The organism is Bradyrhizobium betae, assembly GCF_008932115.1.
Lineage (GTDB): Bacteria > Pseudomonadota > Alphaproteobacteria > Rhizobiales > Xanthobacteraceae > Bradyrhizobium > Bradyrhizobium betae.
The window spans coordinates 1,706,569-1,937,254 of record NZ_CP044543.1; the positions used below are offsets into that span (position 1 = coordinate 1,706,569).

At 65.1% G+C, this 230,686-nt stretch carries 194 protein-coding genes, 2 tRNA genes and 4 pseudogenes (2 of these 200 running past the window's edge); 89 read left to right on the forward strand and 111 right to left on the reverse strand.

The genetic code is table 11. The annotated features are described in order from the left end of the window. The 5 genes in view from F8237_RS08200 to F8237_RS08220 are tightly spaced (at most 37 nt apart) and all read right to left on the reverse strand, a layout consistent with a single transcriptional unit that may run on beyond the window. A protein-coding gene (locus tag F8237_RS08200; RefSeq protein ID WP_151643573.1) for a methyl-accepting chemotaxis protein crosses the window boundary here: on the reverse strand, nt 1-739 show its 5' end (the start). 959 nt of this gene lie to the left of the window's left edge; the window shows 739 of its 1,698 coding nt (coding positions 1-739); it begins with the start codon at nt 737-739; its stop codon lies beyond the left edge, outside the window. Between the two features lie 37 nt (nt 740-776). Beyond that, a complete protein-coding gene (locus F8237_RS08205) occupies nt 777-1,238 on the reverse strand; it encodes a chemotaxis protein CheW (RefSeq protein WP_162005935.1) in 462 nt (153 codons plus the stop codon). Next, nucleotides 1,238-3,310: a chemotaxis protein CheA gene (locus F8237_RS08210; RefSeq protein ID WP_151643577.1), complete on the reverse strand. Its 2,073-nt coding sequence runs from the start codon at nt 3,308-3,310 to the stop codon at nt 1,238-1,240. Before F8237_RS08210 ends, F8237_RS08205 begins: the two co-directional genes overlap by 1 nt. After that, a complete protein-coding gene (locus tag F8237_RS08215; protein ID WP_143843644.1) occupies nt 3,307-3,672 on the reverse strand; it encodes a response regulator in 366 nt (121 codons plus the stop codon). The genes F8237_RS08210 and F8237_RS08215 overlap by 4 nt, the downstream gene beginning before the upstream one ends. Next, nucleotides 3,672-3,995: an STAS domain-containing protein gene (locus tag F8237_RS08220; RefSeq protein ID WP_151643579.1), complete on the reverse strand. Its 324-nt coding sequence runs from the start codon at nt 3,993-3,995 to the stop codon at nt 3,672-3,674. The genes F8237_RS08215 and F8237_RS08220 overlap by 1 nt, the downstream gene beginning before the upstream one ends. A 287-nt stretch (nt 3,996-4,282) precedes the next feature. Here F8237_RS08220 and F8237_RS08225 point away from each other — a divergent pair, with 287 nt between their 5' ends. From F8237_RS08225 to F8237_RS08235, 3 genes are all read left to right on the forward strand, one after another. Further along, nucleotides 4,283-5,422, forward strand: coding sequence for an HD domain-containing phosphohydrolase (locus tag F8237_RS08225; protein WP_151643581.1), 1,140 nt, complete (start codon nt 4,283-4,285; stop codon nt 5,420-5,422). A gap of 187 nt (nt 5,423-5,609) precedes the next feature. Next, the gene (locus F8237_RS08230) at nt 5,610-6,278 is read left to right on the forward strand and encodes a hypothetical protein (protein ID WP_162005936.1); all 669 of its coding nucleotides are present in this window, start codon (nt 5,610-5,612) and stop codon (nt 6,276-6,278) included. An 18-nt stretch (nt 6,279-6,296) separates the two neighbouring features. Then, nucleotides 6,297-8,447 carry an adenylate/guanylate cyclase domain-containing protein gene (locus tag F8237_RS08235; protein WP_151643584.1) on the forward strand — a complete coding sequence of 717 codons (2,151 nt, stop codon included), beginning with the start codon at nt 6,297-6,299 and terminating at the stop codon, nt 8,445-8,447. Nucleotides 8,448-8,465: 18 nt separating this feature from the next. On the opposite strand, the gene pobA is transcribed toward F8237_RS08235, so the two are convergent. Next, nucleotides 8,466-9,638, reverse strand: a complete 1,173-nt coding sequence (gene pobA / locus F8237_RS08240; protein ID WP_151643587.1) for a 4-hydroxybenzoate 3-monooxygenase — start codon at nt 9,636-9,638, stop codon at nt 8,466-8,468. Between the two features lie 52 nt (nt 9,639-9,690). Here pobA and F8237_RS08245 point away from each other — a divergent pair, with 52 nt between their 5' ends. Then, nucleotides 9,691-10,596 (forward strand): helix-turn-helix domain-containing protein, encoded by a 906-nt coding sequence (locus F8237_RS08245; RefSeq protein WP_151643589.1) that lies wholly within the window; start codon nt 9,691-9,693, stop codon nt 10,594-10,596. 4 nt (nt 10,597-10,600) lie between these two features. Here F8237_RS08245 and pcaG read toward each other — a convergent pair whose 3' ends face one another. Next, a complete protein-coding gene (pcaG, locus tag F8237_RS08250) occupies nt 10,601-11,227 on the reverse strand; it encodes a protocatechuate 3,4-dioxygenase subunit alpha (RefSeq protein WP_151643591.1) in 627 nt (208 codons plus the stop codon). 5 nt (nt 11,228-11,232) lie between these two features. Next, nucleotides 11,233-12,021 carry a protocatechuate 3,4-dioxygenase subunit beta gene (pcaH, locus tag F8237_RS08255; RefSeq protein WP_151643593.1) on the reverse strand — a complete coding sequence of 263 codons (789 nt, stop codon included), beginning with the start codon at nt 12,019-12,021 and terminating at the stop codon, nt 11,233-11,235. A gap of 102 nt (nt 12,022-12,123) precedes the next feature. Between pcaH and F8237_RS08260 the strand changes: the two genes are divergently transcribed. The 3 genes from F8237_RS08260 (at nt 12,124) to pncB (ending at nt 15,451) form a co-directional block, all read left to right on the forward strand. After that, nucleotides 12,124-13,044, forward strand: coding sequence for a LysR family transcriptional regulator (locus F8237_RS08260; protein ID WP_162005937.1), 921 nt, complete (start codon nt 12,124-12,126; stop codon nt 13,042-13,044). Between the two features lie 121 nt (nt 13,045-13,165). Then, nucleotides 13,166-14,071, forward strand: coding sequence for a putative nucleotide-diphospho-sugar transferase (locus F8237_RS08265; protein WP_162005938.1), 906 nt, complete (start codon nt 13,166-13,168; stop codon nt 14,069-14,071). A gap of 75 nt (nt 14,072-14,146) precedes the next feature. Next, nucleotides 14,147-15,451: a nicotinate phosphoribosyltransferase gene (gene pncB / locus F8237_RS08270; RefSeq protein ID WP_151643599.1), complete on the forward strand. Its 1,305-nt coding sequence runs from the start codon at nt 14,147-14,149 to the stop codon at nt 15,449-15,451. 28 nt (nt 15,452-15,479) lie between these two features. Here pncB and F8237_RS08275 read toward each other — a convergent pair whose 3' ends face one another. Next, nucleotides 15,480-16,100 carry a TetR/AcrR family transcriptional regulator gene (locus F8237_RS08275; protein WP_162005939.1) on the reverse strand — a complete coding sequence of 207 codons (621 nt, stop codon included), beginning with the start codon at nt 16,098-16,100 and terminating at the stop codon, nt 15,480-15,482. Between the two features lie 679 nt (nt 16,101-16,779). On the opposite strand from F8237_RS08275, the gene F8237_RS08280 reads away from it, so the two are divergent. Continuing rightward, complete coding sequence (locus tag F8237_RS08280) at nt 16,780-20,184, forward strand: acyl-[ACP]--phospholipid O-acyltransferase (RefSeq protein ID WP_151643603.1); 3,405 nt, start codon at nt 16,780-16,782, stop codon at nt 20,182-20,184. 64 nt (nt 20,185-20,248) lie between these two features. On the opposite strand, the gene tcuB is transcribed toward F8237_RS08280, so the two are convergent. Beyond that, nucleotides 20,249-21,355, reverse strand: a complete 1,107-nt coding sequence (gene tcuB / locus F8237_RS08285; protein ID WP_151643605.1) for a tricarballylate utilization 4Fe-4S protein TcuB — start codon at nt 21,353-21,355, stop codon at nt 20,249-20,251. Then, nucleotides 21,342-22,733, reverse strand: a complete 1,392-nt coding sequence (gene tcuA, locus F8237_RS08290) for an FAD-dependent tricarballylate dehydrogenase TcuA (RefSeq protein WP_151643607.1) — start codon at nt 22,731-22,733, stop codon at nt 21,342-21,344. The genes tcuB and tcuA overlap by 14 nt, the downstream gene beginning before the upstream one ends. A gap of 161 nt (nt 22,734-22,894) precedes the next feature. Here tcuA and F8237_RS08295 point away from each other — a divergent pair, with 161 nt between their 5' ends. After that, nucleotides 22,895-23,578: a GntR family transcriptional regulator gene (locus F8237_RS08295; RefSeq protein WP_151650498.1), complete on the forward strand. Its 684-nt coding sequence runs from the start codon at nt 22,895-22,897 to the stop codon at nt 23,576-23,578. Between the two features lie 5 nt (nt 23,579-23,583). On the opposite strand, the gene F8237_RS08300 is transcribed toward F8237_RS08295, so the two are convergent. The 13 genes and pseudogenes from F8237_RS08300 to mobB form a co-directional block, all read right to left on the reverse strand. Continuing rightward, entirely contained in the window at nt 23,584-24,339 is a 756-nt protein-coding gene (locus tag F8237_RS08300) for an IclR family transcriptional regulator (protein WP_151643609.1), read from the reverse strand. 8 nt (nt 24,340-24,347) lie between these two features. Continuing rightward, nucleotides 24,348-25,229, reverse strand: coding sequence for an NAD(P)-dependent oxidoreductase (locus F8237_RS08305; protein ID WP_151643611.1), 882 nt, complete (start codon nt 25,227-25,229; stop codon nt 24,348-24,350). A 63-nt stretch (nt 25,230-25,292) separates the two neighbouring features. Then, nucleotides 25,293-26,489, reverse strand: coding sequence for an ABC transporter substrate-binding protein (locus tag F8237_RS08310; protein ID WP_151643613.1), 1,197 nt, complete (start codon nt 26,487-26,489; stop codon nt 25,293-25,295). Between the two features lie 15 nt (nt 26,490-26,504). Beyond that, nucleotides 26,505-27,362 (reverse strand): alpha/beta fold hydrolase, encoded by an 858-nt coding sequence (locus tag F8237_RS08315; protein ID WP_151643615.1) that lies wholly within the window; start codon nt 27,360-27,362, stop codon nt 26,505-26,507. Then, nucleotides 27,359-27,712 (reverse strand): hypothetical protein, encoded by a 354-nt coding sequence (locus tag F8237_RS08320; RefSeq protein ID WP_244626099.1) that lies wholly within the window; start codon nt 27,710-27,712, stop codon nt 27,359-27,361. The genes F8237_RS08315 and F8237_RS08320 overlap by 4 nt, the downstream gene beginning before the upstream one ends. A 361-nt stretch (nt 27,713-28,073) precedes the next feature. Further along, nucleotides 28,074-28,546, reverse strand: a pseudogene (gene ybaK / locus F8237_RS08325) (Cys-tRNA(Pro) deacylase). A gap of 110 nt (nt 28,547-28,656) precedes the next feature. Then, nucleotides 28,657-31,425 carry a formate dehydrogenase subunit alpha gene (fdhF, locus tag F8237_RS08330; protein ID WP_151643619.1) on the reverse strand — a complete coding sequence of 923 codons (2,769 nt, stop codon included), beginning with the start codon at nt 31,423-31,425 and terminating at the stop codon, nt 28,657-28,659. Then, complete coding sequence (locus F8237_RS08335; RefSeq protein WP_151643621.1) at nt 31,422-33,131, reverse strand: NADH-ubiquinone oxidoreductase-F iron-sulfur binding region domain-containing protein; 1,710 nt, start codon at nt 33,129-33,131, stop codon at nt 31,422-31,424. Before F8237_RS08335 ends, fdhF begins: the two co-directional genes overlap by 4 nt. Nucleotides 33,132-33,375: 244 nt before the next feature. Beyond that, a complete protein-coding gene (locus F8237_RS08340) occupies nt 33,376-33,651 on the reverse strand; it encodes a hypothetical protein (RefSeq protein WP_151643623.1) in 276 nt (91 codons plus the stop codon). 91 nt (nt 33,652-33,742) lie between these two features. Further along, nucleotides 33,743-35,397: pseudogene (locus F8237_RS08345) on the reverse strand (OFA family MFS transporter). Nucleotides 35,398-35,714: 317 nt separating this feature from the next. Further along, nucleotides 35,715-35,978 carry a sulfurtransferase TusA family protein gene (locus tag F8237_RS08350; protein ID WP_151643625.1) on the reverse strand — a complete coding sequence of 88 codons (264 nt, stop codon included), beginning with the start codon at nt 35,976-35,978 and terminating at the stop codon, nt 35,715-35,717. 46 nt (nt 35,979-36,024) lie between these two features. After that, on the reverse strand, nt 36,025-37,281 hold the full coding sequence (locus tag F8237_RS08355) for a molybdopterin molybdotransferase MoeA (RefSeq protein WP_151643627.1): 1,257 nt from the start codon (nt 37,279-37,281) through the stop codon (nt 36,025-36,027). A gap of 9 nt (nt 37,282-37,290) precedes the next feature. Further along, entirely contained in the window at nt 37,291-37,818 is a 528-nt protein-coding gene (gene mobB, locus F8237_RS08360; protein ID WP_151643629.1) for a molybdopterin-guanine dinucleotide biosynthesis protein B, read from the reverse strand. Between the two features lie 209 nt (nt 37,819-38,027). On the opposite strand from mobB, the gene fdhD reads away from it, so the two are divergent. Both fdhD and mobA read left to right on the forward strand, forming a co-directional pair. Then, nucleotides 38,028-38,918 carry a formate dehydrogenase accessory sulfurtransferase FdhD gene (fdhD, locus tag F8237_RS08365; RefSeq protein ID WP_151643631.1) on the forward strand — a complete coding sequence of 297 codons (891 nt, stop codon included), beginning with the start codon at nt 38,028-38,030 and terminating at the stop codon, nt 38,916-38,918. Beyond that, entirely contained in the window at nt 38,899-39,555 is a 657-nt protein-coding gene (mobA, locus tag F8237_RS08370; protein ID WP_151643633.1) for a molybdenum cofactor guanylyltransferase MobA, read from the forward strand. The genes fdhD and mobA overlap by 20 nt, the downstream gene beginning before the upstream one ends. A gap of 6 nt (nt 39,556-39,561) precedes the next feature. Here the strand turns inward: mobA and F8237_RS08375 are convergent, their stop codons facing one another. From F8237_RS08375 to F8237_RS08390, 4 genes are read right to left on the reverse strand one after another with little or no spacing between them, the layout of a single operon-like run. Then, the gene (locus F8237_RS08375) at nt 39,562-40,692 is read right to left on the reverse strand and encodes an FAD-dependent monooxygenase (RefSeq protein WP_151643636.1); all 1,131 of its coding nucleotides are present in this window, start codon (nt 40,690-40,692) and stop codon (nt 39,562-39,564) included. Nucleotides 40,693-40,744: 52 nt separating this feature from the next. Beyond that, nucleotides 40,745-42,706, reverse strand: a complete 1,962-nt coding sequence (locus tag F8237_RS08380; RefSeq protein ID WP_151643638.1) for a molybdopterin biosynthesis protein — start codon at nt 42,704-42,706, stop codon at nt 40,745-40,747. 1 nt (nt 42,707) lies between these two features. Then, nucleotides 42,708-43,814: a molybdopterin-binding protein gene (locus tag F8237_RS08385; RefSeq protein ID WP_151643640.1), complete on the reverse strand. Its 1,107-nt coding sequence runs from the start codon at nt 43,812-43,814 to the stop codon at nt 42,708-42,710. 52 nt (nt 43,815-43,866) lie between these two features. Further along, nucleotides 43,867-44,700 (reverse strand): ABC transporter substrate-binding protein, encoded by an 834-nt coding sequence (locus tag F8237_RS08390; RefSeq protein ID WP_151643642.1) that lies wholly within the window; start codon nt 44,698-44,700, stop codon nt 43,867-43,869. A 392-nt stretch (nt 44,701-45,092) separates the two neighbouring features. On the opposite strand from F8237_RS08390, the gene F8237_RS08395 reads away from it, so the two are divergent. Together F8237_RS08395 and F8237_RS08400 are read left to right on the forward strand one after the other, a co-directional pair. Next, entirely contained in the window at nt 45,093-45,986 is an 894-nt protein-coding gene (locus F8237_RS08395; RefSeq protein WP_151643644.1) for a helix-turn-helix transcriptional regulator, read from the forward strand. A 104-nt stretch (nt 45,987-46,090) separates the two neighbouring features. Next, complete coding sequence (locus F8237_RS08400; protein ID WP_151643646.1) at nt 46,091-47,320, forward strand: ABC transporter substrate-binding protein; 1,230 nt, start codon at nt 46,091-46,093, stop codon at nt 47,318-47,320. A gap of 108 nt (nt 47,321-47,428) precedes the next feature. Here the strand turns inward: F8237_RS08400 and F8237_RS08405 are convergent, their stop codons facing one another. Further along, nucleotides 47,429-48,418 (reverse strand): TAXI family TRAP transporter solute-binding subunit, encoded by a 990-nt coding sequence (locus F8237_RS08405; protein WP_151643648.1) that lies wholly within the window; start codon nt 48,416-48,418, stop codon nt 47,429-47,431. Between the two features lie 107 nt (nt 48,419-48,525). On the opposite strand from F8237_RS08405, the gene F8237_RS08410 reads away from it, so the two are divergent. The 6 genes from F8237_RS08410 (at nt 48,526) to F8237_RS37205 (ending at nt 55,336) form a co-directional block, all read left to right on the forward strand. Next, nucleotides 48,526-49,500: a Bug family tripartite tricarboxylate transporter substrate binding protein gene (locus tag F8237_RS08410; protein WP_162005942.1), complete on the forward strand. Its 975-nt coding sequence runs from the start codon at nt 48,526-48,528 to the stop codon at nt 49,498-49,500. A 344-nt stretch (nt 49,501-49,844) separates the two neighbouring features. Continuing rightward, nucleotides 49,845-49,920, forward strand: a tRNA-Ile gene (locus F8237_RS08415). Between the two features lie 435 nt (nt 49,921-50,355). Then, nucleotides 50,356-52,329 carry an ATP-binding protein gene (locus F8237_RS08420; protein ID WP_151643652.1) on the forward strand — a complete coding sequence of 658 codons (1,974 nt, stop codon included), beginning with the start codon at nt 50,356-50,358 and terminating at the stop codon, nt 52,327-52,329. A 249-nt stretch (nt 52,330-52,578) separates the two neighbouring features. Next, nucleotides 52,579-54,123: an SIR2 family NAD-dependent protein deacylase gene (locus F8237_RS08425; protein WP_244626100.1), complete on the forward strand. Its 1,545-nt coding sequence runs from the start codon at nt 52,579-52,581 to the stop codon at nt 54,121-54,123. 380 nt (nt 54,124-54,503) lie between these two features. Continuing rightward, nucleotides 54,504-54,857 (forward strand): hypothetical protein, encoded by a 354-nt coding sequence (locus F8237_RS08430; RefSeq protein ID WP_151643656.1) that lies wholly within the window; start codon nt 54,504-54,506, stop codon nt 54,855-54,857. A gap of 350 nt (nt 54,858-55,207) precedes the next feature. Beyond that, the gene (locus F8237_RS37205) at nt 55,208-55,336 is read left to right on the forward strand and encodes a hypothetical protein (RefSeq protein ID WP_007600646.1); all 129 of its coding nucleotides are present in this window, start codon (nt 55,208-55,210) and stop codon (nt 55,334-55,336) included. A 20-nt stretch (nt 55,337-55,356) separates the two neighbouring features. On the opposite strand, the gene F8237_RS08435 is transcribed toward F8237_RS37205, so the two are convergent. The 9 genes from F8237_RS08435 to F8237_RS08475 form a co-directional block, all read right to left on the reverse strand. Further along, nucleotides 55,357-56,154 (reverse strand): adenylate/guanylate cyclase domain-containing protein, encoded by a 798-nt coding sequence (locus tag F8237_RS08435; RefSeq protein ID WP_151643658.1) that lies wholly within the window; start codon nt 56,152-56,154, stop codon nt 55,357-55,359. 95 nt (nt 56,155-56,249) lie between these two features. Next, entirely contained in the window at nt 56,250-56,522 is a 273-nt protein-coding gene (locus tag F8237_RS08440; RefSeq protein ID WP_151643660.1) for a hypothetical protein, read from the reverse strand. A gap of 158 nt (nt 56,523-56,680) precedes the next feature. After that, nucleotides 56,681-56,950 (reverse strand): hypothetical protein, encoded by a 270-nt coding sequence (locus F8237_RS08445; RefSeq protein WP_151643661.1) that lies wholly within the window; start codon nt 56,948-56,950, stop codon nt 56,681-56,683. A gap of 629 nt (nt 56,951-57,579) precedes the next feature. Next, the gene (locus F8237_RS08450) at nt 57,580-58,008 is read right to left on the reverse strand and encodes an outer membrane protein (protein WP_151643663.1); all 429 of its coding nucleotides are present in this window, start codon (nt 58,006-58,008) and stop codon (nt 57,580-57,582) included. A gap of 61 nt (nt 58,009-58,069) precedes the next feature. After that, the gene (locus F8237_RS08455; protein WP_151643665.1) at nt 58,070-59,260 is read right to left on the reverse strand and encodes an adenylate/guanylate cyclase domain-containing protein; all 1,191 of its coding nucleotides are present in this window, start codon (nt 59,258-59,260) and stop codon (nt 58,070-58,072) included. 76 nt (nt 59,261-59,336) lie between these two features. Next, the gene (locus F8237_RS08460) at nt 59,337-59,921 is read right to left on the reverse strand and encodes a HutD/Ves family protein (protein WP_151643668.1); all 585 of its coding nucleotides are present in this window, start codon (nt 59,919-59,921) and stop codon (nt 59,337-59,339) included. Nucleotides 59,922-59,972: 51 nt separating this feature from the next. After that, nucleotides 59,973-60,818: an SDR family NAD(P)-dependent oxidoreductase gene (locus tag F8237_RS08465; protein ID WP_162005943.1), complete on the reverse strand. Its 846-nt coding sequence runs from the start codon at nt 60,816-60,818 to the stop codon at nt 59,973-59,975. A gap of 1 nt (nt 60,819) precedes the next feature. Beyond that, nucleotides 60,820-61,380: a carboxymuconolactone decarboxylase family protein gene (locus F8237_RS08470; RefSeq protein WP_151643672.1), complete on the reverse strand. Its 561-nt coding sequence runs from the start codon at nt 61,378-61,380 to the stop codon at nt 60,820-60,822. Beyond that, nucleotides 61,358-62,056: a TetR/AcrR family transcriptional regulator gene (locus F8237_RS08475; protein WP_151643674.1), complete on the reverse strand. Its 699-nt coding sequence runs from the start codon at nt 62,054-62,056 to the stop codon at nt 61,358-61,360. The genes F8237_RS08470 and F8237_RS08475 overlap by 23 nt, the downstream gene beginning before the upstream one ends. A gap of 157 nt (nt 62,057-62,213) precedes the next feature. Between F8237_RS08475 and F8237_RS08480 the strand changes: the two genes are divergently transcribed. The 5 genes from F8237_RS08480 to F8237_RS08500 all read left to right on the forward strand — a co-directional run bounded on the left by F8237_RS08480 (nt 62,214) and on the right by F8237_RS08500 (nt 68,405). After that, the gene (locus tag F8237_RS08480; RefSeq protein ID WP_151643676.1) at nt 62,214-63,422 is read left to right on the forward strand and encodes an ABC transporter substrate-binding protein; all 1,209 of its coding nucleotides are present in this window, start codon (nt 62,214-62,216) and stop codon (nt 63,420-63,422) included. A 4-nt stretch (nt 63,423-63,426) separates the two neighbouring features. Beyond that, a complete protein-coding gene (locus tag F8237_RS08485) occupies nt 63,427-64,320 on the forward strand; it encodes an MBL fold metallo-hydrolase (protein ID WP_151643678.1) in 894 nt (297 codons plus the stop codon). A gap of 11 nt (nt 64,321-64,331) precedes the next feature. Continuing rightward, a complete protein-coding gene (locus tag F8237_RS08490) occupies nt 64,332-65,300 on the forward strand; it encodes a Bug family tripartite tricarboxylate transporter substrate binding protein (protein ID WP_162005944.1) in 969 nt (322 codons plus the stop codon). A gap of 137 nt (nt 65,301-65,437) precedes the next feature. Then, a complete protein-coding gene (locus F8237_RS08495; RefSeq protein ID WP_151643680.1) occupies nt 65,438-65,974 on the forward strand; it encodes a VOC family protein in 537 nt (178 codons plus the stop codon). Between the two features lie 106 nt (nt 65,975-66,080). Beyond that, nucleotides 66,081-68,405: a caspase family protein gene (locus tag F8237_RS08500; RefSeq protein WP_151643682.1), complete on the forward strand. Its 2,325-nt coding sequence runs from the start codon at nt 66,081-66,083 to the stop codon at nt 68,403-68,405. An 18-nt stretch (nt 68,406-68,423) separates the two neighbouring features. Here the strand turns inward: F8237_RS08500 and F8237_RS08505 are convergent, their stop codons facing one another. The 9 genes from F8237_RS08505 to F8237_RS08545 form a co-directional block, all read right to left on the reverse strand. Continuing rightward, nucleotides 68,424-69,995 (reverse strand): L,D-transpeptidase, encoded by a 1,572-nt coding sequence (locus F8237_RS08505; protein ID WP_151643684.1) that lies wholly within the window; start codon nt 69,993-69,995, stop codon nt 68,424-68,426. A gap of 302 nt (nt 69,996-70,297) precedes the next feature. After that, entirely contained in the window at nt 70,298-71,494 is a 1,197-nt protein-coding gene (locus F8237_RS08510; RefSeq protein ID WP_151643686.1) for a CaiB/BaiF CoA transferase family protein, read from the reverse strand. 99 nt (nt 71,495-71,593) lie between these two features. Further along, nucleotides 71,594-72,799 (reverse strand): ABC transporter substrate-binding protein, encoded by a 1,206-nt coding sequence (locus F8237_RS08515; protein WP_151643688.1) that lies wholly within the window; start codon nt 72,797-72,799, stop codon nt 71,594-71,596. Between the two features lie 221 nt (nt 72,800-73,020). Further along, entirely contained in the window at nt 73,021-73,716 is a 696-nt protein-coding gene (locus F8237_RS08520; protein ID WP_151643690.1) for an ABC transporter ATP-binding protein, read from the reverse strand. Beyond that, complete coding sequence (locus F8237_RS08525) at nt 73,716-74,486, reverse strand: ABC transporter ATP-binding protein (protein WP_151643692.1); 771 nt, start codon at nt 74,484-74,486, stop codon at nt 73,716-73,718. Before F8237_RS08525 ends, F8237_RS08520 begins: the two co-directional genes overlap by 1 nt. Further along, the gene (locus F8237_RS08530; RefSeq protein WP_151643694.1) at nt 74,483-75,775 is read right to left on the reverse strand and encodes a branched-chain amino acid ABC transporter permease; all 1,293 of its coding nucleotides are present in this window, start codon (nt 75,773-75,775) and stop codon (nt 74,483-74,485) included. Before F8237_RS08530 ends, F8237_RS08525 begins: the two co-directional genes overlap by 4 nt. Continuing rightward, complete coding sequence (locus F8237_RS08535; RefSeq protein ID WP_015688231.1) at nt 75,772-76,719, reverse strand: branched-chain amino acid ABC transporter permease; 948 nt, start codon at nt 76,717-76,719, stop codon at nt 75,772-75,774. The genes F8237_RS08530 and F8237_RS08535 overlap by 4 nt, the downstream gene beginning before the upstream one ends. A gap of 114 nt (nt 76,720-76,833) precedes the next feature. Next, nucleotides 76,834-78,066, reverse strand: coding sequence for a branched-chain amino acid ABC transporter substrate-binding protein (locus tag F8237_RS08540; RefSeq protein WP_151643696.1), 1,233 nt, complete (start codon nt 78,064-78,066; stop codon nt 76,834-76,836). Nucleotides 78,067-78,307: 241 nt separating this feature from the next. Further along, nucleotides 78,308-79,336 carry a fatty acid desaturase gene (locus F8237_RS08545; protein WP_151643698.1) on the reverse strand — a complete coding sequence of 343 codons (1,029 nt, stop codon included), beginning with the start codon at nt 79,334-79,336 and terminating at the stop codon, nt 78,308-78,310. A gap of 400 nt (nt 79,337-79,736) precedes the next feature. Between F8237_RS08545 and F8237_RS08550 the strand changes: the two genes are divergently transcribed. After that, nucleotides 79,737-79,964, forward strand: a complete 228-nt coding sequence (locus F8237_RS08550) for a hypothetical protein (RefSeq protein ID WP_151643700.1) — start codon at nt 79,737-79,739, stop codon at nt 79,962-79,964. 16 nt (nt 79,965-79,980) lie between these two features. On the opposite strand, the gene F8237_RS08555 is transcribed toward F8237_RS08550, so the two are convergent. After that, nucleotides 79,981-81,417, reverse strand: coding sequence for a lipopolysaccharide biosynthesis protein (locus F8237_RS08555; RefSeq protein ID WP_151643702.1), 1,437 nt, complete (start codon nt 81,415-81,417; stop codon nt 79,981-79,983). A gap of 271 nt (nt 81,418-81,688) precedes the next feature. Between F8237_RS08555 and F8237_RS08560 the strand changes: the two genes are divergently transcribed. Both F8237_RS08560 and F8237_RS08565 read left to right on the forward strand, forming a co-directional pair. Beyond that, nucleotides 81,689-82,774 (forward strand): glycosyltransferase, encoded by a 1,086-nt coding sequence (locus tag F8237_RS08560; RefSeq protein WP_151643704.1) that lies wholly within the window; start codon nt 81,689-81,691, stop codon nt 82,772-82,774. Between the two features lie 104 nt (nt 82,775-82,878). Further along, nucleotides 82,879-83,946 (forward strand): endo-1,4-beta-xylanase, encoded by a 1,068-nt coding sequence (locus tag F8237_RS08565; protein ID WP_151643706.1) that lies wholly within the window; start codon nt 82,879-82,881, stop codon nt 83,944-83,946. A gap of 9 nt (nt 83,947-83,955) precedes the next feature. On the opposite strand, the gene F8237_RS08570 is transcribed toward F8237_RS08565, so the two are convergent. The 3 genes from F8237_RS08570 to F8237_RS08580 form a co-directional block, all read right to left on the reverse strand. Further along, nucleotides 83,956-84,912 carry a DUF6492 family protein gene (locus F8237_RS08570; RefSeq protein ID WP_151643708.1) on the reverse strand — a complete coding sequence of 319 codons (957 nt, stop codon included), beginning with the start codon at nt 84,910-84,912 and terminating at the stop codon, nt 83,956-83,958. A 95-nt stretch (nt 84,913-85,007) separates the two neighbouring features. Then, on the reverse strand, nt 85,008-85,802 hold the full coding sequence (locus tag F8237_RS08575; RefSeq protein WP_151643710.1) for a protein-L-isoaspartate O-methyltransferase family protein: 795 nt from the start codon (nt 85,800-85,802) through the stop codon (nt 85,008-85,010). Between the two features lies 1 nt (nt 85,803). Next, nucleotides 85,804-89,268 carry an ATP-binding protein gene (locus tag F8237_RS08580; protein WP_151643712.1) on the reverse strand — a complete coding sequence of 1,155 codons (3,465 nt, stop codon included), beginning with the start codon at nt 89,266-89,268 and terminating at the stop codon, nt 85,804-85,806. 135 nt (nt 89,269-89,403) lie between these two features. Between F8237_RS08580 and F8237_RS08585 the strand changes: the two genes are divergently transcribed. The 4 genes from F8237_RS08585 to F8237_RS08595 all read left to right on the forward strand — a co-directional run bounded on the left by F8237_RS08585 (nt 89,404) and on the right by F8237_RS08595 (nt 98,081). Then, complete coding sequence (locus F8237_RS08585) at nt 89,404-95,847, forward strand: non-ribosomal peptide synthetase (RefSeq protein WP_151643714.1); 6,444 nt, start codon at nt 89,404-89,406, stop codon at nt 95,845-95,847. A 140-nt stretch (nt 95,848-95,987) separates the two neighbouring features. Continuing rightward, a complete protein-coding gene (locus F8237_RS36260) occupies nt 95,988-96,155 on the forward strand; it encodes a hypothetical protein (protein ID WP_015688246.1) in 168 nt (55 codons plus the stop codon). 217 nt (nt 96,156-96,372) lie between these two features. Next, nucleotides 96,373-97,104, forward strand: coding sequence for a 4'-phosphopantetheinyl transferase family protein (locus tag F8237_RS08590; protein ID WP_151643716.1), 732 nt, complete (start codon nt 96,373-96,375; stop codon nt 97,102-97,104). Continuing rightward, nucleotides 97,101-98,081: an LLM class flavin-dependent oxidoreductase gene (locus tag F8237_RS08595; protein WP_151643717.1), complete on the forward strand. Its 981-nt coding sequence runs from the start codon at nt 97,101-97,103 to the stop codon at nt 98,079-98,081. Before F8237_RS08590 ends, F8237_RS08595 begins: the two co-directional genes overlap by 4 nt. A gap of 41 nt (nt 98,082-98,122) precedes the next feature. Here F8237_RS08595 and F8237_RS08600 read toward each other — a convergent pair whose 3' ends face one another. From F8237_RS08600 to F8237_RS08610, 3 genes are all read right to left on the reverse strand, one after another. Next, a complete protein-coding gene (locus F8237_RS08600) occupies nt 98,123-99,148 on the reverse strand; it encodes a histone deacetylase family protein (protein WP_151643719.1) in 1,026 nt (341 codons plus the stop codon). Nucleotides 99,149-99,282: 134 nt separating this feature from the next. Next, nucleotides 99,283-100,224 carry an SMP-30/gluconolactonase/LRE family protein gene (locus tag F8237_RS08605; RefSeq protein ID WP_162005945.1) on the reverse strand — a complete coding sequence of 314 codons (942 nt, stop codon included), beginning with the start codon at nt 100,222-100,224 and terminating at the stop codon, nt 99,283-99,285. Continuing rightward, nucleotides 100,181-102,256, reverse strand: a complete 2,076-nt coding sequence (locus F8237_RS08610; protein WP_151643723.1) for a PQQ-dependent sugar dehydrogenase — start codon at nt 102,254-102,256, stop codon at nt 100,181-100,183. The genes F8237_RS08605 and F8237_RS08610 overlap by 44 nt, the downstream gene beginning before the upstream one ends. Before the next feature lie 206 nt (nt 102,257-102,462). Between F8237_RS08610 and F8237_RS08615 the strand changes: the two genes are divergently transcribed. Next, entirely contained in the window at nt 102,463-102,696 is a 234-nt protein-coding gene (locus tag F8237_RS08615) for a DUF6894 family protein (RefSeq protein WP_151643725.1), read from the forward strand. Between the two features lie 9 nt (nt 102,697-102,705). Beyond that, the gene (locus tag F8237_RS36265; RefSeq protein ID WP_167527465.1) at nt 102,706-102,882 is read left to right on the forward strand and encodes a hypothetical protein; all 177 of its coding nucleotides are present in this window, start codon (nt 102,706-102,708) and stop codon (nt 102,880-102,882) included. A 186-nt stretch (nt 102,883-103,068) separates the two neighbouring features. On the opposite strand, the gene F8237_RS08620 is transcribed toward F8237_RS36265, so the two are convergent. Further along, the gene (locus tag F8237_RS08620) at nt 103,069-103,842 is read right to left on the reverse strand and encodes an enoyl-CoA hydratase-related protein (RefSeq protein WP_151643727.1); all 774 of its coding nucleotides are present in this window, start codon (nt 103,840-103,842) and stop codon (nt 103,069-103,071) included. A 99-nt stretch (nt 103,843-103,941) separates the two neighbouring features. Here F8237_RS08620 and F8237_RS08625 point away from each other — a divergent pair, with 99 nt between their 5' ends. Then, nucleotides 103,942-105,531, forward strand: a complete 1,590-nt coding sequence (locus tag F8237_RS08625) for a gamma-glutamyltransferase (RefSeq protein WP_162005946.1) — start codon at nt 103,942-103,944, stop codon at nt 105,529-105,531. A 23-nt stretch (nt 105,532-105,554) separates the two neighbouring features. After that, nucleotides 105,555-106,415, forward strand: coding sequence for an enoyl-CoA hydratase-related protein (locus F8237_RS08630; protein WP_151643731.1), 861 nt, complete (start codon nt 105,555-105,557; stop codon nt 106,413-106,415). Here F8237_RS08630 and F8237_RS08635 read toward each other — a convergent pair. From F8237_RS08635 to F8237_RS08650, 4 genes are read right to left on the reverse strand one after another with little or no spacing between them, the layout of a single operon-like run. Next, the gene (locus F8237_RS08635; protein WP_151643733.1) at nt 106,412-107,698 is read right to left on the reverse strand and encodes an NAD(P)/FAD-dependent oxidoreductase; all 1,287 of its coding nucleotides are present in this window, start codon (nt 107,696-107,698) and stop codon (nt 106,412-106,414) included. The two genes, F8237_RS08630 and F8237_RS08635, sit on opposite strands and share 4 nt — an antisense overlap. Before the next feature lie 13 nt (nt 107,699-107,711). Beyond that, the gene (locus F8237_RS08640; RefSeq protein ID WP_151643735.1) at nt 107,712-108,443 is read right to left on the reverse strand and encodes an amino acid ABC transporter ATP-binding protein; all 732 of its coding nucleotides are present in this window, start codon (nt 108,441-108,443) and stop codon (nt 107,712-107,714) included. After that, on the reverse strand, nt 108,440-109,093 hold the full coding sequence (locus F8237_RS08645) for an amino acid ABC transporter permease (RefSeq protein ID WP_151643737.1): 654 nt from the start codon (nt 109,091-109,093) through the stop codon (nt 108,440-108,442). Before F8237_RS08645 ends, F8237_RS08640 begins: the two co-directional genes overlap by 4 nt. Nucleotides 109,094-109,124: 31 nt before the next feature. Beyond that, on the reverse strand, nt 109,125-109,883 hold the full coding sequence (locus F8237_RS08650) for an ABC transporter substrate-binding protein (protein ID WP_151643739.1): 759 nt from the start codon (nt 109,881-109,883) through the stop codon (nt 109,125-109,127). 180 nt (nt 109,884-110,063) lie between these two features. Here F8237_RS08650 and F8237_RS08655 point away from each other — a divergent pair, with 180 nt between their 5' ends. Continuing rightward, entirely contained in the window at nt 110,064-110,702 is a 639-nt protein-coding gene (locus tag F8237_RS08655; RefSeq protein WP_162005947.1) for a helix-turn-helix domain-containing protein, read from the forward strand. Nucleotides 110,703-110,866: 164 nt separating this feature from the next. Here F8237_RS08655 and F8237_RS08660 read toward each other — a convergent pair whose 3' ends face one another. Together F8237_RS08660 and aptA are read right to left on the reverse strand one after the other, a co-directional pair. Continuing rightward, nucleotides 110,867-112,132: a D-amino acid dehydrogenase gene (locus F8237_RS08660; RefSeq protein ID WP_151643743.1), complete on the reverse strand. Its 1,266-nt coding sequence runs from the start codon at nt 112,130-112,132 to the stop codon at nt 110,867-110,869. A gap of 69 nt (nt 112,133-112,201) precedes the next feature. Further along, nucleotides 112,202-113,530: an omega-aminotransferase AptA gene (gene aptA, locus F8237_RS08665; RefSeq protein WP_015688263.1), complete on the reverse strand. Its 1,329-nt coding sequence runs from the start codon at nt 113,528-113,530 to the stop codon at nt 112,202-112,204. Nucleotides 113,531-113,678: 148 nt separating this feature from the next. Here aptA and F8237_RS08670 point away from each other — a divergent pair, with 148 nt between their 5' ends. Both F8237_RS08670 and F8237_RS36270 read left to right on the forward strand, forming a co-directional pair. After that, on the forward strand, nt 113,679-114,227 hold the full coding sequence (locus F8237_RS08670; RefSeq protein WP_015688264.1) for a cupin domain-containing protein: 549 nt from the start codon (nt 113,679-113,681) through the stop codon (nt 114,225-114,227). Between the two features lie 198 nt (nt 114,228-114,425). Continuing rightward, the gene (locus tag F8237_RS36270) at nt 114,426-114,578 is read left to right on the forward strand and encodes a hypothetical protein (protein WP_167527466.1); all 153 of its coding nucleotides are present in this window, start codon (nt 114,426-114,428) and stop codon (nt 114,576-114,578) included. A 44-nt stretch (nt 114,579-114,622) separates the two neighbouring features. On the opposite strand, the gene F8237_RS08675 is transcribed toward F8237_RS36270, so the two are convergent. The 3 genes from F8237_RS08675 to F8237_RS08685 are packed head-to-tail and all read right to left on the reverse strand — an operon-like array spanning nt 114,623 to nt 118,426. Continuing rightward, on the reverse strand, nt 114,623-116,884 hold the full coding sequence (locus F8237_RS08675; protein ID WP_151643745.1) for a xanthine dehydrogenase family protein molybdopterin-binding subunit: 2,262 nt from the start codon (nt 116,882-116,884) through the stop codon (nt 114,623-114,625). Further along, a complete protein-coding gene (locus F8237_RS08680; RefSeq protein ID WP_151643747.1) occupies nt 116,877-117,932 on the reverse strand; it encodes an FAD binding domain-containing protein in 1,056 nt (351 codons plus the stop codon). Before F8237_RS08680 ends, F8237_RS08675 begins: the two co-directional genes overlap by 8 nt. Beyond that, entirely contained in the window at nt 117,929-118,426 is a 498-nt protein-coding gene (locus F8237_RS08685; protein ID WP_015688268.1) for a (2Fe-2S)-binding protein, read from the reverse strand. The genes F8237_RS08680 and F8237_RS08685 overlap by 4 nt, the downstream gene beginning before the upstream one ends. Nucleotides 118,427-118,665: 239 nt before the next feature. Here F8237_RS08685 and F8237_RS08690 point away from each other — a divergent pair, with 239 nt between their 5' ends. Then, a complete protein-coding gene (locus F8237_RS08690) occupies nt 118,666-119,304 on the forward strand; it encodes a TetR/AcrR family transcriptional regulator (protein WP_201280206.1) in 639 nt (212 codons plus the stop codon). A gap of 65 nt (nt 119,305-119,369) precedes the next feature. Continuing rightward, complete coding sequence (locus F8237_RS08695) at nt 119,370-119,777, forward strand: DUF4864 domain-containing protein (protein WP_151643751.1); 408 nt, start codon at nt 119,370-119,372, stop codon at nt 119,775-119,777. Here the strand turns inward: F8237_RS08695 and F8237_RS08700 are convergent. After that, the gene (locus tag F8237_RS08700) at nt 119,774-121,039 is read right to left on the reverse strand and encodes an MFS transporter (protein WP_151643753.1); all 1,266 of its coding nucleotides are present in this window, start codon (nt 121,037-121,039) and stop codon (nt 119,774-119,776) included. The genes F8237_RS08695 and F8237_RS08700 overlap by 4 nt on opposite strands. A 149-nt stretch (nt 121,040-121,188) precedes the next feature. Between F8237_RS08700 and F8237_RS08705 the strand changes: the two genes are divergently transcribed. From F8237_RS08705 to F8237_RS08740, 8 genes are all read left to right on the forward strand, one after another. Next, nucleotides 121,189-121,632, forward strand: a complete 444-nt coding sequence (locus F8237_RS08705; protein ID WP_151643755.1) for a hypothetical protein — start codon at nt 121,189-121,191, stop codon at nt 121,630-121,632. Between the two features lie 74 nt (nt 121,633-121,706). After that, complete coding sequence (locus F8237_RS08710) at nt 121,707-121,988, forward strand: hypothetical protein (protein ID WP_151643757.1); 282 nt, start codon at nt 121,707-121,709, stop codon at nt 121,986-121,988. A 9-nt stretch (nt 121,989-121,997) separates the two neighbouring features. After that, nucleotides 121,998-123,422: a TolC family protein gene (locus F8237_RS08715; RefSeq protein ID WP_151643759.1), complete on the forward strand. Its 1,425-nt coding sequence runs from the start codon at nt 121,998-122,000 to the stop codon at nt 123,420-123,422. A gap of 13 nt (nt 123,423-123,435) precedes the next feature. Then, nucleotides 123,436-124,767: a copper oxidase gene (locus tag F8237_RS08720; protein ID WP_151643761.1), complete on the forward strand. Its 1,332-nt coding sequence runs from the start codon at nt 123,436-123,438 to the stop codon at nt 124,765-124,767. A 32-nt stretch (nt 124,768-124,799) separates the two neighbouring features. Continuing rightward, complete coding sequence (locus F8237_RS08725; protein ID WP_162005948.1) at nt 124,800-125,252, forward strand: cupredoxin domain-containing protein; 453 nt, start codon at nt 124,800-124,802, stop codon at nt 125,250-125,252. Between the two features lie 15 nt (nt 125,253-125,267). After that, complete coding sequence (locus F8237_RS08730) at nt 125,268-125,570, forward strand: copper-binding protein (RefSeq protein ID WP_151643765.1); 303 nt, start codon at nt 125,268-125,270, stop codon at nt 125,568-125,570. A gap of 346 nt (nt 125,571-125,916) precedes the next feature. Continuing rightward, nucleotides 125,917-128,058 (forward strand): flagellar biosynthesis protein FlhA, encoded by a 2,142-nt coding sequence (flhA, locus tag F8237_RS08735; RefSeq protein WP_162005949.1) that lies wholly within the window; start codon nt 125,917-125,919, stop codon nt 128,056-128,058. Between the two features lie 294 nt (nt 128,059-128,352). Then, nucleotides 128,353-128,553 (forward strand): hypothetical protein, encoded by a 201-nt coding sequence (locus F8237_RS08740; protein ID WP_151643769.1) that lies wholly within the window; start codon nt 128,353-128,355, stop codon nt 128,551-128,553. Nucleotides 128,554-129,840: 1,287 nt separating this feature from the next. On the opposite strand, the gene F8237_RS08750 is transcribed toward F8237_RS08740, so the two are convergent. From F8237_RS08750 to fliI, 6 genes are all read right to left on the reverse strand, one after another. Continuing rightward, nucleotides 129,841-130,800 (reverse strand): helix-turn-helix transcriptional regulator, encoded by a 960-nt coding sequence (locus tag F8237_RS08750; RefSeq protein WP_151643771.1) that lies wholly within the window; start codon nt 130,798-130,800, stop codon nt 129,841-129,843. A 344-nt stretch (nt 130,801-131,144) separates the two neighbouring features. Continuing rightward, nucleotides 131,145-135,839, reverse strand: a complete 4,695-nt coding sequence (locus F8237_RS08755) for a putative Ig domain-containing protein (protein WP_244626101.1) — start codon at nt 135,837-135,839, stop codon at nt 131,145-131,147. A gap of 412 nt (nt 135,840-136,251) precedes the next feature. After that, nucleotides 136,252-137,316 carry an anti-sigma factor gene (locus F8237_RS08760; protein ID WP_151643773.1) on the reverse strand — a complete coding sequence of 355 codons (1,065 nt, stop codon included), beginning with the start codon at nt 137,314-137,316 and terminating at the stop codon, nt 136,252-136,254. A 36-nt stretch (nt 137,317-137,352) separates the two neighbouring features. Next, entirely contained in the window at nt 137,353-137,898 is a 546-nt protein-coding gene (locus F8237_RS08765; protein WP_151643775.1) for a sigma-70 family RNA polymerase sigma factor, read from the reverse strand. A gap of 193 nt (nt 137,899-138,091) precedes the next feature. Beyond that, a complete protein-coding gene (gene fliJ, locus F8237_RS08770; protein WP_008138882.1) occupies nt 138,092-138,511 on the reverse strand; it encodes a flagellar export protein FliJ in 420 nt (139 codons plus the stop codon). A 127-nt stretch (nt 138,512-138,638) separates the two neighbouring features. After that, nucleotides 138,639-139,964, reverse strand: a complete 1,326-nt coding sequence (fliI, locus tag F8237_RS08775) for a flagellar protein export ATPase FliI (protein WP_151643777.1) — start codon at nt 139,962-139,964, stop codon at nt 138,639-138,641. Nucleotides 139,965-140,393: 429 nt separating this feature from the next. Between fliI and ctrA the strand changes: the two genes are divergently transcribed. The 4 genes from ctrA (at nt 140,394) to F8237_RS08795 (ending at nt 142,435) form a co-directional block, all read left to right on the forward strand. Continuing rightward, nucleotides 140,394-141,095, forward strand: coding sequence for a response regulator transcription factor CtrA (gene ctrA / locus F8237_RS08780; protein ID WP_015688285.1), 702 nt, complete (start codon nt 140,394-140,396; stop codon nt 141,093-141,095). Between the two features lie 168 nt (nt 141,096-141,263). Further along, the gene (locus tag F8237_RS08785; RefSeq protein ID WP_039146000.1) at nt 141,264-141,668 is read left to right on the forward strand and encodes a DUF350 domain-containing protein; all 405 of its coding nucleotides are present in this window, start codon (nt 141,264-141,266) and stop codon (nt 141,666-141,668) included. A gap of 14 nt (nt 141,669-141,682) precedes the next feature. Then, nucleotides 141,683-142,075: a hypothetical protein gene (locus F8237_RS36840; protein WP_151643779.1), complete on the forward strand. Its 393-nt coding sequence runs from the start codon at nt 141,683-141,685 to the stop codon at nt 142,073-142,075. Nucleotides 142,076-142,186: 111 nt separating this feature from the next. Continuing rightward, nucleotides 142,187-142,435, forward strand: coding sequence for a hypothetical protein (locus F8237_RS08795; protein WP_162005950.1), 249 nt, complete (start codon nt 142,187-142,189; stop codon nt 142,433-142,435). A 162-nt stretch (nt 142,436-142,597) separates the two neighbouring features. On the opposite strand, the gene F8237_RS08800 is transcribed toward F8237_RS08795, so the two are convergent. Next, nucleotides 142,598-142,924, reverse strand: coding sequence for a hypothetical protein (locus F8237_RS08800; RefSeq protein WP_151643783.1), 327 nt, complete (start codon nt 142,922-142,924; stop codon nt 142,598-142,600). A gap of 12 nt (nt 142,925-142,936) precedes the next feature. Then, nucleotides 142,937-145,975, reverse strand: a complete 3,039-nt coding sequence (locus F8237_RS08805; protein WP_151643785.1) for a hypothetical protein — start codon at nt 145,973-145,975, stop codon at nt 142,937-142,939. Nucleotides 145,976-146,386: 411 nt separating this feature from the next. Here F8237_RS08805 and F8237_RS08810 point away from each other — a divergent pair, with 411 nt between their 5' ends. Next, nucleotides 146,387-147,547 carry a glutathionylspermidine synthase family protein gene (locus tag F8237_RS08810; protein WP_151643787.1) on the forward strand — a complete coding sequence of 387 codons (1,161 nt, stop codon included), beginning with the start codon at nt 146,387-146,389 and terminating at the stop codon, nt 147,545-147,547. Between the two features lie 58 nt (nt 147,548-147,605). On the opposite strand, the gene F8237_RS08815 is transcribed toward F8237_RS08810, so the two are convergent. The 6 genes from F8237_RS08815 to chpT form a co-directional block, all read right to left on the reverse strand. Further along, entirely contained in the window at nt 147,606-148,478 is an 873-nt protein-coding gene (locus F8237_RS08815) for a CheR family methyltransferase (protein WP_151643789.1), read from the reverse strand. Then, complete coding sequence (locus F8237_RS08820; RefSeq protein ID WP_151643791.1) at nt 148,475-149,677, reverse strand: protein-glutamate methylesterase/protein-glutamine glutaminase; 1,203 nt, start codon at nt 149,675-149,677, stop codon at nt 148,475-148,477. The genes F8237_RS08815 and F8237_RS08820 overlap by 4 nt, the downstream gene beginning before the upstream one ends. A 75-nt stretch (nt 149,678-149,752) precedes the next feature. Beyond that, nucleotides 149,753-150,118: a response regulator gene (locus F8237_RS08825; protein ID WP_007600538.1), complete on the reverse strand. Its 366-nt coding sequence runs from the start codon at nt 150,116-150,118 to the stop codon at nt 149,753-149,755. 77 nt (nt 150,119-150,195) lie between these two features. Next, nucleotides 150,196-150,666 carry a chemotaxis protein CheW gene (locus tag F8237_RS08830; RefSeq protein WP_151643793.1) on the reverse strand — a complete coding sequence of 157 codons (471 nt, stop codon included), beginning with the start codon at nt 150,664-150,666 and terminating at the stop codon, nt 150,196-150,198. Nucleotides 150,667-150,695: 29 nt separating this feature from the next. Then, complete coding sequence (locus F8237_RS08835; protein WP_151643795.1) at nt 150,696-153,515, reverse strand: hybrid sensor histidine kinase/response regulator; 2,820 nt, start codon at nt 153,513-153,515, stop codon at nt 150,696-150,698. Between the two features lie 197 nt (nt 153,516-153,712). Next, nucleotides 153,713-154,366 (reverse strand): histidine phosphotransferase ChpT, encoded by a 654-nt coding sequence (gene chpT / locus F8237_RS08840; protein WP_151643797.1) that lies wholly within the window; start codon nt 154,364-154,366, stop codon nt 153,713-153,715. A gap of 172 nt (nt 154,367-154,538) precedes the next feature. Between chpT and F8237_RS08845 the strand changes: the two genes are divergently transcribed. After that, a complete protein-coding gene (locus F8237_RS08845; RefSeq protein ID WP_151643799.1) occupies nt 154,539-155,369 on the forward strand; it encodes a 3'(2'),5'-bisphosphate nucleotidase CysQ family protein in 831 nt (276 codons plus the stop codon). Between the two features lie 7 nt (nt 155,370-155,376). Here the strand turns inward: F8237_RS08845 and F8237_RS08850 are convergent, their stop codons facing one another. Beyond that, nucleotides 155,377-155,862 (reverse strand): YHS domain-containing (seleno)protein, encoded by a 486-nt coding sequence (locus F8237_RS08850; RefSeq protein ID WP_151643801.1) that lies wholly within the window; start codon nt 155,860-155,862, stop codon nt 155,377-155,379. Nucleotides 155,863-156,001: 139 nt separating this feature from the next. Here F8237_RS08850 and F8237_RS08855 point away from each other — a divergent pair, with 139 nt between their 5' ends. The 3 genes from F8237_RS08855 to F8237_RS08865 all read left to right on the forward strand — a co-directional run bounded on the left by F8237_RS08855 (nt 156,002) and on the right by F8237_RS08865 (nt 158,256). Further along, nucleotides 156,002-156,607, forward strand: coding sequence for a DUF1134 domain-containing protein (locus tag F8237_RS08855; RefSeq protein ID WP_151643803.1), 606 nt, complete (start codon nt 156,002-156,004; stop codon nt 156,605-156,607). Between the two features lie 118 nt (nt 156,608-156,725). Continuing rightward, nucleotides 156,726-158,024 (forward strand): coiled-coil domain-containing protein, encoded by a 1,299-nt coding sequence (locus F8237_RS08860; RefSeq protein ID WP_151643805.1) that lies wholly within the window; start codon nt 156,726-156,728, stop codon nt 158,022-158,024. A gap of 157 nt (nt 158,025-158,181) precedes the next feature. Next, a tRNA-Val gene (locus F8237_RS08865) sits at nt 158,182-158,256 on the forward strand. Nucleotides 158,257-158,523: 267 nt separating this feature from the next. Here the strand turns inward: F8237_RS08865 and F8237_RS08870 are convergent. From F8237_RS08870 to F8237_RS08885, 4 genes are all read right to left on the reverse strand, one after another. After that, nucleotides 158,524-159,201, reverse strand: coding sequence for a hypothetical protein (locus F8237_RS08870; protein ID WP_151643807.1), 678 nt, complete (start codon nt 159,199-159,201; stop codon nt 158,524-158,526). Further along, nucleotides 159,198-159,710 (reverse strand): transcription elongation factor GreA, encoded by a 513-nt coding sequence (greA, locus tag F8237_RS08875; protein WP_151643809.1) that lies wholly within the window; start codon nt 159,708-159,710, stop codon nt 159,198-159,200. Before greA ends, F8237_RS08870 begins: the two co-directional genes overlap by 4 nt. Before the next feature lie 37 nt (nt 159,711-159,747). Further along, nucleotides 159,748-160,257: a hypothetical protein gene (locus tag F8237_RS08880; RefSeq protein WP_151643811.1), complete on the reverse strand. Its 510-nt coding sequence runs from the start codon at nt 160,255-160,257 to the stop codon at nt 159,748-159,750. 152 nt (nt 160,258-160,409) lie between these two features. Continuing rightward, nucleotides 160,410-160,760: a hypothetical protein gene (locus F8237_RS08885; protein ID WP_151643813.1), complete on the reverse strand. Its 351-nt coding sequence runs from the start codon at nt 160,758-160,760 to the stop codon at nt 160,410-160,412. Nucleotides 160,761-161,076: 316 nt separating this feature from the next. Here F8237_RS08885 and F8237_RS08890 point away from each other — a divergent pair, with 316 nt between their 5' ends. The 3 genes from F8237_RS08890 to F8237_RS08900 all read left to right on the forward strand — a co-directional run bounded on the left by F8237_RS08890 (nt 161,077) and on the right by F8237_RS08900 (nt 164,516). Next, entirely contained in the window at nt 161,077-161,310 is a 234-nt protein-coding gene (locus F8237_RS08890) for a DUF3551 domain-containing protein (protein WP_151643815.1), read from the forward strand. 311 nt (nt 161,311-161,621) lie between these two features. Beyond that, nucleotides 161,622-162,566 carry a hypothetical protein gene (locus tag F8237_RS08895; RefSeq protein ID WP_151643817.1) on the forward strand — a complete coding sequence of 315 codons (945 nt, stop codon included), beginning with the start codon at nt 161,622-161,624 and terminating at the stop codon, nt 162,564-162,566. A 414-nt stretch (nt 162,567-162,980) separates the two neighbouring features. Continuing rightward, nucleotides 162,981-164,516 (forward strand): peroxidase family protein, encoded by a 1,536-nt coding sequence (locus F8237_RS08900; RefSeq protein ID WP_151643819.1) that lies wholly within the window; start codon nt 162,981-162,983, stop codon nt 164,514-164,516. A gap of 106 nt (nt 164,517-164,622) precedes the next feature. Here F8237_RS08900 and F8237_RS08905 read toward each other — a convergent pair whose 3' ends face one another. Next, nucleotides 164,623-165,372: an outer membrane protein gene (locus tag F8237_RS08905; protein WP_244626102.1), complete on the reverse strand. Its 750-nt coding sequence runs from the start codon at nt 165,370-165,372 to the stop codon at nt 164,623-164,625. Nucleotides 165,373-165,475: 103 nt separating this feature from the next. Beyond that, the gene (locus F8237_RS37210) at nt 165,476-169,069 is read right to left on the reverse strand and encodes a cadherin-like domain-containing protein (protein ID WP_201280187.1); all 3,594 of its coding nucleotides are present in this window, start codon (nt 169,067-169,069) and stop codon (nt 165,476-165,478) included. A gap of 174 nt (nt 169,070-169,243) precedes the next feature. Between F8237_RS37210 and F8237_RS08920 the strand changes: the two genes are divergently transcribed. Continuing rightward, on the forward strand, nt 169,244-170,041 hold the full coding sequence (locus F8237_RS08920) for a helix-turn-helix transcriptional regulator (protein WP_151650500.1): 798 nt from the start codon (nt 169,244-169,246) through the stop codon (nt 170,039-170,041). Nucleotides 170,042-170,149: 108 nt separating this feature from the next. Here the strand turns inward: F8237_RS08920 and F8237_RS08925 are convergent. The 4 genes and pseudogenes from F8237_RS08925 to F8237_RS08940 all read right to left on the reverse strand — a co-directional run. Further along, nucleotides 170,150-170,465: pseudogene (locus F8237_RS08925) on the reverse strand (AraC family transcriptional regulator); the annotation flags it as partial. 48 nt (nt 170,466-170,513) lie between these two features. After that, nucleotides 170,514-171,377 carry a L,D-transpeptidase gene (locus F8237_RS08930; RefSeq protein ID WP_151643825.1) on the reverse strand — a complete coding sequence of 288 codons (864 nt, stop codon included), beginning with the start codon at nt 171,375-171,377 and terminating at the stop codon, nt 170,514-170,516. 140 nt (nt 171,378-171,517) lie between these two features. Further along, nucleotides 171,518-172,036 carry a hypothetical protein gene (locus F8237_RS08935; protein ID WP_151643827.1) on the reverse strand — a complete coding sequence of 173 codons (519 nt, stop codon included), beginning with the start codon at nt 172,034-172,036 and terminating at the stop codon, nt 171,518-171,520. Between the two features lie 41 nt (nt 172,037-172,077). After that, nucleotides 172,078-173,625, reverse strand: a complete 1,548-nt coding sequence (locus F8237_RS08940; RefSeq protein WP_151643829.1) for an acetolactate synthase large subunit — start codon at nt 173,623-173,625, stop codon at nt 172,078-172,080. Between the two features lie 281 nt (nt 173,626-173,906). On the opposite strand from F8237_RS08940, the gene F8237_RS08945 reads away from it, so the two are divergent. Beyond that, complete coding sequence (locus F8237_RS08945) at nt 173,907-174,485, forward strand: L,D-transpeptidase (protein ID WP_151643831.1); 579 nt, start codon at nt 173,907-173,909, stop codon at nt 174,483-174,485. Between the two features lie 194 nt (nt 174,486-174,679). Next, nucleotides 174,680-175,495 (forward strand): DUF2927 domain-containing protein, encoded by an 816-nt coding sequence (locus F8237_RS08950; RefSeq protein WP_162006361.1) that lies wholly within the window; start codon nt 174,680-174,682, stop codon nt 175,493-175,495. A gap of 21 nt (nt 175,496-175,516) precedes the next feature. On the opposite strand, the gene F8237_RS08955 is transcribed toward F8237_RS08950, so the two are convergent. Both F8237_RS08955 and F8237_RS08960 read right to left on the reverse strand, forming a co-directional pair. Next, nucleotides 175,517-176,323, reverse strand: coding sequence for a class I SAM-dependent methyltransferase (locus tag F8237_RS08955; RefSeq protein ID WP_151643836.1), 807 nt, complete (start codon nt 176,321-176,323; stop codon nt 175,517-175,519). 145 nt (nt 176,324-176,468) lie between these two features. Next, nucleotides 176,469-177,596, reverse strand: coding sequence for a threonine synthase (locus F8237_RS08960; RefSeq protein WP_151643838.1), 1,128 nt, complete (start codon nt 177,594-177,596; stop codon nt 176,469-176,471). 111 nt (nt 177,597-177,707) lie between these two features. On the opposite strand from F8237_RS08960, the gene F8237_RS08965 reads away from it, so the two are divergent. The 4 genes from F8237_RS08965 (at nt 177,708) to upp (ending at nt 181,915) form a co-directional block, all read left to right on the forward strand. Further along, entirely contained in the window at nt 177,708-178,343 is a 636-nt protein-coding gene (locus F8237_RS08965; RefSeq protein WP_151643840.1) for a VOC family protein, read from the forward strand. Between the two features lie 279 nt (nt 178,344-178,622). After that, entirely contained in the window at nt 178,623-179,879 is a 1,257-nt protein-coding gene (locus F8237_RS08970) for a GTP cyclohydrolase II (protein WP_151643842.1), read from the forward strand. 7 nt (nt 179,880-179,886) lie between these two features. Next, nucleotides 179,887-181,125 (forward strand): URC4/urg3 family protein, encoded by a 1,239-nt coding sequence (locus F8237_RS08975; protein WP_151643844.1) that lies wholly within the window; start codon nt 179,887-179,889, stop codon nt 181,123-181,125. Between the two features lie 160 nt (nt 181,126-181,285). Continuing rightward, nucleotides 181,286-181,915, forward strand: coding sequence for a uracil phosphoribosyltransferase (gene upp / locus F8237_RS08980; RefSeq protein ID WP_151643846.1), 630 nt, complete (start codon nt 181,286-181,288; stop codon nt 181,913-181,915). Between the two features lie 3 nt (nt 181,916-181,918). Here upp and F8237_RS08985 read toward each other — a convergent pair whose 3' ends face one another. Next, nucleotides 181,919-183,028: a M48 family metallopeptidase gene (locus F8237_RS08985; RefSeq protein WP_151643848.1), complete on the reverse strand. Its 1,110-nt coding sequence runs from the start codon at nt 183,026-183,028 to the stop codon at nt 181,919-181,921. 3 nt (nt 183,029-183,031) lie between these two features. After that, nucleotides 183,032-184,177 carry a DUF898 family protein gene (locus tag F8237_RS08990; protein ID WP_201280207.1) on the reverse strand — a complete coding sequence of 382 codons (1,146 nt, stop codon included), beginning with the start codon at nt 184,175-184,177 and terminating at the stop codon, nt 183,032-183,034. Between the two features lie 402 nt (nt 184,178-184,579). On the opposite strand from F8237_RS08990, the gene F8237_RS08995 reads away from it, so the two are divergent. After that, nucleotides 184,580-185,845 carry a cytochrome P450 gene (locus F8237_RS08995; protein WP_151643852.1) on the forward strand — a complete coding sequence of 422 codons (1,266 nt, stop codon included), beginning with the start codon at nt 184,580-184,582 and terminating at the stop codon, nt 185,843-185,845. A 25-nt stretch (nt 185,846-185,870) separates the two neighbouring features. Beyond that, nucleotides 185,871-187,145, forward strand: coding sequence for a cytochrome P450 (locus F8237_RS09000; RefSeq protein WP_162005951.1), 1,275 nt, complete (start codon nt 185,871-185,873; stop codon nt 187,143-187,145). A 271-nt stretch (nt 187,146-187,416) separates the two neighbouring features. On the opposite strand, the gene F8237_RS09005 is transcribed toward F8237_RS09000, so the two are convergent. Then, on the reverse strand, nt 187,417-188,337 hold the full coding sequence (locus F8237_RS09005) for a LysR substrate-binding domain-containing protein (RefSeq protein WP_151643856.1): 921 nt from the start codon (nt 188,335-188,337) through the stop codon (nt 187,417-187,419). Nucleotides 188,338-188,462: 125 nt separating this feature from the next. Between F8237_RS09005 and F8237_RS09010 the strand changes: the two genes are divergently transcribed. The 4 genes from F8237_RS09010 to mdlC all read left to right on the forward strand — a co-directional run bounded on the left by F8237_RS09010 (nt 188,463) and on the right by mdlC (nt 193,373). Further along, complete coding sequence (locus F8237_RS09010; RefSeq protein WP_151643858.1) at nt 188,463-189,632, forward strand: acyl-CoA dehydrogenase family protein; 1,170 nt, start codon at nt 188,463-188,465, stop codon at nt 189,630-189,632. 9 nt (nt 189,633-189,641) lie between these two features. Then, a complete protein-coding gene (locus F8237_RS09015) occupies nt 189,642-190,745 on the forward strand; it encodes a CaiB/BaiF CoA transferase family protein (protein WP_151643860.1) in 1,104 nt (367 codons plus the stop codon). Between the two features lie 15 nt (nt 190,746-190,760). After that, the gene (locus F8237_RS09020; protein ID WP_151643862.1) at nt 190,761-191,612 is read left to right on the forward strand and encodes an HTD2 family dehydratase; all 852 of its coding nucleotides are present in this window, start codon (nt 190,761-190,763) and stop codon (nt 191,610-191,612) included. 138 nt (nt 191,613-191,750) lie between these two features. After that, nucleotides 191,751-193,373, forward strand: a complete 1,623-nt coding sequence (gene mdlC, locus F8237_RS09025) for a benzoylformate decarboxylase (RefSeq protein ID WP_151643864.1) — start codon at nt 191,751-191,753, stop codon at nt 193,371-193,373. Between the two features lie 76 nt (nt 193,374-193,449). Here the strand turns inward: mdlC and F8237_RS09030 are convergent. Continuing rightward, a pseudogene (locus tag F8237_RS09030) lies at nt 193,450-194,226 on the reverse strand (SDR family NAD(P)-dependent oxidoreductase). A gap of 75 nt (nt 194,227-194,301) precedes the next feature. On the opposite strand from F8237_RS09030, the gene F8237_RS09035 reads away from it, so the two are divergent. After that, the gene (locus F8237_RS09035) at nt 194,302-194,763 is read left to right on the forward strand and encodes a MarR family winged helix-turn-helix transcriptional regulator (protein WP_162005952.1); all 462 of its coding nucleotides are present in this window, start codon (nt 194,302-194,304) and stop codon (nt 194,761-194,763) included. A 140-nt stretch (nt 194,764-194,903) separates the two neighbouring features. On the opposite strand, the gene F8237_RS09045 is transcribed toward F8237_RS09035, so the two are convergent. Together F8237_RS09045 and trhA are read right to left on the reverse strand one after the other, a co-directional pair. Next, complete coding sequence (locus F8237_RS09045) at nt 194,904-195,698, reverse strand: SDR family oxidoreductase (protein ID WP_151643868.1); 795 nt, start codon at nt 195,696-195,698, stop codon at nt 194,904-194,906. Between the two features lie 47 nt (nt 195,699-195,745). Beyond that, the gene (trhA, locus tag F8237_RS09050; protein WP_151643870.1) at nt 195,746-196,441 is read right to left on the reverse strand and encodes a PAQR family membrane homeostasis protein TrhA; all 696 of its coding nucleotides are present in this window, start codon (nt 196,439-196,441) and stop codon (nt 195,746-195,748) included. Nucleotides 196,442-196,619: 178 nt separating this feature from the next. On the opposite strand from trhA, the gene F8237_RS09055 reads away from it, so the two are divergent. Together F8237_RS09055 and F8237_RS09060 are read left to right on the forward strand one after the other, a co-directional pair. Beyond that, the gene (locus F8237_RS09055) at nt 196,620-198,089 is read left to right on the forward strand and encodes a YcjX family GTP-binding protein (protein ID WP_151643872.1); all 1,470 of its coding nucleotides are present in this window, start codon (nt 196,620-196,622) and stop codon (nt 198,087-198,089) included. Then, entirely contained in the window at nt 198,086-199,114 is a 1,029-nt protein-coding gene (locus tag F8237_RS09060; RefSeq protein WP_151643874.1) for a YcjF family protein, read from the forward strand. Before F8237_RS09055 ends, F8237_RS09060 begins: the two co-directional genes overlap by 4 nt. A gap of 178 nt (nt 199,115-199,292) precedes the next feature. On the opposite strand, the gene F8237_RS09065 is transcribed toward F8237_RS09060, so the two are convergent. Next, a complete protein-coding gene (locus F8237_RS09065; protein WP_374761636.1) occupies nt 199,293-200,798 on the reverse strand; it encodes a glycosyltransferase family 39 protein in 1,506 nt (501 codons plus the stop codon). Nucleotides 200,799-201,203: 405 nt separating this feature from the next. On the opposite strand from F8237_RS09065, the gene F8237_RS09070 reads away from it, so the two are divergent. The 4 genes from F8237_RS09070 (at nt 201,204) to F8237_RS09085 (ending at nt 205,006) form a co-directional block, all read left to right on the forward strand. Further along, the gene (locus F8237_RS09070) at nt 201,204-202,940 is read left to right on the forward strand and encodes an adenylate/guanylate cyclase domain-containing protein (RefSeq protein WP_151643878.1); all 1,737 of its coding nucleotides are present in this window, start codon (nt 201,204-201,206) and stop codon (nt 202,938-202,940) included. 136 nt (nt 202,941-203,076) lie between these two features. After that, nucleotides 203,077-204,276, forward strand: coding sequence for a SorA family sulfite dehydrogenase catalytic subunit (sorA, locus tag F8237_RS09075; protein WP_151643880.1), 1,200 nt, complete (start codon nt 203,077-203,079; stop codon nt 204,274-204,276). Between the two features lie 12 nt (nt 204,277-204,288). Continuing rightward, complete coding sequence (gene sorB / locus F8237_RS09080) at nt 204,289-204,597, forward strand: SorB family sulfite dehydrogenase c-type cytochrome subunit (RefSeq protein WP_162005953.1); 309 nt, start codon at nt 204,289-204,291, stop codon at nt 204,595-204,597. Between the two features lie 208 nt (nt 204,598-204,805). After that, the gene (locus F8237_RS09085; protein WP_008134691.1) at nt 204,806-205,006 is read left to right on the forward strand and encodes a cold-shock protein; all 201 of its coding nucleotides are present in this window, start codon (nt 204,806-204,808) and stop codon (nt 205,004-205,006) included. Nucleotides 205,007-205,176: 170 nt separating this feature from the next. On the opposite strand, the gene F8237_RS09090 is transcribed toward F8237_RS09085, so the two are convergent. Then, the gene (locus F8237_RS09090) at nt 205,177-205,638 is read right to left on the reverse strand and encodes an Lrp/AsnC ligand binding domain-containing protein (RefSeq protein WP_151643884.1); all 462 of its coding nucleotides are present in this window, start codon (nt 205,636-205,638) and stop codon (nt 205,177-205,179) included. A gap of 116 nt (nt 205,639-205,754) precedes the next feature. On the opposite strand from F8237_RS09090, the gene putA reads away from it, so the two are divergent. Then, complete coding sequence (gene putA / locus F8237_RS09095; protein ID WP_151643886.1) at nt 205,755-208,766, forward strand: bifunctional proline dehydrogenase/L-glutamate gamma-semialdehyde dehydrogenase PutA; 3,012 nt, start codon at nt 205,755-205,757, stop codon at nt 208,764-208,766. A 138-nt stretch (nt 208,767-208,904) separates the two neighbouring features. On the opposite strand, the gene F8237_RS09100 is transcribed toward putA, so the two are convergent. Then, on the reverse strand, nt 208,905-209,837 hold the full coding sequence (locus F8237_RS09100) for an IS110 family RNA-guided transposase (RefSeq protein ID WP_151642564.1): 933 nt from the start codon (nt 209,835-209,837) through the stop codon (nt 208,905-208,907). Nucleotides 209,838-210,165: 328 nt separating this feature from the next. Between F8237_RS09100 and F8237_RS09105 the strand changes: the two genes are divergently transcribed. After that, the gene (locus tag F8237_RS09105; protein ID WP_151643888.1) at nt 210,166-211,371 is read left to right on the forward strand and encodes a CaiB/BaiF CoA transferase family protein; all 1,206 of its coding nucleotides are present in this window, start codon (nt 210,166-210,168) and stop codon (nt 211,369-211,371) included. A 265-nt stretch (nt 211,372-211,636) separates the two neighbouring features. Further along, nucleotides 211,637-212,284 (forward strand): glutathione S-transferase family protein, encoded by a 648-nt coding sequence (locus tag F8237_RS09110; protein ID WP_151643890.1) that lies wholly within the window; start codon nt 211,637-211,639, stop codon nt 212,282-212,284. Nucleotides 212,285-212,409: 125 nt separating this feature from the next. Here F8237_RS09110 and F8237_RS36275 read toward each other — a convergent pair whose 3' ends face one another. The 6 genes from F8237_RS36275 to F8237_RS09135 form a co-directional block, all read right to left on the reverse strand. Continuing rightward, nucleotides 212,410-212,574, reverse strand: coding sequence for a hypothetical protein (locus tag F8237_RS36275; protein WP_167527467.1), 165 nt, complete (start codon nt 212,572-212,574; stop codon nt 212,410-212,412). A 24-nt stretch (nt 212,575-212,598) separates the two neighbouring features. Further along, nucleotides 212,599-214,134, reverse strand: a complete 1,536-nt coding sequence (locus F8237_RS09115; protein WP_151643892.1) for a hypothetical protein — start codon at nt 214,132-214,134, stop codon at nt 212,599-212,601. Nucleotides 214,135-214,226: 92 nt separating this feature from the next. Beyond that, the gene (locus tag F8237_RS09120; protein WP_162005956.1) at nt 214,227-215,168 is read right to left on the reverse strand and encodes a hypothetical protein; all 942 of its coding nucleotides are present in this window, start codon (nt 215,166-215,168) and stop codon (nt 214,227-214,229) included. Nucleotides 215,169-215,592: 424 nt separating this feature from the next. Further along, nucleotides 215,593-216,090 carry a TPM domain-containing protein gene (locus F8237_RS09125; RefSeq protein ID WP_151643896.1) on the reverse strand — a complete coding sequence of 166 codons (498 nt, stop codon included), beginning with the start codon at nt 216,088-216,090 and terminating at the stop codon, nt 215,593-215,595. Nucleotides 216,091-216,095: 5 nt separating this feature from the next. Further along, nucleotides 216,096-217,013, reverse strand: a complete 918-nt coding sequence (locus F8237_RS09130; RefSeq protein WP_374761608.1) for a TPM domain-containing protein — start codon at nt 217,011-217,013, stop codon at nt 216,096-216,098. 174 nt (nt 217,014-217,187) lie between these two features. Further along, nucleotides 217,188-217,796: a LemA family protein gene (locus tag F8237_RS09135; RefSeq protein WP_151643898.1), complete on the reverse strand. Its 609-nt coding sequence runs from the start codon at nt 217,794-217,796 to the stop codon at nt 217,188-217,190. Between the two features lie 189 nt (nt 217,797-217,985). Here F8237_RS09135 and F8237_RS09140 point away from each other — a divergent pair, with 189 nt between their 5' ends. The 3 genes from F8237_RS09140 to F8237_RS09150 are packed head-to-tail and all read left to right on the forward strand — an operon-like array spanning nt 217,986 to nt 221,205. After that, on the forward strand, nt 217,986-218,840 hold the full coding sequence (locus F8237_RS09140; RefSeq protein WP_151643900.1) for an enoyl-CoA hydratase: 855 nt from the start codon (nt 217,986-217,988) through the stop codon (nt 218,838-218,840). A 4-nt stretch (nt 218,841-218,844) separates the two neighbouring features. Further along, on the forward strand, nt 218,845-219,993 hold the full coding sequence (locus F8237_RS09145; protein WP_151643902.1) for an acyl-CoA dehydrogenase family protein: 1,149 nt from the start codon (nt 218,845-218,847) through the stop codon (nt 219,991-219,993). Nucleotides 219,994-220,008: 15 nt separating this feature from the next. Continuing rightward, the gene (locus F8237_RS09150; protein ID WP_151643904.1) at nt 220,009-221,205 is read left to right on the forward strand and encodes an acyl-CoA dehydrogenase family protein; all 1,197 of its coding nucleotides are present in this window, start codon (nt 220,009-220,011) and stop codon (nt 221,203-221,205) included. Between the two features lie 215 nt (nt 221,206-221,420). Here F8237_RS09150 and F8237_RS09155 read toward each other — a convergent pair whose 3' ends face one another. Next, on the reverse strand, nt 221,421-223,745 hold the full coding sequence (locus F8237_RS09155; RefSeq protein ID WP_151643906.1) for a xanthine dehydrogenase family protein molybdopterin-binding subunit: 2,325 nt from the start codon (nt 223,743-223,745) through the stop codon (nt 221,421-221,423). A gap of 196 nt (nt 223,746-223,941) precedes the next feature. Then, on the reverse strand, nt 223,942-224,817 hold the full coding sequence (locus F8237_RS09165; protein WP_151643910.1) for a dihydrodipicolinate synthase family protein: 876 nt from the start codon (nt 224,815-224,817) through the stop codon (nt 223,942-223,944). A 190-nt stretch (nt 224,818-225,007) separates the two neighbouring features. On the opposite strand from F8237_RS09165, the gene F8237_RS09170 reads away from it, so the two are divergent. After that, nucleotides 225,008-226,144: a GGDEF domain-containing protein gene (locus F8237_RS09170; protein WP_167527468.1), complete on the forward strand. Its 1,137-nt coding sequence runs from the start codon at nt 225,008-225,010 to the stop codon at nt 226,142-226,144. Nucleotides 226,145-226,159: 15 nt separating this feature from the next. Here the strand turns inward: F8237_RS09170 and F8237_RS09175 are convergent, their stop codons facing one another. Beyond that, a complete protein-coding gene (locus tag F8237_RS09175; protein ID WP_151643914.1) occupies nt 226,160-227,125 on the reverse strand; it encodes a VOC family protein in 966 nt (321 codons plus the stop codon). A 193-nt stretch (nt 227,126-227,318) separates the two neighbouring features. Between F8237_RS09175 and F8237_RS09180 the strand changes: the two genes are divergently transcribed. Together F8237_RS09180 and F8237_RS09185 are read left to right on the forward strand one after the other, a co-directional pair. Further along, nucleotides 227,319-228,185 carry a S1C family serine protease gene (locus tag F8237_RS09180; RefSeq protein WP_151643916.1) on the forward strand — a complete coding sequence of 289 codons (867 nt, stop codon included), beginning with the start codon at nt 227,319-227,321 and terminating at the stop codon, nt 228,183-228,185. Beyond that, complete coding sequence (locus F8237_RS09185; RefSeq protein WP_151643918.1) at nt 228,182-228,553, forward strand: response regulator transcription factor; 372 nt, start codon at nt 228,182-228,184, stop codon at nt 228,551-228,553. Before F8237_RS09180 ends, F8237_RS09185 begins: the two co-directional genes overlap by 4 nt. A 10-nt stretch (nt 228,554-228,563) precedes the next feature. On the opposite strand, the gene F8237_RS09190 is transcribed toward F8237_RS09185, so the two are convergent. Then, nucleotides 228,564-230,686, reverse strand: partial view of a Tex family protein gene (locus F8237_RS09190; protein WP_151643920.1) — the 3' portion only. Its footprint extends 214 nt past the window's final position; only the last 2,123 of its 2,337 coding nucleotides appear in the window; its start codon lies off the right edge, out of view; its stop codon occupies nt 228,564-228,566.

Below are 230,686 nucleotides of genomic sequence, written 5' to 3' on the forward strand. Positions count from 1 at the left end.
TGTTCAGCGATCTGACGAGATCGCCAATCTCGTCGTTGCTGGAGATGCTGATCGTCTGGGTGAGATCGCCGCCCGCCACCGCACCGGCCAGGCCGACCGCTCGGCTGAGACCACGGGCAATGCTGATGGAAATCCAGATCGCGGCGATCAGGCCGATCGCGAGCGACGCCATCACGGCCGAGATCAGCATCAGGTGGGCCCGATTGCCGTCCTCGTGAGCCATAGCGGCATGGTCAGCCATGTTCTTCTTGACGTTGGTGACGTAGGTATTGGCGGATTCCATCGCCTCGCCGACGGCCTTGCGGACCTCGGTCATGGAGCGTTCGGCACCTTTTGCCTTGTCGGTCCGCGCGACCTTGAGGGCGTCGTCCTGAACGGCATTCATCCGCGCATAGGCGGCGCCAAAATTATCGAGAAGCTTCTTGCCTTCGGAGGAAGCCGCCGCGTGAATCTCTTCCTTCAGCTTCAGAAGCATTTCGCGCTGCTTGGCGATCTCGGCGATGAAGCGATCCGCTTCGCTCTCGGGCGCGAGAAGGAGGTTTTTCTCGGCGCGAACCTGGAGCAGGATGCCCTTCTCGATTTCCGCCGCCCGGTCCATCCGGCCGGCGCGCGACACCAGGCCGTCCGCGGTGTCGATCATCTCGCTCAGCTTGACGTAAGCGAGACCACCCGCCGCCATCGAGAGCAACAGGACCACACCGAACGCGATGGCAAGCTTTGCCTTGACCGTAAATCTCATTTCCAGCCCCTAACCCAGTCTCGCCCGAGACACCATTTCAATTCAGGATGCGTTCCATGTTGGGAACGATGACGAACTCTTCGCGCCATTTGGCGATGAAGCGAATGAACTCCGGTTTCCAGTGCATGCCGACGCGCGGCGTCTGCTGCACGTCGGTCTGCGAGATCTCCGTGACCTCGTAGACCTTGTCGGCGGTGACACCGACAAGGACCGGTTCGCCGTCGAGCTCCAGCTCGATGACGACGATGCGCGTGTCTGCCGAGTTGTCGGGCTGCGGCATCCCGAAGCGAATGCGAAGGTCCGCGAGCGGAATGACATTGCCGCGCACGTTGATCACGCTGGGAACGAAGGCCCGCGCGCCCGCGACCTTGGTCACAGGCACGGGATCGATGATCTCGCGAACGAGGCCAGCGTCGAGCGCGAATTTTTCCTCGCCGAGACCGATCATCACGACCTGCATCGCGCCGGCCTGCTGTTCGCCTGTCTGCGTACCGTCCATCACGCCGCCTCGCTGATATGCTTCTCGACCTGCGACTGCGCCAGAGCGACCAGTTGCGCGACGTCGAGGATCAGCGCTGCCGTGCCGTCACCCAAAATCGTCGCGCCGGAGAAGATCGTGACGTCGGAGTGCAGCTTGGAAAGCGACTTGATCACGGTCTGATGGTTGCCGATGATCTGGTCGGCGACGAGGCCGACGTGGGTCTCGCCGGTCGAAATGATGATCGTCTTCTGATGCCGGTCGGGCGTGCCGGACGCGTTCATGATCTCGCGCAGTCTGAGGAAGGGCACGAGATTGCCGCGCACGTTGAGGAAGTTGCGGCCACGCGAACGCTCGTCCTCGGCCGTCAGCTCGATGCATTCCTCCACCGCCGACAGCGGGATGATGTAGCGGCCTTCGCCGACGCGGATCAGGAGGCCCTCGATGATCGCGAGCGTCAGCGGCAGGCGCAGCGTCACCGTGGTACCCTGGCCTGGTTTGGTCGACAGGTCGATCGTGCCGCGCATGTTCTCGATGGTGCGCTTGACCACGTCCATGCCGACGCCACGGCCAGACAATGCCGAGATGGTCTGTGCGGTCGAGAAGCCCGGGTGGAACAGGAACTGATGGATCTCGTGGTCGGTCAGCACGGCGCCGGCCGCGATCAGCCCCTGCTCTTCCGCCTTCGCGCGAATACGCGCGGTATTGAGTCCGCCGCCATTGTCCTTCACGGTGACGAGCACTTGCGCGCCGGAATGGACAGCGGCGAGTTCGATCCGGCCCTGCTCGGTCTTGCCGGCGGCGGCGCGCGAGGCGGTGTCCTCGATGCCGTGGTCGATCGCGTTGCGGATCAGGTGCACCAGCGGATCGGCCAGGCACTCGATCATGGTCTTGTCGAGTTCGGTGTCCTCGCCCGTGGTGACGAATTCGACGGGCTTCGACAAGTCCCGCGACAGGTCATGGATCAGGCGGCGGAAGCGGCCGAACAGCGAGCCGATCGGCACCATGCGGGCGCCCATCGTGGTGTCGCGCAAGGAGGAGGCGAGACGCTCGATCTCCTCGGCGATCATCTTGATCGAGAGATCGGAGCCGGACGATGCGAGCTGGGTCAGTCGCGCCTGCGCGATGACGAGTTCGCCGACACGGTCCATCAGTTCGTCGAGGCGCTCGGCCTGGACGCGGACGGTGGCGATGCCGCGGTCATCGCGCTTGGCTTCGGGTTTCGGCTCCGGCTTCGCGTCGGATTTGGGTTCCACCTTCGCGGCGGGCTGCGCTGCGACCGGCGCGGCAGCAACCTCGACAACCGGCGCGGCCAATTCGGCCACGGCGGCCGGCTCCTCGTCGAGGAGCTGGAACAGCGGCATCGGCGCGGGCGCCTCGACTTGCTCCAGCGGCGAGAGCGTCAGCTTCATCTCGTCCTGGACGAACATGAAGACGTCGTCGATCGCGTCCTTGTCGCAGGCCGCATGCAGCTTGACGTCCCACTTCAGATAGCAGTCTTCCGGCTCCATCTCGTCGAGGAACGGGATGCCGTCGGTCACAGGCACGACGAAGCACGGGCCGAGCTTGCAGAGATCTTCCAGCAGGTCGAGCGGGTTCGAGCCGTTGCGCAGGACGTGCGATTCGAATTCCAGATAGAGGTGCCAGCCGGCCTGCTTGCTCTCGCCAGGGGCCAGCGGCGGCGCCTCGGTGATGGCTACGACAGGAGCGGCAGGCTGGTCTGGAAACACGAAGCGCTTGAGGTCGTCCAGGATGGCGGCGCCGATGACGTCGTCGGTCGATTGCGGATCCTCGATCAGCGCGCGGATATAGTCCTTGGCCGCAAGCGCGACCGAGATCAGCTCCTGGGTCGGCTTGATCTCGCCCTTGCGGACGCGGTCGAACGCGGTCTCGAATTCATGGGTGAAGGAGGCGACCTTGTCGAAGCCGAACATGGCGCCGGAGCCCTTGATCGTATGCAGGGCGCGGAAAGCGGAATCGACCAGCTCGCGGTCGTCGGGACGCTGGCCGAGATCGAGCAGGGCCCCTTCCAGGACCTCGAACAGTTCGCTGGCTTCCTGACGAAAGACCTCGGTCGGGTCCACCGCACTCATGCACGCACCAGCTTGCCGACGACAGCGAGCAGCTGCTCGGGCTTGAAGGGCTTGGTGATCCAGCCGGTCGCGCCGGCGCTCTTGGCTTCCTGCTTCACCGTATCGCTGGACTCGGTGGTGAGGAACACGATCGGCATGCCGACCGCGCTCGGCAGCTTGCGCAGCGCCCGGATCAGCTCCAGCCCGTTCATGACGGGCATATTGAGGTCGGTGATGACGAGATCGAGCTTGCCGGCCTGCGCCTTGGCCAGCCCTTGCGCGCCGTCGCCCGCCTCGATCACGTTGTGACCGGCCGGCTCGAGCACGACCTTGATCATCTGCCGGATGCTTGGGGAATCGTCGACCGTGAGAATCGTGGCCATTAGATGCCATCTTTCTTTTGCGGGAAATGCTGATCGATCATCGCATCGCTGGCGAAGCCGGCGCGGCGAAGGGTGTTGCGCAGAGACTGGGAGAATGAGGTGAGCACCACCGGGCGCCCCTGGGCCTCGCCCGTCCTGGCGGTCGACAGCAGAAGCTGGATCGACGTCACGTCGGCCTTGTCGACGCTCGAACAGTCGATCTCGAGCCGGTCCTGCCGGCCGAAAGCTTCCCGGATCAGGTCATAGACGCTGCGGATCGCAGCGATGCTGCAATCCGCCGGCAGCCGCAGGGACCACTTCGGCTCAGTCACATCAGACGACATTCGTCCCCCAAGATTCCCTCGGGATTCGCTGCACGCATGGCGCGAATCCCGCACGACGACTATTCGCAACGGAGAGTATGCAAACCCCTAATGGGCATCCCCGTACAACTACGGGTCACATATCGAATAACTTCGCGTATGCATACAGGCGCGCATGGCCCGCCCAAATCTCATGCGCTGCGCGCAGTCTTCGGGCAGTTCGAGGCGGCTGGACGTTTGCTCCGCGTTAAACCGCAAAGGCTATTCGTTGAGGTCATGCCTCGCCATCCGAACGAGCCCAGCCGCCAATGCTGACCCAAGCGCTTCTGGTTGACGACAGCCGTTCTGTCCTCAAATTCCTGCAACGGCATATCGAGGCCGAGGGAACGGTCGAGGCTACGACGTTCCTCGATCCCGTCGAGGCGCTGGCCTGCGCGCGCGAGCGTGTCTTCGACCTCGTGCTGGTCGACTATGAAATGCCGAATATGGACGGCATCAGCTTCATCCGTGCCTTCCGCTCCCTGCCCGGCTGCGCCGGCATCCCGATCGCGATGATCACTTCGCGACAGAACGATGACGTCAAGATGGAAGCGCTGCAGGCTGGCGCAACCGATTTCTTACCGAAACAGGGGCAAAGCCTCGAGATGAATGTCCGCCTGCGCAACCTGGTGCTGCTGGGTGCAGCCTTGCGCAAGCAGAACGACCGGGCCGCGGACCTGGCAAGCGCCGTTGCGGCCGCGACCCAGAAGCTCGGCGAGCGCGAGGAGGAGATCATCCTGCGGCTCGCGCTCGCGGTCGAGTACCGCGACAATGACACCGGCGAGCACACGCTGCGGGTCGCCCGCTACAGCCGCATCATTGCCGAGCAGCTCGGCCTGCCCGCTCGGCTCTGCCGTGACATCTATCTTGCCGCCCCTCTGCACGACGTCGGCAAAGTCGCCATCCCCGACAACATCCTGCTCAAGCCCGGCAAGCTGACCGGCGAGGAGATGGCGGTGATCCGCACCCATGCCACGATCGGCGAGAAAATCCTGGCGGACTCCGGTTGCGAGCTGATCCAGCTCGGTGCGCAGATTGCAGCCGGCCATCACGAGCGCTGGGACGGCGCGGGCTATCCGAACGGCCTCAAGGCCGACGAGATCCCGGTCGCAGCGCGCGTGGTCGCCGTCGCCGACGTCTTCGACGCCCTGACGACGCGACGGCCATATAAAGAGCCGATGCCGCTGGACGTGGCGCGCAACTATCTGGTCGAGAACCAGGGCCGGCAATTCGACCCGGCCTGCGTCGAGGCCTTCCTGTCACGCTGGGACGAGGTCGTGGAGATCGCCGCCGGACAGCAGGCGACGCCATATCACAAGACCGAGGCCACTCTGGCGCCTACTATAGAGAGTGCGGCTGAGAGCCGTCCGGCTGCGGACCGCTCGCCTGAGCCGGCCCCAGCCACCTGACATTGTCCATCCGCGCAACAGGTTGCCGTGGCTCTGCTTTCTCCGGTCGCCGGTTTGAACCTGTTCCTGATAGAGTGCACCAATATCTAAGAGTGATTCCGGTCACACTTGCCTGGGCGATCCGCTGCTAAGCATCGGACCAGGACGGGGACCGGCAGAGCATCGGTCGAATTGGATGAGAACTCCCATGAAAAGCCTGATCGGCGCCGTTGTCGGCGCGTTCTGTGTTGCGGCCCCCGCCCTGGCGGAGACTCCGGCCGCGATCGTCGAGGACGTCCAGGGCAAGGTCGACGGCATCGCGTTCATGGATTACGTGGCGCCGGGCAAGATCATCAAGCTCGGGCCCAAGGCCAGCATCACGCTCAGCTATCTCAAATCCTGCCAGCGCGAGACCATCAGCGAAGGCGTCGTCCTGGTCGGCGCGGAGCAGAGCACGGTGCAGCTCGGCGAAGTCAAACGGGAAAAGGTGCCCTGCGATACCAACGCGGCAAAATTGTCAGAGCGCGAGGCGAACCAGAGCGCCGCGACGACCTTCCGCACGATGCGATCGGACGCCAAGGGCGCGCCGGCCAAGCTGCCGACGCTCTACGGCGTCGCGCCGCTGGTGCAAGCCAAGAGCGGCAGCACACTGGTGATCGAACGGACCGACGGCAAGGAGCCGACGATCAGCATCCCGCTCAGGAACGACGTCATGATCGGCGGCAAGTTCTACGACTTTGCCAAGGCCGGGAAGTCGCTGACGCCCGGCGGCAGCTATCTCGCCATCCTCGGCGCAAAGCGCTACGCCTTCCAGGTCGACGCCAGCGCCACGTCATCGCCGACGCCGATCGTCGGCCGGCTGCTGCGACTCGAATAGGCGGCTAGCGACGGGGCGATGCGGCGGATCGGCAGGCGGGACATCGTTGCGGCGATCCTGATTGCGCTCCTGGCGGGTGCGGCCTTCACGTCTCCGCCGCTGCAGGTGCTGCAAGGCCTCTCGCTCGACATCCTCACGGCGCTGCGCGGCAAGCTTGTCGGCGACCGCCGCGATCCCGCGACGTCGCCGGTCGTCGTAGTGGCGATCGACGGGGAGACCTACGACACACCGCCCTTCAAGGGATCGCCGACGCTGACCTGGACGCGCGAGATCGGCCGGGTGCTCGGAAGCATCACCGACGGCGGCGCCAAGGCGATCGGCTTCGACGTCATCTTTCCGAGCTCGATCGAGCAGTCGGAGATTCCCTTTGGCGACGCGCCGCTCGGCAGCCGCATGAGAGGATTCGACCGGGACTATCTGATCGCGCTGCGTCAGATTTCGGACAGCGGCAAGCTGGTGCTCGGCGAAATCCTCAGCAACGACCATCCCGACAGGCCCTACCGCGCGCAGCAACTGGCGGTGCGAACCAACATCCGTGCGCTCAATGTCCACACCGATGCGGACGACGTCATCCGGCGGATGCCGCTCGCTTTCTCCATCGACGGCAAGCCGGTGCCCGCCATGGCCGTCGAGCTCGCCGCGCGCGCGCGCGACGGAACGCCCGAGATCGCGCCGTCCGGTGCGGCCAAGCTGTCCGGATATGCGATCCCGAGCGCGGTGCCGAACACACTAACGCTCAATTTTCGAGGACTTGGCCGTGACGTTCCGACCTTTTCCTTCGCCGACCTGCGGGCCTGCGTCGAGAAAGGCGACCGCGACTTCTTCCGCCGCGCCTTCGACGGCAAGGTGGTGCTGCTCGGCAGCGTGCTGAATTTCGAGGATCGCAAGCTCACGTCGATGCGCCTCGCCGGCGGTTACGACGGAACACCAGCCCCACGATGCGTCTTGCCCGCCCCGGCGAGCGCCGCGCCGAAGGCCCGCAGCGACATCGCGGGCGTCTTCGTGCACGCCACCGCCGTGCGAAACCTGATCGAGCGCGACGTCGTGACCGAGCTCGGCTTTCCCATCCGGGCCATTCTCACGATCGTGTTTGCGGCGATCATCGCCGTTGCGGCCTGCATGCTCGCCCCTGGCGGCGCACTGATCGCCTGGCTCGCCCTCACCGCCGTGTACACGGCCATAGCCGTCGGCGCATTCGTTCAAGCCCTTGCACTGCCGCTGACGGAGCCTGCACTCGCGAGCCTGGCCGCGCTCGCGATGATGATCGGCTACCGTTTCGTGCTGGCCGATCGCGACGAACGTTTCTTGCGCAGGAGCTTTGCCTTCTATCTCGCCCCGGAAGTGATCGACACCATGGTGGCCTCGGGCAAGATGCCGGCGCTCGGCGGCGAAATGCGTAACATCACCATGTTCTTTTCCGACCTCAGCGGTTTCTCCTCCATCGCGGAGACGATGACACCGGGCGAGCTGGTGACCCTGATGAACGAATATCTCTCGGCCATGACCGATATCATCGAAGGCCATGGCGGCTATGTCGACAAATATATCGGCGATTCCATCGTCGCCATGTTCGGCGCACCGGCTGACGATCCCGCGCACGCGCGTAGCGCGGTCCGTGCGGCGCTGAAGTGCCACGAGAAGCTCGCGGAGCTCAATGCCAACAATCCCGCCTTCGCCGGCCACGGGCTGTCGCACCGCATCGGGCTCAACAGCGGCGAGGCCGTGGTCGGCAATATCGGCTCCCGCCGCCGCTTCAATTACACGGTCATGAGCGACACCGTGAACGTCGCCTCGCGGCTGGAAGGCGCCAACAAATATTACGGCACAGCGATCATGGCCTCGGAGGCGACGGTAGCGCAGACTGGCGACAGCTTCGCATGGCGCGAGCTCGACGCGATCAGGGTCTTGGGGCGCGGCGAAGCGATCAAGGTGTTCGAGCCGCTCGCCGAGAAGGGCGCGGAGAGCGCGGAGCAGAAGACGGCGGCTGCGGCATATGCGGAAGGACTGGCATGCTGGCGCGCGCGGGATTTTTCGAAGGCGGTCGATGCGTTCGAACGCGCGGCAATGAGCGATCCAGCGTCAAGTCTGTTCGCCAGGCGCGCCAAGGCGTATTCCATCAATCCGCCACCGCCGGATTGGACACCGGTCAACGCGCTCGAGGGCAAGTAGCGTCCCTTTCCTCTCGCGCTAGAACGGCAGCCCCACGTAGTTCTCCGCGAGCAGCCGCTGCGCTGTCTCGGACGAGAGCAGATAGTCCAGCTCCGTCTGCTGAAGTCTGTCTTCATACTCGGAGCGATCGGGGAAGCGATGCAGCAGCATCGTCATCCACCAGGAGAAACGCTGTGCCTTCCAGATGCGGGCGAGCGCCTTGGCGGAATAGCCCTGAAGGCCGGAATCGTCGCCGCTCTGATAGTGTGCAAGCATGGCGTGATAGAGATAATAGATGTCGGACGCAGCGCTGTTCAGCCCGCGCGCGCCGGTCGGCGGCACGATGTGGGCGGCATCGCCGGCGAGGAACAGGCGACCATAGCTCATCGGCTCGGCGACGAAGCTGCGCAGGGGCGCGATGCTCTTCTCGATCGACGGTCCCGTGACCAGGCGGCCGGCGACCTCCTCCGGCAGGCGGAGCTTCAGCTCGGCCCAGAACGCATCGTCGCTCCAGTCCTCCACCTTGTCGGTCAGCGGCACCTGGACGTAGTAGCGGCTCAACACCTGCGAACGCAGTGAACACAGCGCAAAGCCCCGCTCGTGCTTCGCGTAGATCAGTTCCGGCGAAACCGGCTTCGTGCGCGACAGCACGCCGAGCCAGCCGAACGGATAGACCTTCTCGTATTCACGCAACACGTCCTTCGGGATCGATCTGCGGCTGACGCCGTGAAAGCCGTCGGCGCCGACGATGTAGTCGCAATCAACGCGGATGTTTTGCCCGTTGGCGCGATAGGTTACATACGGCCGGTCCGACGTCAGATCATGCGGCGCCACGTCTTCCGCGTTGTGCACGACCTTGCCGCCGAACCGGTCCCGCGCCTCATAAAGGTCGCGCGTCAGCTCGGTCTGGCCGTAGACCAAGACCGAATTGCCGCCGGAATGCCTGTGCAGATCGATGTGGGACAGCACGCCGTCATGGGCGATCTCGAATCCGTTGTGGATCTCGCCTTCGCGGTCCATCCGCTCGCCGCACTGTGCCTCTCGCATCAGTTTTGCAAAACCGTGCTCGAGCACGCCGGCACGGATGCGGGCCAGCACGTGGTCGCGGCTGTATTTCTCCAGCACGACCGTGTCGATGCCCTTCAGGTGCAGGAGCTGCGACAACAACAGCCCGGACGGTCCACCACCGATGATGCAGACCTGAACTTTCATTTTTGCGTCCTCCCGTCGGGTCAGTTTTTTGCAGATGTGGTGCCGCAAACCGATGGAGGCTTTCGTCATTGTCTTGTACAATTCGAACATGAGAACCGCAGCTCCCGCCCCGGCGATCCGGGTCTACAATTTGTTCGGCGAGTCCGGCGACCTGCCCGACGTCGTGCATTGCGAGACGATCGCGGCGCGCTCGGTGCTGCACGACTGGACGCTGGCGGTGCACCGCCATGCGCGGCTGCACCAGGTGCTGCTGATCGAGCGCGGCGGCGGCGAGGCAACGCTCGATGGACGCGTGGTGCCGCTAAGGCCGATGCACATCGTCAACGTGCCGGTCAGCCATGTCCACGGCTTCCGTTTCGTGCCCGATACCCAGGGCTGGGTCCTGACCATCGCCGCGGAAATTCTGGACGAGGCACTGCTGGCCTCGGAAGGGCTGCGCGGGGCCTTGTCGCGATCGGCCGTGGTGCGCGGCACGCCGCAGATCCGAGCCACCATGAAGCAGATCTTTGCCGAGCACGCCGCGCGCGATTTCGGCCGCGCGCATGTGCTGCGCGCCTTGTCGGCGGCCATGATCGGGCTGGTGGCGCGTGCGTTGACCAGCGAGAGCGGCCGCAACGGCAAGGGGGAAAGCGGACTTTTTCGCCGCTTCGAGGCGCTGCTCGAGCAGCACCATTTGCAACGCTGGAGCGTTGCCGACTACGCAAGCGCGCTGTCGATCACACCGACCCATCTCAACCGGATCACACGCGCGGCGACCGGCGACACCGCCTCGCACCTGATCCTCAACCGGTTGATCCGCGAGGCGCGCCGCAACCTCGTCTATACCAATCTGCCTGTGTCGACCATCGCCTACACACTCGGCTTCGAGGACCCCGCCTATTTCAGCCGGGTCTATGCCGCGGCCACCGGATTATCGCCGCGCGCCTTCCGCGCGCAGCTGCATGGCGATGAGGCCTAGGGCATCAGACGTCGAAGAACACCGTCTCGTCCGCGCCCTGCAAATTGATCGTGAAGGAATACACGACCTTGCCAGCGCGCTCGCCGCGGCTCGCGATCAGTGTCTTGCGGCGCACCGCCGGTTCGACGAGGTTGAGCACGGGATCCGCGGCGTTTGCGGCCTCCTCATCCGAGAAATAGAGCCGCGTGTTGAGACCGATGTTGATGCCGCGCGCGACGATCCAGACGTTGACATGCGGCGCGCATTTGCGGCCTGCCTTGTCGATGATCGCGCCGGGCTTGATGGTGTCGAAGGTGACGAGACCGCTGTCGAAATCCGATCCCGCGCGGCCCCAGCCGCGGAAATCCTGGTCCAGCGTGCCGGCCGAACGATCGGCCGGATGGTTGTAGCGGCCGCTCGCATTGGCCTGCCAGATTTCGAGCAACACGTCGCGCAGCGGCGAGCCGGTTCCGTCGAGCACTTTGCCCTCCAGCGTGATGCGCTCGCCTTGCGTGTTCGGCGTCACCAGCACGTTGGAAAAATTCTTCTCGAAGATGTCGAATCCGGCCATGGCCGGGATCAGGCCGATGTGGACATAGGGTCCGGCGGTCTGCGAAGCGGTTTCCTTGAGGTAGTTGAGCGGCTGCGGCATGGACTTTAGTTCCCCGCGGTGCGATTTTCAAAATAGGTGGAGCGCTGGCCGCGCAGCACGATGTCGAAGCGATAGGCGAGCGAGTCGAACGGCGTCGATGCGTTGAGGTCGAGCGGCGCGACGAGACGGTCGAGCGCGTCCTTGTCCGGGATCGTCGTCAGGATCGGGCAGACCGGAATCAGAGGATCGCCCTCGAAATACATCTGCGTGATCAGACGCTGCGCAAAACTCGAGCCGAACACCGAGAAGTGGATATGGGCGGGACGCCAGCTATTGACGAAGTTGCGCCAGGGATAGGGTCCCGGCTTCACCGTGCGAAAATAATAGTAGCCGGTGTCGTCGGTCAGCGCACGGCCACAACCGCCAAAATTCGGATCGATCGGCGCCAGATACGTATCCTTCTTGTGCCGGTAACGACCGCCGGCATTGGCCTGCCAGAACTCGACCAGCGTGTTCGGCACGCCGCGGCCGGTCTCATCCAGCACACGGCCATGGACGATGATGCGCTCGCCAACGGGATCGCCGTCCTTGGCGTAGTTGCGGATCAGGTCGTTGTCGAGCGGGCCGAGATCGTTGTGGCCGAACACCGGACCGGTGATTTCCGAGACCGAGCTCTCCAGCGACAACAGCGACTGGCGCGGCGACCGCAGGACCGAGGATTTGTAACTCGGCGCATGCGCCGGCGGATGGATGGAGCGGTCGCGCTGAAAGAAACCGCCATCACCGAGCGGCGGCGTCAGGGGCTCGGGGCGGTTGAGGCGGGGATCCTGCAGGGCTGGCGCCTGAGCGTTCATCGGCGTTGTCTCTCCCTTGGCGCCCTGTCCGGGCGCGCGGCTTATCGGGAGATCATGGGCCGGCCTATTCCACAGATAAATAGATTGATTATAATACATTTCATGAAAAAAATCGATCATTTGGCTCTCGACGGTCACGCGCTGGAGCTGTTCCTGGCCGTGCTGGAGGAAGGCTCGGTCACGGCGGCCGCTACGCGGCTCGGCCTGACGCAATCGGCAGTCAGCCACGGGCTGAACAAGCTGCGGCGGATCTCCGGCGACCCGCTGTTCGCCAAATCCGGCCGCGGCATCGTCGCAACCGCCCATGCCCAGGCACTGGCCGCGAAAGCGCGCGCGCTGATCGACGAGATGCGGAGCTTTGCCGGCGGCGTCACGTTCGAGCCGGCCGGAGCGCAGCTCTCGCTCACGATCGCCGCCAATGACTTCCAACGCGATCTCTTGCTGCCACGGTTCTTCGCCCATGTCGCCACGCAGGTAAAGAGCCTGAACCTGCGGGTGATCCCCTCGCAGTCGCCCTCGCCGGCGATGCTGCGCGAAGACCGCTGCGATCTCCTGATCACGCCGCTGCCGCCGTCCGGCGCCGACATCGTGCAGAAGCGCCTGCTCAGCGATCATTACGTCTGCTACTTCGATCCCAAGGCGCGTGCGGCACCATCCGGCCGCGGCGCCTATCTCGCGGCGCGCCACGTCACCGTGGTCTACACGGACAACGAGCGGCTCGACTTCGATCTGCGGCTGGCGGCAAACGGCTTTCACCGCGACATCGCAATCTCGGTGCCGAGCTTCTCCGGCGTCCCGTCGTTCCTGCGCGGCTCGCAAATGCTCGCAAGCATGCCGAGCCTGCTCGCATCAGGCGTCATGCGCGGCTTCGCGCAAACCCGCATTCCGCTGGCCTCGCGCACCCGCACGCTGGCCGAGCTGCCGATGTTCATGGTCTGGCACCAGCGCTACCAGAAAGATCCGGCGCATCGCTGGATCAGGAACCAGCTCGAGATCATGGCGGCGACAGCCGCGGACGTCTGAGCTCTGATGCAGGATTGCGAATGCCCGTTCATGTCGGGCCTATTTGCCGCGCTGTCAGTCCTGCGCTACACATCCGATGCTGTGCAAGGGAACGCCAGCCAAAGGCGTTCGGAGAAGTCTTGTGCGGCAAAGCGTATGTCTTCTGACGGCCTATGACTCCATTCAACAACCGCTCGCAGCCTTCACCGTCCCGCGCATGCAGGATCTCGCCGACGCGCATGGTTATCAACGGCGCTCCATTCACGGCGACAATTGGAAACGCCCGCGCGGATGGATGAAGATCGAAGTGATCCGAGCCGCTATCGAAGAAAATTTCGACTTCGTGCTGTGGATGGACGTCGATGCCGTCGTGCTTCGCAACGACGTCGATGTCAGGACAGCGGCGGTGGATGATGCCGATCTGCACATCGCCTGGCACGGGCCGGAGACGTCCGAGATCATGGCCGCCGATTTCGTCCCGCACTTCAACTCGGGCGTCATGCTGATCCGCGTTAACGACTGGTCGCGTGCGTTTTTCAAGCAAGTCTGGGACACCGGCCAATTGCGGCATCCCTGGTTCGACCAGGCGACCATACTCCACGCCCTTGGATATGACGACTGTCTGGGGCTTGGGCCGGATCGCCCCAATGAACCGAACCGGTCGCGTCTCGCGCGTCTCGACACTGCCTGGAATTCGATCCCTGGCCTTGCCACCGCACCGGATCCGATCGTGCACCACTATGCCGGGATCAGTAATCCGTCGACGCGCCTCAGGATGGTCGAGGCGGATGCGCTGACGGCGTCCATGCGCGAACGACTCGACACCGATGTGCGTGAGGCCATCGCTCGTCAGTTCGGCCTGTGGCGCGAGGACGCGGCCATGCGCGACTGGATCACGGAAGAGCGGGACTCCGCGCTGGCCGGACGGTCCGAAATCCTCTCGGAGAGGGATCAGGCGCGAGCGCAACTGGCGGCGGTCCTTGGCTCCACCTCCTGGCGGGTGACCGCGCCGCTGCGCTGGGCCAGGGAATTGTTTCAGCGCCGCTGACGGCAATGCTCGCCGGTGGCCAGCTCCACGCCAAACCCACTGGTTGCGCAGGGGCGGTCACGCTAGAATTGCCTCATGACAGTGACCGACATTGCGAGCCGAACCTACAATCACAGCTGGCGGCTGGATCCCATCGTCCGCAGCCTGCTTGATACCGACTTCTATAAGCTATTGATGTTACAGATGATTCGGGAGTCTTACCCGAGTCAGCAGGTGACCTTCTCGGTCATCAACCGCTCGCGCCATGTGCGGCTCGCCGAGATCATCGACGAGGACGAGCTGCGCGCCCAGCTCGACCACGCCCGCACCATCCGCTTCGCCAAGAAGGAGCTGATCTGGCTTGCCGGCAACACCTTCTACGGCAAGACCCACATGTTCTCGGCGGACTTCATCCGCTGGCTCGCCGAATTCCGTCTGCCCGAATACGAGCTGCGCAAGGTCGAGGGGCAGTATGAATTGCATTTCCACGGGCCGTGGAGCCACACCACGATGTGGGAGATTCCGGCGCTTGCCATCCTCAACGAATTGCGCTCGCGCGCTGCGATGAAGGGTCGCGGACGCTTCGAGCTCGACGTGCTCTATGCCCGCGCCAAGGCCAAGCTGTGGACCAAGGTCGAGCGTCTGCGCAAACTCGAGAATCTGAAGCTCTCCGACTTCGGCACGCGCCGCCGCCACGGCTTCCTGTGGCAGCGCTGGTGCGTCGAGGCGGTGAAGGAAGGCCTGGGCCCGTCCTTCATCGGTACCTCGAACGTGCTGCTCGCGATGGACAATGACCTCGAAGCCATCGGCACCAACGCGCATGAGCTGCCGATGGTGGCGGCCGCGCTCGCCAGGGACGACGAGGAATTGCGCTGGGCGCCCTATCGGATTCTCGACCAGTGGCGGCAGACCTATGGCGGCAACCTCCTGATCGCGCTGCCCGACGCATTCGGCACGAAAGCCTTTCTGCGCGATGCGCCGGAATGGGTGGCCGACTGGACCGGCTTCCGTCCCGACAGCGCGCCGCCGATCCAGGCCGGCGAGGAGATCATCGCCTGGTGGGAGAAGAAAGGCCGCAACCCCAGGGACAAGCTGCTCGTGTTCTCCGACGCGATGGACGTCGGCTCGATCGAGGAGACCTATCACCACTTCGCGGGCCGCTCGCGGCTCTCGTTCGGCTGGGGCACCAATCTCACCAATGATTTCGTCGGCTGTCCGCCGGATGGCTCGATCAATCTCGATCCGATCTCGATTGTCTGCAAGGTGACGTCGGTTGACGGCCACCCGGCCGTCAAGCTCTCGGACAATCCGGAGAAAGCGACCGGCCTTCCCTCCGAGATCGAACGTTATCTGCGCGTGTTCGGCGACGCCGGTCGCGTGCGCAAGCCGGTGCTAGTGTAGCGCTGGTCGACGACGCGCCCCGACAGCGTTACCGCGCGGGCACAATCCCGAGACCGGCCAGGTGCGCGTCGAGAAACTGGTCGAGCTGCTGGCGCAGCATCTGCGGCGGCACAGCGATCATGCGCTCCTCAAGACCGAGCGAGATGATGCCATGCACCGCGGAAAACAGGGTGCGCGACAGGAGCGCGATCTTCACGTCATCCGCATCCGGCAACAGCCGCACCAGGGGCGGATGCATCAGCGCGAAGGCATGCATCACCATCTGAAGGATGTCATCGGGGTAAGGGCGATCGTCCTCCATCCGATGCTCGAACAGCGAGCGCAGCAAATTGGCGTGCTCGGAGAAGAATTCGAGATAGGTCTCAGCAAGCCCATACAGTTGGCGAACAGGGTCCTCTGCCGGAACCCCGCTTAGCCGCACCGTCAGAGCCTGCACCGTCTCCCGATTGACCGTCAGGATCACCCCGTCGAAGTCGCCGAACTCGTTATAGACGCTGCCGACCGAGCAGCCGGCGGCCTCCGCGACGTCCCGAACCTTCAACGATCTCAATCCTTTAGCGGCGATAATGCCACGGGCGATCTCCAGGATCTGGAGCCGCCTCCGGAATTTTTTATGGTCGCGCGGCGATTCTTTTTGAACATTGTTCATTTTAAAGCTACTCAATTGAACATTGTTCAAATTAACCTGGAGGACTGCAAAATGCAAACGCTCGCTGTTGATATCGCCACCACCTTCGTCGATGACGCGGCGGCTCTCGTGACCGGATTGGGCCGAACCCTCTGGCGGTTCGCCATGGCCCCGGTCGATCGCATCGCCAATGCCTGCGACATTGCCGGCGTGCTCACCGAGCGCCGCGCGACCTTCCGGATGTGGCGGGCCAACCGCGCCCGTGCCCGTCGCGAGGGCCGCCGGTTCAGCCTGCTCGGCCGCCTCTCGCCCTTTCGGCATCTCGCCCATCTCACGTAAGGCGGGCTCACCCGGCGCGTTCCGATCAGATCAAACACAATATCTGGTTGCAACGAAGGGCTTACCATGTCCCGGCATCGGCAGCCGGTTTTGCGGCTCTTCGCAATGCGGCTCAACTTTTCTTCATCGCCCGGCGCGGTATCCCGGCAGGTACGGCGCTTCCGTCCTGACCACAGCTGCGACCAGATATTTGCGAACCTAACGAGATCACTTGGAGACCAACAGGATCGGAAGGATCGAAGGGACAGAGCAGACCGGCGGGCGTCCCCACCCCGCCATCGTTCGCCCTACGCAAATCCGGTCGTGACGTCTCACCGACAGCACAAGAACTTCAGGCCGTTTTTCCAAAACAGGACTCGTCATGATCAGGGAATTGATGTCGTCACGCCGCTTCGCGCCGCTGTTCTGGGCGCAATTCTTCTCGGCGCTCAATGACAACGTGCTCAAGAACGCACTCGTCATTATCCTGCTTTACAGTGCCGCGACCGGCCACGGCGATGCCCTGGTAACGGTGGCAGGCGCCGTCTTCATCTTTCCCTATTTCATCCTGTCCGGGCTCGGCGGTCAGCTCGCCGACAAATACGTCAAATCCGTCGTCGCGCGGCGGCTCAAATTCGCCGAGATTTTCGCCGCGGGTTTTGCCGCCTCCGGCTTCTTCCTGCACTCGGTGCCGCTGCTGTTCACAGCGCTGGCGCTGTTCGGCGTCATCGCCGCCCTGTTCGGCCCCGTGAAATACGCCATGCTGCCGGACCAGCTCGAGCTCGGTGAACTCGCAACCGGCAACGCGCTGGTCGAAGGCGCGACCTTCATGGCCATCCTGCTCGGAACCGTTGCCGGCGGCCAGTTCGTGGCCGGATCCGCGCATATGGGCTGGGTCGCATCAGCCGTGGTCGTCCTGGCCCTGCTGTCCTGGGCCTTCGCGTCTCGTATTCCGCAGACGACGCCGTCCGCGCCAGATCTGCCCGTCAACGTCAATCCATGGACCTCGACGCTCAGCCTGCTGAAAACGTTGCATGCCGATCACCGGCTGTGGGACGGCACCGTGATCGTCTCCTGGTTCTGGCTGGTCGGCGCCGTCGTGCTGTCGCTGCTGCCGGCGCTGGTCAAGGACGTCGTCGGTGGCACCGAGGGCGTGGTGACGCTGTGCCTGGCGATCTTCGCGATCGGCATCGCCATCGGCTCGCTGTTCGCGGCCAGCCTTAGTCATGTTCGCCCGAACCTCGCGCTGGTGCCGATCGGCGCCATCATCATGGGGTTTGCCGGCCTCGATCTCGCCTGGGCCATCGGCGTGACCGCCAGGGGCCAGGATATCACCGCGGCCGACTTCGCAACCTCGTTCGCGGGCCTGCGCATGCTCGTCGACTTCGTCGCCTTCGCATTCGGCGGCGGCCTGTTCGTCGTTCCCTCTTTCGCCGCCGTCCAGGCCTGGTCGGCACCGTCCGAGCGCGCCCGCATCATCGCCGCCGGCAATGTGCTGCAGGCCGCCTTCATGGTGGTCGGCTCGCTATTCGTCGCACTGTTGCAGGCGGCGGGCCTTCACATCGGCTGGATCTTCTTCGGCCTCGGCGTCGCCAGCTTCGGCGCGGTGTGGTTCGTGCTGACGAAGTGGGGCAAGGAAGGCGTCCGCGACTTCGGCGGCTTGCTGTTCCGCGCGCTGTTCCGCACCGAGATTCGCGGCCTCGAGAACCTGCCGCCTCCGGGCACGCGCATGTTGATCGCGCCCAACCATGTCAGCCTGATCGACGGCCCGCTGCTCCACGCCGTGCTGCCGATCGATGCCAGCTTCGCGGTGGATACCGGCATCGCCAAGGCCTGGTGGGCCAAGCCGTTCCTGCGCGTGGTCAAGCACTACACCATGGACCCGACCAAGCCGCTGGCTGCACGCGACCTGATCAAGCTCGTCGCCGCGGGCGAGCCGGTGGTGATCTTCCCGGAAGGACGCATCACCGTCTCCGGATCGCTGATGAAGGTCTATGACGGCACCGCGATGATCGCGGACAAGGCCGATGCGGTGGTCGTGCCCGTTCGCATCGAAGGCGCCCAGCGCTCGCATCTCAGCTACCTCAACTCCAGCCAGATCAAGCGCTCGTGGTTTCCGCGGGTGACGGTCACCATCCTGCCGCCGATCAAGCTGCCGGTCGATCCGTCGCTGAAGGGCAAGGCACGCCGCAATGCCGCTGGCGCCGCACTCCAGGACGTCATGATCGATGCGATGGTCAAGAACGCCATGCTCGATCACACCCTGTTCGAAGCACTGGGCCACGCCTATCGCGACCGTGATACCGGCAAGGTCATCATCGAGGACGCGCTCGGCACCAAGCTGACCTATCGCAAGCTTATTCTCGGCGCGCAGGTTCTGAGCCGCAAGATCGAGACCGGCACCGCGATCGGCGAGAATGTCGGCGTGCTGTTGCCGAATTCCGCGGGCGTCGCCGTCGTCTTCATGGCGCTGCAGAACATCGGCCGCGTCCCGGCAATGCTCAATTTCTCGGCCGGCCCGGTCAACGTCCTCGCCGCCATGAAGGCGGCGCAGGTCAAGACCGTGCTGACGTCGCAGGCCTTCATCGAGAAGGGCAAGCTCGACAAGTTGATGGCCGCGATCTCCGCCGAAGCGCACGTCGTCTATCTGGAGGACGTCCGCGCCTCGATCGGCACGGCCGACAAGATCAAGGGGCTGCTTGCCGGCACCACGCCGCGCGTCGTCCGCCAGCCCAACGATCCGGCCGTCGTGCTGTTCACGTCAGGCTCGGAAGGCACGCCCAAGGGCGTCGTGCTGTCCCACCGCAACATCCTCGCCAACGCGGCCCAGGCACTGGCGCGGGTCGATGCCAACGCCAACGACAAGGTGTTCAACGTGCTGCCGGTGTTCCACTCGTTCGGCCTGACAGGCGGAATGATGATGCCGATGCTCGCGGGCATTCCGATCTACATGTATCCCTCGCCGCTGCACTACCGGATCGTGCCCGAGCTGATCTACCAGACCGGCGCAACCATCCTGTTCGGCACCGACACGTTCCTCTCCGGCTATGCCCGCTCGGCGCATGCCTACGACTTCCGCACCCTGCGCCTGGTGATCGCCGGCGCGGAGGCGGTGAAGGATCGGACACGCCAGGTGTTCATGGAGCGCTACGGCATCCGCATCCTCGAAGGCTATGGCGTCACCGAGACCGCGCCGGTGCTGGCGATGAACACGCCGATGGCCAACCGTCCCGGCACCGTCGGCCGCCTCTCGCCGCTGATGGAAAGCAAGCTCGATCCGGTCCCCGGCATCGAGGAGGGCGGACGCCTGTCGGTGCGCGGGCCGAACGTGATGCTTGGCTACCTCAGGGTCGAGAATCCCGGCGTACTCGAGGTACTCCCCGAGGGCTGGCACGACACCGGTGACATCGTCGCGATCGACCCGGCCGGCTTCATCATCATCAAGGGGCGCGCCAAGCGCTTCGCCAAGATCGCGGGCGAAATGGTCTCGCTGTCGGTGGTCGAGGCTATCGCAACCACGCTGTGGCCGCAGGCCGCATCGGTCGCCGTGTCGATCCCCGACCAGCGCAAGGGCGAGCGCATCGTGTTGCTGACCACGGAGAAGAACGCCGAGCGCAGCGCGATGCAGGGACAGGCCAAGACGATCGGAGCGTCCGAGCTCACCGTGCCCGCGGCGATCATGGTGGTCGACAAGGTGCCGCTGCTCGGCACCGGCAAGACCGACTACGTCACCGCCACGACAATGGCCCGTGAGCAGGCGTCGGCACCGGAGCGCGAGGTGGCGTAAGATCAGGCCACCGCTGTCGCCCCGCGAATACCCGGTGCGACAGCGTGGTGCTACCGCACGCCCCTCAAGAGCCGGCTTCGCCCCGTCGTTCCTGTGCATAGCGCACCAGGGCCGTAAAGCGATAGATGCCGTGGACGAACTTGCCGTAGGGCATGGTGATGAACAGCGCGAACACCGCGCCGAGATGCAGCGCCAGCAGCGGCCCCATTACCGCGGTCTCCCGCAGGAGCAGAAGCAGCATGCCGGTGAGACCAGTCAGGAACAGCATGGCGATGAAGCCGACATCCATGCCGTAGCGCTGCGCGTCGAGCAGTTCGGCCGCGCGGCGTGACTTTGCGATGAACAGGCCGATCGGGCCGACGACAAGGCCGATGCCGCCGAGCGTACCCAACACCACGGGCAGGTCCCACCAGGGATACGGCGCTTCGCGGGCGAACAGATAGTGATACAGCGTGGCGACGGAGGTCGCGGCAAAGCACAGCAGGAAGCCGTAGAACGTCAGGTGGTGGTATAGCTTGCGCCGGTCGGTCGGCTTCTCGTCCTCGTTGTAGCAGCCAACGCCCCCGCCATGGAGATAGCGCAGCTCGCCCGCATCGCGGATCGCCTGAAAGATCGAGCCGCCGTCGGCGCGGCCGCCGATCGGCGTGCCGATATCGCGCCAGAACGCGCGCACGCTCATGACCAGCGCGAGGATCGCGTAAAGGAAGGCGGCGCTGAACAATGCGGCCATCACATTGTGCGGCATCAGCTTGTAGAAGGCGCCGGGGCCGGTGTGCACGCCGAACAGCACGGCGCGGTCGTTCAAGGCGACAAAGCCGAGGATGAAGGCCGCCATGCTGAGCGCGGCGACGATGCTGATGACGAGACCGTTGCGGGCGAAGGCGCCGGACAACGATTGCGGCCAGGCGTAGGCGGCATAGGACTCGGCGCGTGCGACAGCCAAAGTCTGCGGGACGTTGACGTTGAACTCGTGTGGCGGCGAGAACTGGCAGTCGACGTAGCAGGCGCCGCAGGAATGGCAGAGATTGGCGAGATAATTGAGGTCGCCATCGGAGAAGGCGCGGCGCATCTCCATGGCCGGGAACACCGCGCAGAGTCCCTCGCAGTAGCGGCAGGAATTGCAGACCGTCATCAGACGGTCGGCCTCGTCCAGGATCCTAGTTCCGTGCATGTTTCGCCGCTTCCCGTCCTGCGATCCGCCCGAACACGCTGCCGATGGTCATGCCCATGCCGGCGGCATAGCCCTTGCCGAGCACGTTGCCCGCCATGATCTCGCCGGCCGCGAACATGTTGGCCGACGGCCTGCCGTCAGCCATCAGCATACGCGACTCCTTGTTCACGCGCGTGCCGAGATAGGTGAAGGTGATGCCGGGCCGGACCGGATAGGCGAGATAAGGCGGCGTCTCGATCCGCCGTGCCCAATGCGTCTTCTGCGGCGTGACGCCCTCGGTGCGGCAGTCGTCCAGAATGGTATGGTCGAACGTGCCGGGCCGCACGGCGGCGTTGAATTCGGTGATGGTTTTCTCCAGCGCAGCCGGATCGAGTTCCAGCTTGCCAGCGAGTTCGGCGACCGTCTGCCCCGCAATCGGCGGAAACAGCGTCGGCATGAAGCTCGTAACAACGGTCGAATCGAAGATGATGTAGGCGATCTGATCGGGCTGCGCCGCGACCAGCCGGCCCCAGATCGCATAGCGCTTCGGCCAAAGGTCCTCGCCCTCGTCGTAGAAGCGCTGCGAGTGCTTATTGACGACGATGCCGAACACGACCGAGTCGTGGCGGGTGATGATGCCGCCGTCGAATTTCGGCGCGCGGGCGTCGATCGCGACCGCGTGGCATTGGGTGGGATCGCCAACCTCCTGCACGCCCTTGTCGAGCAGCATCTTCAGGATCGAGCCGCGGTTATAGGGCGTGCCTCGGATCAGGAAATTGTCGGCGGCCTCGCCCCAATACTGCTTCAGCCATTCGATGTTGGCCTCGAACCCGCCGGCCGCGGCGACCAGCGACGTCGCGCGAATCTCGGTCTCGCCCCTGATCGGCCGCTTGAGACGCGCGGCAAGGAACATGCCGTCCTCGATTACGAGATCGGTGACCTCGGCGTCGTATTCGACGTCGACGCCGAGCCGTTCCGCGGTCAAGTATAACGCGTTCAACATCGCGCGGCCGCCGCCGAGGAAAAAGGAGTTGGTGCGGCCAAGGCTCAGCGTGCCGCCGAGCGAGGGTTGCCAGCGTACGCCCTGCTCCACGATCCAGTTCAGGATGTCCTTGGACTCCCGGATCATGTGACGGGCGAGCACCTCGTCGGTCTTCCCGCCGGTCACGCGCAGCAGATCCTCCCAGAATTCCTCCTCGGTATAGGGGCCGGTCAGGATCTCGGTCGCGGCGTCGTGAGCGCAGCGCATGTTGCGGGTATGCCGGGTGTTGCCGCCGCGATAGAACTTTGGCGCGCCTTCGAGCACGAGGACCGAGGCGCCGCCGCGGCGCGCCGAGATCGCCGCGCAAAGCGCCGCATTGCCGCCGCCGATCACCAGCACGTCGTATTTGCTGCTCATGCCGTCTGCCCGATGCGACGAAGAGTTAGAGACATTCTGCCCGCCGGCGGCACCGGTCAACCGGTGCCGCCATTGCGCACGTTTGTATACAAAGATATACAGATATGGCGCAAGCGGCATCTGTGCATAGGCAGGATGCGCTTGGCAGCCCAAGAGGACGCATGGCCAGACGCCCGGCAAAGGCAGGCGGATCGATCGCACGCGGCGGTGGCGTCGCGCTGGGCGAAGCGGTGTTCCGCTCGCTCTGCGAGGCGCTTCAAGCCGGCAGTTACCGCGCCGGCGACCGACTGCGCGAAGAAGAAGTCGCGCAACGGCTGAAGGTCAGCCGCACGCCGGTTCGAGAAGCGCTGGGCCGGCTCGCGGCCCGCGGCTTCGTAGAGCCCGCCGGTGGCCGCGGGGTGATCGTGCGCAACCTCGATATTTCCGAGGTGCTCGAACTCTACGCCATGCGCGAGATCATGGAGGGCGCCGCCGCGCGCCTCGCCGCCGAACACGCCTCGGCGACGGAGATCGATGCACTCAGGGATATCGAGCAGGCTTTTATCGAGACTTCCGAGACCGATGCGGCCGAGATGGCGAGACTCAACCGCGTCTTCCACGAGGCCATCTGCCGCGCGGCGCGCAACCGCTATCTGGACAACGCCTCTCGCGAATTGCAGGACTGGATCGCCCTGCTCGGCCCCACCACCTTCACCGTGACGGGACGCCCGTCGACCAGCCACGGCGAACATGAGGCCATCATCGCGGCCATTGCCGCGCACGACGGCAACAAGGCCGAACAGCTCGCGCGCGCGCATATTCGCGAAGCGCTGCGCTGCCGGCTGAAGCTGCTGCAGAAGCAGTAGACCGCTTATCGCCGCACCCGCCGCGCAGGACGCGCATCATCGACCGAGGCTGCGAGGGCAGCGTCGAGCAGGTCGGTCGGGCCGCCCAGCGCACGCGTCAGGCGGATCGCGGCCTTCAGCAGCAGCGATGTCATCGTCTTGATCGTGTCCCGCGTGAAGCGCGGCTTCGGCCCCGAGAGCGACAGCGCACCAACACACTTTCCGCCGGGACCGAACACCGGACAGGCGAGCCCGGCGCAATCGGGATCGCGCTCGCCGAACGACACGGCGATGCCCCCCTCGCGGATCTCGTCATAGGCCTCGCCCTTCTCGCCGTCGAAGGCCAGGATAACCCGCCCGGCCGCTCCCCGATCGAGCGGCAGCAGAGCGCCCGCCTCGACCCGGTCGAGCGTCGAATGTTGGGAATCGACGCGAAAGACACAGAGCCTGCGCCTGGAATCATGCCGCACATGGTACGATGGGCTTTCGGTGCCGTCGGCCACGAGCTGGCGCAGCAGCGGCATGACGCGATCATGCAGGCTGTTGCTGCGCTGGTAGATCGCGCCGAGCCGGAACGGCGTCGGGCCGAGATGGTAACGGCCGTCGGCGAGCTGAACGAGATAGCCGAACTCCTGCAGCGAGGTCATCAGCCGCAGCAGCGTGCTCTTGTACATCTTGGTGCGACGCGCGAGCTCCGCCAGCGTCATCGGCTCCAGCGTATCCTCGAAGGCCGCGAGGATGGTCAGAGCACGATCGACGGCGGCGACACCGGGCGAAGGCATACAGTCTCCTACTCTGGGAATCCGGAGGGATCGATCAGCTTGGCGATGACCGGAAAGTACGCATCGCCCATGCCCTTGTCGATCGTCTCCTCGAAGATCTCGTGTATCAGCGCCGCGCCGCGCAAGTTCAGCCCGGCCTGGGCACCCAGCTCCAGTGCGTAGGACAGGTCCTTCATCGCATATTCAGTCGAGAAGGCGCGCAGCGGAAACTCCCTGGCGACAATCGCCTTCATGCCGTGGTTGCGAAGTGCAAAACTGTCCGCCGAGCCCTTTGACAGCGTCTCCAGCAACAGCTTCGGCTCGACGCCGCTGTGCTTGGCGATCGCGACGGCCTCGGCCAGCGCGTTCACCGTCTCGAACAGCACCATGTTGTTGAGGATTTTCGTCACCTGCCCCGCCCCGGTGCCGCCGCAAAGAGTGACGTCGGTGGCGAAATGCCGGATCAGCGGCTCGACCTTCGAAAATTGCTCGGGCGTAGCGCCGACCATGACGCTCAGCGTGCCGTCCTGCGCCGCCTGGCGGGTGCGCGCGATCGGTGCATCGATCCAGAGCGCGCCCTTGTCCGCGAGTTGCTTGGCGAAGGCCCGCGTCAGGCCGACGTCGGAGGTACCGAGATCGATCACGGTCTGGCCGCTCCTGATCGCCGGCAGGATGCCCGAGAAGACCGACATCACGTGTTTGGCGCTGGGCAGGCAAAGAAAGATTGTTTCGCTGCCGCCGACCAGATCTTCGACCGACTTCGCCGCTGTCGCACCATCGGCCACGATCCGCGCCAGGGGCTCCGCGGCGAGATCAAACGCAAGCATGGCCCGTCCGCTCTTGCGCAAGAGATTGCGACAGATCGGCTCGCCCATGACGCCGAGACCGATGAACCCGATCACACCAGACATTCCGTATTCTCCTCGAAAATCTTGCGGCCGGACGAGCGCGAGTGCCCGTCCGGTCGGCGTAGTTTACTTCACAAGCGGACAGCCGCCTTCGCTCATCGGCCGGAACACCTCTTCGCCCGGCTTGGAGCTGACGACCTTGTAATAGTCGTACTTGTATTTGGACTCCTCCGGCTTCTTCACCTGCACCAGATACATCGTGTGCAGTACGCGCCCGTCGGGACGGATCGTAACGTTCTTGTTGTAGGCGTCGTTGACCTTCATCTCGTGCATCTTTGCGGCGACGGCCGTCGCATCCGTGGTGCCCGCGGCCTTCACGGCGGCGAGATAATGATGAACGCCGCTATAGACGCCGGCTTGCACCATGCTCGCGACCTTGCCGTTCATCAGCGCCGCATAGCGCTTCGACCAGGCGCGGGTCTCCTCGTTGAGATCCCAATAGAACGAGGTCGTTACCTGCAGGCCCTGGGTAACCTTCAGTCCCAACGAATCCACGTCGGTGATGAAGACGAGGAGACCGGCAAGCTTCTGGCCGCCTTCGACGACGCCGAACTCGCCGGCCTGCTTGATTGCGGTCTGCACGTCCGCACCCGAGGTCGCGAGCCCGACCACGTCGGCCTTCGAGCCCTGTGCTTGCAACAGGAACGAAGCGAAATCGGCGGTGCCGAGCGGGTGCGCGGCCGAGCCGATCACCTTGCCGCCCGCCGCTTCGATGAATTTCGTGGCGTCACGCTGGAGCGCGTGGCCGAACGCGTAGTCGGCCGTCACGAAATACCAGGTCTTGCCGCCGGCCCGCGTGATCGCGTCGCTGGTGAGCTTCGACAGCGCATAGGTGTCGTAGTTGAAGTGAAAGCTGACCGGGGAACAGGATTTTCCGGTGAAATCGGACGAGCCCGGCCCCGAGATCACGAAGATCCTGTTCTTCTGCTTGGCGACTTCCAGGATGGCGAAACCGGCGGAAGACGCCGCGCCATCCGCAATCATGTCGACGCCTTCATTGTCGAACCATTTTCGCGCGGTGGCCGAGGCAATGTCCGGCTTGTTCTGGTGATCGGCCGAGACGATCTCGATCTTCTTGCCGAGCAGCTCGTTGCCGAAGTCCTCCGCTGCGAGCTTTGCCGCGGCGACCGAGCCGCGCCCGCCATTGTCGGCGAACACGCCGGACTGGTCGTTGAGCACGCCGATCCTGATGACGTTGTCCGCCGCAAGTGCGGCGCCCGTCTGGGCGGCCAGAATGGCCGCCATCATCCAACGCAACTTCATAACATACGCTCCCTTTTACGAATTTTGCTTGTCGATTATGTCTTGCAGCACCGGCGCGATGTAGCGCCGGAACTGGATTGGGTTCTCGCTCATCGGAAAATGGCCGAGCCGCTCCATGATGGTGGCCTTGGCACCGGGAATGCCGGCGGCGGTCCGCAACGTGTCCTCCGGCGTGCAGGAAAAGTCGTATTCGCCGGTGAGGAGATAGAGCGGGCACTGATCGACATTGATGGCGCCGGTGCGCCCGCGCAAATCGCCGTCGACCCGATAGAAATAGAGATCACCCTTGAAGATGCCGGGGCCGCCCTGCTTGTAGCCCCACAGCGTCTCGTTGCGTGCGGCCTCCGGGCCGTTGGGCGCGATCAGCCCGGACACCAACGCGGCGCAGACCTCGCCGCCGTGAACGTCAGGGCGATTGAGCCAGGTCGTGTCGTACCAGGGCTGCTGGAAGTCCGCGGCCTCGAGCCCGATCAGCGCGCGAAACTCACGGGCGTGTTCGATGGCGAGATTGAGCACGATGCGGCCACCGATCGAGCAGCCCATCACCACCGGCCGCTCCAGCTTCAGCGCCTTGCAGAAGGCGCGGATGGCCGAAGTGTAGCTCGCGGTGGTCAGGCGATATTCGTTGCCATACTGGCTGTCAGGCGGATTGGACTTGCCGTGCCAGGGCATGTCGAAGGCGATGACGCGGAAGTTTTTGGTCAACTCCTCGTCGGCGAGCAGATGACGCCACTGCCGGGCGTCGGATCCTGCCGTGTGCAGACAGACCAGCGGAATGCCGCTGCCGTTCTCCTCGAAATAGATCCGGTTGATCTCGCCGTCGATCTCGACGTGCACGTAGCGGCCGACGATCGGTTCGATGAAGCCGCTCATGACGCGCCCCCAAAGCCGTTTTGGCGAGGCAAGGCGAGCAAATCCTTGAAGTATTGCAGATGCGCCATGAAGGGATGCAGATCGCCTTCAAGGCTTGCCTCTCCGCGCTTGGTCAACGCCAGCAGGTCATGCCAGCCGGCCGGAGGCATGGCCTGCCAATAGGCGGCGAATGCGGCCGGCGTCGCGCGATAGGCGAAACGCCAGGAACGCATCAGGACCGGCGCAGGCGTCATGTCGACAATCTGTCCGGCGCGGATCGCGACATGAAACGGCTGCGTGGTTGGCCCAAGCAGGCAATCGACGTCGAGCCAGCGGCCGCGCGCTGTCAGCGCCGCGTCGCGCGCCAGCAATTCCGGGATGGCCTTGAAGCCTTCGAAGATCGCCTCTGGTGTGTGCGTCACCGGCGGATCAGCGTTTGGGCTGGCACATTGGAATGCCATGGTTTCGTCCCTCGGATTTAATCGTTCTGTTAGACAGAACGATATTCTATTTCTATTGCCGTTCTATACAGACCTCGCGCGTGAACTCAAGTCCCGGCCGATGTTGTGGGATGGCGCTACAGCGATCAGGCAAGGGCCGATGTTCGAGGGAATCAAGCGACGGACGCACAACGCTTGCCGATGTGAGCGACCTGGCTAAAGGATCAGCCGATCATCAGACCGGGCGCCGAGAGCGCGATTGAGACAATCGCGACCTCGCCATCAAGCTTCCTCAGGCGAGCACATCCGCCGCGACCGCTTTCAGGACATCCCGCACGTCGGTGGGCTTGAGCCGCACCTGCAAGCCGCGCTGGCCACCATTGAGAAAGACCTGGTCATGCGCGAGCGCGCTCTGCTCGATCACAGTGCGCACAAGCTTGCGCGCCCGAACGGGCTGATGCCGCCAACCTTGTAACCGGTGACGCGCTCGGCTTCGGGCGGCTTCATCATCTGTGCGGACTTCCCGCCGGCGGCAGCGGCGAGCTTCTTCATCGAGACTTCCTGATCCGACGGAACGACGACGCAGACAGGCTTGCCGTCCACCTGCGCCATCAGCGTCTTCAGCACGCGCGCCGGTTCCTCGCCGAGCGCGGCGGCCGCCTGGAGCCCGATGCTCTCGGCATCAGGGTCGTAGTCGTAAGTGTGAACGGAGAAGGCGACGCCGGCGGCCGTGAGCGCTCGGGTGGCTGGGGTGACTTTGGACATGGACGGTATTTACCACCGTCATTGCGAGGAGCGAAGCGACGAAGCAATCCAGAATCCCACCGCGGAAACAGTCTGGATTGCTTCGCTTTGCTCGCAATGACGGCGGAGTACTACTCCGCCGCGTCCCGCATCTCGGCCCGCTCGGCTCTCGCCGCGCAGAACTTGAACTCCGGGATTTTGCCGAAGGGATCAAGCGCCGGGTTCGTGAGCAGGTTCGCCGCCGCCTCCGCGTAGCAGAACGGCATGAACACCATGTTCTCCGGCACGTCGCGATCGGAGCGGACCTTGACCTCGACCGCGCCGCGGCGGGTCTCGAGCCGGATGAAATCGCCCGGCGCGAGCTTCTTCTTGCGCATGTCCTTCGGCGACATGAAGGCGACCGCCTCCGGCTCGATCTGGTCGAGCACTTGGGCGCGGCGCGTCATCGAGCCGGTGTGCCAATGCTCGAGCACGCGGCCTGTCGAGAGCACCATCGGATATTCGGCGTCCGGCACTTCGTCGGGCGGGATGACCTTGGCTGGCACGATCTTGCCGCGACCGCTGGCGGTCGGGAAGCCCGTCGTGAAGATGATCTCGTTGCCGGGCACGTCGGGACCGTCGACGGGGTAGGTAACGGCGCCTTCGCGCACCAACCGTTCCCAAGTGATGTTCTTCAGCGACGGCATCAATTGCGCCATCTCGGTGAAGACGTCGCCCGGGCCGGCATAATTCCAGGGCAGGCCCATGCGCTTGCCGATCTCCTGGATGATCCAGAGATCCTGGCGGGCATCGCCCGGCGGCTTGACGACCTGGCGCGCGAGCTGCACGCGGCGATCAGTGTTGGTGAAGGACCCGTCCTTCTCGGCAAAGGCCGAGGCCGGCAGGATGACATCGGCGTGGAAGGCGGTCTCGGTGACGAAGAGATCCTGCACCACGAGATGGTCGAGCATGGCGAGCGCCTGCCGCGCATGCTGAAGATCGGGATCCGACATCGCGGGGTTCTCACCCTCGATATACATGCCTTTGATTTCGCCGGCATGGATCGCGTTCATGATCTCGACCACGGTCAGGCCGCGGACGGGATCGAGATCCTGGTCCCACATCTTTTCAAAAGCCCCGCGCAAATCGTCGCGGCTGACCGGCTGATAATCCGGCAGGAACATCGGGATCAGGCCAGCGTCGGAGGCACCCTGCACGTTGTTCTGGCCGCGCAGCGGATGCAGGCCGGTGCCTGGACGGCCGACCTGGCCGGTGATCAGCGCGAGCGCGATCAGGCAACGCGCATTGTCGGTGCCGTGAACGTGCTGGCTGATGCCCATGCCCCAGAAGATGATCGACGACTTTGCACGCGCATAGATCCGCGCGACCTCGCGCAGGGTCTGCGCCGGGATGCCGCAGATCGCTTCCATCTTCTCCGGCGTGAACTCCTTGATCTTCTCCTTGAGGTCCTCGAACCCTTCGGTGTAGCCGGCGATGTACTGATCGTCGGTCAGGCCTTCGGTGATGATCGTGTTGATCATCGCATTCAGCATGGCGACGTCGGAGCCGGGCTTGAACTGCAGATGCTTGGTCGCGTGCCGCGACAGCGTCTGCCGGCGCGGATCCATCACGAACAGTTTTGCACCGTTCTGCTTGACGGCGTTCTTGATGAAGGTCGCGGCGACCGGATGGTTCACGGTCGGGTTGGCGCCGATCACGATGATGACCTCGGCATCCATCGCGGCTGCGAATGGCGCCGACACCGCGCCCGAGCTCAGGCCTTCGAACAGCGCCGCCACCGACGAGGCGTGACACAGCCGGGTGCAGTGATCGACATTGTTGGAGCCGAAGCCGGTGCGCACCAGCTTCTGGAACAGATAGGCCTCTTCATTGGAGCCCTTGGCCGAGCCGAAGCCGGCCAGCGCCTTCACGCCGTTCTCGTCGCGGATCTTGACGAGACCCCTGGCGGCGATGTCGAGCGCTTCCTCCCAGCTCGCTTCGCGGAAATGCGTGAAGGGATTGGCCGGATCGACCTGGTCGTTGGAATCCTTCTTCGCATTCGGCAGCCGCACCAGCGGCTTGGTCAGCCGATGCGGATGGTGGATGTAGTCGAAGCCGAAGCGGCCCTTGACGCAAAGACGATTGTGATTGGCCGGACCGTCGCGGCCCTCCGCATAGATCACCTTCTCGTCCTTGACCTCGTAGTTGACCTGGCAGCCGACGCCGCAGAACGGGCAGAGCGAGTCGACCTTCCGGTCGGCATAGGTGACACGCGTTTGCTTCTCGTCAAGCATCACGGCCGGCATCAACGCGCCGGTCGGGCAGGCCTGCACGCATTCGCCGCAGGCAACGCAGGTGGATTCGCCCATGGGATCGTCGAAGTCGAACACGATCTTCGAGCCGTGGTTGCGATAAGCCATGCCGATGACGTCGTTGACCTGAACCTCGCGGCAGGCGCGCACGCAGAGGCCGCACTGGATGCAGGCGTCGAGATTGACGCGCATCGCCGGATGGCTGGCGTCGGTCGCCCAGCGCTCGGCAGCTGGAAAGCGGCTCCCGGTGACGCCTGTCGTCTCGGCCCAGTGCCAGAATTTCGAGTCCGGATCGTGCGAGGTTTCCCGCGCCGGCTGGTCGGCGACGAGCAGCTCCATTACCATCTTCTGCGCCGAGACGGCGCGCGCGCTCTCGGTTTTCACCTTCATGCCGACCGACGGTGTGCGCTTGCAGGACGCAGCCAGCACGCGCTCGCCCTCGATCTCGACCATGCAGGCGCGGCAATTGCCGTCGGGGCGATAATCGGGCGCCGGCGAATAGCACAGATGCGGGATCTCGCGGCCCTGGCGCTTTGCGACCTGCCAGATCGTCTCGCCGGGATTGGCCTCGACCTGCTTACCGTCGAGTTCGAACGTAACCTTGGTCATTCGGCCGCTTCCTTGAACTCGTCAGGGAAATATTTGATCACGGTGGCCAGCGGATTTGATGCCGCCTGTCCAAGCCCGCAGATCGAGGCGTCGCGCATCGCCTGGCTCAATTCTTCCAGAAGTGCGCGGTTCCAGACCGGCTTCTGCATCAGCAGCGCCGCCTTCTGGGTTCCGACGCGGCACGGCGTACACTGACCGCAGCTCTCGTCCTCGAAGAACTTCATCAGGTTGAGCGCCGCCGCGCGCACGCTGTCCTTCTGCGACAGGATCACGACCGCCGCGGAACCGATGAAGCAGCCGTATTTCTCCAGCGTACCGAAATCGAGCGGGATGTCGTCCATCGACGCCGGCAGAATGCCGCCTGACGCGCCGCCCGGCAGGTAGGCGTAGAATTGGTGACCGTCGGCCATGCCATCGCAATATTCGTCGATCAGCTCGCGCACCGTGATGCCGGCGGGTGCCAGCTTCACCCCGGGAGTCTTCACGCGCCCCGACACCGAGAAGCTGCGCAGGCCGCGGCGTTCGTGACGACCGTGGCTGTTCCACCAGTCGGCGCCCTTCTCGACGATGTCGCGCACCCACCACAGCGTTTCGATGTTGTTGATCAGCGTCGGCAGACCGAACAGGCCGGACTGGAAAGGATAAGGCGGCTTGTGCCTCGGCAGACCGCGCTTGCCCTCGATGCTTTCGAGCAGCGAGGATTCCTCGCCGCAGATATAGGCTCCGGCGCCGCGGCGCATATGCAGCGTCGGTCCGCCCGCGGGCAGTTTTGCGATCTCTCGCTCGAGGATCGCGCGCGCCGCCGGATATTCGTCGCGGATGTAGATGTAGACGTCGGACGCCTCCACGATATGCGCGCCGATCAGGGTGCCTTCGAGGAAACGGTGCGGGTCGCGATTGAGGTAGAGGCGGTCCTTGAAGGTGCCCGGTTCGCCCTCGTCGCCGTTGACCGCCATGAGTCGCGGACCGGGCTCGCCGAGCACCGCGCGCCATTTGCGCCCCGTCGGAAAGCCTGCGCCGCCGAGACCGCGCAGGCTGGAATCCTCGAGAGGCTTGAGAATCTCGTCCCGGGTGATCTGCCCCGAGCGCAGCCGCGCCAGCAGCTTGTATCCGCCGTCCTTCACATAGGCGTCGTAGCCGACATAGGCGGGGAGATGGGCATGGACGTCGCCGCGCTCTGCCGTGGCCAGCACTTCGGCGGCCGTCGCCTGATGCACGAAATGGTGGCCGACCTCCGCGACCGGGGCGGCGTCGCATAGTCCGACACAGGGCGCGCGCACCACGCGAATGCCGGGACCGGCACTGCTCTGCAAATCCTGCAGCAGTTGCTCGCCGCCCAGCATCGCACAAGTGAGGGAATCGCACACACGGACGGTCAAGGGCGGGATGCTTGGCTCGCCTTCCTTCACCACATCGAAATGCGCGTAGAACGTCGCGGTCTCGAACACCTCGGCAAACGCAAGCTTCATCTCGTCGGCGAGCGCGGCGAGATGCGCGGCCGAGATCTGGTGATACTTGTCCTGGATCAGGTGCAGATATTCGATCAGCAGGTCGCGCCGCCGCGGTCTGTCGCCGAGCAACTGCTCGATCTCGTGCGCGGCGGTCGGATCGACCTGCCGCCCCTTGGGCGTGGCCTTGGCGCGCCGACGCCCTTCGCCCGGATGTTCGAATTCCCTGACCTTGTGAACGTCGTCGTTGCTGCTCATGGAAACGTCGCGTTCTCCTCAAAACCGATGCAGTCCAGCTGAACCACCATCATCTTACGGGGCGTACTTCCAAGCCCGATCATCGGGAACAGCATTGCCTTCGTCCCTCAGATCAACTCTCGATCGACGCGACTCTAGTCTCTGGTATGCCAGATGCAAGAAAATTTAGAACGTCTCTATCGTGATTTAGGGGCAGGCAGCCGCACCACCATGCCCCTTCACGCAAAACAAACGGAACCCGATCTCAGGTCTTGCCCATGCACTCTTCGATGTAGAACCAGCGGTCGTCGCCGGCGAGGCCTTTGGACTTCACGTCGGCGCGGCAGGCTTTCAGCTTCGGCTTGTTGGCCGACCACTTCGCCTTCATGTCCTTCAGCTTCTGCATCGTCAGCTTCATCTTGCCCGGCTTGGCGTCGGTCGTCGCCGCGGGTGCCGTCGGTGTTGCCGCGGTTTGCGCGGAGGCGGCATGAAGGCCAGCCACGAGCAGCACGGCAGCAAGGCAAATTCGGGTGCGAACCATGAGATCCCCCTCAATCCAATCTTGATCAATTTTGAAAGACGAACGCCGCGGGACGCTGGTCATCACCATCCCGCGGCAATGTGGACTGCAGTCAGAATATCTTGACCGCGCTCTCCAGAGTCTTCCAGACACCCCACAACAGCGGAATGCCGACGAAGGCCCAGAACAACGCCGCCCTCGCGTCGAGCCCGCCAAACCCGATGCCGTAGGAGCCGTGCGGCCCCGCGGCGGCGGCGCTAGCGCTGGCCGCCTGCAGTTTGGCGACATCGGCCTCCGTCATGTGCCACTTCGGATCGACCGGCTTGATCAGATAGTTGCAGATCAGGCCCGCGATCAGCATCGCGCACAGGATGTACATGGTGGTGTTGTAGAGCTGGTCACGCGGCACGCCGGCCGCGAGCTGGAACTCGCGGATGTAGTTCACCACGACGGGGCCGATGATGCCCGCGGTGGACCATGCCGTCAGCAGCCTCCCGTGGATGGCGCCGACGAACTGGGTGCCGAACATGTCGGCAAGATAGGCCGGCACCGTGGAGAAGCCGCCGCCATACATCGACAGGATGATGCCGAAGCCTAGCACGAACAGGAGCTTCGATCCCATCGCCGCAAAGGTCGGCGCCAGCGCATAGAGCACGATGCCGAGGATGAAGAAGGTGTAGTAGGTGTTCTTGCGCCCGATCTTGTCCGACAGCGAGGCCCAGAAGAAGCGGCCGCCGATATTGAACAGCGACAGCAATCCGGCGAAGCCCGCGGCGATCGCGGCGATCTGCGCCTTCTGCCCGGCGTCGAGCGCGTTGAAGCCAACGTCCGGAAGTCCGATCAGCTTGCCGGCGAAAATCTCCTGCAGCATCGGCGAGGCCATGCCGATCACGCCGATACCCGCCGACACATTCAGGCAGAGCACCCACCAGATCAGCCAGAACTGCGGCGTCTTGTGCGCGTCGTTGAGATGGACGTTGTTCTTCGAGATCATCGCGTTGGCTCTGGACGGCGGGGTCCAGCCCTCGGGCTGCCAGCCGGGCGGCGGCAAGCGATAACGGAACGCGCCGATCATCATGAACACGAAGTAGATGACGCCCATCGTGACGAAGGTCTCCCAGACGCCGACGGAGGTCGGGGTCTTGAAGTAGTTCATCAGCAGGTTCGCCAGCGGCGCGCCGATCATGGCGCCACCGCCGAAGCCCATGATGGCCATGCCGGTCGCCATGCCGCGGCGGTCCGGGAACCATTTCACCAGCGTCGACACCGGCGAGATGTAGCCGAGGCCGAGACCGATGCCGCCGATCACGCCCGAGCCCAGCCACAACAGCCAGAGCTGATGAGTGTAGACCCCGATCGCCCCGAGGAAGAGGCCACCGCACCAGCACAGCGCCGAGACGAAGCCGGCCTTGCGCGGGCCGACGCGCTCCAGCCAGCCCCCCAGACCGCAGCCGCGATACCGAGCAGCACGAAGAACAGCGTGTACATCCATCCCATGCTGGCGACCTTCCAGTCGCAGCTGGTCGTGAACAGTTCCTGGAATAGCGAAATCTCCCCGCAGGCCTTCGGCGCGGTCAGACCGATCGCGCGCGACAGCGGCAGCCAGAACACCGAGAAGCCGTAGGCCATGCCGATGCAGAGATGGATGCACAACGCCGCCGGCGGCACCAGCCAGCGATTGAAGCCGGCGGTCGCGATCGTCCGCTCGCGATCAAGGAAACCCGCGCCGGCGCCTGAAAGTGTTCCAGCGCTCTCAAGTGTAGCCATGCATTCCTCCCCTGCAGCCGCCCTTCTGGGCAGCTTGCCGCTACTATCCTGATCCTCAGCCCGTTGCCGTGCAGCCGTTGTCCCTGCTGCTCCGCACAATCACCCGACGCACGCCAGGATCGACACGCGCGTTCGAAACGTTAACCCCTCGAGCGGGGCTCTATGCCCGATACGACGTGCAGGCTTCATGCGTGGCCCGTTGTTCCGCGTATCGCAGACAACACACAACCTCCGCGCCGGCACGGAGAAAGTCAATCTGGGCAGAAGCTGTAATCGATGTCGATAGACAAATGGTTGGTATCAGCGAGGTAACGCGCTCACGGATGCAGCGCACCATCGGCGCGCTCTATCGAGTCATTCGCTTTTTCTATCAGGAACACGATGCGCGCGTCGTTGCGCTCGGTGATCTCCACCGTGTCACCCGTCTCCCTGATCAGGTTCGGGATGTCGATCACCGACAAGGGATCAGTGCAGTGCACTTCCAGTTGGTCGCCGGGGTGCAATGGTTTCAGCGCCTTGCGCGTCTTCAAGGCCGGAAGCGGGCACTTGAGCCCGGTGAGATCGAGTGTTGTCCTGGTCATGGGCGCAACATGGCGGGCTGGGTCGATGGCGTCAACGCAACGGGTTTCAGAGCAGGTCCGCATAGGACAAGAAACCTACACTCTGTCCGGGCTCGACGCGCGTGATGTTTTCGCCGAGTTCGACAAGGCCATCGGTCTCGACCAGTGACGACAGAAGCCCGGCGCCTTCACGCGGGAACTTGACTGCCTCCAGGGCGCCGTCCTCTCCACGTCGCAAAGTGGCGCGAACATATTCGCGACGGCCGATCTTTTTGCCGTAGGCGAAAGCCGCGCGGATCGGGATCGGCAACAGCGGCTCGGGCAGACCACCCGCAAGCGCCAGCACGGTCGGTCGCACCACGTGAACGAAGGTGACAAAGCTCGCGACGGGATTGCCTGGCAGGCCGATCAGCGGCGTGCCACCGATGATGCCCATCGCCACGGGGCGGCCGGGCTTGATCGCCATCCGCCACAGCACCAGCGATCCGATGCTCTCCACCGCCGCCTTGACGTGGTCCTCCTCACCGGTCGAGACGCCGCCGGTGGTGAGGATCAGGTCATGATGACCGGAAACCTGCTTCAAGCCGTTCGCAAGCGAAGCCCTCTCGTCGCGCAAAATGCCGAGATCGCTGACCTCGCAGCCGAGCCGGCGCAGCATCGCCAGCAGCATGAAGCGGTTGGAATCGAACAGTTGCGAGGCGGCGCGCGGCTCGCCGGGCGACGCCAGTTCGTCGCCGGTCGAAAACACCGCAACGCGGATGCGCCTGACGACGTCGAGCCTGGTCAGGCCGAACGCCGCCGCGAGCGCAACATGCTGCGGCCGCAGCCGCTGGCCGGCGCGCAGCGCTATGTGTCCTTCCGGAATGTCCTCTCCGGCAGGACGGACATTGGCGCCCCGCTTCAGCCCAGCCGGCAGCACGATCCTGCCGGCATCATCGATACGGACATCCTCCTGCATGAAGACAGTTTCGGCCTCCGGAGGCATCGGAGCGCCCGTGAAGATGCGCGCGGTATAACCGGCCTTGATCGGCGCTTGCGCAGAGCCGCCGGCCTGGATGCGACCGTCGAGCGGAAGTGCCCGCTCCTCTGCTTGCGGAAGGTCAGCGTTACGCACGGCATAGCCGTCGACAGCGGAGTTGGTGAAGGGCGGCAGCGGCAGCGGCGCCGCAATATCGCGCGCCAGCACGCGCCCGTCGGCATCGAGAAGCGCCACGGTCTCGATATCGGCGATCGCATTGACGCGCGCCGCGATCAGGCCAACGGCCTCGTCGACCGACATCATCGGTCCGCCGAAGGCAAAGCAATCGTCCGACAGTTGCGCCATGGTGCCTCGTCAGCGCAGTGCGTCGCTTTTCGCGACCGCTTCCTCGACCGGCATGGCCGCGCGCAGCAGCAGCGCCGCGGCAGCCTCGATGTCATCGAGATGGACCGTCGGCAGCCGCGTTGCAATGGCGGTGTCGGTCGCGATCCCGACAATCCCGGGATCGTCGGGAAACAGCAGCGGCTTGTCATTGTCGGCGCGATGCACCTCGATCTTGCGATGCGGCTCGCGCTTGAAACCTTCGACCACGACGAGGTCAACGGCGGACAGCTTGCTCAGGAGTTCCGGCAGCCGCGGCTCCGCCGCTCCGCGCAATTCGTGCATCAGCGCCCAGCGGTTTGACGAAGCGACCAGCACCTCAGCCGCGCCGGCCTCGCGATGGCGCCAGGAATCCTTGCCGGGCACGTCGACGTCGAACTGGTGATGCGCATGCTTTATGACGGAGACGCGCAAGCCTTGCGCCTTGAAATGCGGGATCAGCCGCGTCAACAGCGTGGTCTTGCCCGCACCGCTCCAGCCCGCAAGGCCGATGACTTTCATGACCGTTCGATCTCCGCCAACGGCTCGCGCGCCGATGGAACCTCCGGCCTCTCCCCGTCATTGCGAGCGCAGCGAAGCAATCCAGACTGCCAGCGCGGATATAATTCTGGATTGCTTCGCTGCGCTCGCAATGACGAACCGAGGCATTTCACCCATTCCCCGCCATGCTTATATCGGCTTGACCCGAATGTCATGCTAACGTCGCGGCCATGATGAAGATCGACAAAGCCCCGGTGCCCCTGATCCTCCCGAATCCTGACGACCCGCGCTTGACCCAGAGCGTGACCGGGACCGACCAGTCCGGCGCCAGGGTCGAGATCAAGGTGCCGATGGAGCGGCCGCTGACGCTTTACCTGAATGCCCAGGAGATCGTCACCATGATGACGATCGGCGACTATCCCGAATATCTGGCGCTCGGCTATCTGCTGAACCAGAACATGCTGAAATATAATGACGCGGTCACCGAGGTCGAATACGACGACGATCTCCAGGTGGTCGTGGTGCGCACCGAGCACCACACCAATTTCGAAGCCAAGCTGAAGAAGCGCACCCAGACCTCGGGCTGCGCGCAGGGCACCGCCTTCGGCGACCTGCTCGAAGCGGTGGAGAGCGTCGCGCTGCCGAAGTCAGAGCTGCGCACCTCCTGGCTCTACCAGATGACGCAGACCATCAACACAATGCCCTCGCTCTATCTGGAGGCCGGCGCGATCCATGGCTGCGTTCTGTGCAAGGAGGGCGAGCCGCTTTGCTACACCGAGGATGTGGGCCGCCACAACGCGGTCGACAAAATCGCGGGCTGGATGTACCGCCACGGCGTCGATCCCAGCGACAAGATCCTCTACACCACGGGGCGCCTCACCTCCGAGATGGTGATCAAGACGGTGCGCATGGGCATTCCGATCCTGGTCTCGCGCTCCGGCTTCACCGCCTGGGGCGTCGATCTGGCGCGGCAAGTCGGTCTGACATTGGTCGGCCGCGCGCGCGGCAAGCGCTTCATCGCGCTCGCGGGCGAAGAACGCATCGTCTACGACCAGAACCTCGCCTACGTCGAGGAAGAGTCGGCGAAGCACAAGCGTAAGGGTGAAGGTGGTGACGACTAGGATTCCGGCAACGCGTATTCCATCAACTCTTGGCGTGCTGCTGGCCGGCGGCCTTGCACGTCGCATGGGCGGCGGCGACAAGCCGATGCGCACCATTGACGGTCGCACCATTCTGGAGCGCGTCATCGCGCGCCTGTCGCCCCAGTGCAGTGGATTGATCCTCAACGCCAATGGCGATCCCGCGCGTTTCGCCGCGTTCGGTTTGCAGGTCATCGCCGACGACGTGCCAGGCTTTCCCGGCCCGCTCGCCGGCATCCTCGCCGCCCTCGACTGGACTGCGGCGAACCGACCCGAGATCGAATGGGTACTCAGCGCGGCCGGCGACTGCCCTTTCCTGCCGCGCGACCTCGTCGCGCGCCTGCATGAAGCACGGGAACGCGAGAATGCGCAGCTTGCGGTCGCCGCATCCGGTGACCAGACGCATCCGGTGATCGGGCTGTGGCGCGTAGATTTGCGCGAGCAGCTCCGCCATGCGCTGGTGGTCGAGGACGTCCGCAAGATCGACCGTTGGACCGCGCGCTACCCGCTCGCGACGGTGACGTGGCCGACCGAGCCGCTCGACCCGTTCTTCAATGCCAATACGGTCGAGGATATCGCCGAGGCTGAACGACTGGCTGCGCTGGACGCAGCATCTTGATCAAGCTCAAGCCGCCAGCGGCTCCGCCCATGCATCGTAGCCGTAGACCCAGCTTGTATCGGTCCGCTCCTTCAGCCAGATATTGGCGCGCGAGGTTTCCTGCACGCGCGTAGTGCGCTCCTTGCGTGTCGCCTCGAAGCGGCGGAACGCATCTGCGACGCCGTCACGGTCGACACCGTGGAGGCAGCGCGACAGCACCGCGGCATCCTCGATCGCCATCGCCGCGCCCTGCGCCATGTAGGGCGTCATGGGATGGCAGGCATCGCCGAGCAGCGTCACCCTGCCGTCAGCCCAGCGCGCCAGCGCGTCGCGGTCCATGATCGCCCATTTGTGCACGTCGGGACACGCCGCCAGCACTTTGCCGACCTGCGGATGAAAGCCTTCGAACGAGGCCCGCAGATCCCGCACGTCGCCCTTTGCCGACCATGACTCGATGCGGAAGTCCGGCTCGGGCTGGCTGGTGACGAGATAGACTTCGCTGCGATCCGGCTTGACGTAATAGATCACGATGTGGCGGTCCTCGCCCCACCATTTGGTGCAGTCGTCGATCCGCTCTCCCCCGAGCAGCGCGGCCGGATAGGTGGTGCGATAGGCGATGCGCCCGGTGAACCTGACCGGCGCGGTGTCGAACAGGATGTCGCGCACGACTGAATGCACACCGTCCGCGCCGACCACAGCATCGGCAACAGCACCGGTGCCGTCGGCAAAGCTCAGCCGGACGGCATCGCCGGTCTCGTCGAGACCGACCAGCTTGTGGTCGAGCTTCACGCACGCATCCGGCACGGCACTCGCCAATGCCGCGTGGAGATCGCCGCGATGAGCGAGCAGATAGGGCGCACCGAACTTCTCCTCCGCGCTCTCGCCAAAAATCATGTCGAACTTGATGTCGCCGCTGCGCCAGTCGCGGTTGTTCCAGGAGCGCGGATAGAACGCGTGCGCGCGCATCCGCGCCTCCAGCCCGAGCGCGCGCAACACCTTCATGGCGTTGCAGCCGATCTGGATGCCGGCGCCGATGCGGGCGAACCGGGAGGCTTGCTCGTAGACCATCACCTCAACGCCGACACGCCGGAGGGCGGCGGCGGTCGCCAGACCCCCCATGCCGGCACCAATGATCGCAACCGAAAGCGGCCTTGCCATCGCGTTCCCACCCCATTTTCCGCGCGGCTTGAATGCCGCGTCGTCGTCTATTCTATGCGGGCCGGAAACCCGCTCGCTCCAGTGCCGTACGCGTCTCGTCCGAACCGAGTGCCTCGAGAAACGCCTGCACCGCCGGCCGCTGCTTGCGTGCCGTTACCAGAGCGAAATCATAATGCTCCTCCGCGAACGGAATGAAGCCGAGGCCGACCGCATGGGCGACGGGCGCAATGGTCATGCCCCAGTCGGCGCGATGCTGCGCGACGGCCGCGGCAACCGCGTTGTGCGAACGCGGCTGGTTCCAGTAACCTTCCGGGCGCGCATCGCCGAGCAGCCGGTCGATCAGGATGCGCGTGCCGGCGCCCTGGTTACGGTTGACCATGATGCAGGCGGGATCCGCGAGCGCGGCGGCGACCGCTTCCTTCGCGCCAAGCCCCTCAAAACGCTTGTCGCCTTTGCGGAAGACGATCCCCTGCATCCGCCGCCAGCCCGGGACGAGCTCGAGACCGTCGACGAGGTAGGGCGTGTTGTAGGTCTCGCTCTTGTCGTCGAACAGATGGATCGGTGCGAGGTCGCATTCGCCGCGCTTGGCCGCCGCAAGTCCGCCGAGGCTGCCGACCGCGATCGAGCGCACGGAGAGGCCAACATGCGCGAGCTGCGCGGTGACGAGATCAAGGCCGGTGCAGTGACTGCCGACGATGACGAGATCTGGCACCCGCACATGCGGCGTGAACAGCGTCACCTCGGTTGCGGTCCCGGCCGGCATCTGGTCGGCCATCGCATCGATGCGCAGAAAGCCGTCGGCCTGCGCGAAGGAGGTGATCGCGCCGGACCCTTTGCCGGAGGGATAGGCGATCAGGCCGTCCTTGCCCTCGACCAGCGAGACCATGACGAACTCGGTGCGGCCGAGCTCGGAAGAAATGCGCACCGGCACTGTCACGTTCGCCCTGGCATCGGAGCGCGCCGGCAGTCCGGCCATCCTGCGCAGCACCGGCACGATCATGTCGTGGAAGGTGAACATCGCCGAGGTCGGAAAGCCCGGCAGGATCACCACCGGCTTGCCGTCGCACACCGCAAGGCACAGCGGCTTGCCGGGCTTGAGCGCAACGCCGTGCGCGATGATGCCGGGCTGCCCGAGCCGGCCGATGATGCGATGAGACAGGTCGCCGGCGCCTTTCGAGGTGCCGCCTGACAGCACCAGCATGTCCGCGCCCGACAATGCACGCCGCATGGCGGCTTCGAGCTTTGCTTCATCGTCGGGAATGGCGCCGACGAAGATTGCCTCGCCGCCGTTCTCGTCGATGGCCGCTGCGACGATCGCGCCGTTGGTGTCGTAGATCGCGGCCGGTGCAAGCGCCTCGCCCGGTTGGACCAATTCGTCGCCGGTGGAGATCACGGCGACCCGCGGCTTGCGCGCGACATTCACCTCGGCAATGCCGCAGGCCGCCAGCATGCCGATCTCGCGCGAGCCGATGACCGTGCCGGCGCGCAGCAGCGCCTCGCCGCGCGCGATGTCGGAGCCTGCATAGGAGACGAACTGCCCGGGAGACGCGGCGCGACGAACGTCGATCGCATCCGGACCGGCCGGCTGGGTGTGCTCGACCATGACCACGGCATCCGCGCCGCGCGGCAGCGGGCCGCCGGTCGCAATCGGCGTTGCGGTTCCTGCCACGACTTGCAGCGTGGGGGTGATGCCGCAGTGGATGGTCTCACCGTTCACTGCGAGATGCACCGGCGTGCCTTCGCCGGCCGCGGCAAGATCGGCCGAGCGGACGGCAAAACCGTCGACATTGGAGCGGTCGAACGGGGGCACGTCGATCGGCGCCGTGATGTCTTCGGCGAGCGCCGCGCCGAGTGCATCAGCCAGCTTGCGCGCTTCGCTCGGGATCGCGCGCGGGAACAGCGCCGCCTCAAACCGCGCCAATGCATCTTCGCGCGAGAGGATCTTGAGGAATTGCTCCTGCTCGAGCGCGCTGCTGTCTGGCGTTTGCGAGGTCGTCGTCATGCCGGAACCCATATCATTCCCGCATCAGATAAGCATCGACCGGCGCGCCCGCCGCAAATCCCTCCTCGTTGGCGGGAATGAGCAGCCATGCATCCGCACGGGCGATCGCCTGGAGCGACCATTCGCCGACGGCAAGCGGCAGCCATGCCCGATGTTCCCTGACCAATAGAGCGATCTCGGCGATGCCGACGCTGGAGGCGATTTTTCGCGCAAGCGGCAGGGTCGTGTGTCGGCGCGGCTGCCGTGCCGACACACGATCGACGAGCGGAAGCACGAGCGCAAACCAGGCCGCGAGCGCATGATCCGGCGAGCCGGGCAACGCGACGGCGGGAACTTCTCCGATCCGCGCCACAGCGGCGGTGCGTCCGGGCAGGAGCGCAAGGCCATGGGCGAGCACGGCGCCGTGCTGCGCCAGCGCGGCGACAGCATTGTCCCGGCGGCCGACGCCACTGCCGCCGATCGTCACGACGAGATCGCAGGCGGAATCGCCGAGCGCCGCCGCGATCGATGCCGCGTCGCGCGCGGGGGCTTCGCGCATCTGCACCTCCAGCCCTGCGGCGCGCGCGGTCTCCGCAATCAGGTGCATGGTCGGCGTCGCACCGGGCACGTTGACGATGCGCAGCCGGGGGCGCCGCACGCTCAGCTTTTCGACACCGGCCACACGTGCGAGCAATAGAGCGGCCGGACTGATCGGATGCCCCTCTGCCGCGGCGAGCGTCCCTTCGCCGATATCACTGCCCGCGCGCCTGACGCCCTGCCCAGGCACGCCCTCCGCCAGCACCTGCACGAGCGGCCCCGATGCATCGACCGCGTCGGCATCAAGGACACAATCACATCCGACAGGCATGGCATCGCCGGCCTCGACCCATGCCGGGGCCTCCACCAGCGGCAGCGGCGAATAGGAGGACGCGCCGACGAGATCGGTGGCGCGCAATGCCCAGCCATCGGCGGCGGCAATGTCACGAGGCGGACAGGCCGCCATCAGTGGCGCGCCTGCAGCGATGCAGCCGATGGCCCCGGCCAGCGAGAGCTGCATCGGCGCGACCGGTTCAATGTCTCGCAGCAACGCGGCAAGTGCTGCGTCGAGCGGCGTGAGCGAGGGCGGCAGGCGCTGGATCATGCGCCATGATGGACCATGCATCGCCTGGTTTGGCAACCACGGGTGGCCGAGATCAGCCGCCGGACTTGCCCGCGTTGGGGAAGAACAATTGCTGTCCATCGACCTTGTAGCCGGCGATCGCCGCCTGCCCCTCCCGCGAGATCAGCCAGTCGACGAAGCGTTGCCCCAGTTCCTTCTTCACGTTTGGAAACTTCTCGGGACTGACCAGCATCACGCCGTACTGGTTGAGCAGCCGCTTGTCGCCTTCGACGACGATGTCGAGATCGCCACGCTCCCTGAAGGCGATCCAGCTGCCGCGGTCGGACAGCACGTAGGCATTCGCCGTGCGCGCCGCTTCGAGCGCCGCGGCCATGCCCTGCGAGGCCTCGCGATACCAGGCCCCCTTGGCCGCGGCGATGTCGATGCCGGCGACGATCCAGAGCGCGAGCTCCGCAGCATGGGTGGCCGAGCGATCACCGCGAGTCACGAACGGCGCGCCCCTGGCCTCGATCGCCTTCAGGGCGGTCGCGATGTCCTTGCCCTTCACACCTGCAGGATCGCTCTTCGGTCCGATCAGCACATAGTCGTTGTACATCACGTCGAGGCGCTTCACGCCGAAACCTTCGGCGACGAATTTCTCCTCCTGCGGCCGCGCGTGGGTCAGCACGACATCGGCTTCACCCTTGCGCGCCCCGTCAAGCACCTCGTCGGCGCGCCGCGCGATCACCTTCACATCGATGCCGGTGTTGTCGCGAAAGATCGGCAGGAGATGATCGAGCAGACCGGACTCCTGCGTCGATGTGGTCGACGCCAGGACGATCGCGCGGTCCTGTGCGGACGACGCGACAACGCCGGCGGCGAGGCCGCAGAGAAGCGCCAATGCAACGGGCAGGCGGCGAACGGCCATGTGCGGGTTCCCTTGAATCCGGCACGATCATGATGATCGATTACGCCGCACTCATGACGCGCTGCCAGCTGGCAGCGCGATGAAAACAACAAGAGATAGAGTGGAAACCGAACCACCACCAACAGCAGGGTTCGCGGGGCGTCCCGCGCATCGCGTGGTGATGCCGCATTCGGGAAAGTTCGGCAACGCATCGGCGCTCATATCGATCGCGATCGCAAGGCTCGCACCATTGGAGCGCCGCAGATTGTAAACCCAATGCGAAATCGCTGGTCAGCATGTGTTGCAAAGCAGCGAGATGATCGGGCATGGTTCGCGCGGACCGAAATGGAAATGCAGAATTCCACCTGCGACGAACGTCCAAAAAGAAGCAAGAATTTGCATAGGAATGCAGGATGGAATTCCTGACGACAAGTGAAGCGGCTGACTATCTCCGGCTGGGCGAACGCAAGCTCTACGAACTCGTGACCACCGGTGCGATTCCGTGCACCAAGGTGACCGGAAAGTGGCTGTTTCCAAGGCACGAACTCGATCTCTGGGTACTGTCGGGACTGGCGCGTCCCGCCGGCATGCTGACCGCGGAGCCGCCGCCGGTGGTGGGCGGCAGCCAGGACGAGCTGCTGGATTGGAGCCTGCGCGAATCCGGCTCGGGCCTGGGATCGATGAGCGAAGGCAGCGCGCGCGGGCTCGAGCGCCTGCAGCACGACGAGGTGATGGCGGTCGCGGTGCACTTCCACAGCCTCGACGCCGACGGCAATCTTGCCTCCGACGCCAGTGCGACGGCGCTGCGTGACGCGCCGGACCTGCATGACGCGGTGCTGGTCGCGTTCGTGCGCCGTGAGCAGGGCCTGGTGCTGCCGCCGGGCAATCCCAAACGGCTGCGCGGCCTCGCCGACGTGCTCGCGCTCGGCGCGCGGATGGCGATGCGGCAACAGGGTACGGGCGCGCAGATGCTGCTCGACGTGCTGCTGAAGCGCGCCGACGCCTCGACGCGCGATCTGCGCCGGATCGAGACACCGGCCCTCACCGGACCGGATCTCGCCGAAGTGGTCCGCGCCGGACAAGCCGATTGCGGCGTGGCGACGCGCGCGGCAGCGCGCTCGGCCGGGCTCGATTTCGTGCCGCTGGTCTGGGAGAATCTGGACCTCGCGATGCGGCAGCGCAGCTATTTCCGCCCCGCCATGCAGGCCCTGATCCGATTCCTCAGCGAACGGCGGCTGCGGCAGCGCGCCGAGGAGCTGACCGGCTACGATCCCTCGCCGGCGGGACAGATCCGCTTCGCGGCCTGACATTGACGCCCACCCCTCAATAGTTGCAAAAGAAACCAATTCAGCCGGGCCGTACCCGGGGACAAGCAACTTCGGCCAACGAGCCGGATCAGGGGAGGACACGCGTGAATCCAGCGAGATTTGGACTGCCGGTCGCGGCTGGCTTTGTCGCGACGGCTTTGGCGGCAGCGCTGCTGCCTGATACCGCGATGGCGCAGGTTTCCGACGACATCGTCAAGATCGGCGTGCTCACTGACATGAACGGCCCCGCCTCCGCGCCGACCGGCCAGGGTTCGGTGACGGCGGCGCAGATGGCGATCGACGATTTCGGCGGCACCGTGCTCGGCAAGCCGATCAGCATTGTGGTCGGCGACCACCAGCTCAAGGCCGACATCGGCGCCTCGCTCGCGCGGCGCTGGTACGACGTCGAGCAGGTCGATCTGATCGTCGACGTGCCGGTCTCCGCAGTCGGGCTCGCGGTGCAGAACATCGCCAACGAGAAGAAGCGGCTGTTCATCACCCACTCGACCGGCACCGCGGATTTCCACGGCAAGTTCTGCTCGCCCTACGCGATGCAGTGGGTGTTCGACACCCGCGCGCTCGCGGTCGGCACTGCGGACGCGGTCGTCAAGCGCGGCGGCGACAGCTGGTTCTTCATCACCGACGATTATGCCTTCGGCCATTCCTTGGAGCGCGACGCCTCCACCGTCATCACCGCCAATGGCGGCAAGGTGCTGGGATCGGTGAAGCCGCCGCTGGCAACGCCGGACCTGTCCTCCTTCGTGCTGCAGGCGCAGGCCTCCAAGGCCAAGATCATCGGCATTGCGGCGGGTCCCCCCAACAACATGAACGAGATCAAGACCGGCTCGGAGTTCGGCGTGTTCAAGGGCGGCCAGCAGATGGCGGCGCTGCTGGCGCTGATCACCGACATCCACGGCCTCGGCCTGCAGGCCGCGCAAGGCCTGTTGCTGACGACGTCGTTCTATTGGGACATGGACGACAAGACCCGCGCATGGTCGAAGCGCTATTTCGCCAAGATGAACAAGATGCCTTCGATGTGGCAGGCCGGCGTCTACTCCAGCGTGATCCACTATCTCAACGCCATCAAGGATGCCGGCACCGACGATCCGCTCAAGGTTGCCGCCGCCATGCGCGCAAAACCGGTCGAGGATTTCTTCGCCCGCAACGGCCGCTTACGCGACGACAATCTGATGGTGCACGACCTCTGGCTGGTGCAGGTGAAGACGCCGGAGGAGAGCAAATATCCGTGGGACTATTACAAGATCCTCACGACCATTTCCGGCGACAAGGCGTTCGGGCCGCCGGACCCGGCGTGTGCGATGGTGAAGAAGTGACGGTGTAGCGGTCATTCCGGGATGGTCCGAAGGACCAGACCCGGAATCTCGAGATTCCGGGTTCGCGTCTTCGACGCGCCCCGGAATGACGATCGCTTTGAGCGATCGTCACCTCACCACACCGATCTCGCGAAAATACTTTATCACGCCCGGATGGATCAGCTCCGGCCGCGGCGCCGCCGCAACCGTGTTCGACGCCGTGGTCTCGCAGGCCTGCGCGAGCTGCTTGCAGAAGGTCGCCTCGACGGCGTGCAGCGTCTTGGCCAGACGATAGGCGGCATCATCGGGCAGATCCTCGCGCGTGAGGACAAAACTCCAGGAGCCGAGCGAGTCGATCGGTTCGGACTGTTTTGGATAGGAGCCGGCCGGCACGAGCAGCGGTTTCAGGAACGCGTGTTTGGCGCGGATCCGTGTGATCTCCTCAGTGCTGGGCGCGATGAAGCGCGCGCCTGACGGGCTCGAGGCCACAGCCGCAAAGCCGGGCCAGCCGATGCCGGCGCCCCAGAGCGCTGCGACACGGCCGTCCTCGACCATCGCGGGGCCGTCGCCGGCGCGGTCGAGATAGATCGCCTTGAAGTCCTCGTCCTGCTTGAGGCCGAGACCGTCGAGCACATAGCGCGCCAGGATCGGCAGGCCGGAGCCCTTGGCGCCGAACGCGACGGGCTGGCCGACCAGATCGCGGATGGTCTTGTAGGGACTGTCCGCCCGCACCACGAACATCCCGGGGTTGGAGTAGATCGCGGTGAGGATCTTCAGCCGCACGGGCGCGCGGCCGATGCCGGCGAAAGCCTCGTAGGCGGGCTCGCCCGCGACCAGCGCGAGATCGAGCTCACCCTTCTCCAGCAGCGGAATGTTCTCGTTGCTGCCCTTGGTGTTGCGGGGTGCGATGGTGACCGACGCATCGGCCGCGTTCATCGCTTGCGCAAAGGCATTGCCATAGAGCGGGAAGCCGCCGCCGGGCGTCGCGGTGCCCAGGCTGAGTGTCACGCTGGGTGTCTTGGTCGAAATGGCGTTGCCTCCGGTTTGAGCAGCGGCGGGACTTGCGAGTGGATTTGCGAGCAGCGCCGCGGCGACGAGGACGAGTGAAGCGAATCTCATGATTGGTCCCGGCGGAGCTGCGTCAACACCGACTTGCGACGATGTAGGCAGCGGCCCGTTTTTGTGAAAGCATGCAGCCCAACGACAATAGAACAATGGGAGGCGTCATGCGAATTTTGCGTAACACTGTTTTCGGGCTGGTCTTTCTTTCAACCCTCCTCAGCGCCTCCCCTCCCGCCTCCGCCGCCGGCTACCCCGACCGCCCCGTGCACTGGATGATCGGCTTCGCCGCCGGCGGGCCGGTCGACATCGTGGCGCGGATCATGGCGCAGTGGCTGTCGGACAAATTCGGCCAGCAGTTCATCGTCGAGAACAAGGCCGGCTCCGGCGGCAACATCGCCGCCGCCGCCGCGATCAGTTCGCCGCCCGACGGCTACACGCTGCTGTTCGTCGCGCCCAACAACGCGATCTCGACCTCGCTCTACAAGAAGCTGCCGTACGACTTCCTGCGCGACACCGTACCGGTCGCCAGCATCATGCAGCTCACCAACATGCTGGTCGTCTCCAACGCGGTGCCGGCGAAGACGGTTCAGGAGTTCATCGACTACTGCAAGGCCAATCCCGGCAAGATCTCGTATGCCTCGTCCGGCAACGGCACCTCGGTGCACATGTCGGCCGAGCTGTTCAAGGCGATGACCAAGTGCGACATGGTGCACGTGCCCTATCGCGGCTCGGCGATCGCCTTCCCCGACATCATCTCCAACAAGGTGCAGCTGATCTTCGACAACCTGCCCTCCGCGCTGGAGCAGGCCAAGGGCGGCAATGTCCGCGCGCTCGGCGTCACCTCGCCGCAGCGCTGGCCGATCGTGCCCGACGTGCCCGCGATCGCCGAGACCGTGCCGGGCTTCGAATCGGTCGGCTTCTACGGCATCTCCGCGCCGAAGGGTACGCCGCCCGAGATCGTCGAGATCCTCAACAAGGCCGTCAACGAGGCCCTGAAGGACCCCAAGCTGGTCGCGCGCCTCGCCGAGACCGGCGGCATCCCCAAGCCGATGACGCCCGCCGAGTTCGGCAAGCTGGTTGAGGACGAGACCGCGAAGTGGAAGAAGGTGGTGGAGTTCGCCGGGGTGTCGGTGGACTGAGGCCGCCCCCGCCACGCGCCTGCAGCTCACCGGCGAGACATCGGAGGGGATCAAAAGACCCCCTCCGATCAAAAAACAAAAACAACCCCATGCACAGTAGACGAGGCCAATGATTACAAGGAGTTACAGAAGAAGGCGCGCCGCCCCGGCAAAAATCGGTTGACCCGTCGGGCAAAACAGGAGCATAAGAGCATTATCGGAAATTTCGGGTATTCGAAAATTACCGGCGATGCTGCTCCGGAGGTTTCCCTCCGCCCCGGCCGGCATTGCACCCCCGCCCCCATCCCTGTAAACGAACCGCGCACCGTTGCCGGCCGCGCATTCCCGCGGGCCGTCCCGCGGCGGGGCCTGTAGCTCAATGGTTAGAGCCGGCCGCTCATAACGGTCTGGTTGCAGGTTCGAGTCCTGCCGGGCCCACCAGTAAAAATAGGCCTTTTTGGAATCGCTATTTTTTCGAGGACAGATTGGGGACCAGAATGAACCCAGAACTGACCGCCATTTCGATTTCGGCACACCAAATTTGCCCATGTAGCTGCATCTGGATGTCGACTTAAGAGTGTTTTGCCTTTTCTTGAGCAATCCCCACCGCGTCGGGGCTATTTTTTCCTCCGCGCCTGCAAACCTCGTCTTGGATCGACTAGTCCGCGGTGCACGGTCCGCTCACGGGTTCAACAGTCATCATTTCCGGAAGGCGCTCACACGCTGCTCCGAAGCGCGCGAGCTTCCACAGCCATTGTGTGGCTCAGATCGAAGGGCGCAACCTTAGCGGATCGCAATCCTTGTGAAATTCCCGGATATGTGTTTTTTCGAAGCACGTCCCGGCAACAAGATCGGCGGCGCAACGGAGGGGGGCCGTTGGCAAACCTAGAAAGCGACATCATCGGCCGGGTGAATCGGCTGGCCCTTCGGCCGTCCGAAAAGAATGCCCTACTGCCACTCATGGAAGCGGTTAGCAATTCTGTTCACTCGATAACAGACCTCTACGACGCGGACGCAGCAACGAGGGGCCGGATCACGATCCGCATCCTTCGTGAAGGCGATGAGCCAGAAAGTCGGGTTATCGGCTTTGATATCGAAGACAACGGGATTGGCTTTACGGAGGCCAATTTCAGATCCTTTAGAACGCCAGACTCCCGTTGGAAGGAAGCGCGTGGCGGCAAGGGCGTAGGTCGCCTAGCATGGCTTAAAGTTTTCGACCGCATCCTTGTCGATAGCACTTACAGCGACGGCGCAGGCTGGCAGCGACGAGCTTTTGAATTCCGTCTCACCGAAAGCGATCAGATCCACGAGCTTAGTGGTGAAGCCGCCGGGACTGCGCATCGGACCATCATCAGCTTCCGGGGATTTAAGCCACCATTTGAGAATAGATGTCCGATCAGAAAGGGGATCATTGAGAACAGGATCGCGGCGCACTTTGTCCCGCTGTTTGTGGCTGGAAACGCACCGAAGGTCACGGTCAATGATGACGAAAGAACCGAGATCGAGACGCTATTCAGCGATAGTATCGTCGAAAACGCGACCGACACCATTACTATTGGCCAAGGAGAAGACGCATTTCCGCTCACGGTATGGTCCCTAAAATGCGACAAGCGCATGCGGTTCGAACCCCCCGCCTTCCACTTCGCCTTCATAGCGGGGGACAGTCGCTCGGTGATCGACTACGCAATTGATGAGCAACTAGGTCTCAAAGCGCTCGATGGCGAATATGTCTATATCGCCTGCGCATCTAGCCCGTACTTAGATCAAAAGGTCAACAGTGAGCGGACAGCGTTCACTCTCGACCCCGGAGAAGTGGACGAAATCAAGCGCGGAATCGCAACACGTGCGCGGCATTTTCTACGGTCGTACATCGAGACTGCTCTGACCCGAAAGATTGAGACTAGCCGAGAGGTCATTGCTGAAAACCCACAATTTCTCTACATGATGGATGACCTCCAGGCCTTCGCTGAAGGGCTGCAGCCGAACGCCTTTGGAAAAGAGGACATTTTTCTGGAGATGTCGCGCGGTAGATTCCGTCGCCAGAAGCGATACTCAGCCCTCGAAAAATCAATTAAAACGAAGGATCTGCTGGCTGGCCCACTGGCAGCCAAGGTCGAAGACTACACCAGCTACATCGCAGACGAGAAACGCGGCGCATTGGCGGAGTACGTCACGCGGCGCAAAGCCGTGCTGGACCTGTTTGAAACGCTCCTTGAATACGACGACTTAGGCGAAGAGACCTACAGCAAGGAAGACGCACTTCATCAGCTCTTCTGCCCCATGCACATAGACTCCAAGGGCCTAACGATTGAAGACCACAATCTCTGGCTGCTAGACGACCGCCTAGCCTTTTTCAACTATTTTGCCTCCGACGAACGGCTGTCCAACTACACGACGCTGGATAGCGAGGAACGGCCGGACCTTGCGTTCTTTTACAATTCTGCCGTTGCTTGGCGTGAGCGCGAGGATACCGACACGGTTGTCATCGTTGAGTTCAAGAGACCGATGCGCGAAGACTACACGAAGGGAAAAGATCCGGTTCAACAAGTACTCTCCTATGTGAAGAGACTCAAAGAGACCTCAGGTGAGATTGATATCCGGGGCCGCGCAATCCGTGGCATTCGGTCCAGCACATCTTTTCATTGCTATGTTGTCGCCGATATTACTCCTCAACTTGAGGAGCGCATCATTGGTCGCTTCGAGAAGACACCGGACGGCCATGGATACTTTGGGTACACGACGAATCCAGCAGCCTTCGTTGAGATCGTGCCATTTGGAAAAGTCATGCAAGATGCGCGACTTCGGAACGCGATCTTCTTCCATAAGCTTGGGATTACAAATGCAGGCTGACTCTGATCCTGCAGTCGATCACGGTCCTCGCTACGTTATTGGTCAAACGCACCGTCGGAAGCGACTCGGCGATGCCTCTGTCCGCAACGTCGACTAAATGAAGCTGTTCTTTAGCGCTTAAGTGAGCGGTTAGAATCTAGATGCTAAATCTCGAGTGGCCGCATGCCCCCTAAGTATCTTGTCCATTTCCCTAAGCCGTTGCTGGAAGACTTAGTGAATGGCAGATGGCTGCCCGTCGTTGGGGCTGGTATGTCCCTGAATGCAAAGTTGCCACCTCCTGCGAAAATGCCACTCTGGCCGGAACTCGGGAAAAGCTTTGCGGACGAACTGCAGGACTATTCCCCAACAAGCGTGCTGGATGGCATTTCCGCATATGAGCATGAATTTGGCCGAGCCCGCCTCATAGAGCGTCTGGCAGACCTTTTGCACGTTAATCGAGCTCAACCGGGGCCGGCTCATAAGGAATTTTGTACCCTCCCATTCGATATCGTCTGCACCACCAACTTCGATTTCCTGCTCGAAAATCAATACGATCTGGAGCGCCAAGATAATCGAACTGCCCATCCGGTAGTGGATGAAGACCAATTGTCGATCAACATAGGCACTGCCGGCACTCTTCTTCTCAAATTGCACGGCGATGTGCGTCACCCAACGCGGCTTGTAGTCACTGAAGCCGACTACGACGGTTTCCTCACGAACTATCCGCTCATCGCTACATACTTAGCGAACCTGCTTATTACTAAGACCGCTGTCTTCATCGGCTACAGCCTGGACGACCCAGACTTCCGTCAAATTTGGCAATTGGTAGCCAGCCGTTTGGGTAAGACACGGCGTATGGCTTACGCAATCATGGTAGGCGCGCGCCCAGGTGACATCGCAAGGTTCGAGCGCCGCGGTGTAAAGGTCGTCAACCTTCCGGGGACTCGCGAGAAATACGGCGATGTACTAGCAGAGGCATTTGCCGACCTGCGGGAATACCGACGCGAGCACGCGGGACCAACGTTAAAGCCGACAGAAGAGAAGCCGCTAGAGCAGTTCTTGTTACCGCGGGATGCTATGAGCAGGCTATGTCTCTTTGCGACTCCCCTAGAAATCCTCCCGTATTATCGCGAGAACGTGTTTCCGCTTGCAGAGGCTGCGGGCTTCGTGCCGGTCACAGCGGCCGACGTGGTCAACCTCGGCGAAAGCACTAGCGCGAAAATCGATACGCTCATTGATCGCGCCACCGTGATGGTCGTGGATGCGACTTCGCCATATACCCAATTTGAACTCGGCCTTGCCATTTCGCGTTCCCAAGAAGTGTCGACCCGCCTTAATAGGCTGCCCTTGCGGGTGATACCGGTGGTAACGGAGTTTTCCCAGCTGCAGGGGGCCGGTCAGAGCATCTCGGCCATTAGACGTCCCCAAACGTTGTCGGATGAAAGCGAGTTTGTCTGGCAGATCGCTAAGGCGCTTGAGGCTATTGCGGAAGAAATGGGCTTCGCGCAGCGCTACGAGCCGCGACGGCTTTTCGAGACCAAGGAATATCGAGCTGCCGTCATTTCAGCTATGGCGCTTTTGGAATCAACGCTGCGCCAGCGCTTGAACAAACCACCGCTAGAGTCCGTTCGGCGCCCGCTGTCCATGCGCCAACTCCTGGATCTCGCCGTTAGTGAAGGTATGGCGATTGACTACCAGGATGTCTTAGTCTGGACGAAACTGAGGAATGATGTGGTTCATAGGGGGAAGCGCGTGTCCCGCCAGGAAGCCCAAGCAGTCCTCGAAGGCGTTGAGCGGATTATGGACGCAATCTGATCTCGGCGGCGCCACCGCGGACAACCGACGTGAAGATGAGCAACCAGCCCTTTGCAGACTTTTGGATCGGTACTCCGGCGTCCGTTACGGTTCATAATCGCCCTGATTTCATAAGCGTGGCGACGACGTTGATCACGCAAAAGCGCATTCAGAAGAAGCGGTCCGGATCACTCGGATAGTGCACTCGATTCACTTGCTCGAAGGCTCGGACACCACCCCGCGAATAGCGAGACCAACCGGGCAAACTTTACCTGCACCGCCAGGGGACATCGGCGATATTTTCACGCCAGTCAGGACAAGCCGAACCGGAAGCGCCGGGAAATCATCGGAAATGCTTTGGCATGCACGTTGCTTATCGGGAATCGTCTTGAGGACCGAACATGCAAGTCGGAAGCGGAACATCAATCCTCGGCTACCAGGCCGCCAAGGCCGCCTCATCCACCAGCGGCACGAAGACGCCGGCGGCGAACGATGGCGGGATCGCGCAAGCGAACGAGGACAGCGCATCGACGAAGAGCAGCGTGGAGGCGGACTTCCTGAAGTACGCCAAGATGTCTCCTTTCGACCGCATGCGGGCCGACATTTTGAAGAGCATGAATCTCACCGAGGACGATCTCGCCAAAATGTCTCCGGACCAGCGAAAAGCCGTCGAGGAGAAGATCAGAGACGCCATTGAAAAGCAGCTTGAAAAGCAGGGCCAGAAAGCCGGCAGTCTCGTCGATCTATCGGCGTAACGACCGGAGCCTGGTCACGGGATTGCCCGGCTTCCCCGGTGCTCGCCGCTGACGATTGGAAAATCGACGAACATTGGCACTCGGGCTGCCAATCCAGGATGTCTCCCCTCAAGCCAGCTTCCAGCGGGCGCCAGCACGACCTCTGCGGGAAAATCCGCAGCTTGACCTTCTTGAGACCGTCGTGCACCCCGGGTGCCCCGAGTCGAATGGCGCGTCGCCCCATTGACTCCGTGCGGGCAGAATACGGAAGGTTGCGGGCGCGATGCCCCCGTTCCATAGGGGAAGGCGCCGGTCCGCCGGCGCTTTCAGCATTGTGCGCCTACGACCGCCTCTCGCGACAGGAGACTTCCATGACCAGTGAAAAAGGCCCGAACATCAAGAAGAAGCAGAAGTGCAAGAATTGCGAAGGCAAGGGCTTGCTGAAGAAGGGCGACAAGGTGGTGAAGTGCCAGCGCTGCAAGGGCACGGGGGTGCGGTGATGTCGGGTTGATGGCCCGACCTAAATTTCCACCCGATACAGCCGCCACCGCTCCGGCACGCCCTTGAGCTGATGCATGCCGTGATCCCTCAGGCTGATCGCGGGCTGCGCCTTCAACAGATCCTTCACCGCGCTCGACACCAGCACTTCGCCGGCGCGCGCCTTGGCGGCGACGCGGGTGCCGATGTGGAAGGCGAGGCCGACCATCTCGCCGCCGCTCATCGTGTACGCGCCGGCATGCAGGCCCACCCTGATCTCGAGGCCGAGCGTGCGCATGGCCTTCTGGATCGCGGTGGCGCAGGCGATGCCGGCGGCGGGCGCCTTGAACGTCGCCAGCACGCCGTCGCCGGTGGTCACGACCTCCTTGCCGCGCGCGGTCTTCAGCTCCTTGCGGACGGCGGCGTAATAGTGGCCGATGATCTTGGTCCAGCGCGCATCGCCGAGCTTGGCGGCCTTTGCGGTGGAGCCGACGATGTCGACGATCAGGATGGTGGCGAGCGCCTGTTTGGGCTCGGGGCTACGCCCGGCCGACGGGCGCCGGTTCGCGATGGGTCCGGTCAGCGGCTCATAGCGATGGCTCCGCCGCCGCGCGATCGCGGCCTTGGTATAATCCTGGGCGCGCTGCGCGGTGCCGCAACGAATGGTCTTCTCCTGCGGCAGGCGCGACCAGTTGACCTTGCGGCCGTCGCCGGCGCCATGGACCTCGACGGCGCCCCATTTCAGGTGAACCACCGAGCCGACGCGCCGGACGCACCACGCCTTCGACGTGTACCCGGACACGTTCGACCAATGGATTCCGATGCGGAGAAATTTCGGCATGAACGCGCGGCCAGTCGACACAACCTTGGGGCACCCCGGCATCGAGCGTAGTGATCCACTCCGGCATTGGCAATACGATCCGCCGTCGAGGCCGATCACAGAACCGTCGCGAGCTCATAGATCAGGACGCCCGCCCCGAGACAGCGACGCCATGGGTTGACGCCGCGAAAGATTTCGTCGAGCGCCCAGACTAGGAGGCCGCCTCTGAACACGATGTCCAGAGCAGTGGCAACCGTGTCAGGCGAAGGCCAGACCCAGCGCAAGACACCCGCCACGATGACGACCCAAAGCACGAGATTGGGCGCCTGGGCGATGGTGATCTCGCCGGTTGTCCGGTTTCGAAAGAACCATTGCAGGACTTGGGGCATGATCGCAGTGGCCTCTCCGATGCTTCATATACCGCATTGATGTCAGCGCCGGGCGAATTGATCGCGGCCATGGTCGCGGCATCAGCGAGCCGCGCGGCCATCAAGCAAAAAGGCCCCGCAATCTGCGGAGCCCTTGATCTCGCGTTGTGTCGTCCGGGTTACTTCATGGTGCCGGCCTTGGTGCCGCCCTGGTCGCTGCCCGGGCCGGAACCACCCTGGCCGGATGCGTCGGGCTGCATGCCGCCCTTGGCCATGCCCTTCGTTCCGGTGTTCATGCCGGTCGTGCCCTTGTGCATCGAACCCTTCTCGGTGTTGTGCATGCCGGGCTTCTGCATGTTGTCGGACTGCGGCGCGGGACCGGTGTTCTGGGCGAAAGCAGAGCCGCACATCAGTGCGAGGGCGGCGGACGCGATGATGATCTTCTTCATGGGAAACTCCTGGTTCATGTGCGGGGGCAACGTCGCGTCGAGTCGCCTCGTTCCCAACGCGGCCATCTCGTCTTCGAAACATTCTCGTCGACCGCTTGAAACTTTGGGCGCCGCATGCCGTAGCCGGGCGCGTTCCATTCACATGACAGGAATTTAAGGTGGCGATCTGGAAATCCCGGCGCGCGCCGCACGTATCTTGGATGTCGGCGAGCGGACCTCCTCACGCGCGAAGCTGACCGGCGGTCCCACCGGACCAGATTGGTCGCGCCCACGTTGGGGCCGCCGCCGTTCATTTCAGATAGGAACCGGCGCAACGGCCGGAGATTGGTGAACGCCGGGTCCCACAAAACACCGGCACTCCGGCGGCTCCGGCTCTTAGCCCACCCCTGCGGAGTCCGGGGCCGCCTCAAGGAATCAGCATTCGATGGATGAGAGCCTGAGGGTCGTCTTCGCGATCGGTGCCACTGCCGCGGTCGCCGCAGGAGCGTTCTTCGCCATCCGCTTCTTCGCCGCGTTCACTTGAGGCGTGAAACCTTGCGGACATTTCCGCATCGACAAAAGTCCCGGCAACGAACCAAGCCCGGTCTCGCAGAGACCGGGCTCATTCGATGAACTCGGATTCGCGAGCGTCAGTCGAACTTGTACATGATCGCCGCGCGTACCGTGTGCGTATCGAGCGTGAACACTTCGGTGTTGAAGGTGGCCGGGCTCGAGCGGCCGGTCGTGGTTCCGAAATTGTCGTAGAGATATTCGCCGCGGACGATCCAGTTCGGCGTGACCTTGAAATCGATACCGCCGCCGATCGTGAAGCCGACGCGCGTCGCGCTGTTGCTGTAGCTGGGATAGACGACGCCGTTGGTAACCTGGGGCACGATGAAATTGAGGCTGTCGTGCGCGCCGGCAATCGCCGCACCACCGGCAATGAACGGGAGCCAGTTGCCGAACGAATAACCGAGGCGCGCCCGCGCGTGCGCCGTCCAGTCGATCTTGTTGCTGACCGACGAAAGATTAGTGTTGAGACCGTTGAAGGGCGTCCCGATCGTCCTCGAGCCGTTCACGTCCGCCCAGTTAGAGGCTTTGTCAGACCAAGCACCCGGTCATACCGCGAGCGACCAGCCCTCAGCCGTGATACGCGAACAGCTCGATCGGGTCGCTGAAGCCGCGTACCTCGTGTTTGCCGACATGCTCCAGCTCGAACTCGCGCTCCACCAGCTCGGCGAATGCGCGCGACAGCAGCACGGTTCGTCCCAACTGTTTGGTGAGGGATTCCAGGCGGGAGGCCAAGTTGACGGCGGGGCCGATCACGGTGAAGTCCAGCCGCGTGGATGATCCGATATTGCCGTACATGACGTCGCCGACATGGACGCCGATGCCGTAGTTGAGCGGCGCGCGGCCGGTCGCACTGTTGCGTTCGTTCAGGGCGACCATGGCCTGACGCGCCTCGGTCACGGCGCGCAGCAGATTGGCGCAGGCGGCGGGCTCATGAAGCGGGAAGATCGCGAGCAGGCCGTCGCCGATGAATTTCAGGATCTCGCCGCCGTGCTTCGCGATCGGCTCCGACATCGCGTCGAAATAGTCGTTGAGGAGATCGATGACGTCGTCGCGCGGCCAGTTGTCGGAGATCTTGGTGAAATCGCGCAAGTCGCAGATCATGATCGCAGCGCGCACCGTGGTGCCGGTGCCGCGCCGCGTGGCGCCGGCCAGGATCAGCTCGCTGGCATGGGAGCCGACATAGGTCTCCAGCAGCGTCCGCGCCAGGCGGTTCTTGATGCGGATCTCGCTGACCAGCGCCAGCACCGGCAGCAGCTTCTTCAGCGCGGCGATATGCGCGTCGTCGAAACCGCCGGGGCGGCTGGTCGCAAACGTGACGAGGTGCTGCTTGCCGAGGGTGTGGAAGAGCGGCCAAGCCACATAATCCGTCAGGCCCTTCGCGCGCATCTCGTCATAAAGCGCGTGCCTGCGGCCGAGCGACGGGTCGCGTTCGAGGTTCTCGCGCACCTCGGTCGCGCCGTCCTGGATTTCGTTGGCGGCACTGCCGATATACTCGGAGCGCTCCCTCACGTCGAAATCGACCCGCGAGATCTCCGCCTCGCGCATGCCGTCGGACCACATGAAGCGGGCGCCCAGCCATTGCGGGTGCTGGATCCGGACGTGAAGCGTCGACCGATGCAGCGGAATGCCGGCCTGCTGCAGCCGGATGCACATCTGGGCAAAGATGTTGTCGATGAAGCGCTCGTCGCGCGTGCCGTTGGTCAGCCAATCGACGACGCCGTCGGACAGCGTGGGGGCATTTTTGTCTGGCGCATTCATGACCGCAGATATCGTGCGCCGGCCGCGCGGCGTCAACCTGGCCAATTGCCCGGATTGTACGCAGCGACTGGTCGTCCTAGCCAACCAGACGGATCGATCCTAGCACGATCAGGCCTGAAACGAGCGTGAGCTTTGACGCCTCGGTCAGTTCGACCTTCAGCGTGTTTTCGTGCGAAATCGCAAAATCCTGAAGCCCGAGGCGGATGCGGCAATCGCCGCGCGCCGCGTAAACCAGATGCGTGCCGGCGGGAAGTGACCGCTCGCCGGGCTGCTGGATCGCGTCCAGCTCGACCTCCGCCGCACCGCGCCGGGCCATCAGGTTCACCACCTCGACCGGGCCAGCCTCGAGCGCGGTGACGATCTCCATCTCGCCGGTGAAGCGCACCGTCGTAAAGGGTTCACGCTCGTCGAAGTCCTGCGTGGGCGATTTCAGCACCAGCCCGCGCCCGCCGACGACCATCTGCAGGCGATCGATTCCCGGCATATGGGAGAACGGACCGGGCGCCACGATCGGCGTGGAGGCAAAACGCCAGAGCAGGCTGTCCCAATCCCTCGCCGGGCTCCCTTCACGATGGGCATCCGCGATATCGGTGAAAATGCCGCCGCCGTTCTTCCAGGGCGAGCGGGTGTAGTGTTCGGATGTGAGCAGCGTGGTTTTCATGGAATCAGGGATAGCATCCACACCCGTCAAAACGAAGCGTTCGTAGCCGGATTACATCCCGCTCAGGCCGCTATCGACCGCGAGTGTCTGCGCGGTGACGTAGACGCTTTCGTCCGAGAGGAAGAACAGCACCGCATAGGCGATCTCCCACGCGGTGGCCTGGCGGCCGAACGGGACGTGGCCCTTGCCGCGATTGGGGCGGCCGGCGCCGGCTTCGCGGCCGTTGGGGGTGTCGACCAGACCCGGATAGACCAAGTTGGCGCGAATGCCGCGGCGTGATCCGAGATGGGCGATGTTGCGCATCAGGCCGCCGAGCGCGGCCTTGGAGGAATCATACACGGCCATCTGGGAGCCGGCTTTCAGCGCGGCGATCGAGGATATGAAGACGATGGCGCCGCCATCGTCGAATCTCGGCATCGCGGCGCGGCAGCACAGCATGGGCCCGCGGACGTTGACGTCGTAGATCCGGTTCCACTCCTCGGGGCTGACCGCATCGAGGCCGACTTTGCCGAAGGTGCCGATGTTCAGCACCATGCCGTCGAGGCCGCCCATGGCGCGATGGGATTCCTCGATCATGCGGACGACGTCGGCCTCCGATGTCACGTCGGCCGCAATCGCAAACCCCTCGCCGCCTTCGTCGGTGATGTGCTTGACGGTCTGCTGGGCCGAGGTGCGGTTGAGATCGGCGACCGCAACCTTCGCGCCCTCGCGTGCGCAAAGGATGCTCATGGCGCGGCCGTTGCCGATCGGATCGGTGGCGGCGTCGAACACGCGCTGGCCGCCGCCGACGATCAGGATGCGGCGCCCCTTCAGGCGCCCGCGGCCCGGCGCTTCGCCCAGCGACTCCGCGCTCGGCGGACGGACGTAACGCTCCGGCTTGCTCTCGGTATCCGTCATCTCAGCCGCCCTGCTTCTTGCCGCCGTCATAAACCTTCATGCCGGCGGCGGGATCGAGATCGGTCTCGGTCGCTTCGGTGAGCCGCGCCATCATCATGTAAAAACCGACGGTGACGATGGATTCGACGATCTCCTGGTCGCTGAAATGTTTTCGCGCAGCAGTAAAGATCGCCTCTGGCACCCGGACGTTCTGCACGACTTCGCGGCCGAACTTGAGCAGCGCGCGCTCGGCCTCGCTCAGTGCGGCGGCATCGTAGTCAGCGCGCTCCACCGCATCGATCTGTCCCTGCGTGCAGCCGACGCCGAGCGCGATCGGCACGTGCTGACGCCATTCATAGGCGCCGCCTTCGAGCTGCGCAGCCTGGAGGATCAGGAGCTCGCGGTTGACGGCCGAGAGCTTCTGCTTGTGCAGGATGGAATTGCCGAGCCGCATCGCCGGGATCATGTTGGCCTCGGCGTGGGCCATCATGCGAAAGATGTTGAGCTTGACCGGCATGCGGTCGAACGAGGCGCGGATGTCGCCGCTCGTCGTCTCCGGATCAATCAGGGGCAGCCTTGCCACGCGTTTCTCCCTTGGGTTTTCGTTTCTTGTTGGCGTCGTCGTTGCCCGCCGCGATCAGCGACAGGAAGAAGGCGAGGTAGCGGTCGATCGCCTCGATCACCTTCGCCCGCGGCGAGGGCGCGGCGCCCATCACGTAATGTTCGAGGCGGATATAGATCAGGCCGGCGGCGAACAGCCGCGCGGTCTCGCGCGGGTCGGGCGTCGAGACGAGGCCGGCGAGCGCAAAGCCGCGGAAATAGTCCGTCATCATGCTCTGCTCGCGCGCATAGAAATGATCGGCGAACTTGGCGCGGATGCCGGGCACGCGGTTACGCTCGGCCGTGATCACCTTCTGGAACTGGTGCTCGCGCGGATCGGACCATTGCTCGACGAGGTCCAATGCAAACTGCCGGCAGAACGCGGCGGGCTGGCGCGCGAGCTGCTTGTAGCGCACTTCTTCCAGCCGGCTCGCCGAGCTGGCGGGACCGTGCTCGGCAACGATCGCTTCGAGGATCGCGGCCTTGCCGGAGAAATGATTGTAAAGGCTGCTCTCGCGGATGCCGACGCGGCGCGCCAGCTCGCGCATCGAGGCACCGCCATAGCCGCTCTGCGCGAACAGATCGAGCGCTTCGCTCAGGATGCGCTCGCGCGTGGTGGGCGCAGCCGCTTCCGCCGTGCTGGAGGTGTGGACAGCCATGACGGCTTGACTAACGAACGATCGTTCGCTAGTCAACCGTACGAACGATCGTTCGTTTGCCAGTGTGGCGGCAACGGTTGCGGCCCGCAAGGGCGAGGTTCTCGCGTTTCAACTCCGCTCGTTCGAGAGGCGGAGAGCAATTTTGGGAGACGACGTCATGGCGCGCCTTGCCCGCCTTCGCGTAGCTGCGGCCTGCATCCTGTTGCCGCTGCTCGCAGCGACCACCGCTCAAGCCCAAAGCAAGTACGATCCCGGCGCCGACGACAGGACCATCAAGATCGGCACCACCGCGCCGCTGAGCGGGCCGGTCTCGGCCTTCGCGCAGATCGCGAAATCCGCGGAAGCCTATTTCCGCAAGGTGAACGACGACGGCGGCGTCAACGGCCGGCGCATCCAGATGATCATTGCCGACGACGCCTACAGCCCGCCGAAGACGGTGGAGCAGACGCGGCGGCTGGTCGAGAGCGAGGAAGTGCTGCTGATATTCGGCGGCGTCGGCACCCCGACCAACAGCGCCGTGCACAAATATCTCAACGACCGCAAGGTGCCGCAGCTATTCCTCGGCTCGGGGGCGGCGAAGTGGGACGACCCGAAGAATTTTCCGTGGACCGTCGGCTGGCAGCCGACCTATCGCGACGAGGCGATCGCCTACGCCAAGTACATCAAGGCGAGCCACGCCAAGGCGAAGATCGGCGTGCTCTACCAGAACGACGATCTCGGCAAGGACTATCTGAAGGCGCTGGAGGAAGGACTCGGCAGCGGCGAGGCGATCGTGGCGCGCGCGGCCTACGAGACCTCGGCGCCGACCGTCGACACCCAGATCCTGCAACTGAAGACCGCAGGCGCCGATGTAGTGCTGGTGGCGGCGACGCCGAAATTCGCGGCGCAGGCGATACGCAAGATCGGCGAGATCGGCTGGAAGCCCGTCACCATCATCTCCAACGTCTCGGCCTCGATCAGCGGTGTGCTGGAGCCGGCCGGCAAGGACAATTCCACCGGCGTCATCTCCAGCCAGTACCTGAAGGACGCGACCGACCCGGCCTCGAAGGATGATGCCGGATACAAGGAATGGCTGGCGTTCATGGACAAGTACATGCCGGACGCCAACAAGAACGACTGGCTGAACGTCTATGGCTACACCATCGCCCAGACGCTGGTCACGGTGCTGAAAGCCTCCGGCAACGACCTCACCCGCGCCAATGTGATCAGGCAGGCCACGACGCTCAAGGACGTCAAGCTGCCGATGCTGATCAACGGCACCGCGGTGAACAACTCGCCCGAGCACTATACGCCGATGACGAGCCTCCAGCTGATCCGTTTCGACGGCACGCGCTGGGTGCCGTTCGGCGATCTCCTGAAGAACTGAGCCGATGCGGCAGGTCAAGATCGGCAGCATGCGGGTCGATCTCGTCAGCGAGATCCCCTCGCTTGCGTTCGACAAGAGCTGGCTGTTCGCCAACGTCACAGACAAAGTGATCGCGGAGAACCGGAGCTGGCTGGATCACCGCTATATCGAGCCGGAGACCGGCCGCTTCATTCTCAGCCACCACTCCTATCTCGTGCGCACGCCGCGCTGGACCGCCATCGTCGACACCTGCTGCGGCAACCATAAGCAGCGGCCGCGCGTGCCGGCGTGGAATGACCTCAACCAGCCTTATCTCGAGAACATGCAGGCCCTCGGCGTTGCGCCCGAACAGGTCGACTTCGTGATGTGCACGCATCTGCACGTCGACCACGTCGGCTGGAACACGCGGCTCCTCGACGGACGCTGGGTGCCGACCTTCCCGAACGCGCGCTATCTGATGGGGCGCGAGGAGTACCGGCATTTCGAAGCCGCGCACAATGCCGGACCGAAGAGCCCGGTGAACCATGGCTCGTTCGAGGACTCGGTGCTGCCGGTGGTCGCGGCTGGCCTCGCCGAGCTGGTCGAAACCGACCATCGCCTGTTCGACGATCGCGACGCGGCCCTGCGCTTCGCGCCGGCGCCGGGCCACACCGCCGGCAACATGCAGATCCATCTCAACGGCGGCCATGACCACGCGGTGATGTCCGGCGACGTCATCCACCACCCGATTCAGTGCGCCGCACCCTGGCTCTCCAATGCCGCCGACGTCGATCCGGCCGCGGCGGTCGCGACCCGGATGGCGCTGCTGGAAGAGATTGCCGACACGCCGAGCTATCTGCTCACCGGCCACTTTCCGGCGCCGACCGCAGGCCGCGTAGTCAGGCACGGCGAGGCCTACCGATTTCGTTTCGAGGACTAGGGAATGCCATCATGATGCTGCGCACGGCCACGCTTTCGTTTCTCGCACTGCTGTCCGCGACCTTGCCGTCGCACGCCGAGGATCCCGCCGCCTATCCCACGCATAAAATCCGCATGCTGCTGCCCTATGCGGCCGGCGGCGGCGGCGACGTTGTCGGCCGGCTGCTGGCGGACAAGATGGGCAAGACGCTCGGACAGAGCATCTATATCGAGAACCACACGGGAGCTGCCGGCACGCTCGGCACGCAGATGGTCGCGACGTCGCCGAACGACGGCTACACCATCACCGTCGGCGGCATGACCACGCATGTGCTGGCCCCCGCGATCTATCCGAAGCTGCCCTACGATTCGATCAAGGATTTCACGACGATCGGGCGCGTCGGCGTCTCCGCGATCATGCTGGTGGCAACCAAGGATTTCGCCGCCAATGACATCAAGGAACTGATTGCGCTCGCCAAGAAGGGCCAACCGATCCAGTACGGCAGCTGGGGCATCGGCTCGACCGGGCAATTCTGCGCGGAGATCCTGATGCAGCAGACCGGCATCAAGATGGAGCACGTGCCGTTCAACGGCATCGCAAAACTCGCCGGCGACCTGCTCGGCGGCCACATCTCGCTGGCGACGCTCGACGTGGCGACCGCGACGCCGCTGGTGAAGGACGGCTCGATCAAGGCGCTGGCCGCCTGCGGCGAGCGCTCGCCGAGCCTGCCGGATGTCGCCAGCTACAAGGAACAGGGCGTGCCGTTCGACCGCAGCCTGTCCTGGGCGATGTATGCGCCGGCCGGTCTGGCGCCGCCGATCACGCAGAAATTGCAGGCGGCGCTGAAGGACGCGCTCGGCGACGCCGTGGTGAAAGACAAGCTGCTGGCGCTCGGCATCACGCCGCAATTCGTGCCGGGTGACGAGCAGCGCGACATCAACGCACGCGACATCGCGGCCTGGAAGCAGGTCGCCAAGGATGCGGGCATCGAGGTCAAGTGAACAGGAACCTAGCGAGAAGCTTGCGTGCGGCCATCCTTCGAGACGCCCGCCTATGGCGGGCCCTCAGGATGAGGTCCACGTTTTGCGGCGAGCTATCAGAGCCTCTGAAGTGATAGAGTGAGAATGGGAGCGCAGGCATGAGCCGCATCTTCGGCGCGGTGCGCCAGAACGGATATGTGGTGCGGGACATCCAGGCCGCGATGAAGCACTGGATCGAAACCATGGGCGTCGGCCCGTGGTACTACATGGACCGCGTCAAGACCGACTGGTTCCGCCATCGCGGCCAGGACTCCGCCGTCGAGATGAGCATCGCGCTGGCGAACTCCGGCGACCTGCAGATCGAACTGATCCAGCAGCGCAACGACGCGCCCTCGCAGTACAAGGAGTTTCTGGACGCCGGCCACGAAGGCCTGCAGCACATGTCCTACTGGAGCCACGACTACCAGGCGCTCTACGACAAGGCGCTCGGGCTCGGCTACAGGATCGGCCATGAGGGTCAGATCGGCGGCGACAAGGGGCGCTTTGCCTATTTCGACACGCAGACGCATCCAGGAACCGTCATCGAGATCTCCGACATCAGCGGCACCAAAGGCCCGTTCTTCGAAAAAGTCAGGCAGGCGGCCTTGAGCTGGGACGGCACGCGGCCAATCCGCGAGGTCGTCGCGAAATCGTAGCAGCTTGCTGCCGGCAGGAAGCGCCGGATGACACCAAATAGAAATTGTATTGCGGCCCCGGTCGGATATTCTCGCCGACATTGCAAATCCCGGCTTGGGGGCCGTGATGAAATTCTTTTGTCTCTTTACTCTCGGCGCTGTTCTCAGCACCTTGGCGCTCGCCTTCCATCCGACTGCGGCACTTGCCGACCAGCGCATGGCGCTGGTGATGGGCAATTCCGCCTATCAGCGTGCGCCCAAGCTGGCCAACGCCACCAACGATGCCAACCTTCTGGTCGAGACTTTCAAGAAGGCCGGCTTCACGGTCGTCGATGCGCGCAATGACCTGTCGGCGCAAGACATGCGGCGGACCCTGCGCGATTTCGGCGCCAAGGCCCGCAGCGCCGACATCGCGGTGGTCTATTACGCCGGCCACGGCATCGAGATCGACGGCAACAATTACATCGTGCCGGTCGACGCGCAGCTCGAGAACGACACCGACGTCTATGACGAGACCATCGGGCTCGACCGCATTCTCGTCGCCATCGAGCCGGCGAAGCGGCTGCGCCTCGTCATTCTCGATGCCTGCCGCGACAATCCATTCGCCAAGAACATGAAGCGCACGATGGCCTCGCGCGCGGTCGCGCGCGGCCTTGCCAAGGTCGAGCCGTCGAGCCCGAACACGCTGGTGGCCTTCGCCGCCAAGGCCGGCCTCACCGCCCTCGACGGCGACGGCAAGAACAGTCCGTTCGCGACCGCATTGGCGCATCACCTCGCAACGCCCGGCCTCGATCTGCGCAAGGCGTTCGGCTATGTTCGCGACGAGGTGCTGCAGGCCACGACCAACAGGCAGGAACCGTTCATCTACGGCTCGCTCGGCGGCGACGACGTCGTGCTGGCACCGGCAGCGGCCCTCGTTGCCCCGCCGCCAGCGCCCGTCGCATCCACCGACACCAGCGCCTCGCGCGACTACGAGTTCTCCGAGCGCGTCGGCACGGTGGAGGCCTGGGACCTCTATATCGCCGCGCATCCGAGCGGGTTCTACACCGATCTTGCCAAGGTTCAGCGCAACAAGCTCGCGGCGGCGGCTCGCCTCGCGACGGCGCCTGCCACGGTCGCGATCGAGCCGAAGAAGGTTCAGATCGCCCCCGCCCTGCCACCGCCGCCGGAGGCAGCAAAGCCCGTCGTTGCGCCGAAGCTCGCGGCTGCACCGGCCACCGTCACGCCGCTCACACTCGCTACCCCGTCCGCGACCGAGGCGAAGAGCGTCGCCGCCGTGCCGGCATCGACCTGTACCACGCGGATCGCGCGGCGCGGCAACGATGCCGTCGGCGGCCCCTTCATTCCGGTCTCGATCAAGCCGAATGTCGACGGTGCCAGCGTCCGCACCATCGCCGTCGCTCCCAACGGACGGGAGATCGCCACCGCCGGCGACGACGGCGTGATCCGGCTCTGGGACGCATCCTCGTTGCGGCAGACGCGCGTGCTGAAGGGACATGCCGGCGCGGTCTACGCGCTCGATTATTGGGCCGACGGCTCGCTGCTCGCCTCCGCCGGATGGGACGGCAAGGTCAAGGTGTGGGATCTCAGGAGCGACGGCCAGAGCCTGACCTTCGACGCCGGCGCCAAACAATTCGCAGTCGCCTTCGCACCGGAGCCGTCGCTCAAATACATGGCGTCGGCCGGCGAGGACGGTGTCGTCCGGATCTGGAACCTGCAGACCCGCGAGCTTGCCAAAAGCAGGCTCGATCACCAGAGCCCCGATCCCGCACGCGCGGCGGTGCGCTCCCTGAGCTACGCGCCCTCCGGCTCGGGCGAGTTCGTCTCGGCGGGTTACGACGGCAGGATCAGGTTCTATCGCACCAGCGGCACGATCGACGCCAAGGACGCCTACGGCCGCAAGGCGCTGCGGGTCGCTTATTCACCGGACGGAACGCGCGTGGTCACGGCCGGCTCGGATGCGGAGCTTGGCGCAGCCAAGGTGTGGGACGTTCGAACCGGCGCGTCGCGGCTTCTGGCAGGGCATCGCGACTATGTCGTGTCGGCGAGCTGGTCCGCGGACAGCAAGCGCATCGTCACGGGCGGCGGCGGCCGCGACAAGTCGGTCTATCTGTGGGATGCCGACAGCGGCCGATTGCTGGCGAGCTTCTCCGGCCACCAGGAAGACGTCGAAGCGGTCGCGTTCTTTCCAGGTGGAACGCGGCTGATCTCCGCGAGCGAGGACAAGACCATCAAGGTCTGGGACATCGGCGAACGGCGCCTGCTGCTCACCGCGATCGGCTTCGGCGACGACGGTTTCGTCAGCTACACGCCCGAGGGCTGCTACGCCGGTTCGAGCGGCGTCGAAAGCCGGCTCAGCATCTCGAGCGGCAGCCGCTTTGAGCCGATGTCGCTCGAGGCCCGCAAGGCGATGCAGGAACCGGCGGGATTCACGTCCCTGCTGGCGCGGTAGTCGGAGCCCAGCCGCGCGCTACCAGAAGCTCCGCTGCATCGGCTGCGCCGGCTGGTAGTATTGATACTGGCCGCCGCGTTGGCGTCGCGGGTTGACCGGCTGCGGGTTCGGGTCGCGCTGCTGGAAGAAGAAGCCGAAACCGTTGCCGCCATTGCCCCAGCCGTCGTCGCTCGCCATTTCCATCGGCGGCGGCGCGGTCGGCTTGCGGGTGATGAAGCCGCCCTGCGGATGGTTGCTCAGCACCGCCACGAACTCGGTGCGGTAGTTGGTTTCGGCGCTCAGCGGCTCGTCCGAAATGACGATCGACGAGCGCGGCAACGCGGTCGGGCCGATGCGATCCCAGACGTCCTGCGGGATGGTGATGCGATCGAGCGCGTCCTTGGCGTCGTCGCCGCTCTCGATCGTGACCACGCTCCAGCGCAGTCCGGTATCGTTCTTCGCCATCGCGGTGAAGATATGCGTGCCGAGCGGCTGGTCGGGATTGCGGATGGTGACGGGAACCTCGATGCTGGTGTCGAACACCTCACCGCCGCCATCCGGCGCCGGCTTGTGCGTGTTCCGCCGCACGTAGAGCTTCTGCGTCGCGCGGCTGATGTAGACCGAGACCGGCTCGAGCGCGAGCTTGGCGTCGGTCGCAGCGGTCACCGCCTCGGTCTTTTTGGTCGCCGCGACCTTGGCGGCTTCCTTCGTGGCGGCAACGGCATCGCGCTTCGGCTGCGCGGCAGCCTTGGCGGCATCGAGCGCCGATGCAGCGTCGGCCGCCTTGGTCGCGGCCTTCTGCTTCAGCTCCTCGGCCTGCGCACGCGCCTGATCGGTCTTGGCGGCGGCGATCTTCTTGTCGGCGAAGGCGAGCTCGGCATCGGCCTTGGCCTTCTGCTGCTCCAGCTTGCGCAGGGATGCAGGAAGCGACGCCGCCTCCTTCGCGGCCGCAGCCGCAGCCTTCTTGGCCTCGGCGGCAGCCTGGGTCGCCTCCTCGGCTTCCGCGGAGAGCTTGTCGGCCCGGCCCGGCACGGCCGCGATGGCCTCGCGCTTCGGCACGAACAGCGAGGGGTGGGTGAAATCGATCGGGGCCGCGTCGTTCGGCGAGATGATCACGCGCATCCCGATGTTGGTCTTGTCGAACAGGCCCTCGGCGAAGTTGAAGGGCATGCGCACGCAGCCGTGCGAGGCGGCATAGCCGGGCAGCGGCCCACCATGCAGCGCGATGCCATTCCAGGTGATGCGCTGCATGTTTGGCATCCAGGCATCGTCATACATGGTCGAGCGGTGGTCCTTGTCCTTCTCGACGATGGCGAAGACGCCGGCTGGCGTCTCGCGCCCCGTGGTGCCGGTCGACACCGGGGCTCGCAGGATCCAGCCGTCGGCGTCGTAGAAAGTGACCTGCTGGCTCTTGATCGAGACGATCGCCATGATCGGCTCGCCGGCTTCGCGCGGCGCGACCGCCTCGGCCGGCTGGCGCGCCTGCTTGGCCGCCTCGGCGCTGCCGGTCAGCGCCGTCAGGGCGGCGACCGTCATGAGCGCCACGAGTCCGGGAGGCCGCCAACGCCGCATCGCCGGGGTGGATTGCGCCGTCGTCATCAGGTCTTTCATGCCATACCCCGGTCCGATACCAGTCCGCGCCAATCTCGATCAGATTGCGATCTTTGGATTAAGAAATCGCAGCCACCTTGCGTTCCGTATCCGGCAATATTCGGACCTGGCAGGCGGCAAATCTCTCATATACGAGGGCTCGCACAGGCGGAAGGTGGCTGGGAGCCGGGGCTGGCCCGAGGCTGGTCACGAATCGCTGCGGCACAATGTCCGCTGCGACAATCAATGGCGTGCCAAGCCCGCCCCTTGGGCACGCGATGTGACTATCATCACAGAGAGTTGTGAGACGGTTCCTGAACGGCTTAAGACGCGACGCCGACCGCCTTGCTGTCGACCGCCGCCTGAATTTCCGCATCGCTCAAGCCCGCCTCGCGCAGCACCTCGCGCGAGTGCTCGCCGAGGCGCGGCGCCATGCGATGGAGGCCGGCCGGGCTTTCCGAGAATTTCGTCGCGGGACGCGCCTGCCTGATCCGGCCTTCGGTGGGATGATCGATATCGGCGAACAGGCCGACGGCGGCCAGATGCGGCTGCTCACCGATCTCGGTGAGCTTGGCGAATGCGGTGTGCGGCACGTCCAGCCGCAGCAGCAATTCCTCCCATTCCGCGGTGGTGCGGGTCGGTCCGATCTCGCTCATGCGGTCGTAGATCTTGTCGATGTTCTGCGAGCGCAGCACGGGATCGCGCACGCCGAGCTCGTCGCTCAATTCGGGGCGGCCGACGGCCTCGAAGAAGGCGCACCAATTGTCCCCGGAATACGGCAGCATCGTCAGCCAGCCGTCTTTCGTCCGAACCGGGCGCCGGTTCTTCATCCGCTTGTAGCCGGTCGGGCCGATCGGCGGATCGAACGCGTGCCCGCCCAGCATCTCGATGCTGTTGAAGCCGGCGATGGTTTCCAGCATCGGCACTTCCACCATCTGGCCCTGCCCGGTGCGCTCGCGCCGGAACAAGGCCGCGGAGACCGCGCCGACCATCGCCATCGCACAGATCTTGTCGCCGATCAGGCTCGGAACGAAGGCCGGTTCCTCGTCCGATCCGATCGACGACGCGAGCCCCGAGGCGGCCTGGATGATCTCGTCGAAGGCGGGACGCGCGGCCCACGGGCCGTCCTGGCCGAAGCCGGTCGCCGCAGCGTAGATCAGCCGCGGATTGAGCTTTGCGCAGGCCTCATAACCGAAGCCGAGGCGCGCCATCGCCGCCGGCCGCACATTGGTGACGAGGGCATCGACCGTCGGAATCAGCCTGGCCAGCACCGCCTTGCCGTCCGGATGCTTCAAATCGAGCGCGAGGCTGCGCTTGTTGCGGTTGACCGCCATGAACTGCCCGCTCATGCCGCGGTTCCGGAACACGCCGGTGTAGCGCCAGGTGTCGCCGGCGGGCGGCTCGACCTTGATGATTTCGGCGCCCCAATCGCCGAGCATTTGCGCGGCATAGGGACCGAACAGCACGCTCGTCAGATCGAGCACGCGGATGCCGCTGAGGGGACCGGTCGGTGTCGTCATGTCTTCACTCTGGCTGGAGCAAGCGATGCGGGCAATTGCAGGCGGACAAGACAAGCGGGCAAGGTTCGCGCCCTGCCCGGCTGCCATGATGTATCGATCCTATTCGCCGATCACGTCGCCGAACAACTCCCATGACTTGCCGTTGAAGCGCGCCATCTGCAGCTGGCGGATCGGCGTGACCTGCTCGGCCGAGGTGTTGAGCCTGATGCCCGGCAGCAGCATCGGCAGCTCGACGTCCTTGAACGACTGCGTCTGCTTCATCAGATTGGCGCGCGTCAGATCGTTGCCGGCGCGCTGCAGCACCAGCTCCATCATCTGCGCCATGGTGTAGCCGGTGACGTTGAAGATGTCGGCGGGGTCGGCGCCCGAATTGTAGGTCTTCATCCATTCGCGCCAGGCCTTCATGCCGGGATCGTCGGCCCAGCGTGGATCGCCGGGGTCCTTCTGGAAGGCTCCGGTGACGATGCCGACGGCATTGTCGAGACCAGCCGGCATCAGCACGGAGCCGACGGAGTTCGAGACGGCCGGAAGAATGATCTGCGGCTTCCAGCCGAGCTCCGCGATCTTCTTGATGGCCTGCGCCGCGAATTTCGGCGTGCACTCGTTGAAGACGACGTCGGCGCCGGCGGCCTTGAACTTGACGATCTGGGAATCCACGGTCGGATCGGAGGTCTCGTAGGTGGCCTCCGCAACGATCTGGCTGACGTGCTCGCCCAGACCTTCCTTGAAGCCCGCGAGATAGTCGCGCCCGGGGTCCTCATTCGGCGTGATGACGGCGATCTTGGCATCCGGCTTGTTGGCGAGAATCCACTTGGCGTAGATGCGGCCTTCGGTCCGGTAAGTCGGCTGCGAACCGGTGGTCCAGGGGAAATGCTGCGGGTCGTTCCAGCGGCTGGCGCCGCTCGACGGGAACAGCTGCGGGATCTTCTTGGCATTGAGGTATTTCTGCGCCGCGATGTTCGGGCCGGTGCCGAGCATCGAGAACATCGCAAACACCTCGTCGCTCTCGGCGAGACGCCGCACCTGCTCCACCGTCTTCGCCGGCGAATAGGCATCGTCCATGCTGAGCAGCTCGACCTTGCGGCCATTGATGCCGCCCTTGTCGTTAAGCATCTTGAAATAGGCGATCTCGGCGCGGCCGATCGCCGAATAGGCCGAGGCCGGCCCCGAATAGGGCATGGTCTGCCCGAGCTTGATGGATGTATCGGTCGCGCCGGTGTCGTAGTTTCCGGCCATCGCGACCGAAGCGGCGCTCAGGACAGCAAACAGAGCAACGGCTCCACGGACCAGTTGTTTTCCCGGCATGCCGGCATCTCCTTCCCTGGCGGAGCGCATCGACGCGGGCCCGAAAGGCCGTCGCCAACGTCCTCCACTTCTGTTCTTGGTTATCATCGGCCGCATCGATCGCGATGTCGGCGAACGCGACGATAGCCTGAATGGGGCGCGCGAGATGTAGCGAAGAATTCAGATGCGTATGCGCAGCTTGCAGCCGTTCTATTCTGCGAGCCCGCCGCCTGAAGGTAAGGTCAGACCTCGAGCCATTCCTGCCGCACGGCGGCATTCGCCTTGAGCTCGTCCGGCGTGCCCTCGAACACGACGCGGCCGTGGCCCATGATGTAGACGCGCTTGGAGATGCGCATCGCGATCGACAGCTTCTGCTCCACCAGAAGAATGGCGACGCCGGCCGCTGCGATACGCGCGATGAGATCGCCGACCTGCTGCACGATCAACGGCGCCAGACCCTCGGTCGGCTCGTCGATCATGATGAGATCAGGATCGCCCATCAGCGTGCGGCAGGTGGTGAGCATCTGCTTCTCGCCGCCGGACAGCACGCCCGCGGCGGTATCGGCACGCGCGGCGAGATTGGGGAACATGTCGAGCATGTCCTGCAGCCGCCATTTGCCGGGACGACGCGTGTCCTTGACGCCGAGCAGGAGATTCTGGCGAACCGTCAGGCTCGGGAAGATGTCGCGATGCTCCGGCACGTAGCCGAGCCCGAGGCGCGCGATCTTGTAGCTGGGCAGGCCGACGATGTCCTTGCCCTTGAAGCGGATCGTGCCCTGCGGCGCGACCTCGCCCATGATCGCCTTGACCGTGGTGGAGCGGCCGACGCCGTTGCGGCCGAGCAGGCTGACGACTTCGCCGGCGGCGACGTCGAGGTCGACGCCCTGCAGGATGTGGCTCTTGCCGTAATAGGCGTGGAGATCCCTGACCTCGAGCATCAGTGCGCTTCCTCGCCGAGATAGGCTTCCTTGACCTTCGGATCGCGCCGGATCTCTTCCGGCGTGCCCGAGGCGATGATGTGGCCATAGACCAGCACCGAGATGCGATCAGCGAGGCCGAACACGACGCTCATGTCGTGTTCGACGATCACGAGGGTCTTGCCCTCCGTCAGCCGGCGGATCAGCGCCACGGCGCGCTCGGTCTCCGCATTGCTCATGCCGGCGGTCGGCTCGTCCAGCATGACGACGGTGGCGCCGCTGGCGATGGTGATGCCGATCTCGAGTTCGCGCTGCTCGGCATAGGTCAAGAGACCGGCCGGCACATCGCGCCGGTGCGTCAGATGGATGTCGTCAAGGATCTGCGCGGTGCGCTCGCGCACCTCGGGCAGACTGTCGACGTTCTTCCAGAAGGCATAGCGATGCCCGGTGGCCCACAGCACGGCGCAGCGCACGTTCTCCCACACCGACATGCGGGCAAACACGTTGGTGACCTGGAACGAGCGCGACAGGCCACGCCGGTTGATCTCGAACGGCTGCAGGCCGGAGATCACCTCGCCGTTGAGCTTCACTTCGCCCGAGGTCGGCTTGATATGGCCGCTGATCAGATTGAACGTCGTGGATTTTCCCGCGCCGTTCGGACCGATGATGGCGTGCCGCTCGCCTTGCGCGACGCTGAGATTGAGGTCGCGGATGATGCTGACATTGCCGAAACGCTTTTCGACGGCGCGGACCTCGATGGCTGCGCTCTTTTCAGATGCCGCTCCGCTCATGCGAGATACCCCCGGTCGCGAGCAACCGTAGCCGCACGATCCCACGCGTCCGCGATCCGCTGCCAGCTCAGCCGCGCGACGAACGCGCCGCCGACAACCAGAACCGCAGCACTGCCCCATGTCACCGGCGAGGTCGGCTTGAAGCCGATGCCGAACAGATTGATGGCTTCCCCGCCGGAATAGCGCGCGACCGTCTCGATGGTGAGAATGACTCCGCAGGCGAGCGCGACCGTCGGCACGATCGCGACGAGGTAGGACGGGATCACGGTCCACAGCGTCCCGGCGCGAACCAACGGCCGGTGCATCATCAACAGGCCGGCAATGCCGCCCGGCGCGTACATCACGATCCCGATGAAGATGATGCCGAAATAGAGCTGCCAAGCCGTGGTGAGGTTGGTCAGCCCGAGCTGCAGATAAGTGACCAGGATCGCGCCGAGGATCGGACCGAAGAAATAGGCGGTGCCGCCGATGAAGGTGGAGAACAGCACCAGACCGGACTGGATCGCACCGAGCAGCGCGGAGTTCGCGATCTCGAAATTGATCGCGGTCAGGCCGCCCGCGACGCCCGCGAAAAACCCGGCGAAGCAATAAGCGAGATAGCGGACGACGTGGGGATCGTAGCCGATGAACTGGACGCGCTCGGGATTGTCGCGGACCGCATTGCTAATCCGGCCCAGCGGCGTCCGGGTCAGCGCGTACATCGCAATGGCCGCCAGCACCAGCCAGAACGCGATCAGATAGTACACCTGGAGCTGCGGCCCGAACGACCAGCCGAACATTTTTGGCAGCGCGGTGCGGTCCGTGGTGATGCCGGCTTCGCCGCCGAATACCGAGCGCAGGATCAGAGAGGACGACGCCACCAGCTCGCCGATGCCGAGCGAAATCATCGCGAACACCGTGCCGGCGCGCTTGGTCATGACCCAGCCGATGATGACAGCGAAGATCAGGCCACCGAGCCCGCCGAACAGCGGAATGAACGGCAGCGGGATCGGCCAGCCGTGCGACACCACCGCATTCATCATGTGGCAGGCCGCGAAGCCGCCGAGGCCGTAGTGAACGGCGTGGCCGAACGACAGCAGGCCGGTCTGGCCGAGCAGGATGTTGTAGGACAGCGCGAACACGATCGCGATGCCGATCAGGCTGAAGGACGTCAGCGAACCGCCGGAGGAGAAGATCATCGGCAGGATGATCAGCGCGGCGATACCGATCAGCCAGACGCCGTAGAAACGCAGATTTCCGCCGCCGGGCTTGGTCGCGACGCTGGAGGTCGATGTCGTTGCAGTCGTCATGACTCGCGCGTCCCCATCAGGCCCAGGGGGCGAACGATCAGAATGAGCACCAGCAGCATATAGGGAACGATCGGCGCGACCTGCGCGATGGTGACGTTCCAGATGTCGGTGAGGACGGACGGTCCCGACGACGGATCGAGCGGGCCGAACGCGCTGGCCAGCGAGCCATCGAGCGCCACAGCGAAGGTCTGCACCAGCCCGATGACGAGCGAGGCGATGAAGGCGCCGGGCAAGGAGCCGAGGCCACCGAACACGATGACGACGAACAGAATGGGTCCGAGCGATGCGGCCATGTCGGACTGCGTCACCAGAGCGGGACCGGCAATGACGCCGGCAAGCCCGGCCAGCGCACTGCCGACCCCGAACACCGCCATGAAGACGCGCCCGACATTGTGGCCGAGATGCCCGACCATGTGCGGATGCGTCAGCGCGGCCTGCACGATCAGCCCGACGCGGGTGCGCTTGAGCACGAGCAGCAGCGCCACGAAGATCACGACCGACACGGCCAGCATGAAGATCTTGTAGGCGGGATAGTTGGTCGAGAAGATCGTGAAGGCCGGGAAGTCGAGCAGCGCCGGCACGCGGTAGTCGACCGGGCTCTTGCCCCAGATCATCGACACGATCTCTTCGATCGCAAAGGCAAGACCAAAAGTCAGCAGCAACTCCGCGACATGGCCGTGCTTGTGGGTGTTGCGCAAGCCATAGCGCTCCACCGCCATGCCGATGGCGCCCACCAGCAGCGGCGCCAGCACCAGCGCCGGCCAGAAGCCGATCCACTTGGTGAGCTGGAAGCCGAAGAAGGCGCCGAGCATGTAGAAGCTGGCATGGGCGAAGTTGAGCACGCCCATCATGCTGAAGATGACGGTGAGCCCGCTCGACAACAGGAAGAGCAGCATGCCGAACAGCACGCCGTTCAGGGTCGAAATGACAATGAGTTCAAGCACAGCGTACTCGTGTCTAGCCGGGGCCCGGCGGTCCCGGTGAATCCGATCAAACGTCGTCCGGCCGTCGCCCTCCCGCAGCCCATGACGGCCGCGGGAGCACGACGAGCTCAGCGATTACGGCCGCGCCATCTTGCAGGTCGTGGAGACCATGGCTTGCGGCGTGTCGACCTTGGAGACCAGATGCCAGCCCCAACCGGTGCTCTCCTCGTCGAACGGCTCGTTGGCGGCGAGCTTGCCGAAGGAGGAGATGTAGATCGGCTGGAAGAACTGGTGGTCGTCCTTGCGCATGAAGCCCTGGCCGCCGTCGAGAACCTCGAACTTCAGGTCTTCGAGCGCAGCTGCGACCTTCAACGGGTCGATCGAGTTGGCCTTCTCGGCCGCCGCCTTGAACATCCGCATCTCGTTGACCGCACGCGGATACCACAGCGAGATACCGACCTTGGCGCGGAACGCCTTCTCGAAGTCCATCGCCGCCTGGTTGCCGGAATTGGCAAAACCTTCGGTGATCTGGAAGACCTGGTGGTCGAGGCCGGTCTGCTTGATCGCGGTCGGACCGCCGGCGCCGCCCGCATAATAGGTGTACCAGTTGACCTTCAACCCCGCATCGGCGGCGGCCTTGAGCAGCAGCGCGATGTCCTGGCCCCAATTGCCGGTGATGACGCTGTCGGCGCCGGACGCCTTGATCTTGGCGATGTAGGGCGAGAAGTCGGTGACCTTGAGCAGCGGATGCAGCTCGTCGCCGACGATCTGGATGTCGGGCCGTTTGGCACCCAGCATCTTGCGCGCGTCTGATCGCACCGACTGGCCGAACGAATAGTCCTGGTTGATCAGGTACACCTTTTTGACCGCAGGCGTGTCCTTCACGTAGTTGGTGAGCGCTTCCATCTTGATGTCAGAGCTCGCATCCCAGCGGAAGTGCCAGTAGCTGCACTTCTCGTTGGTCAGGCTCGGATCGACTGCGGCGTAGTTGAAGTACAGCACTTCCTTGCCGGGATTGCGCGAGTTGTTCTTGGTGACGAAGTCCGAGAGCGCGGCGCCGACGGACGAACCGTTGCCTTGCGTGATGTAGTGAACCCCGGCGTCGATCGCCTTCTGGGCCTGCACCAGGCTCTCCTGCGGATTGGTCTTGTTGTCGAGACCGATGATCTCGATCTTCTTACCGAGGATGCCGCCCTTGGCGTTGAGCTCGTCGGCCAGATACTGGAACGTCTTCAAACCGCCTTCGCCGACGCTGGCGCCGCCGCCCGAGAGCGGATCGATATAGCCGATCTTGATGGTGTCCTCGGCCGACGCGGCATGACCGAGCATCGGGGCGATCACGGCAATGGCCAAAGTGAGCTTGCGCATTGTTTTTGTTTCCTCGCTGAGTTTCGACTTTAGTCGATAGTGCATGCGCATATTGCTGCGCAATTTCAAATCCCTAATGAGCAGAACGGGCTTTGCTTGACAAGCTCAACAGGACATGGCTCCGGCCGCCGCTACGGCAAAATGTAAAGGCCGGCTGCCTATCTCTTTTGCAAGAATTTCCGCATTGAGAAATAGATCGGAGGCCGGATCGCACGGGCCTCTTACCATGATACGGGCTGCGTCAGTTCCCGACAGATCGGGCGTGGACCCGAGCGCGTGCTTCGGCAAAGGAGACGAGTTGCAGCCGCTCCTCATCCCACAAAACCAGCGGCACGGACTTCAAACTCTGCAGCATCGTCATTCGTCCGACGTTCGCTAGCTGCGGATGGTCACGCAACACATCCGGCAATCGATAGCAGGGAATTCGGCTGGATAGATGATGGATGTGGTGGATGCCGATATTCGCCGTGAACCATCGCAACACGCCCGGCAAATGGTAATGGGAACTACCATGCAGCGCCGCTTCGTGGAAGCTCCAGTCTTCGCCGTGGGACCAGTACGTGTCCTCGAACTGATGCTGGACGTAGAACAGCCAGACACCGATCGACGCGGCCAGAACCACGATCGGCAGATGCACCAGCAGGAACGGACCGTATCCGACCAGCCATATCACCGCGACGACGAAAACCGCGATCGCGGCATTGGTGCCCATCGTGCTCAGCCAGGGCTTCCAGCCGCCACGCATCATCCCTACCGGCAATCGATGCTTCAAGATGAACAGGTAGGTGGGACCGACGCCAAACATGACCAGGGGATGCCGATAGAGACGATAGAGCATCCGGCGCCATCGCGACTGTGCGTGAAACTCGCGCAGCGTCAATGTATCGATGTCGCCAAGGCCTCTGTGATCGAGATTGCCGGAGCCCGCATGATGGTGTGCATGGTTGTGCCGCCAGTAATCATAGGGCGTCAGCGTCACGACGCCAATGGCGCGTCCGACCCAGTCGTTCACGAACCGGCTGCGGAAGAACGAGCCGTGTCCGCAATCGTGCTGGATCATGAAGAGGCGGACGAGCAATCCGGCTGCCGGGACCTCGAGCAGCAGGCCAAACCAATAGCCGTTGTCAAAAGCATGCCAGGCCAGAAGCCAGATGACCAGGAACGGCACTGCCGTGATCGTCAATTCGAGGACGCCGCGAGCGCTATCGGGCTCGCGATAGCGGGCGAGCAGCTGCGCCAACGCGCGGATGTCCGGCATACTTTGAGGCATATCTGGTCTATTTCCGAACATGCCCGCCCAGGAAGGCACGCTTCTCGCGCACGACTTCGGCAGAGGCTTTAGGGTGGGTGTTCCCCACGCACCCCTATAATGGTCCGTGCGTGGATGAATCGCCGGGCCATATTGCACAGTTCGAGGTCCAACAGTACCCCTAAACCGCACGGCACGTCACGAATTCAGGCAGATGCAGGCCGCCATTAGGTCGCAAGAAGGCAAAAGCGCCAATGGCCGCGGCGTGACAACGCGTCGGAAAGCAAGATTTGCCTAACGCGCCCAGCGCCGGCCCTGCTAGACTGAGGGGATCCTCGATCAGGCGTGGACCTGCATGACAAGCCCGAGACCGTGAGGGACGACGACTGAGGTATTCGCGCGAGAGGGTCCAGGACACACAATGAAAAAGCCGATCGTAATTGCTGACGAGATTGAGCCGAGAATCGTCCAAAGAGCCGACATCGCACCGACCGCCGGTTTCTCGCTGGTGGTCGACGGTCACTTCAAGACGCATTACGACGACGCAGATGCCGCTCAGAAAGCGGGCGCCGAGCTGTTGGGCAGGTTTCCCATGCTGCAGGTCATGATCTACGATGCCGCGACCAGGACGAGATCCCCGCTGCAATAGTTCTCGGCCAAATGCTCTAGACGCCCAGCGGCTTGCGGTTGAACGTCCGCAGGAAGCGAAGCGAGAGCGTCCGCACATTCGCGACGTTGAGGAGCCACGCCGCGGCGACATAAGCGAGCCCGCCCGCGAGGCTCACGACGATGAGCGAGACGATGCCGGTGCCGTTGACCTGCGATCGCGCAACGACGATGGCGCCTGCCATCGCTGCGGCCGATACCGCGACGCCGGCGAGGCGATTGAAGTCGAACGGCACGGGATGGGCCCGCCTCATCAGGGCGGCGGCGACGACGAAGCCGATCGCCTCGGTCGCGAGCGTCGCAAGCGCCGCGCCGTAGAGATCGTAGCCGGCGACCAGTGCGAACATCAGGACCACACTGACCACCAGCGTGAGGAAGGACTGCGCCGCCAGCATGAAGGGCCGTTCGGCGAGCTGGAAGCTGATCTGCACATAGAATTGATTGGCGATGCCGAACAGCCGGGCGAGCACCAGGGTCGGCAGCAGCGCCGACACGCCGGCGCGGAAGTCGATACCGACGAGGGTGCCCGCGACCTGATCTGCCGCAAGCGCGAGCCACACCGCGACCGGCGCAACGACGACGAGCAGAAGCTCGAGGCTTTCAGTCAGCCGCTGCCGCGTCGTCTCGTTGTTCTTCTCCGACAATGACCGGAATACCAGGGGCACGGTCGCCGCGGCGACGCTGGACGCGATCATGACCATGAACTGGCGCGGCAGATCGGCGGCCACACCAAAGATGCCGGCGGCATCCTTGCCGAGCAAATAGGCGACGATGAGCCGGTCGAAGGCCGAATAGACCGCAACGGACAATCCGGCCAGCGTCAGCGGCAGGCCGTAGCGCGCCAGCTGCATGAACTGGCTGCGCTCGAAACGTGCGATCCTGGTGCGATCGCCGACGAGGTTGAGGATGATGCCGGTGAGCGAACCCAGACCAAACGCAGCGAGCAGCCCCAATCCACCCCAGCCGAGCCAGATGCCGAGCAGCCCGAAGCCGACGCTCGACACGCTGCGCACGATCGCGATCGCGGCAAACCGGTAAGGCCGCAGCTTGGCGCGCTCGAACTCCTGGCCGAGATCGACCGCATTGGCCATGATCGCGACGAACATGCTGGCGAGTAGCAGCCCGACGCTGACGTCGCTGCGGAACAAGAAGACCAGCGGCGTGACGGCGCAGAGGACCGCGACGGTGAGGCCGTAGGCGACCATCGCCGTGCCGCGAAAATCCACCTCCGCCGACATCGCCTGATAGCGCGCCACCGACAGCTTGATCCAGGCAAAGAAGATCGCGCCCAGAATGCCGGCAAGGCTTACGCCGACGACATAGACGCCGTACTCCGCCGGCGTCAGCAGCCGCGTGTAGGCGGTGACCGCGAAGAAGCCCACCGCCGCAGGCAGGATGTAGGCGACGAGATAGATCGAGAAATGGCGATTCAGCATGCGGACACGGGACCGGGAGCGCGACTGTCGCGGCCGTTCATCAGTTGGACCTTGGCTTGACGATCAGGGGCTTGGCAATCGGATTGCGGCGCAGCATCCCCGAAGAGTGTCACAGAAGTCTGCAAATCGGGCCGCGAGCGGGACCAGCCGGGGGATTTCGCGCGTTAGCGTTAAATTTGCCCTTTCCTTGCGCGGCAGGGCGCGATCACCGAAAAGAAACCATGATTTTTAAACGTCGTGCGACGTTTTCCGGTGCCTGGAATTGACTGACATGGACGTTGCCGAGCGAATTGAGGCAAACTTGGCCTCGCTGCCGCGCGGCGGCACCGAAGCTCCCCTGGTTCCGGCGGCCCCGGACGGCGGCGAGCGGATGATGCTCAACCTGTTCTTCGAGGAGCGGGACGACCGCTGGTTTCCGGGCGACCGCTACATCCGGCCGCTGCTGCGACGCGTGCTGCTCGGCAGGTCGTGGATCAGCGGACAGAAGCGCGTGTTCCTCAATCTCTGCGCCGGACTCGACAGGATCGGCGTCCGCTACCGGGTCAACGATTACGGCCATATCCGCAAGCATCCAGAGGAACTCGCCTGCATCATCGGGCGCCCCTTCGTGCTCGACTGGTTCGCATGGAAGAACCCGCTCCTGCTCGGAGTGGCCATGTACGACCATCCGATCGAGGCACCGGACAGCCTGAAAGATCTGGACGTCAGGTCCATCCTGGTGCCGTGCGCCTGGTATGCCGACATGTGCCGGCCCTACTGGCCGCATGTCGACGTCTGGCCGGTCGGCATCGAGACCGATCTGTGGCCGCCCGCGCCTGCCGAACAAAAGAGCGTCGACGTGCTGCTCTACGACAAGGTGCGCTGGGACCAGGCGCGCTACGAGACCGAGCTGATCGAGCCGATCCGCAGACATCTTGCGGCAAGCGGCCGCACGGTCGAGGTGATCCGCTACGGCCACTATAAGGAAGACGATTACAAGGCGGCGCTGGCGCGCAGCCGCAGCATGATCTTCCTCTGCGAGCATGAGAGCCAGGGCATCGCCTGCCAGCAGGCATTGTCGAGCGGCGTCCCCGTGTTCGCCTGGGACCGCGGCGGGCCGTGGCAGGACCCGGAGTATTTTCCGCACAGGGTCCGGTACGAGGGCGGCGTGTCCTCGGTGCCCTATTTCGACGCTCGTTGCGGCATGACCTTCACCGATGCCGACGGCTTCGCCGCCGGCTGGGGCGAGTTCTGGTCGCGGGTCGGCGCCGGCGACTTCGCACCTCGCGACTATGTGATGGACAATTTGACGCTCGAAAAGGGCGCACTTCACTATTCCGAGATCGCGCAAGCCGTGATGCAGCATCACGCGCGTTGATGCGCGACGCCCCGGGCAACGGTTAACCCAACAACGGGAAACCCCGGCGTCGCAACGCCATGCTTGGTACATTGGCGCGTTACCCCCCAAAGGAACGCCGCAAATTGGTCAAGCTCGACAGACGCGAATTTCTGATCGGCGGCGCCGCAACGATTGCGGCGAGCGCATCGGCGTCTGCGGTGCCAGCGTCGAAACTCGCCCAGCGTCTTCAGGGTTTTGGCGCCGCGGCAACGCTCTGGGACCTGCAAGCCGATCCCAGGCTCGGCGAAGCGATCAGCACCTATTGCACACAGGTGGTGCCGGTGCTCGAGCTGAAATGGCCGATGCTGCGGCCGAACGCGCACACGTTCAACTTCGAGCGCGCCGACGCCATCCTGGATTTCGCGCGAGACAACGATCTGACGATGCGCGGCCACACGCTCGCCTGGTATCACGACATTCCGGACTGGACCAAGCAGATCAAGAATACCAAGGGCGTCGAACGCGCCTATGTCGACCACATCGGCACCGTCGTCTCCTATTACAAGGACAAGCTGACGTCGTGGGACGTCGTCAACGAGCCGATCCCGGACAATCCCAAGAAGATCACCGACCGGCGCGACACGTTCTGGGCCCAGCATCTGGGCAACAACTGGATTCCGCTGGCCTTCCGCACCGCGGCTGCGGCCGATCCCTTCGTCAAGCTCGCGATCAATGAATACGACATCGAGTCGGCAAAGGACTCGTTCATCGCCAAGCGCGCGGCCTACCGTAATCTCATCATGGACCTGCTCGACCGGGGTGTGCCATTGCACGCCGTGGGACTGCAATCGCATCTGCATGCCGAGCTCGAGATCGACACGCATGGGTTGGCCGAGTTCGTCACCGAGCTACGCTCGTGGGGCCTCGACGTCCTCGTCACCGAGCTCGACGTCGACGATCAGAAGCTGACGGGCAGTCCGGCGGAGCGCGACGCCATCGTCGCCAAGCGCGTCAACGATTTGCTGACGGCGATTTCAACCAGCGGACCGGTACGCTCGATCCTGACCTGGGGTCTTTCGGATCGCTACAGCTGGATCAACGGCACCTTCGCCCGCGCGGACAAGCAGCCGAACCGCCCGCTGCCGCTCGACGGCGAGTTCAAGCCGAAGCCGTTCATGGACGTCATCAGCAAGTTCACGAAGGATGCTTGAGTTGCGGCTCTAGCTCAACCGCGTCTTCGGGGTCTCGAACTCGGCCACGTCCCCGATGTGATCGGGAGACAGGCTCGGACCGCGGCGGTCGCGCGAATTCAGCCGGAAGACGTCGCGGATGTCGTCGATCGAGGTCGACGAATAGGACTGGATGCAGAGCGCGACCTGCTCGGGCGAAGCGGCACGCATCATCGCCTCGATCGCCGGACGGTCGAGACGCGTATCGTCCCAATGCGAGACCGCGATGCTGTCTTCCGTCACCCGATGGGCGGCCAGATGCTTCGGCGAATTGGCGACGAAGTGGCCGTAGAGCAGGTATTCGGAGAACTTCTTCTTGCGGCACAGCGCCAGAACCCAGTTCAAGCCGGTCGCCGACTTGATGGCGTCGGTCATGGCGCGCGCGGTGTCCTTGTCCCACACAAGCGCATTGCCGACATAGTCGTCGGCGGGGAAGGAGCGATCCTTGATACCTAGAAGCTGATCGACGGTGCGGAGCCACAGGACATGCAAGGGGTGATCGGCGTCGATGTCCTTGCGGGTGACGAACAGCGGCGTCTTCTCGGCACCCGCATATTGGCCGACGTCGAATTCGCGGAAGAACAGATTGTCCGAATCCAGGATGCAGACGCGCTGCTCGGACGCATTGAGCACGCCGGCGATCTTGAGGATCTGCTGGATGTGCCAGCCGTGGACGGGCGACGACAGCAGAGACAGCCAGACCCGGCGGCTGCTCATGAACTGGAGCGCGGGCGGCAGCGCGAACAGCCATTTCGGCAGATAATTCGAGGCCGGAACGATGACGCGCTTGTCGGAAGCGAACCGCGCGAACAGCGGCACGTCCTCATCGTTAACGAGAACATAATGCCGCGTATATCCCGTCAGCCAGGTATCGATGCTCTCGCTGAGCAGCGAAAACCGTTCGATATCCTTGGCATAGCTGGCTGTCAGCAGGGCAACGGAATGCATAATGCGTGCTCAAATGGCCATGACCCCGCACTCATACAAGCGCCGGGTGACGCCGGAAACTCACAATCTGAATCAAGGTAAAATGAATCGAAGCATTAGCCATCCGACGGCAGCCCCTGCTCTATCCCCCGAAAGCGCAGCGGCGCCAAGACAGAGGCGCGCTGCCACCAGTCTGCGACGCGATCATCGAGGGCGGTCGTACCGCGGCCCCGGCCGGGAAAGATCCGGATCTGCTGCACCGCTTCGGCCTCGAACCCCTTGCCCCTGCGCGTGATCTTGAGCGCGGCACCTTCGCGGTCGCGCTGGGTCAGCGGCACCAGAAGGCGCCCGCGCGGGCGGAGCGACTGCAGCCAGAGCGGATGCGGCTGCGAGAAGCCGGCATGCACGATGATCACGTCGGCCGGTTCGCCGACATGCCGGCATCCGTCACCGTGGACGACCTCGACATTGCCATAGGCGCGAAGGTTGGTCGCTGCGCGAGCGGCAAGCCGCTCATCGCATTCGATGGCTTGCACCCTGCCCCTGGGACCCACCATCTTCGACAGCACCGCCGAGAAATAGCCGAGCCCGCAGCCGATCTGGACCACGCGGTCCTTCTCCCCGACGTGGAGCAGATCGACGAAATGCGCCCACAGGCTCGGCAGCCCGGTGTCGAGCTTGCGGCGCGCGTCGATCGCGACAAGCACGTTGTCGTAGAGATGAACCGGATCGGCGTCAGGCGTCAGCCGGTAGCTGCGCGCCGTCTCGCTTTTGATGCGCCAGGGACCCTTCGCCAGAAAATCCTCGCGCGGCACGGCACCGAGCGCTGCGAGCAGGCGCGGCGAAGAAATCCGCTCCCGCCTGGCAATCAGCGCGACGTAGCGCGCACGCGCGGCGGCAGCATCGCTCATGTCAGGGAGCGGCCTGTTCGCGAACGGGCGCGCTCGCACCGAGTTCGTTGATCAGCTCCATCGCCTGTTTCAGGTCCGGCGTATAAAAGCCTTCGCTGAACCTGGCGACGATCGGCGCGAGCAGGAGGCTTGCGTGCTCGCGCTTGCCTGTCACGTGCGACAGGCGTGCGAGGCTCACGGCGGTGCGAAGCTCCCAGGACAGCGCGCCCTGCTTGCGCGCGGTCTCGAGCGACAGAGCGAACAGGTCATCGGCCTCCTGCGCCGATGCCGGGTCGCCGTCCGACAGCGTGATCTCGCCCTGCAGGCGGTACACTTCGGCGAGATAGGAGTGATCACCGGTCCTTCTCGCAGTCGCGAGCGCGCCGTCCAGCGCGCGCAGGGCGGCATCGCGCATCCCGACCTTGGCATAGGCTTCCGCGAGCAGGCAGCGGAACCAGCAGCCGGCAAGCCAGGAATCCATCGCCTCGTATTCGTCGAGGCCCAGGCGCATCTGGCTGATGCCTTCATCGGCCTCGCCCAGCTGCGTCAGCGCCCAGCCGCGCAGGATCGCGGCCTGCTGCTTCCAGTGCAGGAAATTGTGCTCGGTGGCGATGATCATGGCGCGATTGGCATAGTCGCGCGTGCCCTCGATATCGCGCAGGTGCTGGCAGAGATAGGCACCAAACACCAGCGCGAAAGCGAGCGAGAAGGGATGGCGAATCTTCTCAGCGTGCAGGATCGCCTGCTCGCTGTGCTGGCGCGCCGCGTCGGGCCGGCCGAGGAACCACAGGAGATAGCCGAGATAGGACAGCGAGACGACGCCGGGATCGGTGCCGTGCCGTTCCATCAGATCGGAGTGCAGGTCCGGGCTGTAGAGATTGATGCAGCGGTGCAGGTGATGTTGTGAGGCCGCAAAGCGCCCGCGATAGAGCATGGTCATCGCGATCGAGCGGTGCGCCTCGATCAGATAGCCGGTCTGCTGCGCCGGCTGCGTCCGCTCGTTCAACCGCTCGCGCTTGGCGAACTTCAACAGCTCGACGCTGAGATCGTGCGCGCGGGTCAGGTCGGCGCGGATGAAATGGCAGACCCAGAGCCCGCGGGTGGCGGCGAAGGCCTTTTCATCGTCGTCGAGCTGCTGGCCGAGCTCGAGCGCGCGGATGTAGTTCTCCTCGACCTCCTGCACCGCATAGCCCTTGGCTGCGATCAGCGCGTTGCCGAGCGCGATGCGCAGCTCGAGCTCGATCTCGTCGGCGCCCTGCATCCGCGCATTGGCCTGCACCACGCCGAGACCGCGGTGCAGATGGCCGATCGCCTCCAGATTGGCGCCGCTCCTGGCCGCCTGCTTGCCGGCCTTGAGCCAGAAGCTCGCGGCGCCCTCGCTCTGGCCGGATTCGGTGAGGTGATGGGCGAGCAGTTCCGGTTCGCGCTCGGTCTTCTCCGGATACATCTCGGCGAGCACCTGCGCGATCCTCGAATGCAGCTTGCGCCGCTCGCTGTGCAGCAGGCTGTCATGCGCGGCGTTCTGGATCATCACGTGCTTGAAGGAGTACAGCGCGTCGGGCGGATGGCCGCGCCGCATGATCAGCCCGGCCTCTTCAAGATGATTGAGCGCGGCCTCGATCTGCTCCGCAGGCGTGTTGGCGACGGCGTGCAGCGTCTCGTAGGAGAACTCGCGGCCGATGGTGGCGCCGATCTGCGCGATGCGCTTGAACGGTCCCATCCGGTCCAGCCGCGCCATCAGGGAATCCGTCAGCGTCGCCGGGATCGCGAGTTGCCGCCAAGGGCCCGACAGCACGTAGCGCCCGTGCCGCTCGGTCAAAAGGTTGGATTCGAGAACGGTCTTGGTCAATTCCTCCAGGAACAGCGGCACCCCGTCGGTCTTGATGATGATCTCCTCCACGACCTCCTTGGGAAGCTCGCGGCCCGCGACGCGCTCGACCAGCGTCGTGCGCAGTTGCCGGCTCAGGCGGTTCAGCACCAGCGTGGTGATGTGCGAGTGCGCGCTCCAGCTCGGCTGGAACTCGGATCGCGCGGTCATGACGACCAGGATCGGCCGGTTCTGCACCCGGTCGACCAGGAGATCGATCACCTCGCGGGAGGTCGGGTCGATCCAGTGCAGATCCTCGAACGCGATCACCAGCGGCATCTCGCGCGCAAGGCCGAGGAAGTGATCGACCAGCGCCACGACGGTCGCATCCTTCTGCTGCTGCGGCGACATGTCGAGCGGCGGATAGCGATCTCCGGTCGGGATCGACAACAGCCCGGCGAACAGCGGTGTGACCTGCTCGATATCACCATGGGCGGCGGCGATCGCGGTCTCCAGGCCGGCCAGCGACATCGCGGACGGGTCCTCGCGATCGAGGCCGAGCGAGAATTTGAGCTGCTCGGAGAACGGATAGAACGCGGTGGAGGTGTAGTAGGGCGAGCACTGGAACGAGATCTGTCCGTGCCGATCGCCCGAGATCCGCTCGAAGATCTCCTGGATGATGCGCGACTTGCCGATGCCGGGCTCACCGAACTTGACCACGACCTGGCCGTCGCAGTCCTTGACCTGCTGCCAGCGCCCCATCAGCAGTACGATCTCTTCCTCGCGATTGACGAGCGGCGTCAACCGCCCGCCCATGGCGGCGGCGAAGCGGGTCTCCACCCGCGATGCCCGCATCACGTGCCAGGCCTGCGCCTTCTCCGAGATCCCCTTCAGCGCATGGGCGCCGAGATTGCGGTAGTCGAACTTCCCCTTCAGCAGCGACTGCGTCGACGCGGAGATCACGACGCCGTTGGGCGGCGCCAGGCTCTGAAGGCGCGCGGCCAGATTGACGGTTTCTCCGACCGCGGAATCGCGCTCCTCGGTGCCCTGTCCGACGAGATCCCCGACCACGACGAGACCGGTCGCGATTCCGATACGGACGGCCGGGGCATGGCTCAGCGCGCCGCGCGGCTCGATCGCGCGCGCGGTCGAGAGCATCCGCACGATCTCGAGCCCGGCGCGCACCGCGCGCTCGGCGTCGTCCTCATGCGCGGTCGGGTAACCGAAATAGACGAGGATACCGTCGCCGACGAAGCGCGCGGCAAACCCTTCGTAGTGCTTCACCACCCGGACACAGGTCTCGCGAAAGCTCGCGATCATGTCGCGCACGTCTTCCGGATCGAACTGCACCGAGAGCGAGGTGGAGTCGACCATGTCGCAGAACATGGTGGTGAGCTGACGCCGTTCGGCGCCGACCTCCGTCCGCGGTTGCGGGCGTGCCGCCGGTTCGGGCTTCGCCGCAGTCTCGGCCTGGAACAGCGCGGCCATGGCCCGCTGCAGCCGCTTGCGATCGCCCAGCGGCAATCCGAGCTCGACCAGATCGGACTCGGTCAGGTCCGCCATGACATCGAGATCGAGGCGGTGCTGCGCGAAGAGATCGGTATAGTGACCAAGACCGATACCTTCGAGCCAGCGATTCAACCCGCCTTCCGTCCCCGTAACAGGTTCATTCTCCAGCATGGTGATTCTGCCCCACCATCACTCCGTCGAAGGGCTTTAGGCCCCTCAACCACAGATTTCGGGGCCCGAACTTCACCTCAGACTGGACGCGTTCCCTAACTCTTGGGAAGAATAGCTCAATCAGATCAAAAGGGAATGGCATTGTCGGACATTGCACCCGGAGCGGGAGAGGGATCGGACGGCCAAGGCGCCGAAACCGGGACTTTTGCCCATATCAGCGGCCTTCTCGACTTTTATGCACGGAAGACGCCGGCGGCGCCCGCGCTGCTCGCACCGGGCCGGCCGGCCCTCACCTATGGCGAGCTGGACACCCTGATCCGGCAATTGGTCCGAACCCTGCGCGGGCTTGGGATCACCCCGGCCGACCGGATTGCCGTCGCGCTGCCGCGCGGCGCCGACAGTGCGCTTGCGCTGATCGCGGTCGCCTTGGCCTGCGCCTGCGTCCCCGTCAATCCCGATCTGACCGCAGACGAGCTGCAACGCTATTTCAGCGAATTGAAGCTGAGGGGGCTGGTCACCCGCGCCGATATGAACTCGGCCAGTCGCGACGTCGCCAGGGCGCTGGATATCGCGGTGATCGATTTCGTACCGGCGCCGAACGATCATCTCGGCGGCTGCAACTTCGTCGGACCGGCGGTCGGTCCGGCAAGCGCCGGCGGCGCCTCGCGCGGCGACGATGACGCATTCATCCTGATGACGTCGGGCACGGCGGCGCGGCCGAAAATGGTGCCGCTGACCCAGCGCAATGTGTGCCTGTCCGCTCACAATGCCGGCCGTGTGCTGTCGCTGGCTCCGCATGATCGCCTGCTCAACGTGCTGCCGCTGTTTCACGCCCATGGCCTGATCTCCGGTCTGCTGACGGCACTGGCCGCGGGCTCCAGCGTGATCTGCACCAACGGTTTCGACGCATCGTCCTTCTTCGGATGGATGCGAGAGCTGCAGCCGACCTGGTACACGGCGGTGCCGACCATCCATCGCGCGCTACTGACGGCGGCGGAAGCCGACCCGGACCGGGCCCGGCCCTCGTCGTTGCGCGTGATCCGCTCGGCCTCGTCCTCGCTCGCACCTGCGATCCTGAGCGGGCTCGAGGCCATGTTCGGCGTCCCCGTGCTCGAGACCTACGGCATGACCGAAGCGGCCTCGCAGATCGCCGCCAATCCATTCGAGCTGCGCAAGGTCGGATCGGTCGGCCGCGCCGCAGGCCCCGAGATCGCGATCATGGACGAGACAGGCCGTACGCTTGCGAGCGGCGAGCATGGCGAGATCATGCTGCGCGGACCGAACATGACGCGCGGCTATTATAACGACGACGCGGCGACGCAGGCCGCGTTTCGCGACGGCTGGTTCCGGACCGGCGATCTCGGCTATCTCGATGCCGACGGCTATCTCTTCATCGTCGGCCGCATCAAGGACGTCATCAACCGCGGCGGCCAGAAGATCTCGCCGCTGGAGGTCGAAGAGGTCCTGCTGAGCCATCCGGCGGTGCTGGAGGCCGGCGTGTTCGCGGTCCCGCACCCAAAGCTCGGCGAGAACGTCGCGGCCGTCGTGGTGCTGCGGCCGAATTCCGCGGCGACCTCCGACCAGTTGCGCCAATTCGCGCGAAAACGCCTCGCGGCCTACAAGGTGCCGAGCCTGATCCGCAGCGTGGCTGCGCTGCCGAAGGGCGCCAGCGGCAAGGTCAAGCGCAATGCGCTGGTCGATCTGATCGTCAGGGCGGAACACGGCGACGAGGCGCGGCTGCCGCGTACCACGCTGGAGGCTCAGCTCGCGGAGATCTGGGCCGGCCTGCTGGAGCTGCCGCAGGTCGGCGTCGACCAGGACGTGTTCGCGCTCGGCGCCGACTCGCTCGCGGCGACGCAGATGCGGTCGCGCCTGCGCGAACGCTTCAACGTCGACTTCTCGTTCGAAGACATCTTCGATTGCGCCACGGTCTCCGCGCTTGCGGCCCGGATCGAGACCGCGACAACGCATCGCGAGACGATGCTGCCGGCCTGGCGCCAGGCGGCGGCACCGGAGGCGCCGCTGTCGTTCCAACAGCAACGAATGTACCTGCTCTCGCGACTCGACACGACCCGCTACAACTACAACGTCGTCGAAGTCGCCGTGCTCAAAGGTCTGGTCGACGTCTCCGCGCTCCAGGCGAGCCTGACCGCGATCTGCGCGCGCCACGAGGCGCTGCGCTCGGTCTTCGTCGAGAGCCACGGCGAGCCGGCGCAGCGTGTGCTGCAATCGCCGCCGCAGTTCGAGCGGATCAAGCTCAAGCCCTGCCCGGCGGACAAGCGGGAAGCAGCGATCAGACGCGCGGCGCTCGAGCTTGCGCAATATCCGTTCGATCTGGCGCGCGAGGCGCCGCTGAAGGTCACGCTGCTGTCATTCGACAAATCCAGCCACGCGCTGGTGGTCAACGTCCACCATCTCGTCACCGACGGCTGGTCGCAGCGCCTGTTCTGGGAGGAACTCGCCGCCCATTATGCCGCAGCGCGCAAGACGAGTGCAGCCGCGCTGCCCTCGCCCGCCTTCCAGTATCGCGACTTTGCGCTCTGGCAGCAGAGCTGGGCGCAGACGCAAGCGGCGAAGGAGCAACTCGATTACTGGCGAGCACAGCTCGACGGCGTCACCACGCTGCCGCTGCGAACCGACCGGCCGCGGCCGGAGGTCTGGAGCGGCCACGGCGCCCGTCACTATCTCGAATTCTCCAAGGCGCTGTCGGCCGATCTGCGCGCGCTGAGCCAGGACCAGGGCGTCACGCCTTTCATGACGCTGCTTGCGGCCTTCCAGTGCCTGCTGTTCCGGCACACCGGGCACGAGGACGTCGCGACCGGATCGCTGATCGCCAACCGCAACCAGATCGAGAGCGAACGCCTGATCGGGCTGTTCGCCAACACCCTGATCCTGCGCAACGATTTTGGCGGCGATCCGAGCTTTGGCGAAGTGCTGCGGCGGGTGCGGCAAGTGACGCTGGACGCTTACCGCAACCAGGACCTGCCGATCGAGGAGGTGCTGCGCGCGCTGCAGGTGGCGCGCCGGAGCGACGGCAATCCGCTGTTCCGGATCATGTTCATTCTCCAGAACGCCTCGATCGAGGCGGCCCGTTTCCCCGGCCTGTCGACACGGCGGCTGGAAGTGGACCCGGGGGTCGCGCGCTTCGACATCACGCTCGAACTGGTCGAGGCCGACGGTCGTTTCACCGGCTTCTTCGAATACGCCACCGATCTGTTCGACGCCGTGACGATCGAAGGCATCACGGCGCAGTTCAAGACCCTGCTCAAGGCCGTCATCGCCAATCCCGAGCAGCGCATCTCTCGCCTGCCGCTGCTGACCGAGGCCGAGCGCCGGCAGTTGCTGGCGCAAGGCCAGGGCGCTCCGGCCGATTTCACCACGGCGGGCAATCTCGGCGAACGATACGACCGCCAGGCGAGGAAGACACCGAATGCGATCGCGGTGTCGGACGGACACACATCCCTGACCTATCGCGAGCTCGCCCGTCGCAGCCAGGCGGCGGCCCGCTGGCTGGCCCGCGAGGGTATCGGCGCCGAGAGCGTCGTCGCCCTGCTTGCGGACCGTGGACCCGATCTGCTCGCAACGATGATCGGGGTGCAGCGCGCGGGCGCGGCCTTCCTGAACCTCGATCCCGACCAGCCGCCGGCACGGCTCGCGACCATCCTCGGATCGAGCTGCGCCCGCATGCTGCTGACCGGACGCGCGCAGTCACCCAAGGTCGAAGCGCTGCTCGAACCGCTGGTCGAGCGCATCCATGTGGCCGAGATTGACGATGTGGTGACGCCCGGATCGGCCAAGCCGGCGCGTGCGGCGCGGCGCGCGGCTTCGAGCCTTGCCTATCTCGTCTATACGTCCGGCTCCTCCGGCGCGCCGAAGGGCGTCATGATCGAGCAGCGCGGGCTGTCGAACCATCTGGCGTCGCTCATCGCTGAGCTTGGCCTCTCGGCCAGGGACGTGATCGCGCAGACCGCGCCGCAGAGCTTCGTGATTTCGGTCTGGCAGTTCCTCGCCGGTCCCATGGTCGGTGCGCGCGTCCATATCTGCGGCAACGCGACCGTGCAGGACCCGATCCTGCTCGCCCGGGAGATCGAGCGCGAAGGAATCACCGTGCTCGAGATCGTCCCGTCGCTGTTGCGCGTGATCCTCGATCGCACGGACGAAGCGCAGGCCCAGCGCGCCTTTGCGGGACTACGGCTGCTGATCTCGACCGGCGAGCCGCTGCCGGTCGATCTCTGCCGCACCTGGTTCGCCCGCTGCCCGAAGGTGCCGTTGATCAACGCCTATGGCGCGTCGGAATGTTCCGACGACGTTTCGCTGCACCGCCTGACCAAGGCGCCGGCGACGGCGACGGCCAACGTCCCGGTCGGCGCGCCGCTGCCCAACACCCAGCTCTATGTGCTCGATCAGAACCTTCAGCCGCTGCCGGTCGGCGTGACCGGCGAGCTCTGCGTCGGCGGCGCCGGCGTCGGCCGCGGCTATATCAACGATCCCGCGCAGAGCCGGCAGTGCTTCATCCCCGATCCATTCGGGCGCAAGGCCGGCGCGCGCCTGTACCGGACCGGGGACCTCACCCGCCGCCGCGCCGACGGCACGATCGAATGCCTCGGCCGCGCCGACCATCAGGTCAAGATCCGTGGCTATCGCATCGAGCTCAAGGAGATCGAGAACGCGCTTGCCGACCATCCGGGCGTGCGGGCCGGCATCGTCGAGCCGCGCCGCGAGGCGAGCGGCGATGTCAGGCTGATCGCCCATATCGTCGCAAGGTCCGGCAGCCGGAGCAGCGCCAGCGAGCTGCGCGAATTCCTGAAGAGCCGGCTGCCGGGTTACGCCATCCCGTCAGCATTCCTGTTCCTGGATCAGATGCCGCTCAACGCCCATGGCAAGATCGAGCGATCGGCGCTGCTCGCGCCGGCGCAGCAGGAAGCCTCCGCGCCGGACACCGCTGTTTCGGCACGAGGGTTCACCGAAAAGGTGCTCTCCGACATCTGGAGCGACCTGCTGAAGGTGGAGAGCCTCGGCGTCACCGACAATTTCTTCGATCTCGGCGGCCATTCGCTGCTGGCGGGCCAGGTGATGGCGCGCATCGCCCGTGCACTCGGCGTGTCGCTGCCGATCAAGACCATCTTCGAGGCACCGACGATCGAAGAGCTTGCCCGACGGGTCGACGAAGCCGTGACGGCGAAGCCGCGCGGGCTCACGGCAATCGTGCCGCGGCTGGCCGGAAGCGGGGGGCCGACGCTCTCGATCGCGCAGGACCAGATGATGCGGATCGAGCAGAACCTGCCCGGGCTGCCGCTGTTCAATTTGCCATTCGCCTTCCGGCTCGAGGGCCCGCTCGATCCGGCCATCCTCGCGCAGGCGTTCGGCGACATCGTGCGCCGCCACGAATCGCTGCGGACGGGGTTCGGCTGGAGCGGCGAGGAGCCGGTCAGCCGTATCGCCACACCCAGCGAACTCGGGCCGGTCCTCACCGTCGAGGTCATCGGCGACGGGCATCCGCACAACAACAAGCGGCGCAAAGCGCTCGAACTCAGGAAGATCGATCTCCTGATCCAGCAGGAGACCTATACTCCGTTCGACACCGCGCGGCCGCCGCTGTTGCGGGCACGGCTGTTGCGGCTTCATGCCGACGACCACGTGCTGCTGCTGACGCTGCACCATGCCATTGCCGACGGCTGGTCGATCGGCGTGCTGTTCGAGGAATTGTCGAACCGCTATGCGGCGCTGGCCGGACGTCCGTCGGTGCCACTGCCGAAACTGCCGCTGGCCTTTGCGGACATCGCGCGCTGGCAGCGCTGGTGGTGCGGGACCGACGCAGCCCGCCGCCAGGCCGCCGACTGGACGGAGAATCTGCGCGGCGCCGCCCCCGTCTTCGACGGCGAAGCGAGCCCGAGCGCATCCGCCGGGCATCATCCGGTCAACCTCGAGCGCGAGCTGATCGGCCGGCTTACGGCCCTTGCCGGCCAGCACAATTGCACGCTCTTCATGTGCCTCCTCACCGGCCTGAAGGCCCTGCTGCTGGCGCGAACCGGCCGTAACGACATCTTGATCGCAACCGCCATGGCCAATCGCGCCCAGCCCGATACCGATCGGATCGTCGGCCCGTTCGAAAACACGGTCATCGTCCGCACGCGAATCACGCCGGAGTTGTCGTTCGCGGAAGCCCTGGCCCGGGTTCGCCAGAGCGTGCTCGACGCACATGCACGGCAGGAACTGCCCTTCAACATCCTGGCCGACCATCTCGAGCAGGAGGGCATCGACCCGTCCTCGCTGCTCCAGGTCTATTTCACGCTGCAAAATCCGCTACGCCAGCCGCTGGATTTGCCGGAGATTGCAGTGCAATCGATCGGAAACATCGCACGCGAGGGCCAGCCGGTGCTGCCGATCGACCAAACCTGGCTGTCGCTGATGCTCAAGGAGCGGCCGACCGGAATTACCGGCTCATGCAACTACAAGAGGGAGTCGTTCGATGGCCGCATGGTCGGCGAGTGGATGGCGGATCTCGTCGCGCTGCTCGGGGCGGCCGTCGCCCAACCCAACACGTCGCTCGGCCGGCTGCTCGCCCGCAAGGCGGCATGATCCGCTGTACAAAACGAGCGAATAGGAGTTCACTCGCCGAAGCTGTGAATGATCAAGTTGCATCTTGATTCTTTGGCTCCAGCGCGCAAGATTATTCTCGCGTTTTGATTTGGACGATTATTTTCAACCGGGGGAGTGTTATGGGTTTCATCAAATTTACCAAAGGTACCTCGTTGAGCGACAAGGACCGCAAGGCGCTCCAGAAGCTGCTCGCCGCCGAGAAGAAGAAGCTGCAATCCGCGCTCAAGGACGTCGACGCCAGCCTTTCGGTGCTGGGCGGGTCGAAGAAGGCCAAGAAGAAAAAGTAAGACTAGTCGGCGAGACGCCGCACGAATCTTCGGACAACGGTCGCACGCCAGCCGAGCTGGGGGGCTCGCACAAGCTTGCGTCCGTAAACCGTCCAGCAATCGACAAGAATTTGCCCGGGTGGATCGCTAAAAGCGGTTTGCTCAGTTGCTTCTTGCTCAGTTGATTCTTCTGTCAGAGCCGGAGTTTTGCCTCCGCCTGACACCATGGGCCCAATTGATGGCAGACGACAGAATTGAACTGTTTGTCGGACTGATCGAGACCTTTGACGCGCCGGGCGCAGTCGATGCGTGCCGACGCCTGCTCTCGGTCGACGAACGGGTCCGCGCCGACCGCTTCATGTTCGAGCGGCATCGGCGGCAGTATATCTTTGCCCACGCAATGCTGCGCCTGGCGTTGTCCAGGGTCGCGCCCAACGTCGCGCCCTCCGACTGGTCCTTTGCGGCCGGCCGCTACGGGCGACCGTTTGTCGCAGCGCCCGCGACGTCGGCCGCGCTGCATTTCAGCCTGTCCCATGCCGACGGCTGCGTTGCCTGCGTCGTGTCGCGGCATGAGGCCGTCGGCATCGACGTCGAAACCGTGTCGCGGCGGGTCGCGCCGCTGTCGACCGCGCTTCGCTTCTTTGCGCCGGAAGAGGTCGAAACCTTGCGCGGCCTGCCGGAGCCCGCGGCGATCGAGCGCTTCTTCGACTACTGGACGCTCAAGGAGGCCTATCTGAAGGCCAGGGGTTTTGGGCTCAATCTGCCGCTCGATGCCTTCGCGATGCAGGTGTCGCAGGAGGCCATCGAGATCAGCTTCAAGCCCGACATCACCGACGATCCCCAGGGCTGGCGCTTCTCGCTGTGCTCGCCATCGCCGTCGCATCGCCTCGCGATCGCCGACGGCTCCCGCGCCGACGGCGGCCTTCCCATCACCCGCAATGCCTGGCCGCTCCAGGAAGCGGCTGAATGACGCCCCCGCGGCTGCGCGTCTTTCCCGCGATTTCGCGCAACCGCGACCCCAGCAAATATGTCGGAGAGCTGATGCGGGTGGCGCAGTTCGCCGACCGCAACGGCTTCGAAGGCATCCTGCTGTTCGAGGGCAACGACGTGTTCGTCCAGCCCTGGGCAATGGCCCAGCACATCATGGCTGCGACGACGCGAAGCTCGCCGCTGATCGCGGTCAATCCGGTCTACATGCACCCGTTCACGGCCGCGAAGTTCGTCTCGTCGCTTGCCCAGCTCCACGGCCGCAAGGTCTATCTCAACTTGATCACGGGGACCGCGGTCAGTGATCTGCAGGGACTGGGCGACGAGCAATCGCATGCAGACCGCTATGTCAGGCTCGGTGAATTCGTGGAGCTGATGCGCCAGTTGCTGGCAAGCCCGCGGCCGGTGAATTTCGAGGGCCGGTTCTACCGTGCGCACCATCTGCAACTTCGCCCGCGCCCGCCGGCGGAGCTGATGCCGGAATTCCTGATCGCCGGCCAATCGGACGCAGCACAGCGCGTGGCGAAGGAGACCGGCTGCATCAAGATGCAGATGCTGCCGCCCGATCTCGATCGCGGGCTGAATGCGCCCGGAATGAATTTCGGCATCTTCGCACGCGAGAGCCGTGAGGAGGCGCGGCAGGCGGCCAAGGCGCGCTTCCGCGACAACCCGGATGATCGCGAACTGCTCGCGCTCACCGTGGAGAACAGCGACTCCGTGTGGAAGCGGCGCCTCTATGACGGCCAGAGCGGCGAGCTCGCCGACAACGGCTATTGGCTGTTGCCGTTCCTGACCTTCCAGGCCGACTGCCCCTACCTCGTCGGCAGCTATGCCGAGATCGGCGTGAAGCTGAAGGCGTTTGCGTCGAAGGGCCTCACCACGATCATGCTCGACATGGTCGCGGACGAGACCGAGATGCAGCATGTCTGCAAGGCGCTCACGGCCAGCGGGATGTTTTAGATTTTGCTCTCGCCGTCATGCAGAGTCGAATGCGTATTCCCTCACCGCGCCTCTTCGAATCCCGCCAGCACCGAAGTCAAATTCGTACTTAGAATATCCGAGAGATAGCCTCCTTCCTGCACGAACACGGTCGGCAGGCCCAGCTTCGCGATCGCCTGGCCAATGCGGCGGAAGCCGGGCGTGGTGACGGCCATGCCCTCAAGCGGATCGTGCTCAGATGCATCCAGCCCAAGTGCGATCACGAGGGCGCCGGGCGCAAAGGACTCGATCGCCTTGCGCGCGACATCCAGCGTCTGGATGTAGCCGTCATCGCCGGTGCCGATGGCCAGGGGGATGTTGAGATTGGTGCCGAGGCCCGGCCCTTCGCCGCGCTCATGCGCGTAGCCCCAGACATAGGGATAGTACGCGCTGGGATCGGCGTGGATCGAGACCGTATAGACATCAGGGCGTGCGTAGAAGATGCCTTGCGTGCCGTTGCCGTGATGGACGTCGACATCGAGGATCACGACCCGCTCGTGCTTGAGTCGCAGATGTGCGGCGGCGATCGCGCTGTTGTTGAGGAAGCAGAAGCCGCCGGCCATGTCGCGATAGGCGTGATGGCCGGGCGGACGGCAGAGCGCGTAGACCGCGTCCTCGCCGTCCATCACCATTTGCGCCGCCGTGGTTGCGACATCGGTGGCCGCACATACTGCGGCCCAGGTGCCGGGACCGATCGGTGCTGCGGTGTCGGCGGTGTGCCAGCCGAGCTTGCCGATGATGTGGGTGGGGTAGGTCGCGGCGTGGCGCACGGGATGGATGTTGCCGATCATCTCCGGCCCGGAATCGCCGAGCGCCGTCCAGGCGTCCCAGGCTTCGCTCAGGAACGACAGATATTCCGGGCTGTGAATGCGCGCACGCGGCCCTTGCCCGAATGTGGTGGGCTCGACCAGTTGATGCTTGCCGTCCTTCAACCCCTTCAGCAGCCGGTCGGCGCGCTCGGGCTGTTCGGTGGTGCGCTTGACGACACCGCGAACCAGGAAGAATTGCGGATCGTGGCTGCGATGCAGCTCGGTATGGACGGCTTTCACTCAAACACTCCGTGGTCGCGTGCTCTCTAACGGTGCCCACAGATGTCTAAATCCCTGCGGCGGCGAGATGCAAGCAAGAAGAATGCCGTCACTTGCCGCGCCGTCCTGCGCCGGAGGCAGACCGCCTCTGATGCTCAGCAACGCCCGCGCTGCAGGCAGTGCTCGCGGCCCTGCTGATCGGTGCGAAAAGACTCGATGAAGCCGCCCTGGCGCTGGGTAACGAAAACGGTCTTGCCGTCGCTGCCGCCGAACGCGAGGTTGGTCGGCTCCTTGCCCTTCAGCGCGATCTCCCGCTCGACCGCACCGTTCGGCTTCATCAGCGCGATCGTGCCCTTGAGGATGCGTGCGATATAGAGACGGCCGGCCACGTCGGTGCGCAGGCCGTCGACGGTGTCGGGCTGGAACGCCTTGATCAGCTTTGCGCCAGTGAGCTCATTGCCATTGATCGCATAGGACCAGATCTGGCCGCTGCTGGATTCCCCGACATAAAGCGTCTTGCCGTCAGGGCTGAGATCGATGCCGTTGGTGGTGCCCATCGCGCGCGGCGCGGACATCACCTGCCCCTGCACCGAACCGTCGGCGGCTTTCGCGATCCGCCAGATGTGGCCTTCGCGGCCTTTCCAGTTCGGGTCGGTCGCGTAGATCGTACCGTCGCGCGCGATGGTGATGTCGTTGGGCTGGTTCATCTCGTCGGAGTGAAACCAGACGGCGGGTTCGGTCGCACCCTTCGGGATGATGAAGATGTTGTGCTTCTTGTAGTCGGCAATGAACATCGCGCCGCTTCGATCGAAACGGATCGCGTTGCCGACGCTGCCCTCGGGAAGTGCCGTGAACGGCTCCGAGGCCGCGCCGCCCGCCGGCAGCTTGCCGATGGTGCCGGGCTTGCCGAGATTCACGACGAAGAGATTGCCATCGAGATCGGCGGCGGGCCCTTCGATGCCGAATGTGTATTCGCTGGCGGGCGTGACCTGCACGCTTTCGAACAGTTTGGTCTCCGCGCGGGCCGACGAGACCACGAGGATGAGACAAACGCTACTGCACAGGCACCAGAAATTCCTGCCGGATGTAATAGCCATCGTCGTCGCTGCACTCGCCATTCAAATAGGGATCGGCCGGCCGGAAGAATCGGCTGAAGCCGGGTTTGTCTACAGCGCTCCTTTGTGTCACGACGACGACCTTGGAGGCCGGTATTTCGCCGCATTCCTTGTTGGTTCTGCCAAAGAACTTGCGTTGCGGCGGTCCTGCCTTGATCCACATCCGCGTGCCGGGGACCATTCTCGCAACCAGCGTGTCAGCGGTATCGAGCAGGCCGGCATAGCCGGGCTCGGTCTTCGGCAATGCCTCGCCGCCCGGCGGCATCAGCTTCTCCGCGCCGATCCCACGCAGCCGCGTGCGCAACCTGCCCGAGTTGGGATCGCCGGGGTAGATCCAGCCGTCCTGCGCCAGCATGAAGCGGAGCACCATTGAGTCCTTCTCCGCGTCCGACTGTCCCGGCTTCAGACCAAAATCCGAATGGCAGCCGAGGCAGTGCTTTTCGACGAGGCCCTTGCGCAGCGTGGTGAGCCGAATCCGGTTCTGCGCGTCCCTGGCGACGAAGGCTGCGAGCTGGTCGATCACCGCCTGGCTGCGGGTATCACAGGGCAGCGGCGGTGGCGGATCGCCCGCGGCGCGATCGATCCGGATCACGGTCTGGTTCTTGTCCTCGACCAGCCAGATCGCGCCGTCCTCCGCAACCGTCATGCCGACCGGCGCGCCTTGCGGCCGCGCGCCGTTAACGCGATGCCAGCCGGCGATCAGTTCCTCGAACGGCGCGGCGGCAACCTCGCCGGCGTCGGTCTGGAAGCTGTGGGTCGGATCGGCCGCGCAGCTGACGTGGTAGCGTACCGGCGGAGGGCTCGGCTTGGGGAAGCCATGGTCGTCGACGTCGTAGACGAGGACGCGGCTGCCGGTCGGGCGATAACCGTGCAGGCCGACCAGCAGCTTGTCCTCCAGCTCCGGGAATTTGGCGCCGTGATAATACAGCATCGCGAGCGGCGCGCCGTGCGGCGGCATCAGTGAGAACGGCGGCTTGTAGAGCGCATTGGCCGTGCAAAGCGACTTGTAGACGCCGGACTGCAGCACGGTTCTGAATTCGGGGCTCGGCGTCGACAGATCGTAGCAATAGGGCCAGCCATAATGCTTGCCCTGCTCTATCGCGTTGATCTCCTCGTTGGGCTTGAAGATATCGGGCAGATCGCGGCCGTTCTCGCCTTGCAGGAAGGCATAGCCGGCATCGGGAAAGTTCGGATGCAGCGCCAGCGCCATCGAATTGCGCAAGCCGCGCGCGTAGACCAGATGGGGCGGATCCGGATCGTTCGGCTTCAAGGCCGGAAAGACACCGCCCGCAGGCGGCGTGAACAACCAGATCGACGCCATCGCGGCACCGCCTTCGGCGGCCGCGCAAGGCCGCGTGATCGGCACCGGCGTGATGCAGTCGTCGCTGTGCGAGCCGATGTTGACGAACAGCCGTCCGTTCCTGTCGAACACGAACTGCTTCAGCGGATGCGCGCTCTCGTCGAGCCTGGTGCCGTCAGGCAGCCGGATCCGGCGCCCGGGCATGTGACGGATGATGGTCTCGACCGTGCCGCGCGGATTGTCCGCGAGCGGGTCGAACCGGAAGATCGTCTCGGCGGTCGAGGCATAGAGCTTCTTGTCCGGGCCGATCACCAGACCGAACGGATATTCGATGCCGGTCAGCAGCTCCTTAAATCTCTGCCCTTGGGGCGCATGCGGATCGAGCAGCAGCAGCCTGCCGTCGGTGTGGCCCCAGCCGCCCATGTCGGCCACCACGAACAGCTCACGGCCGGGCACCTGGACGATCGAGCGCGGAAATTTGAGCCGATCCTCCTCGCTGGCGACGAGGCCGGCGCAAAATCCCGCCTTCATGTCAATCTGAAGTCTGGGAAAGGCGAGATCGCCGCTGCCGCAGAGCTCCGCGCCGATCGCGTAGCCGCTTTTCCTCACCGGTTCGGAGGAGGCTCCCGAGGCAAGGCTGAGCAGCACTCCCGTGACAACAGCGACAAAAAGGCGCTTGTAGCGGCATTCGCGCCAGAATGTGAGGTGATGCACGGCAGCCTCCCGGACTTTCCGTGCAGACTTGTTCCATGTCGAGGGAACGCCGTCCAGTTGGTCATCACCCGCCTGTGATTAAACCTGTAACGACCTTGGTGCCGACCAATATCCGTAAATTCCCTTACCGGGCTCGACCCGAATGTTTCGCGCATGCTTCGGATGGTATCGGTCTGCCATCCCGGTCGCTCCCTAAGGAGACGAATATGGTCCAGGTCTATTTTCACTGCTCCAATACCGACGGCACGCTGATCGATCACAGCGGCACCGCGGTGACCAGCCTGACCGAGGCGCGCGACCGTGCCGCCCAGATCATGAGCTCGATGATCCGGACGCCCGGCACCGAGGATTGGCGTGACTGGGTGATTCACGTCAGCGGCTCCGACGGCGAGGAGATCTTCGATCTCCCCTTCACCGCCATGCTCGGCAAGCCGCATTGAGGTGATGCCGTGCTGTTCGCTTCACTGACCCTGCTCTGCCAGCCCCTGAGCTTCGTCGCCACCAAATGGCAGAAGCTGGTGCGGATCGCCGGCAACCCCTACCGCCCCGAGCTTCACTACATGCGCGGCCCGGGGCCGAAATGGCACGCCAAGTATCAGGCCAGCCGGCTGGACCGCACGCGCTGAGCGCCGCAGCTTTATTCCCTTCCCGATACGGTCTCTCCACTCGTCATGCCCGGGCTTGTCCCGCCTGCGCGGCCGAAGCCGCTTCGGCGAGACGAAGGCCCGGGCATCCACGTCTTGGCATCCGCGCCGAAAAACGTGGATGGCCGGAACAAGCTTGGCCATGACGGCGAGGGAGCCCAGCTCCTCTTACCGCCCCGTGAATTTCGCCTTGCGCTTCTCGACGAAGGCATTGCGGCCCTCGATGGCGTCGGCGCTCTTGCGGATGGTGGCCTGAAGCTCGATCTCGCGGCGGAATTGCGCCTCGTAGGTCGCATGCTCGCTCTCCTCGATCAGCGCGCGCGTCGCGACCAAAGCGCGCGTCGGCCCCTCCGCCAGACGACGCGCCAGGGCCGTCGCCTCCTCCATCAGCTTCGCATCATCGACGACCTGCCGCACCAGGCCGATCTCCTGGGCGCGCTCGGCCGTCAGCGGCTCGTTCAGCAGCATCAGCTCGAGCGCGCGCTGCCGGCCGATCAGCCGCGGCAACAGCCAGGTCGAGCCGAGATCCGGCACCAGCGCGATGCGGCTGAACACCTGGATGAAGCTCGCCGACCGCGCCGCAACAATGATGTCGCCGGCCATCGCAAGACTGAAGCCGCCGCCGGCCGCGACGCCGTTGACGGCGACGACGACGGGCACGCGGCACTCACGCAGCGCCCTGAAGGCCGGCCAGTAGAACCGCATCACGCCGGCGGCGATGTCTTCGCCGAGCGCCTCGGATGCCTTCAAATTCTGTCCTGAGCAAAAGCCGCGTCCCTCCCCGGTCAGGACCAGGGCGCGAACGCTTTCGTCCCGCGTCATCTCGGCAACCGCCGCAGCGAGCGCGCCGAGCAGGTCCGGCGTCATCGCGTTCAGGCTCGCCGGCTCGTCCAGCGTCAATATCCCGACCGCGCCATCCCGCGCCTGTTTCACACCTGCCATGTCGCTTCTCCCTTTGGATTGTTCTCGTTTGCCGCAATGTGCCATTGTCCGCGCGCTCCGCCAACCAAGACAACCGACGACAACAGACAAGACGACATCATGCCTCATCAGTTGAGCCTCGCCCAAACCGTCCGCAAACCCGCCGTCACGTCCAAGGGCGGCATCGTCGCCGCGCAATCGCGCCGGGCGGCCGAAGTGGGGGCGCAAGTGCTGGCGGCGGGCGGCGACTGCGTGGACGCGATCGTCGCGACCACCTTCGCGCTGAACGTGCTGGAGCCCTGGAACAGCGGCATCGGCGGCGGCGGTGCGATGGTGCTCTACCGCGCCAAGGAAAATCGCTACGAGGTGATCGACTACGGCATGTGTGCGCCGCAGAGCCTGCGCGCCGCCGACTATCCGCTCAGCGGCGAGGGCGCGGCCTCCGATCTCTTCCCGTGGCCGCGGGTCAAGGACGACCGCAACATCCACGGCCCCGGCGCGGTCGCCGTGCCCGGCGTCGTCGCCGGCATGGAAGAGGCGCACCGCCGCCACGCCAAATTGCCGTGGAAGGATCTGGTCGCACCGGCCGTCGCACTCGCTGCCGAGGGCATGCTGGTCGACTGGTGGACCACGCTGATGATCACGAGCTCGGCCGCCGATCTCAGGCGCTATCCCGGCAGCGCGGCCACGTTCCTGAAGGACGGCCTGCCGCCGAGCGCACCGTGGGGCATCAAGTCCGAGACGCGGCTGCGGCTGGACAATCTGAAGGCGACGCTGTCGCATCTTGCCGAAGCCGGCCCGCGCGATTTCTATCAGGGCGATCTCGCCAGGAGCATCGCCTCCGACATCAAGGCCGACGGCGGCTCGCTGTCGGTGGAGGATCTCGCCGCATTCCGCGCTCATCCGCGCGAGCCGCTGGCGATCCCCTATCGCGGCGGCAAGGTGCTCGCGACGCCGGAGCTCACGGCCGGACCGACGCTGGCGCATGCGCTGCGTTTATTGCAGGAGAATTTGAAACCAGCGAGCGCGCCCGATGCGGCCGCCTATGCCGAATATGCGCTTGCGCTGCAAGCCGCCTATCGCGAGCGGCTCAAGGACATGGGCGATGCCGACGGAAAGCGCTCGCTCGGCGCCGAATATCTCGCACCCGCCTGCACGACCCATTTCTCGGTCGTCGACCGCCACGGCAACATCGCGGCGGTCACGCAGACGCTGCTCTCGTCCTTCGGCTCGAAATACGTGACGCCGCACACCGGCATCGCCATGAATAACGGCATCATGTGGTTCGACCCGACGCCGGGCACCACCAACTCGCTTGCCCCCGGCAAGCGCTGCCTCACCAATTACACGCCGGTCATTGCCGAGACGAAAGATGGCAAGCGGCTTGCGATCGGCGCGTCCGGCGGCCGGCGCATCCTGCCCTCGGTGATGCAGCTCGCGTCCTTTGCGATGGATTTCGGCATGGACCTCGATGCCGCCATCCACCAGCCGCGCATCGACGCCAGCGAAGGCGCGATCGTGATCGGGGATGCCCGCCTGCCAGCGGAAGCACGCAAGACGCTGGCGGAACGCTTCGACTATGAGGAAAGCCGGGTGCAGGTCCTGCCGCAGAAATTCGCCTGCCCGAGCGTGGTGATGCGCGACGGCGACGTCAATTCCGGCGCGGTCGAGATCTTCCAGCCCTGGGCCGATGCGGTGGCGGAGGGCTGACAACAAACCTCAGGGAGCCGCCGATGAACTATGAGCAGATCATTTGCGAAACCGACGGCCCCCTGCTCATCCTCACCCTTAACCGCCCCGACAAGCTGAACGCCTATACCGGCGCGATGGGCGCGGAAATCACCGACGCGTTCCAGCGCGCTGATGCCGACGACGCTATCCGCGCCGTGATCGTCACCGGCTCCGGCCGCGCCTTCTGCGCCGGCGCCGACGTCTCCGGCGGTGCCAAGAGTTTCGACACCTCGGGGAGCCACGGCGCCGGCGTATTTTCAAGCTCGGGCCAGCGCAGCGGCCGTTTCATCGAAGCCATCTTCAACTGCCGCAAGCCGTCGATCGCCGCGATCAACGGTGCGGCCGTCGGCGTCGGCATCACCATGACGCTGCCGATGGACGTGCGCATCGCGGCGAAAGGTGCGAGGATCGGCTTCATCTTCGCACGGCGCGGCCTCGTGCCGGAGGCCGGCAGCGCCTGGTTCCTGCCGAAGCTGGTCGGCCTGCCCCAATCGCTGCGCTGGTGCCTCTCAGGCCGTACCTTCGATGCCGACGAGGCACTGAAGGGCGGGCTCGTCAGCGAGACGGTCGAGCCTGCCGAGCTGCTCGATCGCGCCAAGGAGATTGGTCACGAGATGAGCGACGAGACCTCGCCGGTCGCGATCGCGCTCACGCGACAGATGCTATGGCGCTTCGCCGGCGCGCCCGATCCGTTCGGACTGCTGGAGATCGACAAACCGATGTCGATCGAGCGCGGCGGTCACGCCGACGTGCGCGAGGGCGTTCAATCCTTCATCGAGAAGCGAAAGCCGTCATTCCCGGGAAAAGTCTCGCAGGACATGCCGAGCCAGTATCCGTGGTGGAAGGACCGCGCCGACGGCTAGATCCCGAGCCGGTCGCGCACGCGGCCGGCGATCACGGCCGTCGTCACGCCAACGGGCCAGAACGCATGCATCGGGATCGGCTTGATGCCGGTGACAGGCATGTCGATCTCGGCCTTGGCGCCGCCGACCAGGCGGCGCGCGAGCTGCGCTCCCATCGCGGTCGAGAGCGCGACGCCGCGGCCGTTGCAGCCGAGCGAGATCAGGACGCTTTCCGCGGGCTCGTGCACATGCGGGTAATGATCTCCGGTGATCGCGAGCCGGCTGTTCCAGCCATGGGTCCAGGCCACGCCCTTGAGCTGCGGCCATAGCCGCTCGGCATAGCGCATGAGATAGGCCACATCGTCCGGCGCACTGATCCAGCGCATCGGGCCGCGGCCGCCCATCAGCAAGCGGTTCTGCTGATCGATGCGGTAATAAACCGTGATGTGGCCGCTTTCGTAGAGCACCGGGCGCGTCGGCATGATCGAGCGGGCGACCTCGTCCGAAAGCGGTGCGGTGGCGGCGATCGACGAGAACACCGGCACGATGGTGCGGCGGAGCGCGGGCCAGAGATCGTCGGTAAAGCCATTGGTGGCGAGCAGCACCTTGTCGGCATGCACGATTGCACGCGGCGTCTCGATGCGCCAGCGACTGCCGTCGCGACGGAGCGACAGCGCCGGCGTTTCGCCATGGACCTTGGCCCCTGCCGAGATCGCGGCGCGCGCGAGGCCGCGCGCGTAGCTGAGAGGATGCAGATCGCCGCCGCGGCTGTCCAGCATGCCGCCGATATAGCGGTCGGTGCCGGTCATCTCACGCAGCTGCTCGCGGTTCAGATAGGTCACGGGCATGCCGCGGCGGATGCACTGCTTCGCGGTCGCCTCGATCGCAGCGGCGCTGGCCTCATTATACGCCGTGCGCAGCGTGCCGTTCTGCCGCGCCTCGCACGGGATCTGGTAGCGGCGGATCAACTCATGCGTGAAGTTCGTGGTGCCGTAGGCAAAGTCGATCATGCGGCGGCCGAGTTCGGCGCCGAAATCCGCTTCGATCTGGTCGGGATCGTGCTTCAAGCCGGGATTGGTGTGGCCGCCATTGTTGCCGGATGCGCCCCAGCCGGGCTCCTGCGCCTCCAGCACCAGGGCCTCGACACCCTGCTCCGCAAGATGCAGCGCCGTGGACAGGCCGGTGTAGCCGCCGCCGACGATCGCGACGGAGACGGTCTTGTCGACATCGAGCGGCGGCGTGGCGACCGGCGCGACGGCCGTGTCGGCATAGAGGGAGGGCGGCAGAGGCAGGCGCGCAGTCATTGGCGAGGACCGATCAGAGCGGATGCAGCACGCGGCGCAAGAAATCCTGCGTGCGTGGATGCTGGGGTTGGTTGAGCAGCGCCTTGGCCGGCCCCTGCTCGACAATGACGCCGCCGTCGATGAACAGCACGCGGTCGGCGACGTCGCGGGCAAAGCCCATCTCGTGGGTGACGACGACCATGGTCATGCCGTCGTCGGCGAGCTTGCGCATGACGCCGAGGACGTCGCCGACGAGCTCGGGATCGAGCGCCGAGGTCGGCTCGTCGAACAGGATCGCCTTGGGCTGCATCGCGAGCGCCCGCGCGATCGCGACGCGCTGCTGCTGGCCACCGGACAGCTGCGGCGGATGCGCATCGGCCTTTTCGGCGAGACCCACCTGCGCAAGCAGCGCGCGGCCGCGCTCGAGCGCCTGCGCGCGCGATTCCTTTTTCACGTAAAGCGGCCCCTCGATGACGTTTTCGAGCGCCGTGCGATGCGGGAACAGGTTGAAGCGCTGGAACACCATCGAGACCTGGGTGCGAACCTTCACGATCGACGAGGCATCGCGATCGACCTTGAGGCCTTCGATGCTGATCTCGCCGCGGTCGTAGCTCTCCAGCCCATTGATGCAGCGCAGGATCGTCGACTTGCCCGAGCCCGACGGGCCAATGACGCAGACCACTTCGCCCTTCTGGACCGACGCCGTGATGCCCTTGAGCACCTCGTTCTCGCCGAAGCTCTTGTGGACGTCGTTGAGCTCGATCATTTCTTGCCGGCCCGCTTCTCGAAATGACGAACCAGCAGGATCAGCGGAATACTCATGGTGAGATACATCAGCGCCACCATCGTGAACACGTTGGTGTTCTTGAAGGTCGAGGACGCGATCAGCTTGCCTTGCAGCGCAAGCTCGGCGACCGTGATGGTCGAGGCCTGCGAGGAATCCTTCAGCATCATGATCATGACGTTGCCATAGGGCGGCAGTACGATCCGCACCGCCTGCGGCAGCACCACGCGGCGCATGGTCAGCCACCAGCCCATGCCGATCGACTGCGCCGCCTCGATCTGCCCCTTGTCGATCGCCTCGATGCCGGCACGGAAGTTCTCGGCCTGATAGGCCGAGTAGGCGATGCCGAGCCCGAGGATCGCGGCCTGCAGCGCCGACAGCGTGACGCCGAGATCGGGCATCACGAAGTACAGATAGAACAGCAGCACGATGATCGGGATGCCGCGGATCACGTTGATCAGGCTGGCGCTGAGCATCGACAGCGCCTTGATGCCGGAGACCCGCATCATCGCCCAGATCAGGCCCAGCACCGTCGAGAGCAGCAGCGAACCGATGGTGACGACGATCGTCAGCACGACGCCGCTCATCAGGATCGGGAAAAACTCGACGGCGTCGTGCCAGAAGCCTTTCATCGGCCAGCCTTCATCGATCAGACGCTGCCGATCAGCCCTGTGCCTTCAGGCCCCATTTGTCGAGGATCTTATCGATGGTGCCGTTGGCCTTGAGCTTGGCCAGCGAGGCGTTGATCTTGCCGAGCAGCGCGGCCTCGCCCTTGCGTACGCCGATGCCGACCGAGCCGACGGTGACGGGCTTGTAGCCGTCGACGAGACGCACCTCGGGGAAGCCGCCCTGCTTCAGATTGTAGGCGAGGATCGGATAGTCGGCGTAGCCGGCCTTGAGGCGGCCGGTGTTCACGTCGCGCAGGATGTCGGGGATGGTGTCGTAGGCCCTGACGTCGGCGAACAGGCCGGACTTCTTCAGCGCGTCGACGAAGGCGGTGCCGACCTGGGCGCCGACCGTCTCACCCTTCAGATCGTCCTGCGTCGCATAGGCCTTGGTGTCGGTCTTCGGCACCACCAGACCTTCGCCATAGGTGTAGATCGGGTCGGAGAAGTCGACGACTTCCTTGCGCGGCGCGGTGATGAACATCGCGGCCGCGATGATGTCGATCTTGCTCGAGGTCAGCGACGGAATGAGCGCCGAGAACTGCATCGGCTCGATCTGTACGTTGAAGCCGGCATCCTTGCCCACCTCAGTCACGAGATCGACCATGATGCCCTGGATGGTATTGGTCTTGGTGTCGAGGAAGGTGAAGGGAATGCCCGTCGGCGTCGAGCCGACCTTCAGCACCTGCTGCGCCGAGGCCGGCATAGCGGCCGAAATCGCGAGCGCCGCGACCGCGGCCAAACCAAAACGCTTCATCGCATTCCCCTTTGGGTCCGGCCGATGCGGCGCTCGCAAATGTCGTGATCGCAGACATTGCGGGCCGAGCCGTTTCGGCCTATTTTCACCAATATGAAAATTTGGTCACACTTTCGCGAGTGATGCAAGCGGTTTTCATGCACATGAAGAAAGCGGTTTGACGTGAGCGGTGGCAAAAGAATGCGCAAACCGGCCGCCGCGAAAGCGGTGAAGACAACGAAGGCTAGCGCTAAGCCGCCGGAGCCGGCAATGGACGTCGCGGTCGGCCGCCGCATCCGCGATCTCAGGCGTGTCAGGCAATTCTCGCTGGAGACAGTCGCCGCGCGCACGGAGCTGTCGATCGGCTTCCTCAGCCAGATCGAGCGCGGATTGTCGTCGCCGTCGCTGCGCGTGCTGGCAACGCTCGCCAACGTGCTCGGCGTCGGCATCGCCGCGCTGTTCGGCGCGAGCCCGAGCGCCGACGGAGCATCCGATCAAGTGGTGACGCGCGGGCTGCAGCGGCCGGAATTGAAGCTGTGGCGCACCGGCGTGTCGAAACAATTGCTCAGCCCGGCGAGCGCCGACAACAAGCTCAATTTGTTCCTGGTGCATCTGGAGCCCGGCGGCTCCACCGGCGAAGAGCTCTACACCCATGACGGCGAGGAAGCCGGCCTCGTGCTCGACGGCGAGATGCTGCTCACGGTGGACAGCGAGACGTGGTCGCTGAAGACGGGCGACAGTTTTCGATTTGCGAGCCGGCGGCCGCACCGGTTTTCAAATCCGGCCGAGGATGCGAAGGCCGTGGTGCTGTGGGTGAATTGCGTGACGGGGGCGGGATAGCTTTTTTCGCAGCGAACACAATTCCAGCCCCGTCATCCTGAGGCGCTCGCGCAGCGAGCCTCGAAGGATGCACGGCCCCGATGGAGCCGGGCCGTCGCCCTTCGAGGGCCGCTTCGCGGCCGCCTCAGGGTGACGGTGATGGATTTGGTCGCGAGGAGATAAGATCACCCGAACCGGTGATTATACCGATCCACCGTCAGCGCACTGACATCGACATCCGGCTTCTTGCCTGACAGCAAATCCGCGAGCACGCGGCCGGAGCCGCAGGACATGGTCCAGCCGAGCGTGCCGTGGCCGGTGTTGAGGTGGAGATTGGCGTACTTGGTCGGGCCGATCACGGGCGGGCCGTCCGGCGTCATCGGGCGCAGGCCGCTCCAGAATGTCGCCTTTGAGAGATCGCCGCCGCGCGGGAACAGGTCGGTCAGCGAGTGATCGAGCGTGGCGCGGCGCGCGTCGTAGAGCTTGGTCGAGAAGCCGGAGATTTCGGCGGTGCCGCCGACGCGGATGCGATCGCCGAGGCGCGTGATCGCGACCTTGTAGCTCTCGTCCATCACGGTCGATTCCGGCGCGCCCGAGGCGTCCTTAATCGGCACCGTGATCGAATAACCCTTCACCGGATAGACCGGCAACGAGATGCCGAGCGGCGCGACCATTTGCGACGAATAGCTGCCGAGCGCGAGCAAGTAAGCGTCGGCCTGCAGCACGCCCGCACTGGTCGCGACACCGGTGACACGCGCGCCATCGGTGACGATACGGTCGATCCCGGTGTTGAGCAGGAAGCGCACGCCGAGCGCTTCGGCATGCTTGGCCAGCGCCTGCGTGAACATGTGGCAGTCGCCGGTCTCGTCCTGCGGCAGGCGAAGGCCGCCGACGAACTTCTCCTTCACGCCGGCGAGCGCCGGCTCGACCGCGATGCAACCCTCGCGGCTCAACGTCTCGTAGGGCACGCCATACTGCTTGAGCACGGCGACATCTTCGCCGGTGCCGTCGAGCTGCGCCTGGTAGCGGAACAGCTGCAGCGTACCCTGCGCGCGCTCGTCATATTGAATGCCGATGTCGCGGCGCAGATCGCGCAGGCAATCGCGGCTGTATTCCGCGATCGGGATCATCCGGCTTTTGTTGACCGCGTAGCGCGCACTGGTGCAGTTGCGCAGCATCTTGGTGAGCCAGACCCACATCACGGGATCGAGCTTCGGCCGGATCACCAGCGGCCCGTGCTTCATCAAGAGCCACTTGATCGCCTTCACCGGCACGCCGGGGCCGGCCCAGGGCGAGGAATAGCCAGGCGACACCTCGCCGGCATTGGCGAAAGATGTCTCCAGTGCAGGCTCGGGCTGACGGTCGACGACCGTCACTTCATGGCCGGCACGTGCGAGGTAGTAGGCAGAGGTGACGCCGATGACACCGCTGCCGAGGATCAGAACTTTCACGCTTCGTCAAACTCCCGCGGCATCACGCTCGCCGCTGCAAGGAACAACTCGCAACGGCGAGAGCAATTATCAGGCCACCCGCTTGATGGCATCACCCAGGATCGACACGATGTCGTCGATGTGGCTCTTCTCGACGATGAGGGGCGGCGACAGCGCGAAGCTATCGCCGCTCATGCGGAAGTACAGCCCGCGATTGAAGCAGTCGACCATCACGTCGTAACCGCGCGCACCGACCGCGCCGTCACGCGGCGACAGCTCGACCGCGCCCATCAAACCGCAATTGCGGATGTCGATGACGTTGGGCAGGCCCTTCAGCGAATGCAGCGCATCGCGCCAGTATTCGGCGATCGATGCACCGCGCGTGAGCAGGCCTTCGTCCTTGTAGATGTCGAGCGTCGCGATGCCCGCGGCGCAGGCGGTCGGGTGCGCCGAATAGGTATAGCCGTGGAACAGCTCCATGACGTTCTCAGGGCCGATCATCATGGCGTCGTGCACCTTGCGGTGCGCGAACACCGCGCCGCAGGGAATGGTGCCGTTGGTGATGCCCTTGGCCGTCGTCATCAGGTCCGGCGTGACGCCGAAGAAATTGGCGGCGAATGGCGTGCCGAGGCGGCCGAACCCGGTGATGACCTCGTCGAAGATCAGCAGGATGCCGTGCTTGTCGCAGATCTCGCGCAGGCGGTTGAGATAGCCCTTCGGCGGCGGCAACACCGCGGTCGAGCCCGGCACCGGCTCGACGATGACGGCGGCGATCGTCTCGGCGCCATGCAGGGCCACCAGACGCTCGAGATCGTCGGCGAGCTCGGCGCCATGTTCCGGCTGGTCCTTGGCGAAGGCGTTGCGGGTGAGATCATGGGTGTGGCGGATGTGGTCGACGCCCGGCAGCAGGGTCGTGAAGGCGCGGCGGTTGGCGACCATGCCGCCGACCGAGGTGCCGCCGAAGCCGACGCCGTGATAGCCGCGCTCGCGGCCGATCAAACGGGTGCGGCTCGCCTGGCCGTTGGCCCGGTGATAGGCGAGCGCGATCTTCAGCGCGGTATCGACCGATTCGGAGCCGGAGTTGGTGAAGAAGATGCGATCGAGGCCCTTCGGCGCGATCTCGGCGAGGCGCTCGGCGAAGTCGAAAGCCAGCGGATGGCCCATCTGGAACGACGGTGCGAAGTCCAGCGTCATCAGCTGCCGCTCGACCGCGGCGGCAATCTGCTTGCGGCCGTGGCCGGCATTGACGCACCAGAGGCCGGCGGAGCCGTCGATCACCTTGCGGCCGTCGACGGTGGTGTAATGCATGCCCTCGGCGGAGGAGAACAGGCGCGGCGCCTTCTTGAACTGACGGTTGGCCGTGAATGGCATCCAGAACGAGTCGGTCTTGATGGTGTTCGGAATCTGATGAAGGGTCACGGGCCACGCTCCTTTGCTGACCCTCTAGCAGAGGCACGGCTTCGGAACCGCAACAAGTCCTTTTCTGGTGAGCTGCAAGCCATTGATTTAACTGGGGCTGCCGGTCCATATTTGCGCGATCCGCAACACCTGCAACAGGGACCAGGGCATGAGCGTCGACATCGGTGGACGACTGCGATTCATCCGGGCGCACCACAAGCTGTCGCAGCGGGAGCTCGCCAAGCGCGCCGGCGTCACCAATTCGACGATCTCGCTGATCGAATCCAACCAGATGAACCCCTCCGTCGGCGCGCTCAAGCGCATCCTCGACGGCATCCCGATGGGGCTCGCCGAGTTCTTCGCGCTGGAGCCAGAAAGCCGGCGCAAGATCTTCTATCGTTCGGAAGAGCTGACCGAGGTCGGCAAGAAGCCGATCTCGTACCGGCAGATCGGCGACAATCTGTTCGGCCGCAGCCTGCAGATTCTGAAGGAGCGCTACGAGCCCGGCAGCGACACCGGGCGCGTCCACCTCGTCCATGACGGCGAGGAAGGCGGCATCGTCATCTCCGGCAAGCTCGAAGTCACCGTCGAGGACGAGCGCCGCATCCTCAATCCCGGCGATGCCTATTATTTCGAGAGCCGCCGCCCGCATCGCTTCCGCTGCGTCGGCGGCAAGCCGTGCGAAGTGATCTCGGCCTGCACGCCGCCGACGTTCTGAAGCTCATCGGCCTTACCCGGAATCCTACGGAGTCCCCGGTTTCTTACGGAGCTTGAGCCAGCTCAATTTCCGCGCGCCAAACCTCTATATGTTGCGAACCGTAGCCGAGCAGCCTGGCGCAGAGGCGTTGAGGTTATGGCCCCGGAGACTTCGGGATTCCTTGGGCACTCCGGGGCCGCTTCGTAACGAGGCTCGCAGATGAAGATCACGCTCGCCAATGCTGAAGCCGCACTCGACGAAGTGCTGCGCGACACCGACAAGCTCCATTCGCAGGAGCTGCGCAAGGTCATCGCCGAGTACATCGAGACGCAGCGCGAGGCGCTGAAGGCTCTCCGCAAGAAGCTGCATTGACGGCACGCGGCGGAGCGATACGGTCTCGCCCCGCGCCTGCTGCCTCAAAGCTGCGTCAGCAACTCCTCGATCCGGATCGGGAAACGACGCACCCGCACACCCGTCGCATGCCAGACCGCATTGGCGACCGCGCCTGCGCTGCCGGTGATGCCGATCTCGCCGACGCCCTTGATGCCGAGCGCATTCACATGCGGATCGTGCTCCTCGACCGTGATCACGTCGAACGGTGGCACGTCGGCATTCACGGGGATGTGGTACTCGCCGAGATTGGCGTTCATGATCCGCCCGCTGCGGCGGTCGGTGATGGCATCCTCATGCAGCGCGAAGGACATGCCCCAGATCATCCCGCCGAACAGTTGGCTCTGCACCATGCGCGGATTGACGATACGCCCCGCCGCGAAGGCGCCGACCATGCGGCTGACGCGGATCTGGCCGAGTTCGGGATCAACCTTCACCTCGGCGAACACCGCGCCATGCGCGTGCATGGCATACTCCTCCATCGCCGCGGGGTTCGGCGCGCCGGTGCCGCGCGCCTCGACCTCGGCGACGCCCGCACGTGCGAGAATCTCGACGTAGCTTTCGCCGCGGCTCTCGTCGTCGCGCCGGATCAACCTTCCATCACGCGCGATCACGCCGGCATTCCCCGCGCCGAACAGCGGCGAGCGCTCGTCGCCGGTAGCGAGATCGGCGAGCTTTGCGACCACGGCCGCACCGGCGCTGTGGATCGCCGCGCCCGCGGTCGCGGTGTGTGCGGAGCCGCCGGCAATGCCGGCATCGGGCAGGTCTGAGCTTCCGGCCTTGAACTCGACGCGGTCGATATCGAGACCGAGTTCATCGGCCGCGATCTGGGCGAGCGCCGTCCAGGCGCCCTGCCCCATGTCATGCGCCCCGATCTCCATCGCACCGCTGCCGTCGCGTCGGATCACAGCACGCGCCTCGGCCTGGAACATCAACGCCGGGAAGGTCGCGGTGCCCATGCCCCAGCCGACCAGGAGGCCGGCATCGTCGCGCATCTGCCGCGGCTGCAGCGACCGCTTCGACCAGCCGAACCGCGCCGCACCCTGCTCGTAGCAGGCCCGCAGCGCCTTCGACGAGAACGGTTTTCCCGTCATCGGCTCGACCTCGGCGTAGTTCTTCAAGCGGAAGGCGAGCGGATCGATGCCGCACGCCCAGGCCATCTCGTCGATCGCGCTCTCCAGCGCGATGGAGCCCGTCGCCTCGCCGGGCGCGCGCATGAACAGCGGCGTGCCGGTATTGACGCGCACGGCGTCGTGCGAGGTGCGGATCGAAGGCGCCGCATAGAGCGTGTGCGAGGCATCGGCGGCAGGCTCGTAGAAATCGTCGAACGTGCTCGACACAGTTCTGGCATGATGATCGAGCGCGGTCAGGCGCCCCTCGCCGTCAGTGCCGATGCGCAGCCGCTGACGGGTCGGCGCGCGGTGGCCGACCGGGCCATACATCTGCTCGCGGCGCAGCACGAGCTTGACCGGCTTGCCGACCAGCTTTGCGGCCATGAGGCCCAGCACCGGGGGGCCCGCCATCAATCCCTTGGAGCCGAACCCGCCGCCGAGGAAGGGGCTACGAATGTGGATCTTGTCATGCGCGATGCCGAACAGCTCGGCAACGCGCGCAAGCGACAGCATGAGACCCTGGGTCGGCATGTCGATTTGCACATTGTCGCCGTCCCAGGCGGCCACGATCGCATGCGGCTCCATCGCGTTGTGATATTGCGGCGGCGTTTCGTAAACCGCATCGATCTGCTTGTCGGCCGTGGCAAGGCCCGCCTCGACATCGCCGCGGTGGTTTTCCGTGGGATTGCCGACACCGACGACCGGCGGCACGAAACTCCTCCCGGCGTCGAGGCCGACAAGCGCAGGCAGCACTTCATAGCGCGGCGCCAGAAGCACCGCGCCTTCCGTCGCCGCCTCGAGCGTTTCGGCGATCACGACGGCGATGGGCTGGTTGGCGTAGCGGACCTCGTTGCTCTGCAAGACCTCCATTCGGAACACGAACGGATTGGTCTTGATCTCAGGATCGATCGCAAGCTGTGGCTTGTGGTCCGGCGTCATGACGTCGACGACGCCTGGATGGCGCTTGGCCGCGGCGACATCGAGCGAGGTCACGCGGCCGTGCGCGATGCTGGAGGCCGCAATCACGGCGAACAGCATCCCTGGCGGGTGATTGTCGGCGGCATAGGTCGCCTGCCCCCTGACCTTGAGGACGCCATCGCGGCGGGTCAGCGGCTGGCCGATGCTCGAGCCATGGCGCAGATGGGCGGGAGCGCTGGTGAGATTGAGCTCAGGCATGGATGGCTCCGGAGGTCGAGGCAAAGGGAGACGCCGGCAGCGCGGGAATGCGCGCGGGCGTGCCGGCGGCAGCGAGGGTCAGCGCGCGCACGACGATGCGGCGCGCGAGTTCGATCTTGAAGGCGTTGTCGCCGGACGGCTTTGCCTCGGTGAGCGCGCGCCAGGCAGCTTCCTGGAAGGCATCGGCCGTGGGCGCGACACCCCTGAGGACGTCCTCCGCGGCGCGGGCGCGCCAGGGTTTGGCGGCGACGCCGCCGAGCGCAAGCCGCGCCTCCTTGATCTTGCCGTTCTCGATCTGCAACGCAGCGGCACCCGAGACGACGGCGAAAGCATAGGACGTGCGCTCGCGAACCTTGAGGTAGCGCGCATGCCCCGCGAAGCCGCGCGCGGCCGGCGGCAGACGCACCGCGACGATGAGGTCGCCGGGCTCCAGCGCTGTATCACGCTCGGGCGTATCGCCCGGCAGGCGATGCAACGCATCGAGGGCGATCTCACGGCGGCCGTTCCTCCCCTCGATCTCGACGATGGCGTCGAACGCGAGCAGGGGCACGCAGAAGTCGGACGGGTTGGTCGCGATGCAGCTCTCGCTCCAGCCGAGTACGGCGTGGGTGCGGTTCTCGCCATCGCGGGCGTCGCAGCCGCTGCCGGCCTCGCGCTTGTTGCAGCGGCTGGCGGTGTCGTAGAAATACGCGCAGCGCGTCCGTTGCAGGAGATTGCCGCCGACCGTGGCGGCATTGCGCAGTTGCGCCGAGGCGCCGGAGAGCAGCGCTTCGGCGACGGCCGGATAAGACCTTGCAAAGCCGGCATCATGCGCGAGATCGGCGTTGCTCACGAGCGCGCCGATGCGTAGTGACCCGTCGGAGAGCGTTTCGATCTGATCGAGCCCGTCGAGATACGTGACATCGACCAGGCGATCCGGCCGGCTCACGCCGCCCTTCATCAGATCGAGCAGATTGGTGCCGGCGGCAAGATAGACAGCGCCCGGCTGGGTGGCGGCGGCGACGGCTTCGGCAACCGTGGCGGGCCTGACATAATCGAACTGTTTCATGCGGAGCGCCTCTGGTTGGATTCATCCGCGCCGGCCTGCGCTTCCAGCACGGCATCGACGATGCCGGCATAGGCGCCGCAGCGGCAGAGATTGCCGCTCATGCATTCACGAATGCGCTCGGGATCGTTGCCTGCCTGGGCTTCCTGCATCATGCCGATCGCGCTCATGATCTGGCCGGGCGTGCAGAAGCCGCACTGGAATCCGTCATGGGCGATGAAGGCGGCCTGCACCGGATGAAGCTGGTCGCCGCGCGCGACACCTTCGATGGTGAGGATGTCGGCACCGTCATGGCTGACGGCGAGTGCGAGGCAGGAGTTGATGCGCTTGCCGTCGACGAGAATGGTGCAGGCGCCGCATTGGCCGCGGTCGCATCCCTTCTTGGTTCCGGTCAGATCGAGGCGCTCACGCAGGAGATCGAGCAGCGTGACGCGCGGATCGTCGAGGACGAAGTCGCGCCGCGCACCGTTCACGGTGAGGCTGATGGAGTGGTTCATACAAGGCTCCGATCAGATATGGACATGAGTCGTCGGCCAGCGCGCCACCTCCGTGGCCGCCGTCGACATACGTCGGCGAGGCGGAGCCCGGCCAACATCCCAGCGAAGATACGGAGGCACCCTCCGCTTAACAAGGGCTACCGAGAAATATTCGGAATTCGTCAAAAGCCCGTGCGCCACCAACGCGATGGAGTTAGCCAAGGGTTCAATCTAACCAATTCGTGATCTACATTGCCGGCATGGACGACCACACCGACCAGACCCGGAAGCCCCGCGCCGACGCCGTGCGCAACCGCGAGCGCGTGCTCGAAGCAGCCAAGGCCGTGTTCAACGCCGGCGGCCCCGAGGCAAGCCTGGAGGCCGTGGCAAAGCGCGCCGGCGTCGGCATCGGCACGCTCTATCGGCATTTTCCGACGCGCGAGGATCTGTTCGAGGCGGTGTACCGGCGCGAGGTCGAGCAGCTCAGCGAGCTCGCCGAACAGTTGAAGAACGCCAAGGATCCGGTCGACGCGCTGCGGCGCTGGCTGCGCTCCAATGTCGAATTCGTTGCCACGAAAAAAGGCATGTCGGCGGCACTGGCGCTGACGTTCCAGAGTTCCTCGGAACTCGCGGCGTTCTCGATGGACCGGCTGACCAAGGCGATCGGCTCGCTGCTCGACCGCGCGGTCGCGGCCGGCCAGATGCGCGGCGACGTCAGCCCGGAGGACCTGCTGCGGGCGCTCGTCGGCATGTGCTACATGCACGACCAGCCCGGCTGGCAATCCTCGGTGCTGCGCATGCTCGACGTGTTCGTGGACGGGCTGCGGGTGCAACCCGTCGCCAAGGCCAAGCCGCGCACCGCAAAGTCCGCGAAGCCGCCGGTGAAACGCAAGCGATAGGCACCCGTATTTCCCTAGAGGCGTGCTAGGTTCGGCATCGCCGGGATTTCAACGCGGAGCCTGTCATGCGCATCGCCGCCTTGCTCGTCGCTATCACCGTAATCTTCAGCTCCATCTCGGCCTGCGCCGGCGACGTCACTGCGGCGCAAGGCGTCATCCGCGCCCAGGAACAGGCTTTTGCGCGCGATGATGCGGCCGGCGCCTATTCTCATGCCGCGCCGGCAATCCGGGAGCTCTTCCCCGCGCCGGACACCTTCATGTCGATGGTGCAGAACGGCTATCCGCCGGTCTACCGGCACAAGAGCTTCGAATTCGGCGACAGCAAGACCGAAGGCAGCTCGGTCTTGCAGCGGGTCAACATCGTCGACGCCAATGGCGAGGCCTGGGAGGCGCTCTACACGCTCGAGCAGCAGCCGGATGGCAGCTACAAGATCACCGGCTGCTCACTGTTGAAGGTGGGACGGGAAGCCTAGGTCGCAAAACCCGGTTCGGCCTTGGCCGGGTTCATCCGCGACCGGATCAGCAGCGTCACGACGATGCCGATGTTGAGCGCGTTCCACGCCACGCCGTTGGCGAAGGCTGCCGCATACGAGCCGGTGGCATCGAAGATGATGCCGGAGACCCAACCGCCGAACGACATACCGAACACGGACGCGAAGATCACGATGCCGACGCGGGTTGCGGCTTCGCTGGCCGGCATCGCCTCACGCACGATGATGGCGTAGCTGGGCACGATGCCGCCCTGGAACAGGCCGAACATCGCGGAAATGATGTAGAGCGAGGTGAGGCTGTCGAAGAACAGATAGAACACCAGCGCAAAGCCTTGCGCCAACGCCCCGACCAGCAGCGTGCGGATGCCGCCGATCTTGTCGGCGAGATAGCCCGAGCCGATCCGGCTGACGATGCCGCAGGCCATCATCAGCGACAGCATCTCGGCGCCGCGCGCCACGCCATAACCGAGATCGCCGCAATAGGCGACGATATGCACCTGCGGCATCGCCATGGCGACACAGCAGGAGATGCTGGCGATCGAGAGCAGCACCGTCAGCGTGTTGGTCGAAAGCTTGAGATCGACCCGCGGCGGCGGCGCATTGGCGTGGTCGTGGACCTTGTCGTCGCCGATCTGCGCGCGCAGGACCAGCACCAGGATCGTCATCAGGCTGACGCAGACGATGGCGATCCCGACATGGGTGTAGCGCCAGCCGATCGTCTGCATACCCGTGCTGATGAGCGGCGGCCACATCGTGCCGGCGACATAATTGCCGCTCGCGACGATGGTCACGGCGAGGCCACGATAGCGCTCGAACCAGTGCGAGGCCTCCGCCATCAGCGGCGCGAAGGTCGCCGACGTGCCGAGCCCGATCAGGAAATACGCCGCGACGAACTGCCAGAGCTGGGTCGAGAGCCCCGCCAGCACATTGGCGACACCGAGGAACGCGATGCTGATCGCCATCGCCGGCACGATGCCGAACCTGTCGGTGATCTTGCCCGCGATCACGCCGCCGAGCCCGAAGCCGAACATCATCAGCGTGAAGGCCAGCGACACCGCGCCGCGCGTGGCGGCGAATTCGGTCTGCACCACGGGGATCACGACCACGACCGCCCACATGCCGACGCCGCCGATCGATCCGATCAGAAGCGCAATGACAAGGCGCACCCAAGCCTGACGCGAATCAGGCGTGAAGGAGGCCGGTATTTGTCCAGGGTGATTTGGTGCGTGCACGGCGCGGACCATGTTCGCTGATCGCCCCGCGGTCAAGCATTGTGCCGCGATATTGGGCATGCGCGGTGCACTGCGGTAAGAAGAGCTTGGCGAAATGGCGCTTTGCCATTAGTTTGCAATCTGCGTGTGCAACATTGCCGCGCATTGGGCCAATCGACGGTATGTTGCTGCAATTGACGCGATCGATGCGGATCAGGGTGGGGCGCCTCGTTGCCCTCGCCTATCTGTTCTGCGTGCTCGCGCCGGCAGCAAGCCTCGCCTGGGGCGCCGGTCCGGCGCCATGCCTCGACGGCGCCATCCTCGCCGACCTGGTGCCGGCGCATCATCAGATGCAGGCCGATCACATGCATGGTGTCGCGTCGCATGACCATGCGGGACCGCACGCGCACCACCAGACTGCCGCGCAGGACACACCGGCCCAGCATCATCATGACGGCAAAGGCAAAGCCGGCCCGTGCTGCGCCATGATGTGCGTCAGCGCGCTGCCGGCTGATCTGCCTGCCGTCGCCAAGCCGGTCCTGCCCATCTCCGCCTGCGCGCCGGATATCGTTGTGAGCCTGCACAGCGAGGCGCCGCCCCTCCTCTACCGCCCTCCCATCGCCTGACCTGACAAGACGAATTGAGGCTCCGCGCGTCCGCGCGCGTGCGCCTTTGGTCTTCGACAGATCAGGGATGAATCATGCTTACGCTTCTCGGGGCGGAGTTCGCCGCTGCATCGATAGCGCGTGGACGACACTTTCTGTTTTACTGCCTGCTGGCCTCGGCAGCGCTGGCGCTGTCCGGCTGCATGCCGGCAACGACATACGTGGCCGCCGCTAATCCTGCCGATCCCGCGGCCAAGACCGCACGCACCAGCTATCGGTCGACGATCGCGCCCTACACCGGCCTGCGGCCCGCGGCGCCGGCGCCGTGGCGCGACCGCAATGACGCCGTTGCGCCGCAGCCAAAGCAAGACCGGTAGGCGCGCGCCATGGCACACCATCTTGCGCGCAGCCTGCTCGTGCTGGCCGCGTTCGGCCTCTCCGGCTGCGCCGCCTTCTCACCCGATAGCGGCATGGCTACGGTCTCCGAGCTGACGAGCCAGACCATCAACAAGGACGTCGCCTTCGTGCGAACGCCCGAGGGCGCCGGCGCGGTCGACGCGCGCGTTCGCCAGTTGCTCTCGCGGACATTGAACGCCGAGACGGCCGTCCAGATCGCGCTGCTCAACAACAAGGGGCTGCAAGCCGCCTATAACGAATTAGCGCTCGCCGAGACCGATCTCGTCGAGCAGGGCCTGCCGCCCAATCCCGTCTTCTCAATCTCTCGGATTTCAGGCAATGGCGCCAGCGAGATCGAGCGTCAGGTCGTCGGCGACATCCTGGCGCTGGCGACACTGCCATTCCGATCCGACATCGCCCGCGAACGCTTCCGCCAGGCGCAATTGCGCGCGGCGCTGGCAACGCTGCGGCTCGCCGCCGATGTGCGCCGCGCCTATATTCGCAGTGTTGCCGCCAACGAGATGGTGCTGCTGCTGACGGACGCGAAGGCGACGGCGGAATCGACCGCACAGCTTGCGGTCAAGCTCGGCGAGACCGGCGCGCTCAACAAGCTCGACCAGGCCCGCGAGCAGGTGTTCTACGCCGAGACCACCGCCGACCTCGCAGCCGCGCGGCAGGCCGCGACGAGCGCCCGCGAAAAGCTGGCACGGCTGATGGGATTGTGGGACGACGGCCTCGACTTCCGTCTGCCCAAGCAGTTGCCGCCATTGCCGCACCGGCCGCAGGCGCTGCCGTTGATCGAGGCCGACGCGGTGGCCCACCGGATCGACTTGCAGATCGCGCGGCTGGAGCTGACTGCGCTCGCCAAGTCCTTGAACCTCACCGAGGCCACGCGCTTCGTGACGCTGCTCGATCTTGCCGGCATCTCCCGCAGCACCAGGGATCCCGAAGGCGCACCGTTCCGCGAGCGCGGCTTCGACGTGCAGTTCCAGATTCCGGTCTTCGACGGCGGCGAGGTGCGGGTGCGGCAAGCGGCCGAGACCTACAATCTCGCCTTCAACCGCCTGACCGAGCGCGCCGTCAATGTGCGGTCAGAGGCGCGCGATGCCTATCGCACCTACCGGTCCAGCTATGACATCGCCAGCCACTACCAGCGCGAGATCCTGCCGCTGCGCAAGATCATCACCGAGGAGATGCAGCTCCGCTTCTCCAGCATGCAGGTCGACATCTTCGCGCTGCTCACCGAAGCCCGGCAGCGCCTCGCGTCGCTACGCGGCGCGATCGACGCCAGGCAGAAATTCTTTCTCGCCCAGTCCGATCTGCAAACCGCGGTCAATGGCGGCGGCGTGCCTGCTTCTAGCGGCGACAACTCAACCACTATCGCCGCGGCAGCACCTGCCGACGGCGGTCACTGACATGTAGGCCACGATGTTTTCCCGCCGAGGATTTTTGGGCACCGCAGCGCTTGCCAGCGCGTCCGCCGTCAGCGGCCGCGTGCAGGCCGCTTCGATTCCGGAAGCGCCTGTCATGGACAAGGTGGTGATGCAGCCGCCGCTGCACCCGATCAGCGGGCCCGACTATCGCCCCGTCGTCACGCTGAACGGCTGGTCGCTGCCATTCCGCATGAACGGCGACTGGAAGGAATTCCATCTCGTCGCCGAACCGGTGGTACGCGAGTTCGCCGAGGGCATGAAGGTGAACCTGTGGGGCTATAACGGCCAGTCACCCGGCCCGACCATCGAGGCGGTCGAGGGCGACAAGGTCCGCGTCTTCGTCACCAACAAGCTGCCCGAATACACCACCGTGCACTGGCACGGCATGATCATCCCGAGCGGCATGGACGGCGTCGGCGGACTGACCCAGCCGCACATCCAGCCGGGAAAAACCTTCGTCTACGAGTTCGAGATGAAGAGGAGCGGGACCTTCATGTACCACCCGCATTCCGACGAGATGGTGCAGATGGCGATGGGCATGATGGGCATGGTCGTGGTGCATCCGCGCGATCCCAATTTCCGCCCCGTCGACCGCGACTTCGTGTTCGTGATGAGCACCTACCGCGTCGACCCCGGCACGTACCTGCCGAAGGTCAACGAGATGACCGATTTCAACATGTGGACCTGGAATGCGCGGGTGTTTCCCGGCATCGATCCGCTGCCGGTCAGGCTCGGCGACAAGGTGCGCGTGCGCATCGGCAATCTCAGCATGACAAATCATCCGATTCATCTGCACGGTCACAGCTTTGCGGTGACCTGCACCGATGGCGGCTGGATTCCGGAGAGCGCGCAATATCCGGAGACGACGACCGACGTGCCGGTCGGCGCGGTGCGCGTGTTCGACGTGCTCGCCGACAATCCCGGCGACTGGGCATTTCACTGCCACAAGTCGCATCACACCATGAATGCGATGGGCCACGACATGCGCAATCTGATCGGCGTGTCGCGCAAGGATCTCGCCAAGGCCGTCGGCAAGCTCGCCCCCGATGGCATGGCGATGGGTTCGACTGGCATGTCGATGGGCAACATGGAAATGCCCGCGCCCGACAACACGCTGCCGATGATGAGCGGCACCGGACAGTTCGGCCCGATCGAGATGGGCGGCATGTTCACGGTGATGAAGATCCGCGAGGACCTCGCGCGCGACGATTATCGCGATCCCGGCCCCTATCAATTTCCGCAAGGCACCGTCGCCTACGAGGTCGCGGCGCCCGATGCGGCGCCGGTACGGGAGCCGGGTAAGCCCTCGCACAAAATGAAGATGTGAACGTTTTGATGAACCACGAACTGGAGACCACGATGAAGACGATCAAACTCGCTCTGGCGCTGGCGGCGTTGTCGCTCGCGCCCGCGCTCGCCCATGAGAATCATGCGCACGAAACCTTTTCTGCCGGCGAGCCCGGCAACCCCAAAAAGCCCGCCCGTACCATCGAGATCGTGATGAACGAGATGGACTACACACCGTCGCGGATCGAGGTCAAACGCGGCGAGCAGATCCGCTTCGTGCTGCGCAATGTCGGCAAGGAGGATCATGAATTCCTGCTCGCGACGCCCAAGGAAAATCTGGCGCATGCGGAGGTAATGAAGAAGCATCCGCACATGGAGCACGACGATCCCAACGGGGTCAGGCTCGCACCCAGCAAGACCGCCGAGATCCTCTGGAAATTCACCAAGGCCGGCACCTTCGAATTTTCCTGCCTGATCCCCGACCATCGCGAGTACGGCATGGTCGGCCACGTCACCGTGAAGTAAGCGATGGAGTTTCCCATGATCCGCATCATTCGCCTCGCAGCCGCACTGGCGCTGACGGTGAGCCTTACCGCTGGAGCGGTGGCGGCCGGAGGCGCCGCGATCAGCGGCGAGGTCAGGAAGATCGACGAGAGCGCCGGCAAGATCACGCTCAAGCACGGCCCGGCCAAGAGCCTCGGCATGGAGGAGCCCATGACCATGGTCTACCGCGTCAAGGATCCCGCTCTGCTCAAGCAGGTGAAGGTCGGCGACAAGGTCACCTTCGAGGCCGAGGAGGCGGCTTCGGGGTATACTGTGACCAGGATGGAGAAGGCGAAGTAGGGACGCCCGGTCATTCCGGGGCGCCCGAAGGGCGAGCCCGGAATCCATTTCTCCACCAACTCCGCCGCACGATGGATTCCGGGCTCGCGCTGCGCGCGCCCCGGAATGACGGCCCGGGGGGCCCGAAACACCCCCGGCCTGACCTCCTGCCGCATCCGCCGTTAACCCTTTGCTAACCATACACCCGGCAAGAATTGCCGAGTGAAGTCGAGTGTCGTCAGCCGCGTAGAACGGGAGGTCCCCCGTGGACGCCAGTGCGGTGCCTCACTTTCGGAACGGCGGCCCTTCGGCCGCCGCGCAGACAATTGGGGCGCGCGGACGGCAGTCGCGCGGGGGAGCAGCTACCATGGTCGATGTCACCGCGGGACAAGGCGTAGGCAGCACGAACGCCGGCTTCCCCACCCTTGCCGAGGTCGGGAATATCCTCAAGCGCGGCGATATCGCGCTGGCGCTCGGCGTCCTCACCATCCTGGTGGTGCTGATCCTGCCGCTGCCCGCGATCGTGCTGGATCTGTTCCTGGCGATCTCGATCACGCTCTCGATCCTGATCCTGATGACCTCGCTGTTCATCCAGGCGCCGCTGGAATTCTCCGCCTTCCCGACCGTCCTGCTGATCTCGACCATGCTGCGCCTGTCGCTCAACATGGCCTCGACCCGCCTGATCCTGTCGCACGGGCACGAGGGCACGGATGCCGCCGGTCACGTCATCGAAGCCTTCGGCAGCTTCGTGATGGGCGGCAATTTCGTCATCGGCATCATCGTCTTCGCCATCCTGATCATCGTCAACTTCGTCGTCATCACCAAGGGTTCAGGCCGCATCGCCGAGGTCGCCGCCCGCTTCCACCTCGACGCCATGCCCGGCAAGCAGATGGCGATCGACGCCGACCTCTCCGCCGGCCTGATCGACGAAGCGGTCGCCAAGCAGCGGCGCAAGGACCTGGAGGACGAGAGCGGCTTCTTCGGCGCCATGGACGGTGCCTCGAAGTTCGTCCGCGGCGACGCCATCGCCGGCCTGCTGATCGTCTTCATCAATGTCGTCGGCGGCATGATCATCGGCGTGGCGCAGCAGGGTCTTTCCTTCGCCGACGCCGGTCGCAGCTACACGCTGCTGACCGTCGGTGACGGCCTCGTCACCCAGGTGCCGGCACTGATCGTCTCGACCGCGGCCGGCCTGCTCGTCTCCAAGGCCGGCGTCTCCGGCGCCGCCGACAAGGCGCTGATGAAGCAATTCTCCGGCTATCCGCAGGCGCTGGCGATGTCCGCCGCGGTCATGCTGGTGCTGGCGGCGCTGCCGGGCATTCCGACCCTCCCCTTCCTCGCGCTCGGCAGCGGCGCCGGCGCGCTCGCCTGGCACGCGCGCAACCGCAACCGGGCGACCGCCAGGGCCGTCGAAATTGCGAAGACCGCGCCCGCTGCGGGAATGCCGGGTGCGCCGGGCTCCGCCGCGGCCGAGGAGCCGATCTCCGCGGCGCTCAAGATCGACGACCTCAAGATCGAGCTCGGCTACGCGCTGCTGCCGCTCGTCAACGGCCCCGACGGCACCGATCGTCTCACCGAGCAGATCAAGGCGCTGCGGCGCTCGCTCGCGATCGAGATGGGCTTCGTGATGCCCGCCGTTCGCATCCTCGACAACGTCCAGCTCGAAGCCAACACCTACATCATCAAGATCAAGGAGGTCGACGCCGGCACCGGCAAGATCTGGCCGAGCCAGTTCATGGTCATGGATCCCGGCGGCAGCCAGGTGCAGGTGCCCGGCATCCACACCACCGAGCCCACCTTCGGCCTGCCCGCGACCTGGGTCGACGCCAGTCTGAAGGAGGAGGCCTCGCTCAAGGGCTACACCGTCGTCGACGCCGCGACCGTGCTCTCGACCCATCTGACCGAACTGCTCAAGGCCAACATGTCGGACCTGCTCTCCTATGGCGAGGTCCAGAAGCTGCTCAAGGAGCTGCCGAAGGAGCAGGCCGAGCTGGTCAAGGACATCGTGCCCGGACAGGTCACGGTCTCCGGCATCCAGCGCGTGCTGCAGCTGCTGCTCGCCGAGCGCATCTCGATCCGCGACCTCTCGACCATCCTCGAAGGCATCGCCGACTCGCTCGCCTTCTCGCGCAATCCCGCCACCATGGTCGAGCACGTCCGCGCCCGCCTGGCACGGCAGATTTGTGCGCAGAACACCTCCTACAACGGCTATCTGCCGCTGATCGCGCTATCGGCGCGCTGGGAACAAGCCTTTGCCGAATCCATTATCGGCCAGGGCGAGGAGCGCAGCCTTGCGATGCAGCCCTCGAAGCTGTCGGAGTTCATGACCGGCGTGCGCGAGGCGTTCGAGCGCGCCGCACGGGAAGGCGAGTCGCCGGTGCTGGTGACCTCTGCGGCAATTCGTCCCTTCGTCCGTTCCCTGGTCGAGCGGTTCCGGGCCCAGACGACGGTGCTGTCGCAGGCCGAAATCCATCCGCGGGCGCGGCTCAAAACGGTCGGAAGCATCTGATTTGCCTTAAGAAGCCGTGTGTTTTTCGGCCACAGGCAAATGGTTTTTGAGTTCCTGGCGCCTTGTCGACCAAATGCCGGCAAGGCGCCGTTGACGCACATTACGACTTTGAAATAATTGCAGAATTGCACGAATTTGGATCGCTCCTGATCGCGATCTTTCACGTCCCGTCACGCTCTTGTGATCACCTCTTGGGAACGAATTCCCCCAATATTAGGTTGTTGGGCATCGGAAGTATGAACCTGCCTCAACAAGGCGGCGACTACTTCGGGTAGATGGCGGCAGGAGCCTTCCATGAACCACTCGATTTACAGCGCAGATCGCTCGACCCACCTGAAGATCGTGATCGTCGCGCTCGTTGCCGGCATCACGGTGGCGGGCTTCGGTATCACCGCGCGTACGAGTTCAGACGAAGGCTTGACCCAGACCGCTCGCGTCATGAAGGCCGGCAAGCCCGTGGCCATCACCAGTTCGAACGTTTCGCTGGTTCGCTAAGGAGACATGAGTTTCAGGAATTCACGCGGCTCTTTACCAGCCCCCCAAAGTCGCCACGTGGATATGTAGACGACCCTAACCCCAAGTCGACTACAGAAAGCGCCCGCCCCCCACGGGCGCTTTCTCATGTCTGGGGTACCTTCCTCGAGCTACCGAATTCATCTCTCGTGTCCCGGACGCGCTGCAACGCTCTTGGCGTTGCTGCGCGGAGCCGGAACCCAGCAGGCCACACAACGCGCTGATGGATGGACCCCGGCTCTGCAGCGCATCACACCGGACGATGCTTCGCATCGCCGGGAGCGCTGCGCAGCGTCCGGGGCACGAGACTGCGGTATCGGGCTCATCTGCTTCCGGATCGTCATTGCGAGCGCAGCTAAAATCTTTCCGCCGCGCCAATGCCCATTCCGTCATCCTGAGGTGCGAGTGGCGCGATGCCAAGCATCGCGCCGGGAGCCTCGAAGGATGAGCGGCCGAGATGCAGCCGGGCCGTCGCCCTTCGAGGCTCGCCGAAGAGGCGAGCACCTCAGGATGACGGTGATGGATTGGTGCTCGCGACATGTTCGCCATTTGGTTTTCGATCGCAGACACAGCTCCGCCTTCTCGCGGCGTGTTTCGCCCGAGCTTTGCTTCATCTCGACCCCCTCAAATGAAAGGGCGCAGGGAAGACCGGGTGCCGGCCGGGCACCCGCGGTCCACTGTGCGAAAGGTGGCAACAAGAATCTGCACAGCGGCATACAGGTGAAGCCAAACATCCGGCCTTTCCTGCGCAGTGGCTTTACGGCTTATGTCGCGCTCTCCCCGGGGAGCGATGCACTATTGCCCCCGTCGCCTTGCGGCTGACGATGCGCGCGCCCGGTCGGGCCGCCACATCACCGCAACGCTTGACGCCAGCCTGCGGGCGCCAGAACCACACGATTTTGCCGTACGCAGATCACACCGGTCGTACGTGCGATGTGCCTCGCTCACGGTTTCCCGCCCTGCGATCACCGTCGCACCAGTGTGGCCCACGTCCACCGCCGTCCGGCCCGCGTTCGTGACGATCGCGATACGCCCCTCTTCCTTGGGCCGGAATGCGCGCACTATCCGTCTATTCCGAATTTCTGTAAAGGCGAATATTTTCGTCGACGAGCGTTGACCGACGGTTTGGGTGTTTTGCCCGTCGGGCAACGCAATATCTCGTAGGCCGGCTGCCTCCGCGTTCGTCATTGCGAGCGCAGCGAAGCAATCCAGGCTGCCGCCGCGGCACGATTCTGGATTGCTTCGCTGCGCTCGCAATGGCGGCGAGGCTCAGGCCTCGCGCAGGTCCGACGGCGTCGCGCCGAAGCGCTTGCGGAAGGCGCGGTTGAAATAGGACAGGTCGGAGAAGCCGGAGGAATGCGCGATGTCGCTGATCTTGCGCGCCCGCGCGCGGGGATCGCCGAGCAGTTTTCGCGCCAGGAGAAGGCGCTGCTCGAGCACGAATTCGGTGAAGGTCGTGCCGGCCTGCTCGAACAGGCGCTGAGCCTGGCGCGGGCTGAGCCCCGAACGCGTCGCGACCTCGGACAGGCAGAGATCGTTGCGCCCGAGCGCGGCCATCACGTCGGCGCGCATGAGATCGAGACGGGCCGCCGCGTGTCCGCGCCCGCGCGCGAGGCTGGCATGCTCGGCATCGGTGCCGAGCAGGAGGCCGACGAGATCGACCATGTGCTGCGCGGTCAGGCGCTGGCCGACGGCGTCCAGATGCGGCGCGTGATTGGCGGCGAGCGCATGGTAACGGAAGATGGTCTCGGCGAGCGCCCCGTCGGAGAGCGGCTGCGACAGCTTGTCCTCGGCCCGCGGATTGATGTCGAGCAGCGCGCGGCGCGGCATGCGGATGCTGGTGAAGCGGTCTTCCCCGGTGTGGCCGACGGTGCCGGTGACGCCCATGTCGACGAGCACCATCTGCGCGGGCGCAAGCTCCACGGTATGGCCGTTCTGCGCGACACAGACGAGGCCGGCATGGGCCGCGATCAGGACGAGATCGTCGCTGCCGTCGGCAAGCCCGCCTTGCGTGCGCGAATATTGCGCCGAGGCGCCTTCGGGAATCGCCAGCGCGATGTTGTCGACCACGCTGACCTGAAGCCGGCAATCGATGCTGTCGCCATGGCTCGGCCCGATGTCGAGGCCGCAGGACCCGAAGGCCCGCTCGCGCCAATGTTCGAAGGCCGGACCATTCGGCAGGCCTGCATATTGGTGGACGAAGATGCCCGGCGTCCTTGCTGCTTCCATCTGATTGCTAGCCCCTCTCCGGCACCATGATCGTCGGCACCGACTGCAAATTCCGGGCATTTGACGCAGCGAAATGCAGGGAGGTTCAATTCAGGGGCGGATTCAGCGGGGCTTGTCGAGATGCGACGGCCAGATGGACGGTGGCGACAGCAGTCGCACGCCTGAAGCCCGCATGGAGCAAGCGGATTGCTGGCAGGTCGCTGACGTTTCCGGTGTAGCCGGAGATCGCTCTCAAGCCGCTTCCGCGCCGGTTCGTATGTCAACCACGGGCAGCGCCGACGGGCCGCGACCAGTACGCCAAGCGAACGCTCGACCGCGATTTCATGCGGGGGCGGTCAATCAACCTATTGCGCCGTGAACGGCACCCGTGCCCTGGCCGAGAAACTCCAGACCCGGGTGTTGCCGCCGATGCCGCCGAGTTCGGCGCCGACGCCGACGCCGGCACCACCGGTCGTCATGATGCCGAGGCCTCCGGTGGCGCGGGCCGACCAGCCCTGCAGCAGCGGCGTCGAGGCCAGCCCAGTACCGGCCGCGAGCGTGTTGGCGTCGTCCTTGCTGAAGTAATAGTCACCAAACATGCCGACGAAGGGCGTGAGCAGGAGGCCGCTGTCGAGCCATGCGACGGGATAAGCGGCGCGCATACCACCCGAGGCGCGGCCGCTGGCGAAGTCGTTGGTGGCCTGCAATGTGCCGAGCGAGTCGGTATAGGCGTTCTGGTGCTCCCACAGCGCGTAGACCTTGGCCGAGGGCTCGAGCAACACCCCGGCCCATTTGTAGGTGCCGGTCAGCCCCGTGGAGGCCATCCAGCGCTGGCCCGAGAAGTTGCCCTGGGCGGTCCCCGCCGTGCCGTCGTAGCCGATGCCGGAATAGGCGACGGAGGCGTCGAAGCGCAAGGTCGGCACGATTTTCCAGCCGAGATAGCCGCCGGTGGTCCAGCCGTCACCCTTCAGCCGGCCGTTGATGGCATCCTGGGTGTAGCTGAACGTCTCGTAGCCGCCGAGCACACCGACCAGCAAGCGCGGCGCGACGCGATAGGTCAGACCCATCGTCGCATTGAGCTGTTGGCCATACAGCGAGGCCTGGTTGGCCGTGGTGGTTCCGGCGGTCGTCGAACTGCTCCAGCGGTCGACACCGGTGCCGCGCACGTCGGCCCACAGCAGCCATTCTTTCTGCTCGTGCCATTTGGTCACGGCCTGCTTCTTGTTGCCACGGTCGATGGCGGCGAAGGCATCGTCGACTTGCCCGCGGCCACGGCCGCGCGGTTGTTCGCGGCCGGGCAGCAGCGAGGAATAGCCGTTGCTCTCGCCAGCGCCGGCGCGGGCCGTGTTCGACGAAGGCTCGTCCTCATCGCGCGGATCGGCGGAGAAATTGAAGCGCATACGCGCATTGCCCGGGGTCAGGAAGCTGCCGCCGTCGTTGAAGCCGTCGGCGACGGCATCGTCGATCGCGCCCGAGATCGCCTGGCCGGAATTCTGTGCCACCAGCTTGCTGACGGTCTGCTGCAGTGAACGCAGCCGGACACTGTCGACAGGCACGTTGACGGTTTGCGCGAGGCCGGTCGAGGTGCTCGCGCCGTAGAACGCAGTGCCGGCAAAGCCGGCAGTGACGGTGTGGCTTCCGACCGTCAGCGCCGTGGTCGTGAGCGTCGCCACGCCGGCGGCGAGCGTCGCTGTGCCGATCGGTGAGCCGTTGTCGTTGAAGGTCACCGAGCCGGTCGGCGTGCCACTTGCGCTCGTCACGGTCGCAGTGAATGTCACGGGCTGGCCGAACTGGCTCGGGTTATGCGACGAGGTCAGCGCCACCGTCGTTGCGAGCTGTCCGACGGACAGGTTGAACGTCGCACTGGCCGATGCGGTGTTGGTGTCGGAGACCGTTACCGTGTAGGTCGTCATCGCCGACGACACGGTCGGCGTTCCGCTGACAAGGCCGTTCGCGGTGTTGAAGCTCAGGCCTGTCGGCAAGGCTGGCGAGACAGCGAAGGACAGCGCGCCGGTACCGCCCGAGCCGCTGACGGGCGTGAAGGAGATTACCGCCTGGTTGACGGGCAGTGCACTCGACGGAACGTTGGTGGTCGCGACGACCGCGCCGTTGACCGTCAGGCTGAACGTGTTGGTCGCCGTGGCGCTGTTCGCGTCGGTTACCGTGACGGTGTAGGTGGTGGCGCCGCTGGTCGCAGTCGGAGTTCCCGAGATGTTGCCGGTCGATGCGTTGATGCTGAGGCCCGCCGGCAGCGTCGGTGCGATGGCATAAGTGAGCGGCGCAGTGCCGCCGCTGCCGGTCACCGGCGTGAACGCGGTGACCGTCTGGTTGGCGGTGAGAACCTTGGAGGCCACGGCCTGCGTGGCAGTCACGCCGCTGTTGACGGACAGGCTGAACGTGTTGCTGGCGCTGGCGCTGTTGGCGTCGGTCACCGTGACGGTGTGGGTGGTCGCGCCGCTGGTCGCGGTCGGCGTTCCCGTGATCGCGCCTGTCGACGTGTTGAAGCTGAGGCCCGTCGGCAGCGCCGGGGCAATGCCGTAGGTCAAGGGAGACGTTCCGCCGGCGCCCGTGACCGGCGTGAACGATGCGGCAGCCGTGTTCACGGTCAGGCCCTTCGCGGCAATGGCCTGTGTCGCGGAGACCGCATTGCTGACCGCGAGGCTGAAGGTGTTGGTCGCGCTGGCGCTGTTCGCATCCGAGACGGTGACGGTGTAGGTCGCGGCCGAGCCGATCACCGTCGCGGTGCCGGTGATGGCGCCGGTCGCAGTGTTGAAGCTCAAGCCGGCGGGCAGGGTGGGCGCGATGCCATAGGTGAGCGGCGACGTGCCGCCGCCGCCGGTCACCGGGGTGAAGGAGGTCGCGGCGACGTTGACGGTCAAGGACTTCGTGGGGATCGACTGCGTGGCGCTGACGGCGCCGTTGACGGTCAGGCTAAACATGTTCGTCGCCGTTCCGTTGTTGGAATCGGTGACGGTCACGGTGTAGGTCGCCGTCGCCGCGCTCGACGATGGCGTGCCCGAGATGGCACCTGTGGAGGCGTTGATGCTCAGCCCGGCCGGCAGGCCGGGCGAGATCGTGTACCCCAAAGGCGCCGTGCCGCCGCCGCCCGTCACCGGAGTGAAGGCGGTGATCGCCTGGTTGGCGGTGAACGTCCCCGAGGCGATGGCCTGCGTTGCGGTCACGGCGCTGTTGACCGTCAGGCTGAAGGTATTGCTGGCTGTGGCGCTGTTGGCGTCGGTGACGGTCACCGTGTAGGTGGTCGCGCCGCTCGTCACGGTCGGCGTCCCCGTGATCGCACCGGTCGAGGTGTTGAGGGTCAGACCCGCCGGCAAGGTGGGAGCGATGGCGTAGGAGAGCGGCGGCGTGCCGGCCGATCCGGTGACCGGCGTGAACGACGTCGCTGCTGTATTCTGTGTCAGCGCCTTCGAGGCGATGGCCTGCGTGGCGCTCACCGGACCGTTGACGGTCAACTGGAAGGTGTTGCTGGCGGTGCCGCTGTTGGAATCGGTCACCGTTACCGTGTAGGTGGTCGTGCTGCTGGTCACGGTCGGCGTGCCGCTGACCTGGCCGTTGCTGGTGTTGAAGCTGAGGCCGGTCGGCAGGGTCGGCGAGATCGCATAGGACCGGGGCGTCGTGCCGCCACCGCCTGTGACCGGTGTGAATGTTGTGATGGCCGTGTTCACGGTGACGGTGGCCGAGCTCACCGACTGCGTCGCGGTGACGGCGGTGTTCACCGTCAGGCTGAACGTATTGCTGGCGGTGGCACTGTTGGCATCGGTGACGGTGACCGTGTAGGTGGTCGCGCCGCTGCTCACGGTCGGCGTGCCCGTGATCGCGCCGGTGCCGGTGTTGAGCGAAAGGCCGGTCGGTAGCGCGGGTGAGACGCTATAGGTGAGCGATGGTGTGCCGTTGCCTCCAGTGACCGGTGTGAACGATGTCGCGGCCGCATTCTGCGTCAGCGTCTTCGAGGCGACCGCCTGGGTCGCTGTTACGGCCGAACTGACGGCGAGGCTGAACGTGTTCGAGGCAGTCGCACTGTTCGCGTCCGTTACGGTGACCGTGTAGGTGGTCGCGCCGCTCGTGGCGGTCGGCGTGCCGGTGATCGCGCCGGTCGACGTATTGAGCGAGAGGCCGGAGGGCAAAGAGGGCGATACGCTATAGGTATAGGACGGCGTGCCGCCGCCACCGGTGACCGGCGTGAAGTTGGCCGATGGCTGATTCTGGGTCAGCGTCTTGGAGGCGACCGCCTGCGTCGCCGTCACGGCGCCGTTGACCGTGAGGCTGAACGTGTTGCTGGCGGTGGCGCTGTTGGCATCGGTCACCGTGACCGTATAGGTGGTCGCAGCGCTGGTGGCGGTCGGCGTGCCGGTGATCGCGCCTGTCGACGTATTGAAGGAGAGTCCGGTCGGCAAGGGCGGCGCGATGGCGTAGCTGAGCGGTGCGGTGCCACCTGAACCGGTGACCGGCGTGAAGGAGGTCGCCGCAGTGTTGACGGTCAGCGCCTTCGCCGCGATGGCCTGGGTCGCGGTCGGGCCGGGCAGGTTGATGGTGAGGACAAAGGGAGTGGTGGCAGACCCGGCGCCGGAGCAGGCCGCGAGACGGTCGCTACAATCAGACGCATAATACAGCGTGATCGTTTCCTGGCCGCTGCCGCTCAGGCTGTTGAGCGTGATGTTGATCTGGGCGTTGCCCGTGTTGGCATTCTGACCGTTGTCGTTTGCGCTGCTCGGAACCATCGTGTAGCTGGCCTTGGCAGTCGTCGGATTATAGTTGGTAAAGCCGGACGCGCTGGTGCCCGCAATCGGGAAGTTGACCGCCGCATTCGTGCCGGACACGGAGTAGAGGCCGTAGACGGCCGCGTCGTCTCCCGTGTTGGCAGTGGACACGACGGTGAGACATAAACGGTAGACCTGGCTCACCGACGTAAAGGTGATCGTGGCTCCGCTGGTGGAGTTGATGGTCTGATCGCAGACTGCCTGGGCCGAGGAGATCGCGGCTCCCATGGCAGCAAGCGTCACGAAGGCCGTGGCAACCAGGGTCCTACAACGGCGTGCGCACATGCGCATACGCGCCTGCCGAAACGACGCGTTCAACGCGCAAATGACGAGAGAGAAAAGCTGCACCGTGCCCCCGCACTACCCCGCGATCTCGCTCGACGCGAGACCGTCGTCGCAATTCCTTCGAAGCGAAAACGAATCCCAAAAACTTACCTGCGAGTATGCTTTGTTTGCAGCGCATGCAAGCGCGCAACGCGTGTAGCCTCGCATGCGCGCAACGCGTGGAACATCTGCACGGTAAAGCCCTTGTGGAGGTCAGTTGTGCCCCAGCAACACTGCGACGATTTCGCGCATCGATATGATCGATCGCCGACGGGGCTCCTCATTGCATGGAGCAAAGCGGAATGCGGACGGGTTCACGAATTGCGCCGCGCTCCATCAGGGCTACGACAGCATAACGTCTTGCCGAAACCTGTTACCTCGGCTGCACTGGCGGTACGGTCTCGATCAGCTTGCCGGTAAACACCGGCGCCGAGGTCGGCTGGCCGTTGGGCGAGCCGCCGGCCTGTTCGACGGTGACGGCGTAGGTTGCGCCGTTGACGACGTCGGCATCGTAGGAGCCGAGCACCGGACGCGCGGTGAAATCGCCCGACCCGATCACGCCGAGCGAACGCGGACGCGGCAGCTTGTCGGAGATCAGCCAGAGCTCGAAGCTCTTGCCGGGCTCCGGGGTCGCGCCGACCTTGCGCACGGTAAAATTCCTGGTCGCTCCGTCGATGGTGAGGATGAAGGCGGGGCCGCCGCCCTGGCCCTGCAACAGCGCGACATATTGCGACGACGCCGTGAGCGGCGCCGGCGTCTTCACCTCGACCCTCTGGATGCGCGGTGCAGGCCGCAAGCCGCCCGGCAGCGCGTCGGGCTGGAAGATCTGAAGCGACAGCGTCACCAGCAGCGCCGCCGCGAGCGCACCGACGGCGGATGCGATGGTGCGCCAGCGCTTCACCCGGCTCTCGAGATGGATCAAATTGGTGTTGTCGGCGACCGGCGCCTGCGGCGCGCGCACGACTTCCGGATCAGGCGCGTGGACCTGCGGCATGAATATCGGCGTGACGTCGGAGAGCGCATCGGACGCCGGTCTCGCCGTCTGATCGTGTTCGGGAGGCTGCGCTTCAGGAGGCTGCGGCTCCGGTTGCCGCGTGACGTCAGATGGCAATTCCGGCGGCGCAGCTTCGGGCGCGGAAAACTCCGGCACAGGTGGCGGCAGTGGCGACGATGGCGACGACTCTTGCAGCGCAGGCGGCTCCTGTGCGAAGGCCGTGCGCGCTAGCTCGGACCTGATGTTCTCCCACACGACGGGACGCGGCTCGATCGAGCCGACCATCTGGTTGAGGACGCCGAGCCGGTAGGCCCACCCCTGCACGATGTCGGCGAACGCGGTGTCCACCGCCATCATGGTCTCGACCTGCGCGCGCTCGTCGGCGTCGAGCGTACCGAGCGTATATTCCGCGGCGAGCGCGATATGGTCCTCCGTGTAGGCCATCACTTGCGGTCCCGCACCACCCTCACAATGAAACCCTCATAGCCCGAGGCATTCGCGAATATCCAACATGCTGCGCCGGAGCCACGTCTTCACCGTGTTGACGGGCGCCGAAAACTTCTCCGCCAATTGCTCGCGGCTCCAGCCGTTGTAATAGGCGAGAAGCACCAGCCTCTGACGGTCCGGCTCGAGCCGGCCGATGCATTCCAGCAACCGCTTCAACTCCTCGGTCATCTCTCTCCGCGCCAGCGGATCGGGGCTGTCGCTTGCCACCTCCATCGCCTGCGGCTCTTCCTCGATGGAGACTTCCGTCTTCTTGCGAACGATGTCGATGGCGCGGTTGCGCGCGATCGACGCCATCCACGTGATCGGCGACGACAAAGCCGGATTGAACTGGCCGGCGCTGTTCCAGATCTTGACGTAGGTCTCCTGAATGACCTCCTCCGAGAGATCCTGCCGGCGCAAGATACGGAGCACGACGCCATAGAGTTTCGCGCGCGTGGCGACGTAAAGGCGCTCGAACGCGGCCTGATCGCCCTTCGCTACCTGCTCTATCAGCCCGACCAGCTCTGCTGGCGTCAGCATTCAGCCCCCAATGCCCCGTCGCCTCTTTCTCCCTCTCCCCGCAAGCGGGGCGAGGTGAACCATCCGCCACCATAGCGCGCGGCAAAGCCCGTCACCAAGGGGCCGGGCGCCACGCTGTGGATAGCAGATGCGAAAACCCGGACCTTGCGGGTCCGGGTTTTGCAGATTGTTGCAGGTTCGGGCGGCGAGCGCCTCAGGCTACGGCGCCGATCCGGGCGCGCATCAGGCCGATGCTGTCGAGGTCGGCCTGCTCGCGGGCGTTTTCCTCGGCGCGTTCGCGGGCCTGGTCGCGCTCGTCGAGAAGTTCGACCTTCTTCAATTCCTCGAAGGCCTCGGCCAGCGCGGCCTTGGCTTCATCGAGCTGGCCCTTCAGCTCGTCGGCCGAGCGGGTCAGGTTCTCGCGGCGCTGGATCGCGGCCTTGGCATAGGTCGGATAGGCGAAATGCGAGGGATCGTTGATCCCGGCCCGTTCCTGCTCGGTCGTGATCTCGCGTTCAAGATCGGTCGACATCCGCTGGAAGTCCGCGATCATGGTCTCGATCTGGGTGACCCGGCGGCGCTTCTCGTCGACCTGAAATTTCTTCAGGCGGATGAGGGTATCACGTGACTTCATCGACTCATACTCCCCAGAAGTCCCTTGGCTGCAAGACAGACGTACATTGGGACGTCACCGGTCTCCCCACAGGCCCCGATAGGGCCAAGACCGGCTCTGCTACTCCGGGGATGATGACCTGACAAAGTTAGCGTTCCGTTTCCAAATTGCCCAGGATTTGCGCCAATTGCCGGTAGCCGTCCGCAAGCGAGGCATTTTCGTCCTTGCGCTGGCGCAGGAAGGCCTCGAGCGGTTCATGCAGGCGAATCGCCTCGTCGACCTCCGCGCTGGAGCCGGCGCGGTAGGCCCCGAGCCGGATCAATTCCTCCATGTCGGCATAGGTCGCCATCACCTTGCGGGCCCGCTGGATGACCGGCCAGAACTGCGGATCGGCCGATTTCGGCATGGTGCGGGAGACGGATTTGAGGATGTTGATGGCGGGGTAGCGGCCGCGCTCGGCGATCGAGCGCTGCATCACGATGTGGCCGTCGAGGATGCCGCGGACCGCGTCCGCGATCGGCTCGTTGTGATCGTCGCCGTCGACCAGCACGGTGAAGATCGCGGTGATCGCGCCCTCCCCCAGACCCGGCCCGGCACGCTCCAGCAGCTTCGGCAGTTCGGTGAAGACGGTCGGCGTATAGCCCTTGGCCGTCGGCGGCTCGCCGGCGGACAGGCCGATCTCGCGCTGGGCCATGGCAAAGCGCGTCACCGAGTCCATCAGGCAGAGGACGTCCTTCTCCTCGTCGCGGAAATACTCGGCGATCGCGAGCGTGAGATATGCGGCCTGGCGGCGCATCAGTGCCGGCTCGTCCGAGGTCGCGACGACGACGACGGAGCGCGCCAGGCCCTCCTCGCCGAGGTCGTCCTGCAGGAACTCCTGCACCTCGCGACCGCGTTCGCCGATCAGCCCGATGACGCTGACCGCGGCATCGACGTTGCGCGCCAGCATCGACAGCAGCACCGATTTGCCGACGCCGGAGCCTGCGAAGATGCCCATGCGCTGGCCGCGGCAGCAGGTGAGAAAGGTGTTCATCGCACGCACGCCGAGATCGAGCGGCGCGCCGACGCGCTTGCGCGAATGCGCCGGCGGCGGAGAATTGCGGTACGGCATCGGCGCCGGGCCCTGCGGCAACGGCCCCTTGCCGTCGATCGGCTCGCCCAGCGCGTTGACGACGCGGCCGAGCCAGGCCGCGCAGGGCCGAACCTGATTGGCGGCGTTGGCGATCACCGCCTTGCAGCCGCGGCGCACGCCGTCGAGGCCGGCGAACGGCATCACGACCGCGTTGTTGCCGGAGAAGCCGATCACCTCACAGGGAATATCGCGTCCGGCGCCGGTCTCGATCACCAGCCGCGCACCGACCGACATCGCGTGGATCGGGCCGGCCACCTCGACCATCAAGCCGCGAACGCCGACGACGCGGCCGTAGATATTGACGCCGTCGATATCGCCGATCTGTTCGGCAAGAGCCTTCATCGGATCGCCTTCATGAGAGGGCCTTCATTAAGGTCCGCGCCTTCATCCCAAGGGGCTTTGGGGCGAAAACCTTAAGTTTCGCCATATTTCTGAACGGCGCTTAACTTCGTGTTTACCCGCATCATTAATCATTGCGTCACTGTCTTTGTGACTGAGCGTGGCTCCCCTTCAGAAGAAGGCTGAGTCGCGGGAGTCGGTTAGGCCCGTCTCTTAAAGTGGAACTTGAACGGAACCGGGTAACGAAAGCTGCTTCGCGCGCAAGACCTTAGGGCGATTCGATAAAAATTGCACCGGGGGGACTTGCGTTCCAGAATCAGGATTTGTTAACCATCTGTTGTCAGGATCCGAATCAGTTGTTCAAAGGCGTTTTGTGAGTGCCGCGAATGCGGCCGACCTGACGCCCAGGAGCGGCGACTATGGGGAACTGGCATGCGCGTTTTGCTGATTGAAGATGACAGCGCCGTCGCGCAGTCGATCGAGCTGATGTTGAAGTCTGAGAGCTTCAACGTCTACACGACCGATTTGGGGGAAGAAGGCGTCGATCTCGGTAAGTTATACGATTACGACATTATCCTTCTCGACCTCAATCTGCCCGACATGTCCGGCTACGACGTGCTCAAGCAGCTTCGGGTCTCCAAGATCAAGACACCGATTCTGATCCTCTCCGGCCTCGCCGGCATCGAGGACAAGGTCAAGGGTCTCGGCGTCGGCGCCGACGACTACATGACCAAGCCCTTCCACAAGGACGAGCTGGTTGCCCGCATCCACGCGATCGTGCGCCGTTCCAAGGGTCACGCCCAGTCGGTCATCCAGACCGGCGACCTCGTCGTCAACCTCGACACCAAGACGGTCGAAGTCGGCGGCCAGCGCGTGCATCTGACCGGCAAGGAATACCAGATGCTGGAGCTGCTCTCGCTCCGCAAGGGCACGACCCTCACCAAGGAAATGTTCCTCAACCACCTCTATGGCGGCATGGACGAGCCCGAGCTGAAGATCATCGACGTCTTCATCTGCAAGCTGCGCAAGAAGCTCGCCAACGCCTCCGAAGGCCGCAACTTCATCGAGACCGTGTGGGGCCGCGGCTACGTGCTGCGCGAGCCGCACGAGCAGGAAGAGCGCATTCCCGCCTGATCCTGGGTTTACCGGCGAGCCCCCGGGGCTCGCTCCTCCCAGCCTGGACCCCGCCGCAAATGGCGGGGTTTTGTTTTTTGGGGACGCCAACGCGGCCTCGTCGTCCTCCCGGAATTGAACCGCTATCCTCCCCCAGCCGACGAATGGTCGCTGCATGATGGGGGAACGATGATCCTGCAATCACTCGCCGGCCTGCCCGCCTTCCTGGTCTATTTCTGCACCGGCCTGATCGCGATCGTGGCGTATCTGTTCGTCTACACCCGCATCACCCCGCACGATGAGTTCCAACTGATCCGCGACAACGAGCCGGCCGCGGCGATCGCGCTCGGCCTCAGCCTGCTCGGCTTCGTGGCGCCGCTGGTCAGCGCGATCGCGCATTCGGCCAATGTGCTGGACTGCCTGATCTGGGCCGTGATCGCCCTGATCGTGCAGATCATCGTGCTGTTCCTGGTGAAGGTGCCGGTGCCGAACCTGTCGGCGCGGATCGCCGCCGGCGAGCTTGCTCCGGCGATCTGGCTCGGGCTGTCCTCGCTCGCCGCCGGCCTGTTGAACGCCGCCTGCATGATCTACTGACGTGATCAACTGACATGGCGGACAAATCCTCCAGCAAACAGTTCGGCAAACGCCGGCCGCCAGCCGAGCCGCCGCCGCGACCTCCGGCGAAGCGCTCCGGCCATGTCGCGCTGCTGGTGATGGGCACGATCGCGGTCGGCACCACCGCCTACACGCTGATGCCGCGGCAGCATTGCGAGCCCGCGCCCGCCGGCACGGACCCGACGGTGCAGGCGAGCACCGCGTGCAGCAGCAGCAGCCGCAGCTCCTCGAGCGGCAGCGGCGGCTCGTCGCGGTCGAGTTTCTTCAGCAGCGACTCTTCGAGCCACTCCTCGTCGGGAACGTCGTCCGATTCCGGCCATAGTAGCGTCACCCGCGGCGGCTTCGGCTCGTTTGCGCATGCGTTCGGATTTTCGGGGCACAGTTAAACCGCGCGGGATTGAGACACGTCAAATCCGCAGACGTGGCGGCTCTGTATCCTGAGCTTTGCTGACGCCCGGCATGGGCGGCAAAGTCGAGGTGCAATGATGCGTACAATCGTGACGACGGCACTCGCTCTTCTCGCGCTGACATCACTGACCGCCGCGGTGCAAGCGGCGTCCTGCCCGCCTGGCACGGTGCGGGTCTGCGAACCGGGCGCGCGCAACCGCCCTCCGGCCACGCCGGAGCGGTGCCGCTGTGAAAATACGCCAGGCAGTGGGAATTTGGGTGGCGGCGGCAAGGCCGAGATTCACAAGAAGAACGTGCCGACGGTGAAGCCGACCAAATCACCCGGCCCCAACAATTGAGCGCGGACCAGCCCACAGGCTGCAAGACCAGGCGCAAGACCAGGCGACTGACCCGAATGCACTGATTTTCCTCGAGCGCGACGGCAGAGATGCCATCGCGCTCGATGTCTTGATGCACACTCGCGGCGAGCGCGCCTCACGAACGCCGCGCGCGCATCGGCTCTATTGCGGTTTCTTCGTCGTCACCGGCTGCGGCGGCTCCGGCTGCGGATTCAGCCAGTTGTTGCCCTGCACCGGCTTCTTGCCCGCCATCGGCGGTTCGGGCTGCGGATTGAGCCAATTCGTCCTGGGGTGCTCGACCTTCAGACGCTTGGTTTTCTTCGCAGGCTTCGGCGTTGTCACCGTCGCTTGCGCCAACCTGACCGGCTGCTGCGCGCCGACCGGCGCCGTGGCGTCGGTCGGGCTCGCCGCGCTCGCGACGTTCAGGGCGGCAGCACAACTGACGCCTGTGATCGCGAGTGCCGTCAATATGAGCTTTGCACGCATCATCAGAGGTCTCCCTTATTGTTCGATCTGCCGGCGGATGCGCGGCGGGACCGGAGTCGGCCTGACCACCGGCCTTGGCGTGAAGCGCTTCGGTGGCACGACGACGCGCTTCGGCGGCGCCGGAACGACGACGACCGGCGGACGCCGCGGCGGCGGTGTGACGATCCTGCCGCGCTTGCCGGGAACGATGATCGGCGCCGGCAGATGCGGCGTGGCGGGTACGAAGGTCGTGCCTCCCGCGGGGACGCATTTGCGCTTCTCGGCATCGGGCTTCTGGCCGGCCGGACAGCACTGGCCGCCGGCCGTCGCCTGGCCTGCGCGACAGCACGAGCCGTTCGGCAACTGCACATAGCCGGCGAAGCAGGCGCCCGTGCTCGGCGCTGCATTCACGACGCACTTTCCTTCGACCAACGATTGGCCAGTCGGACAAGTGCATGCCGCCTTGACGCCGGCCACTGCACTGGCACCCGGACAGCACTCGCCGGTCAACGGATCGGTGGTCGTTCCCGGCGGGCAGCCGGCCAACGAGCCGCACGTGTTGTCGTTCTGCGGCTTGGTGCCGGCCGGACAGCAGGTGCCATTTGGCGTCAGCTGCTCGACCTTGCAGCCCTTGTCGAGCTGCGGTTTGCAGCCGCCGTCGGGTTGCGGCTTGGACCCAAGCGGACAGCATTGCCCCGTGGAGGAGAGCTGACCGGGGGGGCATGCGTTCTGCTGCGTACCGCAGCTGCCATCCGGTTGCGGCTTGGAGCCGGGCGGGCAGCACTGACCGCTCGACGACAATTGCTCGGGCGGACACGGCTTCTTCATCGGGTAGCAGCTTCCGTCCGGCTGCGGCTTGCTGCCGACGGGACAACAGATGCCTTTCGAGGACAACTGGCCTGGCGGGCAGCCCGGCTGCAGCGGCTGGCCGCATTTGCCGTCGGGTCCGGGCAGCATGCCGTTGGGGCAGCACTGATAGGCCGCATACGCCCACGACCCGCTCGGGCACAGCTGCTGGCAACTGCCGTCGAGGCCGGGCTGAGGGATGGTCGGCCATTGCGTCGGCGGACACGCCTTTCCCTGAGCCGTCGGCTTGCAGCCGAAGAAATTGCCCAACGGATCGGGCTCGAAGCCCACCGGACAGACCGGCGACTTGAACGTGGGACAGTGATAGCCGTTGCCGTCATACACCGCCTTCGAGCCGTCGAGGCATGTCAATTTCGACAGATCATTGGGGTCGAACGTATTCGGATCAAAGCCCGCCAGGCAGGCTTCCAGCTTGCCCGGATCGGTCGATCCATCTGGACACGCCGATATGCACTGGCCGTTGGGGCCCGCATAGGTTCCGATCGGACAGCACTGGAAACCGGGCTGTTGCGTGGTGCCGGGCGGACAGGCGCATTGATTGCCGGAACCGGGCGGGCAATCGAGCAGCGGCGGCTTCTGGCCGTGCAGGCGATACCAGAGATATCCCGGGAATAGTTCGACGCGCGGCCGGTACCAGCCCGGCAGATTGAATCCAGCCTGGCCGCAGACGCGCAAGATGGCGATGTCGCCGAGATGGCCGCGCGCGGTCGGATCCTGGAACTGGTCGTCGTAGTCGATGAAGTAGCTCTGCCACGGCGGCGCGTTGGCCGGCACCACGGCGGTGATGTCGTTGCCCTGCACACCATTCACTTCCGCCGGGCCGCCCGCTGCGAGCATCGCGGCGATGGCGGGATCGATTGCGCTGCGCAACTGCTCGCCGGTCGACCACAGGAACTGGCCGCAGGAGGCACGATCGACGCGGCCCTGCTCGTCGTAATTGAAGCCGATCGCCACGCCGCCATTGCCGTTGCGCATCTGGCGCGCAAAACCGATCGCATATTCATCGGCCTGCGGCTGCCATTGCGGCCCGACAGTGCCCGGCGGCACCGGCAAATAGCGCAACACGCGGCCAGTCGCCTCCGACGTCAGCACGTTGAAATCATAGGCGCCGCTCGGCGCAGCGCGCTCGGCGAGCAGCATGCGGCCCTGATCATCGAAAGCGATCTTGGAGATCTCGCTCGGGCCCGGACCGGCCGCGACGCCGACCTCCAATCGCGGATCGGCCCCGAATGTCGGCCCGATTGCCACCGACCAGATCTGCAGATCCCTGGCGACTGCGTAATAGAGGCGTCCGTTGCGGACGCCGAGACCGAAGATCAGGCGCTGCGGGTTCGCATAGCCCCAGGTCGCGGCATCGCCAGTTCGAAATTTCGGACTCGTAATGTCCAGACGCCCCGCGGGATCATACGGGACCGGCTGCAGGCCGGCTGCGCCGCGTCCCTGCACGCCGTGATCGTAACGGCCGCGCTCGTTTCCGGCCTGGTCGAACGCATGGATCATACCGGTGGCGCGGTCGGCAACAAACAGCGTCTTCGAGGCGGCATCAAAGGCAAGGCCTCCGAGCGCCGGACCGGGATTGGTTGCGCCTGCGAGCGTGACGTTGGCGAACAGCCGGACTTCACCGGTGACGCCGTCAATGCGCCAGATCGAACCGGGCCCGCCGCCAAGCTGCGCCGGTCCGAACAACCCCGGCATGAAGACCGCATTGGCCGCGCCTTGCTTGGCACGATTGAGCTGGCCTCCACTGCCTGGAATGACGATCGGCAAGCCGTAGACCGAGGTCGCCGCGACGAACACGTTCGGCGGCGTCGCATTGTCGAGCGCGACGCCAAACAGCTGGCCGGTCTGCCCGGCCGTCGCGGTGAAGGGTTTTGGCGCCGTCAGCAACTGCGCCTGCGGCGGTGCGCCCGGCGCCTGAAGGTCGAACACGCGCGCGGAAGGTCCGTTGAGATCGATGAAGGTCCTGTCGGCCGGATCGACACCCGGCGCGATCGTCGCCGGTAACTGGGCGCCGGCAAATCCCGTCACAACCGCATTGCCGTTGACAAGAATGCCGGCCGGCTGTGCCACGACCGCATCGCGATGGCCGCAGAAGGCGAGCAGCACGAGCGCCGCGACCGCGAACCTGACCGCTCCGGGCCTCAGCTTCGCATGAACTCGATGGTCATTCTGCCTGCGCGCCGTCGAAGGAAGCGTCTCGGATTGCATGGGCACTTTCCTCATTCTCGCGATGAGAGCCGGCCAGCAGAATTGATTTTATCGGCGTCAACAGACGCCCGCTTGTTGGGATCGAGACGAAGCCGCGGCAGGCCGACATTTCCTCACGCCGGGCCGTGATCCGGGTATCAACGTGGCAGAAAGGAAAGATCTGCACGTTGACACACATCAAGAGCGGCAGTCGCGCCGAGTTTGGAGATCGCAATATAATGCCGCGAATTGGAGGCTTTCGCTTGTCCTTGGGCCAGAAGGTGTTGGAAACTGCGCGGTAGGCCAGCCAGTCGGAGACCGCAATTCATGAAACGTTCGAGACGAGGCGTGCTCACCTTGACGGATGGAAGCCCGTTGCACGGGTTTCATGGCCACGGCCATGGCGCCCCTTGTCATGGCGGCGGCTGATCCATGCGGCGCATCGTCTGTCCCGAGCGCGACGATTGGCGGCTGACCGCCGCGCAATGCGGCTTCTCGTTCCATACCATCGACGGCGAGCGCTATTGGGACGAGAGCGCCTATTACGGCTTCACGCTCGACCAGATCGAGCGCGGCATCGAGACGCCGACCGGCGAGATCGACGCAATGTGCATTGAGCTTGCCGGCCGCGTGATCGGCGATGAGCGCAATCTGCGGCGTTTGAAAATTCCGGAAGCATCCTGGAGTTTGATCACCGAGAGCTGGGAACGCGACGACCGCAGCCTCTACGGCCGGCTCGACCTCAAGTTCGACGGCAAGGGGCCGGCAAAGCTGCTCGAATACAATGCGGATACACCGACCTCGATCTTCGAGGCCGCCGTGTTTCAATGGACATGGCTCGAACAGGCGATCGAGCGCCGTATCATTCCGGCACGAGCCGACCAGTTCAACTCCATCCACGAGCGGCTGATCGCGGCGTGGAAAGAGATTGCCGCCGGCCGCCATGTCCATCTCACCGGCACCACCGGCAACGAGGAGGACGCCGGCACACTCGCTTATCTCGAGGACACCGCGCGCCAGGCAGGGCTTTCGACCACGCTGCTCGACATCGAGCAGCTCGGCTGGCGCGACGAGCCCAGCGGCTTCGTCGACCTCGACGATCGCGACGTCGCGCTCGCCTTCAAGCTCTATCCATGGGAATGGATGTTCCACGATGCCTTCGGCGCAAAGCTTGCGGGCGCGCCGACGCGCTGGATCGAGCCACCGTGGAAGGCGGTGCTCTCCAACAAGGGCATCCTGCCGCTGCTCTGGGAGATGTTTCCAAACCACCCCAATCTGCTGCCGGCCTTCTTCGAGGACGATCCGCGCGCCGCCGAGCTCGGCAGTTCCTACGTTCGCAAGCCGCTGCTGTCGCGCGAAGGCGCCAATGTCACGCTGGTGTCCGGCGGCATGCCGCTCGACGCGCAGGCAGGTCCCTATGGTGCAGAAGGGTTCGTGCGGCAGGCGCTCGCGCCGCTGCCGAATTTTTCAGGCTTCTATGTCGTGGTGGGGAGCTGGCTGGTGAACCACCAGCCGTGCGGCCTGTCGATCCGCGAAGACGCGAGCCCGATCACGGGCAACGGCTCACGGTTTCTGCCGCACGCGATTTTGTGAGGCGCTCTGTCATTCCGGGGCGCGACAAAGTCGCGAGCCCGGAATGACGAGGAAAAGTTCATCTTGCCGCGGCGATCTTCAGCGATTGCGGCATCAATCCGCCCATGGGACGGCCGGACCGCGCGGGGTTGAGCTGATAGAGACCGCGACGGTCGGCGATGGGACGGAATGCATCGGTGATACCGACGACGGATTCGGCGGCCCCGAGCAGCAGCGTGCCGTCGGCCTCCATGCACTTCGCCATGCGCTCGAAGATCACCGCCTTGGTGTCCTGGTCGAAATAGATCAGCACGTTGCGGCAGAAGATCACGTCGAACGTGCCGAGATGGGAGAAGTCCTGCAGCAGATTGAGCTGACGGAACTGCACCATCGCACGAATATCGGCGTTGAGCTGCCAGATTTCGCCGACTTGCGTGAAATACTTCATCAGGTGCTGGATCGGCAGGCCGCGCTGCACCTCGAACTGGCTGTAGAGGCCGGCCCTGGATTTCTCCAGCACCTCCTGCGACAGATCGGTGGCGACGATCTCGATGCGCCAGCCGGCGAAGGCTGCGCCCATCTCCTTCACGCACATCGCGATCGAATAAGGCTCCTGCCCCGTCGACGACGCCGCCGACCAGATCCGCAACGACTTGCGCGCCGCCCTGGCCTGGAGCAGGCCCGGCAGGATGGTTTCGCGCATATGATCGAACGGAATCTTGTCGCGGTAGAAGAAGGTCTCGTTGGTGGTCATCGCTTCGACCACGTCGGTCGCAAGCCGCCCATCGCCGTTCCTGATCTTCAGCACGAGATCGGGAATGCCTGATAGGCTTGCCTTGCGGGCAAGCGGCAGCAGCCGGCTCTCGACCAGGTATTGCTTGTCGACGGAGAGATCGAGGCCGGAGCGCTCTTTCAGGAACTTGCGCAGATACTCGTAGTCCGCAGGCGTCACGTGCGGTCCCCCGCGAACAGGCGGTTGACCTTGGAACCGATCTGGTTGAGCGGCAGGATCGCCGAACAGATGCCGGCATTGGCAGCCGCGCCCGGCATGCCCCAGACGACGCTGGAGGCTTCATCCTGCGCGATCACGCTGCCACCGGCCGCGACGATGTCCTTGCCGCCGCGCATGCCGTCCGAGCCCATGCCCGTCAGGATCACGGAGAGGATGTTGCCGTGCCAGATGTCGATGGCGGACGTGAAGAGCGGATCGACCGCGGGCTTGCAGAAATTGACGGCGGGGCCGTCGTCGAGCGCGATCGCCGCGTCCGCGCCGTTGCGCACGACGCGCATGTGCTTGCCGCCGGGCGCCAGATAGATCCGTCCCGGCTTGACCAGCTCGCCGTCGACCGCCTCGGCGGCCGGCTTGCGGCTGGAGCGCGCCAGATGCTCGGCCAGAATGGTGGTGAAGGTCGGCGGCATGTGCTGCGTGATCAGCACCGGGAAGCGGTCGATCACCGGACCGAGCTCGGTGACGAGCGCCATCAGCGCCTGCGGGCCACCGGTCGAGGAGCCGATCAGCAGCACCTTCGGTGCCTGGCTCGAGAACGGGCGCGTGGTCACCGTGCCGGGGTACAGGGTGGACGCGGCCGGAGCCGGTGCGGGCGTGGCGGCCCGCGCCACGGCCGGTGCGCGTGCGGCCGGCGCAGCCGGGCTCGCCGGCGCCAGCGACGGGCTCGCGACCGCCGGCTTGCGCCGCAGCCGTGCGCCGAGATGACGGATCTTCTGGATCAGGTCGTGATGGAAGACGTCGGCCGCGGAGATCTCGCGGGTCGATTCCGGTTTCGGAATGTAATCGGCCGCGCCGAGCGACAGCGCCTTGAAGCTGATCTCCGCGTTGCGGCGCGTCAGCGTCGAAGCCATGATGATGACCAGATCGCGCTTCTTCGCCAGCAGTTGCGGCAGCGCCGAGATGCCGTCGAGCTCGGGCATTTCGATGTCGAGTACGGCGACGTCGGGATTGATGCGCTCGATCTGGTTGACCGCTTCGAGCCCGGTGCGCAGCGAAGCTGCGACCTCCATGTCGTGCTCGGCGCCAATCCAGCGCGAGATCAGGCCGCGAATGACGACGGAGTCGTCGACGATCATCACCCGCAGCGGTCCCGCTTCACGCGACGGGCTGGTGGTCGAATTACCTGCGAACGCAACACTCATCACTCACCAACTCAGACTGAAACGGTTCAGTTGAAAACAATCGCCGAAGGATCCGTTCAGCCTCCGGATGTTCGCTCAGATTAGTCCGACTTCCTGAAATTTCGCAGTCACGATGTCCTTGTCGAAGGGTTTCATGATGTATTCGTTGGCGCCGGCATGCAGCGCACGCGCGATATGCGCGACGTCGTTCTCGGTGGTGCAGAACACCACCTTGGGCTGGTCCCCGCCCGGCATGCGGCGCAAATGGCCGAGGAATTCGTAGCCGTCCATGACCGGCATGTTCCAGTCGAGCAGCACCGCGTCGGGAAGACCGCGCTTGCAGGCCTCCAGCGCCTTCTCACCGTCCTCGGCTTCGAGGATCTGGAAGTCGAGGCCTTCCAGGATCCGGCGCGCAACCTTGCGGATGACGCTGGAATCATCAACGACGAGACAAGTTCGCATGTGAACCTCTGCTTCCTATCCCCTTTGCGGGGAGCGCTTCCAATTACCGGCACGTCGGCGGCGACGCCGCCGCCGTATCAGGCCGCCATCATCTCGGGTGCAAGCTCGAGGACGCGATCGACGTCGAGCACGACCATGAGCTGTCCGTCGAGGCGGTGGACGCCGCCGGCGAGCTTGGCCATACGGGGGTCGAGGTTCACGGGGTTTTCTTCCATGCCGGCCTCGGGCAGGCGCAGCACTTCGCCGATCTGGTCGATCAGCAGGCCGTAGGATTCACCGCGAAGGTCGACACCGACCGCCATCGGGGTCTTGCCGTCTTCATCCTTGGGCAGGCCGAGGCGGGCGCGCATGTCGACCACGGTGACGATGCGGCCGCGCAGGTTCAGCACGCCGGCGATCTCGCGCGAGGACAGGGGAACGCGGGTGACGCGCTCGGGCATGAACACGTCCTGGACGCGGGAGATCGGCAGCCCGAACAGCTGCCCGCCGATCATCGCGGTGACGTATTCGACCATGGCGCCTTCGGCGGACTGGGTCTTCTTGGTCATAGGCGTATCTCCTGATCCCTGTCCTGCTCTTACGCCGCTGCCCGGTTCAGCTCGGAGGCGCCGGCGGCACCCGCGGTCTGTTCCTTCAGCGCCGCGATCAGACCGGGACGGTCGAACTTGGCGACATAGTCGTGGAAGCCGGCCTGACGGCCGCGCTCGATCGCCGCCGGCGACACCAGCGCGGAGAGGCCGATGATCGGCATCGCGCCCAGATTGCTGTCGGAGCGGATGGTCTCGGCGAACTCGAACCCGTTCATATCGGGCATCTCGATGTCGGTCAGGACCACGTCGAAGGTTTGCGCGCGGAGCGCAGCCAGGCCCTCCTGCGCGGTCGGCGCGGTGCGGACGCGGTAGCCGGCGGCCTTGAGGACGGGAGCCAGCATGTTGCGGAAGAACGCGGAGTCGTCGACCAGCAGCACCGACTGCGAGTGCATCGACGGCTTCATCTCCTTGCGGGTGAACCAGTCGGAGAACGCCATCGGCAGGAAGTGGCCGACGTCGATCACTTCGGTGGCCTGGCCCTTGATCACGGCCGAGCCCAGGATGCCCTGGCTGGCGCCGCCGACCTCGATGTTGAGCCGCTCCTCGACGATGTCGATGATCTCGTCGACGACGAGGCCCATGGAGCGGCCGTCATCGGAGAACACCAGGATCGGCTGCGCGCCCTGGCTTGCAATGGTGACGCTCTCCATGGCGACGAGCGGCATCAGCTGCTCGCGGTACTGCACCATGTAGCGGCCGTTGGAGAACTCGATCTTGTCGGCGGGGAGCTCTTCCAGGCGGGTGACGAGCCCGAGCGGGACCGCCTTGGGCTGGCTGGAGCCGGCGCGGAACACCAGCAGCGAGGTGGTCTGCTCGCCGCTTCCGATATGATGCGCGCCGTTCTCGTTGGCCATGTCATGGGCCGAGGAGCCGGCCGCGCCGAGTGCCTTGGCAATGCCGTTGGGGTCGATGATCATGATGACTGCGCCATCGCCCAGGATAGTGTTGCCGGAGAACATGTCGATGTGACGCAGCTTCGTCGACATCGGCTTGACCACGATTTCTTCGGTGTGGAACACGCCGTCGACGACGATGCCGAAGGTCTGGCTGCCGACTTGCGTCACCACGATGAAGCCGTTCTCGGGATCGGAGACGGCGCCGTCGTCGATCTTCAGGAGCTTCTTCAGATGGATCAGCGGCAGCAGCTTGTTGCGCAGCCGAAGCACCGCGGTGTCCTTGATGCGCTCGATGCGGTGCTCCGAGTTGGCGCGGGCACGGACGAGCTCGACCACCGAGAGCTGCGGGATCGCAAAGCGGTCGCCGGCGGCTTCCACGATCAGCGCGGAGACGATGGCGAGCGTCAGCGGGATCTTGATGGTGACCGAGGAGCCCTCGCCGGCCACCGACTTGATGTCGATGGTGCCGCCGATCTGGTCGATATTGGTGCGGACCACGTCCATGCCGACGCCGCGGCCGGAGACCGAGGTGATGGCGGCCGCGGTCGAGAAGCCCGGCGCGAAGATGAACTTGTGGATCTGGGCTTCGCTCATCTTCTCGAGCTCGGCCTCGGTGACGAGACCGGAGGAGATCGCCTTGGTCTTGATCTTGTCGGTGTTGAGGCCGCGGCCGTTGTCGGCGATGCAGATGATGATGTGGCCGCCCTCGTGATAGGCGGACAGGCGGATGGTGCCCTGCTCGCCCTTGCCGCTCGCCAGCCGCTCGGCCGGGGTCTCGAGGCCATGGTCGGCGGAGTTGCGCACCATGTGGGTCAGCGGGTCCTTGATCAGGTCGAGCACCTGGCGGTCGAGCTCGGTGTCGGCGCCGTGCATCTCCAGATCGATCTGCTTGCCGAGTTCGCTCGAGAGGTCGCGGACGATGCGGGGCAGCTTCTGCCAGGCATTGCCGATCGGCTGCATGCGCGTCTTCATGACGCCTTCCTGCAGCTCGGCGGTGACGTTGGACAGGCGCTGCAACGGCACCTTGAACTCGGTGTCCTCGTTGCGGCGGGAGATCTCCAGCAGCTGGTTGCGGGTCAGCACCAGCTCGGAGACCATGGTCATCAGATGTTCCAGCGTATCCACGTTGACGCGGATCGACTGGTTGGCGACGCGGTCGCCCTCGCCTGCGGCCTCGTCGGCCGCCGACTTCTTCGGCGCGGCCTTTTCCTTGGGCGCCTTTTCGTTGGAGGCCTTTTCGTTGGGGGCCTTGGCTTCCTTGACGACTTCCTTGGCAACCGGCGCCGGCGCTTCAGCGGCGGGCTCGGCCTTGACCTCGGCAACGGGGGCCGGCGCTTCGATCGGGGTCTCACGGAAGGCGCGCTCGAGCTCGTCGAGCGACACTTCGCCCGGACGCAGCGGACGCTCCAAAGTCTGGTCGATCAGCGTGCCCGAGGTCATCTCCTTTGCGGGCGCAGGCGCAGCGGCGGCCGGCGCTTCCGGCACCAGCGGCGGCGCTTCCGCAACGGGAGCAGCTGCTGCAGCCATCGCCGCCATGCCTTGCTCGACCATCGCTTCCAGCTGGTCGATGAGATCGCGGTCGGTGCCCTCGGGCTCGGCTTCGGTCGCCTCGAGACCGGCCAGGATCTCCTTGATCCGGTCGATCGAGACCAGAATCAGCGACACCGCATCCGCCGTCACCGGCATGCCGTCGCGGAATTTGCTCATCAGGGTCTCGCCGGCATGCGCCAGCGCTTCCAGCCGCGGCAGTCCGAGGAAGCCGCAGGTGCCCTTGATGGTGTGAACCAGGCGGAAGATGTTATCCAGGATCTTGGCGTTGTTCGGCTCCTGCTCGAACTTCACCAGCTGATTGTCGACGGTGTCCAGGCTCTCGCTGGTCTCCGTCAAGAACTCCCGCAACAGATCATCCATGAAAACAGGCCTTCATACAGGGAGGGCGCGCACGATTTGTGATGCGCCATTTCGGAATGAGGCCAGCTTCACCGCAAAGCGTTTAATAATGGTTGAGCATGTGGAAAAGAACGGAACCAACAAAGAGATAAGGCGCTACGGACAAGCCGCAGCGCCTTGTAAAGGATAGGTTAACGATTGCGCGCGACGGGCTTCGTTTACGAAGCGGTAATGGTGATGGCTTCGCCCTCATGCGCGAGCTTCACGGTGACCCCGCAAGCCTGTGCCAACAGCCGCGTATAATAAGGCTGGATCGCGTGCGCATCCGCAGCCGGCCCACGCTCGCCGCTCAGGAGCTCGGAGATGTTCTGCGGCAAGCGCGCATTATGTCCGGTCGCGGTGATGCGAAAGCTCATGGTCTCGCCGTCGCCGATCGGATCGACCTTGAGTATGCCGCCGCGCGGGATCGTGTGCTGGGAGACGACCAGCATGTTGAGCAGCAGCTTGACGCGATTCTTCGGCAGCAGCAGCCGCGGCAGATTCCACGTGATCGTGCACTTGCCGTCCTCGATGTGGCCGCGCGCCATGGTCTGGGCATCGCCGAGGTCGATCTGGGCGCCGGACGAGCCGGCCGCGCCGAAGGCGAGGCGGCAGAACTGGAGGCGGGCGGACGCCGTCTTGGCGCTCTTGCGAATCAGGTCGAGCGCGAACTCGCGATCCTCGGGCTTGGGATCGTCGTCGAGCACTTCGAGCCCATTGACGATGGCGCCAACCGGGCTGATGAGATCGTGGCAGACCCGCGAGCACAGCAGCGCCGCGAGTTCGAGCGCATCTGGGGCGGTAGCGGTGGCGGGTGACGAAACGTCAGACATAAAGGGTTCCTGGAATTGCACGGCGCGGACGCGGCGAATCACGCATGCTTGACGAATGCCGCAGGTTCTAACATTCGCAAGCCCGTGGCAGCTAGCTTGCGATCGGTTCGAAGCGGCCCTAAAGCCGCGGGCGAATCAGTCGCGTGAGGATGGAATTGCCGATGAATGAGGCATGCAGGTGAAGCGGATCATCGACGGCCCAGCCGCAGCCGGCCTGATGGAGCCGCTCACCGCGCTGGTGGTGAAGGCTGGCGAAGCGATCCTCGCGGTCAACCGCTCCGCAATGCGGGTCGACGGCAAGCAGGATGGCTCGCCCGTGACCGAGGCCGACCTTGCCGCCGACCGCATCATCGCGGATGGCCTGGCGCAGCTTGCGGGCGACGTGCCGACGCTGTCGGAAGAGCGAACCCACCTCGCCTCGCCGCCATTTCTGGACAGCTTCTTCCTGATCGATCCGCTCGACGGCACCAAGGAATTCGTCGCCGGCCGCGACGAGTTCACGGTCAACCTCGCTCTCGTCACCCAGGGCGTGCCGCTGCTCGGTATCGTCAGCGCGCCCGCGCTCGGGCTGCTCTGGCGCGGCATCGTCGGCTATGGCGCCGAGCGCGTCAGGTTCGACGGCGCGACCATCGGCGGCGCCGAGCCGATCCATGCCCGCCGGCTGCCGATTCCGGGCCAGCCCTGGATCGCGGCGGTGAGCCGCTCACATGGCGACCCCAAGACCGAGGCGTTCATCGACGGCCGGCCCAATGCGGTCAGAAAGACCGTCGGCTCGGCCGTGAAGTTCGGCCGGATCGCGGAGGGCAGCGCCGACATCTATCCCCGCTTTGGACCCACCTGTGAATGGGACGTCGGGGCCGGCTGCGCGGTGGTGACCGCCGCCGGCGGCCGGGTCACCGACGGCAAGGGCGGCGAGCTCCGGTTCGGCCAGCGCGGCGATACCGGCTTCATCATCCCGGATTTCATCGCCTGGGGCGACCCGCAGGCGGCAGGCAGCTACTGACGGGCTGTTACTGACTGAGCTGTTTCTGGAGCGCCGGCCAGCGCTTGCGCACTTCATAGAGGAAGCGCTCCGGATCGGCGGCGAAGGCGTCGCGATTGGCCTCCCGGCTGAACAGATAGAGCCGCTGCGCCGAGATCACGTAGAAGCGGGGATTGGCGGCGATGGCGATGCCGCGGGCGATGTCGGTCGGATCGTAGCCGCCGAACTGCGGCCCATAGATCTCGGGATGGGCGAGGAAGGAGGCGCGATTGCCCTCGTTCCGGAAGCGCCAGACCGCCCCCCAGAGATTCGCCTCGAACTCCGCCGTCCCCTGCACGGCCGCGCCGTCGACGAAGTAGGCGACGGGGTCGAAGCCCTCGATGGCCACGCCGCTGAAGCGGTTGACGACGATCCGTTCGGTGGTGGCAGCCTGGGCCGGCAACACCGCGCCGGCGAGCCCAATGCCCGCCAGCAGGCAGGCCAGGAAGCCGATCAAGGCAATTCCGGGGCGCAAAGGGCTATCTTCCTGCCGTTGTGCCGTCATAGTTGCTGCGGATAACATCCGAGTCGAGGGGACATCCGGCGCAACCTAGGGCCGTGCCTGTTGGCGCGAGGTTAAGGAAGCGACGGGATTCGATACCAGGGGTTCTTTTATGACTTTCGCATCACGCCTTGCTGCGGTCGCGCTCGCCGCGCTGGTCGGCTGGATCGTGCCGGCCTCCGCCCAGCAGGCGCCGCCGCCCAACCTGCCGCCGCCGCAGCGGACCTCGACGCCCGGCACCTACGGGCCGGACGAGCTGGTCAATGCCGGCCACCGCTTCTTCGGCAACGTCTCGCGCGGGCTCGCCTCGATCATCGAGAAGGCGGTCAGCCAATGGGGCCTGCCGAACGGCTACATCCTGGGTGAGGAGGGCTCCGGCGCCTTCGTCGCCGGCCTGCGCTACGGCGAGGGCACGCTCTACACCAAGAACGCCGGCGACCTGCGCGTCTACTGGCAGGGCCCCTCGCTCGGCTTCGACTGGGGCGGCGACGGCGCGCGCACCATGACGCTGGTCTATAACCTGCCCGCCACCAATGCGATCTACCAGCGCTTCGCCGGCCTCGACGGCTCCGCCTATATCATCGGCGGCTTCGGCATGACGGCGCTGACCGCCAACAACATCGTGCTGGTGCCGATCCGCTCGGGCCTCGGCCTGCGCCTGGGAGCCAATATCGGCTATTTGAAATTCACCCCGCGCGCGACCTGGAACCCGTTCTAGGCTCCTGCCTCCGCTCAAGTTCCGGATTCACGTTAACAACAGGGCGGGGCTGGCTTTTTGCCGGCCCGCCATGCATTGTCCTTGGTGAATTTTTCCTAAAGTCTGGGAGTTGTGGCCCATGGTCGAACCGATCATGTACCTTGCGATCGGTTTCCTGCTCTCGATGCTGTGTGGGCTCGCCATCGTGCCGCTGGTGCATAATCGCGCGGTCCGCCTGACCACGCGGCGGCTCGAGGCCGCCACGCCGCTGTCGATGGCCGAGATCCAGGCCGACAAGGACCAGCTCCGCGCCGAATTCGCGATGTCGGCGCGACGGCTCGAGATGAGCGTCGACCAGCTCAAGAACAAGACAACGAGCCAGCTCGCCGAGCTCGGCAAGAAGAGCGATGCCATCAACCGCATGAAGATCGAGCTCGGCGAGAAGAACGCCACGATCTTCGCGCTCGAGGCACGCGAGAAGGCGGTGAAGGAGCAGCTCCGCGCCACCGAGGAAGAATTCAACACCAAGACCGAGGCGCTCCGCGCCGCCGAGATCGCGCTGACCGACAAGCAAAGCGAGCTCGCCAAGATCAACTCCGAACTGTCCGACCGCTCGATGATGGCGGAGACCCGCCAGGTCGAGCTGGTCGCCGTGCGCGCCCAGATCGAGGAGCTCAAGAACCGCGTCGGCGATGCCGAGAAGGAATTCACCGCGACGCAGGCGCGCCTCGCACAGGAGCGCACCGAATCCGAGACCGCCTCGCGCGAGCTCGGCGACGCGCGCGGCCGCGCCGAGAATCTGAGCCAGCGCGTCACCGAACTCGACCGCCAGCTGATGCTGCAGGTCAAGGAAGCCGAGATGCTGTCGAGCCGCGTCGCCGACCTCGAGGGACGCCTCGCCACCCAGGGCAAGCTGCTGGCCGAGCGCGACTACGAGAACAACCAGCTCCGCCAGGCCGGCGAGAGCTCCGATCGCACCATCAAGCAGCTGCGCGTCGAGATAGCGGCCCTGAGCGGCGGCAAGTCCTCGGCTGCGGTCGAAGCGCTCCGTGCGGAAAAGGCCGCGCTGGAGGAGCAGCTCGGCACCGCCCGCGACGAGCGCGCCAAGCTGCAGCGCGACATCAATGCGATCCAGCAGCAGGCGGAAAGCTCCTGGGCGACCGAGCGCATGGAGAACGCGCTGCTGCGCGAGCGCATCAACGACATCGCCGCGGAAGTAGCCAAGCTCGCCATGCAGCTCGAAGGCCCGAACTCGCCGATCGAGGCGCTGCTCGCCGCCGAAGCCGGCCAGCCGCCGAAGCAGGCCGCCCGTCCGGCCAACGGCACCGCGACCAACGGCGCGGTCACCCCCACCCTGCCCGAAGGCGGCGGAACGCTGGCCGAGCGCATCCGGGCGCTGCAGGCCCACGCCTCCCGCGCCCGCCAGCAGGGCGCGTGAGCCGGCCGAAACCCGGTTTCCCCGCGGATTGCGCAACTAACGGAAGCTTTTCAGGGCCTCGGGCGGCCTGGAAACTTGACACCTTCGGCGCGCACTTCTAAATCGCGGGCTCGATGCGCCGGCCGGGCCAAAGTCCGGCCGCCTGCATGATGGTCCCGGGCGCATAGCTCAGCGGGAGAGCGTTCCCTTCACACGGGAGAGGTCCAAGGTTCGATCCCTTGTGCGCCCACCACGCTTCGCCAAAAGGCTTCGCGTGGCGCAGCCACGCCCAATGATGGCGAAACGTGTCCGGCATAGCTCGAAGAGCGTCGACGGACCAGGGCATCCTGCTCCCGCTCCGTCAAAAGTCGAAAACAACCCCATGCACAGTAGCCGACCTCAGTCGGATCAACGGGTTGCGGCTTTTCCGAAATTTACTTGCGCCGTCGGGCAAAACAGGGGCATGATTACATCATCCCACCGCTGAGCCGCGCGACCTTGCCGGCGTGATCTCCAATCGTCATTGCGAGCGCAGCGGCCTCAAGGCCGCATAGAGACCGACCAGCGTTCCGATCGCGACCAGCGCTGCGGCCAGCAGCACCTGCAATTCGCCGTCATCGGTGGTGCCCACCGACGACACCAGCCTGGTCACGACGACGAACAGGATGCCTACGGCGGCCGCGGCCCCGACGCTGAGATAGGCGAGCTCTCGCGTCAGGCTGCGGCCGAGAAGTCCGAGGGCCGTGAAATACATCGCGCAAGCGTTGGGATGAACGAACAGGGCGACGCGCGCGTAACGGCCGTAGGCATCTAGGAGAGACTCACACCGGTGCAGGGCCGCTTTCGAGGCCACCCGCTGCAGGAGCGGTCTGAAGAAACGCGCCTGCCCGTAACTGAGAATGGCACCCGCGATGATGGCGAGCCACGCCACGATAAACACGGAGGTATCCGCGGGCTTCGGATTGAGCGCCACGGACATCAGGATCAGGGCGGTGCCGGGAAAATAGCCGAAATACGGGAAGACCGACTCCAGCAGCACGCAGACGAACATGAAGACCAGAAACCATGACGAGCCGGTCGCGCCCTGGACGATGGCGTTCAGGTCGAACAGGTTCGTCCTGTACAGGACGAGGTACATGCAGGTGGCCAATCCGGCCAGCGCGTAGAACGGCAGCGCCCCCGACAGAAACCGTCTCATTCAACCATCGGGCTTTGTTGCGCGGGCAGCCCGATCGACAAGATCTCGATCTCCTGCGCGCCCGAACCCACGACATCGCCAACCGCCTTCCCCATCAGCGACTTCGCGACCGGGGCCACGAACGAGATCGATCCTTCTTTCGGATCGGCTTCATCTTCGCCGACGATGCGATAGGTCTGCACGCGGCCATCAGTGCGGCTGAAGGTCACGGTGCTGCCGAAGGCGACGATATCGGTCGAGGACGGATCGGCGATCACCTGCGCGGTGCGCAGCCGTTCGGTGAGATAGCGGGCGTCGCGCAGGGGGACCGCGGACTGCCGGCGCTTCTCGTTGACGTCCTCGATGGCTTGCGCGGCTTCATAAGCCTCGCGCGCCGCCTGGAGCTGCGCCTGCAAGGCCTGCAGGCCCGTTTCCGTCACGAGGTTTGGATGCGGCGAGATCGGCCGATCCGGCAACAGCGTCTCGGACGCAGTCTCGGCGCTTTCTTCCTTGGTAAAGGCGACGCTCAACTCGAAAATCCCGTCGAACAGTTTCGTAAGGTGCGGACTATACCTCAAGTTCGACGAAGCGGCGCAGCTTGAAGACGAGGTCCGGCATGGCCTGGCGGAACCGGGTCGCGTTGTGGAAACTGGTCGAGAACGGCGCGAAAGTGATCATCGCGTTCCAGTGCCTGTAACCGTAGACCGTGACGGACACGCCCGTTGCCGGAAAATCCTCCAGCTTGCGCAGCTCGCCGAGCACGAGATCGGCAATCGCCTCGGCAGGCAGCAATTGCTTGCCGTCCGGCGTGGTGGCGATTTTCGGTGGCGGCTCGACCGGCTTCTCGACCGGCCTCGTGGCGGCCGGCGCGGCACTGGAAGCGTTCTCAGCGGGGGCATTGCCGGATTTGGCCGCGGCCTCGGGGATGGCGGCCGCGACCTGCTCGAAGCCGTTGGTCGGCGCTGTCGGTGGAACCTCGGTCAGCGGCGGCGGTGCAATGGTATCTGCGCGCTTGTTGCCACCCAGGATGCTGCTGATCATGGCCACAAGGCCAGCATCCTTCACGTCCTCACTCATTACTCCCCCGGCTCGGGCCTATTCTACACTCCTACGGTGGGCCGCCACAACGGATGTGTGGTCAGCCCCCCGCCTGGCCAAGGCCGTCGCTAGGCTCCTTCGATGGCATCGACGGCGCGGCGTCTGGTCACGCCGCGCCGCCGTGCGATCCGTCACTGCTTATCGAACGGAATATATTGCTGGTACTGCTTGGGCACCGAGCTGCGGTAGCGCGCCGGAACGGTGCCGCTGTCGACCGAATGATCGATCTCCTGCTGCCGGGTCATCTTCTTCTTCGGCTGCTTCTTCGACGCGCTCTTCCTGGAGTCGGAAGGCTGGCCGGAGCTGTCGGTGGTTGCAGCCGGCGCCGCATTTGTCGGCGTGGAGGTCGCGGCCGGCGCAGCATTTGTCGCCGCGGGCGCTGCCGTTGCTCCGGCGGCCGGCGCGGTCTGCGCCAGCGCGAACGGTGTTTGCATGAGAAGCGCCAGCGCTGCTGTCGCAGCCAGCACGTATGATTTTTGCATCAAAACCTCCAAAATGACCTGATCCCGAATGAGGCGAGGCAAGGCGTTCGCCCCGGGATCGAATTGTTCAAGTCCGGTCACGATAGGCCGGCAGCCCGTCGCGAACTGTGGCCGAGATCACATAGCTCACCGCGGCTTGCCCCATCATAGACGCATGTCGAACGCGGCGCCCACTGCGGACACCAAGACAAGCACGACAAAGTGTCGGGCATGCCCCGGAACACGCAGACTACGCCGATGCTCCACATTCAAACGTTCTTGTCCTCAAGCGTTCTTGTCCTCAAGCGTCTTGCACCCGCTCCCAAAGGAGATCGACATGCGTCGCACCATCCTCACCCTCGCATCGTTCGCGGCCTTGATCGCCGCGACCGTCCCGGCAACCCAGGCCCACGCAGCCAACGACAGATACTGCCTGCAAGGCCGCATGTGGGGTTATCCCGGCAACTGCCAGTTCGCGAGCTACCAGCAGTGTCAGGCCACGGCCTCCGGCACGTCGGCCTATTGCGGCGTCAATCCGCGCTACGCGTTCTCGCAGCAGCGCACTTACTGACGAGACGACGGCTGAAAACATGCGGCGTGCGGGATAGCGCACCCCGCGCTCGTCAGGCCGACCAAGGCTCGGGCCTTGCGCCGTACACTTCATCTCCACACCGCCCGACCGCCTCCGCGAGCTGCTGCCCAGCGGTGAAGCCACATCGTCCTGGGCACGCCGCGTGCGGTGCCAACTTGTCACAACCGGGCGCGAAAAGGCTGCGCGCTCGAGGCTGCGGGTTGTCGCGTTTCGGCAAGTCATGACAATTGGCATCAGGATGCTCATTCCGATTCGCAGGGCATCATGACAGGCAGGCTGAGGACGTCGTCGTGCACAAGGCAGCATTCATCGCATCCGGACTCTTCCTGCTCATCGCTCCGGCAGTCGCCGCCGATCTGCCGCTCAAGGCCGTCACGCCCAAGCCGCCCAATCTTTGGCAGATCGAGGTCGGCGCACGGTACTGGTACAGCATCGGCCGCACAGCTTACGATTTGCACACCAGCGGCGCGAGATCGTCCCCGGTCATCTCGAGGCTCGACTATCACAACATGAGCACGCATTCGGGAGAAGTATTCTTCCGGATCGACAGCCCCACGAAGTTCTTCGTGAAGGGCTACGGAGGCTATGGAGGCATCACCGGCGGCACCATGAACGACGAGGATTTTCCGCCGTTCTTCAACGGGCCGTACACGAAGACGGAGAGCCAGACGCGCGGATTCCTGGGCTACGCCAATCTCGATCTCGGCTATTCATTCTACGAGTCCCACCCCGTCAATGCGGAGCCGCGCCTTCGTCTGGGTGCCTTCGTCGGCTACCATTACCTCGGCGAAATGGCCCATGCATGGGGCTGTCGACAGACCGAGCCTGGCGGCCAGATCTGCGAAGGTGCCGGCGCCCTCGCCGGCAACGTCAAGGTCATCACCGAGCGCGACATCCTGCACTCCGTCCGCGCGGGCGCCGTGGCCGATCTCTGGTTTACGCCGGCACTCAAGCTGACGGTCGACGCCGCCTATACCTATTCCGACGTGAGAGCTTTCGACACGCACTACTTCACCTTCGGCACCGAGCCCTCTCGCGGCTACGGCCATGGCTTTCAGCTCGAGACGGTGATGTCCTACGCGGTGACGCCCAACGCCAATGTCGGAATTGGCGCCCGGTACTGGCACACCGGAATCAACGACTTCACCGAGCCTGCGGGCGGCGGAGCGGGGCAGGCGCAGACCTATCAGGTCGACCGATACGGCACCTTCATCCAAAGCAGCTTCAAGTTCTGACCGGGGAAGCGCGGACTCTCGCCTACACCCGCAAGCACGCGCTGTTCGCCGGCGCCCTCACGAGGTCGCAACAAGGCCTGTGTCGTCCAGCCGCTTGGCTTGCGGATCTCCACGGTGCACATCGCCAGCATTCCTGCGGAACGACGATCCACCACGAGCACAGCCTGGTGAATATTCCGCATCGAGCAGCCTCCGCCGGTCGATGACGAGAATGTTATCCCTCATCGCCGCGTAGCAAATTTGCGATGCGCGGCCGTGGCTTGTTCGCAGAACGCCGCCTCCGAAAAATCATCGATCCCCGGCAATTGTGATCCATCTCGCTCGTAGCGGGCGTGATCGCTCCTAGGCTGCAATCTCCAGCGCGAGAAACTCAAGCCCGATCTGTTTCATCTCGACTTTTCAGGGAGCTTCTTCATGAGCAGCCGCCACGCCATTGTTCCGCGCGGTCTGAACGCCACGCGTTCGTCGTTGTCCCAAGGCCGCTTCGGCCGCATGTTCCGCAAGCTCGCACCGGCGAAATTCGGCTCGAACGATGCCAACAACATCGCCAACCTTTCGGCGCTGGCCGACAAGATGATCGCCGGCTTCGATGGGCCGAAGGACGGACCGGACGCGGAAGAGAGCGGCATTCCTTCGCTCTACACTTATTTCGGCCAGTTCATCGACCACGACATCACGTTCGATCCGGTCAGCTCGCTGACCAAGCAACAGGATCCCGACGGGCTGGTCGACTTCCGCACCCCGTCGCTCGACCTCGACAATCTCTACGGCCGCGGTCCGAACGACCAGCCCTACATGTATGACGGCATCAAGTTCCGGCTCGGCGAGAAACTGACCGGCGCGGGCGTCCCCGATGCCAGCGACCTGCCGCGCTTCAAGGGCCGCGCGCTGATCGGCGATCCCCGCAACGACGAGAACAGCATCGTCTCGCAGTTCCAGGCCCTGATGCTGCGCTTTCACAACCGCATGGTCGACGACAATGACAGCCTGTCGTTCGAGGAGGTGCAGCAGCGCGTGCGCTTCCACTATCAGTACGTGGTGCTGAACGACTTCCTGCCGCGCATCGTCCACGCCAGCGTGCTGGACGATCTGAAGACCGCAGGTCATTACGACCGCAGCAAGCTCGCCCATTACCATTGGAAGACCTATCCGTTCATGCCGGTCGAGTTCTCGGTGGCGGCCTACCGGCTCGGACACTCCATGATCCGCCCCGGCTACCGGCTGAACGATGCGGCCAACATGCTGCTGCAGATCTTCCCCGACCCCAACAACCCCGATCACAACGCGCTGACCGGCTTCCGCGCCATGGGCCCGGGACGCGCGATGGACTGGGGCCGCTTCATCGATCTCCACACGCGCGCCTACGGCGTCCAGGGCGACGATACCAATCCCGACAACAAGCGGCGACTGCAGTTCGCCTATCGCATCGATGCCTCGCTGGTCGATCCGCTGCGCAAGCTGCCGCCGGAGGTCGCGGCCAATCCGGCGTCGCTGGCGCTGCGCAACCTCGAACGCAGCTGGCGGCTCGGCCTGCCGTCCGGCCAGGCCGTCGCGAAAGCGATGAACCTGACGCCGCTGACGGACGATCAGATCATCATCGGCAAGGCGGTCGACGAGCCCGGCGCGGGCGATCCGCAGACCAAGATCGCAGACATCGCCAACGGTGTGTTCGCCGGCAATTGTCCGCTGTGGGCCTACATCCTGGCCGAAGCGCGGCAGTTCGCGGCCGACGTCCCGATCCCTGCTACCGGTGGACCCGCCACCGTCAAGACACCGCAGCTCGGCCCCGTCGGCGGCCGCATCGTCGCCGAAGTCTTCCTCGGCATGATGTTCGGCGACAATTCGTCCGTGCTGTCGCTCGACCCGCAATGGGCGCCGGTGACCGGCTCCGGCTTCGCGCTGAAGGATCTCGTCGCCTACGCGCTGGGCCAGGGCGATCCGCTGCATTGATGGACGATAATGCAAGGCCGCTCGTGGTCGTGCGAGCGGCCTTGCGGCCTTCCGCTCCGCGACAGGGGAGAGGCGACGCCCCGACTTGCTTAGTCGGTGGTGCCTATCAGTACTTGCCGATGATCGGGCCGCCGAAACGATAGTTCACGCGGACCGTGCCCATATCCACGTCCTGGCGGATGCGGTCGGTGCCGAAAAGCCCGCCGCCGGGAACGGTAGCGAAGCTCACCAAGCGATCCTGCATGAACAGGTGATTGTATTCGGCGGCCACCGACCAGTTCGGTGCAAAACCGAATTCAATGCCGGCGCCTGCGGTGGCACCCCAGCGCGTGTCGTTGCTCGCGGTCGCAGCGAGCACGTTGCCCGCGGTGGTCTCGACGTGGAAACGATCGGCCACGACGGCGGCGCCGCCCTTCGCGTAGAGCAGGACGCTGTTCCAGGCCCAGCCGACCTGTCCGGTGAACAGGCCGATGGCGTCGACGCGTGAGACGTTGGTGAAAGGCGCTGCGATCAGGCTCGCATTGGAGCCGCGGAGGTTGGCCCAGTCGCCCTGAGCCTCGAGGCCGAAGACGAAGTTCGAGCTCTGCCAGCGATAGCCAACCTGGCCGCCTGCGACCGCGCCGGTGGCGTCATGGCAGCCCTCGGCTGCGACGAACGCGCCGGCCGGCGTGGTGAAATCCCAGCACTTGCGGCTCGAAGCACCGCCACCATTGAGGCCGATGTAGAAGCCGCTCCAATCGTACATCACGGGCATCATCGCCGGCGCCTTCGTGTAGCGGGCGGGCATATCGGCCGCGGCGGCGGGAAGGACCAAGCCCAGGCTCAGAAGGGCGACAGCGCTCAGGACTTCTTTCACTTCACGTTCTCCAGATTCATTTGTGACCGTTAACGGCATTTGACGACCTTGACTGTCTCCCGAAGAGCACAGCCGCCATCCAAATGGATTCTCGCGCTCGGCATTACAGATGAAAATCGGGTGTGACGATCGGCGGAAACGGCGTCGATGACGGCAGTCCGAGATATAGACCCTTCATGCCGTAGGTGGATGCGAACTCGATCGCAGGCTGGTCCAGAATGATGTGGCCGGTGCCATCCAGCGTGATCGTCGGCCGGGTGATGTCGCCGAAGGTTTGCGCCTGGACCTGCTGGAAGACGCTGAGGTTCAAGACGTCGATATCGCTGAGCGCGCCATCGTTGCTGGTCATCGTGAGGTGATCGGTGCCGCGGAAATCGAACGTGCTGTGATAGAGCACGTTATTGGCGGTGCCGAGCACGGCGTCGATCTGCGCCGCGCTGCCTGTCAGCGTCACCGTTGACGAGCCGCTGCCTGCGACCGCGGCGCCGCCGACGGCCCCGACCATCAGCGCCCCGTGCTCGACGTGAAGCGTGGTGGTCAGCGTGGTCGAATCGACGTCGCTGACGGCCAGCCCGGTGACGGCAACATCGGTATTGGGCACGATGGATTGCGACGCCGGCATGTGGTTGACAGGCGCGTCGTTGACCGGCGTGATGTCAAGCATGCCCGTGTCGGCAACTGAAATCGTGCCGTCGGTCACCTGCCAGGAGAACGAGACCGCCGTGTCGTCGTTCAATCCCGGCGTAAAGCTCCAGGTTCCGTCGTTGTTGTTGACGAGTGCGCCCAAACCGGCAGCGATGGCGAAACCGACCGCTGTCAGTGACGGCCCATCGGCATCGGTGACGTTGCCGAGGAGCTCGGCTTGGGTGATCAGCCGCGCGCCGGAATCCTCGGCGATCGCTGTAAAAATGACCGCGCCCGTGACGACGGGCGCATCGTTGACGGGCGTGATGTCGAGCGTGGCACTGTCGGACACCGAGAGCGTGCCGTCGGTGACCTCGTAGGAAAACGCGACTGAACCGTCGTCATTGTGCGCGGGCGTATAGCTCCAGGTCCCGTCGTGATTGTCGACCAGCGTTCCCCCACCGGCCGCGATCGCCAGATGGGCTGCTGCCAGCGACGGCCCGTCGACATCCGTCGCGTTGGCGAGGAGCTCCGCCTGCGTGATCAGCCGCGCGCCGGAATCCTCCGGGATCGTCGCGAGCGTCACCGCTCCGCTGACAACTGGACCATCGTTCACGGGCGTGATGTCGAGCGTCGCGCTATCAGCGACGGAAATGGTGCCGTCGGTGACCTGGTAAGAGAACGAGACCGAAGTGTCATCGTTCAGCGCCGGCGTGTAGCTCCAGGTTCCGTCGTGATTGTCGACGAGTGTGCCCGAGCCGCCCACCTTTGTCAGACCTGTTGCGGTGAGCTGCGGCCCGTCGGGATCCGTGACGTTGCCCAGAAGCTCTGCCTGCGTGATCAGGCGTGCGCCGGAATCCTCGGCAATCGGGGCAAGCACTACGGCGCCCGCGACAACCGGGGCATCGTTCACCGGCGTAATATCGAGCGTGGCACCGTCGGCGACCGAGCTGAAGCCGTCTGTGACGTGATAGGAGAATGAAGCCTGCGTGTCATCGTTGTGCGCCGGCGTATAGGTCCAGGTGCCGTCATTGTTGTTGACCAGCGTGCCCGAGCCGGCAGCGATCGCGAGACCTGTCGCGGTGAGGGACGGACCGTCGGCATCGGTGACGTTGCCCAGCAGTTGCGCCTGCGTGATCAGCCGCGCACCAGAGTCCTCGGCGATCGCATTCAAAGTTACCGTGCCGGTCACCACCGGCGGCAGATTTGGCGTAAGCACCGTAAGGACAACATCATTGCCGTCACCGCCGACGTAGCTGATCGAATATCTGACGCCGTCGGAGGTGAACGTGCTGCCCTCGTTGTGCCCCGAGAAGGTGCCGGTCACCGCCATCGGATGATTGTTGGAGCCCGAGTTGTTGTCGATGATGCGGAAAGTGTTGCCGGGCGTAGGGTTGAAGCCGGCGATCCGCGTCACGTCGAGCGTCGCCCCGTTGAGCGAGATGCCGCCTCCGCACCATAACTGGTCGAAATGGCCCGCGGCGGTGCCGCCAAGTTCAACTGCGAATTTCGCACCTGGCGAAAGCGATAGCCCCGCGTCGAACTTCAGCAGACCCGTACCCTGGTCGCCGGGCGCCAGCGTGCCACCGCTCTCGATGATATCGTCCGAGTTAAAGCCTGCGAGTTCTCCGGTGCCCCCAAGCGTGCCGCCGCTGTGAATGGTCACCGGCGAAAAGATGAAGCCATCGACGAGCAGCGTCCCCAGGTTGACGGTCGTCGCGCCTGAATATTGCTGGAAACCGGACAGCACGAGCGTGCCCGTGCCATTTACCACCAGCGCTGTTGAACCCAAGGTATAACCCGTGGGGGCGGCGTACTGGGCAAAAACGGTGGACGCAACGTCGTCGCCGATGATTCCGGAAACCGTCTGCGTCCCCGTCGGACTGAACACCAGGGTGTTGTTGCCCTGAAAGTAGATCCCGTTGCCGAAAGCCTGGCCGGTTTGCCCCTGGCTGGCCCCCCCGGAGACTATGCCAGCGGCGATAGAAGCCGATCCGGCAATGGTAAGTGTGGCGCCCTCCTGCACGAACGCATTGGCGCCAGCGCCCAGACCGCCGCCTCCGCCGCCCAAATCCTCGCTGAAACCATTGCCGCCTCCGAAGCCGCCCGCGCCACCATTCAGACCACCGCCGCCACCACCGCCAAAGCCGCCTTTACCACCCGTGTATCCAGTACTATCCACCACAACATATAAAGAACCGCCGCCGCCCCCGCCGAAGCCGCCGTTACCACCGGCTGCCCGGAGGCCTCCGCCTCCGCCGCCCCCTCCATAACCGCCAATGCCGCCCTCCCCCTGGAAGGAGGTTGCGGTTTGACCGTCAACGCCGCCGCCGCCGCCGGGCCAACTGCGAGTGGGTGAGTCGACGTAGCCACCGCCTGCCCCGCCGCCACCGCCAGCGCCGCCAAGGGCTCCAACGGGAAAACCGTTTGCAAACCCTGTGGCACCGCCCCCCGCATCAGCGCCGAAAACGATACCGGCTGCTCCCGCATTGGGAGCATCTGAACTGCCATCGCCGCCGTTGCCGCCGATCCCGCCTCCGCCACCGCCGCCACCTCCACCCAGACCCATAAACAAGAGAGGTGCGCCGTTGCCGCCATCGCCGCCCAGCCCACCTCCTCCAGCGCCAGTTTGCGCAAGAATCGGCACAGTTGAGCCACCCGTCCCGCCGACAGCTTTGTTATTCGCAAACGTCACGTCAGTGAGCGTTACGTTGCCCGGATTGCCGACGACGTTGGCGCCGATGAACAGCCCACCACCAAGACCCGCCCCGCCACCACCACCCGTCGCGCCGCCGTCGCCCCCTTGCGCCAGCATGTCATGGATACCGAGTCCGCTGATGTCGACGGTGCCAGCATAGACGAACAACCCTCGCTGGACGCCGCTGCCGCTCAAGATGAACCCGCCGCCCTCGATGTCGAGTGTCACGCCCGGATGCAGATTGATCGCCTGCAGCGCAGTGGTCCGAAACGTGATGTCGTTGCCGAAAGTGATCGTCAGGGTGCCGGGTGTGGTGACGCTATTGGCCGCCAAAATGGCTGCGTTCAACTGCGCAATGTTGGTAACAGTGGACATTCCGGGTCTTTCAATCGAGGGCGACGTCTCCGCCCAGCAGGCCAGCCTGCCGACCAATGCGCCACTTCAGAAAGGCTGAGAACTACCTTAAAAGGTGGGTCGCTGTGTTTTTGTATAGGCTGGCGCCGATCGACGTCCTCTGAGGTCGGAGACCTTCGTATTGCTGGGAGTGACATGCAACTCGCTAGAGATTCCGTCGATCCGCACAACCAGGAAGTCTATGCACTCTGGGATCAACTGGCCGAGTTCTCAGTCAGCGACGGCGATGCGGCACTGACGCACCTGTTGTCTGCACTGCGCACCATGTTCGGGGCGCGCAATGTGCTATGGGGTGCGCTCGTGCGCTTGCCCTCACCCGAGCGGGCCGATCCCTTGCTCGGCTGGCGACCGCGCCTTGTCAGGGTGCTGGATCCGATACCGACAGTGGCAGCATCCGTGCAGAAGCAGTTCGATACGCTCTGGTCCGGCAATGTCGACCTTTCTCAAATCCTGTCCATGTCGGGAGATGAGCCGTTCCGCGTCCGCCTGCTGTTCGAAGCACTCCCGCCCGAATGGTTCGAAGGCGAGCACTATCGGCGGCACTATCTGGACGTCGGCTTTGCCGACAGCATTTCCGTGCGCATTGCACTCAATGACGATTTGAGAATTCGACTGTTCGTCTTTCGCGATGCGCAGGCACCCCGCTTCTCGGCGGAGGACGGCCAGCGTCTGGGTTTCCTGATGCGCGGATTGAGATGGTTTCACCGGCAGCAATTGCTCAGCCACGGCCTGCTCATCGCCAACGCACCTCTGACCCCCGCTGAACGCCGGGTGTTGCTTGCACTGCTCGACGGGGACACGGAACGGCAGATCGCGCAGAAACTCGAGCAGAGTCCGAATACGACGCATTTTCACGTCAAGTCGATCTACACCAAGTTCGGCGTGCGCAATCGTCCGTCGCTCTCTGCGCTATGGCTCGGCAAGCTGCGATAACGAAAATCATGCAGCAGTTAACCAGGATACAGCTGCCGAGAACCGCTTCGACGGCGATGCCGGGGCCGGCAATCAAAAAGCGGCGTCGGCCGGCGCGCCCGCTCGAGGTCAATCGGAAACTATGACTGCCGAACCGTCCGGTTGCAGGTGGCTTGCATCAATGTATCGCGCGGCCCGGTAGCGGCCGGGCGACAATCCGTGCGATCGGCTCATCGCTGGTTTCGAGCAGGAACGCTGCTTCCGCCATCCGGCGTTCGATCACATAACGATGCATGGACTGGCCGACGAGGTTGGTAAAACGGGCGGAAAATACCGAGCGGCCAAGCCCCACGCGGTGGCCAAAATCGCTCAGAGTCCAGGGCCGTTCCGGGTTTTCGTGGATCAACTTGAGCGCCGGTCCAAACGAAGGGCCAGGCGCGAGGCCTCACCCGTTCGGCGCCGACGCCTCGCTGCACACCGACGAAGGACCGAGCTACCTCGCCTCGGCGACCTTCGCTCCCGCTGACGGCATCTGCGCGTTGGCGGCCGAGAGCCGTTTCGGCAGCGATGCCGGGTCCGGCAATCGGAAAGCGGCGTCGGCCGGCGCTGGCTGGAATGGCCGGCGGGCGGTGGTTGCCGGAAGCACGATCACTTTCGCGCCGACCTTCACCCGCTCGTAGAGGTCCGTGACGTCGTCATTGGTCAGCCGGATGCAGCCGGACGACACCTTTTTCCCGATCGTATCGGGGTTGTTGGTGCCGTGAATGCGATATTCCGTTTCGCCCAGATACATCGCCCGGGCGCCGAGCGGATTGCCGGGACCGCCGGCCATGAAGCGCGGCAGATAGGGCTGACGCCCGATCATCTCCACGGGCGGATGCCAATCCGGCCATTCCGCCTTGCGGGCCACGGTCTGCTCACCCGACCACGTGAAGCCCTCGCGGCCGACACCGATGCCGTAGCGTAGCGCCTGCGTGTCGTTCAGGACGAAATAGAGGAACGTGTTCTTGGTATCGATGATCACGGTGCCCGGCGTCTGGCGGCTGGCATAGTCGACCACCTGCCGGACCAATGCGCCGGGACCTTCAGCGGCTTTCGGCGGTTCGACCAGAGGGGCCGGAGCTGGAGTTGGAGTTGGCGCCGGCGCTGCGACACGAACAGGCGGCGCCACGTAAACCGGCGTTGACGATGCCTGGGCTTCGCGCGCGGACGGCTTTCGTGCCGTTTGCACGCTCATCGGCCCCGACAGCAAGCCGTATCCCAAGGCGGCGAGGGCCACGACACCGATCGCAACACGCGCGGCCATGGGGAGCGCGAACGTCTCTGCCGCCTTGCCGCGCTTGGCCCGCTTCTTCATGTCTTGTCCCAGGTCACCATGCCTGAAGAGGTAACCAGCAACATTTAAGAAACTTCGAAGCGAATGGGTTCGGACTGGAACCGTTGGCGATGGTTAACGCCGGATTCCCGTTGGCGAGTGGCGGCCACTTCCGCTTCGCCCTAACGCGTGGCCGCCAGACCGCTCTCTTCGAGCCGCGCTGCGAACCAGAGCGACAGCGGCTGATCGAGGCTGCCGCTGACATAGACTTCCGACATCGTGACATGCTGCCTGTCCAGCACCAGCAGCACGCCGATCCAATAGGCGAACCAGACATCCGGATCGGTCAGCGCGCGCAGCTTGTGCTGGTCGTGATCGAGCGAGGTGTGATTGCTCGCCTTGCGGATCTCGACGCTGAGCAGATTGTTCGGGATCTCGCGCTGATGCACGACGACATCGGGGTAGATCGACTTGCCGAGATGATCGTCGGTCGAGATGATGGTGCCGTGCGGCAGATGCAGCGTGCGCTCGCCGAGCCGGTCGTAGTTGCAATCGACCGACCAGCCCGAAAACTGCCGCTCGAGATGGACGGCGAAGCGGTGCGTGATCGCCCGCTCGCCGATGTCCTTCTCGAACAGGAATCCTTCGTGGGCGTAGAACTCCCGGAGCGCCGCGATCACCTTGTTCAGCTCGGTCTGCATGTCGCCTCCGGGCCTTCGGCGCTCCGCCTCGAAAGAGCGCCCTACATCTGGACTTCGATCAGCCGCGGACCCGGCTCGGCGACGGCTTCGGCCAGCGCCTTGTTGAACTCGTCGGCGTTGGTGACGGCGCGGCCGGGCACGCCCATGCCCTTGGCCAGCGCGACGAAATCGAGCGTCGGACGGTCGAGCCGCAGCATGTCGTTGGCGCGCTGGCCGGGCTCGCCGGCACCGACATTGTCGAACTCGCCGCGCAGGATCTGGTAGATGCGGTTGGCGAACACGATGGTGACGATGTTGAGGTTTTCGCGGGCCTGCGTCCACAGCGACTGGATCGTGTACATCGCGCTGCCGTCGCCGACCATGCAGATCACCTTGCGATCCGGACAGGCGATCGCGGCGCCGATCGACAGCGGCGTGGAGAAGCCGATCGAGCCGCCCATGTTCTGCAGCCAGTCGTGCGGGGCGGCGGCCGCGGTCGGCGGGAAGAAGGCGCGGCCGGTGGTCAGAGACTCGTCGACCATGATTGCGTTCTCGGGGATCGCATAGGCAATCGCCTGCGCGATCGAGGCATGGGTCAGCGCACCGGTCGGCTTCACGAGTTCCTGCAACGCCTGCGGCTTGACGTCCTTGGCGCTGGCCTTGACGGCGCCGGCGAGCGCTTCGAGCGCCGCGACCGAATTCTCGCCCCAGGCGGTCATGCGATGCACGTCGCAGCCTTCGGGCCGCAGCACGCTCGGCTTGTTCGGATAGGCGAAGAACGCCACGGGATCGTCGGACTCGACCAGCACGATGTGACGGAACTTCGCCAGCATCGGCAGCGCCTGATCGATCACATAGTGGATGCGGTCGATCGAGTAGCGGCCGCGGCCGCGCGCCATCCTGGGGCGGAAGGTCGGGCCCATCACGGTGCAGCCGGTCTTGGCGGCGATGCGCTCGGCCAGCGCCAGGCCCTGCTCGGAAAGCGCGCTGCCGGTCATCAGCAGCAGCGTGCCTTCGCCGTCACCGTGCAGGATCTTGGCGGCCTGCTCGACCGCCTGCGGTGAATAGCTCGCGCGCTGCTGCTCGGCGGGCACCTCGGCGATGCCTTCGGCCTCGTTCCAGGCGGTGTCGGCGGGCAGGATCAGAGTGGCGATCTGCCCCGGCGCGCTCTTGGCGGCGGCGATCGCCGCGGCACCGTCGGCGGCAACCGATTTCGAATCCGGCGAGGTGCGGACCCAGGACGACATCGGCCGGGCGAGGCCCTCGATGTCGGAGGTCAGCGGGGCGTTGTAGCCGATGTGGTAGACGGCGTGCTGGCCGACGATGTTGACGATGCCGGAATTCGCCTTCTTGGCGTTGTGCAGATTGGCAAGGCCATTGGCGAGGCCGGGGCCGAGATGCAGCAGGGTCGAGGCCGGCGTACCTTTCATGCGGTAATAGCCGTCGGCTGCTCCCGTCACCACGCCTTCGAACAGGCCGAGCACGCAGCGCATGCCCGGAACGCGGTCGAGCGCTGCGACAAAATGCATCTCGGAGGTGCCCGGGTTGGAGAAGCAGATATCCACCCCGCCTTTGACCATCGTCCGCACCAGGCTTTCCGCACCGTTCATCCCAAAGCTCCTGCAACCGGCAATTTTCAATGATCCGTCCGATCAATCATTGTTCGCGGTTCCCGTCAAAGCAATAGGGGCCATCGCGGCCCTGCTCCGCGCGACGACGCGCCGGTTTGGCTAATTCTTTTTGGCGGATTGGCGCGGTTGCCTATTTGGTAACGGCATTCATTAACGATGGCTCATTCGGAAAGGGCCTGCCTCACGGGGCCGTGGCTTGCGAAAAGCCCGCGAATATGGCCTCTGGCTGTCGTTGAATCGATTTTTTGCTGGGGGAAACAATGATCCGGTTTTTTGCCGCGCCGATTGCCGCCATCGCATTGCTGTCGGCCGTTGCGGGCGGCGCGCTCGCCGAAGAGTTCGACTCGCGCGACATCATGGGCGGCGGCCCGAACTTCTTCCGTTCCGGCGCCAACCCGGTTCCCCGCACCACCGTCAACTACAGCGGCGCCTATGCGCCCGGAACGATCGTGGTCAACACGTCCGAACGGCGGCTCTATCTGGTGCTGCAGAACGGCCAGGCGCTGCGCTATGGCATCGGCGTCGGCCGCGACGGCTTCCGCTGGGGCGGGGTGCACAAGATCACCGCCAAGAAGGAGTGGCCGGACTGGACGCCGCCGTCGCAGATGCTGGCCCGCCGGCCGGACCTGCCGCGCCACATGAAGGGCGGCGTCGAAAACCCGCTCGGCGCGCGCGCCATGTATCTGGGGTCGACGCTCTACCGCATCCACGGTTCCAACGAGCCGGAGACGATCGGCCAGGCGGTCTCCTCGGGATGCTTCCGCATGACCAATGACGACGTCAGCGACCTCTACGGCCGCGTCGGGGTCGGCACCACCGTGGTCGTGCTGAACAACTAGATCCGCGCAGGCTTCCGTAGGGGGCAAAGGCGCACTTGCGCCGTGCCCACCATCTGTCTGCTTGCCTTAAATGGTGGGCACGCTTCGCTTTGCCCACCCTACGCAGCGGCGCGCGACGCATGGTCGGACCCCCGCGGGGCGCGTGAATTTGCGGACTTGTGCGCAGGGCGCGAATGCGGCAGCGTCGCAACACGATGAGCGCATTGAACTCGCCCTCGCCCTCCCTGCGCACCGCCCTGCTGGCGCTCGCAACGCTCACATGTGTACCTGATACCGCACCCACGGCCGTCGCGGGCGAAGTGGCCGCGATCGCCGCACGCCAGCGCCTCGAGAAGAAGAGCTTCACCGACGGCGAGATCGTCGAGGGTTTTCTGAAGACCGCGTTCGGCGCCGAATATCACCTCGCCGGCCGCGTCGACCGCATCCGCAAGTTCGACGCGCCGGTGCGGGTGTTCGCCGAGAGCAACCGCGCCGACCGCAAGGCGCAGCTGGCCAAGGTCGTGGCCGACATCGGCAAGCGCGTGCAGCACCTCGACATCGCCATGATCGAGACCAACGAGGCCGCGAACGTGCGGGTGAAGCTGGTGCGCGACCGCGACCTGTTCCGCACCATCGCGAGCTTCTACGGCGCCGAGAAGGCGCGCGAGATCCGCACCTCGCTCGATCCGCAATGCCTGTCCGGCTTCCGCAAGAACGACAATTTCGAGATCGAGCATTCCGACGTCATCCTCACCGTCGACAACGGCGACTTCACCTTCCTCGACTGCGCCTATGAGGAGCTGCTGCAATCGCTCGGGCCGATCAACGACACCGCGAGCGTGCCGTGGACGATGTTCAACGACAACGTCTCGATGGGCTATTTCGACGTCTACGACCAGTACATCCTCAACCTGCTCTACGACCCCCGCATCAAGCCCGGCATGACGGTCGCCGAGGTCAAGACGGTGCTGCCTGAAGTGCTCGCGGATGTACGGATCTGGGTGAAACGGGTGAATGATTTGAAGGAGTGAGGCGCCGCCTCCCGCCGCGCCTCACATCTTCTTCGCCTTCGTCATCAGGAACTGCTGGCGCATCACGTTGCTGCTGCCGTCGAAATATTCGGAGATCAGCGCCTCGAACTCGGCACGCAGGCTCTTGAGCTTCTCCGGCTCGTCCTTGTGCTGGGCGACGAGCTTGATCATGGGGCCGATGGTGGCTTCCATGGTGCGGCGGAAATGCTGCGGGCTGAGCGCGGATGGCGTCATCATGTCCATCTCGAACGAAAGGTCCTTCACCTTGCCCGCCAGGCGCTCGGTGACGATCTTGGGATCGCCCCACGACACCGGCGATGCGACGCCCTCGGGCGGCGGCAAATGACGACCGATCAGCGCGAACATCCGGCCGACATAGAGATGCGGCGGCCACGTTGAAAAGGCGATGGCGCCGCCGGGCTTCAGCACGCGCAGCATCTCGGCAATGGTGACGTCTGGGCGCGGCGCGAACATGTGGCCGAACTGGCTCAGCACCACATCGAACTCGCTATCACCATAGGGCAGGCTCTCGGCGTCACCTTCCCTGAAGTCGATATCGAGGTTCGCCAGCTCCGCGTGCTCGCGGGCGCGCGCGACGAGGACCGGCGACAAATCGAGTCCCCTCACTTTCGCGCCACGACGCGCAGCCGTAACGGCCACGACACCGGTGCCGCAGCCGACGTCGAGGACCCGCAGACCGGCGCCAACACCGGCGAAATTCACCAGCTTTGCCGCCGTAGGCGTCGTGGACACTTCCATCGGCGTGAACAGCGACCAGGCTTCCTTCTGGACGGCCTTGAAGGCTGCAAACGGATCCTGCGCGGTCATGGAACTCTCCCTTCACTCGAGGTCGATCATCATGAGGCTGGCGACGGACGCCGGAGGTTCAACACAGATGCAAAGATGATCGCGAAAGCCCGTGGCGATCGCGGCTGGTCGGGTGGGTCAGCCTAATCGTACTGAGTCAGGCGGACTACTGCACCAGGTCGGCGACGGTGGTTGCGGCCTTCAGGCCCGTGCCGGTGAGGACGGCGACCGTGGTCTCGCTCTCCTTGATGGCACCGGTGGCGGAGAGCTTTTCCAGCGCGGCGGCCGCGCTGGCGCAGGTCGGCTCGACGAACAGGCCCTGGCGCGCGAGGCGACGCAAGGCGGCAACGATCTCGTCTTCGGTGAGCGCGACGGTGCCGCCGCCGCTCTCGCGCAAGGCGGCGATGATCTCGCGCAGGCGCAGCGGGGTCTTGATGGCGGTGCCTTCGGCGATGGTCTTCAGCACCTCGCGCGCGACAGGCGTGTCGACGCCAACCTGAAAGCTCGCATCGATCGGTGAGCAATTCAGCGGCTGCGCCGCGAACAGGCGCGGCAGCCTTGCGATCTGGCCTGCCTTCAACAGCTCGCGGAAGCCGAAGGCGCAGCCTAAAAGGCTGCTGCCCGCGCCGACCGGCATGATGACGTTGTCGGGCGCGCGAAAGCCGAGATCTTCCCAGATTTCATAGGCGAGCGACTTGGTGCCTTCCAGAAAGAACGGCTGCCAATTGTGGCTGGCATAGAAGGTCTGGCTCGACTGCCGGATCGCCTCGGCCTCCGATTCCTCGCGCGGGCCCTCGACGAGCTGCACCGTCGCGCCATAGGCGCGCACCTGCGCGATCTTGGCCGGCGACGTCGAGGCCGGCGCCAGGATCTTCACGCGCATTCCGCCGGCGGCACCAAGCCCCGCCATCGACGAGCCGCCATTGCCGGAGGAGTCCTCCAGAATGGCGTCGACGCCGATCTGGCGCAGGAAGGACAGCATCACCGCCGAGCCGCGATCCTTGAAGCTGCCGGTCGGGTTGAACCATTCGAGCTTGAACAACGGCCGCAGGTCACCCCAGTCCTGCTGCACGAGCGGCGTGCAGCCTTCACCGAGCGTGATCGGCTTTGCGATCTCGACCGGCAGCGCCGCGCGGTAGCGCCAGAGCGAGCGCGTGCGGGGCTCAATGTCGTCCCGCGATATGCCCGGTCCCGGCGTCACCAGAAGCGGCGTGCGCTGGTCCGAGCACCAGCGCGGCGGATCCAGCGGATAGAGCTGTCCGTTGCGGGGATCGATGTAGCTGGCGGCGGGCATGGGGGTCTCCGGGGGCAGAGCCGATCCAGTCGATATGTCCGAATATGCTGATCTTATCCAGTCAATCGTTTGGAGGGTGTGGACGCGGCCAATTCGTGCAAGATGGCGGCCATGCTTCATCTCGACCACATCACCGTCGCCGCGAACGACCTCGCCGAAGGCGTCGCCTATGTCGAAAAGGCGCTCGGCCTCGCCCCGCCCGCCGGCGGCTCGCATCCGCTGATGGGAACGCATAATCATCTGCTGCGGCTGAGCGAGACGAGCTTCCTCGAAGTCATCGCGCCGGACCCACAGGCCTCCGCGCCAAGCCGGCCACGCTGGTTCGCATTGGACGATCCGCAGACGCATGCGGCGCTCGCATCCTCGCCGAAGCTCATGACCTGGGTCGTGAGCACGTCCGACATCACATCGGCGCTTGCAAAAATCCCGCAGGCCGCGGGGCCGGCGATCACGGTGACGCGCGGCGATCTCGAATGGCTGATCTCCGTTCCGCCCGACGGCTCGATGCCGTTCGGTGGTGCGTTTCCGACCGTGATCGAATGGCCGGAAGGCCCGCATCCGGCCTCGCGCATGCCTGACCTCGGTTGCGCGCTGGTGGCGTTCGAGATCCGACACCCCGAGGCGGATACGATCCGGGCGGCTCTGGCTGGCTTCCTGGACGATCCGCGCGTCCGCTTCAGCCATGCCCCTGAGCCGTCGTTTCGCGCGGTGATCCGGACACCCCGGGGCGAGCGGGAATTGGTCTAGCCGCGCCCGGCCCGCCCCTTAAAAAATGCAAACAATTTCATATATATAATCAGCCACCCCGAGAGGCCGCGGCCGGTGCCGGCGCGCTATTCGGGGACGGCACGCCGATGCCGATATGAACGGCAGCGGCCCTGAGACGGCGCTGTCACGCGACACCATTAACTTGTCTGTCGCGGCTCGCCGCTACAATATGTTGGATTGATCTTGCGTCGCCGGTGGCGGCGCGACCGAGCCAGGCCCGTCCGAGCGGCGGGCCGTTGGCTTTTTGGGAGTTTGGTCATGAGCCGCGCGAACCGTACCGACCACATCCGCCTCACCTCCCATCCGGAGCCGGGCCGGAAGGCCGCCTTCCCGATCCACTGGGGTGCCGCGGATGCGCGCGCCCGCGGACCGATCATCGGCACGGTGTCGCGCGCCGGGGATCGCAACGTGATCGGCAGCCATGGCGGCTCCTATGCGATGTACCGCGCGCTCGCGGTGTCCGCCGGCGCGCTCGATCCGATCCGTCGCCCGGATCTCACCAACACGTTTCCGGCCGCGACCATCGGGCCGTTCGAGCAATGGCGCGATCCCGCCAAGATCGTCGCGCTCGATCCCTGGGGGCATCTGGTCGCCGAGAACTTCAGCAAGGAGATCGCCGAGGGTTCCGACATCCGTCCGAGCATCGCGGTGACCCGCGCGCGGCTGGATCTGCCGGAGATCCGCGAGGCGCTGGCGGCAAAACGGCTGCGCGCCGACGGCGAGGTCGTGCATGCCAATGGCAGCGTCTCGGTCGTGAAGATCGCGATCGATCCGGTCTGGTATCTGCCCGGCCTTGCCGAGCGGTTCGGCACCAACGAGACCGAGCTCCGCCGCACCCTGTTCGAGCAGACCGCCGGCATGTTCCCCGAACTGGTGACGCGGCCGGACATGAAGGTGTTCCTGCCGCCGATCGGCGGCACCACGGTCTACATGTTCGGCGATGTGACCAAACTGCCGGACCATCGCACCAAGATCACCTGCCGCGTGCACGACGAGTGCAATGGCTCCGACGTGTTCGGCTCCGACATCTGCACCTGCCGGCCCTATCTGATCCACGGAATCGAGGAATCCGCGCGCGGCGCGCAGGAAGGCGGGCTCGGGCTCGTCATCTACAACCGCAAGGAAGGCCGCGCACTCGGCGAGGTCACCAAATTCCTGGTCTACAACGCGCGCAAACGGCAGGAGGACGGCGATGCGGCCGCCGCCTATTTCGAGCGCACCGAATGCGTCGCCGGCGTCCAGGACGCGCGCTTCCAGCAATTGATGCCGGATACCATCCACTGGCTCGGCCTGAAGCGCATCGACCGATTCCTGTCGATGAGCGACATGAAGCACGACGCGTTGACCTCGCAGGGCATCGACATCGTCGAGCGCGTGCCGATCCCGCTCGAACTCATTCCGGCCGACGCCCATGTCGAGATCGCCGCGAAGAAGGCGGCCGGCTATTACTCGACCGACATCGCGCCGGAGAAGGATGTGAACGGCGTGGTCGGGCGGTCGCTGGAAAAATACTGAATACGAAATGGCGGACGCTTTGGAACAACAGGCCCGCTCGCTGCTCAGTGCAGAAGCGGTTCGCGCGCGGGCCGGCGACATGCTCGAGATCGGCCTGAACGGCGGGCTCACGCATTTCACCATCGATCTCGATCGCATGGACGGCGTCGCGGAGGCCGTGCTCGCGGTGACGCGAAAGGCCTATCCGACGCTGGAGATTCCGTTCCATGCGCGCTGGCGGCATTTCGTGCTCGACGGTATCGACCGCTGGGCGCGGCTGGCGGACGCGGCGTCCTGGCCGGACCGCGCCGCGCGTGCGCGCGCGGAGTTCGACCTTGCCATCGTCAGCGTGCTGCTCGATGCCGGCGCGGGTGCGGCATGGCGCTATCGCGACGCAATCACGGGACAAGGCATCGGCCGGTCCGAAGGGCTGGCGATCGCGAGCCTCGACATGTTCGCGAGCGGCCTGTTTTCCGGCGATCCGCGCGCGCCCTTCAGGGTCGATGCGAATGTGCTCGCAACGCTGCCGCTCGCCGCACTGACATCCGCGTTTCAGGTGAGCGATGCCAATCCCCTGCTCGGCCTCGAAGGCCGTACGGATCTGCTGCAGCGTCTTGGCAAGCTGGTTGCCGGGCGTCCGGAGGTTTTCGGCCTGCATGACAGCCCACGGCCGGGCGGCCTGTTCGATCACATCGCCGCGCAGGCCAAGGGCGGCGCCATCGCCGCGCCCGCGATACTCTCCGCGGTGCTGAACCAGCTCGGACCGATCTGGCCGTCGCGGCTCGAACTCGCCGGGATTCCGCTTGGCGATTGCTGGCGCCATCCCGCGCTTCAGACGGATGATGCGACCGCCGGCCTCGTGCCGCTGCACAAGCTGTCGCAATGGCTGAGCTATTCGCTGATCGAGCCGCTCCAGCGCGCCGGCTTCGACGTCACCGACATCGACGGCCTGACCGGCCTTGCCGAATATCGCAACGGCGGCCTGTTCGTCGATCACGGGGTCTTGCTGCTGCGCGATCCCGATGACGCAGACCGTGCGCATGCGGTGGACTCGCTGCTCGTCGTCGAGTGGCGCGCACTGACGGTTGCGTTGCTGGACCGGCTTGCTGATCTCGTTCGCGCAAAACTCGGCCGCACGCCGGAGTCCTTGCCGCTCGCCAGCATTTTGGAAGGCGGCACCTGGGCCGCCGGCCGCACCATTGCCTTTGCGCGCCGTCCCGATGGTTCGCCACCGCTCAAGGTGATCAGCGACGGCACGGTTTTCTGACCCTCTCCCCTTGTGGGAGAGGGTGCCTCGCGAAGCGAGGCGGGTGAGGGGTCTGTCTCCGCAGACATATCTCTCATTGGAGTTCGTAGAAGCAGACCCCTCATCCGGCGCTTCGCGCCACCTTCTCCCGCAAGGGGAGAAGGAAGAAAGGCATCCGATCATGGAAGGCGTCACGATCGTCGATCATCCGCTGGTGCAGCACAAGCTGACGCTGGTGCGGGACAAATCGATCTCGACAAAGTCGTTCCGCGAGCTGATCAAGGAGATCGGCATGCTCTTGTGCTACGAGGTGACGCGCGACCTGCCGCTCACTGACACCATGATCGAGACGCCGCTAGCGACGATGCACTCGGCCAAGATCGCCGGCAAGAAGCTGGTGTTCGTGCCGATGCTGCGCGCCGGCACGACCTTCGTCGACGGCATGATGGATCTGGTGCCGACCGCGCGCGTCGCCCATATCGGGCTTTACCGCGAGCCGGAGAGTTTCGCAGCGGTCGAGTATTTCTTCAAATCGCCATCCGATCTCAGCGAGCGCCTCGCCATCGTGGTGACGCCGGTGGTCGCCACCGCCAACACCGCCGTGGCCGCAATCGACCGGCTGAAGGAGCGCGGCGCCAAGGATATTCGCCTGGCCTGTTTGATCGCGGCGCCGGAGGGACTCGAGCGCCTGCGGGGCTTGCATCCGGACGTGCCGATCTGGACCGCCGCGGTGGATGAAGGCCTCGACGAAAACGGTTTTATTATCCCGGGTCTCGGCGACGCCGGCGACCGCGCTTACGGGACGCGATAACTTTCAGATCTTCCCGCTGCCGCAAATTCCCTTCAGCGACTGCCACTCCTTGTCCGTCAGCAGCGGCGGGCCGCTGGCGGGGCGGTCTTCTTTCGTCATGCGGGCGAGCCGGTCCTCGGTGAGCGGATGGCTCGCCAGAATCGACGTGAGGCCGCCGCCTTCCTTGCCGGTGATGCGGAACATCAGCTCCGCCGCAGGCTTCGGCGAGCGGCCGAGCTTGTGCATGATCTCGATCGAGAACGTATCGGCGGCGGTCTCCGCCTCGCGCGAATAGGAGGCTTCGACCACGCTGCGCGAGGCGAAGATCACGGCGGAGGAGCCGGTGACGTCGCCGAACAGCAGGCCGATCAGAAACGAGGTGCCGCCGTTGTAGATCAGGCCGCGCATATTGTCGTAATGCTTGAGATGGCCGAGCTCGTGGGCAAGGATGCCGGCGAGCTCGTCGGGGCTCTCGGCCTTGTCGAGCAGGCCCTTCAGCACGTAGACCTTGCCGCCGGGCAGCGCGAACGCATTCGGCACCGAGGTCGGCAGCACGCCCGCCGTCATGGCATCGTCGTCGAGACCGGCGGCATCACGCAGGCGGTTGACGAGCTTGACGAAGGCAGCTTTCCCGGCCGTATCCTCGCAGACCTTGCCGCCGAAGACGGTCTTGACCTGGACCTCCGACGCATCGCCGATGCGCCGCTCGATCGGTTTCGGCACCAGCGGCGCGAGACGATCGGCGGCGAGCGGCACGCCGAACAGCACGACACAGACGATGGAGACGGCGGCCGCCACCGACCAGCCGACGATTTTTGCGACGCCGCGACGCGAGGTCTGATGCTCGTCGAGACGCATGCAGCGGGCAGTGACGTCGGCGGCCAGCGCGGCGTCGCGGATTTCGAGTCGCGCCAGGGACGGCGCGGAGGTGCAGGCAAGACGCAACACTCCGGCCGGGCTGTCGGCGCGGCGGATGTCGGCATAGGCCCAGCGAACGGGCGCCCCGCCCTCCTCGGCGATCTCGAGCGCGTCGCCGAGCGCCAGCGTCACCTGCCGCCTGCGGCTCGACACGCCATCGAAGAAGATCGTCGGCCTGGCGGACTGCGCCGGAGACTCAGGTGACAACTCACTCACAGATCAAAATCCCGCGACATCGAGCCCGTCGGCAAAACCTTCGCCGAGCGCGCTGGCAAGCTCGCCGCTGCCGCGCACGTCCGCCGCGGCTCCGATGTTGTGCACCTCGACGGTCTCCAGCACCTTGGCCCAGATATCACGCTGCAGGTAGACCCGCATGACGATGTTGATCGCGAGCGCAAGGGCAAAATAGCCGATGACCATCATCGCCACCATCGGGATGCTCCTGGCCGTATTGCCGGCTTCGAACACCTGATCGGCCGGAACCCCGCTCAGCTGGACGACCAGCAAGGCGGCACCGCCCATATAGGCGGCGAACACGGTCGTGAGCAGCATCCACCAGCCGATCACTTTCCAGTACAGGCCGTAGAAGGCGTCATGCGGCAATTGCGAGGACAGGCTGACGCCGCCGATGCGGATGCCGTCGAGCCACCAGCGCCATTCGCGCGCCTTGAACTCGGCATAGAAGAACGGCGCGAGCGGGAAGATGAGCAGCGCGAGCGGGCTCAGCAGCCACAGCCACCACGCACGCTTGAAAAAGGTCCAGCCGTCGCCCTCGAAGTCGCCGTGCAACTCGCCGTAATGGGTGTGCCGCATCTTGTAGCGTTCGAGCGAGGCCTCGCGCCAGGGCAGCGCCAGGCCGAGGGTGAAGAACACCAGCAAGCCCCACGCCATGGCGCGGAACGAATAGGCCCAGCCCGAGCCGTCCATCCAGAACCTCACGCCGCGCCAGACCGTGCGCGTCAGCCGATAGCGCCGCGCGCGAAAGATCGCGAACTGGCCGAAGGCGTAGAAGCTGATGAACAGAGGCGTCGAGGCAAAGCCCTGCCAGCGCTCGAACTCGATGCCGACGAGGAAATAGGCGAGGTAAATCGGCACCAAAATCGCGAGCGCGAACAGGAAGCCGATCAAGAGCTCCTTGGCCCGGCCGGTGTATTCGGCGGCGTCACCGCCGATCGCGGTATGCGACCACAAATGACGGCGAATGTCGGTGACGAGCCAGAACCGGTAGAAGCCGAAGGTGACGAGCTCCAGCATGGCACCCTTGGTGACCATTTTGCGAAACTCGGAGCGGTCGCCGGTGAAATCGAACAGCGTCGGCGGCAACGGCGGGGGCAAGGGTTCGGAGCCGATCGGGGCCCATTGCATGTCGTTCACGGCGGCAACCTCGGGGTGCGGACCTATTCCGGTCAAACTATAGATCAGAGATTAGTCGGGTCCCAAGACGGGCGGGTTCGATTTGGCTCGATTTCCGTCGGTTTCTCGCACGATTTCGGAATGAGAGGCGTGCGGCGGGTCACGCTTCGTAGATGGGGTAACGGGCCCCGGAGGCCTTCCAGTCAAGCCGCGCTAGCTACGGCGCTATTTTGATTGCGCGCGTCGCGCGGCTTGACTGGAAGGTTTGCGGGGCCCGTTACCCCATCTACGACACTACCCTTGTGGCAAAACTCTCCCTTGCTCCGGCGCCGACAACGGGTTGTAATTGCAAATCAAATACCGCAGCGCAGAATTCATAAAAAGGCGCGCGGGGAAATGTCAGGGAGAACGGTCATGCATGGGACCATCGAGAGCGCGGCCAAGCTCGACGCGTTGCGCGAGCGTGCGTCGTCACTGCCGCTGGAGCAATTCGATCCCGGCGATCCTGAATTGTTCAGGACCGATACGTTCTGGCCGTATTTCGACCGGCTGCGCCGGGAAGATCCCGTGCACTACTGCAAGGACTCGATGTTCGGGCCGTACTGGTCGGTGACGCGCTACAACGACATCATGGAGATCGAGACCAACCATTCGGTGTTCTCCTCGGCCTCCTCGCTCGGCGGCATCACCATCCGCGACATCGACCCGGATCTGCGCCGCGAGAGCTTCATCTCGATGGACCCGCCGCGCCATGCCGCGCAGCGCAAGACCGTGGCGCCGATGTTCACGCCGACGCATCTGGACAATCTCGCGCTCAACATCCGCAAGCGCTCGGCGGAGTGCCTCGACAATCTGCCGCGCGGCGAGGTGTTCGACTGGGTCGATCGCGTCTCGATCGAGCTCACCACCCAGATGCTTGCGGTGCTGTTCGATTTCCCCTGGGAGGACCGCCGCAAGCTGACGCGCTGGTCCGATATCGCCACCACCATTCCCGGGCCCGACGGCCTCGTCGCCACCGAGGACGAGCGGCAGGCCGAGCTTGCGGAATGCGCCGGCTATTTCGCCCGGCTGTGGAAGGAGCGCATCGCGCAGCCGCCGAAAAGCGACCTGCTATCGATGATGGCGCATGGCGCCGCCACGCGCGACATGGATGCGAAGAACTTTCTCGGCAATCTCATTCTTTTGATCGTCGGCGGCAATGACACCACCCGCAATACCATGTCAGGCTCGCTCCACGCGCTGAGCCAGCATCCGGAGCAGTATCGCAAGCTGCGCGACAATCCGGCGCTGCTCGACAGTTTCGTGCCGGAGGTGATCCGCTGGCAGACGCCGCTGGCGCATATGCGCCGCACCGCGCTCGCCGATTTCGAGTTCCGCGGCAAGCAGATCAGGAAAGGTGACAAGGTCGTGATGTGGTACGTCTCGGGCAACCGCGACGAGGAAGCGATCGAGAAGCCCTACGACTTCATCATCGATCGCGCCCGCCCGCGCACGCATCTGTCGTTCGGCTTCGGCATCCACCGCTGCGTCGGCTTGCGGCTTGCCGAACTCCAGCTCAAGATTATCTGGGAAGAGATCCTGAGGCGTTTCGACCATATCGACGTGATCGGTGAACCCAAGCGGGTCTATTCGAGTTTCGTAAAGGGTCTTGAAACCCTGCCGGTGAAGATTGCGGCGTGAGACACGATCATCTGGAGCCACCACCATGAACATCCAAGCGCCGCTTAAAGTGGACAAGGCCGAACGCATGCGCAGGGCCCGCGAGGAGGCTTATGCGACGCCGCTGGCGCAGTTTCACCCCGGCGCGCCCAGGCTGTTCCAGGACGACACGCTGTGGCCGTGGTTCGAACGGCTGCGCAAGGAAGAGCCGGTGCATTACTGCACCAACGCACCGATCGAGCCGTACTGGTCGGTGGTGAAGTACGACGACATCATGCATGTCGACACCAATCACGGCATCTTCTCGTCCGACTCGACGCTCGGCGGCATCGGGATCCGCGACGTGCCGCAGGGCTATGACTGGCCAAGCTTCATCGCCATGGACCAGCCACGTCATTCGTCGCAGCGCAAGACGGTGTCGCCGATGTTCACGCCGGCGCATCTGGACGAGCTGGCAAAACTGATCCGCCAGCGCTCGCAGACCGTGCTCGACAATCTGCCGCGCAACGAGACCTTCAACTTCGTCGAGCGGGTCTCGATCGAGCTGACGACGCAGATGCTGGCGACCCTGTTCGACTTCCCCTGGGACGAGCGGCGCAAGCTGACGCGCTGGTCGGATGTCGCGACCGCGCTGCCCAAGAGCGGCATCGTCGCCTCGGCCGAAGAGCGCCGCCGCGAGATGGACGAGTGCTACGCCTACATGTCGAAGCTCTGGAACGAGCGCGTCAACTCCGCGCCGCGCAACGACCTGTTGTCGCTGATGGCGCACAACGACGCCACGCGCTTCATGGACCCCGACAACCTCATGGGCAACATCATCCTGCTCATCGTCGGCGGCAACGACACCACGCGCAACACCATGACCGGCTCGGTGCTGGCGCTGAACGAGAACCCGGAGCAGTACGACAGACTGCGCGCCAATCCGGAACTGATCGATTCCATGGTGCCGGAGGTGATCCGCTGGCAAACGCCGCTGGCTCATATGCGCCGCACCGCGCTCCAGGATACCGAGATCGGCGACAAGCACATCAGGAAGGGCGACCGAGTCGTGATGTGGTACGTTTCCGGCAACCGCGACGAGGAGATGTTCGAAAAGCCGAACGACTTCATCATCGACCGCCCGCGCCCGCGCACCCATCTGTCCTTCGGATTCGGCATCCACCGCTGCGTCGGCATGCGCCTCGCCGAGCTGCAGCTGCGGATCGTCTGGGAGGAGATGCTGAAGCGGTTCGACCGGATCGAGGTGGTCGGCGAGCCGAAGCGGATCTATTCCAGCTTCATCAAGGGGTATGAGTCGCTGCCGGTGAGGATTCCGGGGTGAGCGGGTACGCTATCCGGTAGGTGCTTCCTCGATCACCGCTGTCATGCCCCGCGAAGGCGGGGCATCCAGTATGCCGCGGCTTCTCGGCTCAAGCACTGCGGCCTCTGGAATACTGGATTGCCCGCTTTCGCGGGCAATGACACCGAGAGTGAAGCCACTGGCGCACGCCCCCACACATCTCATCCAGCCCAGCTATAAAATTCCGGCATGACAGCTCGCGCAAGATGCGAAGGCACGATGGCGCGCGGCTGTTCTACGACACTGCAAGCATCTAGCTCAGCTTGATGTCCCACAGGCCTTCCTTGCGGCAGGCGGCGACCTCGTCGCGCAGGAGGGCGGTGATGGCGAGCGAGGCCGTCGAGGCCGGGCGGTCGATCGGAGAGGCGAAAATGAGCTCGCGCGTCATCGGCTTGGACACAGGCGCTGTTTCCAGCCGGCCGGCCGCGACCTCGCCGTGGACCGACGACGGCGGCAGCAGCGCAAAGCCGAGGCCCTCCTCGACCAGGCTGGTCAGCACGCGAAACGAATCCGCTTCCAGCTGGACGTTGAGCTTGATCTTGCGCTGGGCCGCCGCGTGCTCGATCAGCGCGCGGAGGCCGTGGGAATGACTGGGCAGCACCAGCCGCTGCCGCAACAGCCAGCCGATCTCGACGCTCTTCTTGCGCGCAAGGCCGCAGCCGCGCGGGCCGACCGCGACGATGTGGTCGCGGCCAAGGCTCTCGACGTTGAGATGCAGATCGGCGGAGCGGCCGTAGAGGATGGCAAGGTCCATCTCGCCGCGATGCAGCCATTCGACCAGGTGGCCGCTGTAGCTCTCGACGATGCGCAGCGAAATGCCGGGAAATTTTTCGACGCAGCGCCGCGCAAAGCGCGCCGACAGCACGCAGCTCACGGTCGGGACGAGACCGAGCACGACCTGGCCGGACGGCGGCCCCTTGGCCGACTGGATGTCGTCGCGGATCTGGTCGATCTGGCGCACGATGCCGGAGGTGCGCGCCAGCAGCAGCCGGCCGGCTTCGGTCAGCACCATGCCGCGGCCGTTGCGCGTGAACAGATCGACGCGCAGCTCGTGTTCCAGCAGCTTGATCTGCCGGCTGAGCGCGGGCTGCGCCACGCGCAGCGTATCGGAGGCCTTGGAGAGGCTGCCGAGCTCCGCCACGCAACTGAAGGTCCTGAGCTGACGGAAATCCATGCTTGCCAATCCTGGAAGGCTACTCCATACGCTATAGCAAATGAGCATAGGGGGCTGGCATTGTTTTCACAACGCCAGAGGGTTGGCCGGCGTTATCTTGACTGCCGCACCCATTAGGAAACGCCATGAGTGAAGACCACCACACCGAAGATCACGCCGACATCCGCGACGCCGTCGCAAAGCTCTGCGCGCAGTTTCCCGGCGAATATTGGCGCAAGCTCGATCGCGAGATGGCCTACCCGAAGGCCTTCGTCGACGCGCTGACGGAGGCCGGCTATCTCTCGGTGCTGATCCCCGAGGAATATGGCGGCGCGGGGCTGAAGCTGTCCGCGGCGGCGGCGATCCTCGAAGAGATCCAGCGCGCCGGGTGCAACGGCGGCGGCTGCCATGCCCAGATGTACACGATGGGCACGGTGCTGAGGCACGGCAGCGACGAGCAGAAGGCGAAATATCTGCCGAAGGTCGCGAGCGGCGAATTGCGGCTGCAGGCGTTCGGCGTCACCGAACCGACCAGCGGCACCGACACGACCTCGCTGAAGACCTTCGCGCGCAAGGACGGCAATGCCGGCTACATCGTCAACGGCCAGAAGATCTGGACCAGCCGCGCCGAGCATTCCGACCTGATGCTGCTGCTGGCACGGACCACGCCGAAGGACGAGGTCAAGAAGCGCACCGACGGCCTCTCGGTGTTCATCGTCGACATGCGCGAGGCCAAGAACAAGGGCCTCGAGATCCGCCCGATCCGCACCATGATGAACCACGCCACCACCGAGGTGTTCTTTACCGACATGAAGGTGCCGGCGGAGAATCTGATCGGCGAGGAAGGCAATGGTTTCCGCTACATCCTCTCCGGCATGAATGCCGAGCGCATCCTGATCGCGGCCGAATGCGTCGGCGACGCCAAGTGGTTCATCGCCAAGGCCACCAACTACGCCAAGGAGCGCAGCGTGTTCGGCCGGCCGATCGGCCAGAACCAGGGCATCCAGTTCCCGATCGCCAAGGCCTACGCCGCGATGCGCGCGGCCGAGCTGATGGTGAAGGAAGCCACGCGCAAATACGAGGCCGGACTCGATTGCGGCGCGGAAGCCAACATGGCCAAGATGCTGGCGGCCGATGCATCGTGGGAAGCGGCGAACGCCTGCGTCCAGACCCATGGCGGCTTCGGCTTCGCCGAGGAATACGACGTCGAGCGCAAATTCCGCGAGACGCGGCTCTATCAGGTCGCGCCGATCTCGACCAATCTCGTGCTGTCCTTCATCGCTGAGCACGTGCTCGGCATGCCCCGCTCGTACTGAGGTCGCGCCATGGGAGCATTGGACGGGATCAGGGTGATTGCGGTCGAGCAGGCCGTGGCGGCGCCGTTCTGCTCGTCGCGCCTCGCGGATGCCGGCGCGGAAGTGATCAAGATCGAACGGCCCGAGGGCGATTTCGCCCGCGGCTATGACGCGGCGGCGAAGGGCCAGAGCAGCTATTTCGTCTGGCTCAACCGTGGCAAGCAATCGGCGGTGGTCGATCTCGCGACGAAAGAGGGCTGCGCCGAGCTGGAGAAGCTGATCGCCAGCGCCGACGTGCTGATCCAGAACCTCAAGCCCGGCTCGATGGACAAGCTCGGCTTTTCGCGCGAGCGGCTGCTGAAGGATTACCCGAGGCTGATCTCCTGCACCATCACGGGCTATGGCGACGAAGGCCCCTACGCGCAGCGCAAGGCCTATGACCTGTTGATCCAGGCCGAGAGCGGGCTTGCCTCGATTACCGGCAACCCCGATGGCGCCTCGCGCGTCGGCATGTCGATCGTCGACGTCGCGACCGGCGCAACCGCGCATGCGGCGATCCTGGAAGCGCTGATCGGGCGCGGGCGCACCGGCAAGGGCGCCGACATCCGCATCTCCATGTTCGACGTGATGGCCGACTGGTGCACCGTGCCGCTGCTCAACTCGGAAGCCGGCAATCCGCCCAAGCGCATGGGCCTGCGTCATCCCTCGATCGCGCCCTATGGCGTGTTCACCTCGAAGGACGGCAAGGACATCCTGATCTCGATCCAGAGCGAGCGCGAGTGGAAGACGCTGTGCGCGAAGGTGCTTGATAACCCCGACCTGCCGAACGATCCGCGTGTCGCGAGCGGCGTCGAGCGCGTGCGCAACCGCGACTTCACCGACAAGACGGTGGCCGATGCCTTCGGCAGCCTGACCCGCGACGAACTGCTGAAGCGGCTGTCGGATGCCGACATCGCCTTTGCCGAGGTCAACACCATGGCCGACCTCACCAACCATCCGCATCTGCGCCGCATCGAGGTCGACACGCCGAACGGGCGCGTCAGCTACCCCGCGCCGGCTCCGATCGTCGTCGGCGAGACGCGCAGCTACGGCGCTGTGCCCGCGATCGGCGAGAAACCAGCCAAAAAGTCATAACAAGAGCGAGGCGTCATGACCGAGAAGCTCGACATCGACCATTTGCGGCAATGGATCGGCCGCAGCCAGGAGGCGACCGACACCGTCACCGCGCACCTCGTCATGGGTTTGCGCGCGACGCTGTTCCAGGAGGTGGGCGAGCCCAAAAAGGGCGACGCCGCGCCGTTTACGGTGCATTGGTGCCTGGCGCAGCCGGTGTTTCCGATGTCGATGCTCGGCCCGGATGGCCACCCGACCCGCGGCGGTTTCCTGCCGCCGGTGCCGCTGCCGCGCCGGATGTGGGCCGGCGGCGAGATCGAGTTCCTGCAGCCGCTGCAGGTTGGCGATGAATCGACGCGAACCTCGCGCATTGCCGACGTGCAGGTGAAATCGGGATCGACCGGCACGCTCTGCTTCGTCTCGGTCGAGCACAGCATTTCCAGCCCACGCGGCGTCGCCATCCGTGAGCGGCAGGACATCGTCTATCGCGAGATGACGAGCAGCGCGCCAGCATCGGCCAAGGCCCCGCCTCCGCCGCCAAAGGCGCAGCACCGCGAGACCCACGTCTCCGATCCGGTGCTGCTGTTTCGGTATTCTGCGCTGACCTTCAACGGCCACCGTATCCATTACGACCGCGACTACGTCACCAAGGTCGAGGGCTACCCGGGCCTGATCTTCCACGGCCCGCTGCAGGCGGCGTTCATCGTCGAACTGGCGGCGAAGCTGCGCGGCGGCAAGGCACCCAGGAAATTCACCTATCGCGGGCTGCAGCCGCTGTTCGAGGGGACGGAGTTCTCCATCAACGCCAATGACAACGGCGAAAGCATGGAGCTGTGGACCGCGAACGCCGAAGGGCAGCCGACGATGAAGGGCACGGCGGTGTGGTGACGCGCCGCTGCTAGACTCTCACCCTGAGGAGCGCGCCTTCGCGCGTCTCGAAGGGCGAGGCCACCAGCCGGGCCTTCATCCTTCGAGACGCGCGAAGACGCGCTCCTCAGGATGAGGAACAAGAAGGGGACGGAAACCATGGCCAAGAACGGCAAGAGCGGCACCAGATCCGTCACCGTCAAGCAGGCGACCCTCGACCTGCTGCGCTCTTTAGGCATCGACAGGGTGTTCGGCAATCCCGGCTCGACCGAATTGCCGTTCCTGAGCGACTGGCCCGATGACATCGACTACGTGCTGGCGCTGCAGGAAGCCTCCGCCGTCGGCATGGCCGACGGCTACGCGCAAGCGACACGCAATGCCGGCTTCGTCAATCTGCATTCGGCGGCCGGCGTCGGCAATGCGCTCGGCAACATCTACACCGCGCATCGCAACCAGACGCCGCTCGTGATCACCGCCGGCCAGCAGGCGCGCTCGATCCTGCCCTTGCAGGCGTTCCTCTATGCCGAGCGCGCCTCGGAGTTTCCGCGACCTTATGTGAAGTACAGCGTCGAGCCGGCCCGGCCCGAGGACGTGCCGGCCGCGATCGCGCGCGCGTATTACACCGCGATGCAGCCGCCCTGCGGGCCGACCTTCGTGTCGATCCCGGTCGACGACTGGGCGCATGCCTGTGCGCCGGTCGAAGCGCGCAAGGTCAGCCGCGAGATCGGACCCGAGCCTGAGGCAATGAAGGCGCTGGTCGCGGCGCTCGGTTCAGCCAAGCACCCTGCCCTCGTCGTCGGCCCCGGCGTCGATCGCGCCGGCGCGGTAGATCTGATGGTACGCGTGGCCGAGAAGGCCAAGGCCAGCGTCTGGGTCAGCCCGTTCTCGGCGCGGTGCTCGTTCCCCGAACGCCATCCGCAATTCGCGGGCTTCCTGCACGCCTCGCCCGCGCAGCTCTCCGATGCGCTGCGCGAGCACGACCTCGTCGTCGTGATCGGAGCGCCGGTGTTCACCTTCCATGTCGAGGGCCACGCTGCGATCTTCGATGGCGGCGCGACCATTTTCCAGATCACCGACGATCCGGATGCGGCGGCGGTGACGCCATCAGGCACCAGCATCATCGCCACCATGAAGCCGGCGCTGGGCTTGCTGCTCGACCTGCTGCCGGAGAGCAAGCGCGCAACGCCGAAGGGCCGCACGTTGCCGCCGGCGCCGCAGGCGGCCGATCCGTTGCCGGTGGAATTTTTGCTGCATGCGTTGTCGCAGGCAATGCCCGATGGCGCGTCACTGGTCGAGGAAATTCCCTCGCACCGGCCGGCGATGCAGAAATTCATGCCGATGCGCGGCCAGGATTCCTTCTACACCATGGCAAGCGGCGGCCTCGGCTATTCGCTCCCCGCCGCCGTCGGCATGGCGCTCGGCAAGCCGAACAGCCGCACCGTCTGCCTGATCGGCGACGGCTCGGCGATGTATTCGATCCAGGCGCTGTGGACCGCTGCGCAGCGCAAGCTGCCGCTCATCATCGTGGTCATCAACAATTCCGGCTACGGCGCGATGCGCTCGTTCAGCCAGGTGATGCAGGTGCGCAACGTGCCCGGGCTGGAGCTGCCGGGGATCGATTTCGTGCGGCTCGCCGAAGGCATGGGCTGCCATGCGGTACGGGTGAGCAAGGCGGGCGAGCTGGGCGAAGCGCTCAAGCGCGGGATGGCGTATGAGGGGACCAGCCTCGTCGAGGTCGTGGTGGATTCGGCGGTGCCGGTGCTTTACGGGCAGAAGCATTGAAGATGTCGTCCCTGCCTAGTCCGCAATTGTGCACTAGGCGGGGACGACACTGAGTTTGTTGCGCGCGCGCCGCCAACTAAGACGCCAAAAATCCCCCGTCCGCCGCGAGCACGTGTCCGACCACGTATGACGATGCATCGGACGACAGCCACACCACGGCCTCCGCAACCTCCTCCGGGCTCCCCATCCGCCGCAGCGGCAGGCCGGCGCTGACGGTTGCGATATCGCCGACGCCAGCGCACAGCATCATGTCGGTGACGACGCGGCCGGGTGCGATGGCGTTGATGCGGATGCCGCGCGGCGCGTTCTCCATCGCCGCCGAGCGCGTTAGCGAGATCGCAGCGGCTTTCGACGCGGAATAGAGCGAGAAGCCGGGATTGGGATTTCGCACGCCGCTGACGGAAGCATTGACGACGATGCTGCCGCGCCCTTGCGCGAGCATCGCCGGCCGCTGATGGCGCAGGCACAGGAACAGCGCGCGGACATTGGTGTCGAACACGCTGTCGTAGACGTCCATGCCCTGCTCTTCCAGTGGCGCACGGCGCTCCTGGAAGCCGGCATTGTTGAAGGCGACGTCGAGCCGGCCGCAACGTTCGATGGCGGTGCGGACGAGGCGCGCGACGTCATCCTCGCGCGTGATGTCGGTCTTGAGCGGGATGGCCTCCACACCGAGCTCGCGGCACGCAGCGGCGGCGGTCTCGATCTCGGTCTCCCGGCGGCCTGCAACGATGATCGCCTACGCGCCTTCGGCCGCCATCCGCAAGGCCGTGGCGCGGCCGATGCCGCTACCACCGCCCGTGACGAGGCAGACCTTGCCTCTCATCCGCACTCCGGCCGGCAAAGCTCCGCTCATGGCTCACTCCAAAACGCTTGCGCGCGTCGTTGCGTGCAGATAGTTGTATGATACAACTGTATGCATGGAGTCAAGATGGCCGGGCTTTCGCTGATCGACGACATCCGCGCCGCCTCGCGCCTGATGGTGCGCGAGCTCGGTTTCATGGATGCCACGGTCGCGGCTTCGGACTATCCGCCCTCGGCCGTGCATACGATTCTGGAGATCGGCATCCGCGGCCCGCTCACGTCAGGCGAGCTCGGCGATTTCCTGCGGCTGGAAAAATCCAGCGTCAGCCGCCTCGTGCGCAAGCTGATCGATTGCGGCGAGCTCAGGGAGACGCCGGATGAGCTCGATGCACGCAGCAAGCGGCTGTCGCTGACGGCGAAAGGCCGGCGCACCAAGGAGGCGCTGCATGCATTCGGCCGGCAGCAGGTGCGCGGCGCGCTGGCGGTGCTGACGGAGGCGGAACAGCGCAAGGTGCGCGAGGGGATGATGCTTTATGCGCGGGCGCTGCGGGAGAGTCGCGCGGATAACGGGGTGGAGCCGGCGGCGTAGCGGCACTCTCGGTGTCATCGCCCGGCTTGACCGGGCGATCCAGTAGTCCGAGACGGTTGTGGTAGAACCGACGGGCCGCGGCGTACTGGATTCCCCGCCTTCGCGGGGAATGACAGCAGCGTGGGCGGCACCAGCCTTCCCTACTTCCCGAACTCTTCCCGCATCTTCGCCTGGATCTTGGCCATGCCGCCGATCCAGCGGTCGTAATTCTCGGTCTTCTTGCGCATGTAGCCGAGCACCTGGGGATGCGGCAGGATCAGGAACGTCTCCTGATCGAGGCCGGCGATCACGTCCTTTGCGACCTGCTCGGGCGTCAGATCGCCGTCGCCGGATTGCGGGCCCTTCGGGATCGAGCGCAGCATGTTGGTGTCGACGCCCTGCGGGCAGAGGATCGAGACCTTGATGTTGTCAGCCCTGTGCGAGATCGCGAGGTTTTCGGCAAAGCCGACAGCGGCGTGCTTGGTGGTGGAATAGGCAGGGCTGCCGACCTGCGAGAGCAGGCCCGCGGCGGAGATCGTGTTGAGGAAATAGCCGCCGCCTCGCGTCTTCATGCGGGGGATGAGATGCCGCGCAGCATAGACATGGGCCATGACGTGGATCGCCCAGCTCCGCTGCCACGGCTCGTCCGAAGCGCCGCCGGCATTTTGCGACATCGGATCGAAGCCGCCGCCGATGCCGGCGTTGGAGCAGAACAGCTCGATCGGGCCGAACTGCCGCTCGGTCTCCTCGATGACGTGCGAAATATCCTTTTCCTGCGAGACGTCGCATTTGAACGCCGCGCCATCCACCGTGGCCGCGACCGCCCGTGCGTTGGCGGCGTCCATGTCGGCGACGACGACCTTGGCCGCTCCAGCCGCGTGAAAGGCCTCGCACAGCGCCTTGCCGATCCCGTTTGCGCCGCCCGTGACGACCACGACCTTGCCGGTCACCTGCATGCGACGTCTCCTCTTCTTATTTGTCTTGTACTGCTTCGCGGATTGGCTCAGCTCAACACGAGGTCGAGCACCGCGGTATAATGGCATGCCGCGCCGGCCAAGACAAAGCCGTGCCAGATCGCATTCTGGAAGCGCAGCCGCCGCCAGGCATGGAAAATCACGCCAAAGCTGTAGAGCAGGCCGCCCGCAAGGATGAAACCCAGCACCAGCGTGGGCAGCGCCTTGACCACGGAATCGTACAGCATGATGCCGCTCCATCCCATCGCGAGATAGATCCCGACCGCGACGCGGTCGAACCGGCCGGGAAAGCGAAGCTTCAACACGATGCCTGATATCGCGACACACCAGACGCAGACCAGCAGCACCAGCGCAAACACGCTGTCTTTCAGCTCCAGAATGAACGGCGTGTAGGTGGAGGCGATCAGAAGATAGATCGCGGAATGATCGAACCGCCGGAGCAGCCATTTGACCGGCGAGACCGGCCAGAGATTATAGGTCGCCGACAGCACCAGCATCGAGAGCAGGCCGGCGACATAGATCGAGACGCCGACGATGTTGGTGGCGTCGGCATAGACCACCGCAAGCACCACCAGGACTGTCGCGGCAATGATCCCGGACAGGACACCGATGGCGTGGATGATGCCGTCCGCAATCAGCTCGGCACGATCGTAGTGCCAGCCGATCGCGTCGGCCGCGGCGTGGACGGAGGTGGAGGCGAACTGTTTCAGTTGGAAGACGGTCATGGCAATCCGTAAAGGCTAAAGAGAATGCCCTCTCCTATGGGTCTTTTGGCACCCGCGCGTCGTTCAATCGGCTGATTGCAGACAATGGCGGTGGAAGTATGAAGCTTGATTTTCCCAATGCAATTGCCACTTTTGTGAACAGTCTCACAGTTCCCCGCCCGGGATTTCCAGCGTTCACATGGCATTCACCTTTCAGGATATGGTCGAAGAAGCACGCCTGTCTGCCCGGGCGCTGATCGACTATGGCGAGCATTTCTTCAATCCCACGGTGCGGCTCGGCGTCACCGGCCTGTCGCGGGCCGGTAAAACCGTGTTCATCACCGCGCTGATCCACGGCCTGACCCGCGGCGGCCGGTTTCCGGTGTTCGAGGCCTATTCGTCGGGCCGGATCGCGCGGGCCGATCTGGCGCCGCAGCCCGACGATGCCGTGCCGCGCTTTGCCTATGAAAGCCATCTGCGCGCGCTGATCGAGGAACGGCACTGGCCGAGCTCGACCGTGGACATCAGCGAGCTGCGCCTCGTCATCGACTACCAGCGCCCGAACGGCGCCGACCGTACGCTGACGCTCGACATCGTCGACTATCCCGGCGAATGGCTGCTCGACCTGCCGCTGCTGCAGAAGAGCTTTGAGCAATGGTCCGCGGAGAGCCTCGCCCTGTCGCGCGAGGAGCCCCGCGCGCACGTCGCCGCCGAGTGGCACGCGCATCTTGCGACACTCAAGCCCGAGGCCCGCGAGGACGAGCAGGCGACGCTGACAGCGGCAAAGCTGTTCACCGACTATCTGCGCGCCTGCCGTGACGAACGCTTCGCGATGAGCCTGCTGCCGCCCGGCCGCTTCCTGATGCCCGGCAATCTCGCAGGCTCGCCGGCGCTGACCTTCGCGCCGCTCGACGTGCCGATCGACGGACAGGCGCCCGAGGGCTCGCTGTGGGCGATGATGGTGCGCCGCTACGAGGCCTACAAGGACGTCGTGGTGCGGCCGTTCTTCCGCGATCACTTCGCCCGGCTCGATCGCCAGATCGTGCTGGCGGATGCGCTCGCCGCGTTCAACGCGGGCCCCGAGGCGCTGCACGATCTCGAAGCCGCGCTCGCCGGTATTCTCGACTGCTTCAACATCGGCCGCAGCACGATCCTCTCCAGCCTGTTCCGCCCGCGCATCGACCGCATCCTGTTCGCGGCGACCAAGGCGGATCATCTGCATCATTCCAGCCACGACCGGCTCGAGGCCGTGCTGCGCCGTGCGGTCAGCCGCGCCGTGGCGCGCGCGGAAGATACCGGCGCGGCGATCGACGTCGTCGCGCTCGCCGCCGTGCGCGCCACGCGCGAAGCGCAGGTCGCGCATGGCCGCGACAAATTGCCGTCCATCCTGGGAACGCCGGCCGCGGGCGAAAGCGCGGGCGGCGAGTTTTTCGACGGCACCACGGAGGTCGCGACCTTTCCGGGTGATCTGCCGCTGGATCCCGAGGCGCTGTTCAACGGCACGGATGCGTTCCGCGGTCTGTCGACGGAAACCGCGGGGACAAGCGACTTCCGCTTCCTGCGCTTCCGTCCGCCAAGGCTCGAACGCGAGGGCAGCGAAGCGCCCGCACTGCCACACATCCGCCTCGACCGGGCCTTGCAGTTCCTGATCGGAGACAAGCTGTCATGAACGACCGATCCACGCCGCGGCGGCCGGCGACGTTCCGGCTCGACGATCCCGGCGTCGTCGTCACCGAGGCCGACGAAGCGGTGCGACTCGGCCGCACCACGGTCCAGATCACGCCGGAGCACGATCCTCAGGCGCTGCCGGTGCCGATCGAAGCCACGCTGCCGGCGCGGCGCGGCTTTCCCTGGGGCACGCTGTTCTGGTCCGGGCTTGCCGGGCTGACGCTGCTCGGCACCGGGCTCGGCGTGGTCCGTCTGATCGAGGATCTGTTCGCACGCAGCGAAACGCTCGGCTTCGTCGGCGTTGCCTTTGCGTTCGTCACGGCGCTTGCGCTCGCGGTCGTGATCGGGCGCGAGGCGTTCGGGCTCGCGCGCCTCGCGACCATCGAGAAGCTGCATGCGCGCGCGGCCGCGGTCCTTGCCAGCGACGACCGCAAGGAGAGTCGCGTCATCGTGCAGGACCTGCTCAAGCTCGCGCACCAGAACCCGCAGCTCGCGCGCGCCCGCGCCGCGCTGGAGAGCCACACCGGCGAGATCATCGACGGCGCCGACATGATCCGTCTCGCCGAACGCGAATTGATGTCACCGCTGGATGCGGAGGCGCGTAGGCTGGTGTCCTCAGCCGCGCAGAAAGTCTCGATCGTCACGGCGGTTTCGCCCCGCGCGGCGATCGACGTGATGTTCGTGTTCTTCGCCGCGTTGCGGCTGATCCGCCAGCTCGCTTATCTCTACGGCGGCCGCCCCGGCGCGCTCGGCATGATCCGCCTGCTCCGCCACGTCATCGCCCATCTCGCCATCACCGGCGGCATGGCCGCCAGCGACAGCCTGGTGCAGCAGATGCTCGGGCACGGCATCGCGGCGAAGCTGTCGCAGCGGCTTGGAGAAGGGATCCTCAACGGGCTGCTGACGGCGCGGCTGGGACTGGCCGCGATCGACGTCACAAGGCCGCTGCCATTCGCGGCACTGCCGCCGCCGAAGCTGTCGGACCTCGCGACGGATCTGTTGCGGAAGAAAGATGACGAGGCGTAGCTATTGCCCCCTCTCCCCTTGTGGGAGAGGGTGGCTCGCCGCGAAGCGGCGAGACGGGTGAGGGGTTGTTTCCACGAGCGTATCTCTCGCATTGAATGCGCGGAGGCAACCCCTGATCCGGCGCTTCGCGCCACCTTCTCCCACAAGGGAAGAAGGAAGAAGATCGGCACCTGCCTCGCTAGCTGCGCAAACGCTTCTCGAACTCCCCCGCCAGCACCTTCCACCAAAATAGCGGCGAATCCTTTGGCGGTGACAGCTCCGGGGTCCAACCGCTCAGTTTTTCGATCGCATACGTGTCGATCACGAGGCCGCGCCAGCGGCGCTCGACCTGGCCAAGCTGCTCGCGCTTGGCAGGGATCGCGTCCCACACCGGGGCGCGATCGTCAGGCTCGCGGCCGACATAGATGCCGGCGCGGCCCCTGATCCGGTCCATGCCGGGATCGCGAAAATCCTGGAAGCGGCCGCGCTCGTTGATCTCGATCACGGGGACGCGCCCCCTGAACAGCCAGCGCATCATCGCGTAGGTGCGGTAGTCCGTGGTCGCGATCCAGGTCGCGCCGGTCTCATCGAGTGCGGCCTGCGCGCGCGCCGCGACCTGCTCGTAGCCCGCCTCGGCGCCGATCGGATCGATCTTGCCGAGGAAATTCCAGGGCGCGGCGACGTAATAGAGGAACACGATGACGACGAAAGCGATGCCCGAGACGACCGCCGTGTCGAGCCAGAACAGGCTCGACCGGATCAATCGCGCCGACCGCTCTTCACGCGACAGCATGACGAGGTTCACCGCGGCCGCGGCGAAGCCGACCGGCCACATGAACATCGGCCAGGTGTCGCCGACCCTCAGCGTCGTCGATTTCGCGAGGAAATAGAGAAACGGCACCAGCACCGCGGTGGACAACAGGATTGCGACCGGCTCGCGCGTGCGATAGCCGCGCCACGCCGTCATCACGAGACCCAACAGCACCACCGGCAGCATCACGAAGCCGACCAGGCCGAATTGCAGGCCAATGTAGTCTCCAATGGTTCGGAAGGAGACTCCGTAATTGGCCGTGGCGCGCACGCCCTGGAAACGGAACGAGGCCCAATCGTGCTGCGCGTTCCAGATCAGCACCGGCGAGAACACCGCGATCGCAATCAGCACCGCGAGGTAAGGATAGGCGCTACGCAGCCAGCGCCAGCGCCACTCGGGCACCAGCAGGAAGGCGGCCACCGCCGGCGCGAACATGATCGCGGTGAATTTCGACAGCATCGACAGGCCCGCGAACAATCCGGCCGCCAGCCACCAGCGGCCGTCGCCGCTCTGCGCCAGCCGCACCAGCGACCACATCATCGCCATCGCGAACGGGATCATGGCGACGTCGGGCGCAACCTTGGCCATCAGCAGGCCATAATAGAGCGCGGCCTCCGGCATCAGCACCGCGAACACGACCGCGCGCGCGTCATGGGTGAGGCGGCGGACGATGTCGGCAAGCAGGATCTGCGTCACCAGCATCGCGACGATGCCTCCGAAGCGCACACCGAGCGTGGTGTCGCCGAAGATCGCGGTGCCCAGGCGGATGAACCAGGCGACCATGGGAGGATGATCGAGGAAGCCGAGCGCGGTCTCTTTCGACCAGGTCCAGTAATAGGCCTCGTCGGTGCGCAGCTCGATCGCGGAGGCATAGACGATGCGGAGCACGGTCATCGCCACGATCACGAGCACGGCCACGACGAAGAGACGGCGCGCGGCGCCGCCGGGGGGCGTGGTGATGTCGGAAGCTGTCGTCACGGCCGCGCTTTTCGCCAACCTGGGAGGGGGAGTCAATGCGGGCCGTCCCAGCATAAGTGTCGTCCCGGGGCGCGACGCAGTCGCGAGCCCGGGATCCATAGCCCCAGGGAGGAGTTTGGCGCGAGCCGGTAACTCCGAGTCCTCGTCAAACTCCTCCCTGGGGCTATGGGTCCCGGATCGGCGCGCGCCTGAGGGCGCGCTTGTCCGGGACGACAGCGGAGTATTTGGCGGCTTGTCGCGCATGTGATCGGGCCCGCGGTCACCCCCGGGAATGAAACGCCGGGCTGGCTGTTCTCCTTCTTGAACTGATACAACCGAATCATGGCCGCCACCGCTCCTTCACGATTGTCCGAACTCGTCCGGGCCACCAGCGCGCGCCAGGTGCGGCTGGTCTGCGGCATCATCCTGTTCTCCTACGTGGTCAGCCATTTCCTCAACCATGCGCTCGGCAATATCTCGGTCGATGCCATGGAGATCGGCGTCACCTATCACACTCTGTTCTGGCAGTTCCTTCCCGTCGCGATCGTGTTCTACACCGCGGCGCTGACCCATATGGGTCTCGGCGTCTACGCGCTGTATCAGCGCCGGCAGTTCCGCTGGCGGACGATCGAGCCGCTCCAGCTCGTGCTGGGGCTGAGCATCCCGGCGCTCGTCATGGCGCATGTGATCGGCGTGCGGCTCGGCCAGACGCTGTACGGGCACCAGAAGCTCTATCCGCAGGAACTCTATCTGTTCTTCGTTGCCGCGCCGGGCCGGCTCTGGCTGATGACGATCCTGCTCATCATCGCCTGGGTGCACGGCTGCATCGGCATCTATTTCTGGCTTCGCCTCAAGCCGTTGTTCACGCGCGCCGCGCCTTATCTGCTCGCGGCCGCCGTGCTGATCCCGACATTGGTGCTGCTCGGCATCTACCAGGGCGGCCGCAGCGTCGCGGTCGAGGCCGACGACGGCGAATGGCGCACGCACAATCTCACCCGCCGCCAGCTCGGCACGACGGCGGAAGCCGAGACGCTCGACCGCATCACCGGCGGCCTCACCATCGGTTATCTCGGCCTGCTCGCTTTGGCGCTCGCGGCGCGCGGCGTGCGCGCCCTGCGCGAACGCCGCGGCGGCATGATCGCTTTGTCCTACGGCAACGGCAGGACGGTGCGCGTGCCCAAGGGCCTCTCCGTGCTGGAAGCAAGCCTGCGCCACAACCTGCCGCATGCCAGCGTCTGCGGCGGCCGCGCCCGCTGCTCGACCTGCCGTATCCGCATCATCGGCGATCATGCCGCCCTGCCCGAGCCATCGCAGCGCGAAGCCTTCGTGCTCGCCCGGGTCGGCACCGCCGATCCCTCGATCCGGCTCGCCTGCCAGCTGCGGCCGGAGACCGACCTCTCCTTCTTCCAGCTGTTCATGCCGCACGCATTGTCGGCCAACGCGCATGCCTCGGCGCCCACCCGAATCGGTCAGGAGCGCTATCTCGTCAGCCTGTTCGTGGACATGCGCGGCTCGACCCAGCTCGCCGAGAAGCGGCTGCCGTTCGACACGGTCTTCATCGTCAACCGCTTCCTCGGCGCGGTGTCGCAAGCCGTGATCGAAAATGGCGGCCAGCCGAACCAGTTCGTCGGCGACGGCATGCTGGCGCTGTTCGGGCTGTCGGCCGATCCGCAACAAGCCTGCCGGCAAGCGCTGAAGGCGGCCAGCAGCATCGCCGCCAACATCGACGAGTTGAACCAGCTCCTGAGCCATGATCTGCGCCAGCCGATCCGCTTCGGCATCGGCATTCACGGCGGCGAGGTCATCATCGGCGACATCGGCTATCGCGATCATATCGTCTTCACTGCGCTCGGCGATGCCGTCAACGTCGCCGCCCGCCTGCAGGACATGACCAAGACGCTGGCCTGCGAAGCCATCGTCTCGGACGAGGTCCGCCGCACCGCCGGCCTTGCGGACGATTCGCTGCCGCAGCAGGACGTCGCGATCCGCGGCCGCGACGAGCCGATGGCGGTGCGCGTGGTTGCGGACGCAAGGGGGCTGTCGGCGCTGGTCGACCGCGGCGCGCGCGTTGCCGCGTAACACCGGCTTGTTGCGCCGCAGCGGCATGGGGCTGCTGCGAAAGCACGAATTGACTTCATCCTGATCATTGCGACAGATGAGCGCAGGATTGCGGTGATGACCGCGATCCAACGAAAAGCTCCGGGAGGAGACCAGAATGTTCGATCGACGCGACCTGCTCAAAGGAGCGGGGCTTGCCGCGCTTGCGGCCACACTGAATTCCACCAAAGCGCTGGCACTCGACACCGTCACGCTCCCGTTCGCCAATGGCGAACGGTCGCTGGTGAAATATCCGCAGAAGCGGCCGATGATCGGCCTGACCAGCCGCCCGCCGCAGCTCGAGACGCCGTTCGCGGTGTTCAACGACGGCCCGATCACGCCGAACAACGCGTTCTTCGTGCGCTATCACCTCTCCGACCTGCCCTACAATCTCGACCCCGACACGTTCACGCTTCAAGTCAAGGGCAAGGTCGACAAGCCGCTGAAGCTGTCTCTGAAGGACATCCGGAAGATGAAGGCGACGGAGATCGTCGCCGTCAACCAGTGCTCCGGCAACAGCCGCGGCTTCGTCGAGCCGCGCGTCGCCGGCGGTCAGCTCGCCAACGGCGCGATGGGCAATGCGCGCTGGCGCGGCGTGCCGTTGAAGACCGTGCTCGAGATGGCGGGCGTGCAGACCGGCGCCAAACAAGTCACCTTCAACGGCATGGATGGCCCGGTCAGCGACAAGACGCCGGATTTCGTCAAGGCGCTCGATCTCGATCACGCCACCGACGGCGAGGTGATGCTGGCCTATGGCATGAACGGCGAGGATCTGCCGTTCCTCAACGGTTTTCCGCTGCGCCTGATCGTGCCGGGCTATTACGGCACCTATTGGGTGAAGCACCTCAACGAGATCACCGTCGTCGACAACGTCTATGACGGCTTCTGGATGAAGTCGGCCTATCGCATTCCGGACACGCCGAACAACGCGATCGAGCCCGGCACGGCGCCGAAGGCGACCATCCCGATCAACCGCTTCACCATCCGCTCCTTCATCACCAGCCTCAGTGACGGCGCCAGGCTGAAGGCGGGACGGACGACGCTGCGCGGCATCGCCTTCGACGGCGGCAAGGGCATCAAGGACGTCGCGGTCTCCATCGATGGCGGCAAGACCTGGACCAGTGCCAATCTCGGCAAGGATCTCGGCAAATACTCGTTCCGCGAATGGAAGCTGCCGGTGAAGCTCGCGGCGGGCGAGGTCGAGCTCAAGGTCCGCGCGACCGGCAATGGCGGCGAGACGCAGCCGGATACGCCGCGCTGGAATCCCGCGGGTTATTTACGCAACGTCGTCGAAACCGTCCGCGTCAGCGTGGCCTGAGGGAGAATGATCATGCAGCGCACCGTTCTCCTCGCGATCTCACTCGCCTTCGCCGCCGTCGTCGGTTCGGCACTTGCCGCGCCGGTCAATTACAAGACACCCGACGAGGTCGCCGCCTTCAAGCCCGGCCCCAATCTCGAGATCGTGCAGGGCAATTGCACGGCGTGCCACTCGTCCGATTACATCGCCACGCAGCCGCCGATGAAGGACAGGAAAGGCTTCTGGCAAGCCGAGGTGACCAAGATGATCAAGGTCTATGGCGCGCCGATCGACGATGCCGATGTCGGCAAGATCGTCGATTATCTGGCCGCGACATATTGACGGATGGCTTTCGGCGTGCGGGCCGATTGACCGCGAAACGGGCAAAACCGGTAAAAACGCCGCGAAGTTGAGCGGAATTCGGCGAAATGCAGATGTGGTTTGATCTATGAAGGCCCCAACATTCCGCGTATCTTATTAGGACCGAACCGGCCGGTTGGCGGGGACTGGCGGTTCGAGATCTCGGAGGAAGACCCGCGGAGAAGACGTGATGGCTAAAGGTACGGTCAAGTGGTTCAACCCGACGAAGGGTTATGGATTTATCCAGCCTGCGTCGGGCGGCAAGGATGTGTTCGTGCATATCTCGGCAGTGCAGAAAGCCGGCCTGTCCTCGCTCAACGAAGGACAGACGGTGGAATACGAAGAGATCGCAAACCGGGGCAAGACCTCCGCAGAGAACCTCAAAGTATAAGCCCGGCAGCCTTTGCTGCCTCCCGGATTGATCCGGGAGCGGGCCAAGAAAATTTCAGAAGACGGCCAGTGCATTCGACGACAGGCGTTGCGACTGCACAAGGATAGCTATTTTGCCTTTGAAGACCGCTCGTTCGACGCCGCAGCAATGACAATCGCGACAGCATTTCGTTACTCCACCGGCAACGGTGCGTCGCGCTTGATCTCCTCCATCACCGCATAGGTCCGCGTCTCGCGCACGCCCGGCATCGACAGAAGGGTCTCGCCGAGGAAGCGTCGGTAGGCGGTCATGTCCGCAAGCCGCGCCTTCACAAGATAGTCGAAGCCGCCTGCAACCATGTGACACTCCAGCACCTCGGGCGCGAGTTTCACCGCGCGCGCGAACCGGTCGAAATTGTCGGGCGTGGTCTTGTCGAGCAGCACCTCGACGAACACGAGCAAGCCGAGGCCGAGCCGGTGCGGATTGAGCCGCGCTCCGTAGCCTTCGACAAAACCCTCACGCTGGAGGCGCTTCAGCCGCTCGCCGATCGAGGTCGGCGACAGCCCGATGCGCTCGGCCAGCTCGACATTGGCGATTCGCCCGTCCTGCTGCAAAATAGCGAGGATCTTCCGGTCCGTTCGATCAAGTTCCATATTTCATACGGCCAATTGTCAGAATGCCTTAATCTCCTAAGGCAAAATTCCGAATTTGTCTATCGAACTACGGTCAAGCCGGCTTTATCCTGAATTTAAACGACAGGACACACGCCATGCCGAGCATCCCGCCTCCCTTCACCGCCCTCTACGCACCCGATGATTCCGAGATCGCCGCGCGCCTGTTGCCGGCGTCGCATCTCAGCCCGCCGCAGGAGGCGCGGATCGACCGCACCGCGACGCGGCTGATCGAGGCGATCCGCAAGCGCGACGACCGGCTTGCAGGTAACCTTGGCGGGGTCGAGGACATGCTGCGGGAATTCGCACTCTCGACCAAGGAGGGTCTCGCCCTGATGGTGCTGGCGGAGGCGCTGCTGCGCGTGCCCGACGCGCGCACCGCCGATCAGTTCATCGAGGACAAGCTCGGCGAGGGCGATTTCATCCACCACGAGACCAAATCCACCGCCTTCCTGGTCAACGCCTCGGCCTGGGCGCTCGGCCTGTCGGCGCGGGTGATCCAGCCCGGCGAGACGCCAGACGGCACCATCGGCCGGCTGGTGAAGCGGCTGGGCGCACCTGCGGTGCGCACCGCCACGCGCCAGGCGATGCGGCTGATGGGCAATCATTTCGTGTTGGGCGAGACCATCGCGCAGGCACTGGAGCGGGGCCGGCCGCGCTACGGCCAGAAGCCGCGCTACTCCTTCGATATGCTCGGCGAAGGCGCACGCACGGCAGCCGACGGGACGCGCTATTTCGACGCCTATGCGAGCGCGATCGAGACCATCGGCAAGGCGGCGGGCAGCCAGCCCCTGCCCGACCGGCCCGGCATTTCCGTCAAGCTGTCGGCGTTGCATCCACGCTTCGAGGCGATCAGCCACGATCGCGTCATGCGCGAGCTGGTGCCGCTGCTTCTGGACCTGGCGCAGCGCGCCAAGGCGCATGACCTGAACTTCACCGTCGATGCAGAGGAAGCCGACCGGCTGGAGCTGTCGCTCGACGTGATCGCGGCCACGCTCGCCGATCCCTCGCTGAAGGGCTGGGACGGATTTGGCCTGGCGATCCAGGCCTATCAGAAGCGCGCCGGCGCGGTGATCGACCATGTCGACGCGCTCGCCCGCGCCCACGACCGCAAGCTGATGGTGCGGCTGGTCAAGGGCGCCTATTGGGACACCGAGATCAAGCGCGCGCAGGAGCGCGGGCTGGGCGGCTATCCCGTGTTCACGCGCAAGGCGATGACGGATCTGAACTACGTCGGCTGCGCCGCGAAGCTGCTCGCCCTGCGGCCGCGCATCTTCCCGCAATTCGCCACCCACAACGCGCTGACGGTCGCAACCGTGCTGGAGCTGGCCGGGGACATTGGCTGCTTCGAATTCCAGCGCCTGCACGGCATGGGCGAGGCGCTCTACGAGCAGCTTGCCAAGGATCATCCTGATATCGCCTACCGCACCTATGCGCCGGTCGGCAGCCATCGCGACCTGCTCGCCTATCTGGTGCGGCGGCTCTTGGAGAACGGCGCCAACTCCTCCTTCGTGGCACAGGCGGCCGATGATCGCGTGCCCGTGCCGGCGCTGTTGCAGCGTCCCGCGGATGCCATCGTCCGGCCGCAAGCGGCGGCGCATCCGAAGATTCCGCTCCCTTGCGATCTGTTCGCGCCGGAGCGGCGCAATTCGCGCGGCGTCGAATTCGGTGCCCGCGCCGCGCTCGACCAGTTGCTGACGGACGTCAAGGCGGAGACGGTCGACCTCGAGCCGATCGCCGATGTAACGCCGGATCAGGCCAACGCAGCGGTGACTGCTGCGCGCGCGGGCTTTTCCGCCTGGAGCCGGACGCCGGCAGCCACCCGGGCGGCCGCGCTGGAGCAGGCCGCGCATCTGCTGGAGAGCCGCGGCGCGCATTTCATCGCGCTGCTGCAAGCCGAGGGCGGCAAGACGCTCGACGATGCGCTGTCGGAGCTGCGCGAGGCCATCGATTTCTGCCGCTACTATGCCGCGGAGGGCCGAAAGCTGTTCGGCAGCGCGACGGCGATGCCGGGCCCGACCGGCGAGAGCAATGCGCTCGCCATGCGCGGCCGCGGCGTCTTCGTCGCGATCTCGCCGTGGAATTTCCCGCTGGCGATCTTCATCGGCCAGGTCACGGCGGCGCTGATGGCCGGCAACAGCGTCGTGGCAAAACCCGCCGAGCAGACCCCGCGCATCGCCCGCGAGGCCGTGGCCCTGCTGCACGAGGCCGGCATCCCTACGAGCGCGCTGCATCTCGTCACCGGCGACGGCCGCATCGGCGCCATACTAACCGCGCATAAGGATATCGCCGGCGTCGTGTTCACCGGCTCGACCGAAGTGGCACGCCTGATCAACCGGACGCTCGCCGCCAAGGACGGGCCGATCGTGCCGCTGATCGCGGAGACCGGCGGCATCAACGCCATGATCGCGGATGCGACCGCGCTGCCCGAGCAGGTCGCCGACGACGTCGTCACATCTGCGTTCCGCTCGGCCGGCCAGCGCTGCTCGGCGCTGCGGCTGCTGTTCGTGCAGGAGGATGTCGCCGACCGCATGATCGAGATGATCGCAGGCGCCGCGCGCGAGTTGAAGATCGGTGATCCCTCCGACCAGGCAACCCATGTCGGCCCGGTGATCGACATGGAGGCCAAGCAGCGGCTCGATGCACACATTGCGCGGATGACGGCCGAGGCGAAGCTGCACTTTGCCGGCCCCGCGCCAGAGGGCTGCTTCGTCGCTCCGCACATCTTCGAACTCAAGGACGCCGGCCAGCTCACCGAGGAAGTGTTTGGCCCGATCCTGCATGTCGTGCGCTACCGCGCCGAGAACCTCGAACGCGTCCTGGCCGCGATCGAACGCACCGGCTACGGGCTCACCCTCGGCATCCACTCCCGTATCGACGACACCGTCGAGGCGATCATCGACCGGGTCCAGGTCGGCAACATCTACGTCAACCGCAACATGATCGGCGCCGTGGTCGGCGTGCAGCCGTTCGGCGGCAACGGCCTGTCGGGAACCGGCCCCAAGGCCGGCGGCCCGCACTATCTGTCGCGCTTTGCCACGGAACAGACGGTGACGATCAACACCGCGGCGGCCGGCGGCAACGCTGCCCTGCTTGCGGGGGAGGCTTGAACGTCGACATCCCTCCCTCACCGTCACCCTGAGGTGGCCGCGTAGCGGCCCTCGAAGGGCGACGGCCCGGCTGCATGCGGGCCGCTCATCCTTCGAGGCCTCCGCTGCGCTCCGGCACCTCAGCGACTGTGTTCGAAGTCAAGCGTTTTGCCATGGTCTATTGTCTCTGATGATGGCGTTGAGGGTGATGAGAAGCTTCCGGGCGACTGCCACCAGAGCAACCATCTTCGGCTTTCCGGCGCTGAGGAGGCGCTGGTAGAAAGTCTTGAGGGCGAGGTTGCAGCGGCTCGCCACCAAGGCGGCCATGTGGAGGACTGTGCGAACGCTGGCTCGGCCGCCGCCGATCATGCTCTTGCCTCGCCAGCGGCCTGATTGCCGGGTGTAAGGCGCAAGGCCGGCGAGGCTGGCGATTTCCCGACGGCTCAACCGGCCAAGTTCAGGCAGCTCGGCGAGCAGAGTTCTGGCGACGATGTTTCCTATCCCAGGCACCGAGGCGAGAAGATCCTCCTTGGCGCGCCAGACCGGCGAGCCACGAACCATGGTCTCGATGTCTCGGTCGATGGCATCGAGCTCCTTCTGCAGCATGGCGATGTGACGCTGCAGACCTTTGCGGATCCGGACATTGCTTGCCCGTTTCTCACGCTGGCCTTCCGCGGTCTTCATCTCGATGATCTGCCGGCGGCGACTGACCATTTCGGCCAGCAGGCGCGCTTCCTGGTCAGGCAGCTCGCGCGGCTCCGGCCGGAGCGCATCCGCGAAGTGAGCAATCACGGCAGCGTCGATCGGATCGGTCTTCGCCCGTTTGCCGGCCGCCTGGGCGAAGTTGCGGATTTGGGCAGGATTGACCACCGCCAGCGGGATTGAAGCGCCGGCAACGGCCGCAGCCACAATGGTTTCGAAACCTCCGGTCGCCTCCACCGCGACCAAAGTGGGTTTCAGCTCTAACAGCCGTTCGACGAGGCTCTCGAGCCCTTTGCCGTCTCGCGTGACAGCGAACATTTCTCCGCTCGGACGTACGTGAACGTCCAGGCGGTCCTTGGAGACATCGATTCCCACGAATGACAATTCCATCGGCACCCCTCCTTGCGCAACCGGGCTCGCCAGGCGGCCCACGCGACTGTTCGGGTTCAACGGACTTGCAGATGGGGAGCCGAGCTGAGGGACGGGCTTTGCGGCCCTAGAATGAGACGGTCTCCCATCTGCAGCCGAACGGCCAAGCCTAGATCGCCGACCGGTCTGTGGCGAGTTACAAGGATGACGGGACTGGCAACCGCACGACAACATGCCCTGCGCCTGATGCCGTTGCATCCCGGCAAAACATCGGTCTAATGCTCTCACGATCTGGCCCGCGCCAATTCCAGCGGGCGGGAAACAACAAGAGCGAGGGAGCTACGCCGCGATGGAAAAGGGCATTTTTGCAGGCCTGAAGGTTCTGGACTGCGCGAGCTTCATCGCAGCGCCCGCGGCCGCGACAGTGCTGTCGGATTTCGGCGCCGACGTCATCAAGATCGAGCCGCCCGGCGCCGGCGACCCCTACCGCAATCTGCCGAACATTCCAGGCTATCCCGGCAGCGAACATAATTACGCTTGGCTGCTGGAGGCCCGCAACAAAAAGAGCATCGCACTCGACCTCGCCAAGCCCGAGGCGCAGGCCGTGCTCTACAAGCTGGTGGAAGAGGCCGACGTCTTCATCACCAACATGCCGCCCCCGGTGCGCGCCAAGCTCGGCATCACCTATGACCATCTCGCCCATCTCAACGACCGGCTGATCTACGCCTCCTTCACCGGCTATGGCGAAAAGGGCGAGGAGGCCAACAAGCCCGGTTTCGACAGCAACGCCTATTGGGCGCGATCCGGACTGATGGACCTCGTCCGCGCCGACACCAACACCACGCCGGCCCGCTCGGTCGCCGGCATGGGTGATCATCCCTGCGCCATGGCGTTCTACGGCGCCATCGTTACCGCGCTCTATCAGCGCGAGAAGACCGGCAAGGGCTCGCATGTCGCCTCCAATCTGATGGCGAACGGGGTGTGGGCCGCGAGCGTTCTGGCGCAGGCAAAGCTGTGCGGCGCCAAGTTCGCCGAGCGGCGGCCTCGCGAGCGTGCGCTCAATGCGGTCGCCAACCACTATCAGTGCAAGGACGGCCGCTGGCTGATTCTGTCGCTGCTGAGCGAGGAGAAGCAGTTTCCCACGTTGGCGAGGTGCCTTGGCCGCGAAGACCTCATCACCGATTCCCGTTTCGCCACCAAGGCCGACCGTCACGCCCGCTCGGTCGAGCTGATCAAGATCTTCGACGAGACCTTTGCGACGAAGGATCTCGCCGAATGGCGCAAGATCCTCGACGGCAACGGCCTCGTGTTCGGCATCGTCGGCATTCTGGACGACATCCCGAACGACAAGCAGATGCTCGACAACGAAGTGCTGGTGCCGTTCGAGAACGACACCATGCTCACCATCTCCAGCCCGATCTGGATCGACGGCGCCAGGAAGGTGCAGCCGCGCAAGCCGCCTGCCGTCGGCGAGCACAGTGACGAGATTTTGCGCGGGGCGGGATACGACGAGGCCGCGATCAAGCAGCTGCGGGGTTCGGGGGCGGTGGGGTAAGGCCGTTCCACATATTCCGCTGTCATCCCGGGGCGCGCATAGCGCGAACCCGGGATCCATAACCACAGGGAGTGGTTGTAGGGCGCGACAGGTAACTCCGAGTCTCCGCCAAACGTCTTCCTGTGGCTATGGGTCCCGGATCTTCGCTTCGCTCGTCCGGGACGACGGCGGAGATGCATTGCTGGATTGCTTCGCTGCGCTCGCAATGACGATGCCGAACGATCCCGCTATAACCTCACATGTGCTTCCCGCCTCGTGAGGTCCCATGCCCAGCTACCGCCTGCACTACTTCCCCGAATCCGGCAACAGCTACAAGCTGGCGCTGATGCTGACGCTTTGCGGCGAGACGTTCGAGCCGGTGTGGACCGATTTCGGCGGCGGCGTCACGCGCACGGCGGAGTGGCGCCGGAGCGTGAACGAGATGGGCGAAATTCCCGTGCTCGAGATCGACGGCGTGAAGATGACGCAGACCGCGCCACTTCTGCTGCAGCTTGCCGAGCAATATGGCCGCTTCGGCAGCGAGACGGCGGAGGAAAAGTTCGAGCTGCTGCGCTGGCTGTTCTGGGACAACCATAAGCTCACCGGCTACATGGCGACCTACCGCTTCATGCGGGCCTTCACCGAGAAGAACGATCCGCAGGTGCTGAAGCATTTCCGCCGCCGGCTCGAGGACTTCCTCGGCATTCTCGACGGACACCTCCAGCACAACGCCTTCGCGATCGGCGCGCGGCCGACGGTCGCCGACATCTCGATGATGGCATATCTGCACTATCCGAGCGACGAGCACGGTTTCGATTTCGCGGCGAGCCATCCCGCCATCCACGCCTGGCTCGGCCGCATGGCCGCACTGCCCGGCTGGAAGCCGGCGTATGAGCTGCTGCCGGGCCGGCGGATGACGAACTACGCGACGTGAAGGGGCCCCATTGGAAGCTCAGAAACGTCATGGCCGAGCTTGTCCCGGCCATCCACGATCTTGAGCGCGGATACGAGAACGTGGATGGCCGGGACAAGCCCGGGCATGACGAGGAGAAAGCGCCGTTACCTCAGTGCCAGCCAGCCGAGCGTGAACAGGATCCCGCCGACGATGACGACCGCCACGATGGCCGAGACGCTGACGCGGATGCTGCCAGCGACCTGCTTGGCTTCCTCATTGCGCGCAATCTCGAGATTGCGCTCCTTGTTGGCGCCGCTTGTATCCGTCATGGGTCATCCAAATCGGTTTTCTTGCTAACGCGTCTTGATGAAGCACATGCCTATGCGGCGCGAGGCCGCGGCAGCCTGACAGGCGAGACCTTTAGCACAGCTCCATGACGTAAAACTCCTGTCGCCGGTTTCCGATCCCGCATCCGGCAAAGAACAATGCGCGCCCCAGCCGTCCTGATATTCGCTGCCGGCGAGCTCCCGGCTGCCGCGGGTCTGCGGCCGGCTGGCAAATCCGCGTGAGAAATCAGGGCGTTTGCCGGCGGCGAACGCGGTCAGGATGTCGCGGCGGCGGAGCTGGTCGCCGACAAAATGCGGCGAGGCCGGCACGATGGTGGAATTGGACGGCGTGTCCGCCAGCCAGTCGACGCCCGGAAAATGGAAGCCGCCGATGCCGCGGGTCTGGTGGCAGCCGGCACAGGTGACGTCGTTGAGACGACGCTGGAAGCCCGCGACGGAACGGATGTTCTGCATGTTCCCGCGCGCCGCGGCCTGCTTCAGCGCGCTGATCACGTCACTGTCGGTGAAGACCGGATCGCCTTTGCTTTCCCCCTGCATCATGCCGAACTCCGGCTGCAGCGCGGAAGCATCGAGGCCGGCGGGCGTCGGCACGAGCGCGGCCCTGGCCAGGAATTTTTCCGGGATCAGCACCGTGCCGCGATCGAACGCGCGCAGATGATCGGGCGCAAGCAGCCAATCCCTGAAATCGCGCCGGAGGTCATTGTCGGCCCGAATCCTGTTACGGTCGATCTGGTTCTCCAGCGTCGATTCCTCGAACGTCTTCGTGGCGGCGTTGTACTTGAAGACCTTCAAGAGATAGTCCGAACGGAAATCGTGCCGCGCCGATTTCGGCGCGATCGAGATCTGGATGTTGGTCTCGATACGATCGAGCATGGCATCGGAAGGCTGGACGCTGCTGCCGATCAGCCCCTGCCAGTCACCATCGTCGAGCCAGCGCCGCGCGAGCTCGGCGCAACTGACCGGCTTGCCATTCGTATCCGTCTGGCGGGCATCGCGCGCTTTTATCACCAGATTGAACGTCATCGGCAGGCGTGTTGCTGTCCTGGTCCCATTCGATCCAGCGTCAAAACGCGCGAGACGGTAGATCAGCCGGATCTCGCCGCAGGACTCTTCCGACACGTAAGCGCGGTCCATGCGATTGACGATGCCGGCGAGCACGAAACGCGCGTTGGCGGATTTCAGGTTGGCGCGATCGAACAGCTGGACGTCGAAGCCTTCGCCGACGCCGACGGTCTCGGTCGGCCAGGCCGCTTTCTGCTGCGCAACGTAGCGGTCGAACTCGGCGTCGATCGCTGGCGGAATGTCCTTGAGCTGTGGCAGCGACGCGAACAGCAGGTCGGTCGTCAGCGGGACATTCGCGTTCCGCTCCGGCCACAACAGCCGCGAGATGGTGAGTGTATCGTTCTGATCGAGCTTGCGGAGGAGATCGGGATCGGTGATCGCCGTGCCGCGCGTGAGCGATACGTTCTCCGCGGCCGAAAGCGACATAGCGCCGCCCAACACTGCGACGACAGCAACGAGAATTCGCAACGCACGGCTCATGCTTTCAATAACACCGCGCGTGCCAGCCTATTCAAGCAAAAAGGCGCTTCACATCGCAGTGAAGCGCCCTCTGGAAATCGGATATCGAACGCTCAGCGCGCGACGATCAGGCCCTTGCTGGTGACGACCACCCAGCGGCCGTCCTGGCGGCGGATCGCATCGACGCGGCCGACGCCGGGAATGGGATCACCGGCATAGACCTCGTAGAGGCCTCCCCGGCCCTCGATCAGCGCACCGCCATTGGAGACGTCGCGCAGCACCCAGCCTTCGACCGTCGGCAGACGGCCGACCTCGGTTTTCGGCGCGGCGGGCGCGGGAGCCGGTGCTGCCGCAGCGGTCGCGACCTGGGTCGGCGCGATCGAGCCGGTGGTCTCCCTGGCGGTTGCTGCGGCGGCCTGCGCGGGAGCGGCCGCTGGCGTGGCACGGAGCTTGTCGACGGTCTCGGACAGCTTTGCGATCTTGGCGAGCGGCTCGGCCTGGGCCTTCTCGAGCTTGTCGAGGCGGTCGCTGGTCCGGTTGAACTGACCGAGGCCGGTCTTGGAGGTGTGCTCGACATTGGCCTTCAGCGCGACGAGATCGGCATCGATCCGCGCCACGGAGGCGTCCAGCGCGCTGGTATCTGCAACTTGCACCGGCGCGGGGCTCGCAAAATGCATCATGCCGGCGGTCGCAAGCGCGCCGCTGATCGCGCCGACGCCGGCGGCAATCGCCACCACCGCAGCGATCGCCGACAGCCGGCGCTTGCCGGTCTCACGCGGCGCGTCCGCCTTCACATGCGGGGCAAACTCCTCGCGGTCCCAGGAACGTTCGGACGGGGCCATGACGATGAGCTTGCCGAGCTTCGGCTCGGGCTTCGCTTCAGCCTTGGGTTCAACCTTGGCCTGGAGCTTTGGCGGCTCGATCTGCGGCGGCTCGATCTTGACCGGGTCGGGCTTCGGCGGCGCCTCGTGATCGGGGGCGATCGAAGGGGCCTCGATCGCGGCGGCTTCGATGCTAGCCTGTTCACCGGTGTTGTGGGCAGCCTGCTCAGCCATTGGTTCGCTCACGGCTCAAATACTCCAGTCTGGATTGACCTTTTGGTAACTTTCATTGCTTGCGAATTCCTTACCTCGGGACCCGCTTACCGAAATTTTAGGAAGTCATCCGGGGCCGAATTGGGCCGGGAAAGTGGAACCGGTGTGGCGGGCGTGAAACAATTTGTAACCGCGGGAAGATGAACGGCCGCGCAACGGAGGACACATGGCGCAATTCCCAACCCGTCCGTCATCCTGACGCGCGAGTGGCGCGATGCAAAGGATCACGCCGGGAGCCTCGAAGGATGAGCGGCCGCTGCCGGGCCGTAGCCCTTCGAGGCTCGCCGAAGAGGCGAGCACCTCCAGCGACAACGGCTACGCCGTTGCGCGGGGGTGACGGTGAGAGAACTGAGCGGGCGGCGCGACCCACTCGCATCACGGCTTGTCACATCACCAGCGGCGCATCCGGCAGCTCGTTCGCATGCGGGCCCTGCGGCGGGAAATGCCGCGACAGCTCGCGCGATACCGCCGCGATGCCGCCGATCACGCCGCGCTCGAACTTGCCGGAGGCGAACTCGGCTTCCATCGCGCGGCAGATGCTCTCCCACCCCTCGCCGCCGACCTTTGCGTGAATGCCGCGATCGGCCACGATCTCGACGTCGCGGTCGGCGAGCAGGAGATAAATCAGGACACCGTTGTTGTGCGCGGTGTCCCAGATGCGCAGCTGCGAGAACACGTCGAGCGCACGCTCGCGGGCCGGCTGGTTGCGGAACAGCGGCGCGCCATCGAGCGCGCCTTCGACGACGAAGCGGACCTGGCCGGAATGGGTGGCCTCGCCCTGCCTGATCGCCTGCTCGATCCGGGCGAGCACGGCCGGCGGAAAGATCTGCTTCGCCCGCCAATGATGCTGCACCAGATGTCTGGCAATGCGCTTGATGCTCATGACCGCTACCAGCTCCCCGAGGCGCCGCCGCCGCCAAAACTGCCCCCGCCGCCGCTGAAGCCGCCGCTGCTCCCCGACGAGCCGCTGCTCCAGCCGCCTCCCGACGATCCGCCCGACCAAGAGCCGCCGCGCGACCTCCCTGAGCTGGGCGCCATCGCCGAAAACAGATCGGCAATGAAGCCAATGACGAAGCCGAGGGCGCCAAGACCTAGGGCAAGCGCGGCGGAGCCGAGAATGAACCAGCTCAGCACGGCGATGATGCCACCGGTCGCCAACGATCCAAGCAACCGCCCCAGCATGGCTCGAAAGAACCCGCCGACCCCGAGCGAAGCGAACAGCGTCACGATGAACAGCGGCGCAAGGTCGTCCAGATTGCCGAAATTCACGGTCGGCGAAGGCACCGGCAGCGGCTCGCCGTCGATCACGCGGATCATCCGATCGACGCCATCGGAGATGCCGCCGCCAAAATCGCCCGTCCTGAATTTCGGCGTGATGATCTCGTCGATGATGCGCCGCGAGGTCACGTCGGTGAGCACGCCTTCGAGGCCGTAGCCAACCTCGATGCGCAAATGCCGGTCGTTCTTGGCAACGACGAGGATCGCTCCGTCGTCGATCTTCTTGCGGCCGATCTTCCAGGCCTCGGCAACGCGGATCGAGAACTGCTCGATCGTCTCCGGCTGCGTCGTCGGCACGATCAAGACGGCGACCTGGCTGCCCTTGCGGGTCTCGAAGTCACGCAGCTTCTGCGTGAGCGCGGCGACGTCGCTGCTGGAGAGCGTGCCGGTCTGATCGACGACGCGGCCGGTGAGTTGCGGGACGGCGACGTCGGCCGCGGCGGGGAATGCGAAGGCGAGGAGGAGTGCAAGCAGCAGGAGGCCGCGGGATGCGAAGGCAGCACAGAGGCGCCACACACTCGCTGTCATCGCCCGCGAAGGCGGGCGATCCAGTATTCCAGAGTCCGCAGTGCTTGAACCGAGACGCCGCGGCGTACTGGATTCCCCGCCGGAGCCTGTCATCGGGCTCGCCGAAGGCGAGACCCGGTGGCGGGGAATGACAGTGGTGGGCTGGGTAAAGCGCATTCGCAAAATCAAACGCACCTACTTCGACGGCGAGGGTGCCGGGTTGAAATCAACCTTCGGCGCGGTCGATATTTCCTTCTCGTTCTCGACCGAGAAATTCGGCTTCTCCTTGTAGCCGAAGATCATCGCGGTGAAATTGGTCGGGACCGTGCGAATGGTGACGTTGTACTCCTGCACCGACTTGATGTAGCGGTTGCGCGCCACCGTGATGCGGTTCTCGGTGCCTTCGAGCTGCGACATCAAATCCTTGAACAGCGCATCGGATTTGAGCTGCGGGTAGTTCTCGGTGACGACGAGGAGACGCGAGAGCGCGCTGGAGAGCTCGCCCTGGGCGGCCTGGAATTTCTGGAAGGCGGCGGGGTCGTTCAGCACCTCCGGCGTCGCCTGGATGCTGCCGACCTTGGCACGGGCGTTGGTGACGCCGAGCAGCACGTCCTTCTCCTGCTGGGCAAAGCCCTTCACCGAGTTGACGAGATTGGGCACGAGATCGGCGCGGCGCTGATACTGGTTCACGACCTCGGACCAGTTGGCCTTGATCTGCTCGTCCTCGCTCTGGATCGCGTTGTAGCCGCAGTTGGTCAGGCTGAGCGAGGCCAGCGCCGCCAGCACGGTGAGGATCTTGCGCATCAAATTTCTCCCGGTGGAATCGGGGGCAAGCTACCAGATTGAGCGCGCGCGGTGCCAGACATCTTGCGCCGCAGGCGCGAAAAGCAGCCGACTGACGCAAGCCCCCTGCCTATCCCCTTGCCTATCTCTGGCCGACATAGTCAACTTGACGGAACAATAAGACAGACTGGAAACGCTGAGGGGAACGCGATGTCCTCGTTCGAGACCATCCTCGTGGAGCGGCCGGAGCCGGCGATTGCCCGGATCGTGATGAACCGGCCCGAGGCGCGCAACGCGCAGAACCTGCAAATGACCTACGACCTCAATGCCGCCTTCGACGACGCGGTGCAGGACGACACGGTCAAGGTCATCATCCTCGCCGGCAACGGGCCGCACTTCTCCTCCGGCCACGACCTCCGGCCCGGTGGCAAGAACGCCGCAGGCGTCGATTTTCCACCGGTAGGAAATTGGGGCGGCTTTGCCGAGCCCAATGCTCATGGCCGCTTCGCACGCGAGCAGGAAATTTATCTCCAGATCACGCGGCGTTGGCGCAATCTCGCCAAGCCCACCATCGCAGAGGTGCACGGCAAATGCATCGCCGGCGGCCTGATGCTGGCCTGGGCCTGCGACCTCATCGTCGCCAGCGACGATGCGCAGTTCTGCGATCCCGTCGTCACCATGGGCGTCTGCGGCGTCGAATGGTTCGTGCATCCCTGGGAGCTCGGCCCGCGCAAGGCCAAGGAATTCCTGTTCACGGCCGACAGCTGGAGCGCCGAGGAGGCGCATCAGCTCGGCATGGTGAACCAGGTGGTGCCACGCGCGGAGCTGTCGTCCCGCGTGCTGGATCTGGCGCGCCGGATCGCATCCAAGCCGTCGTTTGCGCTGAAGCTGACCAAGGAAGCCGTCAACCGCTCGGTCGATGTGATGGGCCAGCCAGCCGCGATCGACCAGGCCTTTGCGCTGCATCAGCTCTGTCACGCTCACAATCTTCAGGAGTTCGGCATGGTGGTCGATCCATCCGGACTCCATCCCTCCGTGCGCAAGCCGGAGGCGGCCGCGGAGTAGCGACATGGACCTCAATCTCAGTGACGAGCAACGCCTGTTGCGCGAGAGCGCGGAACGCTTCGTAGCCGAAAGCTACGATGCCAATCACCGTCGCAAGATAGCGAAAGATCCGCTCGGCTTCAGCCCTGCGGTGTGGAAGCAGTTCGCCGAGCTCGGCTGGCTGGCGCTGCCGATTCCGGAGGAGTTTGGCGGACTCGGCGGCGGCGCGGTCGAGATCGGCATTTTGATGGAAGCCTTTGGCCGCGGGCTGGTGTCCGAGCCTTATGTCGCGACTATCGTGCTCGGAGCCGGACTGATCGACCGATGCGGCAGCGCGGCTCAGAAGCGGGCAATCCTGCCCGAGATCTCGGACGGATCATTGAAGCTCGCCTTCGCCCATTCCGAGCGCGCGGCGCGGTTCGACCTTGCCAAGGTTGCGACCTCAGCCAGCAAGACGGCGCAAGGCTGGCGGCTCTCCGGCAGCAAGATCGCCGTGCTCGACGGCCACGCCGCCGACCAGATCATCGTCTCCGCGCATATCCACGATCACAAGGGGCCATCGGGGCGGATCGGCCTGTTCCTGGTGACGGCAACGGCACCGGGTGTGGCCGTCAGTGACTATGAGCGCCTCGGCGGCGGGCGCGCCTGCAACATCGAACTGTCCGACGTGCATCTGCCGGAGGATGCGCTGCTCGGCGATGGGCACGACGCACTGCCGGCGATCGAATGGGCCGTCGATCGCGCCATGGCCGCGCTCGGCGCAGAGGCCGTCGGCATCATGCAGGTGCTGCTCGACACCACGCTGGACTACACCAAGATCCGCAAACAGTTCGGCCGGCCGCTCTCCGCCAACCAGGTGATCCGTCACCGGCTCGCCGACATGGCGATGCAGGTCGACGAGGCGCGCTCGATGGCGTTGCGCGCCGCGCTGAAGGTCGACGCGGAACCAGTGGAGCGCGCACGGGCAGCTTCCGGCGCGAAGGCGAAGATCGGCAAATGCGCGCGCTTCATCGGCGAGCAGTCGATCCAGCTCCACGGCGGTATGGGCGTCACCGAGGAGCTCGAGGTCGGCGCCTATTTCAAGCGGCTGGTCGCCTTCGATACCCTGTTCGGCGGCAGCGCGCATCACTACGGCCGCCACGCCGCGCTTGGCCGCGCCACCCAGCCCGCCTGACACGAGGAGCGCATCATGGACCTGTCCTTCAATGCCGAGGAGCGCGCCTTCCAGGATGAGGTGCGCGGCTTCATCGCCAAAAATCTCACCGACGAGATGAAGCGCGCCACCGCGCTGACGCCCTCGGTGTTCTCCGACCCTGACATCGGCATGGCCTGGCAGCGCATATTGCATAGCCGCGGCTGGGGCGCGCCGGGCTGGCCGGTCGATCATGGCGGCCCGGACTGGACGCCGGCGCAGCGCTGGATCTTCGAGACGGAATCCGCACGCGCCGGCGTGCCGAACGTCAACGTGATGGGCGTGAAGATGGTGGGGCCCGTCATCATCGGCTTCGGTTCGCCGGAGCAGAAGAATTTCTATCTGCCGCGGATTCTCTCCGGCGAGGACTACTGGTGCCAGGGCTATTCCGAGCCGGGCTCCGGCTCCGACCTGTCATCGCTGAAGACGCGCGCTGTGCGCGACGGCGACGACTACATCATCAACGGCACCAAGATCTGGACCACGCACGCCCATCACGCCAACCGCATGTTCGCGCTGGTCCGCACCAGTGACGGGCCGCGGCAGCAGGACGGCATCAGCTTCATCCTGATCGACATGAAGACGCCGGGGATCACGACGCGACCGATCCTGACCATCGGCGGCGACCACGAGGTCAACCAGGTGTTCTTCGACGACGTGCGCGTGCCCGTCGCCAACCGCGTTGGCGAGGAAGGCAAGGGCTGGACCTACGGCAAATACCTGCTCGAGTTCGAGCGCGGCTCCGGCATCGCCTCGGCGAAGCTGCGCGAGGGGCTGAAGGCGATCGCGGACCTCGCCGAGTCGGACCTGACGGGACGCGCGATCGACAGTCCCGATATCGCGGCGCGCATCTCGGAGGTCGAAATCGACATCGACGCGCTGGAGATGACCGAGCTGCGGGTGCTCTCGGCGCTCCAGACCGGGCAGAATCCCGGCGCGGTGTCGTCGATCCTGAAGCTGCGCAACAGCGAGATCCGCCAGGCCGTGACGCGGCTCGGGGTCGACGTGATCGGCCACGACGCGCTCGCCGTCGAGCCGATGCGCCCGCTCTACAAGCTCAACCACGAGCCGTCGACACCCGAGGACATGCTGACGGTCGTGCCGGAATATCTCAACGGCCGGGCCTATACGATCTTCGGCGGCACCTCGGAGATCCAGCGCGACATCATCGCGAAGATGATGCTGGGGATTTGAGGGGCGAGCTGGCGCCGCAATCTCCGCTGTCGTCCCGGACAAGCGGAGCGCCGATCCGGGATCCATAACCACAGGCGGACGTGGCTACGAGGACTCTGAGTTATCAGCTTCCACCACAACCACTCCCTGTGGTTATGGATCCCGGGTTCGCGCTTCCGCCTTCGCTCTTCGAGCTTCGGCGGACAAGTCGCGCGCCCCGAGACGACAACGGAATACTACCTCGCCGCCTTCGCGTCCCGGATCGCCTTCCAGATCTTCTGCGGCGTCAGCGGCGTGTTGAGCTGGGTGATGCCGAGTTCGGCGAGTGCGTCCATCACGCCGTTGGTGACGCAGGGCGGGCCGCCGATGGCGCCGGATTCGCCGCAACCCTTGGCGCCGAGCGGATTGGTGCGGCAGGGCGCGGAATCATCCAGCGTCACCACGATCGGCGGAACGTCGTCGGCGCGCGGAATGCAATAGTCCTGATAGCTCGCGGTCAGGAGCTGGCCGTCGGCATCGTAGGACACGCCCTCGTACAGCGCCTGACCGATGCCCTGCGCAACACCGCCATGGATCTGGCCGGTAACCAGCATCGGGTTCACGGCAACGCCGACGTCGTCGACGGTGGTGTAGCGCACGACCTTGGACACGCCGGTCTCCGGATCGATCTCGACCTCGCAGATATGGGTGCCGTTCGGCCAACTCGGACCGTCGACCTCACCTTCGGAATCGACGCTGAGCTTGGCGCCGCCTTCCTTCTCGGCAAGATCGAACAGGCTGATGCGACGGTCGGTGCCGACCACGGTCAGCATGCCGCCCTGGTACTCGATGTCCTCGATCGAGGTCTCCAGCACGTTCGCCGCCTTCTCGCGCGCCTTCTGGATCAGATCGTTGGAGGAGACCGCCACGGCCGTGCCGCCGACGAACAGCGAGCGCGAGCCGACGCTGCCGAAGCCCTGCGCCAGATCCGTGTCGCCCTGCACGACATCGATCTTCTCCATGGGGATACCGAGCGTGTCGGAAATCATCTGCGTGTAGGTCGTCTGCAAGCCCTGCCCCATCGCCATGGTGCCGGAATGCAGGATGACGCGGCCTTCCGAGGTCGCGTGCAGGCTGACCTTCTCGGTGTGGGCGCGGCCGCCGGTCCATTCGATGTAGGAGGTCAGCCCGCGGCCGTAGAGCAGGCCCTTCTTCCTCGCGGCCTTCTTGCGTGCGGCAAAGCCGTCCCAGTCGGCGAGCTTCACGGCACGATCGAGCATGTGCGCGAAGGCGCCGGAATCGTAAACCTGCCCGGCCGCGTTGGTATAGGGCAGCTGCGCCGGCTTGATGTAGTTGGCTTTGCGGATCGCACGCGGATCCATGCCGATTTTTCGCGCGGCGGCGTCGAACAGGCGCTCGACGATGAAGACCGCCTCAGGGCGGCCCGCGCCGCGATAGGCGCCGACCGGCGCGGTGTGGGTCATCACGGACTTGATCTCGAAATGCACCAGCGGCAGATCGTAGACGCCGGTCTGCACGAACGGGCCGAGCACGAGCGGAATGATGTTCGCCGCACCCGAGGAGTATGCGCCGGTGCAGCCGATCGACTTGACGCGATAGGCCAGCACCTTGCCCTTCTCGTCGAGCGCAAAGGACGCGGTCGAGGTCAGATCGCGGCCGTGGGTGCCGCCGACGAATTCGTCGGTGCGGTCGCCGCGCCAGCGGATCTTCTTGCTCAGCTTGGTCGCGGCATAGGCGACGATGCCGTCTTCCGGATAGAGATTGGTCTTCTGGCCGAAGCCGCCGCCAATGTCGCCGACCAGCACGCGGACGCTGTCCTTGGGTCGCTTGAGCACGGCTTCCGCCAGCACGTCGCGGGTCGAGGCTGGAGTCTGCGACTGCACATGCAGCAGCAGACGGCCGGTCTTCCTGTCGATCTCGGCAATGGTCGAGCGCGGCTCCATCGCGGAGGGCACCAGACGCTGGCTGACGATATCGAGCTCGACGGTATGCGCGGCCTTGGCGAAGGCTTCATCCGCCTTGGCGGCATCGCCATAGCTCATCGCGCCGACGATGTTGTCGGGCGCCTCGGGCCACACCACGGGCGCGCCGGGCTTGACGGCTTCGACCGGATCGACCACCGCGGGCTGCACGTCGTATTCGACCACGATCGCTTCGGCGGCGCTCTGCGCCTCGGTGCGCGAGGAGGCGACCACGGCGGCCACGGCTTCGCCGGCATAGCGCACGATTTCGTGGGCGAGCAGGCGGCGCGGCGGCACCGTCATCGGTTTGCCGTCGGGACGCTTGAAGATGCTCAAGGTCGGGATGGTGCCGATATCGTCCTTGACGAGGTCGGCGCCGGTGTAGATCGCGGTGACACCCGGCATCGATGCCGCGGCGCCGGTGTCGATCGAGACGAGCTTGGCGTGGGCGTGCGGCGAGCGCAGCACATACAACCACAGCGCGCCCTCCTCCGGCTTGTCGTCGATGAACTGCCCCTTCCCGGTGAGCAGCCTCTGGTCTTCCAAACGCTTGACGGGCTGGCCCGCTCCGAAACGCAAATTGCCGGGAAGAATGTTCATTCCGCTGGGTCCTCAGGGTCTTTTCGAAACTGCGGCCCGCCTTTTAGCGGATCGACCGGGAGCATGCCAGCCGCGGTTTTGGGCGATCACTCCGCAATTTCGTCATGCCCGGGCTTGTCCCGGCCATCCACGTTCTTCTCGTGTGGAGGCGCGTGGATGGCCGGGTCAAGCCCGGCCATGACGACGGAGGGGATGGCTACGCCAGCTCCCTGAGCGCGGCCTCCACGACCTTGCGCGCGTCGTCCGTCAGAGGGGCCTGCGGCGGGACGGGGTCGCCGACCTCATAACCCTGGCTCGCGAGCCCCGCCTTGATGCAGGCGGCGAGATTGAAGCGCGCGAAGGCCTCGTTGATCCGCCACAGCCTGCGCTGCAGCGCCATGGCCTCGTCCCAGCGGCCTGCCTTGCAGAGGTCGTACAGCGCGACGCTCTGGCGCGGGATGATGCAGGCCGGGCCCGCCATCCAGCCGAGGCCGCCGATCAGCATCACCGCGGCCGGAATATGGGCGGAGGCCGAGAATACGCGCAAGGCATCGCCGCAGCGGTTCATGATCGAGAGCAGCCGGCCGGTATTGGTCGAGGCGTCCTTGATGTAGCCGATGCGCGGATGCGCGGCGAGGCGCGCGATGACGTCGAGCGTCAGGTCGGAGCGCTGGAATTGCGGATTGGTGTACATGACGACGGGAATGTCCACCGCGTCGGCGATGCCGCGGAAATAGGATTCCACCTGCGCGTCCGCGAGCGGAAAATACGCCTCCAGGATCGCCAGAATGCCGTTGGCCCCGAGCTTCTGATACGCCTTCGCCTGCGCCACCGCGTCAGCCGTCGACGTGGAAGCGACGCCGGCGACCACGGGCACGCGGCCCTTCGCGGCCTCGATGGTGGTCTGCACGACCGCCGTGCGCTGCGCGGCGTTGAGATAGGCGAACTCGCCGGTCGAGCCCAGCGGCGTCAGCCCGTGCACGCCGGCGCCGATCAGATCGTCGCAGAGTCTTGCCAGCACCTTCGTGCGGACAGAGCCGTCCGCATCGACAGGCGAGACCAGATAGGGAAACACACCGTGAAATTCGGTCATGGCGGGTCCGATGCAGAAGGCTGGAGCATACCGGCAAGCAGGCGGCGCGCGCCCTGCCGTTGCTGCTAACACGCAAAAAAATTGCCAGCAAGCTTGCGCATTGACCACTCTTTAACGACGTGGCGCGGCGGCCATCATGTCGCGCCCTTCCCCCACGCCTTGTTAGGGAGTGATGGTGATGGTGCCGGCCATGCCCATTACAATGTTGTCCAGGCATTTGCATCCCGATCCGCGCATCCGGCGCGAACTCGTCGATCTCCTGTACACGTCCCTGCCGCAAGTGTCCGCCATCGGCGTCACGTCGGTGACGGGGGCCGTGGCGCTGGCCGTCATGAGCGGCGATGCCGGCTACGCCGTCGTCGCGGCCTTCATCTTCATCACGGCCTCGGCCCGGATCTTTTCCCTGTTCCGCTACAAGTCCCGCGCCGCGCAGTTCTCCGATGCCGACGTGATCCGCTGGGAGCGGCTCTACGGCGCCGGCGCTTCCGCGTTCGGCCTTGCGCTCGGCATGCTGTCATATCGGGCGCTCCAGATCGACGACGACCCGGGAGCGTGGATAGCATTCGGGCTTTCGATGTCGTTCTGCGTCGGTATGGTCTCACGCGCGGCAATCCGTCCCTGGATCATCCTGACGACTGCCGCAATCCTGCTCGCACCAACCATCGCGGCCAGCCTGCTGCGGCCCGAGCTCGCCTACAAGCTCGGCGCGGTGATGCTGGTGTTCTTCTGGCTGACCCTGCGCGAAGCCTCCGAGCACCTCAGCGCCGCCTTCGTCGAACGCCTCGAAGCCAAGCATCGGCTGGCGCGGCAGGCCACCCACGATTTCCTCACGGGACTGCCGAACCGGGCCGCGTTTCTCCAGGCGCCGGCGGACACACGCGGCGACTTCGCCATCATTGCCATCGATCTCGACGGCTTCAAGCCGGTCAACGACCGTCACGGCCATCACGCCGGCGACGATCTGCTGCGCCAGGTGGCGGAGCGGCTGTCGTTCTGCATCGGCGGTACCGGACTTGCCGCGCGCTTCGGCGGCGACGAGTTCATGATGCTCAAGCCGGTTGCCGCTGGCAGAGACGGCCGCGAGGAAGCACTCGCCCTGGCGCGCCGGGCCATTCTCGATCTCTCGATCCCGTTCCTGCTGACCGACATCCCGGTCCGCATTGGCGCGAGCGCAGGAATTCTCGTCAGCGCCGGCGCTGCGACCGCCGGTGCGACGGCGCAGCTTCTCGAGCGGGTCGACCGCGCCCTCTACGCAGCGAAACGCGCCGGAGGCAGCCGCTTCGCATGGGCGGATGAGGATTTCGGCCTCGAACGCGCAGCAGGCTGAAGCTGCCGCGTTCGATCACGCCCTGAGCAGCCGCACCCGCGTGCCCCAGGGATCGATCGCCTCCACGCCGTTCGCAAGCGTCGTGAGCTGCGCCCCGCCCTTGCGCAGGCGTTCCTCCTGCGCGGCGAGGATGTCCTGCTTCGCCGTCACCAGCGAAAACCAGGCGAGGCCCGTGGCGGCATCGTCCCGCTGACCGGCGCCCTGGCTCTGCCAGACGTTCATGCCGAGGTGATGGTGATAGCGGCCCGACGACAGGAACGCGGCGCCGTTGCGCTTGCGGGTCGGATCGAGGCCGATCGTGCCGTGATAGAAGCTCTCGGCCTGCGCGAGGTCGCCGACGCGCAGATGCATGTGGCCGACGCGCAAGCCGTCCGGCGCCCTGGCATAGTCGGCGACGCGCGTGTTGGTCAGCGACAGCAGGTCGGGAATGTTGAGCTCGTCGGTCGCCATCTTCACGCTGCCCTCGCTCCACTGCCATTGCGAGGGATCGCGGTCGGCATAGACCTCGATGCCGTTGCCTTCGGGATCGTCGAGATAGACGGACTCGCTGACGAGGTGATCGGCAAAGCCCGACAGCGGCACGCGATGCGAGGCGGCTGCCACCAGCCAGCGTGCCAGATCCTTGCGGGTCGGCATCAGGAATGCGGTGTGGTAGAGGCCGGCGGCGTTGCGCGGCTCGATCGCGGCATCGGGGCGGGCTTCCAGCACCAGCAGCGTGATGCCGGCCGTTCCGAGCCTGGCTGCGCTGGCGGAGCGCTCCATCACGGTGAGCCCGATCACGTCGCGGTAGTAGTCGGCGACCTTGCCGAGATCCTTCACCCGCAGCGTCACCATGCCGACGCGCATCGGCGTCCGGCTCGCGTAGGTCGGCCCGCCGCCCTGCGGCATGCCCTCGGCGCGCGCCGCGGCCGCGGCAGCCATCGCCAGCGACGCCGCGCCGGCGAGTTGGAGCAGGGTGCGGCGGGTCAGGTCGATGGTCATCGGTCAGGGCTCGCTGGAAACGCTTGAGGCCATTTGGCGCAATCACGGGATTGCTACACGTTCCCGTGAGCGGCTCCCAATCACATGTTCGTCGGCCGTGGTCCTACGGAGGACTGTGCTGGTCCTGCCCACCCGGGCAGTTACGCAATCACCCGCGACATCCCAGATTGGGGGCAGCTTACAGGAGCCCGCAATGACCGATTCCACGCCTCTGTCCTCACTGTCGTCCGCGCTCGCGGATGTCGTGGCGCACGCCGCGCCATCCGTCGTCTCCGTGCATTCGCATCGTAGCCGCGCCACCGGTTTCGTCTGGAAGCCCGGTCTGATCGTCACCGCCGACGAGGCGCTGGCCGACGAGGGCGAGGTGCAGATCGCCCTGCCCGACGGCAGCACGGTCGCAGCTGTGATCGCCGGCCGCGACCACACCACCGACATCGCGCTGCTGCGCGCCGATACCGGTCTCGCCCCGGTCAAGCTCGCCACCACGGTCCCGCCGCTCGGCACGCTATCGGTCGTGGTCGCCGCCGATCGTGATGCGCCGAGCGCGGCGCTCGGCATGGTGTCGGCATCGGGCAAGGGCTGGCGCTCCCTGCGTGGCGGCGAGATCGATGCCCGGATCGAGCTCGACGTTCGCCTGCGCTTCGGCCAGCAGGGCGGGCTCGCGCTCGACGCATCAGGCCAGGCCTTCGGCATGGCCGTGCTCGGACCAAGGCGGGTGCTCGTCATCCCGACGGCGACGATCGCGCGGGTCGCGGCGCAACTCGAGACCCGCGGCCGCATCGCGCGCGGATATCTCGGCCTTGGGCTGCAGCCGGTGCGGCTCGACGACGGCATGGGCGCGATGGTGATGAATGTCGACAAGGCCGGCCCGTCCGCCACCGCCGGCATTCGCCAGGGCGACGTGATCGTCGCGGTCAACGACCAAAAGCTGTCCGGCGTGCGCGCGCTGTCACGGACGCTGGGCCCGGCAAGCGTCGGCGCGGTGGTCGATGTCGCCGCGCGCCGCGGCGGCGAGCCGGTCAGCTTCAAGGTCACTGTCGGCGAGAGGCCGGAGGCGTGAGCGGCGACACCACGCCGGAGATCGTGCTGTCGCTGGAGATCGACGATCCCGCTCTCGCCGATCGCCTGGCGGCGCTGCTCGGCAACGTCGCCGGGCTTCGCCTCGCCGCGCCGGGGGAGCAAGCCGCGGCGACGGTGGTCGCCCGCGATCCGCGCAGCATGCCCGATGATATCGCGCTGACGCAGCGCGAGCTCGACGTGCTCGCACTGATGGCCGAGGGCGCCTCGAACAAGATGATCGCGCGCCAGCTCGGCATTTCCGTGCACACGGTGAAATTCCACGTCGGCTCGCTGCTCGACAAGCTGGACGCGACCGGCCGCACCGACGCGGTGGCCCATGCGGCGCGCCGCGGCGTGATCGAGCTTTAGGCCGCGCGCCTCACGCCCGCTTGCCGCCGTTCTTCTCGGCCGCGCGGCGCATCGCTTCGGCGAGCGCACCGCCGCCGGAGGAGGCCTCCTGCTTGCGCGGCGCGGACGAGGTCATGCGGGCGGGGTTGCGCGAACTGTTGTCGCGCTGCATGCCGGGAGCGTCCTTCTTGGCGCCGACCTCGTCGTCGAGCCGCAGCGTCAGCGAGATGCGCTTGCGGGCGACCTCGAAGTCCAGCACCTTGACCTTGACGATGTCGCCGGGCTTCACCACCTCGCGCGGATCCTTGATGTAGGTCTTCGACATCGCCGAGATGTGCACGAGGCCGTCCTGGTGCACGCCGATGTCGACGAAGGCGCCGAACGCGGCGACGTTGGTCACGGTGCCCTCGAGGATCATGCCCTTCTGGAGATGCTTGATCTCCTCGACGCCCTCCTTGAACACCGCGGCCTTGAACGCCGGACGAGGATCGCGGCCGGGCTTCTCGAGTTCGCGCAGGATGTCGGTGACGGTCGGCAAACCAAAAGTCTCGTCGACGAAATCCTTCGGCTTCAGCGTGCGCACGACCTCGCTCGAGCCGATCAGCGCCTTGATGTCGCTCTTGGTCGCGGCGAGAATCCGCCGCACCACCGGATAGGCTTCCGGATGCACGCCGGAGGCATCGAGCGGATCTTCGCCGCCGAGGATACGCAGGAAGCCGGCGCACTGCTCGAACGCCTTCGGTCCGAGCCGCGGCACCTCCTTCAGCGCCTTGCGCGACTTGAACGGGCCGTTGGCGTCACGATGCGCCACGATGCTCTGGGCGAGACCCGAGCCGACGCCCGACACGCGCGCAAGCAGCGGCGCGGACGCGGTGTTGACGTCGACGCCGACCGCGTTGACGCAGTCTTCGACCACGGCATCGAGCGATTTTGCAAGCTTGGCCTGGCCGAGGTCGTGCTGATACTGGCCGACGCCGATCGCCTTGGGCTCGATCTTGACGAGCTCGGCGAGCGGATCCTGCAGGCGCCGCGCGATCGAGACCGCGCCGCGCAGGGTGACGTCGAGACCGGGCAGTTCCTCCGAGGCGAAAGCCGAGGCCGAATAGACCGACGCACCGGCCTCCGACACCACGATCTTGGTCATCTTCAGCTCGGCGAGGCCCTTGACGAGATCGCCCGCGAGCTTGTCGGTCTCGCGCGAGGCTGTGCCGTTGCCGATCGCGATCAGCTCGACGCGATGCTTCAGCGCCAGCTTGCCGAGGATCGCGAGCGCCTCATTCCATTGCCGCTGCGGCTCGTGCGGATAGATCACGGCGGTATCGACCACCTTGCCGGTCGCGTCCGTGACGGCAACCTTGACGCCGGTGCGGAAGCCGGGATCGAGCCCCATGGTGACGCGTGTGCCGGCCGGCGCGGCCAGCAGCAGATCGCGCAAATTCGACGCGAACACGCGCACCGCCTCGGTCTCGGCCGCGTTCCACAGCCGCATGCGCAGGTCGATGTTGAGATGCACCTGAATCTTGGTGCGCCAGGCCCAGCGCACGGTGTCGACCAGCCAGCGATCGCCGGCGCGCTTGAGGTCGGCGATGCCGAACCGCTTCATGATCTTCAGCTCGTAGACTCCAGGCACGCCGGGCGGCGGCGGCTCTTCGGCCTGGATCTGCAGATCGAGGATCTCTTCCTTCTCGCCGCGGAACATTGCGAGGATGCGGTGCGAAGGCAGCTTGGTCAGCGGCTCGGAGAATTCGAAATAGTCGGCGAACTTCTCGCCCTCGGTCTTCTTGCCATCGCGCACCTTGGAGGCCATGCGCGCATTGGACCAGACGTCTTCGCGCAATGCGCCGATCAGGTCGGCGTCCTCGTCGAAGCGCTCGACCAGGATGGCACGGGCGCCGTCGAGCGCGGCGGCGGCATCCGCGACGCCCTTCTCGGAATTGACATAGGTTTCGGCCACCACCTTCGGATCGTTGCCGGGCTCCGTCATGAGCTGATTGGCGAGCGGCTCGAGGCCGGCTTCCTTGGCGATCTCGGCCTTGGTGCGGCGCTTCGGCTTGAACGGCAGATAGATGTCTTCCAGACGCGCCTTGCTGTCGGCGGCGAGAATGGAGGCTTCCAGCGCGGCATCGAGCTTGCCCTGCTCGCGGACCGATTCGA

Bases quoted from the DNA above. Each gene is read 5' to 3' on its own strand.
- F8237_RS08205 (WP_162005935.1), bottom strand. From the start codon at position 1,238: ATGGACGGTACGCAGACAGGCGAACAGCAGGCCGGCGCGATGCAGGTC.
- F8237_RS08210 (WP_151643577.1), bottom strand. From the start codon at position 3,310: ATGAGTGCGGTGGACCCGACCGAGGTCTTTCGTCAGGAAGCCAGCGAA.
- F8237_RS08215 (WP_143843644.1), bottom strand. From the start codon at position 3,672: ATGGCCACGATTCTCACGGTCGACGATTCCCCAAGCATCCGGCAGATG.
- F8237_RS08220 (WP_151643579.1), bottom strand. From the start codon at position 3,995: ATGTCGTCTGATGTGACTGAGCCGAAGTGGTCCCTGCGGCTGCCGGCG.
- F8237_RS08225 (WP_151643581.1), top strand. From the start codon at position 4,283: ATGCTGACCCAAGCGCTTCTGGTTGACGACAGCCGTTCTGTCCTCAAA.
- F8237_RS08230 (WP_162005936.1), top strand. From the start codon at position 5,610: ATGAAAAGCCTGATCGGCGCCGTTGTCGGCGCGTTCTGTGTTGCGGCC.
- F8237_RS08235 (WP_151643584.1), top strand. From the start codon at position 6,297: ATGCGGCGGATCGGCAGGCGGGACATCGTTGCGGCGATCCTGATTGCG.
- pobA (WP_151643587.1), bottom strand. From the start codon at position 9,638: ATGAAAGTTCAGGTCTGCATCATCGGTGGTGGACCGTCCGGGCTGTTG.
- F8237_RS08245 (WP_151643589.1), top strand. From the start codon at position 9,691: ATGGAGGCTTTCGTCATTGTCTTGTACAATTCGAACATGAGAACCGCA.
- pcaG (WP_151643591.1), bottom strand. From the start codon at position 11,227: ATGCCGCAGCCGCTCAACTACCTCAAGGAAACCGCTTCGCAGACCGCC.
- pcaH (WP_151643593.1), bottom strand. From the start codon at position 12,021: ATGAACGCTCAGGCGCCAGCCCTGCAGGATCCCCGCCTCAACCGCCCC.
- F8237_RS08260 (WP_162005937.1), top strand. From the start codon at position 12,124: ATGAAAAAAATCGATCATTTGGCTCTCGACGGTCACGCGCTGGAGCTG.
- pncB (WP_151643599.1), top strand. From the start codon at position 14,147: ATGACAGTGACCGACATTGCGAGCCGAACCTACAATCACAGCTGGCGG.
- F8237_RS08275 (WP_162005939.1), bottom strand. From the start codon at position 16,100: ATGAACAATGTTCAAAAAGAATCGCCGCGCGACCATAAAAAATTCCGG.
- F8237_RS08280 (WP_151643603.1), top strand. From the start codon at position 16,780: ATGATCAGGGAATTGATGTCGTCACGCCGCTTCGCGCCGCTGTTCTGG.
- tcuB (WP_151643605.1), bottom strand. From the start codon at position 21,355: ATGCACGGAACTAGGATCCTGGACGAGGCCGACCGTCTGATGACGGTC.
- tcuA (WP_151643607.1), bottom strand. From the start codon at position 22,733: ATGAGCAGCAAATACGACGTGCTGGTGATCGGCGGCGGCAATGCGGCG.
- F8237_RS08295 (WP_151650498.1), top strand. From the start codon at position 22,895: ATGGCCAGACGCCCGGCAAAGGCAGGCGGATCGATCGCACGCGGCGGT.
- F8237_RS08300 (WP_151643609.1), bottom strand. From the start codon at position 24,339: ATGCCTTCGCCCGGTGTCGCCGCCGTCGATCGTGCTCTGACCATCCTC.
- F8237_RS08305 (WP_151643611.1), bottom strand. From the start codon at position 25,229: ATGTCTGGTGTGATCGGGTTCATCGGTCTCGGCGTCATGGGCGAGCCG.
- F8237_RS08310 (WP_151643613.1), bottom strand. From the start codon at position 26,489: ATGAAGTTGCGTTGGATGATGGCGGCCATTCTGGCCGCCCAGACGGGC.
- F8237_RS08315 (WP_151643615.1), bottom strand. From the start codon at position 27,362: ATGAGCGGCTTCATCGAACCGATCGTCGGCCGCTACGTGCACGTCGAG.
- fdhF (WP_151643619.1), bottom strand. From the start codon at position 31,425: ATGACCAAGGTTACGTTCGAACTCGACGGTAAGCAGGTCGAGGCCAAT.
- F8237_RS08335 (WP_151643621.1), bottom strand. From the start codon at position 33,131: ATGAGCAGCAACGACGACGTTCACAAGGTCAGGGAATTCGAACATCCG.
- F8237_RS08340 (WP_151643623.1), bottom strand. From the start codon at position 33,651: ATGGTTCGCACCCGAATTTGCCTTGCTGCCGTGCTGCTCGTGGCTGGC.
- F8237_RS08350 (WP_151643625.1), bottom strand. From the start codon at position 35,978: ATGACCAGGACAACACTCGATCTCACCGGGCTCAAGTGCCCGCTTCCG.
- F8237_RS08355 (WP_151643627.1), bottom strand. From the start codon at position 37,281: ATGGCGCAACTGTCGGACGATTGCTTTGCCTTCGGCGGACCGATGATG.
- mobB (WP_151643629.1), bottom strand. From the start codon at position 37,818: ATGAAAGTCATCGGCCTTGCGGGCTGGAGCGGTGCGGGCAAGACCACG.
- fdhD (WP_151643631.1), top strand. From the start codon at position 38,028: ATGATGAAGATCGACAAAGCCCCGGTGCCCCTGATCCTCCCGAATCCT.
- F8237_RS08375 (WP_151643636.1), bottom strand. From the start codon at position 40,692: ATGGCAAGGCCGCTTTCGGTTGCGATCATTGGTGCCGGCATGGGGGGT.
- F8237_RS08380 (WP_151643638.1), bottom strand. From the start codon at position 42,706: ATGGGTTCCGGCATGACGACGACCTCGCAAACGCCAGACAGCAGCGCG.
- F8237_RS08385 (WP_151643640.1), bottom strand. From the start codon at position 43,814: ATGATCCAGCGCCTGCCGCCCTCGCTCACGCCGCTCGACGCAGCACTT.
- F8237_RS08390 (WP_151643642.1), bottom strand. From the start codon at position 44,700: ATGGCCGTTCGCCGCCTGCCCGTTGCATTGGCGCTTCTCTGCGGCCTC.
- F8237_RS08395 (WP_151643644.1), top strand. From the start codon at position 45,093: ATGGAATTCCTGACGACAAGTGAAGCGGCTGACTATCTCCGGCTGGGC.
- F8237_RS08405 (WP_151643648.1), bottom strand. From the start codon at position 48,418: ATGAGATTCGCTTCACTCGTCCTCGTCGCCGCGGCGCTGCTCGCAAAT.
- F8237_RS08410 (WP_162005942.1), top strand. From the start codon at position 48,526: ATGCGAATTTTGCGTAACACTGTTTTCGGGCTGGTCTTTCTTTCAACC.
- F8237_RS08425 (WP_244626100.1), top strand. From the start codon at position 52,579: ATGTCCCTGAATGCAAAGTTGCCACCTCCTGCGAAAATGCCACTCTGG.
- F8237_RS08430 (WP_151643656.1), top strand. From the start codon at position 54,504: ATGCAAGTCGGAAGCGGAACATCAATCCTCGGCTACCAGGCCGCCAAG.
- F8237_RS37205 (WP_007600646.1), top strand. From the start codon at position 55,208: ATGACCAGTGAAAAAGGCCCGAACATCAAGAAGAAGCAGAAGTGCAAG.
- F8237_RS08435 (WP_151643658.1), bottom strand. From the start codon at position 56,154: ATGCCGAAATTTCTCCGCATCGGAATCCATTGGTCGAACGTGTCCGGG.
- F8237_RS08440 (WP_151643660.1), bottom strand. From the start codon at position 56,522: ATGCCCCAAGTCCTGCAATGGTTCTTTCGAAACCGGACAACCGGCGAG.
- F8237_RS08445 (WP_151643661.1), bottom strand. From the start codon at position 56,950: ATGAAGAAGATCATCATCGCGTCCGCCGCCCTCGCACTGATGTGCGGC.
- F8237_RS08455 (WP_151643665.1), bottom strand. From the start codon at position 59,260: ATGAATGCGCCAGACAAAAATGCCCCCACGCTGTCCGACGGCGTCGTC.
- F8237_RS08460 (WP_151643668.1), bottom strand. From the start codon at position 59,921: ATGAAAACCACGCTGCTCACATCCGAACACTACACCCGCTCGCCCTGG.
- F8237_RS08465 (WP_162005943.1), bottom strand. From the start codon at position 60,818: ATGACGGATACCGAGAGCAAGCCGGAGCGTTACGTCCGTCCGCCGAGC.
- F8237_RS08475 (WP_151643674.1), bottom strand. From the start codon at position 62,056: ATGGCTGTCCACACCTCCAGCACGGCGGAAGCGGCTGCGCCCACCACG.
- F8237_RS08480 (WP_151643676.1), top strand. From the start codon at position 62,214: ATGGCGCGCCTTGCCCGCCTTCGCGTAGCTGCGGCCTGCATCCTGTTG.
- F8237_RS08485 (WP_151643678.1), top strand. From the start codon at position 63,427: ATGCGGCAGGTCAAGATCGGCAGCATGCGGGTCGATCTCGTCAGCGAG.
- F8237_RS08490 (WP_162005944.1), top strand. From the start codon at position 64,332: ATGATGCTGCGCACGGCCACGCTTTCGTTTCTCGCACTGCTGTCCGCG.
- F8237_RS08495 (WP_151643680.1), top strand. From the start codon at position 65,438: ATGAGCCGCATCTTCGGCGCGGTGCGCCAGAACGGATATGTGGTGCGG.
- F8237_RS08500 (WP_151643682.1), top strand. From the start codon at position 66,081: ATGAAATTCTTTTGTCTCTTTACTCTCGGCGCTGTTCTCAGCACCTTG.
- F8237_RS08505 (WP_151643684.1), bottom strand. From the start codon at position 69,995: ATGAAAGACCTGATGACGACGGCGCAATCCACCCCGGCGATGCGGCGT.
- F8237_RS08510 (WP_151643686.1), bottom strand. From the start codon at position 71,494: ATGACGACACCGACCGGTCCCCTCAGCGGCATCCGCGTGCTCGATCTG.
- F8237_RS08515 (WP_151643688.1), bottom strand. From the start codon at position 72,799: ATGCCGGGAAAACAACTGGTCCGTGGAGCCGTTGCTCTGTTTGCTGTC.
- F8237_RS08520 (WP_151643690.1), bottom strand. From the start codon at position 73,716: ATGCTCGAGGTCAGGGATCTCCACGCCTATTACGGCAAGAGCCACATC.
- F8237_RS08525 (WP_151643692.1), bottom strand. From the start codon at position 74,486: ATGAGCGGAGCGGCATCTGAAAAGAGCGCAGCCATCGAGGTCCGCGCC.
- F8237_RS08530 (WP_151643694.1), bottom strand. From the start codon at position 75,775: ATGACGACTGCAACGACATCGACCTCCAGCGTCGCGACCAAGCCCGGC.
- F8237_RS08540 (WP_151643696.1), bottom strand. From the start codon at position 78,066: ATGCGCAAGCTCACTTTGGCCATTGCCGTGATCGCCCCGATGCTCGGT.
- F8237_RS08545 (WP_151643698.1), bottom strand. From the start codon at position 79,336: ATGCCTCAAAGTATGCCGGACATCCGCGCGTTGGCGCAGCTGCTCGCC.
- F8237_RS08550 (WP_151643700.1), top strand. From the start codon at position 79,737: ATGAAAAAGCCGATCGTAATTGCTGACGAGATTGAGCCGAGAATCGTC.
- F8237_RS08555 (WP_151643702.1), bottom strand. From the start codon at position 81,417: ATGCTGAATCGCCATTTCTCGATCTATCTCGTCGCCTACATCCTGCCT.
- F8237_RS08560 (WP_151643704.1), top strand. From the start codon at position 81,689: ATGGACGTTGCCGAGCGAATTGAGGCAAACTTGGCCTCGCTGCCGCGC.
- F8237_RS08570 (WP_151643708.1), bottom strand. From the start codon at position 84,912: ATGCATTCCGTTGCCCTGCTGACAGCCAGCTATGCCAAGGATATCGAA.
- F8237_RS08575 (WP_151643710.1), bottom strand. From the start codon at position 85,802: ATGAGCGATGCTGCCGCCGCGCGTGCGCGCTACGTCGCGCTGATTGCC.
- F8237_RS08580 (WP_151643712.1), bottom strand. From the start codon at position 89,268: ATGCTGGAGAATGAACCTGTTACGGGGACGGAAGGCGGGTTGAATCGC.
- F8237_RS08585 (WP_151643714.1), top strand. From the start codon at position 89,404: ATGGCATTGTCGGACATTGCACCCGGAGCGGGAGAGGGATCGGACGGC.
- F8237_RS36260 (WP_015688246.1), top strand. From the start codon at position 95,988: ATGGGTTTCATCAAATTTACCAAAGGTACCTCGTTGAGCGACAAGGAC.
- F8237_RS08590 (WP_151643716.1), top strand. From the start codon at position 96,373: ATGGCAGACGACAGAATTGAACTGTTTGTCGGACTGATCGAGACCTTT.
- F8237_RS08595 (WP_151643717.1), top strand. From the start codon at position 97,101: ATGACGCCCCCGCGGCTGCGCGTCTTTCCCGCGATTTCGCGCAACCGC.
- F8237_RS08605 (WP_162005945.1), bottom strand. From the start codon at position 100,224: ATGGCTATTACATCCGGCAGGAATTTCTGGTGCCTGTGCAGTAGCGTT.
- F8237_RS08615 (WP_151643725.1), top strand. From the start codon at position 102,463: ATGGTCCAGGTCTATTTTCACTGCTCCAATACCGACGGCACGCTGATC.
- F8237_RS08620 (WP_151643727.1), bottom strand. From the start codon at position 103,842: ATGGCAGGTGTGAAACAGGCGCGGGATGGCGCGGTCGGGATATTGACG.
- F8237_RS08625 (WP_162005946.1), top strand. From the start codon at position 103,942: ATGCCTCATCAGTTGAGCCTCGCCCAAACCGTCCGCAAACCCGCCGTC.
- F8237_RS08630 (WP_151643731.1), top strand. From the start codon at position 105,555: ATGAACTATGAGCAGATCATTTGCGAAACCGACGGCCCCCTGCTCATC.
- F8237_RS08635 (WP_151643733.1), bottom strand. From the start codon at position 107,698: ATGACTGCGCGCCTGCCTCTGCCGCCCTCCCTCTATGCCGACACGGCC.
- F8237_RS08640 (WP_151643735.1), bottom strand. From the start codon at position 108,443: ATGATCGAGCTCAACGACGTCCACAAGAGCTTCGGCGAGAACGAGGTG.
- F8237_RS08645 (WP_151643737.1), bottom strand. From the start codon at position 109,093: ATGAAAGGCTTCTGGCACGACGCCGTCGAGTTTTTCCCGATCCTGATG.
- F8237_RS08650 (WP_151643739.1), bottom strand. From the start codon at position 109,883: ATGAAGCGTTTTGGTTTGGCCGCGGTCGCGGCGCTCGCGATTTCGGCC.
- F8237_RS08655 (WP_162005947.1), top strand. From the start codon at position 110,064: ATGCGCAAACCGGCCGCCGCGAAAGCGGTGAAGACAACGAAGGCTAGC.
- F8237_RS08670 (WP_015688264.1), top strand. From the start codon at position 113,679: ATGAGCGTCGACATCGGTGGACGACTGCGATTCATCCGGGCGCACCAC.
- F8237_RS36270 (WP_167527466.1), top strand. From the start codon at position 114,426: ATGAAGATCACGCTCGCCAATGCTGAAGCCGCACTCGACGAAGTGCTG.
- F8237_RS08675 (WP_151643745.1), bottom strand. From the start codon at position 116,884: ATGCCTGAGCTCAATCTCACCAGCGCTCCCGCCCATCTGCGCCATGGC.
- F8237_RS08680 (WP_151643747.1), bottom strand. From the start codon at position 117,932: ATGAAACAGTTCGATTATGTCAGGCCCGCCACGGTTGCCGAAGCCGTC.
- F8237_RS08685 (WP_015688268.1), bottom strand. From the start codon at position 118,426: ATGAACCACTCCATCAGCCTCACCGTGAACGGTGCGCGGCGCGACTTC.
- F8237_RS08690 (WP_201280206.1), top strand. From the start codon at position 118,666: ATGGACGACCACACCGACCAGACCCGGAAGCCCCGCGCCGACGCCGTG.
- F8237_RS08695 (WP_151643751.1), top strand. From the start codon at position 119,370: ATGCGCATCGCCGCCTTGCTCGTCGCTATCACCGTAATCTTCAGCTCC.
- F8237_RS08700 (WP_151643753.1), bottom strand. From the start codon at position 121,039: ATGGTCCGCGCCGTGCACGCACCAAATCACCCTGGACAAATACCGGCC.
- F8237_RS08705 (WP_151643755.1), top strand. From the start codon at position 121,189: ATGTTGCTGCAATTGACGCGATCGATGCGGATCAGGGTGGGGCGCCTC.
- F8237_RS08710 (WP_151643757.1), top strand. From the start codon at position 121,707: ATGCTTACGCTTCTCGGGGCGGAGTTCGCCGCTGCATCGATAGCGCGT.
- F8237_RS08715 (WP_151643759.1), top strand. From the start codon at position 121,998: ATGGCACACCATCTTGCGCGCAGCCTGCTCGTGCTGGCCGCGTTCGGC.
- F8237_RS08720 (WP_151643761.1), top strand. From the start codon at position 123,436: ATGTTTTCCCGCCGAGGATTTTTGGGCACCGCAGCGCTTGCCAGCGCG.
- F8237_RS08725 (WP_162005948.1), top strand. From the start codon at position 124,800: ATGAAGACGATCAAACTCGCTCTGGCGCTGGCGGCGTTGTCGCTCGCG.
- F8237_RS08730 (WP_151643765.1), top strand. From the start codon at position 125,268: ATGATCCGCATCATTCGCCTCGCAGCCGCACTGGCGCTGACGGTGAGC.
- flhA (WP_162005949.1), top strand. From the start codon at position 125,917: ATGGTCGATGTCACCGCGGGACAAGGCGTAGGCAGCACGAACGCCGGC.
- F8237_RS08740 (WP_151643769.1), top strand. From the start codon at position 128,353: ATGAACCACTCGATTTACAGCGCAGATCGCTCGACCCACCTGAAGATC.
- F8237_RS08750 (WP_151643771.1), bottom strand. From the start codon at position 130,800: ATGGAAGCAGCAAGGACGCCGGGCATCTTCGTCCACCAATATGCAGGC.
- F8237_RS08755 (WP_244626101.1), bottom strand. From the start codon at position 135,839: ATGTGCGCACGCCGTTGTAGGACCCTGGTTGCCACGGCCTTCGTGACG.
- F8237_RS08760 (WP_151643773.1), bottom strand. From the start codon at position 137,316: ATGGCCTACACGGAGGACCATATCGCGCTCGCCGCGGAATATACGCTC.
- F8237_RS08765 (WP_151643775.1), bottom strand. From the start codon at position 137,898: ATGCTGACGCCAGCAGAGCTGGTCGGGCTGATAGAGCAGGTAGCGAAG.
- fliJ (WP_008138882.1), bottom strand. From the start codon at position 138,511: ATGAAGTCACGTGATACCCTCATCCGCCTGAAGAAATTTCAGGTCGAC.
- fliI (WP_151643777.1), bottom strand. From the start codon at position 139,964: ATGAAGGCTCTTGCCGAACAGATCGGCGATATCGACGGCGTCAATATC.
- ctrA (WP_015688285.1), top strand. From the start codon at position 140,394: ATGCGCGTTTTGCTGATTGAAGATGACAGCGCCGTCGCGCAGTCGATC.
- F8237_RS08785 (WP_039146000.1), top strand. From the start codon at position 141,264: ATGATCCTGCAATCACTCGCCGGCCTGCCCGCCTTCCTGGTCTATTTC.
- F8237_RS36840 (WP_151643779.1), top strand. From the start codon at position 141,683: ATGGCGGACAAATCCTCCAGCAAACAGTTCGGCAAACGCCGGCCGCCA.
- F8237_RS08800 (WP_151643783.1), bottom strand. From the start codon at position 142,924: ATGATGCGTGCAAAGCTCATATTGACGGCACTCGCGATCACAGGCGTC.
- F8237_RS08805 (WP_151643785.1), bottom strand. From the start codon at position 145,975: ATGCAATCCGAGACGCTTCCTTCGACGGCGCGCAGGCAGAATGACCAT.
- F8237_RS08810 (WP_151643787.1), top strand. From the start codon at position 146,387: ATGCGGCGCATCGTCTGTCCCGAGCGCGACGATTGGCGGCTGACCGCC.
- F8237_RS08820 (WP_151643791.1), bottom strand. From the start codon at position 149,677: ATGAGTGTTGCGTTCGCAGGTAATTCGACCACCAGCCCGTCGCGTGAA.
- F8237_RS08825 (WP_007600538.1), bottom strand. From the start codon at position 150,118: ATGCGAACTTGTCTCGTCGTTGATGATTCCAGCGTCATCCGCAAGGTT.
- F8237_RS08830 (WP_151643793.1), bottom strand. From the start codon at position 150,666: ATGACCAAGAAGACCCAGTCCGCCGAAGGCGCCATGGTCGAATACGTC.
- F8237_RS08835 (WP_151643795.1), bottom strand. From the start codon at position 153,515: ATGGATGATCTGTTGCGGGAGTTCTTGACGGAGACCAGCGAGAGCCTG.
- chpT (WP_151643797.1), bottom strand. From the start codon at position 154,366: ATGTCTGACGTTTCGTCACCCGCCACCGCTACCGCCCCAGATGCGCTC.
- F8237_RS08845 (WP_151643799.1), top strand. From the start codon at position 154,539: ATGCAGGTGAAGCGGATCATCGACGGCCCAGCCGCAGCCGGCCTGATG.
- F8237_RS08855 (WP_151643803.1), top strand. From the start codon at position 156,002: ATGACTTTCGCATCACGCCTTGCTGCGGTCGCGCTCGCCGCGCTGGTC.
- F8237_RS08860 (WP_151643805.1), top strand. From the start codon at position 156,726: ATGGTCGAACCGATCATGTACCTTGCGATCGGTTTCCTGCTCTCGATG.
- F8237_RS08870 (WP_151643807.1), bottom strand. From the start codon at position 159,201: ATGAGACGGTTTCTGTCGGGGGCGCTGCCGTTCTACGCGCTGGCCGGA.
- F8237_RS08880 (WP_151643811.1), bottom strand. From the start codon at position 160,257: ATGAGTGAGGACGTGAAGGATGCTGGCCTTGTGGCCATGATCAGCAGC.
- F8237_RS08885 (WP_151643813.1), bottom strand. From the start codon at position 160,760: ATGCAAAAATCATACGTGCTGGCTGCGACAGCAGCGCTGGCGCTTCTC.
- F8237_RS08890 (WP_151643815.1), top strand. From the start codon at position 161,077: ATGCGTCGCACCATCCTCACCCTCGCATCGTTCGCGGCCTTGATCGCC.
- F8237_RS08900 (WP_151643819.1), top strand. From the start codon at position 162,981: ATGAGCAGCCGCCACGCCATTGTTCCGCGCGGTCTGAACGCCACGCGT.
- F8237_RS37210 (WP_201280187.1), bottom strand. From the start codon at position 169,069: ATGTCCACTGTTACCAACATTGCGCAGTTGAACGCAGCCATTTTGGCG.
- F8237_RS08920 (WP_151650500.1), top strand. From the start codon at position 169,244: ATGCAACTCGCTAGAGATTCCGTCGATCCGCACAACCAGGAAGTCTAT.
- F8237_RS08930 (WP_151643825.1), bottom strand. From the start codon at position 171,377: ATGAAGAAGCGGGCCAAGCGCGGCAAGGCGGCAGAGACGTTCGCGCTC.
- F8237_RS08935 (WP_151643827.1), bottom strand. From the start codon at position 172,036: ATGCAGACCGAGCTGAACAAGGTGATCGCGGCGCTCCGGGAGTTCTAC.
- F8237_RS08940 (WP_151643829.1), bottom strand. From the start codon at position 173,625: ATGAACGGTGCGGAAAGCCTGGTGCGGACGATGGTCAAAGGCGGGGTG.
- F8237_RS08945 (WP_151643831.1), top strand. From the start codon at position 173,907: ATGATCCGGTTTTTTGCCGCGCCGATTGCCGCCATCGCATTGCTGTCG.
- F8237_RS08950 (WP_162006361.1), top strand. From the start codon at position 174,680: ATGAGCGCATTGAACTCGCCCTCGCCCTCCCTGCGCACCGCCCTGCTG.
- F8237_RS08955 (WP_151643836.1), bottom strand. From the start codon at position 176,323: ATGACCGCGCAGGATCCGTTTGCAGCCTTCAAGGCCGTCCAGAAGGAA.
- F8237_RS08960 (WP_151643838.1), bottom strand. From the start codon at position 177,596: ATGCCCGCCGCCAGCTACATCGATCCCCGCAACGGACAGCTCTATCCG.
- F8237_RS08965 (WP_151643840.1), top strand. From the start codon at position 177,708: ATGCTTCATCTCGACCACATCACCGTCGCCGCGAACGACCTCGCCGAA.
- F8237_RS08970 (WP_151643842.1), top strand. From the start codon at position 178,623: ATGAGCCGCGCGAACCGTACCGACCACATCCGCCTCACCTCCCATCCG.
- F8237_RS08975 (WP_151643844.1), top strand. From the start codon at position 179,887: ATGGCGGACGCTTTGGAACAACAGGCCCGCTCGCTGCTCAGTGCAGAA.
- upp (WP_151643846.1), top strand. From the start codon at position 181,286: ATGGAAGGCGTCACGATCGTCGATCATCCGCTGGTGCAGCACAAGCTG.
- F8237_RS08990 (WP_201280207.1), bottom strand. From the start codon at position 184,177: ATGCAATGGGCCCCGATCGGCTCCGAACCCTTGCCCCCGCCGTTGCCG.
- F8237_RS08995 (WP_151643852.1), top strand. From the start codon at position 184,580: ATGCATGGGACCATCGAGAGCGCGGCCAAGCTCGACGCGTTGCGCGAG.
- F8237_RS09000 (WP_162005951.1), top strand. From the start codon at position 185,871: ATGAACATCCAAGCGCCGCTTAAAGTGGACAAGGCCGAACGCATGCGC.
- F8237_RS09005 (WP_151643856.1), bottom strand. From the start codon at position 188,337: ATGGATTTCCGTCAGCTCAGGACCTTCAGTTGCGTGGCGGAGCTCGGC.
- F8237_RS09010 (WP_151643858.1), top strand. From the start codon at position 188,463: ATGAGTGAAGACCACCACACCGAAGATCACGCCGACATCCGCGACGCC.
- F8237_RS09015 (WP_151643860.1), top strand. From the start codon at position 189,642: ATGGGAGCATTGGACGGGATCAGGGTGATTGCGGTCGAGCAGGCCGTG.
- F8237_RS09020 (WP_151643862.1), top strand. From the start codon at position 190,761: ATGACCGAGAAGCTCGACATCGACCATTTGCGGCAATGGATCGGCCGC.
- mdlC (WP_151643864.1), top strand. From the start codon at position 191,751: ATGGCCAAGAACGGCAAGAGCGGCACCAGATCCGTCACCGTCAAGCAG.
- F8237_RS09035 (WP_162005952.1), top strand. From the start codon at position 194,302: ATGGCCGGGCTTTCGCTGATCGACGACATCCGCGCCGCCTCGCGCCTG.
- F8237_RS09045 (WP_151643868.1), bottom strand. From the start codon at position 195,698: ATGCAGGTGACCGGCAAGGTCGTGGTCGTCACGGGCGGCGCAAACGGG.
- trhA (WP_151643870.1), bottom strand. From the start codon at position 196,441: ATGACCGTCTTCCAACTGAAACAGTTCGCCTCCACCTCCGTCCACGCC.
- F8237_RS09055 (WP_151643872.1), top strand. From the start codon at position 196,620: ATGGCATTCACCTTTCAGGATATGGTCGAAGAAGCACGCCTGTCTGCC.
- F8237_RS09060 (WP_151643874.1), top strand. From the start codon at position 198,086: ATGAACGACCGATCCACGCCGCGGCGGCCGGCGACGTTCCGGCTCGAC.
- F8237_RS09065 (WP_374761636.1), bottom strand. From the start codon at position 200,798: ATGACCGTGCTCCGCATCGTCTATGCCTCCGCGATCGAGCTGCGCACC.
- F8237_RS09070 (WP_151643878.1), top strand. From the start codon at position 201,204: ATGGCCGCCACCGCTCCTTCACGATTGTCCGAACTCGTCCGGGCCACC.
- sorA (WP_151643880.1), top strand. From the start codon at position 203,077: ATGTTCGATCGACGCGACCTGCTCAAAGGAGCGGGGCTTGCCGCGCTT.
- sorB (WP_162005953.1), top strand. From the start codon at position 204,289: ATGCAGCGCACCGTTCTCCTCGCGATCTCACTCGCCTTCGCCGCCGTC.
- F8237_RS09085 (WP_008134691.1), top strand. From the start codon at position 204,806: ATGGCTAAAGGTACGGTCAAGTGGTTCAACCCGACGAAGGGTTATGGA.
- F8237_RS09090 (WP_151643884.1), bottom strand. From the start codon at position 205,638: ATGGAACTTGATCGAACGGACCGGAAGATCCTCGCTATTTTGCAGCAG.
- putA (WP_151643886.1), top strand. From the start codon at position 205,755: ATGCCGAGCATCCCGCCTCCCTTCACCGCCCTCTACGCACCCGATGAT.
- F8237_RS09100 (WP_151642564.1), bottom strand. From the start codon at position 209,837: ATGGAATTGTCATTCGTGGGAATCGATGTCTCCAAGGACCGCCTGGAC.
- F8237_RS09105 (WP_151643888.1), top strand. From the start codon at position 210,166: ATGGAAAAGGGCATTTTTGCAGGCCTGAAGGTTCTGGACTGCGCGAGC.
- F8237_RS09110 (WP_151643890.1), top strand. From the start codon at position 211,637: ATGCCCAGCTACCGCCTGCACTACTTCCCCGAATCCGGCAACAGCTAC.
- F8237_RS36275 (WP_167527467.1), bottom strand. From the start codon at position 212,574: ATGACGGATACAAGCGGCGCCAACAAGGAGCGCAATCTCGAGATTGCG.
- F8237_RS09115 (WP_151643892.1), bottom strand. From the start codon at position 214,134: ATGAGCCGTGCGTTGCGAATTCTCGTTGCTGTCGTCGCAGTGTTGGGC.
- F8237_RS09120 (WP_162005956.1), bottom strand. From the start codon at position 215,168: ATGGCTGAGCAGGCTGCCCACAACACCGGTGAACAGGCTAGCATCGAA.
- F8237_RS09125 (WP_151643896.1), bottom strand. From the start codon at position 216,090: ATGAGCATCAAGCGCATTGCCAGACATCTGGTGCAGCATCATTGGCGG.
- F8237_RS09130 (WP_374761608.1), bottom strand. From the start codon at position 217,013: ATGACAGCGAGTGTGTGGCGCCTCTGTGCTGCCTTCGCATCCCGCGGC.
- F8237_RS09135 (WP_151643898.1), bottom strand. From the start codon at position 217,796: ATGCGCAAGATCCTCACCGTGCTGGCGGCGCTGGCCTCGCTCAGCCTG.
- F8237_RS09140 (WP_151643900.1), top strand. From the start codon at position 217,986: ATGTCCTCGTTCGAGACCATCCTCGTGGAGCGGCCGGAGCCGGCGATT.
- F8237_RS09145 (WP_151643902.1), top strand. From the start codon at position 218,845: ATGGACCTCAATCTCAGTGACGAGCAACGCCTGTTGCGCGAGAGCGCG.
- F8237_RS09150 (WP_151643904.1), top strand. From the start codon at position 220,009: ATGGACCTGTCCTTCAATGCCGAGGAGCGCGCCTTCCAGGATGAGGTG.
- F8237_RS09155 (WP_151643906.1), bottom strand. From the start codon at position 223,745: ATGAACATTCTTCCCGGCAATTTGCGTTTCGGAGCGGGCCAGCCCGTC.
- F8237_RS09165 (WP_151643910.1), bottom strand. From the start codon at position 224,817: ATGACCGAATTTCACGGTGTGTTTCCCTATCTGGTCTCGCCTGTCGAT.
- F8237_RS09170 (WP_167527468.1), top strand. From the start codon at position 225,008: ATGCCCATTACAATGTTGTCCAGGCATTTGCATCCCGATCCGCGCATC.
- F8237_RS09175 (WP_151643914.1), bottom strand. From the start codon at position 227,125: ATGACCATCGACCTGACCCGCCGCACCCTGCTCCAACTCGCCGGCGCG.
- F8237_RS09180 (WP_151643916.1), top strand. From the start codon at position 227,319: ATGACCGATTCCACGCCTCTGTCCTCACTGTCGTCCGCGCTCGCGGAT.